Source organism: Kitasatospora sp. CB02891, from assembly GCF_002803145.1.
Classification (GTDB): domain Bacteria; phylum Actinomycetota; class Actinomycetes; order Streptomycetales; family Streptomycetaceae; genus Kitasatospora; species Kitasatospora griseola.
Map to the genome: position 1 here is coordinate 1 of NZ_NNBO01000012.1, position 223,844 is coordinate 223,844.

Annotated in this window: 212 protein-coding genes and 5 pseudogenes (1 of these 217 running past the window's edge); 114 read left to right on the plus strand and 103 right to left on the minus strand. The window is 73.1% G+C overall.

What is annotated here, in order from left to right; genetic code table 11:
- The 3 genes from CG736_RS24500 to CG736_RS24510 all read right to left on the minus strand — a co-directional run.
- The coding region (locus CG736_RS24500) for a cellulose binding domain-containing protein (protein WP_198520597.1) at window positions 1-794 on the minus strand (794 nt) is incomplete at its 3' end.
- 432 nt (window positions 795-1,226) lie between these two features.
- The gene (locus CG736_RS24505) at window positions 1,227-2,159 is read right to left on the minus strand and encodes a lytic polysaccharide monooxygenase (RefSeq protein WP_100588345.1); all 933 of its coding nucleotides are present in this window, start codon (window positions 2,157-2,159) and stop codon (window positions 1,227-1,229) included.
- A 404-nt stretch (window positions 2,160-2,563) separates the two neighbouring features.
- Window positions 2,564-3,187, minus strand: coding sequence for a protein-tyrosine phosphatase family protein (locus CG736_RS24510; RefSeq protein ID WP_157815710.1), 624 nt, complete (start codon window positions 3,185-3,187; stop codon window positions 2,564-2,566).
- 213 nt (window positions 3,188-3,400) lie between these two features.
- On the opposite strand from CG736_RS24510, the gene CG736_RS24515 reads away from it, so the two are divergent.
- A complete protein-coding gene (locus tag CG736_RS24515; protein ID WP_100588346.1) occupies window positions 3,401-4,831 on the plus strand; it encodes a lamin tail domain-containing protein in 1,431 nt (476 codons plus the stop codon).
- A gap of 92 nt (window positions 4,832-4,923) precedes the next feature.
- Here the strand turns inward: CG736_RS24515 and CG736_RS24520 are convergent, their stop codons facing one another.
- Both CG736_RS24520 and CG736_RS24525 read right to left on the minus strand, forming a co-directional pair.
- Window positions 4,924-5,694 carry a hypothetical protein gene (locus CG736_RS24520; protein WP_157815711.1) on the minus strand — a complete coding sequence of 257 codons (771 nt, stop codon included), beginning with the start codon at window positions 5,692-5,694 and terminating at the stop codon, window positions 4,924-4,926.
- 103 nt (window positions 5,695-5,797) lie between these two features.
- Window positions 5,798-6,763: a hypothetical protein gene (locus CG736_RS24525; protein ID WP_232734149.1), complete on the minus strand. Its 966-nt coding sequence runs from the start codon at window positions 6,761-6,763 to the stop codon at window positions 5,798-5,800.
- A gap of 211 nt (window positions 6,764-6,974) precedes the next feature.
- Between CG736_RS24525 and CG736_RS24530 the strand changes: the two genes are divergently transcribed.
- The 3 genes from CG736_RS24530 to CG736_RS24540 all read left to right on the plus strand — a co-directional run bounded on the left by CG736_RS24530 (window position 6,975) and on the right by CG736_RS24540 (window position 9,801).
- Window positions 6,975-7,868: a hypothetical protein gene (locus CG736_RS24530; protein ID WP_100588348.1), complete on the plus strand. Its 894-nt coding sequence runs from the start codon at window positions 6,975-6,977 to the stop codon at window positions 7,866-7,868.
- Window positions 7,869-7,912: 44 nt separating this feature from the next.
- On the plus strand, window positions 7,913-8,452 hold the full coding sequence (locus tag CG736_RS24535; protein WP_100588349.1) for a carboxymuconolactone decarboxylase family protein: 540 nt from the start codon (window positions 7,913-7,915) through the stop codon (window positions 8,450-8,452).
- Window positions 8,453-8,538: 86 nt separating this feature from the next.
- Entirely contained in the window at window positions 8,539-9,801 is a 1,263-nt protein-coding gene (locus CG736_RS24540) for an MFS transporter (RefSeq protein WP_100588350.1), read from the plus strand.
- A 69-nt stretch (window positions 9,802-9,870) separates the two neighbouring features.
- Here the strand turns inward: CG736_RS24540 and CG736_RS24545 are convergent, their stop codons facing one another.
- The 3 genes from CG736_RS24545 to CG736_RS24555 all read right to left on the minus strand — a co-directional run bounded on the left by CG736_RS24545 (window position 9,871) and on the right by CG736_RS24555 (window position 14,197).
- Window positions 9,871-10,485: a hypothetical protein gene (locus tag CG736_RS24545; protein ID WP_100588351.1), complete on the minus strand. Its 615-nt coding sequence runs from the start codon at window positions 10,483-10,485 to the stop codon at window positions 9,871-9,873.
- Between the two features lie 131 nt (window positions 10,486-10,616).
- Entirely contained in the window at window positions 10,617-11,996 is a 1,380-nt protein-coding gene (gene gdhA, locus CG736_RS24550) for an NADP-specific glutamate dehydrogenase (RefSeq protein ID WP_100588352.1), read from the minus strand.
- Window positions 11,997-12,490: 494 nt separating this feature from the next.
- Window positions 12,491-14,197: a glycoside hydrolase family 13 protein gene (locus CG736_RS24555; protein ID WP_100588353.1), complete on the minus strand. Its 1,707-nt coding sequence runs from the start codon at window positions 14,195-14,197 to the stop codon at window positions 12,491-12,493.
- A 306-nt stretch (window positions 14,198-14,503) separates the two neighbouring features.
- On the opposite strand from CG736_RS24555, the gene CG736_RS24560 reads away from it, so the two are divergent.
- A complete protein-coding gene (locus CG736_RS24560) occupies window positions 14,504-15,007 on the plus strand; it encodes a PadR family transcriptional regulator (RefSeq protein ID WP_100588354.1) in 504 nt (167 codons plus the stop codon).
- Here the strand turns inward: CG736_RS24560 and CG736_RS24565 are convergent.
- Together CG736_RS24565 and CG736_RS24570 are read right to left on the minus strand one after the other, a co-directional pair.
- On the minus strand, window positions 15,000-15,764 hold the full coding sequence (locus tag CG736_RS24565; protein WP_100588355.1) for a TetR/AcrR family transcriptional regulator: 765 nt from the start codon (window positions 15,762-15,764) through the stop codon (window positions 15,000-15,002). The genes CG736_RS24560 and CG736_RS24565 overlap by 8 nt on opposite strands.
- A 96-nt stretch (window positions 15,765-15,860) precedes the next feature.
- Complete coding sequence (locus CG736_RS24570) at window positions 15,861-17,396, minus strand: MFS transporter (protein WP_232734150.1); 1,536 nt, start codon at window positions 17,394-17,396, stop codon at window positions 15,861-15,863.
- Between the two features lie 241 nt (window positions 17,397-17,637).
- Here CG736_RS24570 and CG736_RS24575 point away from each other — a divergent pair, with 241 nt between their 5' ends.
- On the plus strand, window positions 17,638-17,958 hold the full coding sequence (locus CG736_RS24575; protein WP_157815712.1) for a hypothetical protein: 321 nt from the start codon (window positions 17,638-17,640) through the stop codon (window positions 17,956-17,958).
- Here CG736_RS24575 and CG736_RS24580 read toward each other — a convergent pair.
- Window positions 17,906-18,433 (minus strand): RICIN domain-containing protein, encoded by a 528-nt coding sequence (locus CG736_RS24580; RefSeq protein ID WP_100588358.1) that lies wholly within the window; start codon window positions 18,431-18,433, stop codon window positions 17,906-17,908. The genes CG736_RS24575 and CG736_RS24580 overlap by 53 nt on opposite strands.
- A 195-nt stretch (window positions 18,434-18,628) precedes the next feature.
- Between CG736_RS24580 and CG736_RS24585 the strand changes: the two genes are divergently transcribed.
- Entirely contained in the window at window positions 18,629-20,104 is a 1,476-nt protein-coding gene (locus CG736_RS24585; RefSeq protein WP_100588359.1) for a helix-turn-helix domain-containing protein, read from the plus strand.
- A 6-nt stretch (window positions 20,105-20,110) separates the two neighbouring features.
- Here CG736_RS24585 and CG736_RS24590 read toward each other — a convergent pair whose 3' ends face one another.
- Window positions 20,111-23,614, minus strand: a complete 3,504-nt coding sequence (locus CG736_RS24590; protein ID WP_100588360.1) for a hypothetical protein — start codon at window positions 23,612-23,614, stop codon at window positions 20,111-20,113.
- A gap of 126 nt (window positions 23,615-23,740) precedes the next feature.
- Between CG736_RS24590 and CG736_RS24595 the strand changes: the two genes are divergently transcribed.
- The 5 genes and pseudogenes from CG736_RS24595 to CG736_RS37980 all read left to right on the plus strand — a co-directional run bounded on the left by CG736_RS24595 (window position 23,741) and on the right by CG736_RS37980 (window position 28,696).
- Complete coding sequence (locus tag CG736_RS24595; RefSeq protein ID WP_100588361.1) at window positions 23,741-23,992, plus strand: hypothetical protein; 252 nt, start codon at window positions 23,741-23,743, stop codon at window positions 23,990-23,992.
- Window positions 23,993-24,269: 277 nt separating this feature from the next.
- Window positions 24,270-25,388 carry a hypothetical protein gene (locus CG736_RS24605; protein WP_232734151.1) on the plus strand — a complete coding sequence of 373 codons (1,119 nt, stop codon included), beginning with the start codon at window positions 24,270-24,272 and terminating at the stop codon, window positions 25,386-25,388.
- A gap of 88 nt (window positions 25,389-25,476) precedes the next feature.
- Complete coding sequence (locus tag CG736_RS24610) at window positions 25,477-25,839, plus strand: DUF6191 domain-containing protein (protein ID WP_100588362.1); 363 nt, start codon at window positions 25,477-25,479, stop codon at window positions 25,837-25,839.
- A gap of 423 nt (window positions 25,840-26,262) precedes the next feature.
- Window positions 26,263-27,373 (plus strand): annotated as a pseudogene (locus CG736_RS24615) (IS630 family transposase).
- A gap of 45 nt (window positions 27,374-27,418) precedes the next feature.
- Window positions 27,419-28,696 carry a WD40 repeat domain-containing protein gene (locus CG736_RS37980; protein WP_157815713.1) on the plus strand — a complete coding sequence of 426 codons (1,278 nt, stop codon included), beginning with the start codon at window positions 27,419-27,421 and terminating at the stop codon, window positions 28,694-28,696.
- Window positions 28,697-28,981: 285 nt separating this feature from the next.
- On the opposite strand, the pseudogene CG736_RS39005 reads toward CG736_RS37980, so the two are convergent.
- Together CG736_RS39005 and CG736_RS24625 are read right to left on the minus strand one after the other, a co-directional pair.
- Window positions 28,982-29,677: pseudogene (locus CG736_RS39005) on the minus strand (cytochrome P450); the annotation flags it as partial.
- A 449-nt stretch (window positions 29,678-30,126) separates the two neighbouring features.
- A complete protein-coding gene (locus CG736_RS24625; protein ID WP_232734152.1) occupies window positions 30,127-30,648 on the minus strand; it encodes a DUF1453 domain-containing protein in 522 nt (173 codons plus the stop codon).
- Window positions 30,649-30,738: 90 nt separating this feature from the next.
- On the opposite strand from CG736_RS24625, the gene CG736_RS24630 reads away from it, so the two are divergent.
- Complete coding sequence (locus CG736_RS24630; RefSeq protein WP_100588365.1) at window positions 30,739-31,359, plus strand: TetR/AcrR family transcriptional regulator; 621 nt, start codon at window positions 30,739-30,741, stop codon at window positions 31,357-31,359.
- Window positions 31,360-31,848: 489 nt separating this feature from the next.
- On the opposite strand, the gene CG736_RS24635 is transcribed toward CG736_RS24630, so the two are convergent.
- Window positions 31,849-32,613, minus strand: a complete 765-nt coding sequence (locus CG736_RS24635) for a transglutaminase domain-containing protein (protein WP_100588366.1) — start codon at window positions 32,611-32,613, stop codon at window positions 31,849-31,851.
- A 184-nt stretch (window positions 32,614-32,797) separates the two neighbouring features.
- On the opposite strand from CG736_RS24635, the gene CG736_RS24640 reads away from it, so the two are divergent.
- Entirely contained in the window at window positions 32,798-33,655 is an 858-nt protein-coding gene (locus CG736_RS24640) for a CHAD domain-containing protein (RefSeq protein WP_157815714.1), read from the plus strand.
- 7 nt (window positions 33,656-33,662) lie between these two features.
- Here the strand turns inward: CG736_RS24640 and CG736_RS24645 are convergent, their stop codons facing one another.
- On the minus strand, window positions 33,663-34,469 hold the full coding sequence (locus tag CG736_RS24645; protein ID WP_100588368.1) for an NAD(P)-dependent oxidoreductase: 807 nt from the start codon (window positions 34,467-34,469) through the stop codon (window positions 33,663-33,665).
- Window positions 34,470-34,683: 214 nt separating this feature from the next.
- On the opposite strand from CG736_RS24645, the gene CG736_RS24650 reads away from it, so the two are divergent.
- The gene (locus CG736_RS24650) at window positions 34,684-35,496 is read left to right on the plus strand and encodes a hypothetical protein (protein WP_157815715.1); all 813 of its coding nucleotides are present in this window, start codon (window positions 34,684-34,686) and stop codon (window positions 35,494-35,496) included.
- 5 nt (window positions 35,497-35,501) lie between these two features.
- Here CG736_RS24650 and CG736_RS24655 read toward each other — a convergent pair whose 3' ends face one another.
- Entirely contained in the window at window positions 35,502-36,266 is a 765-nt protein-coding gene (locus tag CG736_RS24655) for a uracil-DNA glycosylase (RefSeq protein WP_100588370.1), read from the minus strand.
- A gap of 145 nt (window positions 36,267-36,411) precedes the next feature.
- Here CG736_RS24655 and CG736_RS24660 point away from each other — a divergent pair, with 145 nt between their 5' ends.
- Together CG736_RS24660 and CG736_RS24665 are read left to right on the plus strand one after the other, a co-directional pair.
- The gene (locus CG736_RS24660) at window positions 36,412-37,416 is read left to right on the plus strand and encodes a slipin family protein (protein WP_198520598.1); all 1,005 of its coding nucleotides are present in this window, start codon (window positions 36,412-36,414) and stop codon (window positions 37,414-37,416) included.
- Between the two features lie 121 nt (window positions 37,417-37,537).
- On the plus strand, window positions 37,538-37,957 hold the full coding sequence (locus CG736_RS24665; RefSeq protein ID WP_100588371.1) for a CBS domain-containing protein: 420 nt from the start codon (window positions 37,538-37,540) through the stop codon (window positions 37,955-37,957).
- A gap of 97 nt (window positions 37,958-38,054) precedes the next feature.
- Here CG736_RS24665 and CG736_RS24670 read toward each other — a convergent pair whose 3' ends face one another.
- The gene (locus CG736_RS24670; protein ID WP_100588372.1) at window positions 38,055-38,948 is read right to left on the minus strand and encodes an SGNH/GDSL hydrolase family protein; all 894 of its coding nucleotides are present in this window, start codon (window positions 38,946-38,948) and stop codon (window positions 38,055-38,057) included.
- Between the two features lie 126 nt (window positions 38,949-39,074).
- On the minus strand, window positions 39,075-39,536 hold the full coding sequence (locus CG736_RS24675; protein ID WP_100588373.1) for a PaaI family thioesterase: 462 nt from the start codon (window positions 39,534-39,536) through the stop codon (window positions 39,075-39,077).
- 116 nt (window positions 39,537-39,652) lie between these two features.
- Between CG736_RS24675 and CG736_RS24680 the strand changes: the two genes are divergently transcribed.
- Both CG736_RS24680 and CG736_RS24685 read left to right on the plus strand, forming a co-directional pair.
- The gene (locus tag CG736_RS24680; protein ID WP_100588374.1) at window positions 39,653-40,747 is read left to right on the plus strand and encodes a PP2C family protein-serine/threonine phosphatase; all 1,095 of its coding nucleotides are present in this window, start codon (window positions 39,653-39,655) and stop codon (window positions 40,745-40,747) included.
- Between the two features lie 240 nt (window positions 40,748-40,987).
- The gene (locus CG736_RS24685) at window positions 40,988-43,861 is read left to right on the plus strand and encodes an FAD-binding and (Fe-S)-binding domain-containing protein (protein ID WP_100588536.1); all 2,874 of its coding nucleotides are present in this window, start codon (window positions 40,988-40,990) and stop codon (window positions 43,859-43,861) included.
- A gap of 10 nt (window positions 43,862-43,871) precedes the next feature.
- On the opposite strand, the gene CG736_RS24690 is transcribed toward CG736_RS24685, so the two are convergent.
- Together CG736_RS24690 and CG736_RS24695 are read right to left on the minus strand one after the other, a co-directional pair.
- On the minus strand, window positions 43,872-44,315 hold the full coding sequence (locus CG736_RS24690) for a hypothetical protein (RefSeq protein WP_100588375.1): 444 nt from the start codon (window positions 44,313-44,315) through the stop codon (window positions 43,872-43,874).
- A 70-nt stretch (window positions 44,316-44,385) separates the two neighbouring features.
- Window positions 44,386-45,384 (minus strand): Gfo/Idh/MocA family protein, encoded by a 999-nt coding sequence (locus CG736_RS24695; RefSeq protein ID WP_100588376.1) that lies wholly within the window; start codon window positions 45,382-45,384, stop codon window positions 44,386-44,388.
- A gap of 103 nt (window positions 45,385-45,487) precedes the next feature.
- Between CG736_RS24695 and CG736_RS24700 the strand changes: the two genes are divergently transcribed.
- Window positions 45,488-45,847, plus strand: a complete 360-nt coding sequence (locus tag CG736_RS24700; protein WP_100588537.1) for a hypothetical protein — start codon at window positions 45,488-45,490, stop codon at window positions 45,845-45,847.
- Between the two features lie 25 nt (window positions 45,848-45,872).
- Here the strand turns inward: CG736_RS24700 and CG736_RS24705 are convergent, their stop codons facing one another.
- The 3 genes from CG736_RS24705 to CG736_RS36480 form a co-directional block, all read right to left on the minus strand.
- Window positions 45,873-46,700, minus strand: a complete 828-nt coding sequence (locus tag CG736_RS24705; RefSeq protein ID WP_100588377.1) for a hypothetical protein — start codon at window positions 46,698-46,700, stop codon at window positions 45,873-45,875.
- A gap of 233 nt (window positions 46,701-46,933) precedes the next feature.
- Entirely contained in the window at window positions 46,934-47,932 is a 999-nt protein-coding gene (locus tag CG736_RS24710) for a glycosyltransferase family A protein (protein WP_100588378.1), read from the minus strand.
- A 243-nt stretch (window positions 47,933-48,175) separates the two neighbouring features.
- The gene (locus tag CG736_RS36480) at window positions 48,176-48,952 is read right to left on the minus strand and encodes a lytic transglycosylase domain-containing protein (protein ID WP_157815716.1); all 777 of its coding nucleotides are present in this window, start codon (window positions 48,950-48,952) and stop codon (window positions 48,176-48,178) included.
- Between the two features lie 555 nt (window positions 48,953-49,507).
- Between CG736_RS36480 and CG736_RS24725 the strand changes: the two genes are divergently transcribed.
- Together CG736_RS24725 and CG736_RS24730 are read left to right on the plus strand one after the other, a co-directional pair.
- On the plus strand, window positions 49,508-50,761 hold the full coding sequence (locus CG736_RS24725) for a metallophosphoesterase (protein ID WP_100588381.1): 1,254 nt from the start codon (window positions 49,508-49,510) through the stop codon (window positions 50,759-50,761).
- Window positions 50,762-50,848: 87 nt separating this feature from the next.
- A complete protein-coding gene (locus CG736_RS24730; protein ID WP_198520599.1) occupies window positions 50,849-51,274 on the plus strand; it encodes a hypothetical protein in 426 nt (141 codons plus the stop codon).
- Between the two features lie 9 nt (window positions 51,275-51,283).
- On the opposite strand, the gene CG736_RS24735 is transcribed toward CG736_RS24730, so the two are convergent.
- A complete protein-coding gene (locus CG736_RS24735; protein WP_232734153.1) occupies window positions 51,284-51,739 on the minus strand; it encodes a DUF2000 domain-containing protein in 456 nt (151 codons plus the stop codon).
- Window positions 51,740-51,788: 49 nt separating this feature from the next.
- Between CG736_RS24735 and CG736_RS24740 the strand changes: the two genes are divergently transcribed.
- Window positions 51,789-52,592, plus strand: a complete 804-nt coding sequence (locus CG736_RS24740; RefSeq protein WP_100588382.1) for an AraC family transcriptional regulator — start codon at window positions 51,789-51,791, stop codon at window positions 52,590-52,592.
- A 548-nt stretch (window positions 52,593-53,140) separates the two neighbouring features.
- Here CG736_RS24740 and CG736_RS24745 read toward each other — a convergent pair.
- Complete coding sequence (locus CG736_RS24745) at window positions 53,141-54,112, minus strand: LuxR C-terminal-related transcriptional regulator (RefSeq protein ID WP_100588383.1); 972 nt, start codon at window positions 54,110-54,112, stop codon at window positions 53,141-53,143.
- A gap of 405 nt (window positions 54,113-54,517) precedes the next feature.
- On the opposite strand from CG736_RS24745, the gene CG736_RS36485 reads away from it, so the two are divergent.
- Window positions 54,518-54,664, plus strand: a complete 147-nt coding sequence (locus CG736_RS36485; protein ID WP_157815717.1) for a hypothetical protein — start codon at window positions 54,518-54,520, stop codon at window positions 54,662-54,664.
- A 5-nt stretch (window positions 54,665-54,669) separates the two neighbouring features.
- Window positions 54,670-54,963 carry a hypothetical protein gene (locus tag CG736_RS24750; RefSeq protein ID WP_100588384.1) on the plus strand — a complete coding sequence of 98 codons (294 nt, stop codon included), beginning with the start codon at window positions 54,670-54,672 and terminating at the stop codon, window positions 54,961-54,963.
- 44 nt (window positions 54,964-55,007) lie between these two features.
- On the opposite strand, the gene CG736_RS24755 is transcribed toward CG736_RS24750, so the two are convergent.
- Window positions 55,008-55,487 carry a MarR family winged helix-turn-helix transcriptional regulator gene (locus CG736_RS24755; protein ID WP_100588385.1) on the minus strand — a complete coding sequence of 160 codons (480 nt, stop codon included), beginning with the start codon at window positions 55,485-55,487 and terminating at the stop codon, window positions 55,008-55,010.
- A gap of 115 nt (window positions 55,488-55,602) precedes the next feature.
- On the opposite strand from CG736_RS24755, the gene CG736_RS24760 reads away from it, so the two are divergent.
- Complete coding sequence (locus CG736_RS24760; RefSeq protein WP_100588386.1) at window positions 55,603-56,451, plus strand: alpha/beta fold hydrolase; 849 nt, start codon at window positions 55,603-55,605, stop codon at window positions 56,449-56,451.
- Window positions 56,452-56,495: 44 nt separating this feature from the next.
- On the opposite strand, the gene CG736_RS24765 is transcribed toward CG736_RS24760, so the two are convergent.
- Both CG736_RS24765 and CG736_RS24770 read right to left on the minus strand, forming a co-directional pair.
- Complete coding sequence (locus CG736_RS24765; RefSeq protein WP_043907346.1) at window positions 56,496-56,855, minus strand: 5-carboxymethyl-2-hydroxymuconate Delta-isomerase; 360 nt, start codon at window positions 56,853-56,855, stop codon at window positions 56,496-56,498.
- Between the two features lie 118 nt (window positions 56,856-56,973).
- Entirely contained in the window at window positions 56,974-57,354 is a 381-nt protein-coding gene (locus CG736_RS24770) for a helix-turn-helix transcriptional regulator (RefSeq protein ID WP_100588387.1), read from the minus strand.
- 93 nt (window positions 57,355-57,447) lie between these two features.
- Here CG736_RS24770 and CG736_RS24775 point away from each other — a divergent pair, with 93 nt between their 5' ends.
- The 3 genes from CG736_RS24775 to CG736_RS24785 all read left to right on the plus strand — a co-directional run bounded on the left by CG736_RS24775 (window position 57,448) and on the right by CG736_RS24785 (window position 62,199).
- Window positions 57,448-59,409: a heavy metal translocating P-type ATPase gene (locus CG736_RS24775; RefSeq protein ID WP_100588388.1), complete on the plus strand. Its 1,962-nt coding sequence runs from the start codon at window positions 57,448-57,450 to the stop codon at window positions 59,407-59,409.
- On the plus strand, window positions 59,406-59,822 hold the full coding sequence (locus tag CG736_RS24780; RefSeq protein ID WP_100588389.1) for a hypothetical protein: 417 nt from the start codon (window positions 59,406-59,408) through the stop codon (window positions 59,820-59,822). The genes CG736_RS24775 and CG736_RS24780 overlap by 4 nt, the downstream gene beginning before the upstream one ends.
- A gap of 280 nt (window positions 59,823-60,102) precedes the next feature.
- Complete coding sequence (locus tag CG736_RS24785; RefSeq protein ID WP_100588390.1) at window positions 60,103-62,199, plus strand: SpoIIE family protein phosphatase; 2,097 nt, start codon at window positions 60,103-60,105, stop codon at window positions 62,197-62,199.
- On the opposite strand, the gene CG736_RS24790 is transcribed toward CG736_RS24785, so the two are convergent.
- The 5 genes from CG736_RS24790 to CG736_RS24810 form a co-directional block, all read right to left on the minus strand.
- Entirely contained in the window at window positions 62,177-62,602 is a 426-nt protein-coding gene (locus CG736_RS24790) for an SRPBCC family protein (protein ID WP_043907341.1), read from the minus strand. The two genes, CG736_RS24785 and CG736_RS24790, sit on opposite strands and share 23 nt — an antisense overlap.
- Window positions 62,603-62,713: 111 nt before the next feature.
- A complete protein-coding gene (locus CG736_RS24795) occupies window positions 62,714-63,100 on the minus strand; it encodes a M48 family metallopeptidase (RefSeq protein ID WP_232734154.1) in 387 nt (128 codons plus the stop codon).
- A 164-nt stretch (window positions 63,101-63,264) separates the two neighbouring features.
- Complete coding sequence (locus CG736_RS38705) at window positions 63,265-64,689, minus strand: hypothetical protein (RefSeq protein ID WP_100588391.1); 1,425 nt, start codon at window positions 64,687-64,689, stop codon at window positions 63,265-63,267.
- Window positions 64,690-64,902: 213 nt separating this feature from the next.
- Entirely contained in the window at window positions 64,903-65,382 is a 480-nt protein-coding gene (locus CG736_RS24805) for a Zn-ribbon domain-containing OB-fold protein (protein ID WP_100588392.1), read from the minus strand.
- Window positions 65,383-65,570: 188 nt separating this feature from the next.
- Window positions 65,571-66,287, minus strand: coding sequence for a TetR family transcriptional regulator (locus CG736_RS24810; RefSeq protein ID WP_100588393.1), 717 nt, complete (start codon window positions 66,285-66,287; stop codon window positions 65,571-65,573).
- 98 nt (window positions 66,288-66,385) lie between these two features.
- Here CG736_RS24810 and CG736_RS24815 point away from each other — a divergent pair, with 98 nt between their 5' ends.
- The gene (locus tag CG736_RS24815; protein ID WP_100588394.1) at window positions 66,386-67,537 is read left to right on the plus strand and encodes an acyl-CoA dehydrogenase family protein; all 1,152 of its coding nucleotides are present in this window, start codon (window positions 66,386-66,388) and stop codon (window positions 67,535-67,537) included.
- 355 nt (window positions 67,538-67,892) lie between these two features.
- Window positions 67,893-76,148 carry a hypothetical protein gene (locus CG736_RS24820; protein WP_157815719.1) on the plus strand — a complete coding sequence of 2,752 codons (8,256 nt, stop codon included), beginning with the start codon at window positions 67,893-67,895 and terminating at the stop codon, window positions 76,146-76,148.
- Window positions 76,149-76,277: 129 nt separating this feature from the next.
- Here CG736_RS24820 and tgmC read toward each other — a convergent pair whose 3' ends face one another.
- The 4 genes from tgmC to CG736_RS24840 all read right to left on the minus strand — a co-directional run bounded on the left by tgmC (window position 76,278) and on the right by CG736_RS24840 (window position 80,120).
- Window positions 76,278-77,426 carry an ATP-grasp peptide maturase system methyltransferase gene (gene tgmC, locus CG736_RS24825; RefSeq protein WP_232734155.1) on the minus strand — a complete coding sequence of 383 codons (1,149 nt, stop codon included), beginning with the start codon at window positions 77,424-77,426 and terminating at the stop codon, window positions 76,278-76,280.
- The gene (gene tgmB, locus CG736_RS24830; protein ID WP_100588397.1) at window positions 77,423-78,373 is read right to left on the minus strand and encodes an ATP-grasp ribosomal peptide maturase; all 951 of its coding nucleotides are present in this window, start codon (window positions 78,371-78,373) and stop codon (window positions 77,423-77,425) included. Before tgmB ends, tgmC begins: the two co-directional genes overlap by 4 nt.
- A complete protein-coding gene (gene tgmA, locus CG736_RS24835) occupies window positions 78,370-78,681 on the minus strand; it encodes a putative ATP-grasp-modified RiPP (protein ID WP_100588398.1) in 312 nt (103 codons plus the stop codon). Before tgmA ends, tgmB begins: the two co-directional genes overlap by 4 nt.
- 173 nt (window positions 78,682-78,854) lie before the next feature.
- Window positions 78,855-80,120 (minus strand): transcriptional regulator, encoded by a 1,266-nt coding sequence (locus tag CG736_RS24840; RefSeq protein ID WP_100588399.1) that lies wholly within the window; start codon window positions 80,118-80,120, stop codon window positions 78,855-78,857.
- A gap of 329 nt (window positions 80,121-80,449) precedes the next feature.
- Here CG736_RS24840 and efeO point away from each other — a divergent pair, with 329 nt between their 5' ends.
- The 3 genes from efeO to efeU all read left to right on the plus strand — a co-directional run bounded on the left by efeO (window position 80,450) and on the right by efeU (window position 83,886).
- Window positions 80,450-81,601, plus strand: a complete 1,152-nt coding sequence (gene efeO / locus CG736_RS24845) for an iron uptake system protein EfeO (RefSeq protein WP_100588400.1) — start codon at window positions 80,450-80,452, stop codon at window positions 81,599-81,601.
- Between the two features lie 98 nt (window positions 81,602-81,699).
- A complete protein-coding gene (gene efeB / locus CG736_RS24850; RefSeq protein WP_100588401.1) occupies window positions 81,700-82,992 on the plus strand; it encodes an iron uptake transporter deferrochelatase/peroxidase subunit in 1,293 nt (430 codons plus the stop codon).
- A 45-nt stretch (window positions 82,993-83,037) separates the two neighbouring features.
- Complete coding sequence (efeU, locus tag CG736_RS24855) at window positions 83,038-83,886, plus strand: iron uptake transporter permease EfeU (RefSeq protein ID WP_100588402.1); 849 nt, start codon at window positions 83,038-83,040, stop codon at window positions 83,884-83,886.
- 211 nt (window positions 83,887-84,097) lie between these two features.
- Here the strand turns inward: efeU and CG736_RS24860 are convergent, their stop codons facing one another.
- Window positions 84,098-84,685, minus strand: a complete 588-nt coding sequence (locus CG736_RS24860) for a TetR/AcrR family transcriptional regulator (RefSeq protein WP_100588403.1) — start codon at window positions 84,683-84,685, stop codon at window positions 84,098-84,100.
- A 101-nt stretch (window positions 84,686-84,786) separates the two neighbouring features.
- Between CG736_RS24860 and CG736_RS24865 the strand changes: the two genes are divergently transcribed.
- Entirely contained in the window at window positions 84,787-85,557 is a 771-nt protein-coding gene (locus tag CG736_RS24865; protein ID WP_100588404.1) for an SDR family NAD(P)-dependent oxidoreductase, read from the plus strand.
- Between the two features lie 45 nt (window positions 85,558-85,602).
- Here CG736_RS24865 and CG736_RS24870 read toward each other — a convergent pair whose 3' ends face one another.
- The gene (locus CG736_RS24870; protein WP_198520600.1) at window positions 85,603-86,187 is read right to left on the minus strand and encodes a TetR/AcrR family transcriptional regulator; all 585 of its coding nucleotides are present in this window, start codon (window positions 86,185-86,187) and stop codon (window positions 85,603-85,605) included.
- Window positions 86,188-86,291: 104 nt separating this feature from the next.
- Here CG736_RS24870 and CG736_RS24875 point away from each other — a divergent pair, with 104 nt between their 5' ends.
- Window positions 86,292-88,499 carry an MMPL family transporter gene (locus CG736_RS24875; RefSeq protein ID WP_157815720.1) on the plus strand — a complete coding sequence of 736 codons (2,208 nt, stop codon included), beginning with the start codon at window positions 86,292-86,294 and terminating at the stop codon, window positions 88,497-88,499.
- A gap of 64 nt (window positions 88,500-88,563) precedes the next feature.
- Here CG736_RS24875 and CG736_RS24880 read toward each other — a convergent pair whose 3' ends face one another.
- From CG736_RS24880 to CG736_RS24890, 3 genes are all read right to left on the minus strand, one after another.
- Window positions 88,564-89,025 carry a hypothetical protein gene (locus tag CG736_RS24880; RefSeq protein ID WP_100588407.1) on the minus strand — a complete coding sequence of 154 codons (462 nt, stop codon included), beginning with the start codon at window positions 89,023-89,025 and terminating at the stop codon, window positions 88,564-88,566.
- 309 nt (window positions 89,026-89,334) lie between these two features.
- Window positions 89,335-89,895 carry a dihydrofolate reductase family protein gene (locus tag CG736_RS24885; RefSeq protein WP_100588408.1) on the minus strand — a complete coding sequence of 187 codons (561 nt, stop codon included), beginning with the start codon at window positions 89,893-89,895 and terminating at the stop codon, window positions 89,335-89,337.
- 47 nt (window positions 89,896-89,942) lie between these two features.
- Window positions 89,943-90,509: a dihydrofolate reductase family protein gene (locus tag CG736_RS24890; protein ID WP_100588409.1), complete on the minus strand. Its 567-nt coding sequence runs from the start codon at window positions 90,507-90,509 to the stop codon at window positions 89,943-89,945.
- 168 nt (window positions 90,510-90,677) lie between these two features.
- On the opposite strand from CG736_RS24890, the gene CG736_RS24895 reads away from it, so the two are divergent.
- Window positions 90,678-90,965: a hypothetical protein gene (locus CG736_RS24895; RefSeq protein WP_100588410.1), complete on the plus strand. Its 288-nt coding sequence runs from the start codon at window positions 90,678-90,680 to the stop codon at window positions 90,963-90,965.
- 7 nt (window positions 90,966-90,972) lie between these two features.
- Here the strand turns inward: CG736_RS24895 and CG736_RS24900 are convergent, their stop codons facing one another.
- Window positions 90,973-91,950: a sigma-70 family RNA polymerase sigma factor gene (locus CG736_RS24900; protein ID WP_100588541.1), complete on the minus strand. Its 978-nt coding sequence runs from the start codon at window positions 91,948-91,950 to the stop codon at window positions 90,973-90,975.
- Window positions 91,951-91,976: 26 nt separating this feature from the next.
- Between CG736_RS24900 and CG736_RS24905 the strand changes: the two genes are divergently transcribed.
- From CG736_RS24905 to CG736_RS24925, 6 genes are all read left to right on the plus strand, one after another.
- Window positions 91,977-92,933 (plus strand): sigma-70 family RNA polymerase sigma factor, encoded by a 957-nt coding sequence (locus CG736_RS24905; RefSeq protein ID WP_100588411.1) that lies wholly within the window; start codon window positions 91,977-91,979, stop codon window positions 92,931-92,933.
- A 157-nt stretch (window positions 92,934-93,090) separates the two neighbouring features.
- Complete coding sequence (locus tag CG736_RS24910) at window positions 93,091-93,642, plus strand: dihydrofolate reductase family protein (protein WP_100588412.1); 552 nt, start codon at window positions 93,091-93,093, stop codon at window positions 93,640-93,642.
- Between the two features lie 88 nt (window positions 93,643-93,730).
- The gene (locus tag CG736_RS36490; protein WP_157815721.1) at window positions 93,731-93,889 is read left to right on the plus strand and encodes a hypothetical protein; all 159 of its coding nucleotides are present in this window, start codon (window positions 93,731-93,733) and stop codon (window positions 93,887-93,889) included.
- Between the two features lie 212 nt (window positions 93,890-94,101).
- Window positions 94,102-95,832: an MFS transporter gene (locus tag CG736_RS24915; protein WP_304528218.1), complete on the plus strand. Its 1,731-nt coding sequence runs from the start codon at window positions 94,102-94,104 to the stop codon at window positions 95,830-95,832.
- Complete coding sequence (locus CG736_RS24920) at window positions 95,829-96,296, plus strand: MarR family winged helix-turn-helix transcriptional regulator (protein WP_100588414.1); 468 nt, start codon at window positions 95,829-95,831, stop codon at window positions 96,294-96,296. The genes CG736_RS24915 and CG736_RS24920 overlap by 4 nt, the downstream gene beginning before the upstream one ends.
- A gap of 180 nt (window positions 96,297-96,476) precedes the next feature.
- The gene (locus CG736_RS24925) at window positions 96,477-97,112 is read left to right on the plus strand and encodes a hypothetical protein (RefSeq protein ID WP_100588415.1); all 636 of its coding nucleotides are present in this window, start codon (window positions 96,477-96,479) and stop codon (window positions 97,110-97,112) included.
- Window positions 97,113-97,329: 217 nt separating this feature from the next.
- On the opposite strand, the gene CG736_RS24930 is transcribed toward CG736_RS24925, so the two are convergent.
- Window positions 97,330-98,067 carry a TetR/AcrR family transcriptional regulator gene (locus CG736_RS24930; RefSeq protein ID WP_100588416.1) on the minus strand — a complete coding sequence of 246 codons (738 nt, stop codon included), beginning with the start codon at window positions 98,065-98,067 and terminating at the stop codon, window positions 97,330-97,332.
- A 94-nt stretch (window positions 98,068-98,161) separates the two neighbouring features.
- On the opposite strand from CG736_RS24930, the gene CG736_RS24935 reads away from it, so the two are divergent.
- On the plus strand, window positions 98,162-99,331 hold the full coding sequence (locus CG736_RS24935) for an NAD(P)/FAD-dependent oxidoreductase (protein ID WP_100588417.1): 1,170 nt from the start codon (window positions 98,162-98,164) through the stop codon (window positions 99,329-99,331).
- 32 nt (window positions 99,332-99,363) lie between these two features.
- On the opposite strand, the gene CG736_RS24940 is transcribed toward CG736_RS24935, so the two are convergent.
- On the minus strand, window positions 99,364-99,858 hold the full coding sequence (locus tag CG736_RS24940; protein ID WP_100588418.1) for a ricin-type beta-trefoil lectin domain protein: 495 nt from the start codon (window positions 99,856-99,858) through the stop codon (window positions 99,364-99,366).
- Window positions 99,859-100,022: 164 nt separating this feature from the next.
- Between CG736_RS24940 and CG736_RS24945 the strand changes: the two genes are divergently transcribed.
- The gene (locus tag CG736_RS24945) at window positions 100,023-100,229 is read left to right on the plus strand and encodes a DUF1737 domain-containing protein (protein WP_100588419.1); all 207 of its coding nucleotides are present in this window, start codon (window positions 100,023-100,025) and stop codon (window positions 100,227-100,229) included.
- A gap of 7 nt (window positions 100,230-100,236) precedes the next feature.
- On the opposite strand, the gene CG736_RS24950 is transcribed toward CG736_RS24945, so the two are convergent.
- The 3 genes from CG736_RS24950 to CG736_RS24960 all read right to left on the minus strand — a co-directional run bounded on the left by CG736_RS24950 (window position 100,237) and on the right by CG736_RS24960 (window position 104,898).
- A complete protein-coding gene (locus CG736_RS24950; protein WP_100588420.1) occupies window positions 100,237-101,571 on the minus strand; it encodes a serine hydrolase in 1,335 nt (444 codons plus the stop codon).
- A 527-nt stretch (window positions 101,572-102,098) separates the two neighbouring features.
- Window positions 102,099-103,256, minus strand: coding sequence for a helix-turn-helix domain-containing protein (locus tag CG736_RS37990; protein WP_304528219.1), 1,158 nt, complete (start codon window positions 103,254-103,256; stop codon window positions 102,099-102,101).
- A gap of 433 nt (window positions 103,257-103,689) precedes the next feature.
- Window positions 103,690-104,898: an MFS transporter gene (locus tag CG736_RS24960; RefSeq protein WP_100588422.1), complete on the minus strand. Its 1,209-nt coding sequence runs from the start codon at window positions 104,896-104,898 to the stop codon at window positions 103,690-103,692.
- 58 nt (window positions 104,899-104,956) lie between these two features.
- Between CG736_RS24960 and CG736_RS24965 the strand changes: the two genes are divergently transcribed.
- Both CG736_RS24965 and CG736_RS24970 read left to right on the plus strand, forming a co-directional pair.
- A complete protein-coding gene (locus CG736_RS24965; protein WP_100588423.1) occupies window positions 104,957-105,958 on the plus strand; it encodes a winged helix-turn-helix domain-containing protein in 1,002 nt (333 codons plus the stop codon).
- A gap of 332 nt (window positions 105,959-106,290) precedes the next feature.
- Window positions 106,291-107,697, plus strand: coding sequence for a family 2B encapsulin nanocompartment shell protein (locus CG736_RS24970; RefSeq protein WP_100588424.1), 1,407 nt, complete (start codon window positions 106,291-106,293; stop codon window positions 107,695-107,697).
- Between the two features lie 269 nt (window positions 107,698-107,966).
- On the opposite strand, the gene CG736_RS37180 is transcribed toward CG736_RS24970, so the two are convergent.
- Window positions 107,967-108,362, minus strand: coding sequence for a hypothetical protein (locus CG736_RS37180; RefSeq protein ID WP_198520601.1), 396 nt, complete (start codon window positions 108,360-108,362; stop codon window positions 107,967-107,969).
- 129 nt (window positions 108,363-108,491) lie between these two features.
- On the opposite strand from CG736_RS37180, the gene CG736_RS37185 reads away from it, so the two are divergent.
- The 6 genes from CG736_RS37185 to CG736_RS24995 all read left to right on the plus strand — a co-directional run bounded on the left by CG736_RS37185 (window position 108,492) and on the right by CG736_RS24995 (window position 113,253).
- Complete coding sequence (locus CG736_RS37185; RefSeq protein WP_198520602.1) at window positions 108,492-108,803, plus strand: hypothetical protein; 312 nt, start codon at window positions 108,492-108,494, stop codon at window positions 108,801-108,803.
- 64 nt (window positions 108,804-108,867) lie between these two features.
- Entirely contained in the window at window positions 108,868-109,632 is a 765-nt protein-coding gene (locus tag CG736_RS24975) for a DUF4239 domain-containing protein (protein ID WP_100588425.1), read from the plus strand.
- A 179-nt stretch (window positions 109,633-109,811) separates the two neighbouring features.
- Window positions 109,812-110,426, plus strand: a complete 615-nt coding sequence (locus tag CG736_RS24980) for a hypothetical protein (protein ID WP_232734157.1) — start codon at window positions 109,812-109,814, stop codon at window positions 110,424-110,426.
- A gap of 121 nt (window positions 110,427-110,547) precedes the next feature.
- Window positions 110,548-111,999 (plus strand): amidase, encoded by a 1,452-nt coding sequence (locus CG736_RS24985; protein ID WP_100588427.1) that lies wholly within the window; start codon window positions 110,548-110,550, stop codon window positions 111,997-111,999.
- Window positions 112,000-112,070: 71 nt separating this feature from the next.
- Entirely contained in the window at window positions 112,071-112,523 is a 453-nt protein-coding gene (locus CG736_RS24990; protein WP_100588428.1) for a MarR family transcriptional regulator, read from the plus strand.
- A 121-nt stretch (window positions 112,524-112,644) separates the two neighbouring features.
- Window positions 112,645-113,253 (plus strand): DJ-1/PfpI family protein, encoded by a 609-nt coding sequence (locus tag CG736_RS24995; RefSeq protein ID WP_100588429.1) that lies wholly within the window; start codon window positions 112,645-112,647, stop codon window positions 113,251-113,253.
- A gap of 58 nt (window positions 113,254-113,311) precedes the next feature.
- Here CG736_RS24995 and CG736_RS25000 read toward each other — a convergent pair whose 3' ends face one another.
- Entirely contained in the window at window positions 113,312-113,722 is a 411-nt protein-coding gene (locus CG736_RS25000; RefSeq protein WP_100588430.1) for a nuclear transport factor 2 family protein, read from the minus strand.
- Between the two features lie 181 nt (window positions 113,723-113,903).
- Here CG736_RS25000 and CG736_RS25005 point away from each other — a divergent pair, with 181 nt between their 5' ends.
- Together CG736_RS25005 and CG736_RS25010 are read left to right on the plus strand one after the other, a co-directional pair.
- A complete protein-coding gene (locus CG736_RS25005; RefSeq protein ID WP_100588431.1) occupies window positions 113,904-114,902 on the plus strand; it encodes an LD-carboxypeptidase in 999 nt (332 codons plus the stop codon).
- A gap of 43 nt (window positions 114,903-114,945) precedes the next feature.
- Window positions 114,946-115,479, plus strand: coding sequence for a GNAT family N-acetyltransferase (locus CG736_RS25010; RefSeq protein ID WP_198520610.1), 534 nt, complete (start codon window positions 114,946-114,948; stop codon window positions 115,477-115,479).
- Between the two features lie 12 nt (window positions 115,480-115,491).
- Here the strand turns inward: CG736_RS25010 and CG736_RS25015 are convergent, their stop codons facing one another.
- The gene (locus CG736_RS25015; RefSeq protein ID WP_100588432.1) at window positions 115,492-116,271 is read right to left on the minus strand and encodes a hypothetical protein; all 780 of its coding nucleotides are present in this window, start codon (window positions 116,269-116,271) and stop codon (window positions 115,492-115,494) included.
- 171 nt (window positions 116,272-116,442) lie between these two features.
- On the opposite strand from CG736_RS25015, the gene CG736_RS25020 reads away from it, so the two are divergent.
- A complete protein-coding gene (locus CG736_RS25020; protein ID WP_100588433.1) occupies window positions 116,443-117,339 on the plus strand; it encodes a phosphotransferase in 897 nt (298 codons plus the stop codon).
- 89 nt (window positions 117,340-117,428) lie between these two features.
- Here the strand turns inward: CG736_RS25020 and CG736_RS25025 are convergent, their stop codons facing one another.
- A complete protein-coding gene (locus CG736_RS25025; RefSeq protein ID WP_232734158.1) occupies window positions 117,429-117,788 on the minus strand; it encodes a nuclear transport factor 2 family protein in 360 nt (119 codons plus the stop codon).
- 108 nt (window positions 117,789-117,896) lie between these two features.
- On the opposite strand from CG736_RS25025, the gene CG736_RS25030 reads away from it, so the two are divergent.
- Entirely contained in the window at window positions 117,897-119,192 is a 1,296-nt protein-coding gene (locus CG736_RS25030; protein WP_369880442.1) for a PP2C family protein-serine/threonine phosphatase, read from the plus strand.
- 71 nt (window positions 119,193-119,263) lie between these two features.
- Window positions 119,264-119,953 (plus strand): maleylpyruvate isomerase N-terminal domain-containing protein, encoded by a 690-nt coding sequence (locus tag CG736_RS25035; RefSeq protein ID WP_100588434.1) that lies wholly within the window; start codon window positions 119,264-119,266, stop codon window positions 119,951-119,953.
- Window positions 119,954-120,089: 136 nt separating this feature from the next.
- On the opposite strand, the gene CG736_RS25040 is transcribed toward CG736_RS25035, so the two are convergent.
- The gene (locus CG736_RS25040; RefSeq protein ID WP_100588435.1) at window positions 120,090-120,728 is read right to left on the minus strand and encodes a DUF1062 domain-containing protein; all 639 of its coding nucleotides are present in this window, start codon (window positions 120,726-120,728) and stop codon (window positions 120,090-120,092) included.
- 276 nt (window positions 120,729-121,004) lie between these two features.
- On the opposite strand from CG736_RS25040, the gene CG736_RS25045 reads away from it, so the two are divergent.
- The 3 genes from CG736_RS25045 to CG736_RS25055 all read left to right on the plus strand — a co-directional run bounded on the left by CG736_RS25045 (window position 121,005) and on the right by CG736_RS25055 (window position 124,427).
- On the plus strand, window positions 121,005-121,679 hold the full coding sequence (locus CG736_RS25045) for an HAD family phosphatase (RefSeq protein ID WP_100588436.1): 675 nt from the start codon (window positions 121,005-121,007) through the stop codon (window positions 121,677-121,679).
- A gap of 33 nt (window positions 121,680-121,712) precedes the next feature.
- Window positions 121,713-122,633, plus strand: coding sequence for a GNAT family N-acetyltransferase (locus tag CG736_RS25050; protein WP_100588437.1), 921 nt, complete (start codon window positions 121,713-121,715; stop codon window positions 122,631-122,633).
- A 228-nt stretch (window positions 122,634-122,861) separates the two neighbouring features.
- The gene (locus CG736_RS25055) at window positions 122,862-124,427 is read left to right on the plus strand and encodes a S8 family serine peptidase (protein ID WP_100588438.1); all 1,566 of its coding nucleotides are present in this window, start codon (window positions 122,862-122,864) and stop codon (window positions 124,425-124,427) included.
- Between the two features lie 85 nt (window positions 124,428-124,512).
- Here the strand turns inward: CG736_RS25055 and CG736_RS36500 are convergent, their stop codons facing one another.
- Window positions 124,513-125,310: a phosphotransferase gene (locus tag CG736_RS36500; protein WP_157815723.1), complete on the minus strand. Its 798-nt coding sequence runs from the start codon at window positions 125,308-125,310 to the stop codon at window positions 124,513-124,515.
- 115 nt (window positions 125,311-125,425) lie between these two features.
- Here CG736_RS36500 and CG736_RS25065 point away from each other — a divergent pair, with 115 nt between their 5' ends.
- Window positions 125,426-125,872 (plus strand): hypothetical protein, encoded by a 447-nt coding sequence (locus tag CG736_RS25065; protein WP_100588439.1) that lies wholly within the window; start codon window positions 125,426-125,428, stop codon window positions 125,870-125,872.
- On the opposite strand, the gene CG736_RS25070 is transcribed toward CG736_RS25065, so the two are convergent.
- Window positions 125,860-126,909, minus strand: a complete 1,050-nt coding sequence (locus CG736_RS25070; RefSeq protein WP_100588545.1) for a 2-dehydropantoate 2-reductase — start codon at window positions 126,907-126,909, stop codon at window positions 125,860-125,862. The genes CG736_RS25065 and CG736_RS25070 overlap by 13 nt on opposite strands.
- Window positions 126,910-127,175: 266 nt before the next feature.
- Window positions 127,176-128,303, minus strand: coding sequence for a PP2C family protein-serine/threonine phosphatase (locus tag CG736_RS25075; RefSeq protein ID WP_100588546.1), 1,128 nt, complete (start codon window positions 128,301-128,303; stop codon window positions 127,176-127,178).
- 234 nt (window positions 128,304-128,537) lie between these two features.
- Here CG736_RS25075 and CG736_RS25080 point away from each other — a divergent pair, with 234 nt between their 5' ends.
- The 4 genes from CG736_RS25080 (at window position 128,538) to CG736_RS25095 (ending at window position 133,576) form a co-directional block, all read left to right on the plus strand.
- The gene (locus CG736_RS25080) at window positions 128,538-130,013 is read left to right on the plus strand and encodes a PHB depolymerase family esterase (RefSeq protein WP_100588440.1); all 1,476 of its coding nucleotides are present in this window, start codon (window positions 128,538-128,540) and stop codon (window positions 130,011-130,013) included.
- Window positions 130,014-130,247: 234 nt separating this feature from the next.
- Window positions 130,248-131,732, plus strand: a complete 1,485-nt coding sequence (locus tag CG736_RS25085; protein ID WP_157815724.1) for an APC family permease — start codon at window positions 130,248-130,250, stop codon at window positions 131,730-131,732.
- A complete protein-coding gene (locus CG736_RS25090) occupies window positions 131,729-132,103 on the plus strand; it encodes a cupin domain-containing protein (protein ID WP_100588442.1) in 375 nt (124 codons plus the stop codon). Before CG736_RS25085 ends, CG736_RS25090 begins: the two co-directional genes overlap by 4 nt.
- 81 nt (window positions 132,104-132,184) lie before the next feature.
- The gene (locus CG736_RS25095) at window positions 132,185-133,576 is read left to right on the plus strand and encodes an FAD-binding oxidoreductase (protein WP_100588443.1); all 1,392 of its coding nucleotides are present in this window, start codon (window positions 132,185-132,187) and stop codon (window positions 133,574-133,576) included.
- A gap of 58 nt (window positions 133,577-133,634) precedes the next feature.
- Here CG736_RS25095 and CG736_RS25100 read toward each other — a convergent pair whose 3' ends face one another.
- Window positions 133,635-134,249 (minus strand): DinB family protein, encoded by a 615-nt coding sequence (locus CG736_RS25100; protein WP_100588444.1) that lies wholly within the window; start codon window positions 134,247-134,249, stop codon window positions 133,635-133,637.
- A 68-nt stretch (window positions 134,250-134,317) separates the two neighbouring features.
- Here CG736_RS25100 and CG736_RS25105 point away from each other — a divergent pair, with 68 nt between their 5' ends.
- Window positions 134,318-134,764 carry a cytidine deaminase gene (locus tag CG736_RS25105; RefSeq protein ID WP_043907269.1) on the plus strand — a complete coding sequence of 149 codons (447 nt, stop codon included), beginning with the start codon at window positions 134,318-134,320 and terminating at the stop codon, window positions 134,762-134,764.
- Between the two features lie 45 nt (window positions 134,765-134,809).
- On the opposite strand, the gene CG736_RS25110 is transcribed toward CG736_RS25105, so the two are convergent.
- The 3 genes from CG736_RS25110 to CG736_RS25120 all read right to left on the minus strand — a co-directional run bounded on the left by CG736_RS25110 (window position 134,810) and on the right by CG736_RS25120 (window position 137,208).
- On the minus strand, window positions 134,810-135,079 hold the full coding sequence (locus tag CG736_RS25110) for an acylphosphatase (RefSeq protein WP_198520603.1): 270 nt from the start codon (window positions 135,077-135,079) through the stop codon (window positions 134,810-134,812).
- Window positions 135,080-135,163: 84 nt separating this feature from the next.
- Window positions 135,164-136,426 (minus strand): MFS transporter, encoded by a 1,263-nt coding sequence (locus CG736_RS25115; protein ID WP_100588445.1) that lies wholly within the window; start codon window positions 136,424-136,426, stop codon window positions 135,164-135,166.
- A gap of 218 nt (window positions 136,427-136,644) precedes the next feature.
- On the minus strand, window positions 136,645-137,208 hold the full coding sequence (locus tag CG736_RS25120) for a DinB family protein (RefSeq protein ID WP_100588446.1): 564 nt from the start codon (window positions 137,206-137,208) through the stop codon (window positions 136,645-136,647).
- Window positions 137,209-137,301: 93 nt separating this feature from the next.
- Between CG736_RS25120 and CG736_RS25125 the strand changes: the two genes are divergently transcribed.
- From CG736_RS25125 to CG736_RS25140, 4 genes are all read left to right on the plus strand, one after another.
- Complete coding sequence (locus CG736_RS25125; protein WP_100588447.1) at window positions 137,302-138,354, plus strand: hypothetical protein; 1,053 nt, start codon at window positions 137,302-137,304, stop codon at window positions 138,352-138,354.
- A gap of 151 nt (window positions 138,355-138,505) precedes the next feature.
- On the plus strand, window positions 138,506-139,708 hold the full coding sequence (locus CG736_RS25130; RefSeq protein WP_100588448.1) for an MFS transporter: 1,203 nt from the start codon (window positions 138,506-138,508) through the stop codon (window positions 139,706-139,708).
- Between the two features lie 203 nt (window positions 139,709-139,911).
- A complete protein-coding gene (locus CG736_RS25135) occupies window positions 139,912-140,877 on the plus strand; it encodes an LLM class flavin-dependent oxidoreductase (RefSeq protein ID WP_100588449.1) in 966 nt (321 codons plus the stop codon).
- A complete protein-coding gene (locus tag CG736_RS25140; protein ID WP_100588450.1) occupies window positions 140,874-141,275 on the plus strand; it encodes a hypothetical protein in 402 nt (133 codons plus the stop codon). Before CG736_RS25135 ends, CG736_RS25140 begins: the two co-directional genes overlap by 4 nt.
- A gap of 527 nt (window positions 141,276-141,802) precedes the next feature.
- On the opposite strand, the gene CG736_RS25145 is transcribed toward CG736_RS25140, so the two are convergent.
- From CG736_RS25145 to CG736_RS25155, 3 genes and pseudogenes are all read right to left on the minus strand, one after another.
- Complete coding sequence (locus CG736_RS25145) at window positions 141,803-142,861, minus strand: hypothetical protein (protein WP_100588451.1); 1,059 nt, start codon at window positions 142,859-142,861, stop codon at window positions 141,803-141,805.
- Between the two features lie 577 nt (window positions 142,862-143,438).
- Window positions 143,439-143,798, minus strand: a pseudogene (locus tag CG736_RS37995) (transposase); the annotation flags it as partial.
- Window positions 143,799-143,894: 96 nt separating this feature from the next.
- Window positions 143,895-145,100, minus strand: coding sequence for an alpha/beta hydrolase (locus CG736_RS25155; protein ID WP_100588548.1), 1,206 nt, complete (start codon window positions 145,098-145,100; stop codon window positions 143,895-143,897).
- An 88-nt stretch (window positions 145,101-145,188) separates the two neighbouring features.
- Here CG736_RS25155 and CG736_RS25160 point away from each other — a divergent pair, with 88 nt between their 5' ends.
- Window positions 145,189-146,136, plus strand: coding sequence for a helix-turn-helix transcriptional regulator (locus CG736_RS25160; protein ID WP_100588453.1), 948 nt, complete (start codon window positions 145,189-145,191; stop codon window positions 146,134-146,136).
- 285 nt (window positions 146,137-146,421) lie between these two features.
- Here the strand turns inward: CG736_RS25160 and CG736_RS25165 are convergent, their stop codons facing one another.
- Window positions 146,422-147,489 carry a phytanoyl-CoA dioxygenase family protein gene (locus CG736_RS25165; protein ID WP_100588454.1) on the minus strand — a complete coding sequence of 356 codons (1,068 nt, stop codon included), beginning with the start codon at window positions 147,487-147,489 and terminating at the stop codon, window positions 146,422-146,424.
- 454 nt (window positions 147,490-147,943) lie between these two features.
- Here CG736_RS25165 and CG736_RS25170 point away from each other — a divergent pair, with 454 nt between their 5' ends.
- Together CG736_RS25170 and CG736_RS25175 are read left to right on the plus strand one after the other, a co-directional pair.
- The gene (locus CG736_RS25170) at window positions 147,944-148,597 is read left to right on the plus strand and encodes a GNAT family N-acetyltransferase (protein WP_100588455.1); all 654 of its coding nucleotides are present in this window, start codon (window positions 147,944-147,946) and stop codon (window positions 148,595-148,597) included.
- Window positions 148,598-148,660: 63 nt separating this feature from the next.
- On the plus strand, window positions 148,661-148,969 hold the full coding sequence (locus tag CG736_RS25175; protein WP_052508974.1) for a hypothetical protein: 309 nt from the start codon (window positions 148,661-148,663) through the stop codon (window positions 148,967-148,969).
- A 3-nt stretch (window positions 148,970-148,972) separates the two neighbouring features.
- On the opposite strand, the gene CG736_RS25180 is transcribed toward CG736_RS25175, so the two are convergent.
- Window positions 148,973-151,288 (minus strand): FdhF/YdeP family oxidoreductase, encoded by a 2,316-nt coding sequence (locus tag CG736_RS25180; protein ID WP_369880449.1) that lies wholly within the window; start codon window positions 151,286-151,288, stop codon window positions 148,973-148,975.
- Window positions 151,289-151,549: 261 nt separating this feature from the next.
- Here CG736_RS25180 and CG736_RS25185 point away from each other — a divergent pair, with 261 nt between their 5' ends.
- The gene (locus CG736_RS25185) at window positions 151,550-152,110 is read left to right on the plus strand and encodes a hypothetical protein (protein WP_232734160.1); all 561 of its coding nucleotides are present in this window, start codon (window positions 151,550-151,552) and stop codon (window positions 152,108-152,110) included.
- 66 nt (window positions 152,111-152,176) lie between these two features.
- Here CG736_RS25185 and CG736_RS25190 read toward each other — a convergent pair whose 3' ends face one another.
- Together CG736_RS25190 and CG736_RS25195 are read right to left on the minus strand one after the other, a co-directional pair.
- Window positions 152,177-152,956, minus strand: coding sequence for a leucine-rich repeat domain-containing protein (locus tag CG736_RS25190; RefSeq protein WP_232734161.1), 780 nt, complete (start codon window positions 152,954-152,956; stop codon window positions 152,177-152,179).
- 279 nt (window positions 152,957-153,235) lie between these two features.
- The gene (locus CG736_RS25195; protein ID WP_100588456.1) at window positions 153,236-154,417 is read right to left on the minus strand and encodes an MFS transporter; all 1,182 of its coding nucleotides are present in this window, start codon (window positions 154,415-154,417) and stop codon (window positions 153,236-153,238) included.
- Between the two features lie 177 nt (window positions 154,418-154,594).
- Between CG736_RS25195 and CG736_RS25200 the strand changes: the two genes are divergently transcribed.
- A complete protein-coding gene (locus CG736_RS25200) occupies window positions 154,595-154,918 on the plus strand; it encodes a helix-turn-helix transcriptional regulator (RefSeq protein ID WP_043907255.1) in 324 nt (107 codons plus the stop codon).
- Between the two features lie 52 nt (window positions 154,919-154,970).
- On the opposite strand, the gene CG736_RS25205 is transcribed toward CG736_RS25200, so the two are convergent.
- Entirely contained in the window at window positions 154,971-155,423 is a 453-nt protein-coding gene (locus CG736_RS25205; protein WP_100588457.1) for a hypothetical protein, read from the minus strand.
- A 160-nt stretch (window positions 155,424-155,583) separates the two neighbouring features.
- Here CG736_RS25205 and CG736_RS25210 point away from each other — a divergent pair, with 160 nt between their 5' ends.
- Window positions 155,584-157,023, plus strand: coding sequence for an FAD-binding oxidoreductase (locus tag CG736_RS25210; RefSeq protein ID WP_198520604.1), 1,440 nt, complete (start codon window positions 155,584-155,586; stop codon window positions 157,021-157,023).
- An 11-nt stretch (window positions 157,024-157,034) separates the two neighbouring features.
- Window positions 157,035-157,565 carry a hypothetical protein gene (locus CG736_RS25215; RefSeq protein ID WP_232734162.1) on the plus strand — a complete coding sequence of 177 codons (531 nt, stop codon included), beginning with the start codon at window positions 157,035-157,037 and terminating at the stop codon, window positions 157,563-157,565.
- A 78-nt stretch (window positions 157,566-157,643) separates the two neighbouring features.
- On the opposite strand, the gene CG736_RS25220 is transcribed toward CG736_RS25215, so the two are convergent.
- Window positions 157,644-158,381 carry an alpha/beta hydrolase gene (locus tag CG736_RS25220; protein ID WP_100588459.1) on the minus strand — a complete coding sequence of 246 codons (738 nt, stop codon included), beginning with the start codon at window positions 158,379-158,381 and terminating at the stop codon, window positions 157,644-157,646.
- A gap of 224 nt (window positions 158,382-158,605) precedes the next feature.
- Between CG736_RS25220 and CG736_RS25225 the strand changes: the two genes are divergently transcribed.
- Window positions 158,606-159,238, plus strand: coding sequence for an AAA family ATPase (locus tag CG736_RS25225; protein WP_100588460.1), 633 nt, complete (start codon window positions 158,606-158,608; stop codon window positions 159,236-159,238).
- Between the two features lie 151 nt (window positions 159,239-159,389).
- Here CG736_RS25225 and CG736_RS25230 read toward each other — a convergent pair whose 3' ends face one another.
- The 7 genes from CG736_RS25230 to CG736_RS25260 form a co-directional block, all read right to left on the minus strand.
- On the minus strand, window positions 159,390-159,623 hold the full coding sequence (locus CG736_RS25230) for a ferredoxin (RefSeq protein ID WP_100588461.1): 234 nt from the start codon (window positions 159,621-159,623) through the stop codon (window positions 159,390-159,392).
- Window positions 159,620-160,831 (minus strand): cytochrome P450, encoded by a 1,212-nt coding sequence (locus tag CG736_RS25235; RefSeq protein WP_232734163.1) that lies wholly within the window; start codon window positions 160,829-160,831, stop codon window positions 159,620-159,622. Before CG736_RS25235 ends, CG736_RS25230 begins: the two co-directional genes overlap by 4 nt.
- Before the next feature lie 156 nt (window positions 160,832-160,987).
- On the minus strand, window positions 160,988-161,392 hold the full coding sequence (locus CG736_RS25240) for a RidA family protein (RefSeq protein WP_100588463.1): 405 nt from the start codon (window positions 161,390-161,392) through the stop codon (window positions 160,988-160,990).
- 53 nt (window positions 161,393-161,445) lie between these two features.
- Window positions 161,446-162,246 carry an ATP-grasp domain-containing protein gene (locus CG736_RS25245; RefSeq protein ID WP_232734164.1) on the minus strand — a complete coding sequence of 267 codons (801 nt, stop codon included), beginning with the start codon at window positions 162,244-162,246 and terminating at the stop codon, window positions 161,446-161,448.
- Between the two features lie 84 nt (window positions 162,247-162,330).
- Window positions 162,331-162,645: a hypothetical protein gene (locus CG736_RS36510; protein ID WP_157815725.1), complete on the minus strand. Its 315-nt coding sequence runs from the start codon at window positions 162,643-162,645 to the stop codon at window positions 162,331-162,333.
- A gap of 83 nt (window positions 162,646-162,728) precedes the next feature.
- Entirely contained in the window at window positions 162,729-163,235 is a 507-nt protein-coding gene (locus CG736_RS25255) for a GNAT family N-acetyltransferase (protein ID WP_100588466.1), read from the minus strand.
- Between the two features lie 48 nt (window positions 163,236-163,283).
- Window positions 163,284-164,780, minus strand: coding sequence for a DUF2252 domain-containing protein (locus tag CG736_RS25260; protein WP_369880455.1), 1,497 nt, complete (start codon window positions 164,778-164,780; stop codon window positions 163,284-163,286).
- 135 nt (window positions 164,781-164,915) lie between these two features.
- Between CG736_RS25260 and CG736_RS25265 the strand changes: the two genes are divergently transcribed.
- A complete protein-coding gene (locus tag CG736_RS25265) occupies window positions 164,916-165,317 on the plus strand; it encodes a pyridoxamine 5'-phosphate oxidase family protein (protein ID WP_100588553.1) in 402 nt (133 codons plus the stop codon).
- A gap of 83 nt (window positions 165,318-165,400) precedes the next feature.
- Here the strand turns inward: CG736_RS25265 and CG736_RS25270 are convergent, their stop codons facing one another.
- Both CG736_RS25270 and CG736_RS25275 read right to left on the minus strand, forming a co-directional pair.
- Window positions 165,401-166,177 carry a methyltransferase domain-containing protein gene (locus CG736_RS25270; protein WP_100588467.1) on the minus strand — a complete coding sequence of 259 codons (777 nt, stop codon included), beginning with the start codon at window positions 166,175-166,177 and terminating at the stop codon, window positions 165,401-165,403.
- 130 nt (window positions 166,178-166,307) lie between these two features.
- Window positions 166,308-166,838: a 2'-5' RNA ligase family protein gene (locus tag CG736_RS25275; RefSeq protein WP_100588468.1), complete on the minus strand. Its 531-nt coding sequence runs from the start codon at window positions 166,836-166,838 to the stop codon at window positions 166,308-166,310.
- Window positions 166,839-166,954: 116 nt separating this feature from the next.
- Here CG736_RS25275 and CG736_RS25280 point away from each other — a divergent pair, with 116 nt between their 5' ends.
- Both CG736_RS25280 and CG736_RS25285 read left to right on the plus strand, forming a co-directional pair.
- Window positions 166,955-167,401, plus strand: a complete 447-nt coding sequence (locus CG736_RS25280; RefSeq protein ID WP_157815726.1) for a DUF2809 domain-containing protein — start codon at window positions 166,955-166,957, stop codon at window positions 167,399-167,401.
- Between the two features lie 178 nt (window positions 167,402-167,579).
- Window positions 167,580-168,677: a chemotaxis protein gene (locus CG736_RS25285; RefSeq protein WP_100588470.1), complete on the plus strand. Its 1,098-nt coding sequence runs from the start codon at window positions 167,580-167,582 to the stop codon at window positions 168,675-168,677.
- Between the two features lie 88 nt (window positions 168,678-168,765).
- Here the strand turns inward: CG736_RS25285 and CG736_RS25290 are convergent, their stop codons facing one another.
- The 3 genes from CG736_RS25290 to CG736_RS25300 form a co-directional block, all read right to left on the minus strand.
- Complete coding sequence (locus CG736_RS25290; RefSeq protein ID WP_100588471.1) at window positions 168,766-169,494, minus strand: VIT family protein; 729 nt, start codon at window positions 169,492-169,494, stop codon at window positions 168,766-168,768.
- Window positions 169,495-169,578: 84 nt separating this feature from the next.
- Entirely contained in the window at window positions 169,579-170,208 is a 630-nt protein-coding gene (locus CG736_RS25295; protein ID WP_100588472.1) for a Clp protease N-terminal domain-containing protein, read from the minus strand.
- 78 nt (window positions 170,209-170,286) lie between these two features.
- Entirely contained in the window at window positions 170,287-170,865 is a 579-nt protein-coding gene (locus tag CG736_RS25300; RefSeq protein WP_100588473.1) for an EF-hand domain-containing protein, read from the minus strand.
- A gap of 154 nt (window positions 170,866-171,019) precedes the next feature.
- Here CG736_RS25300 and CG736_RS25305 point away from each other — a divergent pair, with 154 nt between their 5' ends.
- Together CG736_RS25305 and CG736_RS25310 are read left to right on the plus strand one after the other, a co-directional pair.
- Entirely contained in the window at window positions 171,020-171,478 is a 459-nt protein-coding gene (locus tag CG736_RS25305; protein WP_100588474.1) for a MarR family winged helix-turn-helix transcriptional regulator, read from the plus strand.
- Window positions 171,479-171,562: 84 nt separating this feature from the next.
- Window positions 171,563-172,636 (plus strand): protein kinase, encoded by a 1,074-nt coding sequence (locus CG736_RS25310; protein WP_100588475.1) that lies wholly within the window; start codon window positions 171,563-171,565, stop codon window positions 172,634-172,636.
- Here the strand turns inward: CG736_RS25310 and CG736_RS25315 are convergent.
- Window positions 172,626-173,297 carry a transglycosylase SLT domain-containing protein gene (locus tag CG736_RS25315; protein ID WP_232734165.1) on the minus strand — a complete coding sequence of 224 codons (672 nt, stop codon included), beginning with the start codon at window positions 173,295-173,297 and terminating at the stop codon, window positions 172,626-172,628. The two genes, CG736_RS25310 and CG736_RS25315, sit on opposite strands and share 11 nt — an antisense overlap.
- Before the next feature lie 283 nt (window positions 173,298-173,580).
- Here CG736_RS25315 and CG736_RS37190 point away from each other — a divergent pair, with 283 nt between their 5' ends.
- Together CG736_RS37190 and CG736_RS25325 are read left to right on the plus strand one after the other, a co-directional pair.
- Window positions 173,581-174,249 (plus strand): DUF6542 domain-containing protein, encoded by a 669-nt coding sequence (locus CG736_RS37190; protein ID WP_198520612.1) that lies wholly within the window; start codon window positions 173,581-173,583, stop codon window positions 174,247-174,249.
- On the plus strand, window positions 174,242-175,816 hold the full coding sequence (locus CG736_RS25325; protein WP_100588477.1) for an LCP family protein: 1,575 nt from the start codon (window positions 174,242-174,244) through the stop codon (window positions 175,814-175,816). The genes CG736_RS37190 and CG736_RS25325 overlap by 8 nt, the downstream gene beginning before the upstream one ends.
- A 79-nt stretch (window positions 175,817-175,895) precedes the next feature.
- Here CG736_RS25325 and CG736_RS25330 read toward each other — a convergent pair whose 3' ends face one another.
- Entirely contained in the window at window positions 175,896-176,828 is a 933-nt protein-coding gene (locus tag CG736_RS25330; RefSeq protein WP_100588478.1) for a M56 family metallopeptidase, read from the minus strand.
- Between the two features lie 3 nt (window positions 176,829-176,831).
- Window positions 176,832-177,284, minus strand: coding sequence for a BlaI/MecI/CopY family transcriptional regulator (locus tag CG736_RS25335; protein WP_100588479.1), 453 nt, complete (start codon window positions 177,282-177,284; stop codon window positions 176,832-176,834).
- A gap of 218 nt (window positions 177,285-177,502) precedes the next feature.
- Here CG736_RS25335 and CG736_RS25345 point away from each other — a divergent pair, with 218 nt between their 5' ends.
- The 6 genes from CG736_RS25345 to CG736_RS25370 all read left to right on the plus strand — a co-directional run bounded on the left by CG736_RS25345 (window position 177,503) and on the right by CG736_RS25370 (window position 180,991).
- Window positions 177,503-178,573, plus strand: a complete 1,071-nt coding sequence (locus CG736_RS25345) for a glycoside hydrolase domain-containing protein (RefSeq protein WP_369880462.1) — start codon at window positions 177,503-177,505, stop codon at window positions 178,571-178,573.
- Window positions 178,574-178,626: 53 nt separating this feature from the next.
- A complete protein-coding gene (locus CG736_RS25350) occupies window positions 178,627-179,331 on the plus strand; it encodes a bifunctional 2-polyprenyl-6-hydroxyphenol methylase/3-demethylubiquinol 3-O-methyltransferase UbiG (protein ID WP_232734166.1) in 705 nt (234 codons plus the stop codon).
- A gap of 101 nt (window positions 179,332-179,432) precedes the next feature.
- The gene (locus CG736_RS25355) at window positions 179,433-179,720 is read left to right on the plus strand and encodes a hypothetical protein (protein ID WP_100588482.1); all 288 of its coding nucleotides are present in this window, start codon (window positions 179,433-179,435) and stop codon (window positions 179,718-179,720) included.
- Between the two features lie 313 nt (window positions 179,721-180,033).
- Window positions 180,034-180,327 carry a hypothetical protein gene (locus CG736_RS25360; protein ID WP_157815728.1) on the plus strand — a complete coding sequence of 98 codons (294 nt, stop codon included), beginning with the start codon at window positions 180,034-180,036 and terminating at the stop codon, window positions 180,325-180,327.
- A 188-nt stretch (window positions 180,328-180,515) separates the two neighbouring features.
- Window positions 180,516-180,677, plus strand: coding sequence for a hypothetical protein (locus tag CG736_RS36520; RefSeq protein WP_157815729.1), 162 nt, complete (start codon window positions 180,516-180,518; stop codon window positions 180,675-180,677).
- Window positions 180,674-180,991 carry a hypothetical protein gene (locus tag CG736_RS25370; RefSeq protein ID WP_100588485.1) on the plus strand — a complete coding sequence of 106 codons (318 nt, stop codon included), beginning with the start codon at window positions 180,674-180,676 and terminating at the stop codon, window positions 180,989-180,991. Before CG736_RS36520 ends, CG736_RS25370 begins: the two co-directional genes overlap by 4 nt.
- Window positions 180,992-181,030: 39 nt before the next feature.
- On the opposite strand, the gene CG736_RS25375 is transcribed toward CG736_RS25370, so the two are convergent.
- Window positions 181,031-181,867: an NAD(P)H-binding protein gene (locus CG736_RS25375; protein ID WP_100588486.1), complete on the minus strand. Its 837-nt coding sequence runs from the start codon at window positions 181,865-181,867 to the stop codon at window positions 181,031-181,033.
- Window positions 181,868-181,950: 83 nt separating this feature from the next.
- Here CG736_RS25375 and CG736_RS25380 point away from each other — a divergent pair, with 83 nt between their 5' ends.
- The gene (locus tag CG736_RS25380; protein WP_100588487.1) at window positions 181,951-182,895 is read left to right on the plus strand and encodes an AraC family transcriptional regulator; all 945 of its coding nucleotides are present in this window, start codon (window positions 181,951-181,953) and stop codon (window positions 182,893-182,895) included.
- Window positions 182,896-182,935: 40 nt separating this feature from the next.
- Here CG736_RS25380 and CG736_RS25385 read toward each other — a convergent pair whose 3' ends face one another.
- Window positions 182,936-183,343 (minus strand): NTP pyrophosphohydrolase, encoded by a 408-nt coding sequence (locus CG736_RS25385; protein WP_100588488.1) that lies wholly within the window; start codon window positions 183,341-183,343, stop codon window positions 182,936-182,938.
- Window positions 183,344-183,605: 262 nt separating this feature from the next.
- On the opposite strand from CG736_RS25385, the gene CG736_RS25390 reads away from it, so the two are divergent.
- Window positions 183,606-184,322, plus strand: coding sequence for an MHYT domain-containing protein (locus CG736_RS25390; protein ID WP_232734167.1), 717 nt, complete (start codon window positions 183,606-183,608; stop codon window positions 184,320-184,322).
- A 137-nt stretch (window positions 184,323-184,459) separates the two neighbouring features.
- Here the strand turns inward: CG736_RS25390 and CG736_RS25395 are convergent, their stop codons facing one another.
- Together CG736_RS25395 and CG736_RS25400 are read right to left on the minus strand one after the other, a co-directional pair.
- A complete protein-coding gene (locus CG736_RS25395) occupies window positions 184,460-185,794 on the minus strand; it encodes an MFS transporter (protein WP_232734168.1) in 1,335 nt (444 codons plus the stop codon).
- A gap of 250 nt (window positions 185,795-186,044) precedes the next feature.
- Entirely contained in the window at window positions 186,045-187,823 is a 1,779-nt protein-coding gene (locus CG736_RS25400) for an oleate hydratase (RefSeq protein WP_232734169.1), read from the minus strand.
- Between the two features lie 212 nt (window positions 187,824-188,035).
- Between CG736_RS25400 and CG736_RS25405 the strand changes: the two genes are divergently transcribed.
- On the plus strand, window positions 188,036-188,902 hold the full coding sequence (locus CG736_RS25405; protein WP_100588492.1) for an NUDIX domain-containing protein: 867 nt from the start codon (window positions 188,036-188,038) through the stop codon (window positions 188,900-188,902).
- Between the two features lie 206 nt (window positions 188,903-189,108).
- A complete protein-coding gene (locus CG736_RS25410; protein WP_100588493.1) occupies window positions 189,109-189,690 on the plus strand; it encodes a hypothetical protein in 582 nt (193 codons plus the stop codon).
- Here the strand turns inward: CG736_RS25410 and CG736_RS25415 are convergent.
- Together CG736_RS25415 and CG736_RS39010 are read right to left on the minus strand one after the other, a co-directional pair.
- A complete protein-coding gene (locus CG736_RS25415) occupies window positions 189,669-190,262 on the minus strand; it encodes a WD40 repeat domain-containing protein (RefSeq protein ID WP_157815730.1) in 594 nt (197 codons plus the stop codon). The genes CG736_RS25410 and CG736_RS25415 overlap by 22 nt on opposite strands.
- Window positions 190,263-190,285: 23 nt before the next feature.
- A pseudogene (locus tag CG736_RS39010) lies at window positions 190,286-190,444 on the minus strand (hypothetical protein); the annotation flags it as partial.
- Window positions 190,445-190,447: 3 nt separating this feature from the next.
- Here CG736_RS39010 and CG736_RS25420 point away from each other — a divergent pair.
- The 3 genes from CG736_RS25420 to CG736_RS25435 all read left to right on the plus strand — a co-directional run bounded on the left by CG736_RS25420 (window position 190,448) and on the right by CG736_RS25435 (window position 193,685).
- Window positions 190,448-190,735: a hypothetical protein gene (locus CG736_RS25420; protein ID WP_198520606.1), complete on the plus strand. Its 288-nt coding sequence runs from the start codon at window positions 190,448-190,450 to the stop codon at window positions 190,733-190,735.
- A 420-nt stretch (window positions 190,736-191,155) separates the two neighbouring features.
- Window positions 191,156-193,102, plus strand: a complete 1,947-nt coding sequence (locus CG736_RS38005) for a putative Ig domain-containing protein (protein ID WP_232734170.1) — start codon at window positions 191,156-191,158, stop codon at window positions 193,100-193,102.
- 145 nt (window positions 193,103-193,247) lie between these two features.
- Window positions 193,248-193,685 carry a hypothetical protein gene (locus tag CG736_RS25435; RefSeq protein WP_100588495.1) on the plus strand — a complete coding sequence of 146 codons (438 nt, stop codon included), beginning with the start codon at window positions 193,248-193,250 and terminating at the stop codon, window positions 193,683-193,685.
- A gap of 36 nt (window positions 193,686-193,721) precedes the next feature.
- On the opposite strand, the gene CG736_RS25440 is transcribed toward CG736_RS25435, so the two are convergent.
- Window positions 193,722-195,125 (minus strand): amidase, encoded by a 1,404-nt coding sequence (locus tag CG736_RS25440; RefSeq protein WP_100588496.1) that lies wholly within the window; start codon window positions 195,123-195,125, stop codon window positions 193,722-193,724.
- Window positions 195,126-195,239: 114 nt separating this feature from the next.
- Between CG736_RS25440 and CG736_RS25445 the strand changes: the two genes are divergently transcribed.
- The 3 genes from CG736_RS25445 to CG736_RS25455 all read left to right on the plus strand — a co-directional run bounded on the left by CG736_RS25445 (window position 195,240) and on the right by CG736_RS25455 (window position 197,560).
- Window positions 195,240-195,827, plus strand: coding sequence for a TetR/AcrR family transcriptional regulator (locus CG736_RS25445; RefSeq protein ID WP_100588497.1), 588 nt, complete (start codon window positions 195,240-195,242; stop codon window positions 195,825-195,827).
- A 105-nt stretch (window positions 195,828-195,932) separates the two neighbouring features.
- Window positions 195,933-196,262 (plus strand): hypothetical protein, encoded by a 330-nt coding sequence (locus CG736_RS25450; RefSeq protein WP_100588498.1) that lies wholly within the window; start codon window positions 195,933-195,935, stop codon window positions 196,260-196,262.
- A 131-nt stretch (window positions 196,263-196,393) separates the two neighbouring features.
- The gene (locus CG736_RS25455) at window positions 196,394-197,560 is read left to right on the plus strand and encodes a serine hydrolase (protein WP_232734171.1); all 1,167 of its coding nucleotides are present in this window, start codon (window positions 196,394-196,396) and stop codon (window positions 197,558-197,560) included.
- Between the two features lie 203 nt (window positions 197,561-197,763).
- Here CG736_RS25455 and CG736_RS36525 read toward each other — a convergent pair whose 3' ends face one another.
- Window positions 197,764-198,021, minus strand: a complete 258-nt coding sequence (locus tag CG736_RS36525) for a hypothetical protein (protein ID WP_157815731.1) — start codon at window positions 198,019-198,021, stop codon at window positions 197,764-197,766.
- Between the two features lie 1,707 nt (window positions 198,022-199,728).
- Between CG736_RS36525 and CG736_RS25465 the strand changes: the two genes are divergently transcribed.
- Both CG736_RS25465 and CG736_RS25470 read left to right on the plus strand, forming a co-directional pair.
- A complete protein-coding gene (locus CG736_RS25465) occupies window positions 199,729-207,048 on the plus strand; it encodes a DUF11 domain-containing protein (protein WP_198520607.1) in 7,320 nt (2,439 codons plus the stop codon).
- A 409-nt stretch (window positions 207,049-207,457) separates the two neighbouring features.
- On the plus strand, window positions 207,458-207,760 hold the full coding sequence (locus CG736_RS25470; RefSeq protein WP_100588502.1) for a hypothetical protein: 303 nt from the start codon (window positions 207,458-207,460) through the stop codon (window positions 207,758-207,760).
- Window positions 207,761-207,904: 144 nt separating this feature from the next.
- On the opposite strand, the gene CG736_RS25475 is transcribed toward CG736_RS25470, so the two are convergent.
- The 3 genes from CG736_RS25475 to CG736_RS25485 all read right to left on the minus strand — a co-directional run bounded on the left by CG736_RS25475 (window position 207,905) and on the right by CG736_RS25485 (window position 210,678).
- Window positions 207,905-208,297 (minus strand): hypothetical protein, encoded by a 393-nt coding sequence (locus CG736_RS25475; protein ID WP_100588503.1) that lies wholly within the window; start codon window positions 208,295-208,297, stop codon window positions 207,905-207,907.
- A gap of 116 nt (window positions 208,298-208,413) precedes the next feature.
- Entirely contained in the window at window positions 208,414-209,055 is a 642-nt protein-coding gene (locus CG736_RS25480; RefSeq protein WP_100588504.1) for a dihydrofolate reductase family protein, read from the minus strand.
- A gap of 174 nt (window positions 209,056-209,229) precedes the next feature.
- Window positions 209,230-210,678: a hypothetical protein gene (locus CG736_RS25485; RefSeq protein WP_232734180.1), complete on the minus strand. Its 1,449-nt coding sequence runs from the start codon at window positions 210,676-210,678 to the stop codon at window positions 209,230-209,232.
- A 300-nt stretch (window positions 210,679-210,978) separates the two neighbouring features.
- Here CG736_RS25485 and CG736_RS25490 point away from each other — a divergent pair, with 300 nt between their 5' ends.
- A complete protein-coding gene (locus tag CG736_RS25490; RefSeq protein WP_369880466.1) occupies window positions 210,979-212,313 on the plus strand; it encodes a sensor histidine kinase in 1,335 nt (444 codons plus the stop codon).
- Window positions 212,310-212,975, plus strand: coding sequence for a response regulator transcription factor (locus CG736_RS25495; protein ID WP_100588507.1), 666 nt, complete (start codon window positions 212,310-212,312; stop codon window positions 212,973-212,975). The genes CG736_RS25490 and CG736_RS25495 overlap by 4 nt, the downstream gene beginning before the upstream one ends.
- A gap of 7 nt (window positions 212,976-212,982) precedes the next feature.
- On the opposite strand, the gene CG736_RS25500 is transcribed toward CG736_RS25495, so the two are convergent.
- Complete coding sequence (locus CG736_RS25500; protein WP_232734172.1) at window positions 212,983-213,984, minus strand: endonuclease/exonuclease/phosphatase family protein; 1,002 nt, start codon at window positions 213,982-213,984, stop codon at window positions 212,983-212,985.
- A gap of 328 nt (window positions 213,985-214,312) precedes the next feature.
- On the opposite strand from CG736_RS25500, the gene CG736_RS25505 reads away from it, so the two are divergent.
- The 4 genes from CG736_RS25505 to CG736_RS25520 all read left to right on the plus strand — a co-directional run bounded on the left by CG736_RS25505 (window position 214,313) and on the right by CG736_RS25520 (window position 217,544).
- On the plus strand, window positions 214,313-214,771 hold the full coding sequence (locus CG736_RS25505) for a hypothetical protein (protein ID WP_157815732.1): 459 nt from the start codon (window positions 214,313-214,315) through the stop codon (window positions 214,769-214,771).
- 105 nt (window positions 214,772-214,876) lie between these two features.
- Window positions 214,877-215,377 carry a peptidylprolyl isomerase gene (locus CG736_RS25510; RefSeq protein WP_100588509.1) on the plus strand — a complete coding sequence of 167 codons (501 nt, stop codon included), beginning with the start codon at window positions 214,877-214,879 and terminating at the stop codon, window positions 215,375-215,377.
- A 628-nt stretch (window positions 215,378-216,005) separates the two neighbouring features.
- A complete protein-coding gene (locus CG736_RS25515; protein WP_157815733.1) occupies window positions 216,006-216,446 on the plus strand; it encodes a hypothetical protein in 441 nt (146 codons plus the stop codon).
- A 9-nt stretch (window positions 216,447-216,455) separates the two neighbouring features.
- Window positions 216,456-217,544 (plus strand): hypothetical protein, encoded by a 1,089-nt coding sequence (locus tag CG736_RS25520; RefSeq protein ID WP_157815734.1) that lies wholly within the window; start codon window positions 216,456-216,458, stop codon window positions 217,542-217,544.
- Window positions 217,545-217,649: 105 nt separating this feature from the next.
- On the opposite strand, the gene CG736_RS25525 is transcribed toward CG736_RS25520, so the two are convergent.
- Window positions 217,650-218,255: a hypothetical protein gene (locus tag CG736_RS25525; RefSeq protein ID WP_100588512.1), complete on the minus strand. Its 606-nt coding sequence runs from the start codon at window positions 218,253-218,255 to the stop codon at window positions 217,650-217,652.
- 267 nt (window positions 218,256-218,522) lie between these two features.
- Between CG736_RS25525 and CG736_RS25530 the strand changes: the two genes are divergently transcribed.
- Window positions 218,523-219,593: an RNA ligase (ATP) gene (locus CG736_RS25530; protein WP_100588513.1), complete on the plus strand. Its 1,071-nt coding sequence runs from the start codon at window positions 218,523-218,525 to the stop codon at window positions 219,591-219,593.
- A gap of 255 nt (window positions 219,594-219,848) precedes the next feature.
- On the opposite strand, the gene CG736_RS25535 is transcribed toward CG736_RS25530, so the two are convergent.
- Complete coding sequence (locus CG736_RS25535) at window positions 219,849-220,352, minus strand: MarR family winged helix-turn-helix transcriptional regulator (protein ID WP_255419034.1); 504 nt, start codon at window positions 220,350-220,352, stop codon at window positions 219,849-219,851.
- Window positions 220,353-220,438: 86 nt separating this feature from the next.
- Between CG736_RS25535 and CG736_RS25540 the strand changes: the two genes are divergently transcribed.
- Window positions 220,439-220,945, plus strand: coding sequence for a cupin domain-containing protein (locus CG736_RS25540; protein ID WP_100588515.1), 507 nt, complete (start codon window positions 220,439-220,441; stop codon window positions 220,943-220,945).
- A 44-nt stretch (window positions 220,946-220,989) separates the two neighbouring features.
- Complete coding sequence (locus tag CG736_RS25545; RefSeq protein WP_100588516.1) at window positions 220,990-221,409, plus strand: RidA family protein; 420 nt, start codon at window positions 220,990-220,992, stop codon at window positions 221,407-221,409.
- Window positions 221,410-221,490: 81 nt separating this feature from the next.
- Here CG736_RS25545 and CG736_RS38010 read toward each other — a convergent pair whose 3' ends face one another.
- The 4 genes and pseudogenes from CG736_RS38010 to CG736_RS25565 all read right to left on the minus strand — a co-directional run bounded on the left by CG736_RS38010 (window position 221,491) and on the right by CG736_RS25565 (window position 223,139).
- On the minus strand, window positions 221,491-221,664 hold the full coding sequence (locus CG736_RS38010; protein ID WP_232734173.1) for a hypothetical protein: 174 nt from the start codon (window positions 221,662-221,664) through the stop codon (window positions 221,491-221,493).
- 94 nt (window positions 221,665-221,758) lie between these two features.
- Window positions 221,759-221,974, minus strand: a pseudogene (locus CG736_RS39015) (hypothetical protein); the annotation flags it as partial.
- Between the two features lie 92 nt (window positions 221,975-222,066).
- Entirely contained in the window at window positions 222,067-222,744 is a 678-nt protein-coding gene (locus tag CG736_RS25560) for an NUDIX domain-containing protein (protein WP_100588517.1), read from the minus strand.
- Window positions 222,741-223,139, minus strand: coding sequence for a DUF4406 domain-containing protein (locus CG736_RS25565; RefSeq protein ID WP_198520608.1), 399 nt, complete (start codon window positions 223,137-223,139; stop codon window positions 222,741-222,743). The genes CG736_RS25560 and CG736_RS25565 overlap by 4 nt, the downstream gene beginning before the upstream one ends.
- A 48-nt stretch (window positions 223,140-223,187) precedes the next feature.
- Here CG736_RS25565 and CG736_RS25570 point away from each other — a divergent pair, with 48 nt between their 5' ends.
- Window positions 223,188-223,844, plus strand: the 5' portion of a protein-coding gene (locus tag CG736_RS25570) for a DeoR/GlpR family DNA-binding transcription regulator (protein WP_100588518.1). The gene runs 102 nt beyond the window's last position; 657 of the gene's 759 nt are visible here — the first part of the coding sequence; its start codon is at window positions 223,188-223,190; its stop codon lies off the right edge, out of view.

A 223,844-nucleotide genomic window follows, 5' to 3' on the forward strand; every position in this document is an offset into this window, starting at 1 on the left:
CCGCTGGCGGCGGCGAGCGCGGGCAGGCTGGGCGTCGGGTAGGCGCCGAGGTCGACGTAGGGCGCGGCGGTGCCGGGCGTGGTGCCGGTCCCGGCGGTGGCGATCGCGGCGGCGGAGGCGGCGGACTCGTTGCCGGCGGCGTCGAAGGCGCTGACGGTGAAGGTGTGGCTGCTGCCCTGGAGCAGGCCGCGGACGGTCGCGCTGGTGCCGGTGACGGTGGCGACGACGGCGCTGCCCTCGCGCACGTGGTAGCCGGCCACGCCGACGTTGTCGGTGGAGGCGTTCCAGCCGAGGGTGATGCTGCCGGGCCCGGCGGCGGTGCTGCGCAGGTTACCGGGCACGGTCGGCGCGGCGTTGTCGGCGGGCGCGCCGGCGCACGGCTGGTTGTTGATGGTGCAGTTGGCGGGCGCGGTCTGGGTGGCGCCGCTGGTGACACCGAAGCCGACGGCGGGGGCGCTGGCCCCGGGGGCGAGCGGTGAGGCCCAGGTCGGCGAGGTCACCGTGTAGTGGGTGCCGGTGGAGGTGCTGGTGGAGGTGAGGGTGCCGTTCCACAGGCTGGAGACGGTCTCGCCGGTCGGCAGGTCGAAGGAGAGCGACCAGTTGTTGACGGTCGTGTTGGTGTAGTTGGTGACGGTGTAGCTGGCCTGGAAGCCGTTCGACCAGCTCTGGGTCACGGCGTAGTCGGCGACCAGTCCGGAGGCTCCGGCGGCGTTGGCCGTGCCTGCCGCGGTGGCGGCCAGCGGCGCGACGAGCAGGGCCGCGGTGGCGGCGAGAGACAGGGTGACGCGCCTCATGGGCGGGTTCTCCTCGACGGTGTGGGGGAGTGGGGTGGTGCGCTGGTGCTGGGGGCGGACTCAAGATGGTCCAGACCAATTGGGGCCGTCAAGGTGGAAACCTGCGGTTTTGCCCAGAATTGACGCTTCATCAAGACGCTGGCACGGCAGGTCGCTTCGGCCGAAAGGTGCCGGGCCGGACGGCGGCAGGCGGCGGCGGTCGCTTCAGGGCAGTCCCGGCTGATCGGCCTGCCGCGCGGGCAGGCCATCGCGCGGAGGGTCGCGGCGGCGGAAGGCCAGGGCGGGAGAAGGCCGTGGCGGGGGAGGGTCGCGCGACGGCAGAGCGAGGGGGTGGAAGGTCGTGATGACGGAAGGCGCGGCCCCCGAACTGTGGGGGATGGGGCCGCGCCACCCGCCCGACCCATGCGGGTCGGGCGTTCATGGGCCGTCAGGTCAGGCGGTGACGGCGGTGTTGCGCATCCGGCGGGCCAGCAGGACGCCCGAGGCGGTGGCGGCCAGCAGGCCGGCGCCGGCGACGCCGAGCAGCAGATTGTCGCTGCCGGACGGGTGGACGGACGCGGCGGTGTTGGTCGAGGTGGTGCCGGCGGCCGCCTCCTGGGCGGTCAGCGCGTCGCCGCCGTGGCCCGCGTGGGAGACGGAGGAGTACGCGGCGCCGGCGCTGATCTGCGCCTCGGTGGGCGCGGACGGGGTCTGGGCGGCGAGCGCGCCAGCCGTGGCGGTGGTGCCCGAGCCGAAGTCGACGTCGGAGCAGCCGAAGAACGCCTCCGGGCTGTCCGTGCGCTGCCACACCATGTAGACGATCTGGCGGCCGGTGCGCTGCGGCAGGTTGGCGGCGACGTTGTAGTAGCCGTTGTCCGAGGTGCGCGGGCTGGCGAAGGTGGCGATCGGGTTCGCCAGGTCCAGGTTCGACCACTTCAGCGGCTGGGTCGGGTTGTAGCTGCTGTTGGTGATGTACAGCGTCATGACGCCCTGGTGGGGCGCGGTGACGCGGAAGTTGAAGGTCTTCGCGCCGGCCGTCACCGAGGTGGCGGCCCAGTCGGTGCGGGCCCAGTCCAGGGCGCGGTACTTGTCGCGGTTCGCGGAGCAGAGGTGGCCGTCGGGGATGATCTGCCGGGCCTGCCCGTTGGCGTTGGCGATGTTGACCTCGTTCCAGTCGTACAGCGGCTGGGTGCCGCTGTCCGCGACGAGGTCCTTGCAGACCTGGGACTTGGGGGTCTCGGGGCCCTCCGCGTAGCAGGAGGCGATACGGCTGGCGGGGCCGAACATGGCGCCGTGGGCTCCGGCGGTGCCGGCGGCGAAGGTGGTGGCGACCAGGGCGCCCGCGCCCACCGCGGACGCGGTGAGCAGACGACGGGACCAGGACATGGTTCTCCTCGGAAAGGTGCCGGGTCGATGGTGGGGGAAAAGGGGCGGACGCATGCCCGCCCGACGCCCACGGGAGCGACCCGGGGGCGGCGCGGTGTGGACCCGGCACACCGCGATCGGACCGAAGGCTACGATTGGCCTATACCAATTGACAAGTGTCTGCCAGTTTCGACCGGAGCCCCGGTGGCGGCATTCGGCCACCCGCAACGCCCTTGGCACGTGCCCGACCTGGCGTTGTGTCAGAAGTCGCCGACCACGCTCTCGGCGAAAAGCACCAGCGGAATCGGCCTCCCACCAGCCCCGCAACCTACCGCCGCCGTACCCGCTCGGCTACGCCAGCCCGCTCGCGCGGCTACCTCCACCTGTCCGCCAGGGGTATGCGACTATTCCGGCGGATAAGAAGGTCATAAGCCGCCGATAACCATGGGGCAAGCCGCCGGAGCCCGGCCGACAGTCCGTCCGCAGTGACCCGCCGACGCCGCGTCAGCCTTCGAGGTCGGCCCAAGAGGCCAGCCTTCGAGCGCCGTCAGCGAGCCGAGCAGCCGCGCCGTGTCGAGTCCGGTCTCCAGGTACGCGACGAACAGTCCGTTGTTCAAGGCCCACGGCGAACGCCGGGCCCGCACTCGGCGGATCGCCTCGGCGGGGTGCGCGCCCAGTTCGACCAGCGCCTGTGCCACCACCAGCCCGGACCGGTTGTAGCCGGAGCGGCAGCGCACCAGCACCCTGCGTCCGGCCGCCACCGCATCCGCCGTGTGCGCGGCAGCGTCCTGGACGGCGGCCAACTGCTCGGCGTCCAGCGGGCCGTCCGGCACCTCGGCGACGAAGTGCTCGACGCCGGGCGCGGGGCCGTGGCCGGGGGCGGTGAACAGGCTGACCACCAGCTCGAATTCGCCGTCGACCCGGACCGGGTGGCGCTGCCCGGCCGGGTCGCGCCAGTGGTGGCCGCCCATCCAGAGCCCGGGTGCCACCTCGTTCCACGGCGTCTCCGGCTCCGGCGTGCCGTGGTCGCCCCTTCGGCGGGTCTTCATGTCACTGCCTCCTCGCCCGACAACGCGGAGACTCCGGCGACGGGTTCCCGAACCGCGAGTCCCGAAGTGCCGGGCCCGGGACAGGACTTCCGGGGGGGTGGGGGTGGGTTCGCCGGGCGTTCATGAGGGGAACAGGTGGTGGTGGGGCTTCGTTGGGGTGGGGTCGGGAGGTTGGTCGGCGCCGTGTCCACACCGATCCGAGGGACGGAAACCGTGACCGAACCGCGCGCCCCCAGGTGGCGTCGTCGCCTCTCCCTGCTGCTGGCCGCCATTGCTCTGCCGGCCGTCGGGACGGGAGTGCTGACCGCCTCGCCCGCCGCCGCTGCGCCGGCCGACGACATCCGCCTCAACGAGGTGGTGACGACCGGGTCGGTGAACGACTCGATCGAGCTGTACAACAAGGGCACGTCGACGATCGACGTGTCCGGGTGGATCCTCAAGGACGACAACGACAGCAGCAAGTACAAGATCGCGTCCGGCACCAGCCTGGCTCCGGGCGGCTTCAAGGCCTTCGACGTGCACGGCAGCTTCGGCCTGGGCTCCGCGGACAGCGCCCGGCTGTACCTGGCCGACGGTGTCACCCTGGTCGATTCGTTCAGCTGGACCTCGCACTCCAACCCGTCCTGGTCGCGCTGCGCCGACGGCACCGGCGGCTGGACCCAGGCCGCCACCCTGACGCTCGGCGCCGCCAACAACTGCGGCTCCGGCGGCGGCGGTTCCACGACCCCGGTGGCCTGGCCCGGCGGTTCGACGGTCGCCACCGCGGACGCCGCCAACGTGTTCGGCACCGACCTGTCCGGCCTGTACCAGGAGGGTGGGGTGATGTGGGGCGCGCAGAACTCCGGCAAGCTGTGGCGGCTGGTCCCGAACGGCTCCGGCGGCTGGACGCCCGACACCGCCAACGGCTGGGGCTCCGGCAAGGCGCTGCGCTTCCCGGGCGGCACCGGCACCCCCGACGACGAGGGCGTGACCCTGACCGGCGCCGGTTCGGCCGGCGGCGTGTACGTCTCCAGCGAGCGCAACGCCGACGCCTCGTCCACCAGCCGGCTGTCCGTGCTGCGCTACGACGTGTCCGGCACCGGCAGCACGCTGAGCGCCACCCGGGAGTGGAACCTCACCGCGGACCTGCCCGCCACCGGCGCCAACCTCGGCCTGGAGGGCATCACCTGGGTGCCCGACAGCTACCTGACCGGCGCCGGGTTCAAGGACGCCGCCACCGGCGCCGCCTACGACCCGAGCCGCTACGCCGCGCACACCGGCGGCGTGTTCTTCGTCGGCGTCGAGGGCTCCGGCACCGTCTACGGCTACGTGCTGCTGGAGGCCGGCGGGTTCACCAAGGTCGCCACCGTCAGCAGCGGGATGGCCGGCGTGATGGAACTCCAGTGGGAGCAGCAGGCCAACCGGCTCTGGGTGGTCTGTGACGACACCTGCTCCGGCCAGCACCGGACCTTCCAGGTGAACGCGAGCGGCGCGTTCGCCGTCACCGCCGTCTACAACCGCCCGTCCGGCATGCCGAACATCAACAACGAGGGCTTCACGCCGGCCGGCGCCGACGAGTGCGTGGGCGGCAGCAAGCCGGTCTACTGGTCGGACGACAGCAACACCGGCAGTCACGCCCTGCGCAAGGGCAGCATCAGCTGCTGACGAGGCGTCAACGGCAGTGCCACCCGGCCCCGGGCTCCGGCAGGAGTCCGGGGCCGGGTGGGCGTCAGGTGCGTCAGAGGCGGTCGGGCGCGTCAGAGGTCGTCGGGCGGCGGGGTTTCGGCGGCCGGGCCGAACTCGGCCAGGCCGGTGGTGGACCGGAGCCGGTAGCCGTCGGCCTCGCAGGTCAAGGTGAGTTCGGAGAGCCGGCCGTCGGCGTCGAGCAGCAGATCGGTCCCGCAGTCCGGTATTCGGTGCCGCGCCAGCCGTTCGCGGGCGGTGGCGTCGAACGCGTCGGCGACCGCCGTCAGCGGCAGCCGTCCGACCAGGTGGAAGCCCGTGCCGCTGCGCATCGTCCGGATCCTGGCCCGACCCCGGAAGGCTGCCGGGTCGCTCTGCAGCAGCGCCCGCGCCATCGCCCGGTGGTCGGCGAACAGCGGCTCCGGGGAGCGCGGCGACCGCACCCACGCCCGGTCGGAGACGCGGGTGTACGTGAAGTCCCGGGTCACCGTCAGATAGGCCTGCTGCTCAGCCCCTTGCTCACTTGACACCAGGCCGAGCGCGCCGGTCTGCAGGCCGTCCGCCACGTTGACCACGCCCAGCCGCCGGGCGGTGCGCGTGTCGTCCGTGAGCTGGACGGTGAGTACCGCCGAGAAGGGCTGCGGCGGGGCCTCGATCGCCGCCCGGAGCTGGGCCAGCTCCTGGGCGGGGTCGGCCGGTGCGAGCGCGGACGCGGTGGCCGGGCCCGGTGCGGCCGACCGGCCGGACGGCGCGGGCGGCGGCTTCGGCGCCGGGGCACTCCCCGAACATCCCGTCAGCGCGGCCGCCAGCACCACCGCGACCGCTCCACTCCGGCGAGTCCGCACGGATCCCACTCCCACCCCTACCCCTCGCTTGATCGATTTCCGCCACGTTGTCGCAGGTCACGGGCGGAGCGCAAGGGGTTTCGAGTTGCGAACGGGAGTCGGATCAGGCGGTGAAGCCGGCGTGCACGTGGTCGTGGTGGGTCGGGTCGCTGAAGAACTGGTTCGCCGTCCTCCCGCCCGCCAGCAGGCGCGGCCCGCCGACGTTGTACGAGCCGGCGGCCGCGGCGGCGCGCATGAATGAGTCGACCAGGTCGGTCGGGGTGGCCGGGTCCACCACCGGGTGGCCGTCGATCTGCCAGGTGTCGAAGGCCTTCCCCAGCGGGTGGTCGCTCGGCCGGTCGGTGCCGAACACCATGAGCGGATGTCCGGACCGCACCACGCTGACCTGGAAGCTGTACGGCCCGGCCAGCGTCAGCATCGCGTTCAGCACCGAGTCGTGGACCTGACCGCTGCGGAGGTCCGCGACGGCGGCCGGCGGCAGCACGATCCGGGGCTGGGCGAGCACCCGGGTCGCCGGGTCGGGGAGGGTGGCCGCCGCCGGACCGGGGTCCGCGGGGTGCAGGGCGGTGACGTTCCAGCGGGGATCGGCCTGCGACAGTCGCACGTCCACCGTGGTGCCCGCGGACTGCGGGGCGCCGTCCGGCCCGGCCAGCCACTGGCGGCACACCACCAGGACGCTCGCCGAGTCGCTCAGCAGCCCGCCGTACTGGGCGTAGACGACCTCCACCGCGGCCTGCGGGGCGTCCGCCAGCAGCGTCCCGCCCTGCGCGGCCAGCTCGGCCGGGAGCCCGAGCGCCGCCACCCGCTGCCCGGCCGCCGCCGCGCCCCGGCCGCCCGGCGGCCAGCTGCCGATCGCCTCCACCACCTGTACCGCACGGAGTTTGACGTCCGGCTGGAGCTCGCCCGGCCCGGGCTGCCAGGCGGACGGGGCGGGGAACGCGGAGCCGGTCGGCGACGGGGAGGACGAGGAGAAGTTCCGGGCGACCGGGTGGGACGCGGAACAGGCCGTCAGGGCGCAGCCGAGCCCGCCCAGCAGGGCGGCCCGGCGGGGGAGACCAGGTGTGCTCATCCGCCCACTATCGGCGGAGGCGTGGCGGGGCGGTGAGTTGACCCGCCGTCAGGTCGGCAGATGGTCGAGGCGTGCGGTCCGGGGCGCTCGCCGGCGGTGATCGGTGCGGGTGGCCGCGAGGCCTTTCCATATACCCCCCAGGGGTATATGGTTGCGGTCGTTGGAGGGGGAACGAAGCCCCGAGAACACAGGACCGAACCAGGGAGATGTCATGAACGACCACGCGGCCCACAGCCACGCCGCCCACACCGCACACGGCCACGCCGCCCACCAGCACGGCGGCGCCCAGGCCGGAGGCCTGTCGGTCTCCGAGAGCGGGTACACCCTCGAACTCGACGCGACGATCCTCGGCGCCGGCCCGCAGACGATCACCTTCCGGGTAACCGGCCCCGACGGGCGGCCGGTGACCGAGTTCGTGCCCGAGCACGAGAAGGAGCTGCACTTCATCGCCGTGCGGCGGGACACCTCCGGGTTCCAGCACGTGCACCCGGTGCGGGACGACAAGGGGGTCTGGAGCACCGAGCTGACCCTGACGCCGGGCGACTGGCGGTTCTTCACCGACATCCACCCGGCCGCCCACACCGGAACCCTGACCCTGGGCGCCGACGTCGCGGTGGCCGGCGCCTACGACCCGCGCCCGCTCCCGGAGTCCACCGGGGTCGCCCGGATCGGCGACTACGCGGTCACCCTGGACGGCGAGCTGCTGGCCGGCGAGGCGAGCGAACTGACCCTCACCGTCAACCGCGACGGACACCCCGTGACCGACCTGGAGCCCTACCTGGCCGCCTTCGGACACCTGGTGGCACTGCGCGTCGGCGACCTCGGCTACCTGCACGTGCACCCGGAGGGCGCCCCGGGCGACGGCGTCACCGCGCCCGGCCCCGAGATCTCGTTCATGGCCGTCGCCCCCTCGGCCGGCACGTACCGCCTGTACCTGGACTTCCAGCACGAGGGCACCGTGCGGACCGCCGAGTTCACGGTGCGCACGACCGCGAAGACGACCACCGCCGCGCCGGAGCACGCGGAGCACGAGCAGCACGGCCACCACGCGCACCACCAGGACCACAGCCACCACGCGCACCACGAGGACCACGGCCACCACTGAAAAGCGCGCACACCTCCGCCCGCTCCCAGGAAAGGAGTACAGGAATGCCCCGCCTCTCCGCCCTCACGCCCGACACGGCGGTCGGCGCCTCCCGCGACCTCCTCGCCGACCTGGTCTCCCGGCACGGCAGCATCGGCGGCATGGTCGCCACGATGGCCCACTCACCGGCCGTCCTGGGCGGATACCTCCAGCTCAGCCGGGCCATGGGCCGCGCCAAGCTCGACCGCAGGATCAGCGAACGCATCTCCGTCGCCCTCCAGGTGCAGCAAGGGTGCCGGCTCTGTCTCGACGCCCACGTCGACGCCGCCCGCGCGCTCGGAGTGGGCGAGGACGAGATCGAGCGGGCCCGCGAGGGCACCTCGGCCGATCCCGCGATCGCGGCGATCATCGCCCTCGCCCTCCGGATCCACCGCGAACCGACGTCGATCACCGACGACCAGGTCGCCGCGCTGCGCGCGCACGGCTTCAGCGACCGCGCGATCGCCGATGTCGTCGGCGTCGTCGCCCTGAACGTCCTCACCGGCGCTTTCAACCTCCTGGCCGGCCTCACGCCGGGAAACGAGGGCGACACCGGTGCGCAGTGAAGACACCCCTGCCTGTTGTATTCGCGGGGCACGGCCGCCACCCGCGGGGGCCGTGCCCGGCCGCATGGACCCGGAAGGAACCCGTCATGCGACTGTTCGCCATCCGTGACTACCGCCACCTGTTCGCCGCCCAGGTCATCGCCCTGTTCGGCACCGGACTGACCACGGTGGCCCTCGGCCTCCTCGCCTACGACCTCGCCGGACCCCGCGCCGGCACGGTCCTCGGCACCGCCCTGACCATCAAGATGGTCATGTACGTGGTCATCGCGCCGCTGGCCGCCGCGCACATCGACCGGCTCCCCAGACGAGCCCTGCTCGTCGCGCTCGACGTGATCCGCGGCTCGGTCGTCCTCCTGTTGCCGCTGGTCAGCGAGATCTGGCAGGTCTACGTCCTGATCGGGCTGCTCCAGGCCGGCTCCGCGGCGTTCACCCCGACCTTTCAGGCCGTCATCCCCGACATCGTCACCGACGACTCCGCCTACACGCGGGCGCTGTCCGCCTCGCAGGTCGCCTCCACCATGGAGAGCCTGCTCAGCCCGGTGCTGGCCGGCGTCGCGCTGGCGTTCCTGAGCTTCGACCGGCTGTTCCTCGGCACCTCCGTCGGGTTCCTGCTCTCCGCGCTGCTCGTCCTGTCGACCCGTGTGCCGAATGCTCGCCCGAGCGGTCACACCAAGGCCTGGGACAAGGCGGCGGCAGGCATCAGGACCTTCCTCACCACCCCGCGGCTGCGCGGCATCATGGCGCTGAACCTGACGGTCGCCGCCGCCGGCTCGATCGTCGTGGTGAACACCGTCAACTACGTCCGTGACGAACTCGGCGGCTCGCAGTCGGACGTCGCCTGGATGCTCGCCGCTTCCGGCACCGGAACGCTGCTGGCCGCGCTCCTGCTCCCGCGCGTCCTCGACCGGATCGCCGCCCGCACCGTCATGATCACCGGCGCCGCCGTCCTGGTGGCCGCGACCGCCGCCGCAGCGACCGTCGTCGCGGCCGGCCTCGCCGGCTGGACCGGCACCGCGGTCATCTGGACCGCGACCGGGGTCGGCATGGCGCTGATCATCACCCCGACCGGCAAGGTCCTGCGCGCCTCCGTCGGACGCAGCGCGATCCCCGAGGTGTTCGCGGCCCAGTTCTCGCTGTCGCACTTGGCCTGGCTGATCACCTACCCGATCGCAGGCCGGCTCGGCACGATCGCCGGTTTCCCGCTCACCTGGACCGTCCTGGCGGCCCTCGCCGCAGCAGGAGCCGCCGGCGCCCTCGCCCTGTGGCCGCGCAACGACGCGCAGGAGACCACGAGCACACCGCTGGCAGTCGCCCGGAACACGCCGAAGAACCTGGTCAAGGCCGCGTGACGAGCGGCCGCACCGACGAGAGGGGCCCGGACCGCACCCGCGGTCCGGGCCCCTCTCGTCGACGGGGCGTCAGGTGAACACGTAGACGAGAGACCCGGCGAGGACGAGAAGGAAGGCGGCGACGGCCGCGGTCCCCGGGCGGGACAGGGGACCGGGCGAGCGGTGCGGGGCGACGGCCCCGACCACCTGGCGGGCAGCGAGGGACAGTCCGAGGACGGTCAGGGCCGCTCCGGCGAGCGTGAGGAGCAGCGCCAAGGCGTGCCGGCCGACGGTGAGCCGATTGCACTCGCCGTCCGGGGTGCAGCGGACCTGGAGCACCGTCCCGTCGGCGTACACCTCGGGAGCGCCGGCGAATCGCCACGTTCCGGCGGTGACGCCGGAGCCGCCGGGCCGGCCGGTGCCGATGCAGTCGATGGTCCGACCGCGGTCGTGGTGGACGGTGCGACAGCGTGAGACGGTCATCGACAGCTCGGGGCTGTGGTGCTGCGCCCGCAGTTCGGTCAGGAAGAGCAGTCCGACGAGCAAGAAAGCCGCACCGATCACGGACAGGAACAGCAGGAGCGCGACGGAGACCCGGATCGGCGGTTTCCGTCCGATCCGGCGGTCGGCGTCGCGGGGCGGGGTCGCCCGGTACTTGGTCCGATCCGGGCAGTGGTTCGATCTCCTGCGCGGCTTCCTGGACATGACGAGCCTGGCCTTCCCCCGGATCCGGTCGTGCGGCGCACAACCTACTCCCGGTGCCGCGTCCCCAGACAGGGGGCACGCAGACGGGCCCGGACCGCCGCCGCGGTCCGGGCCCGTTCGATGGCAGGGCGTCAGATCAGGCCCTGGGCCAGCATCGCGTCGGCGACCAGCTCGAAGCCGGCGATGTTCGCGCCGACCACGTAGTTGCCGGGGCTGCCGTACTTCTCCGCCGTGGTGAAGCAGGAGTCGTGGATGTGCTTCATGATCTCGCCGAGTCGGTTCTCGGTGTGCTCGAAGGTCCACGAGTCGCGGGAGGCGTTCTGCTGCATCTCCAGCGCGGAGGTGGCGACACCGCCCGCGTTGGCGGCCTTGCCGGGCGCGAAGGCCACGCCGGCCTCCTGGAAGACCCGCACCGCCTCCGGGGTGGTGGGCATGTTGGCGCCCTCGGCGACGGCCTTCACGCCGCCGCGGACCAGCGCCAGCGCGTCCGCCTCGTGCAGCTCGTTCTGGGTGGCGCAGGGCAGCGCCACGTCGCACGGGACGCTCCAGACGCCGGCGCCCGCCACGTACTTGACGTGCGAGCCGCGCGCCTCGGCGTAGTCGGAGACCCGGCCGCGGCGGGTCTCCTTGATCTCCTTGAGCAGGGCCAGGTCGATGCCCTTCTCGTCGACCACGTAGCCGGTCGAGTCGGAGCAGGTGAGCACCGTCGCGCCCAGCTGCTGGGCCTTCTCGATCGCGTAGATCGCCACGTTGCCGGAGCCGGAGACCACCACGCGCTGCCCGTCCAGGCTCTCGCCGCGGGTGCGCAGCATCTCCTCGGTGAACATCACGCAGCCGTAGCCGGTGGCCTCGGTGCGGGCCTGCGCGCCGCCCCAGCCCAGGCCCTTTCCGGTGAGGACACCGGACTCGTAGCGGTTGGTGATGCGCTTGTACTGGCCGAACAGGTAGCCGATCTCGCGGCCACCGACACCGATGTCACCGGCCGGGACGTCGGTGTACTCGCCGAGGTGGCGGTGCAGCTCGGTCATGAACGACTGGCAGAAACGCATGATCTCGGCGTCCGAACGGCCCTTGGGGTCGAAGTCGGAGCCGCCCTTGCCGCCGCCGATCGGCATGCCGGTGAGGGCGTTCTTGAAGATCTGCTCGAAGCCGAGGAACTTGACGATTCCGAGGTTGACGGAGGGGTGGAACCGCAGTCCGCCCTTGTACGGGCCAAGGGCGCTGGAGAACTCCACCCGGAAACCCCGGTTGACGTGGATGTCGCCCTTGTCGTCGGACCACGGCACGCGGAAGATCAGCTGCCGCTCGGGCTCGCAGACCCGCTCGATGATCCGTGCGTCGACGAGTTCGGGACGCTGCAGCAGGACCGGGCCGAGCGTTTCGAGGACCTCGCGGACCGCCTGGTGGAACTCGTTCTCGCCCTGGTTCCGCCGCAGGACTTCCTGGTACAGCGGCTCGATCAGGCGGGCGCCGGCGTCGGTGGACGCGGCGGAGCTGTGGGTGGCCGGCATCAAGGCACAACCTTCCGTGAATCGGATGGTGCACGAGGGCGCCCCGTCCCGGGGACCGCCCTTGGTCCTCCTCGCCGTTGAGGATCGCCGCCGGCACGCCTGACACGCGCCGTGCGACGGGGTGGGACCTGTGGTCCACACCATTGTCCCAGTGCTGACCAGTATTCATCGACAGCGTGTCCAGCATGTGAACACCCGATCAGGTGATTTCGGCCGCTCGGCGGGCCCCGAGGGCCGAACTCAACGAATCGTGTGGGTTCGGTGACGGCCCGGTGCGCGGATTCGGCGCAGCAGGACGCGGACGTGCCGGTCGGCGAGGCGTGACGGAGACAGCGCCGCTCGACCGGGCAGCACGGGGCGGTCGTCCAGGGTGCCGAAGCAGCCGCCGGGGCCGTTCACCGATCAGTGCTCCGCCGATGCCGTGGCCCGCCGGGTTCCCTTCCCCTTCGTGTGCGTTCGGGGCAGGGGGCTCGGCGGGCCGGGGCGATGTGGTGTCACATGCGGGGCTGGATCCACCAGGCGGTGGTGGCCGGGGGGAGGGTGCCGGGCGGGCAGGGGGCGGAGGAGAGGAGGGGGGTGCCGGTGACGGGGGCGGGGGCGGGGGTGGTGCCGAAGTTGGTGGCGACCAGGAGGCCGTCGCCGCGGGTGAAGGCGAGGACGTTGGGCGGGGTCTCCAGCCAGCGGAGGGTGCCTTCGCCGAGTTGGGGGAGCAGGCGGCGCAGGTGGAGGGCCTCGCGGTACAGGTGGTAGGGGGAGGTGTGGTCGGTGAGGGCGCGCTCCGCGGTGTGGTCGGCGAAGGACGGGGGCTGCGGCAGCCAGCTGGGGGCGGAGTCGTCGGGGCTGAAGCCGAACGGGGCCTCGGTGCCGGACCAGGGCAGTGGGACGCGGCAGCCGTCGCGGATGCCCTTGCGGCTGCCGGTGCGGAAGAAGATCGGGTCGGTGATGACGTCGTCGGGCAGGTCGTCGACCTCCGGCAGGCCGAGCTCCTCGCCCTGGTACAGGTAGGCCGCGCCGGGCAGCGCCAGCATCAACAGCGCCGCGGCGCGCGCCCGTTCGGGGCTGCCGAAGCGGGTGGTGGTGCGGACCTGGTCGTGGTTGTTGAGCACCCAGGTGACGGTGGACCCGGTGGCGGTGATGTCGCGCACGGCCGCGTCGATCACCTGGTGGAAGTGCTCGCTGTCCCACGGTGCGTGCAGCAGGTGGAAGAAGAACGCCTGGTGGAGTTCGTCGGCCCGGACGTACTTGGCCTGTTCGGCGGGCGTCGGCACGGACGCCTCGCCGACCAGCAGCCGCTGCCGGCCGTCGAGTTGGGTGTACTCCTCGCAGATCGCCCGCCAGGCCCGCCAGATGTCGTGCACCTCGGGCTGGTTCCAGGCCAGTGGGTTGACCGAGTCGCGGGTGCGTTCGTCGGCCTCCGGGTCGGGGGAGTCGGGGAGTTCGGGGTGCTTGAAGAGGCCGGCGGCGACGTCGATGCGGAAGCCGTCCACGCCGCGGTCGAGCCAGAACCGCAGGACCTTCTCGAACTCGGCGGGGACTTCGGGGTTGCGCCAGTTCAGGTCGGGCTGCTCGGGGGTGAACATGTGCAGGTACCACTGGCCGGCGGTGCCGTCGGGTTCGGTGATCCGGCTCCACGCGGGGCCGCCGAACATCGCCCGCCAGTTGTTGGGCGGGAGTTCGCCGTCGGTGCCGCGGCCGTCCGCGAAGTGGAAGCGGGCCCGCTCGGTGCTGCCGGGGGCGGCGAGCAACGCGTCCTGGAACCACGGGTGTTCGGTGGAGCAGTGGTTGGGCACAGTGTCCAGCACCAGGCGCAGGCCGAGCTTGCGGCAGTCCTCGACCAGCAGGTCGAAGTCCTCCAGGGTGCCGAACATCGGGTCGACGCCCTTGTAGTCCGCCACGTCGTAGCCGTGGTCGTGCTGCGGCGACGGGTAGAACGGGTTCAGCCAGACCCCGTCCACGCCGAGGCGCTTGAGGTACGGCAGCCGGGCCCGCACGCCCGGCAGGTCGCCGATGCCGTCGCCGTTGGAGTCCTGGAAGCTGCGCACGTACACCTGGTAGATCACCGCGTCGCGCCACCACAGGGCGTCGGGCGCGCCCGACGCCGGTTGCTCGGCCGGGAGTTCGCGCTCCGCGGGGGCGGCGGCGGACGGGCCGGGGACCTGGGCGGGGCGTGGCGGGTCGCCGGGGACGACGGACGTGATCATGCGTCACCTTCACGGGAGCGCGCGAGGGAGGTCGCGCTGGCAGGTGTGGGAACCGGCTGACAGACCGTCAGTTCCCCAGGAATACCTGCATGTTAGGTATAGGCCAAAGTGTGTGTCCAGGAGACTGCCGGGACGGTTGTCACTTCCTGCGCCTCAGGGTGCCACCATCTGGACCGATCCCGCTGGGGTTTCGGACGAATAACCGGGCGCGCATCGGGGTAGGGCAACGCCCAGGAGCGCCGCCGGGCGCACAGCCGATCCGGTTCGACCGCCCGGCGCACCCCTCGAAGTTCAAGGAGGCACCGCGTGCGGCTACCCCTGCTCGCACTGCTCGCCATGGGCCCCGCGCACGGCTACCAGCTCCGCCGGGCCCTGGAGAGCACTTTCGGTCCGGCCTGCCCGCGCACCAACGACGGGCAGGTCTACATCACCCTGGGCCGGTTGGAGAAGTCCGGTCTGATCGAGGGTCGGGCCGTCGCCCAGGACGGCCGCCCCGCCAAGCGGGTGTTCGCGCTCACCGACGCCGGGCGGCGCGAGCTCGTCGACTGGTTCGCCCGGCCGTCCGAGGGCGCCAAGGTCCGCGAGGAGTTCTTCCTGAAGCTCGTGCTCGCCCCGCAGACCCGGCTCGCCGACCGGCGCACCCTGATCGACCTTCAGCGCTCGCACTGCCTGGCCACCCTGCGGGGCCTGCGCGCCAGCGCCGACCAGAACCGCGAACACGATCTGTCCCGGCTGCTGATCGAGGGCGCGGTGCTGCAACTGAAGGCCGAACTCGACTGGTTGGAGCGCTGCCAGCAGGAGTTCACGTAGCGGCGCCCGCGAGCCCGGCGGCCATGCCGGCCAGCATCCAGTCCAGGGCGCGCTGGAAGTGCCGTTCGCGCAGCAGCTGTTCGGAGTCCGTGGGACGTTCCGTCAGCGCGCCGGACTCGGCGATCGACGGAACCTGCAGCACCGCCTCGGTGATCTCCGCGATCAGGCCCTCCTCGGTGGTGCCGGCCGCTTTCGCCTTCTCGTTCCAGTTGACCTCGTTGGCGGTGAAGCCGTAGGCGTACTGGAAGATCGCCGACAGGGCCGACATCGCGTCGTCCTCCGACAGCGGCGAACTGCGCGCCACCTCCAGGGCCCGGGCGGAGAACCGGACCGAGTTCGGGCCGATGTTCAGGTAGTCGTTGTACATCCGCACCGCCCACGGGTGCGCCAGCATCGCCGCCCGCCAGCTGACCGCCAGCGCCCGCAGGCCGTCCTGCCAGTCCAGGCCGTCATCGGGGCGCGGGAGTTCCATCTCGCCCGACACCACGTCCAGCGCCAGCTCCAGCAGGTCGTCCTTGTCGGCGACGTACCAGTACAGCGACATCGGCGTGACGTCGAGCCGGGTCGCCAGCGCGCGCATCGAGAACTTCGCCTCGCCCTGCTCGTCCAGCAGCCGCACCGTCGCCGCCACGATCACCTCGCGGTCCAGCCCGCCCGCACCGCCGGCGCCCGTCGCGCGAGGGGCCCGGCGGCCCCGGGACGGCGGCGGGGTGAGCCAGACGCTCTTCTTGACCTGTGAGGCGCGCTTGACGGCCACGCTGCTCCTTCGCGTTCCGGGGGACGGGGCCCGATGGTGGCTCCACGGTACGCGCTCGGGCCCGCGCGAGGTGCGCGGGCCCGGGGTCGGTCGGTGCTACGAAGCCGCAGGTGAGGGTGCCGGCTCGGGGGCCTGGGCGGGGGCGGCGGGCTGCTGCGCGCGGTGCAGCAGCGCCGCCGAGACCAGGCCGCCGAGCAGGACGGCGGCCGCGCCGATCAGCTGACTGGACGTCAGCCCGTCGGCGAACGCCGTCCGGACCGCCTCGGCGACGCCCGCGTCGGGCGCGGCGGCCAGCGCCTCCGGCAGCGACTTCGCGGCCGAGGCGGGCACTCCGTCGGGCAGGCCCGCCGCGAAGCGCGAGCCGAGCACCGCGCCCAGGACGGCCACGCCGAGGCCGCCGCCGAACTCGGTGGCGGTGCCCTGCACGCCCGCTCCGGCACCCGCCCGCTCCGGCGGGATCGCCCCCATCAGGGCCGAGGCCATCGCCGGGTTGGCCACCGCGATGCCGGCGCCCATCAGCAGCAGACCCACCAGCAGGCCGCCGTAACCGTGCGCGGAGCCCGTCAGTGCGATCAGCGCGAGGCCGCCGGACAGCAGCGCCATGCCGCCGGCCACCGCCCCCGCGAAGCCGAGCTTCGGCAGCAGCCGGGCGCCGACGCCCGTCAGGTTGAGCACCACGATCATCAGCGCCAGCGGGGTCATCCGCAGGCCGGCCTCCAACGGGCGGTAGCCGAGCACGAGTTGCAGGTACTGGGTGAGCAGGAACAGCGAGCCCGCCATGCCGAAGGCGACCAGGACGCCGCCCGCGGCCGCGCCGTTGAACTGGCGGTTGCGGAAGAAGCCCATGTCCAGCATCGGCGTCGGGGTGTGCAGTTCCCAGGCCGCGAAACCGGCCAGCGCGGCCAGGCCGACCGCCGCGGACAGCAGCACCCTGCCCGAGCCCCAGCCGTCCACCGGGCCGGAGATGATCGCGAACACCACGCCGACCATGCCGATGGTGGACAGCACCGCGCCCGGGACGTCGGGCCGGCGGCCGGCCGGGTCGCGGCTCTCCGGCAGCAGGCGGACCACCGCGACCAGGCCGATCAGCGCCACCGGAATGTTGATCAGGAAGATCGAGCCCCACCAGTAGTGCGCCAGCAGCACGCCGCCGAGCAGCGGGCCGCCCGCGAAGCCCAGCGAGCTGACGGCCCCCCAGACGCCGATCGCCTTGGGCACCTCCGCCCCCTGGAAGACCTGCATCACCACGGCGAGCGTGGTGGTCATCAGCAGGGCGCCGCCGATGCCCATGCCGGCCCGGGCGGCGATCAGCTGACCGGTGGACTGGGCGAAGGCGGCCGCGGCGGAACCGGCGCCGAACAGGGCCAGTCCGGCCAGCAGGGCGCGCTTGCGCCCGTACCGGTCGGCGAGGCTGCCGGCCGTCAGCAGCAGGCCGGACTGCACCAGCGAGTAGGCGTTGATCATCCACTGGATGTCGGCCGTGCGCGCGCCCAACTCCTCGGTCAGCGACGGGATCGCGACGTTCAGCACGGTGTTGTCGAGCAGCACCACCAGGGTGGCCAGGCACACCACCGCCAGGATCACCCAGCGGCGCGGGTGCGGGGCGGTGGCAGGGACGGACGTTGGTGACAAGGGGACCCCCGGGAGCAGGCACGGACGAAGGCGCCCGGTGGTGGCCGGGCATGTGTTGTACACCGTAGAGGAAGTCTTCTACGGTGTACAACACATTTGCGCGACGGCGCTCGGGAGGGTTGACGGCTAACGCTATTAGCCTTAGCTTCGAAGGGTCGATTCGACGGAAGGGGCAGAGGTGGAACGCGAATTGATGCCGGCTCACCGGCCTGTGTCCGGGCCCGGGGCCGGGCTCGGGGCCGTGCTCGGGTGGGCGGCACTGGCCCTGTTCACGGCCGCGTTCGCGATCTTCGAGGCCGTGGCGCACGGCTGGTGGACCGCACTGGCGGGCGCCGCGCTGCTGGTCGTCCCGGGCCTGGTCGGCCGGGTTGGCCCGGTCGGCCCGCGGGCCGACCGGGCGGCGCACCGCGCACTGCCGCCGGTCGTCGTGCTGATCGCCTACAGCCTCTCGCCGCTGGAGCAGCCGTGGATCTTCACCGCCGCCCTCGGCCGGCTCACCGCCGTCGCGATCAGTTCGTGTGCCAGCGCTGGTCGGCGGCGTCGTTGCAGTACCACTGGATGATCGGGGTGCGGAGCGCGGCGCTGCCGCCCTGCACACTGACGCACAGGCCCGAGTTCACGTTCCTGAACCGCAGGTTCGTGCCGTCGGTCATGTAGTTGTCGATGTAGAAGGTCTGGTTCGCGCCGCCGTGGCACCCCCACTGGCCGAGCTGGGCGCCCGCCGCGGTGGTCCAGCCCGGGGCCTCCAGGCACAGGCCCCACTTGTTGACGATCTCGTAGGCGCCGCCGCCCGTGTTCTCGAACGTCCACTGCTGGTCGTTGTTGCCGTTGCAGTCCCACTGGAACACCGGGGTGCCGTTGCCGTTGCCGCCGCCGTCCACCGCCAGGCACCGGTTGGTGGCGTTGCTCTTCAGGTTCCCCTGGAAGTCGCTGGCGGCCGAGGCGGAACCGGTCGAGGTCAGCGAGAGCGCGACGGTCAGCGCCCCCGCGACGCCGGCGGCGGTGAACAGACGGCCGAGGCCGGTCCTGCGGGTCATGGATCCTCCCGAGTGGTGCAGTGTGGTGCGATGCCCGGCCAACCTAGGGCCGCCCGCCGTCCGGCCGGGTGCGGAACTGCCCGGTGAGCAGACCCGGACGGTGTCGAACTGCACACCGAGCGCATTGATCTTCCGCTCGTGGCGCGGATAGCCTGGGAGACGAATCGACTTCGGATGTCCCTCGGGGGGAGCGACATGCGCGACACACCCCTGCCGGACGGCCGAACCCTCCAACGCCTGCGCCGGGCCGACGACGTCCTGGACCTCCAGGCCGCCGGCCGCCGCGGCGGCACCGCCGCCGTCCTGCGCCGACTCGCCGCCCGCACCCGCGCCGCCGTGCTGCTGCTCCACCCCACCGGCGCCGACGCCTGCCCGCCGCCGACCCCCGTCGGCGTCGCCGAACGGGCACTGGCCCGCAGCGCCGTCGGCGAAGCCCGCACCCGCGCCGCCGGCTCCGCCGCCGTCGGCCGCTCCACCCTGACCTGCCTGGTCGTCACCCTGCCCGGCCGGCCCGGCACCCGCCCGCCCGTCCTCGCCGTCGTCGCCCCCAGGCCCGCCCCGCCCGACCTGCCGCTGCTGCTCGCCGACGCCGCCACCGTCCTCAGCCTCACCTGGGACGCCGAACAGGGCCGCCGCCAGGCCCACCGCGCACGGCTCGCCGACACCGGCGCCCGCGAAGCCGTCCTGCACCTGCTGATGGACGGTCAGGTCGCCGTCGCCCGCCGCCTCGCCCGCACCCTGCACGGCGAACTGCCCGACACCGTACGGATGTACGCCGTCGAAGGGCCCGCCGCCGCCCGTCGGGAAGCCGCCGACCGGTCCGCCACCGGCACCGCCTGGGTCGGCCGTGAACCCGGCGCCGCCGGCCGCACCCTCGTCCTGGAACCCGCCGTCGACACCCGCCCGCTCGCCGCCTGGCTGCACCACCCCGCCGTCGCCGACACCTGCCACGTCGGCATCAGCGACCCCCTGCCGCTGCGCGACACCGCCACCGCGCACCGCCAGGCCCTGCACGCCCTCACCGTCGCCCGTCGGCACCCCGAACGCCGCGCCGCCCACGCCCGGCCCGGCGGCCTCGCCCCCGTCCTCGGCCCGGCCGGCGCCGCATGGGCCACCGCCACCCTCGCCCCCCTGCGCGCCCACCGCGCCGCCCGGCCCCAGGACCCCGACGGCCCCGCCCTGCTCGCCACCGCCGCCGCCTGGCTCCACCACCCCGCCGACGCCGCCGTGCGCCTCGGCATCCACCGCAACACCCTGGCCGCCCGCCTCACCCACCTGCACCGCCTCCTCGGCCTCGACCCGCACCGCCTCGCCGACCGGGCGACCCTAGCCCTCGCCCTGGGAATTCACTCTGACGGATCGTCAACACCGGTTCCTGACACCGGGATCGATGCGCTGCTGGGCCAACCCCAGGTCGCCGACTGGGCCCGCGGCCGGCTCCACCCGCTGCACGCCGCCGACGCCCCGCCCGCCCTGGCCCACACCCTCGCCCGCTGGCTGAGCCACGACACCCGGATCGGCCCCACCGCACACGAGTTGGCGCTGTCGCCGTCGGCCGTCCGCAAACGCCTCGGCCGGATCGAGAGCCTGCTCGACTGCGCCCTGCTGCGCCCGCCGACCGCCGTCCACGAACTGTGGCTCGCGCACCGCGCCCTGGAACTGCTGCGCTGAGACCGCTCAGCGGCCGTCCGGTTCGAGCGCCGGTCCGAGCCAGGCCAGCATCTGCCGCAGCCGGAGCCGGCTCTTTCCGCCCAGCCCGGGACGGTCGATCATCTCGCGCAGCCAGGACGCCGCCTCCGGGCCGGCGTCGGCGGTCAGCAGGTCGTTCATGAGCTCCCACTCCTGGTCGCTCGGCAGCCAGAGCACGTCGAGGGCGTGGCGCCAGCACTCGAGTGCGGCCGCGCGCAGGCCGTAGGAGGCCAGGGCCCGGGCGAGGGCCCGGATGTGTGTGACGGAGAGATCCGTCCGGGCCTTGATGGTGGCGACCATCGCGGGGACGTAGTCCAGTCCCTCGGTCTCGACCAGGGCCCCGAGTGCGTAGGCGACCTGCTCGCCGGTCACCGCCGGGGCCGAGAGGAGCCGACGGGCGAGCGTGGCCATGAGCGGGGCGTGCGGGCCCGCTTCGGAGCCGATCGCCAGCAGCACTCCCGCCAGCCAGGCCGCGTCGTGGTCCGGCTGCTCCGCGAGGGCCTGTTCCACCACGCGGCCGAACTCGGCGGGGCGGGCCTTGAACAGGACGCCGGCGGCCTCCTTGTAGTACGACTCGCCCCAGAGCGGGGTCCGCAGCGCGAGGGTGGCCATGACGGCGGCCTCGGCGCTCGCGCCCGCATCGAGCAACTCGCGTGCGCACTGGGCGCGTTCGGCCGGAGTGAGCGCGCTGCCCCGGTCGAGGAGCGCCATGATGGCGGGAGCGGCGGCGCTGCCTTCGGCGGCCAGCCAGGCGGCCACCACCAGCGAGGAGTCCGCGGTGGGCCGGTCCGGCGCGGAGAGGACCTGCCGGGCCCACTCGACGGCCAGGCGGGTCTCGCCGGCCTCGGCGGCCGCCCGGGTGAGCCAGGCGGCGAGGTACGGCGGCCTGCCGGTGGCCGGGGTGGCGTTCTTCAGCGCGTCGAGCACGACCTCGGGCCGCTCCCTGCCGTGCACCCGCACCCAGATGTCCGCCGCGTTCTTCAGGTGGCGGGCCGTGCCCCGGCCGGTGCGCAGCGTCTGCTCGGCGATGCGGGCGGCCGCGGCGGGCTCCCCGGACTCCTCCAGCGTCCGCATCAACGCATCGCGGCCGACGTTGTCCGTGGCCGGCCGGAGGAGCACCGCCGCCGCCAGTTCGTCGGTGCACGCCCCCTGCGAGGCCTTGAGCCACGCCCGGGCCGCCCGTTGCAGGTCGCCCGAGCGGGCCGAGCGGTCGGCGAGGACCTCCCGGGCGAGTTGCTGCACCTGGTCCGGCCTGCCGAGCACCTCCAGGGTCTCGGCGGCGATCGCCGTCTCCCAGGTGTCGGCCCGGAGCCCTTCCCGGATCGAGCGGGTGCGCGCCAGGACCGCCTGCTGCGCGGTGACGCCGAGGCCGAGCGAGATCCGGGCCGCGGCCGGCAGTTCGTCGTCGCTGTCGGGCAGGATGTCGGCGAGCAGCGCCTCCGCCTCGGACGGCGCGCACACCCGGCTCAACGCATCGAGCGCGCCGAGCCGTTGGGTCACCGAGAGGATCCTGCTCGCCGCCAGGGCGCGCAGCCGGTCGGCGGTCCCCGGCCGGTCCGCCAGCGCGGACAGCGTGGCGAACGGCTCGCGCAGGTCCGGTCCCTCCAAGGTGTTGCGGACGCTGTCCTGGAGCCGCTGCAGGATCTCCGACCACTTCCGCTCGCCCACCGCGACACCCTCGGCGACCAGCAGGCCGGCCAGGTTCACGGGGTCCCCGCTGTCGCTGGTCCGGCGCAGCAGGTGATCGACGATCAGGTCGGCGTCGCAGTCCGCCCGCTGCGCCCACAGGCAGAAGGTGAACAGCGCCAGGGTGTGCTCGGCCTCGCCCATGCCTTTCGCCGCCCAGCCGTCCAACTCGGGGAAACCGGGCGGAATCTGCTCGGCGTAGGACCGGGCGGCCAGGAACTCGGCGAACGAGTGGTGCAGGAAGCGCAGGTCGTCGCCCTGCGGGACGAGCAGGCCGGTGCCGAGCAGCAGGTGCCGGAGTTCCGCCTCCCAGCGCCCGGTCAGCGTCAGTCCGGCCGGTCGGTGGTCGTGGACCCACCGGCGGGCCGCCGCCGTCAGCGACCCGTCGCTCTCGATCCGGTGCCGGGCCAGCGACTCGACCAGCTGCTGACGGACCTGGCCGACCCAGCCGGCGAGTTCGTCGTCCCGTCGCTCCCGGCCCGCGCTGCGACTCATCAGGTGGTCGTGGAACAGCTGGTAGAGACTCAACCGGTTGGCCGGCAGCGGCCGGTGGGGATCGACAGTCGCGCTGACCGCCGCGATGGTCGCCAGCAGCGGGTTCTGCACCAGCTCGCTCAGCCGGCCGTCCTCGGTCTCCTGGAGGAAGCGCACCGCCGCGGCCTCCGTCTCCTCCGGGCCGTTGCCCTGGGCGCGGAACCACTGGGTGGCGAAGTTGCGCAGTTCCGCCCGGCTGAACGGCTCCATCCGGTACGAGCTGAACGCGGCGCCGCGCAGCGGGGTGAGTTCGATCTCCGGCAGCGGGCGGGTGGTCACCAGGAAGCGGTACGCCCCGTCGGACCGGGCGTGCTGGGCGATCACCCGGATGAGCTGGGCCCGGGCCTGCCGGTCGGTGATCTCGTCGAGCCCGTCGACCATCACCAGCCACTGGGCTCCCTGGACCCGGCCGGTGAACAGCCCGGGATCGGCCTCGGCCACCAGGCTGTGCCCCATGCTGTCCCGGGCCGCGTGGCACAGGGCGGCGCTCCACGACCCGGAGTGCTCGACCAGGGCGCGGGCGGCGATCCGCAGCGGCACCAGCGGCTCGGTGGCCGGCGCGGCCAGACTGCTCTCCTGCCGGAGCCAGACCCGGGCCAGCAGCCAGGTGACGTGGTTGGTCAGGGTGGACTTGCCGGAGCCGGGCTCGCCCGTGACGAGGAGGTGCCCGGGCCGTTCGAAGATCTCGCTCAGCGGCAGCACGGTGTCCCGGTCAGCCGAGGAGGCGTGCGCGTGCGAGCTCTCCGGGCCGGACGAGGGCGTGCCGTGCACGTCGGGACCGCCGCTCTCGCGGGACGGCGGCAGCGCCGCCCGCATCTGCTGCCGCACGTAGATCGCGGACAGCGGCGGCTCCTTGACGTCGAGCACGTCGTACGGGAGGCGGTCGGCCGAACGGGACTGCGCCTCCAGCAGGTTGCGCAGCGCGAGTGCGGGCAGCGGGAGTTCGGCCCAGGACGTCAGCCGCGGACGGGTGGACTGCTGCTCGGCGGCGGTGGCGCGGTCCCGGGCGTCCTTCGCGCGGGTCCAGATCGGGACGACCTCGGCCGGGTCCCGGCCGAGCGCCGTGGCGAGGGCCTTGGTGAATTCGAGCGTGAGCAGCCGGGAGGCGTTGTGGACGCCGTACACCGCCGCCTTTCCGGCGAAGCCGGTCCGGATGAAGGCGTTCGGGGTGCCGTAGCCGGCGCTCACCAGTGCCTGCCGGAACCAGGAGGCCAGCTCCAGCAGCTCCGGATAGTGCTCCTGCTCGTCCTTGGGCGGACGGCCCGCCGGCATGGGCTCCCCACTCGGTCGTCGGCCCCGGATTTCCCCGAGTTTCCGTAGCCTAGTGGGAAATTGACGCCCCGCAAGAGCCTGGAACCCGGCCGTCCGGCCACCGACTCACGAGCGGGGAGACCGACCATGGGAGTGTTCGACACCGGTGATCCGGTGGTGCTGACCGTGCTGGGCGCGGCGAGTACGGCCGCGGCCGTCGCCCGGGCTTGGATCCGCCACCGCACCGCGATCCGACTCGAACAGGAACGCACCCGGCGGGTACTGGGCGCCCTGGCCGGCACCACCCGCCAGGGCCGGGCCGAGGTGGTGCGGGCCTGCGCGGAACTGGAGGGGAAGGCCGCCGGGACGGGCAACTCCCGCAGCCCGGGCGGGCGTTGAACCGGGCAGGGGCAGGGGCAGGGGCAGGGGCAGGGGCAGGGGCAGGGGCAGGGGCGGCGGAACCGGCATCGGCGCCGGGGACGGGAGGTAGGCGGTCGGTGCCGAGGCAGGGCGGTCGGCTGCCGGTGCCGAGGCCGGTTCGGCGGTCAATTGGCGGAGTCGGCAGGCGGCCCGCCGGGCGGCGTGCCTAGCGTGGCGTGTCGGGGGCATTCAGCGCACGTTCACGGGCCGAGGCCGCCGGCTGTGCCGGCCGGGCCCGCTCCTCAGGAGGCAGTACATGAGACTTCGGGCATGTTCGAGCGCGTTGGCGATCGCCGCGCTGACCGTCGGCCTGACCGCCGCCGCGTCCCCCGACCAGGCCGTCCGCCCGCGGCCGTTCCTGGACCGGCTGCACACCGTGACACCCGTCGCGTCCACCGTGCCGGAGAACGGCGACGTGAACCCGTACGGCACGTTCACGATCGAGGACAGCGTCGGGAACCTGCACCGGGGCGACGTCCTGGTCAGCAACTTCAACAACTCCGCCAACCTGCAGGGCACCGGCACCACCCTGGTGCAGATCGACCCGGACGGCACCAGGACGACGTTCGCCACCATCGACCCCGCTCACCTGCCCGGCTCCTGCCCCGGGGGCGTCGGCCTCACCACGGCGCTGACGGTGCTGCCCGGCGGCTGGGTGGTGGTCGGCAGCCTGCCCACCGCCGACGGCAGCGCCGCCACCGCGCAGGCCGGCTGTCTGCTGGTGCTCGACCGGTTCGGCACGGTCCGCGAGACGATCGCCGGGGACGGCATCAACGGGCCGTGGGACATGACCGCCGTCAGCCGCGGCAGGCACAGCGAACTGTTCGTCACCAACGTGCTCAACGGCACCGTCGCCGCGAACGGCGCGGAGGTCGACCGGGGTACCGTCCTGCGGATCACCCTGGAGGACCGGGGCGACCGGCCGCCGCAGCGGGTCGCCACCACCGAGATCGGCTCCGGCTTCGCCGAGCGGACCGACCCCGCCGCACTGGTGATCGGCCCGACCGGCGTCGGCCTCGGCTGCGACGACACGCTCTACGTGGCCGACACGGTCGGCAACCGGATCACCGCCATCCCGCGCGCGCTCACCCGCACCGACAGCGCCGGCACCGGCCGGGTCGTCACCTCCGGCGGCAGGCTCAACGGCCCGCTGGGACTGGCCGTCACATCCAGGGGTGACCTGCTGACGGTCAACAGCCAGGACGGCTTCATCGTCGAGACCACCCCCGGCGGGCGGCAGGTCGCGGCGAAGCAGATCAACAACGAGGGCTCACCGGCCGGAGCGGGCGCACTCTTCGGCCTCGCCCTGGACCTCGACCACGACGCGGTCTACTTCGTCAACGACGCCGACAACTCGCTCGACCTGCTGCACTGAGCAGACGGCGGCCACCGGCTTCCCCGGCGCGCGGACCTGGAACGCGTTCCGCGGCCGCGCGCTGCTTCGGGCCCACCGGGGAACTGCCATGGTGTGGGCGGGCGTTGAGACCGACATGGTGGCAGTGGTGGCGATGATGGGCAGCCTGGTGTTCCCGGCGGCGCTGGTGCTGCTGGGCTTCGCGGCCTCGGCGGCGCGGCGGGCGACGGCACGGTGGGCGACGGTACGGTGGGCGACGACGCGATGGGCCGGGCGGACGGAGACCGGACGCGGGGTCGGGGCGCAGGCGGGGGAGGAGCTGCACGCGCTGCTGTACGCAGGCAAGCGGGTGCAGCTGGAGCAGCGGCGGATCGAGCTGGTGCTGCGCGACGACGAGCACGACGGCGCGCCCCCGCGCACCGGGATCGACCTCGCGGCGGGCACGGCGGGGATCCGGGGCCCCGGGAACTGACGGCCGGCCCGGTGGTCGCTGAGGTGCGGGGGCGGCCGCCTGGGCGGCGGTCAGGTCGGACGTCAGGGCGCAGCACCGTCTCGCGGCGGGCACGGCGGGCACGGCGAGCGTGGCGGGGATCCGGGGCCCCGGGAACTGACGGCCGGCCCGGTGGTCGCCGAGGTGCGGGGGCGGCCGCCTGGGCGGCGGTCAGGTCGGACGTCAGGGCGCAGCACCGTCTCGCGGCGGGCACGGCGGGCACGGCGGGCTCGGCGGGCACGGCGAGCGTGGCCGGCGGGACGGGGAGCAGGCCGGTGTCCGGCTCCGGGACGAGTCGATGGCGGGAGAGCAGCGTGGCCAGTGCTCCGACCGCATAGGTTCGCCGCGTTGGACGTCATGGCGGTTGGATGTGCGGTGACGTCCGGTCCGACCGCTGGAGGCGCGGTGGCCGAGCCTGTCGGTGTGCGCAGACTGACCAACCAGGAAGGGCGGAAACTGCAGCAGATCGTTCGCCGCGGCAAAACGAGTTCGGTGCGCTACCGGCGCGCGATGATGCTGCCGGCCTCGGCTGGCGGGACCCGGGTGCCAGTGATCGCCCAGCTGGTGCGGGCCGATGAGGACACCGTCCGTGACGTAATCCACCGGTTCAACGAGATCGGCTCGGCCTGCCTGGACCCTCGGTGGGCGGGAGGCCGCCCCGCCTGCTCAACCGTGACGACGAGGACTTCGTCGTCCGGACGGCCACCACCCGCCCCACCAAACTCCGTCAGCCCTTTACTCGCTGGTCACTGCGCAAGCTCATCGCCTACCTGCGGAAAGTCCATGGCCGGGTCATCCGCATCTGCCGCGAGGCATTACGCTGCCTGCTCGCCCGCCGCGGTGTCACCTTCCAGCGCACAAGGACCTGGAAGGAGTCCCCGGACCCCGAGCGAGAGGCGAAGCTGGACCGAGTCGAGGAGGTCCTGGACCGCTTCCCGGACCGGGGCTTCGCCTTCGACGAGTGCGGCCCGCTCGGGATCCGGCCCGCCGCAGGTTCCGGCTGGGCCCGCCGGAAACACCCCGACCGGCTGCCCGCCACCTTCCACCACACCCACGGGGTGCGCTACTTCCACGGCTGCTACTCAATCGGCGACGACACCCTTTGGGGCATCAACCACCGCAAGAAGGGTGCCGCGAACACGCTGGCCGCGCTGAAGTCGATCCGCGCCGCACGGCCCGACGGCGCCCCGATCTACGTGATCCTCGGCAACCTGTCCGCTCACAAAGGCGCCGACATCCGCCGCTGGGCGAAGAAGAACGAGGTCGAGTTGTGCTTCACCCCGACCTACGCCTCGTGGGCCAACCCGATCGAGGCGCACTTCGGGCCGCTGAGGCGGTTCACCATCGCCAACTCCAACCACCCCAACCACACCGTGCCCTGCACGCTTACCGGCGCTGGCGCAACGCCGACGCCGGCCACCGCGACGTCCTGGCCGCCGAATGCAAGGAACGCGCCCGCATCCGATGCGAGAAAGGCATCCGCCGGGGCGGACGGCCTCTCAAGAGCGCAGCTTGATCCAACCTGGCGGACCTGTCCGGCCGCATCACTAGAGTTCCGGCCATGAGTGACGACGTTCACATGACCGCTTCGGCTTCGGATCCGTCGGGGGCGGAAGGGTGGTGGACGGACCTGCCATGGCTGGTGAACGCCGATCCGGAGCGGGTTCTGGCGTTGCTGGCTTCCGACGCGGCTTCCGATGCGCGACTGATGGCTGCGGTCTACCGGGCGTCGGTGGACGTACACCGGGATGTGCCGTCGTGGGTGCGGCGGCAGCTGCTGGCCCTGGACGCGGCTCGGTACGGGGACCGGGAGTTGTCGGCACGGATTGCCGCCGTGTCAGTGAAGGATGTCGACACCGAGCCGTGGCAGGTGCTGTGGTCCACCGGCGCGCAGAGTGACCCGCACTTCCAGATGAACCCGTCCGGTCACACCGGCGGTGTTGACGCGGTGGTGACAACCTTCTCGGACGGCCGCCACGTCGTGGTCACCGGCAGCAAGGACCGGACGGTCCGGGTGCGGAATCTTGAGACTGGCCAACCGGTCGGCGGGCCGATGAGCGACTTCAACGGCAGAGTGTGGGCGGTGGCGACGGAGGTCGTGGACGGTCGGCCGTGCGTCGTCACGGCCGGCGACTGGGCGGTACTCGCGTGGGACCTGGCCACCCGCCGGCAGACGGGCGAGCTGCCGGGGATCAACGGTGAGGTGTGGTGTCTGGGCACGGCTGTCGTCCAGGGGCGACCGTGTGCACTCGCCAGCGACGACGACGTGTCCGTGCGGGTCTGGGATCTGGCCAGTGGGGAACAGGTCGGCGAACTCACCGGACACGACGACTTCCTGATGGCCATCGACACGCTGGTGATCGATGACAGGCCCCATGCGGTGGGCTGTATGAGCGGTGGCAAGGTCTGGCAGTGGGACCTGACCACCGGACAACCGGTCGGGGAGCCCCTGCCGGGCCACGACGGCGAGGCGTGGGCGGTCGCGACAGCGGTCGTCGGCGGCAGAGCCCACGCGATCACGGCAGGTTACGACGCCACCGTGCGCGTGTGGGACCTGGTCATGGGACGGGAAGTCGGCAGGCTGGTCGGCCACGAAGGCACCGTGTCCGCGGTGGTGACCGCGGTGATCGGTGGAGAACTCCGGGTCGTCACCGGTGGTTCGGATGGAACGGTGTGCCTGTGGGAGCTGGCCGCCGGGCGGCAGATCGGCCGGGAGCTGGTGTTTCCCGCGCCAGTCCATGCGCTGACCGTGACCCCGGAAGGCTCGCTCGTGGTGGGCTTCGGCGGCGACGTCGCGGTCCTGTCCCTGCATGCCGACCCTGACCCTACTGGGCCGTGAGCCGTCGGTGCTGTGACCGGACGGTTGCTGGTTCCGCCCTGGCGACGAGGACAAAACGCAGCCGGCGGCTGCGCAACCCGGCGAACCTATGCGGTCAGAGCAACTAGCGCCAACACCCACTCGGTGCGGGCGAACAGGTCGCCAGCGCACCCTGTGGAGCCCGTACCGAACGCCAGGAACGCCTGCCGGGCGGCCGGGGTGCCGCGCTCCGGCCTCCCGGCAGTCCAGGTCGAACCGGGCCGGCGCCAGGTACGCGGCCGGATGTCGGGACACCGCCGCCGGGGAGACCACCAGCGTGGTGCCCGCTGGGAAGGTCCGGCCCGCCGGCACGGCGGGCGCGGTGGTCACCCGGGTGAACAGCCGGCCCGGCGGGTGCAGACGCAGGGTCTCCGGGACCACCCGGTCGACGGAACCCGGCTTCGGCAGGTCCGCCCAGCCCAGGGCGCGCCCGTCCGGCAGCGCCTCCGCGAGCTCGGTCCGCACCTGCTCGGCCGCCGCCGGCCGCCGGGGCAGCCGCCACCGCGCCCAGGTGAGGGTGGCTGCGACGGTCTCGGGACCGGCCGCGACGGGGTGATCACCTGGTCGTGCACCTCGGCGTCGCCGAGCCGGACCCCGTCGTCGTCGCGGGCGGCGAGCAGCGCGGCCAGCAGGTCGGGCGAAGTGGAGGTGGGCGGCGACCAATTCGGTGGTGGTGTCGTGCAGTTGGGCCAGCGTCCGGTGGCAGCGCCGGTTCCCCGGCAGCGGCAGGCGGCGGACCGGCGCGGGCAGGATCATCTGCCGGAACAGTCCGTTCAGCACGCTGTCGAAGGTCTGCTGACCGTCGCGCGCCGAGTCCGCGTCGCGGGCCGAGTCCGCGTCGATCGTCGTGGAGCAGAGCGTCCGGCCAAGGGTGCGCAGGGCGATGCCGTAGAAGGCGGGGAACGCGTTGATCGCCCGGCCGGGCCGCCAGTCGCCGGTGGCTGACGCGATCTCGGCCTGCATGGCGCGCGCGTGCCCGGCCGACTGCGGTCGGCGGAAGGCGGACTGGACCAGCCGCAGGTGACCAGGCCGTTGCCCGCTGCGTCCCGGGCCCGGTCGTAGACCACCCGCCCTTGTCGAACGGCCGGTGATCGGCCAGCACCTGGTTCAACAGGTCCGGATGGCAAGGCACCTGAGTGTGGTCGTCGGCCCCCATCCGCACTGCCACCAGATCGCCGTGCACATGCAGCGAGGACAGGTACCCGGCCGACCCGCGCGCAGCAGCCGGTGCCCGTGGCCGAGCAGCGGCAGGGCGTCCGGTGCGCCGGCAGCGGTGCAGATCGGAGGCTGCGGCGACGTCGGCCATCCCTCCACGGTAGGCAGCGCGGGTCGGCGACGGCTCGCGACGCGCGGGCCGCGGTTCGGGGCGTGTTTTCTCGGTTTCGGTGGTGGGGAACTGAGTTGACGCCACGTCAGCGTTGTTGGCGGCGGTAGCGGTCGGAGCCGAGCAGCGCGGACAGGCCGCGGCGCTCCGGTGCGAACGGGGCGCCGGAGGCGAGGCCGCGCCACCCGACCACCAGGGCCTCGCCCAGGAAGCCGACGCCGATGGACAGTTGGGTCGGGCGGGCATCGGCGGGCAGCCCGGCGTGCTCGGCGAGGAACGAGAATGCGACCATCACCCCCAGCGAGAGCGCCGCCACCAGGAACGTCCACCCGGTGTATCGCTGCCAGAGCACGCCCCCGCGCGGCTCAACCCGGACGGTGGCGCCGCGCAGGGCGCCCGTCGCGACACCGAGAGCGGCGCCCGCCGCGATCCAGACGTAGTCGCCCGGGCCCAGGTCGTGGTGCAGGTCGTGACGCTGCCAGAGCGCCCACACGCCGAGCGCCGTGAGGACCACCGGCGGCCCGAACAGGTCCCGGGCGTTGAGCGGTTCGCCGCGCAGCCGCCGCACCACCACCACCACGATCACCACTGCGACCAGGGCTGCGCCCATCCATCCGTGCATTGTGCTGCTCCCCCCCTGGGGTTTTTTGGCTCGACTGTGCCAAAAAAGAATTTAGCCCGCCCGTGCTATAACGGCAACATGCCGAAGATCGTGGATCCTGTGGAACGTCGCCAGGCCGTCGCCGACGCGGTCCTGCGCGTTGCGGCCAGGGAAGGGCTCGAACACGCCTCGCTGCGCAACGTCGCCGACGAGGCCGGCCTGGCGATCGGTTCGGTGCGGCACTACTTCGCCGGCAGCTCCGAGCTGATGATCTTTGCGATGGGGGAGCTGGCCCGCCGCATCGAAGCCCGGATCCGCACCCACGCGGCCGCCCTGCTCGACCCCGCCGCGACCGGCGACCGGCGCGAACGAACGCTGCAACTCCTCGCCGAGACGCTTCCGTTGGACGCCGAGCGCCGCGAGGAGGCCGGCGTCTGGCTGTCCTTCGTCACCGCCGCCCGCACCCGCCCCGAACTGCGCAGCCGCCTCGCGAAGATGCAGGCCGGCCTCGACGAACTCGTCCACCGCGTCCTGCTGGAGACCGACCGGGCCGGCGCCCTCACCCCCGGCCTCGACCTCACCGTCGAAACCCGCCGCCTCTCCGCCCTCCTCGACGGTCTCACCCTCCAGGCCGTCCAACACCCCCTCCTGGTCGGTCCGGACGAGCTGTGTGCGGTGCTGCGGCACCATCTCGACAGCTTGGCGGTGGCGCGAGACTGACTGCGGGGATAGGAGGGGGCGGAAGGCGGCCCGGTGGGCTGTGTGTCGCGCTGCGCCGCCGTCTCGACAGTTTGGCTGTAGCGCGAGACTGGCCGTCGCAGCGCGGGCGACGACAAGGGAAAGGGGCGGCTGGCGGAGGTCGGTCCGGGTGGGCTCTGCGTACGGGTGCTGCGTCGTCAGCTCTACGGTCTGCCTGTGCTGCGGCATTGATCTGCGGCGGGGAGCCAACGGGAGTGGTGCGGTGGGTGGGGATGGGTTTGGTGGGTGTCGGAGGTCGGCCCGGAGGGTTCTGTGTCGTGCTGTGCCGGCACCTCGGTGGCCCGGCTGTGCAGCGGTCTTGACCCAGGGGTGGGGTGCTGGCTGGTGCGGTGGGGGTGGGCGTGGTGAGTGGGCGGAGGCCGGCCTGCCCGGGCAGTGTGCCGTGCTGTGCCGCTACCTCGACAGCCTGGCTGTGCCGCGGTCCTGATCGGGGTGGCGTGCTGGGGAGGGTCAGAGGCCGGCGGCGCGGTGGGAGAGGACGGGTTCGGCGAGGAGGCGGGCGGCCGGGCAGAGGGTTTGGCCGTGGCGGGTGAAGAGGGTGTCGCGGGAGTCGAAGTGGCCGAGGTCGGCGCGGATGTGGGCGGACAGGTCGCAGGGGCCGGCGGTGGTGGGGCAGGTGGAGCGGGTGGCGTCCCAGTCGATCGCCGTGCGGGAGAGTGCCTCGAAGAGGGTCTCCGGGCCGGAGTTGGTGAAGGGCGTGCCCGTGCCGGCGGTCGGGGTGTCGGCGAACAGGTCGGAGATGGGCAGCCAGGGGTCGTCCGGGGTGCGTCCGGGGAGGTGGAACTCCGGCCAGGCGAGCACCACTTGGGCCGGGACCAAGGCGCGCAGGCGGGGGAAGCGCGGGTACCAGAAGGCGCCGTCCACGACCAGGCCGCGCACCCGGGTCGGGACGCCCCAACTGCGGGCCACCGCCTCCAGCGCGGCCATGCGCTGACTGCACGAGCCCCGGCCGGTGCGCAGCACCTCCGAGACCGGTCGGGCCTCGTCGATCGAGTACACCGGGCGGACCTCGGTGGCGATCCAGTGGTGCGCCCGGCGCAGCGCCTCTACCGTCGTGGCGGTGGACGGGGGCGCTCCAAGGGCGTCGACGGCGGCGCGGACCCGGGGGTGGGTCAGGTCGAGGATCCGGGTCGGCGCGGTGCTCCCGGAGGTCGTCGCAGGGACGGCCACGCTCCGGCGCCCGTGCCCGCGCGGCATCAGCAGTGTGCTCGTCATGGCTGTCTCCGTCCGTCCCGCCTGGTGTCCAGAGACAGCCTGCCAGGGAATTTGAACACGTTCAAGGCGGGATGGCCGAGCGCCTGCCCAGGACTTGACACCCCGTCGGCCCGCCCGGCGCGGCGCTCCGCCCGAACCCGCCGCCACCGGCCTACCCTGAACAGCACGGAAGGACGTGGCGAACGTGGCACACCGGATCGACGGCAGCGCGGGGGACGTCCTCACCGCACGCCTGCGCGAGCAGACCGCACGGCTCGTCGCCCTCGAACCCGACGTCCGCGCCGACCGCCCCGACGCCGTCCACCAGATGCGCATCGCCGCCCGCCGGCTGCGCAGCGCCCTGCGCACCCACCGCCGCCACCTGGCCGGCGACCACACGGGGCTGGAGGACGAGCTGCGCCGGCTCGGCCGGAGTCTCGGTCGCGCCCGCGACGCCGAAGTGCTCGGCGAACGCCTGCTCACCCAGGCCCGCGAGCTCCCCGGCGGCGGCGACCGCGAACGCGTCCTCGCCGAACTCGCCACCTGGAACAGCCGGGAGACCCACGAGGCCCGCACCGCCGCCCTGGCCGCACTCGACAGCCAACGCTTCCGTGACCTGCTGACCGCCCTCACCGCGCTCGCCGAGAACCCCCCGCTCAGCGCCCGCGCGACCAAGCCCGCCGGCCCGGAACTCACCCGCCTCCTGCGCCACGAACACCGCCGCACCGCCGAACGCCTCGCCGCCGCCGAACACACGCCCGAGGGCCCGGCCCGCGAACACGCCCTGCACGACGCCCGCAAAGCCGCGAAACGCGCCCGCTACGCCGGCGAGACCGCCGGCCGTCCCGCCCGCGGCTTCACCCGCCGGATGCGCGCCCTGCAGGACGTCCTCGGCCGGCACCAGGACGCGATCGTCGCCCGCGAGGCCGTCCGCGGGCTGTCGGACGGCGGGTTCGGGTACGGCGTGCTGTTCGGGCGGCAGGTGGGAGAGGCGGCGTTCGCACGGGAGTTGCTGCCGGGCGCGTGGGAGCGGGCGGCGCGCCGTCCGAAGCGGATTCGCTGACTCGCCGTCAGGGCGTGAGGTGGCGGAGGGTGAACTCGGGCAGGGCGTAGGGGCCGGCCTGCGGGGAGCCCGGGGCGGCCGGGTGTTCGGCGCCGGGGACGGTCGCGGCGTAGGCCTCGGCGTTGTCCACGGGGAGGTAGTCGATCACCGCCGGGTCGGGAAGCTGCCAGAAACGGCGGGAGTTGGCGGAGACGGCGTACGCCGTGGCGAAACGGACGGTGGGCGGGGCGGCCAGGGAGGCGAGCAGGAACCCGATCGCGTCGCGCGGGCTGAGCCAGGTCGCCAGATAGCGGGGCTCGGTCGGGGCCGGCTCGAAGCTGCCGATGCGCAGGCAGATGACCGACAGCCCGAACTTGTCGGCGTAGAGCCGCCCGAGAGCCTCGACGGCCGCCTTGCTCACACCGTACAGACCGTCGGGCCGCACCGGATCCTGCGGGTCGGTGAGGTGCTCGACCGGATGGAAGCCCGTCACCCGGTTGCTGCTGGCCAGCACCACCCGGTCGATGCCGCCGCGCCGCGCCGCCTCCAGCACGTTGTGGGTCCCGAGCACGTTCACGTCGAGCAGCTCCGGAAGCGGCGCCTCGTCCGGCACCCCGCCCAGGTGGAGCACCCGATCGGCCCCGGCGAGAGCCGACTCCACGGCGGCCGCGTCACGCAGGTCGACGACGCGCGCCTCCTCGTTGTCGGCCTCCGGGCGCAGCGGCACCCGGTCTACCAGGATCAGCCGAGACGCTTCGTCCCGAAGCGCCTTGCGCACCACGGATCCGATGTTCCCCGCCGCACCCGTCAGCGCCACCGTGCCCAGCTGCATCATGCCTCCCCGGAGTAGCTCGCCCCCCATTCTGATCACGGGGGCTCCGGCCGATCAAGTGGCTAGAGCCCCTGTCGTCGCGCCCACTCGCCCTACGGCCCACCCGGTCGCTTGATCATGTTCCACGGGCGTGGTTCAGCGCACGGCAATACGTCGATGGGGGGCAGGCGATGGTGCGCGGTTGGGGGCGGCCGGGCGCGGGTTGGCGGTGGCGTTGGTGCCGTCGTGGCAGCGGGTCGGGGATGTCGAGCGGGTGCTGCCCGTGCTGGTTGCTGTGGTGTGCGCGGTCGGCTGGCTGGTGGCGGCGGTGGTCGATCGGCGGCGTGCCGAGGTACGCAAGGAAGTGCGGCGTCCGTCCGGGTTGTTGGCCGGAGTGGTCGGGGTGGGCATGGTGCGCGCTTCCGTCGCGGCGCCGGCGCAGGCGAACGGGCCGGACGAGGCCGAGGGGCGGCGGTTGCGGCGGATCGTGCAGGCCGACGGGGTGGAGCGGAAGCCGGCGATCGTCGCGGTGCGTTCCGGGTCGGAGGCGCTCGAGTGGGTGAATCATCGTCAGGTCTACCGCGCCACCGTCGAGTTGGAGGTGCCGTACGAGAGCGGCCGGCAGACCGTCACCATTCCGGCGGAGACCTGTGGCAGGCCGGACGCCGGTGAGTTGATCGGCGTCCGATTTGCGCCGGCCGCAGCGGAGTTGGGCGTCCACGTCGATCGCGGGACGACAGTGGACGGGTTCGGCCTGCTCTTCACGCCGATCATCCTGGTCGACCACCGGGAGAACGTGCATGCCTGGCACCGCTACCGCCCCGGCGTGCACCTGCCCGCGTTCGCGCTGCTGATCGCGGGAGTCGGCGCCGCCGGCTACGTGAGGCTGGCCCTGCCGTCGCCGGGGCTCGGCTGGCCGCTGGCCGTGTTCGCCGCCGCCACGCCCTGGCTGTGTCCGGCGCTCGCGATCCGGCCCGAGGCCTTGCGTGGCGCGTTCGACCGGCTGGTGCGCGGACTCGGGCGTCTGCTGATCGATCGTCAGGGGCGCTGAGATTCTCAACCCGACGGGTCGTCAGGAGGGCCGGTCGGGTTCAGGCCTGCCGTGGCGGCGGCGGTGCGGAGGAGGTCGTCCACCATGGCGGGGGTGAGTCGACCGGTGTAGGTGTTGCGCGGGCTGACGTGGAAGCAGCCGTACAGGTGCAGGGCGGGGCCGTCGTCGGTGGCGGGGAGGGCGGCGTGCGCGCCGTGGCCGAACCTCGGCCGTGGGCGGGGGATCTGCCAGCCCGCTGCGCCGAGGGCCGGGAGGACCGCCTGCCAGGCGAAGCCGCCGAGGGCGACCACGGCGCGCACGGTCGGGCGCAGGTACTCGAACTCCCGGACGATCCAGGGGCGGCAGGTGTCGCGCTCCGCGTTGGTCGGCCTGTTCTCCGGCGGGGCGCAGCGGACCGGGTCGGTGATCCGCACGCCGAACAGTTCGAGGCCGTCGTTCCGCCAGGTGGAGTGCGGCTGGGAGGCCAGGCCGAGCCGGTGCAGCGAGGCGTACAGCAGATCGCCGGACGGGTCGCCGGTGAAGATCCGGCCGGTGCGGTTCCCGCCGTGTGCGGCGGGGGCGAGTCCGACCAGCACCAGGCGGGCGTCGGCCGGCCCGAAACCGGGGATCGGGCGCGCCCAGTAGTCCTGGCCCTGGAACGCCCGGCGCTTGACCCGGGCCGCCTCCTCCCGCCACGCGACCAGCCGCGGACAGGCCCGGCAGCCGACCACCAAGTCGTCCAGCTCGGCCAGCCCGTGGACCCGTTCGACCAGCGCCGAGGGCAGTTCCATGGGCTCGATCCTACGGGCGCGCACCGGTCGGACGGCGGAGCGGCGATTCGCAACCGGAAAGCGCTTTCCGTTTCGCGTCGCCGCCGCCGCTGCGGAGTAGCGTGCAAGTACGAGTCTGCCTGCCGTACGGGTCGAGGTGACGGCGATGATCGTGGTCGACGTGGTGATTGCGCTGGTGCTGCTGCTGGCGCTGCTCGCCGGGCTGAGCGTGCGCATGGTTCAGCAGTACCAGCTCGGGGTGGTGTTCCGGTTCGGCCGGGTGCTGGACGAGATACGGACGCCGGGGCTGGTGCGGATCGTGCCGATCGCCGACCGGCTGCGCCGGGTGAACGTGCAGATCGTCACGATGCCGGTGCCCGCGCAGGAAGGCATCACCCGGGACAACGTGACCGTCCGGGTCGATGCGGTGGTGTACTTCAAGGTGGTCGACCCGGTGAAGGCGATCATCAACGTGCAGGACTACAACTTCGCGATGTCGCAGGTCGCGCAGACCTCACTGCGGTCGATCATCGGCAAGAGCGAACTGGACGACCTGCTGGCCAACCGCGAGCCGATCAACCAGGGCCTGGAGCTGATGCTGGACAGCCCAGCACTGGGTTGGGGCGTCCAGATCGACCGGGTCGAGATCAAGGACGTGGCGCTGCCCGAGTCGATGAAGCGCTCGATGGCCCGGCAGGCCGAGGCGGACCGGGAGCGGCGGGCCCGGATCATCACCGCCGACGGCGAGTTCCAGGCGTCCGCGCGCCTGTCGGAGGCCGCGAAGGTGATGTCCGCGACCCCGGCCGCGCTGCAACTGCGGCTGCTGCAGACCGTGGTGGAGGTCGCCGCGGAGAAGAACTCCACCCTGGTGCTGCCGTTCCCGGTGGAGCTGCTGCGTTTTCTGGAGAGCTCCACCGAGCGCAACGCCGCGCAGGCCGTCGAGGCCACCGAGGTCGCGGCGCAGCTCGCCGAGACCGAGGAGGACGTCGAGCCGGCGCCGGACGTCGAGCAGCTGGAGCTGCCACAGGTCGCTCCGGCCGTCGAAGTCGGGCCGCCGGAGCGCCCGTTGGGCGTGACACCGCGCCATGCCGCGCCACGGGGCGTCCCACCGCGGGGCGTGACGCCGCCGGGCGCCGCTCCGCCGGACGCGGCTCCGCGGCACGCGGCGTGACCGGCCGGGCGGGGCGGGTGGCCGCGCGGCGGGCGGGTGCGGCCAGCGGTGGCGGGCGGTCCGCCGACAGGGCCAGCATGGAAGACGGCCAGTGGACACAACCAGCTCGGGAGGTCCGGCCATGACCACCGCGAAAGAGATCATGCACCCGGGAGCGCAGTGCGTCACCGGCGAACAGACCCTCGCCGACGCCGCCCGGATCATGCGCGAACGCGACGTCGGCGCGCTGCCGATCTGCGACGAGAACATGAAACTGCTGGGCATCGTCACCGACCGGGACATCGTGCTCAGGTGCGTCGCCGACGGACGCGACCCCAGCGGCGTCAAGTGCCTCGAACTCGCCCTCGGCCGCCCGATGGTGATCGAGGAGGACGAGGACGCGAGCCTGGTGCTGGAGGTGATGGAGGACCACCGGGTGCGTCGGCTGCCGGTGATCAACCATCCCGACCACCAGCTCGTCGGCATGATCAGCGAGGCCGACATCGCCCGGCACCTGCCGCAGGAGCGGCTGGCGGAGTTCGTCACCGCCATCACCCGCTGAGCCCGCTGAGCCCTCGGAGCTCTGCGGATCGGCAGTCCGCCGCACCCCGGTTCCCGGCCGGCGTCGGGACGCGGGGCGGCGGCGAGGTGACGGTACGTCAGTGCAGGTACTGCTTGGGCAGCTTGGCGAGGAACGCGTCCGCGATCACCTGGTAGCCCGCGTCGTTGGCGTGGATGTCGCCGCGCGCCATGTTGGTCCACTGCATGACCCGGGCCACGTTCAGCGGCACCTGCTGACCGCCCAGCGGCACCAGCGGCGCGAAGGAGTTCGTGTCGAACGCCCGCGCCACGTCGGCGGTCGGGACGCGGTGACGGGCGTCCACCGTCTCGATCACCGAGTTCAGCGTGTTCGCCAGCGGCACCGACGCGGTGGCCATCGCCTTGCCCCGGTCGCCCGTCATCCAGGCGGCCAGGAACGGGTCGTACAGGTTCATGCCGACGATCCGGGTGTGCGGGCCTGCCGCCGCCTGCAGCTCGCCGAGGATCCGGTCCAGCCCGGTGCGGACCTGCTCGATGCCGTTCAGCGCGCACGGCAGGTCCAGCGAGCCGCCCGCCGCGCAGCGCTGCACGTCGTTGGCGCCGATGTCGATGGTGACCAGCACCTCGTCCTTCCAGTGCGCCTTCAAGTAGGCGACCGCCGCCTCCAGTTGGGAGCCGCCGAAGGAGTGCGGGTACGGGCAGCCGCCGTTCGCCATGGTGCCGGTGGTCTCGCCCGGGCAGCCCAGGTCGGTGAACTCGAACGGCCGGCGGTCGTCCGCCGCCCGCTCGCCCAGCGTCCGCGCCAGGTCCTGGGCGTAGCCGCGCCCCACGATGTGGCCACCGGTCGGCGTGGACTGGTAGCCGGCCGCCAGCGAGTCGCCGACCGCCAGGTAGTACGCGGTGGCGTGCTGCCCGCCCGGCGCCGCCGAAGCCGGAACGGCCGCCGCGCCGGCGAGCGTCAGAGCGGCGAGAGCGGTCGCAACGAGCGTGCGGCGGCGGGGGATCGGGCGCATGGGGCCTCCAGGGCGAATGATCGCGATCAGACGGATCAGAGGAGGCTACTGCCCGGTAGGCCCTCGGGAACAGAGGCGTGCACACACCCCGTCCGCCGGTTCCGGCGGGGCCGGCGGACGTGGTGCTCAGCCCGGGAAGGCGTAGACGGTGGTGGCGTGCGCGACCGGGTCGTCCGGGGCGTCCGGCGTGGCGAGAGTGATCTCCGTGAACGCGATGCGCCGGCCCAGCTTGGTCAGCCGCGCCGTCACCAGCAGATCGGTGTCGCGGGCCGCGCGCTGGAAGGTGATCGACTGCTGGACGGTGGTCATCGGCGCGAAGCCGCCCAGCGCGGAGGACACCGCGACGACCGTCGCGGTGTCGGCGGCCGCCATCATCGCCTGCCCGGACAGGCCGCCGCCGTCCCGGGCCAGCTGGTCCGACCAGGGCAGCCGCAGCACCGCGTGCCGCTCCCCGGCCTCCACCACCGTCAGCCCCAGCGCCTGCACCCACGGCGCGAAGCGGTCGGCGAGGATCAGGTCGCCCTCGGCGGGCGACAGGCCCTTCGCGGGAGCGGCGCCGGCGGGTACGGCGTTCGGGGAGGTCGTCATGGCGTGATCGTAGAGGCCGCCCGTGACGCACGGCCATACCCCGGGCGCGGAGCGTCCACCGGGTCGTGGACGGACCCTGCGCGAGGCATGGTGGTGGGGTGGGAGTGCGGCGGAGTATGGCGGAACTGCGGAGCGATTGGCGCACCGAACACCTGATGGTGCTGCTGCCGCTCGGCCTGATCGTGCTGATCTCCGTCACCGACATTCTGATCTCCCCGGACATCCACCTCGGCCCGCTCCTGGTGGTCGCCCCCGCGATCACCGCGTCGTTCGCGGGCGCCCGCCTGACCGCCCTGGTCGGCGCCCTCGCGCTGGTCGCGCAGATCCTCATCGCCCAGCTCCACGGCGGCCTGTTCACCCCCAACCACCAGGCCCAGATCGGCGCGCTCGCGCTGGTCACCGTCCTCATCGTCACCTTCTGCCGGGTCCGCGAACGCCACGGGCGCGAACTCACCCAGGTCCGCACCGTCTCCGACGCCGTCCAGGGCGTCCTGATGCGCCCGCTGCCCGAACACGCCGGCCCGCTGCGGATCGCCACCCGCTACCTCGCCGCCGACGACGAAGCGAACGTCGGCGGCGATCTGTACGCGGCCGTACGCACCGGATCCGCCACCCGGCTGCTGATCGGCGACGTCCGCGGCAAGGGCCTGGCCGCCGTCGGCGACGCCGCCGCGCTGCTCGGCGCGTTCCGCGAACTCGCCCACCGGCACGAGGACCCGGCCCGCCTGGCCGACGCCCTGGAGGCCTCCTACCAGCGCCACCTCGCCGAGATCGCCGACGCCGGCCAGGACATCCGGGAGAACTTCGCCACCGCGCTGGTGCTCGACCTGCCCGACGACCACCCCGTGATCCGGCTCGCGGACTGCGGACACCCGCCGCCCCTGCTGCTCACCCCCGACGGCGGCGCCCACCTGCTCCCGCTGCCCCGCTCCGGACCCCCGCTGGGCATGGGCGACCTCGCCCCCGTCGAGCGCCGCACCGAGGAGTTCGCCTTCCCGCCCGGCAGCACCCTGCTGCTCTACACCGACGGCGTCACCGAGGCCCGCGACCGCGACGCCGTCTTCTACCCCCTGCCCGCCCGCGCCGCCCAGCTCACCCCCGCCGCCTCGCCCCGGGACTTCCTCGACCGCCTCCGCCGCGACCTGCTCGCCCACGTCGGCGGCCGGCTGCCGGACGACGCAGCGCTGGTCGCCGTCGGCCGCGAGGCCTGACGCGCGCAGCCCGGGCCGACCGCACTCGCGCCGGCGGGGCGCGTCCGACGGGCGGCCGTGGGCGGAGCCTCCCCGACCCGCCGGTCGCGCTCGGACAGTACGTCGCCCCGACCCGCCGTTCGCTGCTCGGACGGCATGTCGCCCCGATCCGCCGTTCGCCGCTCGGACGGCATGTCGCCCCGATCCGCCGTTCGCCGCTCGCGCCGGACGCCGGACACCCCGGCTGGAATGATCGGGGCCATGGCCTCAGATCTCGCCCGCGCCCTCGCCGCCGCCGTCCGCGGCGAGGTCCGCTTCGACCCGGCCGAGCGCGCCGTGTACGGGCAGGACGCGTCCAACTACCGGCAGGTGCCGCGCGGGGTGGTGAAACCGGCCGACACCGACGACGTACGGGCGGCGCTGGCCGTCTGCCGGGAGCACGGGGCTCCGGTGGTGGCGCGCGGGTCGGGGACCAGCATCGGCGGACAGGCGATCGGGCCCGGCGCGGTGGTGCTGGACTTCCGGCGGCACCTCGGCAAGGTCCTGGCGGTCGACCCGGACGCCCGCACCGCGCGGGTCGAACCCGGCACCGTCCTCGACGAACTCCAGCGCGCCGCCCGGCCGTTCGGGCTGCGGTTCGGACCGGACCCGTCCACCCACAGCCGGTGCACCCTCGGCGGAATGATCGGCAACGACGCCTGCGGCTCGCACTCCCTCGCCTGGGGCCGCACCTCCGACAACCTGCACAGCCTGGACCTGCTGCTCGCCGACGGCGCCGAACTGACCGCCACCGGCCCGCTGTCGCCCGCCGAACGGGCCGCCCTCGCCGCCGCCCCCGGCCGACTCGGCCGCCTGCACCGGGAGTTGCAGTCCCTCGCCGCCGACCACCTGGCACTGCTGCGCCGCGCCATGCCGACCCTGCCGCGGCGCGGCTCGGGCTACCCGCTGGACGCGCTGCTCCCGGAACGAGGTTACGACCTGGTGCGGGCGGTCACCGGCACCGAGGGGACGTGCGCCCTGCTGCTCGGTGCCACCGTCCGACTGGTGCCCGAACCGCCGTTCCGCGCACTGGTGGTGGCGGGCTACCCGGACGAGACGGCCGCCGCCGACGCGGTGCCCGCGCTGCTCCCGCTCGGCCCGCTGACCTGCGAGGGGATGGCCGCCGACCTGATCGCCGCACTGCTCGCGGCCGGGCCCCGCCCACCCGTGCTCGACCGGCTGCCCGACGGCGCGTGCTGGCTGTTCCTGGAGACCGGCGGCGCCACCGCCGCCGAGGCCGTCGACCGGGCCCGCCAACTCGCCGACGCGGTACGGCGGGAGCGCACCGCGACGGTCGCCCTGGTCGCCGACCCGGCCGAGCAGCGCGCGCTGTGGTCGATCCGGGAGGCCGGCGCCGGCATCGTCACCCGACTGCCCCCGGGCCCGGACGGCACACCCGGCGGCGCGGCCTGGCCCGGCTGGGAGGACTCGGCCGTCCCGGTCGATCAACTCAGCTCGTACCTGAGGCAGTTGCGGACCCTGCTGAAGCGGCACGGCCTGCGCGGGGTGCCGTACGGGCACTTCGGCGAGGGGTGCGTGCACCTGCGCCTCGACTTCCCGGTGCGCGAACGGCCGCAGGCGATGCGGGAGTTCCTCGTCGAGGCGGCGGATCTGGTGGTGGCGCACGGCGGTTCGCTCTCCGGCGAGCACGGCGACGGGCAGGCCCGGGCCGAACTGCTGCCCCGGATGTACCCGCCGGAGGTGATCGACCTGTTCGCCCGGTACAAGCGGATCTGGGACCCGGACGGCCTGCTCAACCCCGGCCTGCTGGTCGACCCGCGCCCGCTGGACGCCGATCTGCGCTTCCCCGGACGGGAGTTGCCGCTCACCCTGGCCTATCCGCAGGACGCCGGCAGCCTGCTGAACGCGGTGCACCGCTGCGTGGGCGTCGGCAAGTGCGTGGACACCACCGGCGGGGTGATGTGCCCGAGCTACATGGTGACCGAGGAGGAACGGCACTCCACCCGCGGCCGGGCCCGGCTGCTGGGCGAGATGCTGCGCGGCGAACTCGTCACCGACGGCTGGCGCTCGCCGGAAGTCCGCGAGGCACTCGACCTCTGCCTGGGCTGCAAGGGCTGCGCGAGCGACTGCCCGGTCCAGGTCGACATGGCCACCTACCGGTCCGAATTCCTGTACCACCACTACCGGTTCAGGCCCCGACCGGCCGCCCACTACTCGTTCGGCCTGCTGCCGCTGTGGCTCCGGCTGGCCCATCTCGCGCCCCGCGCCGCGAACGCCGCGCTGCGCGGCCGGATCAGCGGGACCCTGCTCAAACGCCTCGGCGGCATCGACGCCCGGCGCGCCCTCCCCGCCCTCCCGGAGCGCCGCTTCTCCTCCTGGTTCCGCGAACACCGTGCCGCCCACCCCGCCGACCCGGCCGCCCCTGCGGTGCTGCTGTGGCCCGACTCGATGTCCGAACTCCTCGACCCCGCACCGGCGGTGGCGGCCGTCCAGGTCCTGGAACGGCTCGGCTTCCGGGTGCAGCTCCCGACCGGGCCCGTGTGCTGCGGACTCACCGTGATCGCGAGCGGCCAACTCGGCCTGGCCCGGCGGGTGATCCGGCGCACCCTGCGCCACCTGCCGCCCGAGCTGCCGGTGGTCGGCCTGGAGCCGTCCTGCACCGCCACGCTCCGCGGCGACTGGCCGAAGCTCCTCGAAGGCCCGCTGGAACTCCCCACCCGGGTACGTACGTTGGCCGAGTTCCTGGACGAACGCGAAGTCCCCCTGCCGCGGCTCGCCGGAGCGGCGATGACCCAGGTGCACTGCCACCAGCACGCCGTCCTCGGCACCGCCGCCGACCAACGCCTCACCGCCCGCCTCGGCCTGGCCAACCGCCAACTCGACGCCGGCTGCTGCGGACTGGCCGGTGCCTTCGGCTTCGAGCGGGGCCACTACGAGGTGTCGATCGCCGCCGCCGAACGCGCCCTGCTCCCCGCCGTCCGCGCCGCCGCCCCGGACACCCTGCTGCTCGCGGACGGCCTCAGCTGCCGCACCCAGCTCACCCAACTGGAGCCGTCCGCGCGGCCGTTGCACCTCGCCGAAGTCCTGCTCCGCGCGTTCGAGCAGGCCGAGGGGCCCGACCGCGCGCCCGGGTAGGTCGAGGCGGTCAGCGGAGCGCGGAGGCCGCATCGTCGCTCGGGGCCCGGTAGACCGTCACGATCGAGGCGACAGCGTCGATTTCGAGCGGTCCGACGATCCGCAGCCGGACCAGCGCCGGCAGGTCCTCGGTGCGGTCGAGCCGGCCCACCGCCTCGGCCGGCCAGGGCAGCGGCAGCTCCGGCAGGTGGGTGAGGGAGATTCCGTTGATGCAGGAAGGCGCCGGAGCGGGTTGCCAGGGGCGGACCGAGCGAAGACCTGCCAGCGAGATCACCACATCGGGCGTCGACGGCCCTTCGCGCAGCCACACGTCCAGCGTGGTGGCCTTGCCGTCCTCGTGGGACTCGTCCAGCGCGACGCGCTCGATGAAGTGGTCGAGGCAGGACCGCAGCGCCAGGGCCGCGTTCGTGCAGCGGTTCCGGTGGGCGTCGATCCTCGCGTGCTGGTCGGTCACGGCGCGTGACTACGGCGCGCGGCCGACCGGACGGCGCCGCAACGGACCCGCGAGGCCTCGGCCAGCGGGCTCACTCGCCCGGGTAGCGCACGCCGATTCGTTCCCGTGCCGCGTCCAGGGTGCGCATGACGGCGAGGGTGCCGTCGAGCGGGACGAGGGGGGATTCGGTGGCGCCGGTGCGCAGGCAGCGCATCACTTCGGCGGCTTCCAGGCCGTAGCCGTGGCCGTCGGCGGGCGGGGCGTGGAAGGTCTCGGGAGCGCTGCCGTCGCGGTGGAGGGTGAATCCGGTCGGGTGGAAGAAGTCGCGCTCGATCTCGATGTGGCCCAAGTCGCCTTGAATGGAGGCGCGTTGGGCGCACTGGGTGTCGAGCGAGCAGGAGAGCTGGGAGGTCGCGCCGTTGCGGTGGCCGAGCAGGAGGGCGGTGTGCGCGTCCACGCCGCGGTCGGTGAGGCGGGCGCGGGCCTGAATGCTCTCCGGCTCGCCGAGCAGCAGGTGGGCGAAGGCGACCGGGTAGACGCCGAGGTCCAGCAGGGCGCCGCCGCCGGCTGCCGGGTCCCACAGGCGGTGCTGCGGGTCGGTGGGGGTGACAAAGCCGAACTCGGCCTGGACGGAACGCACTTCGCCGATCGCGCCGTCGGCGATCAGCTCGGTGATCCGGCGGACGGACGGGTCGAGGTAGGTCCACATCGCTTCCATCAGGAAGACCTCGCGCTTGCGGGCCAGCGCCACCAGCTCGGCGCTCTGCCCGGCGTTCAGCGTGAACGGCTTCTCGCACAGCACCGCCTTCCCCGCCTCCAGCAGCAGTTTCGCCGCGGCGAAGTGCGCCGCGTGCGGGGTGGCCACGTACACCACGTCGACCTCGGGGTCGTCCGCGAGCTCCTGCCAACTCCCGTACGCCCTGCCGATGTTGTGGCGCTCGGCGAACGCCCGGGCGGACTCCTCCCGACGGGACGCCACCGCGAAGGCCTGCGCGCCGGGCACGGCGGCCAGGTCCTCGACGAAGGAGCGGGCGATGCCGCCGGTGGCGAGAATGCCCCAGCGGATCGGGCGGTCGGTGATCGGCGGCACGGGAGTCCTTCGCAACGGCGCGACGTACGGGCCCGTCCAGCCTATCCACCCGCGCACCGGAATTCGGTGGGGGCGGCGGACCGGCGACGGCTACCGTGGCGGCATGGAATCCGAACACCCCCTGCTCCGGGACGTCTTCCCGGAGCTCGTGGACGAGCTGACGGCCCTGCTGGAGGCCGAGGGCGAGCCGGAACTCGCCTCCGGTGCAAGCGAGTTGCGCCTGGTCGCGCAGTGCGACTGCGGCGACGACTTCTGCCAGAGCCTCCGCACCGCCCCGCACTCGCCGGGCCGGCCGTACGGCCCGGGCCACCGCTGCCTTCCGCTGCCCGCGACGAGTGGCACGGTCGTCCTGGACGTGGTGGACGACCGCATCATGTACGTCGAGCTGATCGACCGCCCGCCCCTGCGGGACGCGCGACGTCGGGAGACCGCGGAGACCGGCCAGGGCGGCGCCGCGCACTGACCGGTCTCGGCAACTCGCCGTGAAATCAGGCGGATTCGATCGCCTTGGCGGTCTGCCGGGGAATGGTGGCCGCGGCCGACTGCGGCTCGGCAGGAGCGCTGTCGGAACCGGCGGCGGGCGGCTCGGCCGCAGTGGGCGGCTCGGGCGTGGCGGGGTTGGCGGGCGCGGGGGCCCCGGTGGGCGACGTCGGGGCGGTGGGCTGGATCTTGTCGTCGCGTTCGTCGTCGCCCGCCCCGTCGCGGGTGGTGAGGACGGTGTCGAAGATCTCGCGGAGCTTGTCGGTGGCCTGCTTGGAGAAGAGGCCGCAGAGGCCGGCGATCCCGGCGAAGCCGTACGGGTTGGTGGCGGTGCCGTCGGTGCCGTTGGCGAACAGGCCGCCGCGCAGCAGGAAGTAGACCAGCAGCGCGAGCGCTCCGCCGATCGCCGTGCGCAGCAGGTACCAGGGCAGCCAGCTGGGCAGCAGCTGGCGGTTGCCCGCGTAGGTGGCGAAGGACGTCGCGGCGTGCACGAAGCTGCCGAGTCCGCTGGCCGCCAGGACGGCGATCAGCATCGCGGTGTTGGAGGTCAGGTGCCACGGGCCGAGGCCGAAGACCGTCCACAGCTCCGGGGCGCCGGTCGGGGCGCGTTCGGCGGTCAGCGTGGTGAGCGGAGTCCAGACGCTGATCAGCGCGGCCACGCAGACGAACGCCTCGGCCAGCAGCATCAGGCCGAGCAGCAGGACCGCCCAGCCGGCCATCTGCTGCTGGGGCGGGAGCGGGGCGACCTGCCCCGGCGTGGGGCCGCCGTCGCCGGCGAACGGGTCCGGGGCGGGGCTCGGAGCGGGGTCGGCCGTCGGGGAGACAGGGGGAGTCATCGAGGAGTTCGCCTTCCGGTCCGGTGGTGCACGGCAGACGGTGCACGGAGGTGGCGCGGCAGAGCCGGTCGCGGGGAGGGACTCTACCGTCCGGACGGACCCGACAGTTCGTCAGGACCCCCGGGCGGAACGCGAGATGGCACCCACCCGTGGCGCGGACGGCCCGATGCCGCCGGCCGCTACCGGAGCGTGTACCCGCCACGGAGCGCGGGGAAGCGTCGGCCGGCGGGGTGTCAGCGGCGCACGCCCGACAGGCGGGAGAACTTGGCGACCTCGAAGGTGGTGTACGAATTCGACGCCAGCAGGGAGAACTTGATGCCCTCGCGGCCGTCGGGGCGCCGGTAGCCCTCCGGGAGGAAGCGCTTGTAGTGCTCGGCGGCACGCTGGAAGAACTGCGGGCGCTCGGCGCGGGTCAGCGTTCCGGGCAGGTCGTAGACGAACAGGTAGTGGCGGACCATCCGGGTGAACAGGTGCGTCCGCACCTCGGGGCTGACCGGCGGGGCCTCGGCGGGCTGCGCGTCCAACAGCTCGAAGGTGCTCTCGTAGCGGTCGAACAGGTCGAAGTGGCTCGCGCCCTCGCTGCCCTCCGGGTGCAGGGTGTGGCGTCGGCGGATGGTGACGCACTCGCGGTCCAGCACCGCGATCCGGGAGGCGGACAGCAGCGAGCGGTGCACGGCCGGGACCTCCTCGTAGAACCCGTCCGGGAAGGTCGGGACGGCGCCGTTGCGCACCAGCCGGTCCCAGATCAGCGGCGGCGCGCCGAACAGTTCCGGGTGCTCGTTCAGGGTGAACACCTCCGGCCCGGCGGCGGCCAGCAGCTCGGCCGCGTTGCCCGGCCACACCTTGCCCCGGTACTCGCGGTTGTGGCCGAACAGCAGCAGGTCGACCTCGCCGGTCTCGGCGAGCCGGGCCGCCATCGCCTCGAACGCGTCCGCCGGCAGCAGGTGATCGGAGTCCAGGAACAGTAGGTAGTCGCCGCGCGCGTGCGTCGCGCCGGCCATCCGGGTCTGCCCGATGCCGGGCTCCGTGTCCAGCCGCAGCACCCGTACTCGGGCGTCGCGCAGCTCGTACGCCTCCACCAGCCGCTCCTCCGGGCAGTGCGGGGAGGGCGTCCGGACCACGATGATCTCGAACTCGCGGAACGACTGTCCGAGCAGGGAGTCGAGACACTCCTTCAGTTGTTCCTGCTCGTCGTAGGCGGGGAGCACGACGGTGATCAGTGGTGGGGCCATGGGCGGGAGGCTAGGGGCGGGGACAGCCTCAGGCAAAGGTCGGAAGCCGCTCGAAAGTGGCCATTCCGGACAGTAGAGGCGGGAAGTTCGCTGAATCTTCACCAAATGAACACGACCGTGCGATGAAATGTCCGGATAGAGGGCGGAACGCCGTGACTTGCTGACGTATCGTCAGATGTACGCATGGTGGTGGAGCTGCGCACACACTGTGCCGAACCTCCCCGGAGGGTCGGACCGCAGCCCTCAGTACCAGTTGTGCGACTGCCAGAACGACCACGCCGCACACGGGCTGCCGTACGTCTGGTTCATGTACTGCAGCCCCCACTTGATCTGGGTCGCCGGGTTGTCCCGCCAGTCCGCGCCCACCGACGCCATCTTCGAACCCGGCAGCGCCTGCATCAGCCCGTACGCACCCGAGGACGCGTTGGTCGCGTGCACGTTCCAGCCGCTCTCGCGCTCCACGATGTTGTCGAAGCACTGCAGCTGCCCGGCCGGCACGATCTGCGCCGCGATCTGCTGCGGCGTCCCGCTGTACGTCTTCGCGAGCGGCGACGCGGACGCGGAAGCGGCGGGCCTGGCGGTCGGCAGCGCCTGGCGCTGCTGATCCCGGGACGCCGCCTCGGCCCGGGCCTTCGCCTCCGCCGACGCCTTGGCCTGCGCGCTGGCACTGGCACTGGCGCTCGCCTCGGCCTGTGCGCTCGCACTGGCGCTGGCGCTCGCCTCGGCCTCGGCCCGGGCCTTCGCCTCCGCCTCGGCCTGCGCGCTGGCACTGGCACTCGCACTGGCACTCGCACTGGCGCTCGCCTCGGCGGCGGCCTGCGAGGCCAGGGCGTCCGTCGCGAGCTGCTGGTCGCTCGCCGACGCGGGCCTGGCGGCGGCCTCGGCCGGGGTCGAGTGCTGCGGCAGGGCGACGGCCAGCGCCGAGGCGCCCGCGACCGCGAGCGTCGCCACACCCGTCACCACCGCGCGGCGGTGACGGCGGAACTTCCCCGAAAGGCTGGGCGTGCGGTGCTTCGGCATGGCGGTCTCTTCTGGTACGGGCCGGACGGCCGGGGGGACACGGCGGCCCGCCGACCGGCACGCACGGCACCCGCCGCGCAGTCGTGGGGGCACGGCGCAGCGCGGCAGTCGGTCGAACGTGGCAGCAGGGCAGTGGCCGGCGGAACCGGCCGGACCGCCCGGCGGACGGGGAACATTCTTGGCAGATCACGGAGAGTGGCCCAAAAAGCCCGAAAACTATGGCCTGTAGTAGCCGGGACGGCGGCAGGCGGGCCGCGGACCGCCCCGGGTCGGCCTGCGACGGGCCCGGCGGGACGGTCGTCCGACGGCCACCGGATTGCCGCTGACCTGCGAAGTTGCGGTAGCCTTCGGTGGTCGGGCGGCGAGCCGCGAGCGCCACCCGACCGGCGCCTCGACCCACCCACTATCGAGGGCCGTAGAAGCCCCCCGCGATGTGGGCGGGCTCACAGGAACCGAACGCGTCCGGGCACACCCCGCACCCGCCCGGCCACGCCCGGTGGACCGCAACGGCACCCCGGTCACAGCGCGCGATCACCACGCCCCGATACTGGCCGCATGGTGATCGCGGTGGTGGGGATTGCGGCGCTCGGCCTGCTCGGGGCGGCGCACTGGTACGTGTGGCGACGACTGGTCCGCGACGTCTCCACTCCGCGCAGCCGGTACCGGCGGGCAGGCACCGTGCTCGTCGTCCTGCTGCCCGTCCTCTCGCTGCTGGCCCTGGTCGGCGGCCGCGCCTTCCCGCTCGCCGTCGAACGCTGGTTCGCCTGGCCCGGCTACCTCTGGCTGGCCGTCCTGCTGTACCTGCTGCTCGCGCTGCTGGTCGGCGAGGTGCTGCGCCCGCTGCTGCTCCGCCTCCCGCGCCGCCCCTCGCGCCGCCCCTCGCGCGATCGAGAGGACCGGCCGGCGGAGGAGCTCGCGGCCGAGCCCTCGGACGAGCCTGCGGTGGAGGACGTCCCGGTGGAGGGCGTCGTGGTGGCCGACTCGGCGTCGCGGCGGCTGTTCGTCTCGCGAGTGGTGGCCGGGGCGGCCGCCGGAGTCGCCGTCGGGGTGGTGGGCAACGGCGCGTACGGGGTGCTGCGCGGGCCGCAGGTGAAGCAGGTGACGGTGCCGCTGGCGAAACTGCCGCGGGCCGCGCACGGCTACCGGATCGCCGTGGTCAGCGACATCCACCTCGGCCCGATACTCGGCCGGGCGCACACCCGGCGGATCGTCGACACCGTCAACGCCACCCAGCCCGACCTGATCGCCGTGGTCGGCGACCTGGTCGACGGCACCGTCCCCGAACTCGGCCCCGCCGCCCGCCCGTTGGCGGACCTGCGGGCCAGGGACGGCGCGTACTTCGTCACCGGCAACCACGAGTACTTCTCCGGCGCCGCGCCGTGGGTCGACTTCGTCCGCGAACTCGGCGTCCACCCGCTGGAGAACGCCCGCGTCGAACTGCCCTGGTTCGACCTCGCCGGGATCAACGACATCGCCGGCACCGCGCAGGGCCAAGGCCCCGACTACGAACGAGCGTTGGGCGACCGCGACCGCGGCCGGGCGGCCGTCCTGATGGCCCACCAGCCGGTGACCGTCCATGACAGCGTCCGCCACGGCGTCGACCTCCAGCTCTCCGGCCACACCCACGGCGGCCAGCTCTGGCCCGGCAACTACCTCGCCGAACTGGCCAACCCGACCGTGGCCGGCCTGGAGCGGTACGGCGACACCCAGCTCTACGTCACCCGCGGCGCGGGCGCCTGGGGCCCGCCCGTCCGGGTCGGCGCGCCGTCCGACATCACGGTGGTCACGCTCGCCTCGCTCCAGGCCTGAGCCGCCGTCGGGCGGCGGGGTGGCCGGGCGGCCGGGTGGCGGAAAACCGTTGGCAGGGACGGTTGCCGGTTCGGCAGGATCTCCGGCATGGAACGGGAGCCGCAGCAGGAAGAGGGAGTGCCGGTCGACCGGCTGGCGTTCAGCGCGGAGCAGTGCGTGGCGCTGGTCGCCGACAACCACGGCCGGCAGCTGGACTGGACGGTCGCCTCCCTGGCCGAACTCGACGCGGTCTGCGCCGAGTTGATCGCCCCCGAGCCGCTCGCCGAGGCGCGGATGGCGATGTGGTGGTCGCTGGTCGCCTGCTACACCGGCGAGGTGATGGTCCGCAGCTACGGAGGCGAGTGGATCGACGCCGGGGAGGACTCCGCCGGCCCCGCCGTCCGGGTGCTCGGCCTGACGGCCTTCCCCTTCAACACCGCGCACCGGGTGCTCAGCGGCGAGGAGGGGAAGAGCCTGGCGTCCTCGGTCGGCATGATCCCCGGGATCGCCCGCCACCGCGGCCTCTCCGACTGACAGTGCGGCTCACGGGTGCATGCGCGCACCCTTGAGCACCTTGTCGACCGCGTTGCGCGGCCCGTGCAGCGCCAGCCCCACCAGATCGAGCCCGGCCGTCGGCACCGCGCGGACCGCCGCCCGGTTGTCGCGGTCGTTGCCGGTGCCGAACAGCTCGGCCGTGAACACCGCCACCGGCAGCGAGCGGGACAGTGCCCGCGCATGGGCGGACGTCAGCAGCTCGCCGGCGCCCTCGAACACCAGCACCGGCTGACGGAACATCGGCAGGTACGCCGTCCCGTCCGCGTCCGCGTACGGCTCGCCGATCAACTCCGGTACGGCGGTGCCCAGTCCGCTCACCAGGAAAGCCGTCACGTTCAGGCGCTGCCAGGGCTGGAGGTCCTCGCGCAGCAGAACGGCGATCTTCGTGTCGAAACGGGGAACGGCCGGGGTGCTGGGCGCGCTGGGCAGGGTGTGGGTGTCCATGGAGTGAGCGTGCCGCCCCGGGCGTGGCCCGGTCTTGTACGTTCTTTGCATGACAGCGGCGGCCCGGCAGGAGATCACCGCCTGGCGGCCGCGCGTCCCCGGCATCGTCGAGGTACTGCACGCGCACCTCACCGAACACCGTTACCCCATGCACGTCCACGACGCCTGGACGCTGCTGATCGTCGACGACGGCGCCGTCCGCTACGACCTCGACCGCCATCGCCGCGGCACCCCGCACGACACCGTCAGCCTGCTGCCGCCGCACGTTCCGCACAACGGGTCGCCGGCCACCGAGGCGGGCTTCCGCAAGCGCGTCCTCTACCTCGAACTCGGGCAACTCGGCGAGGAGTTGATCGGACCGGCGGTGGACGGGCCGGACCTCGCGGATCCGCTGCTGCGACGGCGGGTCGGGCAACTGCACGCGGCGCTCGGCACACCGGGGGAGGAATGGGAGGCGGAGAGTCGGCTGGCGCTGATCAGTGCGCGGCTACGAGAGCTGCTGCGACCCCGAACGGCGGTGCCCGCCACGCCCGTTGACCGGAGCCTCGCCCACCAGCTGCGCGATCTGCTGGACGCCCGGCTGACCGAGCGGACCACCCTCGACGAAGCCGCGAGGCGTCTCCACGCCCACCCCGCCCACCTGGTCCGCGCCTTCACCACCGCGTTCGGCCTGCCCCCGCACCAGTACCTCACCGCCCGCCGCATCGACCGCGCCCGCCATCTCCTCCTCGACGGCGACCCCCCGAGCACCGTCGCCACCACCCTCGGCTTCCACGACCAGCCCCACCTCACCCGCCACTTCCGCCGCATCCTGGGCACGACGCCCGGACGGTTTGCGCGCGGGGTGCGGTAGGGGTCGGGGGTTGCGCTGCGCGGCTTCGGGGAGGGGTGGTGGAGTGGGACGTCGGGGCGGTTTGCGTGCGGGGCGACGGTAGGGGTTGGGGGTTGCGCTGCGCGCGGCTTCGGGGAGGGGTAGTGGAGTGGGACGTCGGGGCGGTTCGTCCGCGGGCGACGGGGGGGTGAGGGGTTGCGCTGTGCGCGGCTTTGGGGGAGTGAAGTAGGGCAACCCCGGGGGGTCGGTCGGGGAGGGGAGAGGTCGGGACTGCGCTGCGCGCAGCTTTGAGAAGGGAAGGCAGTGGGATGCCCGAGGGCGGCTGAGGCGGGAGGTGCGCTGCGCCCGGCTTTGAGAAAGGGAGTGGGGTAAGGCAACCCCGGGCGGTTCGTCGCGGGGCTGCAGGCGGATGGAGAGTCGTCGCGCTGCGCGCGGCTGTCGGGGACGCAGCGCAGGGCACCTTCGGACCGGTGATTGTGCGCGGAGCGCGGTAGGAGTTTGGGAGCTGCGCTGTGCGCGGCCGTTGAGAGGGCACCTTCGGGCCAGTGTGCGGTGCGCTCTCGGTGGGGTCAGAGCCAGCCCTGTTGGGCAGCTTTGAGGCCCGCTTCGAAGCGGCTGGCGGCGTTGAGGCGTTCCATGATGGAGGCCATGTGGCGGCCGACGGTGCGGGCGGAGATGCCGAGGCGTTGGCCGGCGGTGTCGTCGGTGAGGCCGGTGCCGAGGAGGCGGAGGAGTTCGCGTTCGGTGGGGGTGAGGCCGGTGGTCGGGTCGTCGGGGGTGGTGGCGCCGACGGGGACGGCGGTGTTCCAGGACTGCTCGTAGAGGTCGAGGAGGGCGCCGATGATGCCGGGCTCGGTGACGTGCAGGGCGCCCTTGCGGGTCTCCTTGGGGTCGATGGGGACGAGCGCCTGGGCGCGGTCGACGATGACGATGCGCTGGGGGACGGTCGGGGCGGTGCGGACCTCGCCGCCCTGGCCGAGCAGCCAGTGCGCGTAGTGGGCGACGTGGGGGTGGTGGCGGCTGGAGTCCTGGTAGAGGGTGCGGATGCTGATGCCGCGGGTGAGCGCCTCGGCGTCGGCGGGGCGGGACGCGTCGAGGTCCTCGGGGCGTTGGGCGCCGGGCTGGCTGCTGAGGACCTCGCGGGTGGCGCTGCGGCCCATCTGTTCGAGGCAGTGGTGGATGGCGTCCAGGCCGAGCAGCCGTTCGCCGTGGGCGGTGCGCTGTTCGGCGCGGTCGGCGACCATGCGGGTGACGGCGGCGCGGGACGCGGCGAGCGCGGCCTGGCGGGCGGCCAGTTCGGCCTCCTGCCGGGCGACCATGTCGGCCAGGCCGATGGAGGGGTCGACGGCGCGCATCCGGCCGGGGTGTTCGGTGGAGGCGCGCACCAGGAGCAGCGCGCCGAGTTCGTCCAGGCTGTCGTGGATCTGGCCGGGCGTCAGCACGCAGTGGGCGGCGAGGGCGTCGATGTCGTCGCCCGGACGGTCGAGCATGGCCTGGTAGACCTGGCAGGCTCGGGCCGTCAGTCCGAGTGCTTCCAGCATGAGTCCCCCCGGGGATCGTGTGCCGCTGGTGAGTGCGGAGAGTGTACGAATCTTCACTGATCATTTCAGTTGGATGGAGTCGAACACAAGCACGCACCCGCCCTGTCCGTGGTGGCTTTCGTGGGTTTGACCTGCGGATTCCTGTCTGACCCGAGGCGGCTGCTTTTCTCCCGGACGCCGAACCTCGGGAGTCCGCCCGATTGGCGTGCCCATGACTTGGTGTCCGAAGTCGGACAGGCCGATTGGCGACAGCCGGAACACCTTCCGGGGGGCCGCGCGGCAGACGAAGCTATTGATCGCCGCCGGGAAAACCGGCCGGGCGGCGAACCGGGACGGGCGTCAACCGCGGGACGCCGAACCGGAGCCCGTCCGCTTTGTTCGTTGCTGTTGAGGAGAACCACCGACATGCTCACTTGTCTCGCCAAGGCCGCCGCGGTCGCCGCCCTCGCGCTCACCGCCCTGACCGCCGCCCCGGCCGCGGTCACCGCCCTCACCTGCGACGCCCCGGCCGGCACCGTGACCGTCGCCGACGGCAGCCTCGGCTGGGGCTGACCGTCTTGGACCTCGTCCACGCCAGCCTGCGGCGCAAGGAGCCCGGACCCGTCCCGACGCAGGAGTCGGGCGAGGTCGTCGGGATCCTGTGGGCCCACGCCCTGCCCGGCGACGCACTCCAGCACGTCACCGTCGTCTGCAAGGCCGATCAGGTCGACGTCCTGCTCTATCTCCTCACCCGGCATCCCGCCGACGGCCCGTCGACTTCCGTGCGCACCGCCCACTCCCTGCTCGCCCGCAGCTACCGGGCCTCACCGCTGCTGGCCCGCCGCTACCACCTGCCGCCGCCGGCCGGCTGAACTCCCGTCAGGGGACGGGTGGTCGGCGTCGACGGTCGGCCCGGTCATTCGCTCGGCGGGCCGGCCTCGCCGTGGCGGGCGACGAGGGCCCGCATGGACGCCAGGAAGCCCTGGACGGCGGCGAGTTCGGCGGGGGAGAGGCCGTCCACCAGCGCGACGGTGTCGGCGATCAGCGGGCCGAAGTAACTCTCGCCGAGGGCGACGGCCTGCTCGGTGACCTCCAGCAGGACGCGGCGGCGGTCGTGCGGGTCGCGGGTGCGGCGGACATGGCCGAGGCGTTCCAGGCGGTCCAGGGCGGCAGTGGTGCCCGCCGAGTTGAGGCGCAGCTCGCGGCCGAGCAGGCCGGGGGTCGCGGGGGTGCCGGAGCGGGCGGAGTCCAGCAGTGCGATCAGGGCGCGCAGGTCGGTGGGGTGGAGCCGGTTGCGCCGGGCGAAGTCGGCGGCGAGCACCTCCAGGTCGACGGTGAGCGCGCGGAGTTGATGGACCGTCCGCAGGCCGTGGCGGTCCGGGAGTTCGGCGGTCATGCGGTGCGGGCCTTTCGACGGGGGTGCCTTCGGGGGCGGAGGCGCGCGTGCATATTATCTCGCCGAGCGAGAGACTCGCTCAGCGAGAAAACCCTGCCAGCCGGAGGCTGCCGCCATGGCGTTCGACCGTTCCGCCTTCCTGTCCGCGTACGACACCCTGCTCGACCGCTGGCCGGTACCGGTCGAGCCGATCGACCTCGACACGCCGTACGGCACCACCCGGGTGAACGCCGCGGGGCCGACCGACGGACCGCCGCTGGTGCTGATTCACGGCGGCGGCTCCACCGCGGCGAGCTGGTGGGCGAACGTCGGCGAACTCGCCTGCGAGGCAAGGGTGTTCGCGGTTGACCGGATCGGCGAGGCGGGCCGCTCCGCGAACACCGGCGACCGGCCGCTGCACACCGTCGAGGACCTGCACGGCTGGCTGGACACCGTCCTGGACGGGCTCGGCCCGACCAAGGCCGACCTGTGCGGGCACTCCTACGGCGGCTGGATCGCGCTGAGCTACGCGCTGCGCCGCCCCGACCGGATCGACCGCCTCGCCCTGCTCGACCCCACCGGCTGCTTCACCGGCTACTCGCCCCGCTACCTCCTGCGCGCGGCGCCCATGCTGGCCCGCCCGACCGAGGCCCGCGCCCGCGCCTTCCTCGCCTGGGAGACCGGCGGCATCCTGCTCGACCCGGACTGGACGCGGCTCCACGGCCTCGCCGCGACCTTCCCCGCCGCCCGCCCGATCACCGGCCCCCGCCCCACCCCCGAGGCGCTCGCCACCCTGCGCGCCCGCTGCCTGCTGCTGGTCGCCGCGGACAGCCGCTCCCACGACCCGCGCACCCTCGCCGCCCGCGCCGCCCGGCTGCTCCCGCAGGCCGAACTCCGCACCCTGGAGGGCGTCTCCCACCACGCCCTGCCGTACACCCGGGCGGAGCGGCTGAACGCGGAGCTGAGGGGCTTCCTGGCGCGTTAGGGCCTGTCTGACAAGATCGGCCGGACGGGCCCCGGACCCCGCGGCTACCAGCCGGTGCGCAGGCGGTAGGACGGGGTGAGGTCGCGGACCTCCGCGGAGCGGACCACCTCGCGGCCGAGGACGGGCCGCAGGTGCTTGTCGAGCAGGCGCAGCACCTCCTCGGACAGCCGGGCCTTCAGCCCCTCGGGCCGGCCCGGCAGCAGGCCGATCGCGATGTGCACGAAGGCCGTCAACTGGCCGTCGGCGTCGTCCACCCAGGTCTCCGCGGCCTGTCGGAAGAACGTCTTGCACACGCCCCGGGACGCCACCCACTCGCGCACCATCGGGTGCAGCTCGCGGACGAATCCGGGGCGGTCGAAGGAGTCGGCCAGCTGCGGCGAGTAGTCGACGGTGATGTGGGGCATGGCAGGACCTTCTTCGCGCAGATGCTTGGCTTCTACACCTGCCATTCAAGCCCCGCCCACCTCCGGGCCCGCGCCCGGGGTCCCACATGCTGGACGCGCCAGGGGCGCGGGGGAGCGGTCAGTCGGCGGCGGGCGCGGACCCGGCCGGGGTGTCGTGGACGCCCAGGCGCAGGTGCTCCACGTGGTACAGGGCCTGGTCGAGGAGCTCGGCGACGTGGTTGTCGTACAGCGCGTAGACGATCGAGCGGCCGTGGCGCTCGCCGGTGACCAGGCCGAGGTTGCGCAGCAGCCGCAGCTGGTGCGAGCAGGCGGAGGGCTCCAGGCCGACGGCCTCGGCCAGGTCGCCCACCGAGCAGGGCCCTTCCTGGAGCCGGGCCAGGATGTGCAGCCGGGAGGGGGTGGCCAGGGCCTGGAGGGTGGCCGCGACATCGGCGGTTCCGACGGCGTCCAGGCGTTCGCGGGTGGTGGCGCTGCTGGCGGTGTCGATTCCGTGGCCCATGGGCCCATCATACCGGTGACACCTGAAGACCTGTTCAGATGTTCCGGTATGGTGAAAGTGTCGTCCTCCCCATCGGCGAAGGGTTGCCCCGCCATGTCTTCCGTCCTGGACCGGCGCCCCGCGCCGCCCACCACAGGACCACTCCCGGCCCCGCCGAAACGGCGCACCCGTGTCCTGGCCCTGCCGGAGGCCCGGTGGGCGCTGGCCGCGCTGGTGCTGTTCCTGATCGCCCTCCCGCTGGACCTGGCCGGCGCCCCCGCCTGGGCCTGGGGCCCGCTGTACGCCCTCGCCTACGCCACCGGCGGCTGGGAACCCGGCTGGGCAGGCCTGCAGGCACTGAAGGAGAAGACCCTCGACGTCGACCTGCTGATGATCGTCGCCGCGCTCGGAGCGGCTGCGGTCGGGCAGGTGCTGGACGGCGCGCTGCTGATCGTCATCTTCGCCACCTCCGGCGCGCTTGAGGCGATCGCCACCGCCCGCACCGCCGACTCCGTGCGCGGCCTGCTCGACCTGGCCCCCGCCACCGCGACCCGGTTGACCGCCGACGGCGAGCAGACCGTCCCGGTCGAGGAACTCGCCGTCGGCGACACCGTGCTGGTACGGCCCGGCGAACGGATCGGCGCCGACGGCCGGGTACTGGACGGCGCCAGCGACGTCGACCAGGCCACCATCACCGGCGAACCGCTGCCCGTCGCCAAGCACCGCGGCGACGAGGTGTTCGCCGGCACCCTGAACGGCACCGGCGCACTGCGCGTGCGCGTCGAGCGCGACGCCGCGGACACCGTCATCGCCCGGATCGTCGCCATGGTCGAGGAGGCGTCCGAGACCAAGGCCCCCACCCAGCTGTTCATCGAGAAGGTCGAACAGCGCTACTCGCTCGGCATGGTGGCCGCCACCCTCGCCGTGTTCGCCGTCCCGCTGGCCCTGGGCACCGCGTTCACCGACTCGCTGCTGCGGGCGATGACCTTCATGATCGTGGCCTCGCCGTGCGCGGTGGTCCTCGCCACCATGCCGCCCCTGCTGTCCGCGATCGCCAACTCCGGCCGGCACGGCGTCCTGGTGAAATCCGCCGTGGTGATGGAACGCCTCGGGCAGATCGACACCGTCGCCCTCGACAAGACCGGCACCCTCACCGAAGGCGCCCCCCACGTCACCGACATCCGCCCGCTGCCCGACTCCGGCCTGACGGAGCACCAACTGCTCGCCCTCGCCGCAGCCGCCGAACACCCCAGCGAGCACCCGCTCGCCCGCGCCGTCGTCGACGCCGCCCGCGCGCGCCGCCTCCCCCTCGCCACCGCCACCGGCTTCACCTCCACCCCCGGCGTCGGCGTCACCGCCACCGTCGACGGACGCACCGTCACCGTCCACGCCCCCGACCGCGACTGCCCCGCCACCACCGACCCGGTCTCGGAACTGGAGGACGCCGGGCGCACCGCCGTCGTGGTCGCCACCGACGGCACCCCCGTCGGCGTGCTCGGCCTCGCCGACCGGCTGCGCCCGGACGCCGCCGCCACCGTCCAGGCCCTGACGGCGCTGACCGGCGCCGCCCCCGTGCTGCTCACCGGCGACAACCCGCGCGCCGCACGACGCCTGGCCGAGGACGCCGGAATCGGCGAGGTCCGGGCCGCCCTGCTGCCGCAGGACAAGGCCGCCGCGGTCAAGGAGTGGGAGCGGGCCGGACGGAAGGTCCTGGTGGTCGGCGACGGCGTGAACGACGCGCCGGCGCTGGCCGCCGCGCACACCGGCATCGCGATGGGCCGGGCCGGCTCCGACCTGGCCCTGGAGACCGCCGACGCGGTGATCGTCCGCGACGAGCTCGCCACCGTCCCCGCCGTGGTGGCGCTCTCCCGCCGGGCCCGCTCGCTGGTGGTGCAGAACCTGGTGATCGCGTCGGTGTTCATCACCGTCCTGGTGGTGTGGGACCTGGTCGCCACCCTGCCGCTGCCGCTCGGCGTGCTAGGACACGAGGGATCGACCGTCATCGTGGGCCTCAACGGCCTGCGGCTGCTGCGCGACGGCGCATGGCGGCGCGCCCGTGCGGAGAGCCGCCGATGAGCCGCCGCGCCCGCGAGAAGGCCGCCGCCCCCGCCCCGCAGACCGCGGCCCGCTGCACCGTGACCGTCTGCCGCGGCTGCTGCTGCGGCACCCCGAAGATTCCCCGCCTCGACCACGCCGCCCAGCTCACCGGCCTGCGGACGGCCCTCGCCGGAACGGCGAACGTCCGGCCCGTCACCTGCCTCGACGCGTGCGAGCACGGCAACGTGATCGTCGTGCAGCCCTCCGCGGAGGGTCGGAAGGCGGGCGGCCGGCCGGTGTGGCTCGGACTGGTCAACGACCTGGAGGCGACCGCCGACATCACCGCCTGGATCGAGGCCGGCGGCCCCGGCCTCGCCGAACCCCCGGCCGTGCTCGACCTGTACGCCTTCCAGCCCTCGCGCCGGGTCCGCGCCGAACTGGAGGACCGGTAGCGCCGCTCCGGCCGCTCCTGCGGGAGCGGCCGGAGCGGCCCTCGGGCCGCCCCCGCGATCGACGTGATGCCGTGTCGAAAGCAGCACATCGGCGGGGGAAATCCGGGCGCGGCCATTGGCCCGGCCGGAGCGGGGAGTGTAGGAATGGGCGTATGACCCGGTTTCGGGCAGCACCCGGCGGACCAGGCGCGGCGGGCCACACCTCCCCGCGCCGGACGCCCATGGGCCCCCGCCCGGCACCCCCGTCCGCAGTGACGTTCCCCCAGGTCGGGCGGTGCGGATGAGCCGGGAAGCGCACGGGAGGCGCCCGTCGGCGGGCGCCGAGGCGGCCGTCGTCCGGGAAGGCCTGCTGCTGATCGACGCCGACCGGCGGCTGCTGTACGCCAACGACGAGGCCCGCCGGCTGCTGAAACTGCCCGCCGACTGCGAGGGCCGCCCGCTGCGGGCGCTCGGCCTGCCGGCCGACCTGCTCGCGCTGCTGGACGGCGGACGCGACCTCACCGACGTGTCGGTTGCCGTGCCGGGCCGCACCCTCGGCCTCGACCTGCGCCACACCGACCGGGCCGGCGGCCCGGCCTGCCGGATCGCCACGCTGCGCGACACCGCCGTCCTCGCCGACCCCGACACCGCCCGCCGCCGCCTGGAACTGCTCTACCGGGCCGGCGCCTCCATCGGCACCACGCTCGACATCACCCGCACCTGCCAGGAACTCGCCGCCGCGCTCGTCCCGGCCTTCGCCGACTACGCCTGCGTCGACCTCTGCGAAGGCGTCCTCGACGGCGGCGAACCCCGCCCCGCCCGGAACGGGACGATGCACCGGGCCGCCCTCACCGGGATCACCGCGCAGCCGCCGCTGCTGCCCCCGGGCGCGTCCGTGCCGGTCGTCCCCGGCACCCCGCGCGCCCGGGCCGTCAGCACCGGCCACCCGGTGGTCGAGCCCGACCTGTCGGCGGCGCTGGACGTCTGGGACGACATCCGGCCCGGCGCCGTCGACGCCATGCGCGACGAGCAGGTGCACACCCTGATCGCCGCGCCGCTCAACGTGGGCGACACCATGCTCGGCCTCGCCACCTTCTGGCGCGCCCGCCCCCGGCCCGCCTTCGACGAGGAGGACGGCGCGCTCGCCGAGGAACTGACCACCCGGGCCGCCGTGCTGGTCGACAACGCCCGCCGCTACACCCGCGAGCACACCATGGCCGTCGCCCTCCAGCACAGCCTGCTGCCCGCCGGACTGCCCGAGCAGCAGGCCCTGGAGGTCGCCTCCCGCTACCTGCCCGCGCAGGCCGGCGTCGGCGGCGACTGGTTCGACGTGATCCCGCTGTCCGGCGCCCGGGTCGCCCTGGTGGTCGGCGACGTCGTCGGCCACGGCGTGCACGCCGCCGCCACCATGGGACGGCTGCGCACCGCCGTGCACACCTTCTCCTCGCTCGACCTGGCCCCCGAGGAACTGCTCGGCCACCTGGACGCCCTGGTCAACCGCCTCGACCAGGAGAACCCCCGCCCGGACGGCGCCGAACGCCCGATCACCGGCGCGACCTGCCTGTACGCCGTCTACGACCCCGTCACCCGGCGCTGCAGCCTCGCCCGCGCCGGGCACCTGCCGCCCGCCGTGGTGCACCCCGACGGGCACGTGGAGATCCCCGACCTGCCCGCCGGGCCGCCGCTGGGCATCGGGCAACTGCCCTACGAGACAGCCGAGTTGGAGCTCCCCGAGGGCAGCCGGCTGGTGCTGTACACCGACGGCCTGGTGGAGTCCCGGTCGCACGACCTCGACCACGGCATGAAGCTGCTGCGGGCCGCACTCGCCCACCCCGGCCGCAGCCCGCGGGAGACCTGCGACGACCTGCTCGACGCGCTGCTGCCCACCAGCCCCGCCGACGACATCGCCCTGCTGGTGGCCCGCACCCGGGCGCTGCCCGCCGACCACGTCGCCGACTGGGACGTCCCCGCCGACCCGGCCGCCGTCGCCCGGGTGCGCGCCGCCGTCACCCGCCGACTGGAGGACTGGGGCCTGACCGAGCAGGCCTTCGCCGCGGAACTCGTGCTCAGCGAACTGATCACCAACGCGATCCGGTACGCCAGCGGACCGATCCGGGTCCGGCTGCTGCGCGACCGCGCGCTGATCTGCGAGGTCTGGGACGGCTCGGCGACCTCCCCGCACCTGCGGCACGCCACCGACACCGACGAGGGCGGACGCGGCCTGTTCCTGGTCGCCCAGCTCGCCGAACGCTGGGGCACCCGCTACCCCGCCAGCGGCAAGGTCATCTGGGCCGAACTGCCGATCGGCCCGCGGTACGGCGGAGCGCCCGGCGAGACGTTCGAGGTGGGCGAGGCGCTCGACGGGGGAGAGCCGCTCACTCCTCGCACAACTCCTTGAACAGCTGCAGATCGGTCCGCACCGCCTCCTCCACCGCCCGGCTCTGCGCGAACCCGCGCGGACCGCCCAGCGACTCCTTCAGCTCCTCCGGGTCGTACTCCAGGCGCACCTGCACCTGCGTGTGCGCGGCGTCCAACGGGCGCAGCGCGAACGTGCCGCGCAGCGGCGGGCCGTCCACGGTCTCCCAGCTCATCACCCGGCCGCGGCCGTGATCGGTCAGCTCCGCGTCCACCTGGTGCCGCTCGCCGCCGAACTCCACCTCCAGCTCCGCGTGCCGCCGCCCTCGCGCACTGGCGTGCACCACCCCGCCGACGAACTCCGGGTACTCCGCCACCCGGTGCAACTGCGACCACGCCGTCCCCACCGGGGCGGTCACCTCGATCTGCTCCTCCAGGGTCCGCATCGCGCGCACCTCCGCATCCTCGACGCTCCTTCCAGCCTGCCAGCGCCGACCGCACACCGCCCCCGACGGGCGAGTGCTCGTCGGGGGCGGTGGCGGTTCGGAGGGGAGTGGTCAGTCCTGCGGGAAGGCGCCCTCGAACGCGGCGGCCAGCCGCAGGTACGGCACCGCCTCGGCGTGCCGGCCCTGGCGCTCCAGGACGCGGCCGAGGACGAGGTGCGCGTAGTGCTCCACCGGGTCGCGCTCGATCACCTCGCGCAGCTGCTCCTCGGCGCGGCGCAGCTGGGCGGAGTGGTAGTACGCCCGGGCCAGCAGCAGCCGCGGGCCGACCTGCTCCGGGGCCTCCTCGACCAGCTCGGCGAGGATCCGCGCGGCGTCCGCGTACGCCTTGGAGTCGAAGAACAGCTGGGCGCGCGCCCAGCGCTCGGCGACCGTCCCCTCGTGGAGGCTCGCCTGCTCGGTGGGCAGGCCCGTGGTCCGGGGCCGGAAGTCGGTGGTCATGCCCTGCTCCTTCCCGTTCCCGGGGCCGTCGTCGGATCCCCGGTGCCGGGCCTCCGCGGCCCGGCAGGTGGTTGAACATTCACCTACCGACGTCTATTCCAAGGTCGTTCCGGGGTCCGTTCCAGGATCGTTCCGGGTTCCGCTCCGCGGCCCGGGGCGCGCGATCAGGGCTCCGCCGCCAGGTCCAGCAGCCGCAGCATGAACTCCGCCGGCAGCGCCGGGTTCGCCGCCGCCGCCCTCGGACACGCCCCCGGCTCCAGCAGACCCAGCAGCACCTCCAACGGCAGCCGAGGATCACCGGCGGCCGCCCGCGCCACCGCCTCGTCCGGATCCTCCGCCAGCCGCGCCAGCACCTCCGGCGCCAACTCCGGATCCCGCAACGCCGCCAGCCGCAACGCCGGCTCCGGCCGCTCCGCCCACGTCGCCAGACCCGGCGCGGCGAACCGGTCCAGGGCCGGCAGCGAGGACGGACCCAGCAGCTCCGCGTACACCGACCGCAGCAACGCGCCCGGCGCGTCCGCACAGTGCTCCGCCAGCGCGAGGCGCACCGCCGGCTCCGGATCCTCCGCCAGCAGCGCCACCGCCTCGCCCGGCAGGCGCTCCAGCGTCGCCACCGCACGCCGCACCAGCGGATGCGCCGAGCGGGCCAGCCGCAGCAACTCCGCCGGATCGCCCCGCCGTTCGGCCACCCATGGCAGCTCCGGCGCCGCGTCCGACGCCCCGAAATCCACCGCGGAACGCTGCTGCTCCGTCAGATCCGGCCGTATCGACACCGCCAGGCGCACCGCCGCGTCCGGGTCGACCGCCAGCGCCAGCGCCAGGTCCGTCGGCAGCTGCGGATTGCCCGCCGCCGCCCGGCGGATCCGCGGGTCGTCGTCCAGCACCAGCCATTCGCCGAGCGCCCGCTCCAGGGCGGCCCCCGCCGCCGTGCGCTCCCGGCGCACCGGGTCGCTCTCCGCGATGTACCCGGCCAGCGTCACCGGCAGCGGACGCTCCACCCGCAGCGCGCGCTGCACCGCCGCCCGCACCGCCGGATCGCGGTCCGCCCGCAGCGCCGTGCGCACCCGGGCCGGCAGCCGCGCCCAGCTGTCCGCGCCTACCGCCGCCGCCCGCACCAGCGGCGAGCCGTCCTGCGCCAGGTCCACCAGCAGCTCCTCCGGCAGGCCCACGGCGCCCGGCACCCGGCGGCGGGTGTCCGGATCGCGGTCGTCCGCCAGCGCCGTGAGCGCCCGCTCCGGCAGTGGCACCCGGTGCGCCGCCGACGCCGCGGCCCGGCGCACCCGGCGCTCACGGTCCCCGGCCAGCACCGCCAGTACTGCCGGCGACAGCCCGGGCCGCTCCGCCAGTGCCGCCCGGACCCACCAGTGCGGGTGCCGCAGCGCCGCCTCCAGCACCCGGTCGGGCAGCTCCGGCCGACGCGCCGGCCAGCTCGCGCCCTCGCCCTCGGACGTGTCGTTCAACAGCCGGACCAGCACCTCGGACGGGGCCGCCGGATTGGCCGCCAGACCGGCGCGCCACGCCCTTCCCGGCGGCGGGCCGGACAGCGGACGCCAGACGGCGGCGGGCTGATGGGCGCTCAGATCGAGCACGTGTAGTACCTCCCCCGGAACGGCAAACGTCACCGAGCCTACCCGCGTGGTGGCGCTCCGTGCACGGGATCACACCAGGCCCACACCCTTGGAATGCGGGACAAATCCCAGGATGTGGGAAGTGTGTGCGCGATGCGGACCGTCGGGGGAGAAAGCGGACCGACCACCCCGCTTTTGTGGCACCCGGTGCCACGAGAGCGGGGTGTCGGTGCGTCAGGAACGGGGCACCAGGCGGAAGGTGAGGACCCGCCCGCCCTCCTCGCTGGTCACCAGCTGCACCCGGGCCCCGATCGGCACCGCGCCCGGCAGCCCGCCGAGCACCGACGCCTGCACGGTGAAGCCCTCGTCCAGCACGATCAGGTACGGGCGCCCGAGCAGCGGGCCCCGGCGGGTCGGGCGCAGCAGTCGCTGCACCGTCCCCTGCCCGGACGCCACCGCCGGCTCCAGGTCCGCCGACCCGCACACCGGGCACAGCAGGCAGGTCACCGCGCTGGCCGAGTGGCACCAGTGGCAGCGGCGGTAGTGCAACTCGGTCTCGGCGGCCGGAAGTTCGGGCCGGCCCCGGAACGCGGACGGGGCGAAGTGCGAGCCGAACGGGTCGGCGGCGAGATCGAGGGGGCCGGGGGTGCCGTCGAGGCCGACGGTGATCGTCGGGGCCGTCGTCGGCGCGGCCGGGGCGAGCGTGGGGGTCATGGCCGTCTCCTTGCTGAGCCGGTGTGCGCCGCCGTACCGCCACCCGGGCGGGCGTGCGGGCGGGGCGGTCTGCCAGGAGGGACGGTATGGCACTCAGTGCCCCGTGTAAAGGTACCGAGTGCCAGTCGGTACGTCAGATCATCGGTGTGACGGACGAGGCGCGCCCGGACGGCCGGCGGAGCGGCCGGTCACTGCTCCAGGGCCGCCTCGACGCCCTGCACCACCCGCCACATCGGCGTGCCCCGGCGGGCCACCATGACGACCACTTCCTCGTCCTGCGACTCCGACCGGCCCTCGGCCGCGCCGTCGCCCCAGGTGTCGACGACCAACTGCAGCGCCTCGTCCACCGCCGCGCCGACGTCGCCCTCACCGCCCGAGCGCAGCCAGGACCGCAGCGCGAAGTTGTGCGCCGCGACCACCGCCGCCGCGATCACGTCCGCGCGCAGCGCGCCGTCCGCGCGGGCCGCGTAGCGGGTGCGCAGATGGCCCGCCAGGGTGCGCTCGTAGCGCCACACCACGGAGAGCTCGTGGGTGCGCAAGTTCGGTACCTGCTTGGTCAGTCGGTAGCGGCCGACGGAGAACGACGGGTTCCCCGCGTACATCCGCAGCACCAGCCGGGCCGCGTCGCAGACCTGCGCCACCGGGTCGCCCGACGGGTCGGCCTGCTCCAGGAACGTCGTCATGTCCGCGAGGCAGCCGTCGTGGTCCGGGAAGACCACTGCCTCCTTCGAGGGGAAGTACCGGAAGAACGAGCGCCGGCCGACCCCCGCGAGCGAGACGATGTCGTCGACCGTGGTCTGTTCGAAGCCCCGCTCCGAGAACAGCTCGAACGCCGCCTCCACCAGGGCGTCCCGCATCGTCGGCCGGGTTGCCGTGGCTCCGCCCTGCTCATGCACCTCGCTCATACCCGGACGGTAGCACCGACCCGGGCCGGAAGGCTGGGCGAGACGATACTCAGTGTGCATAATCGAGGGTACTGAGTGCCATCACCGAGGAGACTGCCATGACCCAGGACTTCGACCTCTACCGGCTGGGCGAGGAGCACGAGATGCTCCGTGAGTCGGTGCGTTCGCTGGCGGAGGCGAAGATCGCCCCGTTCGCGGCGGAGGTGGACGAGGAGGGGCGGTTCCCGGCGGAGGCGTTGGAGGCGCTCCGGTCGGCGGATCTGCATGCGGTGCACGTGCCGGAGGAGTACGGGGGTGCGGGTGCGGATGCGCTGGCGACGGTGATCGTGATCGAGGAGGTGGCGCGGGTGTGTGCGTCGTCCTCGTTGATTCCGGCGGTGAACAAGCTGGGTTCGCTGCCGGTGCAGTTGTCGGGTTCGGAGGAGTTGAAGGCGAAGTACCTGGGTGCGTTGGCCCGGGGCGAGGGGATGTTCTCGTACTGCCTGTCGGAGCCGGAGGCGGGTTCGGACGCGGCGGGGATGAAGACGCGGGCGGTGCGGGACGGGGACTTCTGGGTCCTGAACGGTGTGAAGCGGTGGATCACGAACGCGGGGGTGTCGGAGTTCTACACGGTGATGGCGGTGACGGATCCGTCGTTGCGGTCGAAGGGGATCTCGGCGTTCGTGGTGGAGAAGGGCGACGAGGGGGTGTCGTTCGGTGCGCCGGAGAAGAAGTTGGGGATCAAGGGTTCGCCGACGCGTGAGGTGTACTTCGACGGGGTGCGGATCCCGGCGGAGCGGATGATCGGTGCGGAGGGGACGGGTTTCGCGACGGCGATGCGGACGTTGGACCACACCCGGGTGACGATCGCGGCGCAGGCGCTGGGGATCGCGCAGGGGGCGTTGGACTACGCGAAGGGGTACGTGAAGGAGCGCAGGCAGTTCGGGAAGGCGATCGCGGAGTTCCAGGGTGTGCAGTTCATGCTGGCGGACATGGCGATGAAGCTGGAGGCGGCGCGGCAGCTGACGTACGCGGCGGCGGCGAAGTCGCAGCGTACGGAGGGTGATCTGACGTTCTTCGGGGCGGCGGCGAAGTGCTTCGCGTCGGACGTGGCGATGGAGGTCACGACGGACGCGGTGCAGTTGCTGGGCGGGTACGGGTACACGCGGGACTACCCGGTGGAGCGGATGATGCGGGACGCGAAGATCACCCAGATCTACGAGGGCACCAACCAGGTCCAGCGCATCGTCATGGCCCGCAACCTGCCGTAAGCGGCTGACAGACTCTCAGGCGCCCGCCCGCGGGGCCGCTTCCACGTGCAGGTCACTGCACGCGGAAGCGACCCCGCCGGCGGGCGCCTTCGTGCTGCGCCGGTGAGCCGCCGGAGTGAACGCGTCCAGCGTGTGGGTCATTGAGCGTATTTGACGGATTTTCAGACTAGATGCTCGATTGTATGGTCGCGGTGAGTAGCCACTCGTGTGCGCTGCGTGCGCAGACTCACCGTCAGATCGATCGAGAGGACCCGTCATGAGACGCCGTCGACCCCCCTGCGAACGCGCGCACAGACGTTACGGGCCGGCGGCGATCCGCAGCCGTCTCGCGCGGGCGTCAGTGCCGCTGGCCGTCGTGTTCGCCACGGTCTCGGCGTCCTTCGCGGGGCCCGCCACCGCACACCCGCCGGCGGCTGCGAGTGGCCGCCAGCTGCCGGTGACGCTGTCCAAGACCGGAACCGACCTCGCCACCGGCAGCACCACCCAGACCGGGCACGGCGACACCGTCCGCTGGGTGGTCTCCGCGACGAATCCGGACGGCGCCCCGGTCGACGCCACGATCACCGACGTGATCCAGGGCGGACCGGGCAGCTCACCGCAGAGCCAGACCTATGTGCCCGGCTCGCTTCAGGCGCCGCCCGGCTTCACCAAGCAGTGGTCGACCGACAACGGCACGAGTTTCAGCGGCACCGACCAAGGCGTCGCGACCAATGTCGTCCAGGCCCGCAACCCGGAGCTCGCGTCGCCCGCGACCGGCCTGGTGGTATCGATCCCGCCGCCGTTCACGCCGATCAACACGGCCACCGGCGGCGACGGGTTCACCCCGATCCTGTACACCGCCACGATCAACGGCGTCCAGACGCCCGAGGTCTGGAACATCTACCACCACGGCTTCGCCAACCCCGCCAGCGTGGTCTGCACCGACCTGCTCACCAATGGTCCCTGCCCCACCCCCGCAGGCGCGCCCGCCACGTGGCCCCAGGCACTGAACTCCTCGGAGCCCGGAGCGACCACCGGCGACCTCGGCAGCACCCGCACCCCGACCTACGTGCAGATCGGCTCCAAGCTGTACTACGCCGCGGTCAGCCGGGTCGAGCTCGCCGTGATCGGCGTCGGCTGCATCGACCTCCAGACCCAGGCCAGCTGCGGCTTCACCGAGCTCCAGAACGGCACCGGGCTGGTGGTGGGCGGCGTCGTCCAGGCACCGAACCAGAAGCTCTACGCGGTGTCCGGCACCGGCGAGATCCTCTGCTACGACGCCGCCGCCAACGCCCCCTGCGGCACCTTCGACATCGGCCTGCCGCCCAACGAGGGCCAGACCGCCTTCAGCGGCGACTACGCCGGCATCATGCGGACGATCGAAGGAAAGATCTACGTCACCGACAACACACTGGCCCCGGCGCCCACGGTGATGTCCTGCTTCGACCCGTCCACGAACACCGCGTGCGCCGGCTGGGCCACCCCGAAGACCGTGGTCACCCCGACCACCGCAGACGAACCCGCCCGGGCCGACAACGTCTTCGAGATGCACGACGCGGCCGGCACCGTCACCGGCGTCTGCACGATCGTCGGCGGCTTCTACCAGGAGGTCACCCCGCCGGTCGGCACCGTCGTGTGCTTCGACCTGGCCGGCAACCCCATCGCCGCACCCCCCGGCCTCACCACCCTGGTCGGCACCAACGTCGCACCCGGCGAGGCCAACTTCCAGGTGCCGCTCACCATCACCGCCCCCAACGGCCACCTGGAGACCGAGTTCCCGCTCTGGATCTACCGGGGCGTCACCCCGACCCTGAACAGCACCTCCTACTGCTACGACTGGACGATCCAGGGCCCCTGCTCCCAGTACGGCACGGGCGGCATCGTCAACGGCCCGCCCAACGTCAACGGCGGCAACACCAGCCCCTACGGCTACGCCTACGACGGCCAGTGCAAGTACAGCCTCGGCGACACCGGGTACCTGTTCTCGCTGGACCCGGTCACCGGCGCCTCGCCCTGCCAGAAGACCAGGGCGCAGGCCTCCCTCAACCCCGCCGCGTTCTACTGCGACGGGGCCACCGGACATGTCAGGTCCTACGGCGCGGTCAGCCTCCTCGGCATCGACCCGTCCACCGTCGACTTCACCCAGTCCTCGGTGACCGTGCTGGCGGCGGACGGCAGCACCATCGGCACCTTCCCGTTCGACCCCGCGACCGAGACGGCGGACATCTCCTCCGTCCCGATCGCCGACTCGCCGATCCAGGTCGTCTCCAACATCACCCTGCTCGGCGGAGGCTCGTTCCCGCCCGGCAGCAACCCGCAGATGCAGGTCACCTTCGTCGGTGACGCCCCGCAGATCTGCTTCGAGACGACGGTGGCCGCCGACTGCTCCGTCACCGCCGTCTCCGACCAGGCCACCGCCGTCACCAACGGCCAGACGCCGGTGGCCTCCAACACCGTCACCCTCCAGGTGAACCCGGGCCCGGACTGCGCCCCGATGGTGAAGATCATCAAGGAGGTCTGCGCCTCGACCAACCCCGGCGACTGCGGCCCGGGCGGGCCAGGTCCATGGGGGAGCACAACCACCATCCCGCCGGGCGGCACCGCCTTCTGGCGCATCACCGTCACCAACCCCGGCCCCGGTGACGTCGCCGGCGTCACCCTGACCGACCCCGTCACGCCCTCCTGCGAGGCCGGCGGCCCGTTCGACCTACCCGCCGGCGCCGAACACCAGGTCTTCTGCGACCTGCCCGGCGTCACCCAGGACACCGTCAACACCGTCTCGGCCACCTACACCACCCCGGACGGCACCGTGCACACCACGCCGCAGGCGGAGGCGAGCGTCGTGGTGGCCGGCGCCGGGGCGTTGGCCATCGAGAAGACGCCGGATTCCCCCGGTCCGTTCCGCGAAGGCGACACGGTCTTCTACACGTACACCGTCACCAACACGGGCACCGCGCCCGTGCACAGCATCGTCGTCATCGACGACCACGTGCCGTCGGTGACCTGCGACCGGACGGACCTGAACCCGGGGGAGAGCACGCTCTGCCACGGCAGTTACCTGGTGACGGCCGCTGATGTGCCGGTGGGCCATGTGACGAACACCGCCCACGCGGAGGGCACCGACTCCGGGGGCCAGCACGTGGTGAGCCCGCCGGTCGAGGCGACCGTCCCGGTGGTGGGCGTGGCGAAGCTGACGATCGAGAAGAAGCCCGACAACCCCGGCCCGTTCCACCTGAACGAGGTCGTCGACTACACGTACACAGTGACCAACACGGGCACCGCGACGGTGCACGACCTGATCGTGAACGACGACCACGTGGCGTCGGTGACCTGCGACCGGACCGTGCTGGACCCGGGACAGGTCGCGACGTGCCACGGCAGCTACGTGGTGACGCCCGAGGACGTGAAAGCGGGCCATGTGACGAACACGGCGCACGCGAGCGGTCTCGACCCGCTGGGCGAGACGGTGGAGAGTCCGCCGGCCGAGGCGACCGTCGAGGTGTTCGGCGAGGTCCTGCTGGACCTCCAGAAGACGCCCGACAGCGCCGGTCCGTTCCACCTGGGCGATGCGGTCTCCTACACGTACACCGTCACCAACACCGGCACGGCCCCGGCCGAGGACCTTGCGGTGATCGACGACCACGTGGCACCGGTGACCTGCAACTCGACGGTGCTGCTCCCGGGGGAGAGCACGGTCTGCCACGGCAGCTATGTGATCACGGAAGCGGATGTGAAGGCCGGGCACGTCACCAACGTCGCCCATGCCGAGGCCACGGATCAGCACGGGCAGCGGGTGACGAGTCCTCCGGCGGAGGTCACCGTCCCGGTGGTGGGCGAAGCCGTGCTGGCCATCGAGAAGACGGCCGACAGCGCCGGTCCGTTCCACCTCGGCGAGACGGTCCACTACACGTACACGGTGACCAACACGGGCACCGCGCCCGTGCACGACCTGATCGTCAACGACGACCACGTGGTGTCGGTGACGTGCGACTCGACGGTGCTGGCCCCGGGTGCGAGCACGCTGTGCCACGGCAGTTACGTGGTGACGGCTGCTGACGTGACGGCGGGTCAGGTGACCAACACCGCTCACGCGGAGGGCGTGGACCCGCAGGGCCAGACGGTGGTGAGTCCGCCGGCCCAGGCGACCGTCCCGGTGGTCGGCGAGGCCGTGCTGGCCATCGAGAAGACGGCGGACAGCGCCGGTCCGTTCCGACTGGGCGACACCGTCCTCTACACGTACACGGTGACCAACACCGGTACGGCAGAGGTGCACAACCTCACGGTGGTGGACGACCACGTCGCAGGTGTGGGGTGCAACACCGCGGTGCTGCTGCCGGGTGAGAGCACGCTGTGCCACGGCAGTTACGTGATCACGGCGGCGGATGTGGCGGCGGGGCAGGTGACCAACACCGCCCACGCCGACGGAATCGACCCCCAGGGCCAGGGCGTGCAGAGCCCGCCGGCCGAAGCCACCGTCCCGGTGGTGGGCGAGGCCGTGCTGACCATCGAGAAGACGGCGGACAGCGCGGGCCCGTTCCGTCTCGGCGAGACGGTCCTCTACACGTACACCGTCACCAACACGGGCACGGCCGCCGTGCACAACCTGACTGTCGCGGACGACCACATCGCGTCCGTGACCTGTGGCACGACGACGCTGAACCCGGGGCAGAGCACGCTCTGCCACGGCAGCTATGTGGTCACGGAGGACGATGTACTGGCCGGGCACGTGATCAACACCGCTCACGCGGAGGGCACGGACCCGCAAGGCCAGACGGTGGTGAGCCCGCCCGCCGAGGCGACGGTTCCTACGGTCGGCAAGGCCGAACTGGTCCTCCAGAAGGCAGCCGACAGCGCCGGACCGTTCCACGTGGGCGACATCGTTCCCTACACCTACACGGTGACGAACACGGGCACGGCCGCCGTGCACGACCTCTCCGTCGCGGACGACCACATCCCGACCGTGACCTGTGACACGACGACGCTGAACCCCGGCGAGAGCACCTTCTGCCACGGTTCGTACGTCATCACCGCCGCCGATGTGACCGCCGGTTCCGTGACCAACACGGCCCACGCGAACGGCACCGACCCCGTGGGGCAGCCCGTCCAGAGCCCCCCCGGTGAAGCCACCATCGAGATCCTGGGCGACGCCCAGCTGACCATTTCGAAGACGCCGGACAGCGCCGGCCCGTTCCGTCTCGGTGAGACGGTCTTCTACACCTACACCGTGACCAACGCCGGGACTGCGGTGGTGAGCGAGCTCGTCGTGACGGACGATCACGTCGCGTCGGTGACGTGCGACTCGACGACGCTGGCCCCGGGTGCGAGCACGCTGTGCCACGGCAGTTACGTGGTGACGGCCGCCGACGTGACGGCGGGCCATGTGACGAACACCGCCCACGCCGAGGGCACGGACCCGCAGGGCCAGCTGATCCAGAGCCCGCCGACGGAAGCCACCGTCCCCGTGGTCGGCATCGCGGAGTTGAGCCTCCAGAAGGCGGCCGACAGCGCCGGCCCGTTCCATGTGGGTGACACCGTCACCTACACGTACACGGTGACCAACACCGGTACGGCGGCGGTCACCTCCCTGACCGTTGCGGACGATCACGTCGCGTCGGTGACGTGCGACGCGACGACGCTGGCGCCGGGTGCGAGCACGTTGTGCCACGGCAGCTATGTGGTGACGGCCGCCGACGTGACGGCGGGCCATGTGACGAACACCGCCCACGCCGAGGGCACGGATCCGCAGGGGCAGACGGTGGTGAGTCCGCCGGTCGATGCGACGGTGCCGGTGGTGGGCGAAGCTCTGCTGACCATCGAGAAGATCGCCGACAGCGCCGGTCCGTTCCATGTCGGTGACACCGTTACGTACACGTACACGGTGACCAACACGGGTACGGCGGCGGTTCACGACCTCACGGTCGTGGACGATCACGTGGCCTCGGTGACGTGTGATTCGACGACGCTGGCGCCGGGTGCGAGCACGTTGTGCCACGGCAGTTATGTGGTGACGGCCGCTGATGTTCAGGCGGGCCATGTCACGAACACCGCTCACGCGGAGGGCACGGACCCGCAGGGCCAGGCGGTGGTGAGTCCGCCTGTTGAGGCCACCGTTCCGGTGGTGGGCATCGCGGAGTTGAGCCTCCAGAAGGAGGCGGACAGTGCCGGTCCGTTCCACGTGGGCGACACCGTCACCTACACCTACACAGTGACCAACACCGGTACGGCGGTGGTGAATGCTCTCAAGGTCGCCGACGACCATGTGGTGTCGGTGACGTGTGACGCGACGACGCTGGCGCCGGGTGCGAGCACGCTGTGCCACGGCAGCTATGTGGTGACGGCCGCTGATGTGTCGGCGGGCCATGTGACGAACACCGCTCATGCGGAGGGTACCGATCCGCAGGGGCAGACGGTGGTGAGTCCGCCGGTCGAGGCGACGGTGCCGGTGGTGGGCGAAGCTCTGCTGACCATCGAGAAGATCGCTGACAGCGCCGGCCCGTTCCACCTGGGCGACACCGTGAGCTACACGTACACGGTGACGAACACGGGTACGGCGGTGGTTCACAACCTCGCGGTCGTGGACGATCACGTGGCCTCGGTGACGTGCGACGCAACGACGCTGGCGCCGGGTGCGAGCACGCTGTGCCACGGCAGTTATGTGGTGACGGCCGCCGACGTGACGGCGGGCCATGTGACGAACACCGCTCACGCGGAGGGCACGGACCCGCAGGGCCAGCAGGTGGTGAGCCCGCCCGTCGAGGCGACCGTCCCGGTGGTGGGTGAAGCCCAGCTGGCCATCGAGAAGTCGGCCGACAGTGCTGGTCCGTTTCATGTGGGCGACACCGTCACTTACACGTACACGGTGACCAACACCGGTACGGCGGCGGTCAGCAACCTCACGGTGGCGGACGACCACGTTGTGTCGGTGACGTGCGAGACGACGACACTGAACCCTGGTGAGAGCACGCTGTGCCACGGTGCGTATGTGGTGACGGCCGCTGATGTGTCGGCGGGTCACGTGACGAACACGGCTCACGCCGAGGGTACGAACCCGCAGGGGCAGACGGTGGTGAGTCCGCCGGTCGAGGCGACGGTGCCGGTGGTCGGCGAGGCGTTGCTGACCATCGAGAAGATCGCTGACAGCGCCGGCCCGTTCCACCTGGGCGACACCGTGACGTACACGTACACGGTGACGAACACGGGTACGGCGGTGGTCCACAACCTCACGGTCGTGGACGATCACGTCGCGTCGGTGACGTGTGATTCGACGACGCTGAACCCGGGTGCGAGCACGCTGTGCCACGGCAGTTACGTCATCACGGCCGCCGATGTGCAGGCGGGTCATGTGACGAACACGGCTCATGCGGCAGGTACGGATCCGCGGGGTCAGGAGGTGGTGAGTCCGTCGGTGGAGGCGACCGTCCCGGTGGTGGGCGTGGCGCAGTTGTCGATGGAGAAGAAGGCCGACACCGGCGGTCCGTTCCACGTCGGTGACACCGTCAAGTACACGTACACGGTGACGAACACGGGCACGGTGGTCGTTCACGGCGTCGTGGTGGTGGACGATCACGTTCCATCGGTCACTTGCGACGCGACGACGCTGGACCCGGGTGCGAGCACGGCGTGCCACGGCACGTATGTGATCACCGCCGCCGATGTTCAGGCTGGTCATGTGAAGAACGTCGCTCACGCGAGCGGGGTCGGTCCCGATGGCCAGTCGGTGGTGAGCCCGCCGGGCGAGGTGGATGTTCCCGTGGTGGGCGAGGCGCAGTTGTCCATCGTGAAGAAGGCCGACAGCGCCGGTCCGTTCCGGGTGGGTGACACGGTGCGGTACACGTACACCGTCACCAACACGGGCGCCGTGGTCGTTCACGATGTGACCGTTGCGGACGACCGTGTCGCGTCGGTGACCTGTGATGCGACGACGTTGGATCCGGGTGCGAGCACGGTGTGTCACGGCAGTTACACGGTTACGGAGGAGGATGTCGAGGCGGGTCATGTGACGAATACGGCCCGTGCGGGTGGTGTGGACCCGGAGGGTCGCCCGGTGGAGAGTGGGCCGGGTGAGGTGACGGTGGAGACCACTTCGGGTGCGTCGTCGCTGTCGATCGTCAAGCAGGCCGACGTGTCCGGTTCCGCGCAGATGGGCGACACCGTGACGTACACGTACACGGTGACGAACACCGGTACAACGGTGCTGACGGATGTGTCCGTCAACGACGACCGGGTCACGCACGTCACCTGCGATGCGACGACGTTGAACCCGGGCGGGAGCACGACCTGCCGCGGGACCTATGTGGTCACGGCGGAGGACGCGAAGGCCGGTCACGTGACCAACACGGCGACGGCTTCAGGCCGTGACCCGCAGGGTCAGCTGGTGGAGAGCCGGCCGGTGTCGTTGTGCGTGACGGTCTCGGAGTGCCCGGAGCGGGAGAAGGGCGAGGGCTGTGTGAAGGTTCCTCGTCCGACGGCGCCGCCGAAGCACGGTGGCGGTGGGGGCGGTCATCTGCCGGACACGGGTTCGCCGGCGGGTCTCGCCGCGGTGGGTCTGGCCGGTGGCGGGCTGCTGACGCTGGGCGGTGTGCTGCTGTACCGGGCGCGGCGCCGGGCGAACGCGGACCGGTTCGTGGGGTAACACCCACGCGGTGACTGCTCGTTCAGTGAAGCGACCGCCCCCGGGGCCCACGGGCTCCGGGGGCGGTCCCCTGCCGTTGTGTGGCGGGGACGGTTCTACCCGGCTTGCTTGGCGGTGTCTCGCGCCCGGTCATGCCCCTGGGGTCGGTCTGCCGGACGGCCAGGTGATCGTCTGGCCTTCGGGGGCGACGGTGATCTCGAACTGGTCCAGTGGCGGTGCGCCGTCGGTGCGCCAGCGGGCGATGCTCTCCTCCACCCGGTCCCAGAGACGGTCCGGGCCACCTTGGCGGACCGTCCAGCGGTCGCCGCCGGCCTGCGTGAGGCAGGCCCAGGTTCCGGCCTCGACGTCGATCAGTACGGTGTCGTTCCGGCCGTCGCGGACGAGGGTGATCCGCTGGGCGTGCGGGGCGGCAAGTTGGGCGACGAACCGGGCGGTCCAGTCGTCCAGTGCGTCGTTCCCGAGGGTCGTCGGGCGTTCCTCGCCCGTGTCGAGGTCGGGCAGCAGGCCGAGCAGGGGAGTGAGTTGTGGCCGGGCGAGCATGAAGGAGACCTGTCCGCCGAGGAACCGGCCGGTTGCTGTGCCGTCCTCGTGGACGGTGAGTCGGGCCAGCTCCGAGGAGTACAGCCAGCCGCACACAGTGGCAAGGATCTTTCCTCCGGGTCGGGTCTGTTCGAGCCACTCCCGGGGGATCTCCAGTACGCCGCACGTGGCCGTCACCCGGTCGTAGGGGCCGCGGTCCTGGTGGCCGAGCAGCCCATCACCGACGACCAGATCCGGCTGGTAGCCGCAAGTGCCGAGGGCGCTTCGTGCACGCAAGCTCACCTCGGGGTCCACCTCGACCGAAGTCACCAGCTCGTCCCCCAGTCGGTGGCACAGGAGCGCGGTGGAGTATCCGGTGCCGGTGCCGATCTCCAAGATCCGCTGGCGGGACTCGACTTGGAGGTCTTCATGCATTCGCACCACCAGGCCCGGCATCGTGCTGGAGGACGTGGGAGCGCGCAGGATCTCGCCGCGGACGTCGCGGGGCACGATGGTCCCGGCGATCTGGGTGACCAGGGACTCGTCCGCGTAGCAGCGCTCCAGCCATCCATCGGCCTCGGGAAGCACAGGCCGCCACGCGGTCGGGACCGAATTCGCGACCGGCTCGAAGAACCCGCCGCGCAGGAACTCCTGACGGGGCACCGCCTCCACCGCGCGCCGCCACGACTCGGTGCGCAGGTGGCCGGCGGTGGCCAGGGCATTGGCGAGTCGTCGCCGCAGCGTTGCATCCGTGGTCACGTCGTCGTCCTCTCCAACAGGTCCGCCATCGCGGCGACCATGGGCAGACCGGTCTCCGGCTCCAGCCAGGCCCACTGTCCGGACGGGTTGCACTCCAGGAACCACCATTGCCCACGCCGGTCGACAGCGAAGTCGAATGCTCCGAAGACCAGCCCGAACCGGTCGAGGTAGGCGCGCAGTCGGCGTTCCAGACCGACCGGCGGCAGTACCACCGAATACGTCAGCCGCGAGTAGTCCGTGCGCCAGTCCAACAGGTCTGAGTCGATCTGGACGTAGAACGCCCGATCGCCGATGACGGTTGCGCGCACGTCGGCGGTCTTGTCGATGCGCTGCTGGAACAGGTGGGCCGTGCCGGCCACCGCGTCGTCGATGTCCTCGGGTACGACGTCGCCGACCTCGACCGTGCAGGACACACCGTTGACGCGGTAGAGCGGGGTGGACAGCGGCTTGTAGATCACCGGGCCGTGGCGCTCGACGAACGCCCTTGCAGCCTCCGGTTCGGAGGTGATCAGGGTCGACGGGAGGCGGAACCCGCAGTTGGCGGCGACGGCCAGGCCGGAGGGCTTGAACTCGGCGTCGCCAATCCGGTGCGGATGGTTGACGTAGAGACAGCCAGGCAGCGACGCCATGATGCCGCCGAGGCCGTAACGGGCCTGGGTGATGGCGAAGCGGGCGTTCTGGCCGTCCAGGTGGGAGAAGGTGAACCCGGAGGGTCGCCGGTAGTACAGGGAGCGAATGTGCGCCAGGTCGGCCCTCCGGGTCGGAGTGGTCAAGGTTCCCTCGATGCCGTGAGGTGTGACGGTGGCCGCGAACGACAAGGTGGTGGGGAAGTCCCCGGAGTCGAAGCGCACGACCGGGACACCCCGGCCGTGCAGCTCCTCGGTCACCAGGTCGGTCGTGGGGTCGTCCAGGTTGGTGACGACCAGAACCGGATCCGAATCGGTCACTGGTCGCTGTCGTTCCCCGCGTCCTGGTCGCCTCCGCCGGAGCCCCCGGGGCCGGAGCCGTCGGACGGGTTGCCGGTATTGGTGGCCGGGTTGGTGCCGGTGCTGGTGCCGTGTCCGGGCACCGCCATGACCGCGCCCGAGGTGTCGAAGTAGCGCCCGCTCTGGGTGGTGGGGTCCAGCTCGACTCGGGCGTACGCCGGGGCTGCGTTCGGGTACGGCGTCATCCGGCGGGTGCCCCACGGAACCGGTGATGCGATGCCGTTCGGCAGCGGGCTCCCGGTGGGAACCCGGTCGGAGTGGGCGAACATACGAGCGCCTCCTGGGTGTTGAGTCGGTAGAGGTGGTGGTCGCCCGGCGTGATGCCACGGCCTGTGGCTGCGCCGGCTCTGCTCACGCCGGGCGGCATGCGTACGAAACTACGCACCGTCAGGAGGGGATCACAGTGCCGACATGTCTTCCAATCCGTCTTCCAGAACCGTCGTCAGACTCCCCATCGCTCAAGGACCTCGACGACCTCCGGTACCTCTCGGAAGCGGCGAAGCGCGGTGGTGACGGCCTTGGAGCGGTCCTGTGCCCTGGAAGAAGGGAGGCCCGCCAGTACCTCGAACATGCGGTCTGCGGACTTGGCGGCCTCCTCCGGTTCGTTGGCGTCGGCCAATGCGACGGCGAGCCAGGAAGCGTAGAGGGCGTACTCGCGGGCGTGGCTGGCGTCGTAGGCAGCGAGTACCTTCCGGAGTAGCGGCACGGCCCGCAGTGGCCGGTGAAGCTGGGTGTAGACGCGGGCCTGCATGACTTCCTGTTCGTCCCGGTTCACCCAGTACAGCCACCGGCGGGGGTCGGCGGAGGCGGGCGATTTCTCGTCGGCGGCGTCCACCTGGTCCATCGCGGTGTCGATCGCCGTCAAGGCGGTGCGGTGGTCCCGGGCGAGGGTGGAGACCCAGGCGAGGCGTGCGGCAGTGAGGGAGCGGACACGCACATGTCCTCCGGAGATCTCGGGTCCGGCGGCGCGAACGAGGTCCAAGCCACGTTGCAGATTGCCGCGGTTGGCCTCCCAGTAGCCCCAGGAGCCCAACAGGTGCGCGGCCAATGGGCCGTCCTCGGCCTGCTTGGCGGCGGCGACGCCGAGACGGAACAACGGCACCGGATCGGCCCGCCCGCCGGAGTCCGTGGCGACCCATCCCGCGAGTTGCGCGAGTTCGCCCACGCCGGACAGCAGGCGGCGGCCCACGGCTTCGGAGTGACAGGTGTCGTTGTGCAGCCTGATGGCCGACCGCAGTTCGCGGATGACGGCTTCCACCAGGTCTCCGCCGGCCAGCACGTCGTCCGCCAGCCGGATGCCGTGGACGCGGCGCAGCAGGGCCTCGGCGTCCGCCGCGCCGACGGTGCGTCCGGTCGTCGTCCCGAGCGGGGACAGCTCCGTGTCGGCGGGGAGGAGCCGGGCGATCACCTCGGCGGAGGAGACGGGTGCGGACACCTTGAACCGGCGGGCGGCCTTCGTGGCGGCGCGGGCGCGACGCAGGCGGGATTCGTCCAGCTCCAGTACCTCGGCCAGGTGTGGAAGGTACTGCGGCCCCGGGGTTCGGCCTTCGTACTCGGTTTCCCATCGCCACACGTCGGTGCGGCTGGGGGTGTAGCCGGAGGCGTCGGCTAGCTTGCATGCGACGTCCTCCTCGGAGAGTCCGAGGTACTTCCGCCGGCCGGCGATCAGCTCGCCGATCCGTTCCCCGCTGTCGTTGCTGTCGGCCATGACCGTCCCCTTGTCGCCGCGGCGTGTATCGGACGGTACCGGCTCCGGTCGTGTGCACAGGCGGTGTGGTCCAGCGGAGTTGACGCGGAGTCGGGGCGTGGCCCCGGTCACATCGTTGGGTGGGGTGGGGCGGTCGGGGTGGGGGTGAACTGGCGTGATGGATGGGGAGGTTGGCCGAAATGTGTGGGGTGGCGGGGGAGGGGGCGGGTAGGGATGGTCTCGACCCCGGGGGATGGGGGACATAAGGTATGCCTTAGCTTACTGAGCGGCGCCGGGGAACAGCCTCGGGTGTCCGTGGAGTCCGCCGTACCTTCGTCCCTGGAGTGAGCATGCCCGCCCGCCGTACGACTGCCGCGACCTTCCTCGTTCTCGCCGTGGCGAGTGCCGCGTTGGTGGGGTGCTCGAAGAAGGACGACGGGAAGGTGTCCGCGGACGGCAGCGGGCCGGTGCAGGTGACGGCGACGGACAGCAAGTGCGAGCTGTCGAAGACCTCGTTCCCGGCCGGGCACGTCGAGCTGGCGGTGGCGAACAAGGGCAACAAGACGACCGAGGTGTACGTGTACGCCGAGGGCGACAAGATCGTCACCGAGCGGGAGAACATCGGCCCGGGCACCAAGGTGAGCATCAACGCGGAGATCAAGGCCGGCACCTACGAGGTGGCGTGCAAGCCGGGCATGACCGGTGACGGCATCCGGCAGAAGATCACGGTGACGGCGGCCTCGGGGGCGCCGGCGAAGACGGACGACCGGCTGACGCAGGCGGTCGCGGACTACCGGAAGTACGCGCAGGAGCAGGCTGACGCCACCATCCCGGTGGTGGAGCAGTTCGCGGCGGCGATCACCGCGGGCGACGTGGAGAAGGCGAAGTCGCTGTTCGCCGCGTCCCGCCTGGGCTGGGAGCGGACCGAGCCGGTGGCGGAGAGCTTCGGTGACATCGACCCGAAGACCGACGCCCGCGAGGACGCGCTGGAGGACGGTCAGCAGTGGACCGGCTGGCACCGCCTGGAGAAGGCGCTGTGGGCGGACGGCAAGATCGGTGACGAGGAGAAGACCCTCGCCGCCCAGCTGGTGACCGACCTGAAGGACTGGCAGAAGCGCGTCCCGAGCGCGGAGATCACCCCGACCGGCATGGCGAACGGCGCCAAGGAGCTGCTGGACGAGGTCTCCAAGAACAAGATCACCGGTGAGGAGGACCGCTACAGCCACACCGACCTGTCGGACTTCGCCGCCAACGTGGAGGGCGCCCGCCAGGCCTACGAGCTGCTGAAGCCGGTCGCCGCCGAGAACGACCCGACGCTGTCGAAGACCCTGGACGCCGAGTTCGAGAAGATCACCGGCCTGCTGGGCAAGTACCGCCAGGCCGACGGCACCTACACCTCGTACGACAAGGTGACCGAGGGCGAGCGCAAGACCTTCTCCGACGCGGTGAACGCGCTGAGCGAGCCGCTGTCGAAGCTGGCCGCCGCCGTCGTGGTCAAGTGACCGGCACTGCCCACGTACGCGAAGTAAGGGCAGCGTAAGCTAAGCCGCTGTCAGCAGGTCACTTCCGAGCAGGTCACGTCCGAGAGGGAACGTCACAGATGGACGCCGAGAACGAGCAGCAGGCGGCTCCCGCCGAGACCGGTGGGGTTCAGCAGCGGGCCGGGCTCAGCCGACGGGCCGTCATCGGCTGGGCCGGCGCGGGTGTCGCGATCGGTGCGGCCGGGGTGGGCACGGTGGCTGCCGCGACCATGGGGAGCGACACGCCGGCCGCCGCGGCGCAGAGCCAGGACGTGCCGTTCTGGGGCGAGCACCAGTCGGGGATCTCGACGCCCGTTCAGGACCGGCTGCACTTCGCCGCGTTCGACGTGATCACTGAGGACCGCGACGCGCTGGTCAAGATGCTCAAGGAGTGGACGAAGGCGGCCGCCTCGATCACCGGCGGCCGTGAGGTCGGCGGCGGCGCGGTCGGCGTGGTCCCGCAGTCGCCGCCGGACGACACCGGCGAGGCGCTCGGCCTGCCGGCGTCCCGGCTGACGCTGACCATCGGGTTCGGGTCGACGCTGTTCGAGAAGGACGGCCAGGACCGGTTCGGCCTGAAGGCGAAGCGGCCCGAGGCGCTGGTGGACCTGCCCAAGTTCAAGGGCGACCGGCTGGAGGCGAACCGCAGCGGCGGCGACATCTGCATCCAGGCGTGCGCGGACGACCCACAGGTCGCGGTGCACGCGATCCGCAACCTGGCCCGGATAGGCATGGGCGTGGTGAACGTCCGCTGGTCGCAGCTCGGCTTCGGCAAGACCTCGTCGACCACGCCCGACAGCCAGACCCCGCGCAACCTGATGGGCTTCAAGGACGGCACGCACAACATCGCCGGGACGGACGCGGACGGGCTCGGCAAGCACGTGTGGGTGGCGCCCGGCGACGGCCAGGACTGGATGACCGGCGGCTCCTACCTGGTGGCCCGGCGGATCCGGATGACCATCGAGACCTGGGACCGCGCCTCGCTGCAGGACCAGGAGGACACCTTCGGTCGCACCAAGATCGAAGGCGCCCCGTACGGCAAGCAGAAGGAGCGCGACGCGCCCGACCTGGCCGCGATGCCCGCCACCTCGCACGTGCGCCTGGCCCACCCGGACAGCAACGACGGGCTGATGATCCTGCGCCGCGGCTACTCGTTCACCGACGGCACCGACGGTCTCGGCCGCCTGGACGCCGGCCTGTTCTTCCTGGCGTACCAGCGCGACACCCGCAAGGCGTTCGTGCCGCTGCAGACCAAGCTGGCGGCGAGCGACAAGCTGAACGAGTACATCACGCACGTCGGATCCGCCCACTTCGCCTGCCCGCCCGGAGTCCGCAAGCCCGGCGAGTGGTGGGGCCAGACCCTGTTCGGCTGACCCCCCGCCCCCATCACCCTCACGCCCCCACCGAGGAGAACCGCCGTGTTCGCCAACTACCTGATCGGCCTTCGAGAAGGCCTCGAAGCCAGCCTGGTGGTCTGCATTCTGATCGCCTACCTGGTCAAGACCGGCCGCAAGGACCGGCTCGGCCCGGTGTGGATCGGCGTCGGCAGTGCCGTCGCGGTGTCCATGGGCTTCGGCGCGGTGCTGCAGTTCGGCTCCAGCCAGCTGTCCTTCGAGGCGCAGGAGGCGCTCGGCGGCAGCCTGTCGATCCTCGCGGTCGGTCTGGTCACCTGGATGGTGTTCTGGATGAAGCGCACCGCCCGGCACCTGAAGAGCGAGCTGCACGGCAAGCTGGACGCCGCGCTGGCGATGGGCACCGTCGCCCTGGTGGTCACCTCCTTCCTGGCCGTCGGCCGGGAGGGCCTGGAGACCGCGCTGTTCATCTGGACCGCCGTCCAGGCCACCGGCGACGGTTGGAACCCGCTGGTCGGCGCGATCCTCGGCCTGCTCACCTCGGCCGTGCTGGGCTGGCTGTTCTACCGCGGCGCGCTGAAGATCAACCTGGCGAAGTTCTTCACCTGGACCGGCGGCATGCTGGTGGTCGTCGCCGCGGGCGTCCTCGCCTACGGCGTGCACGACCTGCAGGAGGCCGGCTGGATCCCCGGCCTGCACGAGCTGGCGTTCGACATCTCCTCCACCATTCCGGTGGACAGCTGGTACGGCACCCTGCTGAAGGGTGTGTTCAACTTCCAGCCGAACCCGACGGTGGTCCAGGTCGTGATCTGGCTGCTGTACCTGACCCCGACGCTCTACTTCTTCTTCCGCAAGCCGAAGGCGACCGGCACCGCGCCGAAGCCCGCCCCGGCGACGGAGGCGAAGGCCGCCTGACGGTCGGAAGCTTCCAACAGAACCGCCCGGGCTCCGCAGGGATGCGGAGCCCGGGCGGTTCGGCGTTTCCGGGGGTGCCGGGTACGGCCCTGCCGATCGCCGGAGCCGTTCATCAGGGGCGTGCGGACGCATGCGTTCCGATTGTGGACCCAGTGTGCGCGCCCGGCGCACGACGGCTCGCGCGCACGCCGCTCAGCGAGCTGATGCACCGTCAGGCGGCGGCGGGCCACGTGCTCAGGGCGAAATCGACGATGCGGTGCAGGTGTTCGGCCGGGGTGCCGTCGGAGGCGCGGACGGCGAGGCCGTGGGTGAGCGTGTTCAGGTAGTCGGCGAGCACAGCCGGATCGGTGCCGGGCGCCAACTCGCCTGCCTTGGCGGCCCGTTCGAGGCGGGCGCGGAGTGCGGCGCGGCCCTCGGCGCGGCGGGCGGCGGTGTCGGCGCGGACGGCGGCGGAGCCTTCGCCGGTGGCCAGTGCGCCGTGCACCAGCAGGCAGCCCGGGCTCCCCTCGTGCGTGACCGAGGCGACGGTGCCGCGCAGCAGGTGTTCGGCGACGGCCCGGCCGGTGGGCTCGTCGAGCGCCTCCCGGACGTGTCGGGCCGGCCCGCGGTGGTAGTGGTCCAGGCACTGGCGGAACAGCGCCTCCTTGTTGCCGTACGCGGCGTACAGGCTGGGCCGGTTGATGCCCATGGCCGCCGTCAGGTCGGACAGCGCGGTGCCTTCGTAGCCGTGCCGCCAGAACACGTGCATGGCGCGCTCCAGCCCGTCCTCCAGGTCGAACGCGCGCGGACGGCCCGTCATGTCGCCCTGCCTTCCGTGGGTTTCGGTCGAGTTCTGTACCGATCGATATGATAGCGTCCCTGATGTGTACCGAGCGGTACACATATCGGAGGGGAACCGTCATGACGCTCACCACTGCCACCTTTGCGCCCGACGTACTGGCCGGCCGCACCGCCCTGGTCACCGGCGGCTCGCGCGGCATCGGCGCGGCCACCGCGCTGGCGCTGGCCGCGGCCGGGGCGGACGTGGCGATCAGCCACAGCGGATCGGCGCCGCGCGCGGAGGCGGTGGTCCGGGAGATCGAGGCGCTCGGGCGGCGGGCCGTCGCGTACAAGGCCGACCAGGCGGACCCGGCGCAGGTCGCCGAGCTGGTCGGCGCCGTCGCGGCGGACTTCGGGCGGCTGGACGTCCTGGTCAACAACGCGGGCGTGATCGCCACCGGCCCGGTCGACGAGCCGGTCGACGAGGAGGCGCTGGCGCGGCAGTACGCCATCAACGTGCGCGGGGTCGCGGCCGCGATCCGGGCCGCCGCACCGGTCATGGGCGACGGCGGACGGATCGTCACCATCGGCTCCAACCTGGCCGTCCGCCCGACCAGGCCCGGCACCGCCGACTACGCGGCCGGCAAGGCCGCCGTCACCGCGTACAGCCGGGCCGCCGCGCTGGAGCTCGCCCCGCGCGGGATCACCGTCAACGTGGTGCAGTCCGGCTCGGTGAACACCGAGATGAACCCGGAGGACGGCCCGGGCGCCGACGCCCAGCGCGCCCTGAACGCGCTCGGCCGCTACGGCCGGCCCGAGGAGCTCGCGGCCGCCGTGGTGTTCCTGGCCACCCCCGCCGCCGCGTTCATCACCGGCAGCGTGCTGGCCGTGGACGGCGGCTTCTTCGCCTGAGCGGGCGCCCCGGCCCCGCCGCGTGGCGGTGGGGCCGGGGGTCCGTCAGGAGCGCTGGCTGGGCGGGAGGGTGGCGATGCCGGCGGCCAGGAAGGACATGGCGGCGTCCAGGTGGGCCTCGGTCGGGCGGAGGTAGAGCTCGCAGACGACGGCGGCGGCGGTGGCGGCGACCATCCGGGGGCCGAAGTCGTCGGGGGCGTCGCCGCGTTCGGCGGCGAAGATCCGGGCGCCCTCCTGGATCGCCTCGGTGAGGCGGCTGTTGGCGACGGCGCGCAGCTGGGGGTTGCGGTCGAGCATGGTCTCCCAGAGCGCGTCGAACTCGCTGTCGCCGGGGTTCTCGGCGAGGTCGGCGCGCAGCCAGCGCTCCAGGGCCTCCAGCGTGGTGGTGCCGGGCTCGCGGTGGTTGAGGGCGTGGCCGAGGCGGTCGGTGAACTCGGCGAGGTGGGAGGTCGCCAGGTCGAGCTTGGTCGGGAAGTAGAGGGTGACGGTCCGTGCCGACACCTCGGCCCGGTCGGCGATGTCGGCGATCGTGGTCGCTTCGAAGCCGCGCTCCGCGAACAGCTGGTAGGCCGCTCGCAGGATCGCCTCCCGGCGGCGGGCCTTGCCGCGTTCCCTCGCTCCCTCGGTCATGCGAGGCATGGTAGCCGATTTTACCGGTGGCAGTAATTTTGCAGTCGACTGCAAAGTTACCTTAGGGTGCAAAAATCCACTGGTTCTGAGCACGAGGGGGCGCGATGGCGTCGGTCCTGTACGCATGGGGACGATGGGCGGTCCGCCGCCGAGGCCGGGTGATCGGCCTGTGGCTGCTGCTGCTCGCGACGATCGGCGCCCTCGGCACCACCCTGGCCGGGCCCACCAGCACCGAGTTCACCGTCCCCGGCATCGAGTCCCAGCAGGCCCAGGAGCTGTTGGAGCGGAAGCTGCCGGAGTCCGTCGACGGCTCCGCCCGCCTGGTGGTGGCCGCGCCCGCCGGCCGGCGCCTGGACACCCCCGCCGCCAGGGCCGCCGTGGGGGAGAGCCTGCACCGGGCCGCCGGGATACCCGGGGTGGTGCACGTCGCCGACCCGTTCGAGAGCCACAGCGTCTCGCCGGACCTGCGGATCGCCTTCGCCGACGTGCAGTTCGACCGCCCCGCGCACGACGTCCCGCAGAGCGCCAAGGACGCGCTGACCGACGCGACCGCGCCGCTGCGCGAAGCCGGACTGGAGGCCGAGTTCGGCGGCAGCGTGATGGAACCGGCCTTCGAGGTCGGCGGCCCCGCCGAGGTGATCGGCGTGCTGGTCGCGTTCGCCGTGCTCGCCGTCGCACTCGGCTCGCTGGTCGCCGCCGGGCTGCCGCTGCTGACCGCGCTGGTCGGCGTCGGCATCGGCGTGCTGGGCGCCCAACTGCTGGCCAACGTGGTCGAGATGACCGGCACCGCGACGGTGCTCGCGCTGATGATCGGCCTCGCCGTCGGCATCGACTACGCGCTGTTCATCATCGCCCGGCACCGCGAGCAGCTCGCCGAACCCGGCAGCGGGATCGAGGAGTCGGCGGCCCGCGCCACCGCCACCGCGGGCAGCGCCGTGGTGTTCGCCGGCGCCACCGTGATCATCGCGCTGGCCGCGCTCGCCGTCACCGGCATCCCGTTCCTGACCGTGATGGGCCTGACCGCCGCCGCGACCGTGCTGCTCGCCGTGCTGGTCGCCGTCACCCTGGTACCCGCGCTGCTCGGCCTGCTCGGCGAACGCCTGCGACCGCGGCCGAAGGCGAAGGTCGCTGCGAAGGCCGCCGCGAAGGCCCCCGCGAAGCCGGCCCGCTCCTGGTCGGCGGCCTGGGCGCGCGCCGTGACCCGCAAGCCGCTGCTGGTGCTGCTGGTCGGCGTGGTCGGGCTGCTCGCGCTCGCGCTGCCCGCCCGCGACCTGCGGCTCGGCCTGCCCGGCAACGCCTCGCAGCCCGCGGCCAGCACCCAGCACAAGAGCTACGACCTGCTCAGCGAGGGCTTCGGCCCGGGCTTCAACGCCACCCTGGTCGCCGTGGTCGACGCCACCGGCATCCCGGCCGACCGGCGCGAGTCCGCGCTCGCCGAGCTGCACGCCACGCTCTCCGCCGACCCGGGCGTCGCCGCCGTCGGCAGGCTGACGGCGAACGCGGACGGCAGCACCGTCGCCGTGCCGGTCGTCCCCCGCACCGGGCCGGACGACCGGGCCACCAGCGACCTGGTCGACCGGCTGCGCGCCCACAAGGCGGACGTCACCGCGAGCGGCGGCACGCTGTACATCGCCGGGGCGACCGCCGCCGCGATCGACGTGTCCGGCAAGCTCGCCGACGCGCTGCCGCTGTTCGTCGGCCTGATCGTGGTCCTCGCGCTCGCCCTGCTGACCGTCGCGTTCCGCTCGGTGCTGGTGCCGCTGAAGGCGGTGCTCGGGTTCCTGCTGTCGGTGGCCGCCGCGCTCGGCGTCACCGTGTGGGTGTTCCAGGACGGTCACCTGAACGGCCTGCTCGACATCCCGTCCGCCGCGCCGGTGACGAGTTTCCTGCCGGTGCTGCTGATCGGCGTGCTGTTCGGCCTCGCGATGGACTACGAGGTGTTCCTGGTCAGCCGGATGCGCGAGCACCACCAGCACACCGGCGACGCCGCCGGGGCCGTCGCGCACGGCGTCGCGCGCAGCGGACGGGTCGTCACCGCCGCCGCCCTGATCATGGTCGCGGTGTTCGGCGGGTTCGTGTTCAACCACGACCCGATCATCAAGTCGATCGGATTCGCCCTGGCCGTCGGCGTGTTCATCGACGCCTTCGTGGTCCGGATGACGCTGGTGCCCGCCGCGATGGCCCTGCTCGGCGACCGCGCCTGGCGTCTGCCGCGCTGGCTCGACCGGATCACCCCCGACGTGGACCTGGAGGGCGCCGGTCTGCCCGCCGCCGAGGTCCGGCCGGACGCGAAGGTCGCCGAACGGGTCTGACGGAGCGGAACACGGGCCGGGCCCGGGAGTCGAGACTCCCGGGCCCGGCCCACTGCTGCTCGGGTCAGCAGGGGACCACGGCGTTGACGGTGACCGGGGACGGGCCCCAGCCGAACTTGCTGACGCCGAAGGTGCCGCTGACGGTCGAACCGCAGGCGACGGTGCCGGTCGGGCCGTTGACGGTGACCGTGCTCGCGAGGAAGTTCACGTTCTGCGCGATCGAGCCGAGCGAGGAGCCGCCGACGACCGTGCCGGAGAGCGTGGTGGAGAGCACCTGGGGCTGCGGCGGGAAGTCGGGGGTGGGCGGGCCGGCCAGGGCGACCCGACCGAGGAACTGGACGCTGCCGCCGGTGATCGAGGCGCAGACCTGGGTCATCAGCCCGGACTGGAGCGACCAGGGGCTGCAGGTCTCCGTGGCAGTGGTCGTGGCAGTGGTCGCGGCCTGAGCAGGAGCGGCTGTCAGGGCGCCGACGGCGGCCATGCCTGCGGCGAGCAGGGTCAGTCCCTTCATCGAACGTCGGTTCATCGTGCGTTCTCCTCCATGTGGTGGTGCCCAGCTGAGGCATGTGGTAGTGAGGTGTCGCATGTGATATTTCACATGCGCCATGACTTAACCTGCCACAGGTTCGAATGCTGGCGATGCCATTCAGTGAGGAAATGGTGCGCTCGACCGGAAAATGACCTTCGATGGCGAGATTGCGCTGTGATTGCCGACACTTGGGGAAGTCTTGGCAGAGCCACCCCGAAATCTTCGGATGCGAGCCGTCCCCCTCCGGGCACCCGGTCGGTCGATCCGACGACACGAGTGCCCGGAGGGAGTGGAGCAGATCGGCGACTACGCCGCGGCCGGGCCGTACACCATGTGCACGGTGCCGCCGGCGAAGGCCCGGCAGGAGAGCAGCTTCAGCTCGATCGGGCCGGCGAGCTCGTCGAACAGGCGGATGCCGGTGCCCCGGGCCACCGGGTGGACGAACAGGTGCAGTTCGTCCAGCAGGCCGGCGGCCAGCAGCTGGCGCACCACCGAGACCGAGCCGGACATGCCGATCGTCCCGCCCTCCTCCTGCTTCAGCGCTGTGACGCCCGCGACCAGATCGCCCTTCAGGACCTCGGAGTTGCGCCAGGTCAGGTCGAGGTCCTGGTGCGAGACCACGACCTTGCGCATGTCGCCGAGCGCCTTCGCGAAGCCCGCGTCCTCGCCGCCCGCGGCCTCCCGCTCCGGCCAGGCGCCCGCGAAGACGTCGTAGGTGGTGCGGCCCAGCAACAGGGTCTCCGCCACCCCCACCTGCGCGCCCACCGCCGCGCCCACCTCGTCGTCGAAGTACGGCAGGTGCCACTGCTCCGGGCTTCCCACCACACCGTCGGCGGAGATGAACAGGCCCGCGGTGATCTTCCTCATTGCTCGGTGCTCCTCGGTCGGTGACGTGCGATCAGGGAACGGGCGACTCACTCGGCGGCGGACGCCGGGCCGTACACCATGTGCACGGTGCCGCCGGCGAAGGCCTGGCAGGAGAGCAGCTTCAGCTCGATCGGGCCGGCGAGCTCGTCGAACAGACGCATGCCGGTGCCCCGGGCCACCGGGTGGACGAACAGGTGCAGCTCGTCCAGCAGGCCCGCGGCCAGCAGCTGACGCACCACCGAGACCGAACCGGACATGCCGATCGGGCCGCCCTCCTCCTGCTTCAGCGCCGTGACGGCCTCGATCAGCCCGCCCTTCAGCTGCTCCGAGTTGCGCCAGGTGAAGGAGAGGTCCTGGCGCGAGACCACGATCTTGCGGGTGTCGCCGATCGCCTTCGCCATCCCGGCCTCCTCGCCGCCCGCCTCCTCGACGGCCGGCCAGGCGCCCGCGAACACGTCGTAGGTGGTGCGGCCCATCAGCACGGTGTCCGACGCGCCCAGCAGCGCCCCGACCGCCGCGCCCAGCTCGTCGTCGAAGTACTTGAAGTGCCACTGCTCGGGGGACTCCACGACGCCGTCGGCGGAGATGAACAGACCGGCGGTGATCTTCCTCATGGGATGGTGCTCCTTGCTCGTTCTCGGCGTGTTGCTCGCTTACAACCGGTCAGACGGGGCCCGCGCACCGAACTCATCGGTCCCGGCGAAGAAATCCGAAAAACTTTTTCTCGGACCCGCCCGTCGCTCCACCGATGAGTCCGCGAGCGTCGACCGGTCATCACCGGCATGCACACCGAAGACACCGTCGAGTTCGACGTACCGCCACAGCACGCCGCCCGCCCCTCGCTGGAGGAGCACTTCACCGCGCTGCTGGACGCCCACCGCCCGCCCGCCCGGATCGCCCTGCTGGTCGGGAACGTACTGCGGCCCGCCCCCGGCGACCTCCAACGCCTCTGCAGGCTGGGAGTACTCGCACGGCGGGCGGGCCACCAGGTGGTACTGCGCGGCGTCGGCCCCCGGCTGAGGCTGGTGCTCGACCTCACCGGGCTGGCCGACACCCTCCACGAGGGCTGACGCGATGTCAGAGCCGCGGATCCTCCTCCGTCAACCGCATCGGCAGACCCCACAGCGGGAACAGCCGCTCCACGTCCAGGTGATTGCTCATCGTGGCGATCCGGCCGTCCACCACCTCCAGCACCGTGATGGCCCACGGCGTCCAGCCGTTGCCGTCCTCGGCCGACCGGTACTGGGCGAACGCGGGCGAGCCGTTCGCCTCCACCGGCAGCAGCCGCGAGTTCGCACACCCGCGACCCGGACCGCGCCACCACACTTCGAGCTCCTCGATGCCCCGAAGCCACATCCGGAACGGCGGCATGTTCAGCACCGCGTCGTCGTGCAGCACCCGCTTCAGGCCCTCGATGTCGAACGACTCGAACGCCTGCACGTAGCGGGCCAGCAGCGCCCGCTGCGCCTCGTCCAACGGCTTGTAGGTGTCACCCGCCGCCGCGTCGCTGTCCGCCAACGTCGCCCGGGCGCGCTGCAGCGCGCTGTTCACCGACGCCACCGACGTCTCCAACAGCTCCGCCGTCTCCGCCGCCGACCAGGCCAGCACCTCACGCAGGATCAGCACCGCGCGCTGCCGGGCCGGCAGCTTCTGCAACGCCGAGACGAACGCCAACCTGATCGACTCCCGCCCCAGCGCCACCTCCGCCGGATCCCCCGCCAGCACCCGTCCGTCCGGCACCGGACCCACCCAGATGTTCTCCTCCAACTGCGTCAGATCCGGCGACCCCGCCGGACACGGCGACGTCAGATCCATCGGCCGCGCCCGCCGCTGCGCCGCCGGCCCCATGTCCAGGCACACATTGGTGGCGATCCGGTACAGCCACGTCCGCAACGCGGCCCGGCCCTCGAACCCGTCGAACTTCGACCAGGCGCGGACCATCGTCTCCTGTACTGCGTCCTCGGCCTCGAAGGCCGACCCCAACATGCGGTAGCAGTACGCCGTCAGCTCCCGCCGAAACGGCTCCAGCTGCTCCGCAACCCCGTCACGATCCATGATCACTGGCACGTCGGACACCCTAGATGGCGGCACCGACAATCCGGCGGCTGCGGCATCATGACCGGGTGGAACTCGACGCGCACCGCAGCGAACTGACGGTCCATTGCTACCGGATGACCGGCTCGTTCCAGGACGCCGAGGACCTCGTCCAGGAGACCCTGCTGCGCGCCTGGAACGCCCGCGACCGCTACGACCCCACCCGGGCCTCGGTGCGCACCTGGCTGTACCGGATCGCCACCAACGCCTGCCTCACCGCCCTCGACGGCCGGGCCCGCCGACCCCTGCCGTCCGGGCTCGGCGCCCCCGGCGACGACCCCGGCGCACCGCTCGCCCCCGCCCCCGACGTGCCGTGGCTGCAACCCTTCCCCGACGGCCGGTACGACGTGGACGCCCGGACCGAGCTGCGCCTCGCCTGGGTCGCCGCCGTCCAGCTGCTGCCCGCCCGGCAGCGTGCCGTGCTGATCCTGCGCGACGTCCTGGCGTTCACCGCCGCCGAGGTCGCCGAGCAGCTCGACACCACCGTCGCCGCCGTCAACAGCGCACTCCAGCGCGCCCGTTCCACCGCCACCGTCGCCGCAGGATCGGCGGACACCCTGCGGGAACCCGACGACCCCCGACAGCGGGCCGCCGTCGACCGCTACCTGGCCGCGTTCGAAGCCGCCGACGTGCCCGCGCTGGTCGGCCTGCTCGCCGAGGACGCCGTGCTCGAAATGCCGCCGGTCGCACTCTGGTTCCGCGGCCCGGAGGCCTACGGCGCGTTCATGGAACGGATCTTCCGCCTGCGCGGCACCGGCTGGCTGACCCGCCCCGCCCGCGCCAACGGCCAACCCGCGTTCGCCGCCTACGCACGCGAGGGCGGGCAGCACCGCCTGCACAGCCTCCAGGTCCTGGACCTGGCCGACGGACGGATCACCCGCAACACCGTCTTCACCGACCCCGCCACGCTCCGCGCCTTCGACCTGCCGGAGACGATCCGATGACCTCTCCGACGATCTCCCCGGCGATCTCCCTGACGATTTCTGCGGCGATTTTCCCGGCAGGGGCGATGAGTTCGGGCCGCGCCGCCGGTACGTACCGGTGAGGGCCGCCGGAACACCCCGACGGCCGCCGCACCGAGCGAGGAAGGACGTGCGCGCCATGAGCGTCATCGTCATCGGCTTCACCACCCTGGACGGCCGGGTCGCCGACCCCGACGGCTCCGACGGAACCCCCGGCGGCGGCTGGATGTTCCGCCACGGCCCCGAACACGTCTCCGGCGACAAGTTCCGCCTCGGCGCCACTCTCGACGACGGCGTGCTGCTGCTCGGCCGCCGCACCTGGCAGCACTTCGCCACTCTCTGGCCCACCCGCGACGACCCGTTCTCCACCCGGATGAACGCCGCCGCCAAACTGGTCGCCACCCGCACCCTCACCGACACCTCCGCCTGGGCCAACTCCCGCCTGCTGGAAGGAGACCTGCTCACCGCCGTCCAGGCCGAGCAGCGGGACGTCGTCGTCACCGGCAGCGTCGGCGTGGTGCACCAGCTGATCGCCGCCGACCTGGTCGACGAGTACCGCATCCTCACCGTCCCGGTCGTGCTCGGCGCCGGGGCCCGGCTGTTCCCCGACGGCGCGTCCGCCGCCGACCTGCGCTGCGTGCAGGCGGAGCAGGTCGGGCCGATGCTGTACGCCCGCTACCGGCGCAGCTGAGCGGTCCGTCGTCGACCTGCGGGGGTGGGGAGTCCGTGGCAGCCTGGCACTGCCCGGAACCGTCCGATGGCAGGGAGTAATCATGGGCATGAGCGACAAGTTCAAGGACAAGGCCCGGCAGGCGGAGGAGCAGGCCAAGCAGCGTCTCGGCCAGAAGTCCCCGCAGGGCGACGACCAGCAGAAGGCCGCCGACCAGCAGCAGGGGCGGCAGAGCATGGACGAGCAGCAGGACGAGGAGCAGCAGTAAGCGCCCACGGGCGCGTGCGAACCGGCTCCCGGCACGGTCTTCGTGCCGGGAGTTCGTGCGGGCATCGAGGGCTGGCCTCCAGGCCTGGCGTCGAGGGGCGGCGTGTCCAGGCCTGGCGTCGAGGGCTGGCCTGCGGCAGCGGTGCGGAGTAATTTAGTTCACATCAGCTAATTATCATCTGGCTTCCAGGGGTGGGGCGGGAGATGGCCGACGTGACCAAGGGACCGGGCGGGCTGGGGCGGATCGGGGTGGAGCATCCGCGCTACAAGTGGATCGCGCTGTCGAACACCACGCTCGGCATGCTGATCGCCACCGTCAACGCCTCGATCGTGCTGATCTCGCTGCCGGCGATCTTCAACGGCATCCACCTGAACCCGCTGCAACCCGGCAACGTCAGCTACCTGCTGTGGATGCTGATGGGATACATGCTGGTCACCGCCGTCCTGGTGGTGACGCTCGGGCGGCTGGGGGACATCTGGGGACGGGTGCGGATCTACAACGCGGGCTTCCTGATCTTCACCGTCACCTCGGTGATCCTCTCGCTCGACCCGATGGCGGGCGGCGGCGGAGCACTCTGGCTGATCGGCTGGCGGGTGGTCCAGGCCGTCGGCGGCGCGATGCTGATGGCCAACTCGGCGGCGATCATCACCGACGCGTTCCCGGCCCGGCAGCGCGGCATGGCGCTCGGCGTCAACATGGTGGCGGCGATCGCCGGTTCGTTCGTCGGACTGGTGCTGGGCGGCCTGCTCGCCGAGTGGAACTGGCGGTCGATCTTCTGGGTCAACGTCCCGATCGGCATCATCGGCACCGTCTGGGCCTACCGCTCGCTGCACGAGACCGGCATCCGCCGGCCGGGCCGGATCGACTGGTGGGGGAACATCACCTTCGCCGTCGGCCTGACCGCGCTGCTCGCCGCCATCACCTACGGCATCCAACCGTACGGCGGCCACACCATGGGCTGGACGAACCCGTGGGTGCTGACCGGACTCGTCGGCGGCGCCGCCGTGCTGGTCGCGTTCTGCGTCATCGAGACCAGGGTCGCCGAACCGATGTTCCCGCTGCGGCTGTTCCGCGACCCGGTGTTCGCCGGCGGCAACCTGGCCACCCTGCTCGGCTCCGTCGCCCGCGGCGGCCTGCAGTTCATGCTGATCGTCTGGCTGCAGGGCATCTGGCTGCCGCTGCACGGCTACGACTACGCGGACACCCCGCTGTGGGCCGGCATCTACCTCGTCCCGCTGACCGTCGGCTTCCTCGCGGCCGGCCCGATCGCCGGATACCTGTCCGACCGGTTCGGCGCCCGATTGTTCGCGGCCGGCGGCCTGGTGGTGATGGCCGGTTCGTTCGCCGGACTGCTGCTCCTGCCCACCGACTTCGGGTACCTCTGGTTCGCCCTGCTGGTGTTCCTGAACGGCCTCGGCGGCGGCCTGTTCGCCGCGCCGAACACCGCGCTGGTGATGTCCAGCGTCCCCGCCGCCGACCGGGGCGCCGCCTCCGGCATGCGGGCCACCTTCCAGAACGCCGGCATGGTGCTGTCCATCGGCGTGTTCTTCTCGCTGATGGTGGCCGGTCTGGCCGGCTCCCTGCCAGGGACCCTGAGCAGCGGACTCACCGCCCAGGGCGTCTCTCCGGCCGACGCCCACGCGGTCGCCGGGCTCCCGCCGGTCGGCACGCTGTTCGCGGCGTTCCTCGGCTACAACCCGGTCCGTGAACTGCTCGGCCCGCACGTGCTGTCCACGCTGCCCGCGTCCAACGCACAGACCCTGACCGGACGCGAGTTCTTCCCGCACCTGATCTCCGGGCCGTTCCACGACGGACTGATGGTGGTGTTCTCGCTGGCCATCGCGATGTCGCTGGTGGCCGCCGTCGCCTCGCTGCTGCGCGGCCGGGCGGCGGAGCGGGGAGCGGTCGCCCAGGACCCGGCCGTCGTGCGGGAGTCGGCGTGAACGACTCGTCAGGGCACGGGAGTTCGGCGGTCGGGGGTGGGCTCGACCCGGCCGCGGTGGTCCGGCTGCGGCTGGTCGTCGCGCGCCTGCACCGGCAGCTCGCCCAGGCGTCCGACCGGCAGGACTTCACCTTCGCGCAGCTCTCCGCACTGGCCCGGATCGAGGCGCACGGCCCGATCCGGCTCGGCGAACTCGCCGCCCGTGAACGGGTCGCCGCGCCGTCGATGACCCGCACCGTCACCCCGCTGGTCGCCTCCGGCCTGGTCACCCGGCTGCCCGACCCGGAGGACGGACGCTCCGCACTGGTCGAACTCTCGGCCGAGGGCGTCGAGTTGCTCGCCGAGATCCGGCAACGCCGCTCCGAGGTGCTGGCCCGTCGCACCGCCGAGCTCGACGTGCGGGAGCGCGCCGTGCTGCTGGAGGCGCTGCCGGTGCTTGAGCGGCTGGTGGCCTTCGAGGACTGAATGGGCCGTAGGTGATGCCGAATTGACGCATCGCCAGTTGCCCGGCCCGGCTGTCGACGCGTCGTGGTGCCACGTCGGTCGGCGGGAGGTCGTCCGGCCCCTCGACAAGTCGAACGGCGATCCGCTACACCGGTCGGGTACGGATGTTCGCCACCTCCCGGAGCCGGAGAAACCGATCTGATGCAGGCGCAACTGCTGGTGCTGGAGCACGAGCCGAGGCTTCGACACGCCAGTGCGGTGGGGATGTTCCTGGTCGTCGCCGGCCTGCCGACGCTGCTGGTCGCCGGTCTCCCCGGTGTCCCGACCACGGCGAGGGTCGTCGTCGGGCTGTGCTGCACGGCGATCGGGGCCTGGCTCGGGGTCCGGGCCGAACGGGCCGTCGTGGTCTGCGAGTCCGACGGGATACTGATCCGGGGGTTCGTCCGCAGTCGGTGCATACCGGTTCGCGACGTCGTCGGCCTGCGGGGCATCCACCTGTACTGGTGCAGCCCGCGCGGGCGGCTGCGGCGGAGCAGGCTCTCCAGTTTCGCCACGACCCATCAGGCTCCACGTTCGGTCCACGACCGCAACGAGGCCTACCTGGACGAGCTCTCCCGATGGCTCCACCACGCCGTGTACGGCGGGCTGAGGCGCCGGGCGAAGCAGGCCCGCCACCTCGACGACGACGCCCTGGCCAGGGAACTGCGACTGGCCACTGTCGCGCAGCGGTGGGAACGCCGACTCCTGCGCGGGCTCGACCGGTCGGAGCCGACGGTCTGGGACGAGCTGGTGACGAGCGCCGCGACCGAGACGAAGCGCCGGGCCCTGCCGAGGTGAGAGCCGGCCCGAACCACCGTGCCGGCCCGACCCATCGTGCCCGCCCGAACCACCGTGCCCGCCCGGCCGGCGAGGAACGGCAGGGCGGGACGGCGGGGCAGCAGTCACCAGCGTCGTGGCCGCGGCCGGGCCCCGGCAAGCTGGTTCGCAGGGAATGGCCGGGCGACCGTCGGCCTGGCCGGAGACGTTCGCCCGGCTGCCCGAAAAGGGCGCCCGATCAGGACGCCTGTGCGGCGATGCCGTCCAGCACGATCTCCAGGCCGGCCTCGAACTCCGCGCCGGGCGCGGGGTGTTCGCCCTCCACAATGAGCTCCGCCAGGTGCGGGTGGTGGCCCTCGTCCAGCACCCGCCGCAGGTACGGCGACATGGCATCCCGCCACTGCTCCTCCGAACGGCCCTCCGCCCGGTCCGCCTGACGCTCCGCCAGCTCGGTGCGCAGCGCCCCCACCAGGTAGGCGTGGAACGCGGCCGCGGCCCGGCGCAGCGCGGCGGGGCGGCCGGCGAGGTTCGGCACGGCGCTCAGCACCGAGAGCCTGGCCTCCAGTGCGGCCAGGGCGTGCGGCCCCAAATGCGGTCGGCCGCCCAGCAGTTCCGGGAACCACTCGTGCCGCAGCGCGGCCCGCCTGGTGAGGCCGGCGATCAGGCGCAGGCCCGCTCGCCAGTCCGGCGGGAGGTGGGCGGCGGGCGGGACGATCTCGGCGTAGACCGCGTCCGCCATCAGGTCGAGCAGCTCGTCCTTGGTGTCCACGTACCCGTACAGCCGCATCGGGCCGACCTCCAGCGCCGCCGCCACCCGGCGGATCGAGACGCCCTCCAGGCCGTCCGCGTCCGCGAGTTCCAGCGCCGCGCCGACGATCAGCTCCCGGCTCAGCGGATGCGGCGTCCGGCGGGCCGGTGGCTCGGGACGGGCCCAGATCGGGGTGGACCCGGGCTCGACGGGCTGACGGGGTGTCATGGGGCGTTCTCCGATCGGGCGGTGGCGGGCGGCCGGGCACTGTCGATACAGTGTATCGAGCGATACGGTGTATCAGCCAGCTTGGGGGAGACGCATGTCCACAGAGATCGCGACCGACATCGGCATCGTCGGAGGAGGCCCGGGCGGTCTGACGCTGGCCCGGCTGCTCACCCGGCGCGGCATCCCGGTCACGGTGTACGAACGCGACGCCGGGCCGGACGCCAGGCTCCAGGGCGGCACCCTCGACCTGCACCTGGAGACCGGCCAGCGCGCCCTGCGCGAAGCCGGCCTGACGGAAGCCTTCCGCCGCCACGCCCGCCCGGAAGGGCAGGACCTGCTCCTGCTCGACCACACCGGCACCCTGCTGTACCGCGAGGACACCCCCGCCCCCGCGCCCGGCGACACCCCGCCGAGGCCCGAGATCGACCGCACCGACCTGCGCGCGCTGCTGCTCGGCTCCCTGCCGCCCGGCGCCGTCCGGTGGGCGCACACCCTACGCCGCGCCACGCCCGCCCCGGCCGGCGGCTGGCAGCTGCACTTCGCCGACGGCGGCACCGCCGAACACCGCGTCCTGGTCGGCGCCGACGGCGCCCGCTCCCGGCTGCGCCCGCTGCTCACCCCCGTCGAGCCGCACCACCTCGGCGTCAACACCGTCGAGGGCGTCATCCCCGCCGTCGACCGCACCCACCCCGAACTGGCCGCCGCCGTCGGCCGGGGCAGCTACTGGGTGATCGGCGACGGCCGGTCGATCGCCGCACAGCGCTGCTCCGACGGCCGGGTCCTGGTCCACCTGTCCTTCCACGGCCCCGCCGACTGGCTCACCACCTGCGGCATCCCCTTCGACCGCCCCGCCGAGGCCCGCCCCGCGCTGCTGGAGCCGTTCGCCGACTGGACGCCCACCTGCCGCGGGCTGATCGCCGCCTGCGAAGGCGAGCTGACGCCCCGTCCGCTCACCGCCCTCCCCGTCGGCCTGCGCTGGCCGCACCGCTCCGGCCTCACCCTGCTCGGCGACGCCGCCCACCTGATGCCGCCCGTCGGAAACGGCGCCAACGCGGCGATGCGCGACGCCCTCGAACTCGCCGACGCCCTCACCGCCCACCCCGCCGACCCCGGGGCGGCGCTGCGCGCCTACGAGGACGAGATGTTCGCCCGCACCGCCGAGGTCGCCGCCGAGTCCGACCGGGTGATGAGGCTGATCCACTCACCGGCCGGCGCGCGGGGCGTGGCCGCCTTCTTCAACGGCGAGGGCGTGGCGGACGGGTAGGCCGCTTCGGGCGGGCCTCGGCGGTGGTCCGGTCACTGGACCAGGAACCAGCTCTGGTAGGGATTGGTGCGGTTGCAGCTCTCCTCGCGAAAGAGGTACGGGCTGTTGTTGCCGTTGTCCAAGCAGGAGCGGACGGCGAAGTTGAAGAACTGGGTGCCGATCGCCCCCTGCGTCATCGCCCAGATCTGGTACGGGTCCTGGCTGTTGCAGGACTTCATCTGCACCGTGGAGGCGCTCATCGCCCGGACGCAGCGGCCACTGCTGTCGTTGCGGAGCTGGACGTTCGGGTAGTCGGTGTCGGGGGCGGCGGACGCGACCTTCCAACGGCTGTTGGCCGCCGAGGTGCTGTACGTGGTCGAGCTCAACTCGTAGCTGCCGTAGACGCTGCCGAGGTGGTGATCGATGAACTTGCTGCTGCCGATGACGAGATTGTCCATGTTCACATAGGCGTTGGCCGTGCCGGAACCGGCGACCAGGGAGACGAGTGCCGCCGCCGTGCCGAGCGCGGCCGCGAGACGCAGCTTCATGCTCCGACCCTCCGTGGGGGATGGGGCCTGGACTTCCGCCTCCACGCTAGCCGCAGGCGCCCCGCCCACGGCAGCGGCGGGCGGGGCGTGGGCGGAGTGTTCGGCGCGGCGGAGCGCCCCCGGGGGCGTGGAGGACGAGCGGCCGGGTCTGGGATCCTGTCAGCATGAGCACACCTTCGAGCACGCCGCCGGACGGCCTGCCCCGCTACCGCGTCCTGACCGGCCCCGACGACGCCGCGTTCTGCCACCGGGTCAGCGAGGCGCTCGCCCTGGGCTACGAACTGCACGAAGGGCCCGCCGTCACGTTCGACGGCGAGCGGGTCGTCGTGGCACAGGCGCTGCTCTGGCCGCAGCCGTCGCGGCAGTCCTGACGGGGGTTCAGCCGGCGGGCAGCAGGCGACAGGGGTGGACCAGGTACGGGCCGAGCAGGCCCTCGCGGTCGCCGTCCTTGTAGGCGATGGCGAACCCGGTCAGACCGTCGCCGTCGGTGCGGAGTTCCAGGCCGAACGACGGGCTGTTCAACCGGGCGTCGACGGTGGGGAGTTGGAGGTCGGCGGCGAGGCGGGCGTCCCAGCGGTGGGAGGCGGCCGCCGGGACGGTGGCGGGCGGGAGATCAGCGAGTGCGACGCGGACCTGACGATCCGTCAGGACGTCCAGGCGTAGCGGGATCTCGCCGTCCGGGGTCTCGATGCGGCCCGCCCAGCCACCCGGGGCGAGCGTGAAGTCCCGGGCCCGCTCGGTGACCGGCTGGAGGTGGCCGGAGTCGAACTCCGGGGCGACGGCGTCCATCAGATGACGGACCACGGCGTTGCGGGCGGACTTGTCGGTGAAGTTGGTCAGGACGGCGAAGGAGAGCTCGCGGTCGGGCAGGTCGATCATCATGGTGGCGACACCGCCCATGCCGCCGCCGTGGCTGGAGATCACCGAGCCGCCCTCGCGCTGGACGATCCGACCGAGACCGTAGTCGAGACGGTCGGTGATGGCCGGGCCGTCCAGCACCGCCGCAGCCGTGGCCGGCCGGAGCAGACTCGCGGAGCGGCGGGCGAACAGCGCGATGTCACCGGCCGTGGCCCAACCCGACCCGGCGGCCAGGTGACTGCTGTGGCAGTCGGGGTACGTGCGGCCGTCCGGGGTGTAGCGCCGCGCGACAGGTGCGGGGCCGGGGTGGACGTCGCCCAGCTCGAAGGACGTCAGACCGAGCGGCTCGGCCACGTGCTTCCGCAGGTGCGTGTGCAGGGACTGGCCGGAGACCTGCTCAAGGAGCTCGCCGAGCTGCCCGTACCCGAGGTTGGAGTACTCGAAGTCACTTCCCGGCGTGCGTACTTGGCGGAGGTAGGCGGCCGGGTCGATCGGTGACGGCTCGTCGCCGTAGTGGAAGTCGTAGTACGCCGGGAACCCGCCCCGGTGCTGCATCAGCTGACGCGGCGTCGGCACCGTCGCCCACGGGTGACTGCCGGGCACGGGCGCGTCCAGGTCGAGCAGGCCGCGGTCGGCGGCCAGGCACACGGCCACGGCCGTGAACGCCTTGGTGATCGAGGCGAGACCGTAGGCGGTCTCGGGGGTGGCGGCGCGACCCGCCGCGACATCCGCCAGCCCGTAGGCCCGCGCGAACACCAACTCCTGACCCTGCGCCACGGCCACGCTCACCGACGGACACCCGTGCGCCGCCAATGCCTGCTCGCAGAACTCGTCCAACCCGTCCAGCACGCTCATGCCCTCCCCGCCCAACGAAAACCGTTCCGGGACGGATGCTAACCGCCGGCCGTGGAACTGGTGCGACGGGGTGGGCTGTTGGGGGCGAGGTGGGGAGGTAGTGAGCGGACGGATGCTCACCGCGGGCTGCGGAACTGGTGGGAGGGGGTGGGCTGTTGAGAGGCGGAGTGGGGGAGGTGTCGGTTGGTGGACGAGGAGTGGGGATGGCGGACGGATGCTCACCGCAGGCTGCGGAACTGGTGGGAGGGGATGGGCTGTTGAGGGGCGGAGTGGGGGAGGGGTCGGTCGGTGGATGGGGAGTGGGGAGGGGAGGGGGCGAGCGGATGCCAACTGCTGGCTGCGGAAGTGCCGTGAAGGGGTGGGCTGTTGAGGGTGGAGTGAGGGAGGGGTCCGGTTGGCGGATGGGGCAGGGGAGGAAGACGGGTGGGCGGATGCCAATCGTCGGCCGCAGAACTGGTGGGAGGGGGTGGGCTGTTGGGGGCCGGGGTGGGCGCGGTGGGGTGGGGCGTGGGGTGAGGGCGGGCGGGTCAGGGGGGTGGGGTGGCGCGGAGGGCTACTTCGAGTTCGAAGCGGGTGTCGGGGGAGGAGAGGGACGGGCCGAAGAGGCGGTGGACGCGGTGGAGGCGTTGGCGGGCGGTCTGGGGGTGGATTCCGAGGCGGGCGGCGACCTGGGGGGCGGTGCCGCGGCCGGTCTGGAGCCAGGCGAGGAGGGTGGCGGCGAGGCGGTCGCGTTGTTTGGGGGTGAGCGGGGCCAGTGGGGCGAGGCGGCGTTCGGCGATCAGGCGGACCAGCGCGGGGTCGGTGAGCAGGAGCAGGTCCGCGAGGCGGTCGCGGCAGTCGACCGGCTGGTCGGGGGCCTGCGGGAGGGAGGCACGGACCAGCCGGGCCCAGCGCAGCGACTGCGCCGCCAGGGCGGGTGGCACCGGCGGGCCGATCACCGCGCCGCGGCCCTGGAGGGCGGCGGTGATCCGGGGGTCGGTCAGGGCGGTCGCCGGGTCGGGCAACAGCAGGTGGGGCTGCGGGGCCTCCAGGTTGATCAGGACGTGGTCGGGCAGTCGGCCGCCGCCCGCGGGTCGGGTGCCGAACGAGGCGATCCGGGCCAGCGGTTGACGGGCCGTCGGAAGCGGCGCCGACGGGCCCGACGGGCGCGGGTCGAGCGAGACGCCGGCGAGCAGCACGGGCAGCGGCCAGTCCGCGGACTGCGCGGCGGCGGTGAGTTCGGCCGGATCGGCGGTACCGGACAGCAACAGGTCGAGCAGCCGGTGCCGGGCTCGGCCGAGCGCGCCCGCCCGGTCGGTGCGGGCGTCCATGTAGCCCTGGACGCTGGCCGCCGCGACCTCGTCGATGTGCGCGAACACCGCCTCGGCCAGCGTGACGAGTTGCTCCGGGTCGAGGCGGTGGCGGCGGGCCACCCGGGCGTAGCGGCGCCAGGCGATCCGGGCGCCGAGGCGGAACGCCGCCTGCAGGGCGTCCAGGCTGCGGCCCTCGGCGAGTTCGCCGCGGCCCAGCGCCCGGTAGACCCGGACCTGTCGCGGGCCGGCGGCGGGCAGCCCGGCGACCCGGTCGACGAACTCGGCGAGCGCGGTCTCCACGCCCTGCTGGATTCCGGCGCCGAATTGGCCCGAGAGCGGGCGGGCGAATTCGGGGACGGCGGACCTGATCTCCCGGATGATCTCGGCCGCCAAGGATTGCTGCTCCGCCCTGAGTTCGGTCGATAATTCGCGCGGAAGTCCCTCCCAGGGCCCAGCCAATTCCGATCCTCCCGGTAGCGATAATCCGTTCCAACGGGGGTCCCGTGCACACCCGGCGGCGGTCGACGACAGGGGGAGTATGCGGCGAGGCCACGCACCGGTCAATAGGTCCGGCGCAGTCGTGCGGGCCCCGCCGGGGAGGCCGGACGGGCGGAAACGCTCGCCGCCGTGACAGTTCCGGAGGAGGACGGGCGCGATTCCTGGCACCCGCCGATGCCCTTTTCCCGGCCCGGAGGGCGAGAAGTCGACGCATCGTCGGAGAAAGAGCCTGCCGGGCCGACCGTGGGCGATGGAATTCCGGGCCGGTCAGGAAGTGCGGTCGGGGCACGGAATGCGGGGAAAGCGGAGAGTGACGGGACTCGTGAACTCACCTGCCAGGAAGGCGGGTTGGGGAGGAGCAAAGGCCTTCGGCGCGAGCTTCGGGGGTGCGCAGGCCCGGTGCCAGCAGCAGGGTGACGGCGAGGGACGCGGCCGCCAGGACGGCGATCGCGGTGGCCGGCGAGGTCCGTTCGGCGAGCGCGCCGGCCAGGGCGGCGCCGACGCCCTGCACGGCGAGCAGGCCCGAGCCGTGCAACCCGAAGGCCTGGCCGCCGAGTTCCTCCGGGGTCAGCGCCATCAGGCGGTCCTGGAAGATCAGGCCGGTCGAGTAGCCGACGGTGGCGACGGTGACGGCCGCGAGCAGCACGGGCAGCGCGGGGCGCAGGGCGAACAGCAGGAAGGGCGCGGCGAGCAGCAGGCACAGCGGGACGCCGAGCCGGGCCTGCCACGCCCGGGAGACGAAACGGCCGACCGCGACGTCCCCGGCCAGCATGCCGACGGCGCCGGCGGCGAACAGCAGCCCGGCGTCCTGCGGCGCGTACGGGACGTAGAGCGACTCGCAGCCGACGACCAGCCCGTTGGGCACCCAGAGCGCCAGGTAGACGGACCGGCGGGGGCGCGAGGACCACAGCCGGGCGTTGGTCCGCCAGGTCTCCGCGATCGAGGCGCGCCCCGCCAGGCGCGGCGGCCGGGCGGTGAGCCCGAACCGGGCGACGGCGGCGGCGAGCAGGTACAGGCCGGCCCCGGTGAGCAGCACCCCGTGCGGGGACAGCGAGGTGAGCAGCACGCCGCCGAGTGCGAAGCCGCAGGTCTGGACGGCGCCGACCGAGATGTTCATCATCGAGCGGCCCAGCAGGTAGCCCTCGCGGGCCAGGATCTCGTTGAGCAGCCCCGCTCGCACCCCGCCGCCCAGCGAGGCCACCACGCCGAGGCCCAGCGCGACGGCGAAGGCCGACCACACCTGCAGCCCGGGCAGCGCCTGCACGGCCGCGCCGAGGCCGAAGAGCAGCGCGATCCAGGTCAGCGCGGCCCGCGGCGGGATCCGATCGGCCGCCGACAGCAGCGTGGTGGCGCCGACCAGTTGGGCCAGGGCGGGGCCGAACATGGCCAGCGCCGACAACAGCGGGGAGCCGGTCGCGGCGAAGACCAGCGTGCCGAGCGCCAGCCCCGTCACGGTCTGGGCCGCCACCTGGGCGGCGGAGGCGAGGAAGAGGGGCGTGAACTCCGGTGTCCGGAACAGCTCCTGATAGGTCCGCATGGCCGGAGTCTCGGTGGGTGCCGGGCCGCGCTGTTACTGTTTCGCGGGGAGGCGAAACATGGGCTGGTGGCAGGTCGGCGCCGACACGCTGGCCGGGAGCCGGTTCGTGGTCTCCCCGCTGGCGGAGACCGTCGCCGCCCTGAAGCTGCTGGACCGGGGAGTCGGCGGGACCCCGGCCGACCGTGACTGGCTCGACCTCCACCTACCCGCGTACCGGCGGAAGTTGACGGCGGATCCGGTGACCGCCTTGCTGGTGCGCACCGCCGTCGGCGGGCGGTGGAACGCCACCTTCTTCACGCCCACCCCCGACGTCGCCGGCGAGGCCGACTTCGCCCGGGAGCTGGCACAGGTCCGTCGCACCCCGGCCCGGACGGCGCTGGCCGACCTGGCGGTGGCCCGCGGCGGCCCGCTCCCTGCCGAGCTGCACCGCTCCGACCTGCCCGCGCGGGCGGCCGACCTGCTGGAGTGGGTCTGGACCACCGGGGTGCTGCCGTCCTGGCCGCAGCGCCGGCGGATCGCCGAGGCCGACATCGTCGCCCGCACGGCGCAGCTGGGCCAGGGCGGCTGGGCGGCGGCGCTGGCCGACCTGCGCCCCGGGATGCGCTGGCTGGGCGGGAGCCGGCTGCAGGTCACCGCGGGCGACCACCCGCCGATGGAACTCGCCGGGGCGCACCTGCTGTTCGTCCCCGTGACGCCCCGGCGGAGCTGGGTCTGCTGGGACACCTCGGCCGTGGCGGTCGGCGGCCACGCGGGCCACCGGTACGCCGTGGTCTACCCGTGCTCCGGCGTGCTGGCCGAGGCCGGCCGCTCCCGCGCCCCGGAAGCGCTGGGACGGCTGCTCGGCCCGGCCCGGGCGGACGTCCTGGTGCTGCTCGGCGCCCCGAAGACCACCACCCAGCTGGTCGCGCTGACCGGACAAGGGCTGGGCTCGGTCGGGCGGCACCTGAAGGTCCTGTTCGACGCCCGGCTGGTGCAGCGCCGACGCACCGGACGGTCCGTGCTCTACTTCCGTACCGACGCCGGCGACGTCCTGGTGCGGGCCCAGAGCGACGGCGGCTGACGGAACTGGCGCGTTCTCGACGGTGTCGGGCCGTGCGGGGCGGGTGGTTCGCGGTCAACCTGAGTTGCCGCATGTCATCCGGATGCCAAACCGGACGGAGTCAGTCCCAATCCTCATGGGGCCAAGATTCACCTGATCGGGTGCACCCTCGGCCTCGTGCGAGGACTTGGGAGTGGCGAAGATCTACTGTTCGGGAGGCGGTGGGCGGCCCGGCGACCCGAGGTCCCTCCGAACCCTCCAGCCACACCCTTTCTCTTTGCCAAGACCCCACCACACCCACGGATCTGACAGCACGTCAGCTCACGTGGCGAGACGAAGGAGAACCCGGCCCGATGTCCGTGGACAGCAGCCCGGAGACTCAGCAGGCGCAGCGCCAGCAGACCAGCCTCACCACCGCCGCCGCACGCAACCTGGCGACCACCACCAAGTCCGCACCGCAGATGCAGGAGATCACCTCCCGCTGGCTGCTGCGGATGCTGCCTTGGGTGCAGACCTCCGGCGGTACCTACCGGGTCAACCGGCGCCTGACCTACACGGTCGGCGACGGCCGGATCGAGTTCATCCAGACCGGCGGCGACGTCCGGGTCATCCCTCGGGAGCTCGGTGAACTCGCCCTGCTGCGCGGCTTCGAGGACGACGACGTGCTGTCGGCGATCGCCGACCGGTGCGTGCAGCGCGAGTTCCGGGCCGGGGAGACCCTGGTCGAGCGCGGCACCCCGTCCGACAAGATCCACCTGATCGCGCACGGCAAGATCAACCAGATCTCCACCGGCAAGTACGGCGACGACGCGGTGATCGGCGTCCTCGGCGACGGCGACCGGTTCGGCGAGAACGCCCTGCTGGACGCCGACGCCAGCTGGGACTACACCGCCACCGCCAAGACCTCCGGCACCCTGCTCACCCTCAGCCGGGCCGACTTCCAGTCGGTGCTCGCCCAGTCCGAGAGCCTGCAGGCCCACATCCGGGACTTCGCCAGCCTCCCGCTGCAGCGGCAGAACGAGCTCGGCGAGGCCGAGATCGCGATGTCCGCGGGCCACGAGGGCGAGCACCTGCTGCCCACCGCGTTCGTCGACTACGAGCTCAAGCCGCGCGAGTACGAGCTGTCGATCGCACAGACCGTGCTGCGGGTGCACTCCCGCGTCGCGGACCTCTACAACCAGCCGATGAACCAGATCGAGCAGCAGCTCAAGCTCACCGTCGAGGCGCTCCGCGAGCGCCAGGAGCACGAGCTGATCAACAACCGCGAGTTCGGCCTGCTCTCCAACTGCGCCTTCGACCAGCGGATCCAGACCCACTCCGGCCCCGCCACCCCCGACGACCTGGACGAGCTGCTCAGCCGCCGCCGCGACTCCGAGTTCTTCCTCGCCCACCCCAAGACCATCGCCGCGCTCGGCCGGGAGTTCAACTCCCGCGGCCTGTACCCGGACACGGTCGACCTCCAGGGCCACAAGGTGCCGGCCTGGCGCGGCGTCCCGATCCTGCCCTGCAACAAGATCCCGATCACCCCGGAGAACACCAGCTCCATCCTGGTGATGCGTACCGGCGAGCACAACCAGGGCGTCGTCGGCCTGCACCAGACCGGCATCCCCGACGAGTACCAGCCGAGCCTGTCGGTCCGCTTCATGGGCATCGACGACAAGGCCGTCATCAACTACCTGGTGACCGCGTACTACTCCGCGGCCATCATGGTGCCGGACGCCCTCGGCGTGCTCGAGAACGTGGAGATCGCCGTCCGCTGAGGCGGCGGCCGAGAACCGGTACGAGGAAGATCACGGCGGACCGCCGCAGGCCGTAACCAAACGGCGGTCCGATCGGTTGAGGGTGCGTCGGATTGATCATGCAGTTCCGTTTCTGCGACGGAACGGCACCGGTCCTCCGACGTGCCCTCGACTGCGCTCCGGCTCGAAAGCGGTGCCGGTTCGATCGTCCACAGCCACAGGAAGGTTGGACCATGCCCATGCAGCGGAACGACCGGCCGCCCGCGCACCGCGGGGCAGCGGCGGAGACCTTACCCACCCCGACGGCGCGCCGCGGCGTCCGGGCGGTGGGGCTGCGGACGGCCGGGGCGTTCGCCGGGGTCGCCGTGATGTGCGCGGTGCTCACGGGCGCCACCCGGACCGCAGCCACCGACACGACCGCCTACGAGCGGGACGACGGGCGGCGGTTGGAGATCTGCGTCCACGTGCACAGCTCCGTCGACGCCGCCGGAGTGCACGTCGAGGTGGACGCCGAGGGCGGGGCCGACGTCGCGCTCCCGCTGCACCCGCTGCGCGGACCACAGGAGGACGAGGGGGGCCGGGGGAACCCAGGGGGACGAGGGGGCGGCCACGGGAGTGGCCACGGCGGGGGCGACGACCAGGGCGGGGACGACCAGGGTGAGGGCGGGCACGGGCACCACTGCCACCCGCGGCCGACACCCACTCCCACGCCCAGCCCTTCGCGCAGTTGTTCGCCAACTCCCAAGCCGAGCCCGACAGTCGAGCCGAGCCCGACGCCGAGCCCCACGCCGACGCCGGCACCGAAACCCACGCCGGTGCCCACACCCACACCGGCCCCGCCGAAGCCGCAGCCGCAGCCCGCGCCCACCCGCAGCGCGGCGCCGATCGTGCCCGCGCCACCCACCCCCGCAGCGACGACGCCCGCCCCGAGCCCCGTACCGAGTCGGCCCGTGCCGCAGGCGTCCGTCCACCTGCCGCCGCCGTTGGTGCACGCCGCACCGCCCGCCCGCCACGGCAGTTCGACCACCACCCGGATGCTGGTGGTAACCGTCCCCGCGGTCATCGCCGTGGCGGCGCTGCGCCCGAGCGGGAAGTCCCGGGCCGCCGCGCGCCGCGGACGTTCCTGACGAACCGTCAAAGCCCCTTCATTCCAGTCGAGTTGTCGATGCAAGCAACAGGGAAGGACCTGTCATGTCCGAATGGGTGGCGCTCGCCATCGTGATGGCCGGGGCGTGCCTGGTCGTCGTCGCCGTCGTGCTGCTGAGGCACCGCAAGGTCGCTCTCCACGAGGACACCTCGGAGACGCCGGACGTCATCGAGTACATCACCATGATGATCGGCGTCGTGTACGCCATCGTCCTGGGCCTGGCGATCGCCGGCGTCTGGGAGTCCCGGTCGTCCGCGCAGGACGACGTGCAGCGCGAGGCCCAGGCGCTGCACGAAGTCAGCGCGCGGGCCGAGGTGTTTCCCGCGGACTTCCGGGCGACGGTCGACAAGGACGTCGACGGCTACGTCTCGTTCGTGGTGAACACCGAGTGGCACCACATGCGCACCCAGGGGGAACTCTCCCCGGAGGGCACCGACCTGCTGGCCAAGCTGCGCACCGACGTTGCCTCGCACGCCCCGCAGAACGACATCGAGGCGCAGGCGTACCAGGCGATGATGGACAAGATCGCCACCGCCGACGAGGCCCGCAACTCCCGTGGCGGCAACACCGGTCCGACCATGCCCGGCGTGGTCTGGTTCGGCCTGATCGTCGGCGCCGTGGTCACCGTCGGCATGCTGTTCGCGCTGCAGATCCGGCGCTCCGGGCGGGAGTTGGTGCTGGCCGGCACGTTCAGCGCGCTGATCGGCTTCCTGCTGTTCCTGATCTGGGACTTCGACGACCCGTTCGGGCGCGGCATGTCGGTCACCACGCAACCGTTCCTGGACCTGTTCCCGTCCCTCAACCAGTAGTCCGGGCGGTGGAGATGGAGAACATCCGGCCACCCCGGGCCGATTCGCGCATTACGCTGGGGGCGGCCGCCCACGCGGGGACGGGGGAACGGTCCCGGGCGGCCGACGGGGAGGCCGCGCAGCGGGACGCCACGGGCGGAACGGGCGCGGCGGCACAACGCGCAACGGGGAGACGGGGCATGGGGGCGCAGGACACCGAGGGGCGGCGCCGCGGCGAGACGCATGCGGCGGCGACGGGTTCGGCAGGGGCGGGTTCGGCAGCCGGGAGCAGGTACGCGCGGGTGGAGCGGGAGCGCCGCTTCCTGCTCGCCCGGGTTCCCGCGCCCAGTGCCGTCACGTGCGCCCGGCTGATCACCGACCGGTACGTGGACGGCACCCGCCTGCGGCTGCGTCACGTCGAGCGGATCGACACCGGGGAGTGCGCCCACAAGCTCACCCAGAAGGTCCCGGCGCCGCCCGGCGCCACCGGCCCGGTACGGGGCCTGATCACCAACATGTACCTGTCGGGGGAGGAGTACTCCCTGCTGCTGGACGTGCTGCCCGGCCGGGTGCTGACCAAGACCCGGCTGAGCGTCCCCCCGCTGGGCATCGACGTGTTCGACGGCCGGCTGCTCGGACTGGTGCTGGCGGAGGCGGAGTTCGAGACCACCGAGGACGCAGAAACGTTCGTGCCCCCGGCGGGTTGTCTGGCCGAGGTCACCGACGACCCGCGCTTCACCGGCGGCTCGCTGGCCCACGCCGAGCGCGCCCAGGTGCGCGGCTGGCTGGCGGACTACGGGCTGCGGCTGGCCTGAGGCTACCCGTCCCGGGCCGACTTCAGTCGCAGGGAAGGGAATTGACGAGTACCGGGGCCGCCGGTCGGTTGTGCGAAGTGGTGTTTCGTGCCCCCTCCCGGAGGCCAGTACGGTCCGATCCATGGACGTGAATTTCGAGTCGGCCGAAGAACTCACCGCTGCCCTGCGTGCCGGTGAGGTGACCTCGGCGGAGCTGACCGAAGCGGCGATCGCCCGCATCGAGCGGGACGACGAGCCGATCAACGCGATCTGCGTGCCGGACTTCGACCGGGCCCGGGCCGCCGCGCACAGTGCCGACCGGGCGCGCGCCCGCGGCGAGGACCGGCCGCTGCTCGGCATCCCGGTGACGGTGAAGGAGTGCTACGACATCGCGGGGCTGCCCACCACCTTCGGCATCCCGCAGCACCGGGACTTCGTGCCGGCCGAGGACGCGCTGCAGGTGTCGCGGCTCAAGGCCGCCGGCGCGGTGGTGCTCGGCAAGACCAATGTGCCCCGCGGGCTGCAGGACATCCAGAGCTTCAACGAGATCTACGGCACCACCAACAATCCGTGGAACCACGCCCGCACCTCGGGCGGATCCTCCGGCGGATCGGCGGCGGCCCTGGCGTCCGGTTTCGGCGCGCTGTCCATCGGCTCCGACCTGGCCGGCTCGCTGCGCACGCCCGCGCACTTCTGCGGCGTCTACGCGCACAAGCCGACGCTCGGGATGCTGCCGACCCGCGGCATGGTTCCGCCGCCCGGTCCGGCCCTGCCGACCGAGCTCGACCTCGCCGTGGTCGGCCCGATGGCGCGCACCGCCCGTGACCTGACGCTGCTGCTGGACGTCATGGCCGGGCCGGACCCGCTGACGTCCGGCGTGGCGTACCGGCTGGCGCTGCCGCCCGCGCGCCACGAGCGGCTGGGCGACTTCCGGGTCCTGGTCGTCGAGGACCATCCGTTCATCCCGACCGGGTCCGCCGTACGGGCCGGCCTGAACCGGGTGGCCGACGCGCTCGCCGCCGGCGGCGCCCGCGTCGACCGGCACAGTCCGCTGCTGCCCGATCTCGCCGACACCGCGGCCCTCTACATGCAGTTCCTGTTCTCCGGCACCGTCGCGCACTTCCCCGTCGACGAGCGCGAGCAGCTGCGGGCGCGCGCCGCCGCGCTGGGCGCGGACGACCGGAGCCTCGACGCGGCTCGGCTGCGCGGCATGGTGCTCAGCCACAGCGACTGGCTGGAGCTGAACTTCCGCCGCGAGGTCCACCGCCACGGCTGGCGGCAACTGTTCGCCGAGTACGACGCCGTGGTGTGCCCGATCACGCCCACGCCGGCGTTCCCGCACGACCACCACCCCCACCCGTTGGAGCGCCTGCTCGACATCGACGGCGTCGGGTATCCGTACTTCGACCAGCTGGTCTGGGCCGGCGTGGCCACCATGCCCGGGCTGCCCGCCACCGCCGTGCCGACGGGGCCGTCCCCCGAGGGCCTGCCGGTGGGCGTGCAGATCGTCGGCCCGATGTTCGAGGACCGCACCCCGCTGCGGCTGGCCGAGCTCCTGGAGCGGGAGATCGGCGGCTTCCGGGCGCCCAACTGAGCGAGCTCTTCCCGGCCGCATGATGTACAGGCAAACTGTACCTTCGGCGGCCGGGAACCTACGCTGGCCCCATGAGTGAAGACCGGGAGGCCGCACCGTCCGCCGTGCAGGCCTCGCAGCAGGTGCGATCCGTGATCGGCCGGCTGCGCCGGCGCATCAGAGCCGCCGCCGGAACGGGCGACCTGACGCTCACCCAGGCGTCCGCGATGGGGCGGCTGCTGGACAGCGACGGACAGGGCCTGACCACCAGCGACCTGGCGGTCGCCGAAGGCATGCGCCACCAGTCGATGGCCACCACCATCGCCGCGCTCACCGCGCAGGGCCTGGTGGAACGCCGCCGCGACCCCGACGACGGACGCCGGATGCTCATCGTGCTCACCCCCGAGGGCCGCCGCCGCGCGGAGGACGGCCGACGGGCGCGCGGCGAATGGCTCGCCGCCGAACTCCAGGCCAAGTGCACCGAAGCGGAACGGCAGACCGTGATCGCGGCCATGGCCGTCCTGGAACGACTCGGCCACGACTGACGGCGCGCCCGGCTCCTTCCCCGGCCGTCGTCGACCTGCGTGCCGCGCCCGCCGGTCGACGGTCGACCAGGAGCGGCGCGTCGGCGAGACTGAGGGCCTGGCGCCCCTTGGAGGAGTTGTGATGCAGGTAGCCGTGGTCACGTTCGACGGTTTCAACGAGCTCGACAGTTTCATCGCCTCCGCGTTGATCAACCGCTGTCGCAAGGACGGCCTGGAGGCCTTCCTCACCACGCCCACCCCCGTGGTCACCTCGATGAACGGGGTGGCGGTGACCGGGCAGCGCCCGATGGAGTTCGTGACCGAGGCCGACGTGGTGCTGATCGGCAGCGGGGTGAAGACCCGCGACGTGGTCGCCGACGACCGGCTGATCTCGCGGCTGCCGCTCGACCCCGCACGACAGCTGATCGGCGCGCAGTGCTCGGGCGCCCTGGTGCTCGCCCGGCTCGGCCTGCTGGACGGCATGCCCGCCTGCACGGATCTCACCAGCCGGCCCTTCGTCGAGGCCCGCGGCGTGACGGTGCTCGACACGCCGTTCCACGCGGAGGGGAACATCGCCACGGCGGGCGGCTGCCTGGCCTCCCAGTACCTCGCCACCTGGGTCGTCACCCGCGCGCTCGGGGAGGACGCCGCCCGTGACGTCCTCGGCTACGTCGCCCCCGTCGGCGAACAGCAGGAGACGATCGAACGCGCGCTGCGCGCCGTGCGGGTCGGCGAAGTCGCACTGGGCTGACGAGCCGTGGCCGGTCCGGGCCGGCGGACCTGACGGGCCGTCGGCCCGGACCTGACGGCTACCGGTCGGTGAACCCGCCGGAGACGGCGAGGCCGTCCATGTAGTCGCGGGCGTGGACGATCAGACCGTCGCGGACCCGGATCACCAGCAGGCCCGCGATCGCGAACTCGCCGTGTCCACCGGCGATTTCACCCCGGACCTGCTGTTCGACCACCAGCACCTCCGGATCGGTCGACCGGTGCACGGCCGTCTCCTCGATCTCCGTCGGCCGCGCCGGAGTCGCGGACCACGCGGCCCGGTACCCCGTCCGGATCGCCTCCCGCCCCTCGTACCGGGCCGGAAAGCGGGGGAATCGGAACGGGAACTCGTGGACGCCGTCCGGCGCGTAGAGCTCGGCCAGCGCATCGGCGTCCAGATCGAGCATCGCCCGCCGGTAACGGGCCAGGATGTCCAACAGCGGTTCGGCCATGGCGGTACCCCCAGGTGTTTCGTTCACGGGTGGATCGGTCTCGCACCCTACGCCCGCCTGACGAGGCGTCACCCGAGAACCTGACAGCCGGGCTCAGGCGGTCGAGCGCCGAGCGGGCCACCGCCCCGGCGGTCGGTGAAATCCGGGTGCTTCCGGCGACGGCGCCCGGGACACTGACGCCATGACCGCCGCCGCGTCGCCCCGCCCGCGTGCCCTGCCGCCCGGAGACCTCGTCGTCATCGCCGCGCTGTCCGGTCCGCTGCCGGCCGCGCACGAGCCGAACGTGGCGCGGACGGTGGCGGTGTTCGAGCGGATGGGGTTCCGGGTGCGCCGGGCGCCGCTGCTCGAAGCGGGACGCCGCCACTGGTGGAGCGCGGCCGCGCCGGCGGAGATCGCCGCGGAGCTCAACGGCCTGCTGCGCGACCCCGAGGTGCGCGCGATCGTCGCGAGCGACGGCGGCCAGACGGCGCTCGGCTACCTCGACCTGATCGACGTCGAGGCGATCCGGACCGACCCCAAGCCGATCCTCGGCTACAGCGACATCTCCCTGCTGCACCTGGTGCTGCACGCGCGCACCGGCCTGGTCGGGTTCCACGCCGACCTGGCCGTCCCCGGCTTCGGCGGACACTGGAGGTCCGCGCCCGCGGCGCGGCAGGCGGAACTCGAAAGGCTGTACGGCGCGTTGCTGACCAGCACCGAGGCGATCGGCGCGCTGCCCGCGAGCCCGGGGTGGGAGTGCTGGCGCCCCGGACGGGCGGAAGGGCGGCTGATCGGCGGGGTGATCAACCGGATCGTGCTGGCGCAGGCGACGCCCTTCGCGCTGCCGCTCGAACGGTTCGACGGCGCGGTGCTGTTCTGGGAGGAGATGGGCGGCCACGCCTCGTACGTGTGGAGCTACCTGCAAGTGATGCGGCACTCCGGCATCCTCGACCGGATCGCCGGCATGGTCGTCGGCGTGCCGCGCGAGATCGCCGGACTCGAACCCGGCGCGTCCCCGACGCTGCGCGAGATCGTCCTCGACGTCCTCGGCGACCGCGACATCCCCGTCCTGGGCAACGTCGACATCGGGCACGCCGGCCCGAACCTGCCGATGCCGGTCGGCGTCCGCGGCGGACTCGACGCGCAGCGGCGGACGTTGGCGCTGCTCGAACCCGCGGTGGGCCGGGAGCCCGGGCCCTGACTGGCCGTCGGCGCGGCGGGTGGAGCAGGATGGGCGGGTGGAGATGCCCAGGACGGTGCCGGAGATCGCGGCGGAGAACGGATTCCGGCTGCGACGCTGGGAGCCGACGGACCGGGAACTGCTGCGGGCGGCCGCCACCGACCCGTACATCCCGCTGATCACCACCGTGCCCGCCCCGTACTCCGATGCGGAGGCCGACGCGTTCGTGCACCGGCAGTGGCGGCGCACCGAGATCGGCACCGGCTACCCCTTCGTCATCGAGGACCCCGCCGGGCGGGCCGTCGGCAACGTCGGCCTGTGGGTCGGCGAACTGCCGCTGCGCGGCTGCGCCACCGCCGGGTACTGGGTGGCCGGCGGCCACCGGGGCCGGGGTGTCGCGCTCGCCGGGCTGAACGCCGTCACCGCCTGGGCGTTCGGCGAACTGGCCCTCCCGCGCGTCGAGTTGTACGTGGAACCGTGGAACACCGGCTCGCTGCGCACCGCCGAACGGGCCGGCTACCGGCGCGAGACGCTGGTGCCCGCGCACCAGGAGGTCGGCGGCGAACCGCGCGACATGTGGCGCTTCGCGCTGCCGTAACGGTGCGGGGCGTCACGCTCCCGACACGTTGAGGTAGTAGTGGTTGCGGGGCTCCGGCCGCATGGCCCGGGCCGACTCCGCGACCTGCCGCGCCTGGGCGGCGGACAGCCGCCGGGCCTCCCACAGCAGCGCCGCGGCGTCCACGGCCTCCGGCGCCGCCGCCGGGGGCGGCTCGGGCAGCGCGACGCCGGTCAGCGCGGACAGGTCCTGGGCGTCGATGCCCAGCAGGGCGGCGAAGTCGAGGACCAGCCGGGGCGTCAGCTCCACGTCTCCGCGGCCGATCAGGCCGTAGGTGGTCGCCGCCAGATAGGAGGGCGTCAGCACCGCGAGCACGTGGGCCAGGCCGGGCAGCGAGAGGTTCCGGTGGCGGAACATCCGGATCACCCGTCCGCCCGGGCCGTCCGAGTCGGCGCCGAGCTGCGGCGGCCGGGCGTCCGCAGGCCGGTCCTGCTGAGGCAACGACCGGATGTGCTGCAGGAGTTGCTGCCGTTCGGCGGCCGGGAGGTGGACCCCGTCCTGCACGATGTACGAAGCCGAGAGCCCGGCGGCAGGGTCGCACGCCGTCAGCTCGTCCGGGACGGACACCCCGGCGAGGACGAACAGGTCGACGGTGTGCAGCCCCAGCGCACCGGCCAGCGGACGGAGCAGGCCCGCGTCCGGGAACGCACCGGCGAGCAGCGCCCGGAGGTCCGACGTCGACAGCCCGGCGCGGTCGGCGAGAGAGGGGACGTCGAGGGCGCGGCGGTCCAGCAGGCGCCGCAGGCCGGCACCGAAGTCGAGGGGCTCCGTCATGGCCGGCAGCCTACGGGCGCGGCAGGGGCGACGGGCAGTTATTCGGATGAATCTCGCGATGCTCTCCCTGCTCCGCCCCGAATGGGAGGCCCAGGACCGGCCGCGGTCCTGGGAGCTCTGACGGGGCATCAGCCCTGGGGTCTCCGGCTGCGTCGGCTACTGTGACTCGGCATGACCGAATCCGAGAGCGAAATCGGCGAGGACCTGGTCCGCGCGCTGCTGCGGGACCAGCATCCGGACCTGGCAGAGCTGCCCGTCCGCGAGGTGGCGGGTGGCTGGGGCAATCAGATGTGGCGTCTCGGGCCCGAGTTGGCCCTGCGGATGCAGCGGATGGACACCGGACCCGAGCCGCAGCTCAAGGAACGCCGGTGGCTGCCGATGCTGGCCGCGCGGCTGCCGCTGCCGATTCCGGTCCCCGTGCGGGACGGCGCGCCGTCCGAGGCCTTTCCCAAGATCTGGACCGTCATGACCTGGGTCGAGGGCACGCCGCTGGACCACGGCGTGATCACCCGCGACGACCACGCGGCCGAGACACTGGCGGCCTTCCTCCGGGCCCTGCACGTGGCGGCGCCCGCCGACGCGCCGCCCGCCGCCGACTTCGGCGCCCACCCGAAGGACTGCACGGGCGGGTTCGAGCACTTCCTCCGGGCCGCCGCCCCCGCCGACCTGGCCGACGAGATCCGTGCGGTGTGGGGCGAGGCGGTGGCGGCGCCGGGATGGGAGGGCCCGCCGGTGTGGGTGCACGGCGACCTGCACCCCGCGAACGTCGTCGTCGCGGACGGGACCCTGGCGGGTGTCGTCGACTTCGGCGCGCTCTTCGCCGGCGACCCGGCATGGGACCTGGCGGCCGCCTGGCTGCTGCTCCCCGCGGGCGGCGCCGCACGGTTCTTCGACAGCTACGCGCAGGCGGACGGAGCGGCGGTGCGGCGAGCACGCGGGCTGGCCGCGATGAAGAGCCTGTTCCTGATGTCGATGGGCCGGAACGGGGACCTCGGCCTGCCCGGCGGCAAGTCGAACTGGGGGCCCGTCGGCAGGTCGGCACTCGACCGCGTCCTGCAGGGCCTCTGACGTCGGTCCCTCACTGAACCGAACCGGAGCGGACCGAGCCGAACCGGAGCGAGCGGACCGGCCGGGCGGGCCGGGCCGGGCCGCGGGCGTCACTCGACCTCGGCGCTGCCCTCGCGGTAGATCTTCGCCGAGGCGATGCGGCCGTCGCGCAGCCGGTAGAAGCCCGCGATGGAGCAGACCCGCCGCTCGCCGTCGACACGCAGCGTCTCGACCAGCTGGCAGGCCGCGCGGTCCCCGTCCACCAGGAGGTTCTGCACCGTCAAGGTCGGCAGCAGGTCGGCCATGGCGGCGGTGAACAGCTCCGTCAGGGCGGCGCGGCCGCGGACGACCGTCGTGCCGGTGATCCAGACCGCGTCGTCGGTGAAGCCGGCCATGAGCGCGTCGACGTCGCGGTCGTTGAAGGCGCGCACGTGCTCGTCGATGGCGGCGGCGACAGCTGAATCGTTCACCGCCGCAGTGTGCCGCGCCGGCGCACCGTGCGTCGCGGGAATTTCCGGCAGCGGTCGATCCACGTGTTGCCCGGACCGGACGGCGCTGCGGTGCGTACCGTGGGAGCGGTGAACGAGGTGACGCCGACGCCCGAGCAGGCGGACGACATTGCGGCCCAGCTGCGGGTGCTCGCCGGAGCGCGGGACCGGCTGCAGGGGCTGCTGTCGGCGGTGCTGGCCATCAGCGGCGACCTGGACCTGCCGGCGGTGCTGCACCGGATCGTCACGACGGCGATGGAGCTGGCCGGAGCGCGGTACGGGGCGCTCGGGATCCTCGCCCCGTCCGGGGACCGGCTGGAGCAGTTCGTCACCGCGGGGCTGTCGCCGGAGGAACGGGCGGCGCTGGCGGGCATCGACTTCCCGCGCGGTCGCGGGGTCCTCGGGTACCTGATCCATCACCCGGAGCCGCTGCGGGTGAAGGACATCGGCGCGCATCCGGCGTCGGTGGGCTTCCCGCCCGGGCACCCGCCGATGCGCACCCTGCTGGGCGTCGCGATCACCGTCCGGGGCAAGATCTACGGCGACCTGTACCTGTCGGAGCGCCGGGACGGACTGCCGTTCGACCAGGCCGACGAGGCGGTGGTGCAGGCGCTCGCGGGCGCGGCCGGCATCGCCATCGAGAACGCCCGCCTGTTCGGGTACCTGCGGGACAGCGCCGCGCAGTTCCAGCGGCTGCTGCTGCCCACCCTGCCCGACCTGTCGCCGTTCACCGGCGCCGCCGTGTACCGCACCGCCGCCGACCCCGCCGGAGTCGGCGGGGACTGGTACGACGCCGTGATCCTGCCGGACCGGGCCTGCGCGGCCGTCATCGGCGACGTGGTCGGCCACGACCTGAACGCCGCGGCCGCGATGGCCCAGGCCCGCAACATGCTGCGCGCCCTGCTGTACGACCGCCGCAGCCCGCCCAGTTCGGTGCTGAGCCAACTCGACCGCACCGTCCAGGACATCACCGACCTGCCGGTCACCACCGCCTGCCTGGCGCGGATCGAACCCACCGACGGGGACGGCTGGACGGTCCGCTGGAGCACCGCCGGGCACCTGCCGCCGCTGGTGCTCGACCCCGACGGGCGGACCTGGTACCTGGAGGGCGAGCCCGGCATCCCGATCGGCGTCGACCCCGACGTCCCCCGGCCCGACCACAGCCATCCGGTGCCCGGCGGAGCCACCGTGCTGTTCTTCACCGACGGCCTGGTCGAACGCCCCGACCGCGACATCGACGAGGGCCTCGACGCCCTCGCCGCGCTCGTCGCCGCGCACGCCGACCTGCCGCTCGACGAACTCGTTCAGACCCTCGCCGACCTGCACCCCGGCGACGGTCACGACGACATGGCCGTGCTGGCCGTCCGCACGCCGACCCGGACCTGAGGACCGACGGCCCGCCATGGCCGACCGCCCGGCGGGGAACGGGCGACGGTCCGCGGGTAGCGTGCGCGGGTATGCGGAAGAAACTGGTGGAGCAGGCGTTCCGGGCCGAGGCCGGGGCGCTCGGGGCGGCGTTGGCCGGGCTGGACGCGGGGGAGTGGGCGCGGCCCACGCGCTGCGAGCCGTGGACGGTGGTCGAGCTGCTGGCGCACGTCCGGGTCGCGGTCGGGCGGGTGGAGGCGATGCTGGCCGAGCCCGAGCCCGAGCCCGAGCCCGAGCAGGCGGAGGTGACGGCGGTGGGGTACTACCGTCCCGACGAGCGGTTCGACGCGGCCACGAACCGGGCGCGGATCGCGCTCGCCCGTGACACGGCGGGCGGCGACAGCGACCCGGTCGCCGCGTTCGAGCGGACTTGGCACGCCGTGGCGGCCCGGTTCGAGGGGGAGGCCGAGGCCCGCGTGGTGCGGACCAGGCACGGCGATCCGATGCTGCTCACCGAGTTCATGATCACCCGGGTGGTGGAGTCGGCCGTGCACGGCCTGGACCTGGCCGATGCGCTCGACCGCCCGGCCTGGCTGACGGACCGGGCCTCCGACGTGCTGGAGGAACTGCTGCTGACGGACGTCGACGGCGCGTCGGTGCGGGCGGCGCTCGGCTGGGACCGGGCGACGCTGCTGCGCAAGGCGACCGGCCGGGCCGAGCTGGACGCGGCGGAGCGGGCGGAGGTGGCGCGGGCCGGGATCACCTGGCTGACGCTGGGCTGAGCACGAGGAGTCGGGCAGTCAGTCAGCCAGTCGGGCAGTTCGGGCAGTCGGGCAGTCGGCTGGAGGGGGGCGGGCACGGCCTCCCGGGCCGCGGCGACGCTGCGCCGTGCCGGGAGGCCGTGCCGACGATGCGCCGCTACGCCCCGATGGGCTCCGCGTGCGGCCACCGGGCGGTGGGCAGCTCGGTCGCGGTGGCGGACGGCGTGGCGGGACGGTAGACGGTGAACTCGAAGTCCCGGTGCGCCTTGGCGCCCAGGCCCGGCGGCAGCACGATCAGGCCGTCGGCCGTCAGGCGCCGCACCCGGGGCCGGCTGAGGCCGAGCCCGATCATCAGCAGCCGCTCCACCCGGATCGGCGCGGGCAGGTCGAAGGCGACCCGGATCCGCAGCGGGGCGGGGGAGCCGAGCGCGTACAGCGGGGTCCGGGCGTCCAACTCCCAGGTGCCGGACCAGTCGAGGCGGTAGCCGTTCTTCGCGGCCAGCGAGGCACTGATCGTCAGCTCCCGCACCACGGCCGGGTCGTTGGTCTCGTACGACACCAGCCGGGACGGCTCCAGCGTCGAGACGTGGACGCGTTCGTGGACGGGGACCTTCGAGGTGCGGTCGCAGCCGGCGCAGCTCAGCAGCAGCCAGACGTCGAGCAGTTTGCCGCTCGCGTTGACCCGGATCCTGCCGGAGGGGCGGTGCCGGGTGCTCGGGCAGTCCGGGCAGGGGCGGACGACGGCGGGCAGGGCGAACTGGCGCACGGCCCACCGGGCCTTGCGGGAGGTATGCATGAAGGTGTGATGGCTTTCAGGACGGGGCGGGAGCGCTCACCGGTCGGCGCGCAGGCCGGACCGGGCCCCCGCGGTTCGGCGGGTGCACACGAGGGCGCGATTCGTCGCCCCGGGGCCCGGCAGAGGGCGGCGAGGTCGACCGCGCGACAGGTCGGCTGATACTGCGTGGCATCCGCTAAAAGTCCATGCGGTGATCGTGATCCACGGCGGAGTCCGACGGCAACTCAATTTCCGTCGCCGGGAGGAGGGTTCGGGCGCGATGGATATGCTGAACGGATGATCGAATCGAGCGAGCCCGTCGAGCTGGTGATCTTCGACTGCGACGGCGTCCTGGTGGACAGCGAACGGATCGCGGTCCGCGTCCAACGCGAGGTCGGCGCGCAGCTCGGCTGGCCGCTCACCGAGGACGAGGTGGTGCGGCACTTCATCGGACGCTCGCATGCCGCCGGCCGGCAGGTGGTCGCCGAACGGCTCGGCGAGAGCACCGCCGCCGCCTGGGAGCAGCGGTTCGAACAGCGGCACCGGGAGCTGGTCGACACCGAACTGGAGCCGGTGGACGGCATCGTGGAGGCACTCGCCGAGCTCGCCGCAGCCGGCCTGCCGCACTGCGTGGCATCCAGCGGAACGCACGAGAAGATGCGGCACACCCTCGGCCGGACCGGCCTCTACGAGCGCTTCGAGGGACGGATCTTCAGCGCCACCGAGGTGGCCCGCGGGAAGCCCGCACCCGACCTGTTCCTGCACGCCGCGCAGCGGATGGGCTTCGCCCCCGAGGTGTGCGCCGTGGTCGAGGACAGCGGCCCCGGCACCCGCGCCGCCCGCGCCGCCGGGATGCGGTGCTTCGGCTACACCGGCGGCCCCACCGGCGCGGACGCGCTCGCCGGCCCCGGCACCGTACTGTTCTCCGACATGCGGCAGCTGCCCGAACTGCTGCGCACCAGCCACGGCTGACACCCCGTCGCCCCCACCGAAGGAGCCCGCTCCATGGCGCAGGCCGAACTGCCCGCCGGCTGCACCGCACGGCCGATCGACCCGGACACCGACCTCCCCGCCGTCCAGCACCTGGTCAACACCTGCGAGCGCGCGCTCGACGGCACCGCCACCACCGACGCCGGCGCGCTCGCCGCCGTCCTGGCCCGCCCCGGACTCGACCCCGCCGCCGACACCCTGCTGGTGCACACCGGCGACGGCCGACTCGTCGGCTGGGCCTGGACGGACCGGCGCACCGACGCCGACGTCCACCCCGAACACCGCGGCCGCGGCCTCGGCACCGCCCTGCTGCGCTGGATCGAACAGCGGGCCCGCGAACGCGGCACCGCCGAACTCGCCCAGATCGTGCCCGACCGCGACACGGCCGCCACCGCACTGCTGACGGCCCACGGCTTCCGCACCGACGTCACCAGCTGGCTGCTCGCCATCGACCTCGCCGACCTGCCCGCCGACCTGCCGCCCGCCCCCGAAGGCCTCACCGTCCGCCCCTTCCGGGCCGGCGACCCGGCCGACGAGCAGGCCGCGCACCGGCTCACCGAGGACGCCTTCGACGAATGGCAGCAGCGCCGCAAGGACTTCGACGAATGGGCCGCGAACACCGTGCGCCGCCCCACCTTCGCCGCCGACCGCTCCCCGCTCGCCTTCGCCGACGGCCACCTGGTCGGCGCGGCCCTCGCCCTCGACCTCCCCGACACCGGCGAGGGCTACGTGGAGACCGTCGCCGTCCACGCCGGCCACCGCCACCGCGGCATCGCCCGCCACCTGCTGCGCCACACCTTCCACGCCTGCCGCACCGCCGGCCTGCGCAGCTGCACCCTCTGGACGCACTCCGCGACCGGCGCGCTCGACCTCTACCTGAAGGCCGGCATGACGGTCCGTCACAGCTCGACCGTACTGAAGAAGACCCTGGCCTAGGCAGCTTCGTTCCCCGCAGCTGCCGCGTCGCCCGCCCGGAGATCATCCAGAAGCGGAGAGCACCGGCCGTAGCGCCGTTCCTACGTCGGATGACGGATGGGCGACGGCGCGCGTTTTTCGTGCTTGTCAGGTTTCTGATTTAGCGTCAACCTTCTTTTGGCAAAGGCGAGTTGATGGACCGGGGTGGTGCGGTGAGCCGCGCGCCCATGGGGGGACAGGGGGACGGCGATGGCTGTACGACGGAAGGTCTTCCGGGGGGTGGCCGCGGGGGTGGCGGCCCTGTTGCTGGGGGCGGGGAGCGCGGTGCCGGCGGTGGCGAGCGCTCCGGAGGGGGTGGTGCAGGGGGCCGGGACGCCGGGGGCGATCACCGGGAGCTACCTGGTGGTGCTCGCTCCGCAGAAGGCGGGGGCGCCGCCGGAGGCGGTCGCACCGCTGGGGGCTTCACTGGCCGCCCGTTACGGCGGCGTGGTGGGGCGGACCTACGACACGGCGCTGCGCGGGTTCTCGGTGCGGCTCCCGGAGCGTCAGGCGCGGCGGCTCGCGGCCGATCCGGCGGTCGCGCTGGTGTCGCAGAACCACCGGGTCTCGGCGGACGGGAGCCAGACGGGGCCGCCCTCCTGGGGGCTGGACCGGATAGACCAGCGGCGCCCGCCGCTGACCGACCGCTTCGACTACCCGGCCGGCGGCGGGAAGGGGGTGACGGTGTACATCGTCGACACCGGCATCCGGATCAGCCACGAGGATTTCGGCGGCCGGGCCTCGTACGGGTTCGACGCCGTCGACGGGGACGCCGTGGCCGACGACGGCCACGGGCACGGCACCCACGTGGCCGCCACCGCGGTGGGCGCGACGTACGGCGTGGCCAAGCAGGCCTCGGTGGTTGCCGTCCGCGTGCTGGACGACGGCGGGAGCGGCACGACCGAGCAGGTCGTCGCGGGCGTCGACTGGGTGACCTCCCACGCGGTCAAGCCCGCCGTCGTCAACATGAGCCTCGGCGGCGACCCCGACGAGGTGCTCGACACCGCCGTGCGCAACTCGATCGCCGCCGGTCTGACGTACACGGTCGCGGCCGGAAACCAGGGCCTCGACGCCTCGCAGCACTCCCCCGCCCGGGTGGCGTCCGCCATCACGGTGGGTGCCACCGACATCGAGGACGACGTCGCCCGGTACTCCAACTACGGCCCGTTGGTGGACCTGCACGCGCCCGGCGACGAGATCACCTCGGCCGGGATCGCCTACGACGAGGACTCCGACGTCATGTCGGGCACCTCGATGGCCTCGCCGCACGCCGCGGGCGCCGCCGCGCTCTACCTGGCGGACCACCGCACCGCGACACCCGCCCAGGTCTCCACCGCGCTGACCTCGGCGGCCACCAGCGGATCCATCGGCGCGCTGGAACCGGGCACCCCGGACCGGCTGCTGTACACCGGCACCATCCCGAACCGGCCGCCGGGTCCGCGGTTCACCAACGACACGGACACCCCCGTCGAGGAGGCGCCGCTCCTGTCCGCCATCACCGTCACCGGCGTGGCCGGGCGCGGCCCGGCCAACCTCGACGTCGCCGTCGACATCGTCCACGACTGGCCGTACGACCTGGTCATCGATCTGATCGCACCCGACGGCACCACCTACCGCCTCAAGGACGCCGACTTCAGCGGCCCGTTCAACGACGTCCACCGGCTCTACGGCGTGGACGCCTCCGCCAGGATCGCGAACGGGGTGTGGCGGCTGCGGGTGACCGGCGGATCGGAGTACTTCGAGGGCTACCTCGACCGCTGGGCGCTGCAGTTCTGACACCCGGCGCTGCCGGCCGCCGGGGGAGCCGACCGCCTCGCAACGGCGGCGGGCTCCCCCGGCGCGTCGGCGGCGAGGGGCGCGATCACCGGACGGCGGCGTCGAGCAGCGCCAGCAGCCGGTCCGCCTGGCGGGCCGTGGTGCCGGGCGGGTTGCGGGCCTCCGTTGCCGGGTCGGTGGACAGGAACACCAGCCACAGCAGGGCGAACAGGCGCCGGCACTCCAGCAGGCGGGCCCGCTCGGTGGGGGACAGCGCGAAGCGGGCCAGGAACGCCGCCGCGTTCAGGTCGGTGTCCACCCAGGCGGAGAGGTGCTCGACCAGCTCGGCCAGCTCGTACGGGCGGTCGCTGCGCCCCGAGTCCTCGAAGTCGACCAGCCGCACGTCCGCGCCGTCCCACAGGAAGTTGGCGAGGTTGCCGTCCGCCTGCCCGAGCACCGGCACCGCCGTCGCGGCGCCTGCCAACAGCCCCGCCTCCGCGCCCGCCAGCCAGCGCACACCGGCCGCCAGCGCCGGCATCGAGGGCTGCACCGCGCGGCGGCGGATCGCGGCCACCGAGTCGCGGACGTACCAGCGCCGCTCCGGAAGAACGGCCGCCGCCCCGGGCGGGACGGAGCGCAGCAGGCGGTCGGTCGCGCGGGCCAGGGCGTCGAGTTGAGTGAGCGTCAACTCGGCTCCGCGCAACGGGACGCCGGGCAGCCTGGTCATGATGACGGTCCGTCCGACCAGGGACAGCGGGCGGGGCGCGAGGCCCGGCGCGTGGCGGTCGAGCAGGGTGAGGGCCAGCCACTCGCGGGCCGGGTCGCCGTCGGCGTCCGGGCGGAAGCGCTTGCGGACGGTGTCGGGGAGCAACTCGACACCGTGGGTGGTCCACTGCGAAGTCATGGCGTCAGCTTCCGTGAGCGGCCGAGCGGCCGGTCGGGCAAGTCGCGTACGGCGGTCGGTGCGGGTCACTAGGGTAGAGGCCGGCGGCACACGGACGACGAGGGGCGGCACCGACATGGTGGGGACGGAACTGGCCGAACTGGCGGCCTCGGGCGCGACAGCACTGGTCGGGGCAGTGGCCACCGACCTCTGGGGGCAGGTCCGGGACCGGGTCGGGCGGCTGCTCACCCGCGGCCGGGAGAGCCGGGTGGAGGCCGCCCGCATCGAGCTCGCCTACGCCGAGGTGCTGGACGCCGAGGAGAACGGCCGGCCGGAGATCCGCGAGACCGTCCGGCAGGACTGGGAACACCGACTGCTCACCGTGCTGCGCGAAGACCCGACCGCCGTCGCCGAACTGCGCGCCCTGCTGGACGAGATCGCCCCGCAGGGCGACGGACGGCGGGTCGAAGTGACCACGATCCACAACGAGATCAGCGGCGACGTGCACGGCATCGCCCTGCAGATCGGCCGGGTCGACACCAGCAATGTGACGATGCGACAGCCGGGTGATCAGACCTCCTGATCGTCGAGTGCGGCCAGCAGTTCCGGACCCGACCAGGACGGCGGACTCGGCGCGGACTCGGCGGCCCGGACCAACTCCAGCAGCCGCCGGTTCGCGGGCGCGGCCAGCCCGTGCCGCGCGGCGAGAGCGAGCACCTCGCCCTGGAGCTCGCCCACCTCGGTACGGCGACCACGCTGCAGGTCCTCCCACATCGACGACCGGGCCTGCGCATCCACCCGCAGACTGGCCGCCGCGAGCTGCCGGAACAGCAGGTCCGGCAACCTCAGCACCGCGGGCATCCACCCCGCCGGCACCGGCCCGAGACGCGCCGGCGCCAAGCCCGCCGCCCGCAACGCGGCCAGCCCCTCCCGCTGACACCGCGCCAGCACCAGCCGGTACGGCCGGGAGCCGAGCTGCTCGCGGAGCGGCCGACCGGACAGCGCGTTGACCGCATTGTTCAGGTTCATCAGCAGCTTCGCCGCCTGCACCTGCGGCATGTCGTCACGCAACTCCACCGCGAGGCCGGCGGCCCGCGCAGCTTCGGCGAAACGCTCGGCGGAGGGGACGGGTTCGGCGGGGGAGCGCCCTGCGGGCGGCTGCGCGGGGTCGGGTTCGGGGGTGGCAGTGCGTCCGAGCACGAGGCGGCCGTCGGTGCCCTGGTGGAATGCGGCCGGGCCGGTGCGGACCACGTTGTACGGGACCATGCCGGCCAGGACCCGGCGGCCGGGGAGGGCCGCGGCGAGCAGGCGGGCGTTGTGCAGGCCGTTCTGGAAGCTGATCACGGTGGTGCGGTCGTCCAGGTGCGGGGCGAGCTCGCGGGCCGCCTCGGCGGTGTCCGCGGACTTGACCGTGACCAGGACGTAGTCGGCGCCGGCCGCAGCCGCGGCGTCCGTGGCGGTGGCGGGCCGGGCGTGCAGCCGGCGGGTGCCCGGTCCGGTTAACGTCAGGCCGGTACGGTCGAGTTCGGCCATCGCGGCCGGACGGCCGATCAGCGTCACGTCGGCGACGGAGGCGAGCGCCCCGCCGAGGCGGCAGCCGATGCTGCCCGCGCCGAACACGGCGATCCGCAACGGCGGCACGGAACGGTCTTCGGGCACCGGAGGCTCCTTCGTCGACGGCAACGGCCCCCGAGGTTACCGCCCGGTTACCTGCCCGGTCAGCGCCACTGGCCGCACTGAGGGAACGTCAACCCGGGGTGGCGCGGCGCCGGTCCGCTGCGCCGTCGTCGCTGCTGCCGCTGCCCACCGGCGTCCGCCGAGTGTCCGACCCGCTGTCGGACTGCGGTTGCCCTGCCCGTCACCGCCGCAGCGGCCCCGACGGTGCGTCAGTTCGAGGGCCGGTCGTCCGCAGGAACGTGGCGGGTGGCGAGGAGGGCGGCCACGTCGTCGTCGGCGGGGCCGCCGGCGTAGTGGCGGAGGTCGCGGCGGAGGCTGTCGAGGAGGCTGGGTGAGGATTCGGCGGTCCAGCTGGCGAGGCGGTCGGTGAGGGGGTAGAACTCGCCGGTGCGGTCGCGGGTCTCGGAGACGCCGTCGGTGTAGAGGAGGACGCGGTCGCCGGGGCCGAAGGGGACGGTCTGGGTGCGGTAGTCGGAGGCGACCAGCGCGGAGAGGTTGAGCGGGGGCAGCGGCAGGTCGGGTTCCAGGAGTCGGACGCCGTGGGGCTGGATGAGACCGGGCGGCGGGTGGCCGCAGTTGAGCAGGCGGGCCTCGGGGCGGTCGTCGGGGATCTCCAGCAGGACGGCGGTGGCGAAGCGTTCGGCGGCGTCCGGGGACGAGGCCCGTTCGGCGTACCGGCTCAGGCCGGTCTCCAGGCGGCTGGCGAGCGCCGGCAGGTCCTTGGAGTCGTAGGCGGCCTCGCGGAACGAGCCGAGCAGGGCCGCCGCCATCTCCACCGCCGGCAGGCCCTTGCCCTGGACGTCGCCGAGGATGATCCGGACCCCGAACGGGGTGCGGACCGCCTCGTAGAAGTCGCCGCCGATCTGGGCCTGTTCGGCGGCGGCGTTGTAGTAGAGGTCGAGGTCGACGCCGTTGATCCGGTCCGGCAGCGGGCGCAGCACCACCTCCTGGGCGGTCTGCGCCACCGAGCGGACCATCGCCAGGTCGCGTTCGCGGTGCACCCGCTGCCCGGCGGTGTACGCGGCCGCCAGGGTGACGGTGACGGTCGCGGCGATGACCGAGGCGGCGGACGCGCCGACGCTGTGGTCCCGGATCAGGGCGAGCACCACTTCGGTCAGGACTGCGAGGAGGCCGATCATCAGCGTCCCCAGCGGGCCCCAGCTGGCGGCGGCGAGCGCGGGCGCGGCCACCACGAAGCGGTCGTAGCGCTGACCGGCCGGGGTCTCGGAGTCGGCGGCCGCCGCCAGGGCGATCAGCAGGAACGGCGACAGAAGGCTGATGGTGCTCAGGACCGGGCGGGGCCGAGCCGGATCCGGTTTGTCGGTGATCGTGGGCATGACCCAGTGAACGGTACCCGGGCGAGCCGCCCGGGTGTGGGAGGCGCGGGCGGGCGGCACCGCCCGGACGATCACCGGGACGCGGGCTCAATGGTCGCCGCCACCATGCCCGTCGGCCCGCCGGTGGTGCGCCGGGCCATGGGCGGCCGTCCGGCGTGCGCCGATGATTCACGCCAACCGTGCTCGCCCACCCCCCACCCCGGTGCGGGCACACATCGAGAGCGGAGCCCCCACATGGCACGACACACGAGCAGAGCGGGACGGATCGGACGCTGGGCGACGGCGCTGGTGGCGGGAGCGGTGCTGACCGCCGGCATGCTGACCGGCGCGCCGCAGGCCTCTGCGGCCGGACTGGGACAGGTCACCGGGTTCGGCAGCAACCCGGGCAACCTGGCGATGTACAGCTACGTGCCGAGCGGACTGGCCACCGGCAAGCCGCTGGTGGTCGCGCTGCACGGCTGCGTCCAGAGCGCCACCGACTACTACAACAACTCGGGCTGGGCGCAGCTCGCCGACCGCTGGGGCTTCGCGGTGGTCTTCCCGCAGACCGGTGCGACCAACAACGCGCTGTCCTGCTTCTCCTGGTTCGACAGCAGCAAGGACACCCGGGGCCGGGGCGAGGCGCTGTCCGTCAAGCAGATGGTCGACAAGGCGGTGGCGCTGTACGGCAGTGACCCGTCGCGGGTGTACGTGACCGGCCTGTCGGCGGGCGCGGGGATGGCCGCCGATCTGCTGGCGGACTACCCGGACGTGTTCGCGGGCGGCTCGATCGCCTCCGGCCTGCCGGCGCAGTGCGCCACCGCGCAGTCCGCCGCGGCCGGCTGCCAGAACTCCGACCAGAACCTGACGCCCGCTCAGTGGGGCGACAAGGTACGGGCGTCCAACCCGGGGTGGACCGGGCCGTGGCCGCGGGTGGCGATCTGGCACGGCAGCTCGGACACCACCGTCGCCCCCGTCAACGCGACCGAGCTGCGCGACCAGTGGACGAACGTGTGGGGCATCCCGCAGACCGCCTCCAGCACCCGGTCGCTGCCGGGCAGCACCACGTTGAGCGTGTACAACGACAGTGCGGGCCGGCCGGCCGTCCAGCTGTACAGCGTGTCGGGGATGGGCCACGGACTGCCCGTCAGCCCGGGCAGCGGCACCGCCAACTGCGGCCAGGCCGGCGCCTACTTCCTGAACACCGTCTGCTCGTCGTACTGGACGGGGCTGTTCTGGGGCCTGGACGGCAGCGGCGGCGACAACGGCGGCGGCACCCAGCTGCCCGCGCCGGGCGGACTGGCCGTCACCGGCACCACCGACACCACGGTCTCGCTGAGCTGGAGCGCGGTGGCCGGAGCGGCGTCCTACACCGTGTACCGGGGCGGCGCGCAGGTCGGTGCCGCGACCGGCACCGCCTACACCGACAGCGGCCTGGGCGCGGGCACCGGGTACACCTACACGGTGGCCGCGGTGGACGCCAACGGCACGGTGGGGAAGGCGAGTTCGGCCGTGACCGCGACCACCACCGGCAGCGTCTTCACGCCGAAGTGCTGGACGGACAACAACTACAACCAGGTCGCCGCGGGCCGCGCCCACCAGAGCGGCGGGTACGCGTACGCCAACGGCTCGAACCAGAACATGGGGCTGTGGAACCTGTTCGTGGTTCGCACGTTGAAGGAGACCTCGGCCGGCTTCTTCGTGCTCGCGGACTCCGGGTGCGCCGCGTGAACGATCGTTAACGCCACCTGACCAGCGGCGATGCGGGCTCCGTCGGATCCTGGGCGGGGCCCGCCAGAGTGTCAGGGGGGTGGCGAGACGTCTGACAGATTGAATGATTGTCCTTCTTCACAGTGGCGACCAGACTCGTGCACCTCACATTCGTGCCGACACCCGATTGCCAAGGTGAAAATGACCGCCATCCCCGTGGCCCCGCCGGAGACCCGGTGGGCAACGCCCAAGCGCGTGAGCCTGGTTCCCCTGGTCGCCCTGATCTTCTTCGGCGTCTCGGGCGGCGCCTACGGCATCGAGCCGCTGTTCTCGACGTCCGGGCCCGGCATGGGAATCCTGCTGATCCTGATCGCGCCGCTGATCTACAGCGTTCCGCATGCCCTGGTCTGCGCCGAACTCGGCACCGCCATCCCCGTCGAGGGCGGCTACTACCACTGGGTCAAGCGCGGCCTCGGTCGGTTCTGGGCCTTCCAGCAGGGCGTGCTGCAGTGGGTGTGCAGCTTCGTCGACATGGCGCTCTACCCGGTCATGTTCACCTCGTACCTGTCCAGCCTGATCAGTGCGGTCGCCCCCGGCGAGCACGTGCTGTTCGAGATCGCCGGGCTGAAGATCGACCTGAACTGGGTGATCTGCGTCGGCGTCATCGTGATCTTCACGCTGCTGAACCTGATGGGCGCGGGCTGGGTCGGCGACTCCTCGGTGGTGTTCGCGATCATCTGCCTCACCCCGATGCTGATCCTCACCGCGATCGGCGGCTACCACCTGCTGACCGACGGCATCAACCCGGTCTCCCAGCTGACCGCCGAGGAGGGCCAGTCCACCTGGAACGCCTTCGGCTCCGGCCTGTTCATCGTGATGTGGAACTACTCCGGCTGGGACTCGGTCTCCACCGTCGCGGGCGAGATGGAGAACCCGAAGAAGCACCTGCCGAAGGCGCTGTTCTGGGCCGTCCTGCTGATCGTCGTCGGCTACCTGCTGCCCTCGCTCGGCGCCCTCGCGGTCGGCGCGGACGGCGACAACGGCTGGAAGAGCTGGAAGGACGGCGCGTTCTCCGACATCGCGGGCCAGCTGGCCGGCCCCTGGCTGCAGTACACCGTCACCATCGGCGGCCTGTTCGCCTCCGTCGCGATGTTCTCCGCGCTGCTCGCCTCCTACTCCCGGCTGCCCTCCGCGCTCTCCCGCGACGGCTACCTGCCCGGGTGGGTCTCCAAGGAGAGCAAGCGCTACAAGATGCCGATGGCGTCGATCATCGGATCGTCCGTCATCTACGCGCTGTTCTGCTTCTCCAGCTTCAGCAACCTGGTGATCTTCGACGTCTTCCTCACCAACATCGGCATCCTGCTGGAGGTCGCCGCGCTGATCATGCTGCGCATCCGCGAGCCCGAGCTGGAGCGCCCCTACAAGATCCCCGGCGGCTGGTGGAGCATCGGCCTGATCACCGTCAGCCTGACCGCCGTCAGCGTCTGGGCCGCCATCGAGCAGTACGACGAGGAAGGCGCCAAGGCCGTCATCCTCTGCCTGATCGTGGTCGGCATCTCGCTGGTGCTCTACCCGCTGCTGTCGCTGCGCAAGGCCGCCAAGCAGTCCGCCGCGCTCGACCGGGCCGTCGCGAACGGGACGGTGCCCGGCGAGGTCTACGGGCTGTCAGGGTCGCAGCGGGACTCGGCACACAGTGACAAGGCCGCCGCCGCCACCGGAACGGATAGCGTCGAGGCATGATCAACAGCTTCGCCCTGCACGTCCCGGACGCCGAGCTGGAGCCCGAACCGCTCGACGCCGAGCAGATCGTCTCCGGCACCCCCGAGGTCACCGGCAAGGTGGTCTGGGAGTCCGCCGACGGCCGCCAGATCCGCGGGATCTGGCAGATCACCCCCGGCGTGGTCACCGACACCGAGGCCGACGAGATGTTCGTCGTGCTCAGCGGCCGGGCCACCATCGCCTTCGAGGACGGCCCCGTCCTGGAGGTCGGCCCCGGTGACCTCGCGGTGCTGCGCGAAGGCGACCGCACCACCTGGACCGTCCACGAGACGCTCCGCAAGGTCTACACCATCAACCTCGGCCCGGAGGCGGCCGAGAACGAGGACCGATAACCGCCGCACAACGGCACAGCAGCCGGCCCGACCGCCCCCACGGCCGGGCCGGCCACCCTCCCAAGGCAAGGAACCGAGAACATGGACCCCGTACACGCCCTGCGGGACGCCAAGCCCACCCCGTTCTGGCTGGAGGACCCCGGTCGTCCGCAGGCCAACTCGGCGCTCACCGGAGACGTCCGCTGCGACCTGCTGGTCGTCGGCGGCGGCTACAGCGGCCTGTGGACCGCGCTGATCGCCAAGGAACGCGACCCCGGCTGCGACGTGGTCCTGATCGAGGCCCAGGAGATCGCCTGGGCCGCCTCCGGCCGCAACGGCGGCTTCTGCGCCGCCAGCCTCACCCACGGCCTCGGCAACGGCTTCGAGCGCTGGCCGAACGAGCTCGCCGCGCTCGAACAGCTCGGCGCCCGCAACCTCCGGTCCATGGAGGAGGCCGTCACCAAGTACGGCATCGACTGCGACTGGGAGCGCACCGGCGAACTCGACGTCGCCACCGAGCCGCACCAGGTCGAGGAACTCGCCGAACTGTACGAACTCGCCAAGGAGTACGGCGGCTACGAGCTGCTGGACGCCGACGCGGTGCGCGCCCAGGTGAACTCCCCGACCTACCTCGGCGCGCTGTGGGACAAGGACGGCGTGGCCATGCTCCACCCCGCCAAGCTCGCCTGGGGCCTCAAGCAGGCCTGCGAGCGGCTCGGCGTCCGGATCTACGAGCACACCAAGGCCACCGACATCGCCGAGGTCGGCCCCGGAATGGCCGTGCGCACCCCCTACGGCAAGGTGTTCGCCCGCCGGGTCGCGCTCGGCACCAACGTGTTCCCCTCACTGGTCAAGCGGATCCGCCCCTACACCGTGCCGGTGTACGACTACGCGATGATGACCGAACCGCTCAGCGCCGAACAGCTCGCCTCGATCGGCTGGCAGGGCCGGCAGGGCATCGGCGACAGCGCCAACCAGTTCCACTACTACCGGCTGTCCGCCGACAACCGGATCCTGTGGGGCGGCTACGACGCGATCTACCACTACGGGGCGAAGGTCCGCTCCGAGTACGACCACCGGCCGCAGACCTACCAGACCCTCGCCCGGCACTTCTTCGAGACCTTCCCGCAGCTCGAAGGCCTGCGCTTCACCAACGCCTGGGGCGGCGCGATCGACACCTGCACCCGGTTCTCCGCGTTCTTCGACACCGCGTACCACGGCAAGGTCGCCCTCGCCGCCGGCTTCACCGGCCTCGGCGTCGGCGCGACCCGGTTCGGCGCCGAGGTCATGCTCGACCTGCTGGCCGGCCACCCCACCGAGCGCACCGCCCTGGAGATGGTCCGCCGCAAGCCGCTGCCGTTCCCGCCCGAGCCCGTCCGCTGGGCCGGCATCGGCATCACCAAGTGGTCCCTGGACCGCGCCGACCGCAACGGCGGACGCCGCAACCTGTGGCTGAAGACCATGGACACCCTAGGCCTCGGCTTCGACAGCTGACGCCCCGACACCTCCGCCGGCCGCCACTCGCCCCCCGCGAGGGCGGCCGGCGGCGTGTTCACTCCGGGACGGACTCGCCCGCGGCGCGGGCCGCCGCGCGGGCGGCCCGCTCGACCCGGTCGTGGTGGGCGGGCCACCAGTCGGGGGAGACGTCGGGGAGGACCGGGTCGCCCGGGCGCAGGCCGGTGGCGCCGTCGAGGAGTTCGCGGACCACGTCGAGCTGGCCGGCGTGGCGCTGCGTCTCGGCGACCACGTGGAGCAGGATCCGGCCGAGCGCGAGCCGGCTGTGCGGGGGCCACGGGACCCGGCCGACGGCGTTGAGCGGGAGGGCGTCGACGGTGGCGTCGGTGTGCGCCCAGACCCGGCGGTACTCGGCGATCAGCGTCTCGCGGCTCTCCTCCGGGCGGGCCCACAGATCGGCGTTGGGCTCGGCGGCGCCCGCCACCCACAGGCCCGGCGCGCCCTCGAAGGGGCGGTCGAAGGTCTCGCCGAAGTAGACGGCCTCCGCGCCCGTCAGGTGCTTCACCATGCCCAGCAGGTTCGTCCCCGACGGCGTCACCGGGCGGCGGACGTCGTACTCCGACAGGCCCTCCAGTTTCCACAGCACCGCCTCTCGGGCGTCCTGCAGATAGAGCTTCAGATCCCTTTTGGAGTCGTCCGGTTGCTTGGTCATGGGGCGGAGTGTGGCCAAGCCCGAAAGCCGGTCGCAAAGGGTTTTCACACTCCGGTAACGTTCGGATCATGGCCATCGACCAGGAACTCGTGGATGCCGCGATCGAGCTGACCAGCCGTCGCTTCCCCGGGCAGGAGTGGGCCGGCGCCGCCGCGCTGCGGCTCGACGACGGCACCGTGCTGACCAGCACCGCGCCCGAGCCGCCGAACAACGCGGTACGGCTGTGCCACGAGACCGGGGCGATCTGCGAGGCGTACAAGCTGGGCCGCCGGGTGGTGGCCTCGGTGTGCGTCACCGCCGCCGACGAAGGCCGCGGGTTCTGGGTGCTCGCCCCGTGCGGCGTCTGCCAGGAGCGGCTGTTCGCCTACGGGCCCGACGTGGAGGTCGGCGTGCCCGTCCCCGCGGACCCGACGCGGTGGACCACCATGCGGCTGCGCGACGTCCAACCCCACTGGTTCGCCCGGGTGTGGCCCGACGAGGTGTGGCCGTACGAGGGAGCGCCGTCCGCCGGCTGAGGGCCGCCGGTCGGTGCCAGGCCGGCTGCCGCGGGGCCCGGGTGGTCAGTCGGTGATGGCGAACACCAGCAGCCCCTCCAGGGGCTCCGGGACCACCTCGACGTGCTTCACGACCGCCCGGGGCGGGCCGTGCCGTATCCAGGCCACCATCTCCTCGACCGGCGCGTCGTCCCCCTCGAACACCGCCTCCACCCGCCCGTCCGGCAGGTTGCGCACCCAGCCGACCACGTCGGCCTGCGCCGCCGCCCGACGGCAGGAGTCGCGGAAGAACACGCCCTGCACCGTGCCCGAGACCAGCACCCGCCGCCGGATCACCCGCACCCACCTCGCCCCGCTCGCCGCCACTGCCCGCACGAGATATACCGCAGCCGGGGCGGCGCGCGGTGGCAGACAGGGCCGTCAGTTTGCGACGGCCGCACGCTCCGGGACAGCCCCGGCGGGCTCGTGGTCGTCGATGGAGCGGCTGAACGGGCGCCAGGCGAACAGCGTCAGCGCCGCCATCACCACCGCCGAGAACCAGAACGGGCCGGTCAGGCCGAAGGCACGGGCCAGCGGGCCGCCGATCAGGGCGCCCAGGGCCGAGCCGCCCACCGCGAGGGCCATGAAGACGCTCATCACCCGGCCGAACAGCTCGCTCGGCACCGCCCGCTGCACCAGCGTCCGGTCCACGCCCATCCACACCGCGCCGTGCACGCCGAACGCCGCCAGCACCAGGCCCGCCACCCAGGCCGAACCGGCCAGCGCCAGGCCGACATGCGTCAGCGTCTCCAGCACCAGGCCCGCCCGCAGCAGCACCGAGGACGAGAACCGGGCCTGCAGGCGCGGCGCCAGCACCGCCCCCACCAGACCGCCCACCGCGCCGGACGCCATCAGCACGCCGTAGCCGAACGCCGACAGGCCCAGGTGCTCACGGGCGTACAGCACCATGACGGAGAACCCGGCGATCAGCGTCACGTTCATCAGGCACAGCGCCAGCGTCAGCGTGCGCACCGCCGGCTGCCCCCACAGCCAGCGCGCCCCCTCGGTGAGCTGACGGCGCATCGGCAGCCGGGGCGCGTCGGCGGCCGGCGGTGCGGGCTCGTCGCGCGGCAGCAGGCGCAGCATCGACAGCAGCGCGGCCGCGCCGGCGAAACTCGCCGCGTCGACCGCCATCGGCAGGCCGGCCGCCACCCCGAACAGGGCCGCGCCCAGCGGCGGGCCGCACAGCTTGTTGAGCACCGAATAGGCGGCGAAGATCCGGGAGTTGGCGTGCGGAAGCTGCTCGGACGGGACGACGGCGGGCACCAGCGCGGAGGACGCGTTGTCGCCGAGCGCCGCGCAACTGCCCAGCAGCAGGCCGACGGCGTAGATCAGCGGCAGCGAGGCCGCCCCCGCGAACACCGCGCCCGCCAGCACCGCCGTCAGCGCGGCCCGCGCCGCGTTCATCGCCACCGTCAGCCGCCGTCGGTCCACCCGGTCCACCAGCACGCCGCTCACCGGGGCGAGCAGCAGCCACGGCGCCTGCTGGACGAACACCGCCAGGCCGACCAGCACCGGATCCCTGGTCAGCGACGTCACCAGCAGCGGGGCCGCCGCCGCGACGATCCCGTCCCCCAGCGTGGAGACCGCCGACGCCGACCAGAGCACCCCGAACTGCCGCCCCAGGCGACCTACCTGCTTCATCCCGCTCCACCCCGGATCGTGCCCGCATCCCGAAACGCCCGACGCTAACCGCCGGGGCGGCCAGGGCGCACGTGGTTTTCCGGTCCGGCGGACGGCCTGGCGGTCGGCGCCGCGGCCGGTGGAGTGCGGACGGTGCCGCGGCCGGCGGTGCGGGCGGTGCCGCGGCCGGCGGTGCGGGCGGTGCCCGGTGGGGGGCGGGCACCGCCGGTCATGGGGGGCTACTGGCCGGTGCGGCCGTCGAGGCGCTCGCGCAGGAAGTCGGCGTGGCCGCAGTGGCGGGCGTACTCCTCGATGCGGTGGACCCACAGGCTGCGGGCCGGCTCCTGGGTGCTGCCGATCCGGGCGGCCAGGTCGGGGTGCTTGGCGAACTCGGCGTCGGTGGCGGCCTGTTCGCGCTCCAGGTCGGCGATGGCACCGTCCACCGCGGACTGCTCGGGCCGCACACCCTCGAAGTCGCCGTCCGGGTCGCCGTACAGCTTGGGCGCCGGCTCGCCCGGGGCGATCCAGTTGCGCCAGTCGCGCTCCACCTCGGCGAGGTGACGGAGCAGGCCGAGCAGCGACATCGTCGACGGCGGGACGGACCGGGTGGCGAGCTGCTCGGGCGACAGGCCGTCGCACTTCATCCGCAGCGTCAGCCGGTAGTTCGTCAGGAAGTCCTGGAACGTGGCGAGTTCGCCGTCCGGGCTCGGACCGGCCGATTCGCGGGGGTCGTCGTCCGGGTCCACCCACATGTCGGGGTGGACGCCCGCCTTGGTCCAGCGCTCGGGAACCTGTTCGTTCATCGTCCGGATGATTCCGGCCCGCCCCGCCGTCCGCAAACGAATTTCAACCCCCTCGGCCGACGAGGTGTCGGAGAGGTGCCCTAAGGTGCGCCAGTGATCTTCAGACGAAAGAAGTCCTCCGGCCTCGCCGACGCCCTGACCGAGCTGGAACAGGGCGTCGCCGCACGCGACGGGGACCGCACCGAGCGGGCGTTCGGCGCCGTGATCCAGGCCCTGCAGACCGCCGACGACCCGGCGGAGTTCGCGGCGGCCGGACCGCGACTGGCCGCGCTGCTGCCGCAGTTCCCGCCGATCGGGCCGCGGGCGATGCTGGCCACCACGGCCGGGTTCTGCGTCGAGCAGGGCGCCGACGCCGCGGCCTGCGCGGAGCCGATCCTCGCCCAGGTCCGCGACGAACTGGCCGCCGCACTGGAGTTCGCCGCCCGCTGGCGGGCCACCGGCCCCGACGAACTCCCCGAGCCCGACGAGGAGTCGATCGACGAGGCGCTGCTCGCCCGCATCGGCGACGACCAGTACCAGGCCCTGCGGCTCGCCCAGGCCTGGTGCACCGTCGAGCAGTGGCAGGCGCCCGCACTGGCCGTGCTGGGCCGCAGCACCGAGGTCCGCCGCCGGCACGGAGCCGCGCTGCTGCCGCTCTCCCGGGAGCTGGAGGCGCTCGAACAGCACGACCTCAAGTGCCTGTCGTCCATGCTCGCCGTCCTGGACGACGAGCCCCTGCTGGTGCTGCACCGGCCGACCGGCACCGGGTACCAGGTCCGGATCGGCGGCCTCGGCGACAACTTCCAACTGCACACCCTGCTCGCGCACGTGCTGATCGGCGGCGGCCACCTCCCCGGCACCGCACCGTCCGCGGACAGCGTCCACCTCGCCGGCGACCCCGCGCCCGCCGACGGCAGCCGCAGCGGCGTCGTCGCCACCGGCGCGTTCGAACTGTTCGGCGCCGACGGCACCCGGATCTGGAACGAGGGCACGCCCGACGACATCCCCGTGGTCGACGGCCACCGCCTGCTGGTGCTGGACGAGCCGAGCTACGCGCGCAGTTGGAACGCCGACCGGTTCTTCCCGATGCTGCCCGGCCGGGTCGAACTCCTCCGGGTGCTGCCCGCCGAGGAGACCCGCGCCTGGCTCGCCCGCACCACCGGCTGACACCCGGGCGACAGCCGACCGTCGCCCGACCGCCACCGGGGCGGGCGACGGGGCCGGTAGGATCGGGTGGCGCTGACAACGTTGACATACCGTCGGCGCCACACCCGGCCAAGCCCGCCGACCCCGTCGATCCCCGTTGTGGAGCACCCCCATGCCCTTGGCGCTCGTCGCCCTCGCCATCACCGCGTTCGCCATCGGCACCACCGAGTTCGCCGCCATGGGCCTGCTTCCGCAGATCGCCGACAGCCTGCAGGTCTCCATCCCGAAAGCCGGCTGGCTGATCTCGATGTACGCGCTCGGCGTGGTGATCGGCGCCCCGCTGCTCACCGTCGGCGCCGCCCGACTGCCCCGCAAGGCCGTCCTGGTGGGCCTGGCCGCGCTGTTCACCGCCGGCAACCTGCTGTGCGCCGTGGCCCCCACCTTCGGCTTCCTCGCCGCGGCCCGGCTGATCGCCGGACTCCCGCACGGCGCGTTCTTCGGCGCGGGCGCCGTCGCCGCCGCCGAACTGGTCGCCCCCCACCTGCGGGCCCGCGCCGTCGCCGTGATGTTCTCCGGACTGACCGTCGCCAACATCATCGGCGTCCCCGCCGCCACCCTGCTCGGCCAACACCTCGGCTGGCGCGCCGCGATGCTCGTCGTGGTCGCCATCGGCCTGCTCGGCGCCGCCGCCATCGCCCGCCTCGTCCCGCAGCTGCCCACCCACTCCGGCGCCGGACTGCGCAGCGAACTCTCCACCTTCCGCAGCGGACAACTCTGGCTCGCCCTGGCCACCGTGGTGTTCGGCTGCGCCGGACTGTTCGCCTGCTACAGCTACATCACCCCCACCCTCACCGAAGTGGCCGGCTTCGCGGACTCCTCCGTCACCCTGATCCTCGCCCTGTTCGGCGTCGGCATGACCCTCGGCAACGTCATCGGCGGCTACGCGGCCGACCGGGCGCTGCGCCCGTCGCTGTGCGCCGCGTTCCTCGCGATGTCGGGCGCGCTCGCGCTGTTCGCGGTCACCGCGCACGCCCGCTGGTCGGCCGCCGTGACGGTGGTGCTGATCGGCATGGCCGGGTTCGCGGCCGTGCCCACCGTGCAGACCCTGGTGATCCAGAAGGCCCGCAGGGCGCCGACGCTGGCCTCCGCGACCGTGCAGGGCGCGTTCAACCTGGCCAACGCGGGCGGTGCGTACCTCGGCGGAGTCGCGCTGTCGGCCGGTCTCGGCTGGACGTCGCCCACGCTGGTCGGGGCGGGCCTGGCGATGATCGGGTTCCTGATCGCCGCCGGGTCGTGGGCCGCCGACCGGAAGGCGCCTGTCGCGGTGGTCGACCAGTCGGTCGTGGCGGAGCCGGCCGGGGCTGCGCTGCACTGACAGGGCGTCGGCCGGGACGGGGGACGAGGGTGTGGGGACGGACGGACTGGTGGCGCGGGGGACGGGGGCGGGGGACGGGGACGGACGAGCGGGAGGCGCGGGAGGCGGGGGACGGGCTGGCGGTATGATCACCGGATTTCCGTGCTGGCGGTGGGGTTGTTGCGGCTGCCGTCGCGCGGAGCCCCCCTCGTGAGGAGCCCTCGATGTCCGGTCCCGACACCGCCACCGCCCGAGGCCGGGTCGGCGTGATGCTGCCCCGCGACCTGCCCGCCCGCGACCTGATCCCGTTCGTGCGCCGGGCGGAGCAGCTGGGCTTCGACGAACTGTGGGTGGTCGAGGACCTCGGCTGGCGGGGCGGCGTCGCCCAGGCCGCCACCGCCCTGGCCGTCACCGAACGGATCACCGTCGGCATCGGCATCATGCCCGCCGGCGCCCGCAACGTGTGCTTCGCCGCGATGGAACTCGCCACCCTCGCCCAGCTCCACCCCGGCCGGGTGGTCGCCGGCATCGGCCACGGCATGCCCGGCTGGATGCGCGCCGTCGGCGCCTGGCCGGCCAGCCCCGTCACCCTGCTCAAGGAGTACACCACCGCGCTGCGCACCCTGCTGCGCGGCGAGCCCGGCCCGGCCGACGGACGCTACGTGCAGTGCGCGGGCGTGCAGTTGACGGAGCTCCCGGAGGTGGCGCCGCCGGTGATCCTCGGCGTCCGCGGCCCCAAGTCGCAGGCCGTGGCGGGCGAGGTCGCCGACGGACTGCTGCTCGCCGAACCCGCCGCCCCCGCGTACATCGAGACCTCGCGCCGCCACCTCGGCCCCGGCGCCACCGTCGTCACCTACGACGCCGCAGCGGTGGACGAGGACGAGGACGTCGCGCTCGACCGGGTCCGCGAAGGCCTGGCCGCGGTCGGCGAACCCGACTGGGCCGCCCACCTCGCGCCCCTCCCGTTCGCCGCCGAACTCCGCGCCCACCGCGAGGCCGCCGCCGACGGCCCGGAGTTCGCCCGCACCCTGCCCGCCGACTGGGTCCGCGCCCTCGCCGTCGCCGGCACCCCCGCCCAGGCCCGCGCCGCCATCGCCGCCCGCCACGCCGCCGGCGCCACCACCGTCGTCCTCACGCCGGTCGGCCCCGACGCGCTGGGCTCGCTGGCGTCGCTGGCCCGAGCCCTGTGACGAAGCTGCGCGCCGTCGGCTACTGGTGGTCCGCGCAGGCGCCGCACCTGCCGCACCCGGCCCGGATGGTGGACGAGAGCTGGGACGGGGAGGAACGGTCGCTGGTCGGGACGTACCTCAGCCAGGGCCAACTCGCCTGTCAGTTCATGGGCGTGTCCCGCTGCCGCCTGTGCGGCCGCGTCAACGGCAACGCCGAGCTGACCGACGGCACCTACCTCTGGCCCAGCGGCCTCGGCCACTACGTCGAGGAACACGCCGTCAGGCTCCCCGCCGAGTTCGTCCGGCACGCCGTCGACCGCCTCGACGCCCTCGAAGCCCGCGAGCTGGACTTCTCCTGGTGGGACCAGCAGATCGGCATGGTCAGGGGCGGCGGACCGGCGGCGCCGACGAGCAGCTGACGACCGGCCCGGTGGCGCGGGCCGTTCGGCAATCTCCTTGTCCCGTAGCTCAATTGGGCGGGGGCTGTGGCGACGGGCGTGGCGATCGCGGTCGGTGACGTGAGCGCGCGGTTGGCGGGTTCGTCGAGGCCCTTCGGAGGCGTAGGCAGGTGCCGCAGCCGGATGGGCATTTCCCAGCCGCCGGGCGGTCGCGGCCCGAGATGACCAGCTTCGGCGGTGGTACGACCCGATCGCTGCCCATCTGGCGGCGGTGGGCGGCCCAGGTAGCGGGAACGCCTGCTTCGGTGCCTGTGTTCAAAGGTCCGCGCGCTGCTTGCCCGGGCCAGGAATCGAACAGACGGATCGTCGCTGTGAGGAGAAGTCAGTCGGCCGCGCCGGTGGCAGCCGTTGGAGTCCGTAGGTCCGGCGACGTCAGGCGGCAGGGGCTCGGGACTCCTCGATGGCTGACATGGAACTGTCCTCGCCTACCTGGTGCAGGCCCCGCACCCCGGGGGGCATGCACTCATCCTGGCGGCCCGTCATTGGGATCAGAAGTATCCGACGCCGGCGATCTGCCAGGGTGCACCGACGTAGACGGGGCTGCCGTTCCTGTCGACCACGCTCTGCCGGGAGAAGATGCGGTTGCTGCCGCCCATGTACCAGATCTGGGTCTCACCGGTGTCGGTGTTGTGCCAGACGATGTCCGGGACTCCCTCCTGGTCGAAGTCTGCGGTGCCGGCAATCTGCCAGGGTGCACCGACGTGGATGAGGTTGCCGTTCTCGTCGAACACGCTCCGCCGTTGGGCGATGCGGTGGTTGTAGTCCACAGACCAGGTCTGAGCCTCACCGGTGTCGGTGTTGTACCAGAGGATGTCCGGGCCTCCGTACGGGTTGAGGGGACCTGACGCACCGACGATCCGCCAGGGTGCTCCGACGCGGGTGGGACTGCCGTTCTCCTCCAGCAGATCCTGCCGCCGGGTGATGCTCCGGTCCTTCATGAACCAGATCTGGGTCTCGTTGGTGCTGGTGTTGTGCCAGAGGATGTCCGGGTACCCGTCCTGGTCGAAGTCGGTGGCGCCGGCGATCTGCCAGGGTGTTCCGGCGTGTGCGGTCCTGCCGTTCTCGTCGAGCACGACGTGCCCGGTGATGACACGGTGGTTGCCGTCCACGTACTCGATCACGGTTTCACCGCTGTCGGGCTGGTGCGTGATGACGTCCGCGACTCCGTCCCCGTTGAAGTCTGCCGCGCTGGCGGTCTGCCAGCCGGCTGGCAGACCGGCCGGGCTGCCGTCCGGGAGGAGTACGGTTCCCCGGCTGATGATGCGGTTCTGGTCCAGGTACCAGATCTGGAGCTGGTCGAGGCTGGTGTTGTACCAGAGGAGGTCCGGCTGGGTGTCTCCCCGATTCTGATCGGCGGGGAGCCCGGTGACTCTCGCGGGAGCGGTCCCGTCCGGGGTGGGGCCGGCATCGTCCGCGGAGACCGCCGGGGTGGTCCCCTCGCCCTCGGCCCGGCTGGACGCGCTGTGCGCCGGTGCGGCGCTCAGGGCTGTGAGAACGGCGACAACGGCGATGGCCGTGCCGACCAAGGTCGACTTCTTCCCGGGCATGATGGTTCCTCCTGCGCGTACCGACGGCCTGATGCCGTAACCCGTGAGCTGACGGACGGGATGAGGCGCTCATGCCCTGGGCTGCCACGTGCGCTGACCCGGCGAGCCCACTGGTGTTTCGAGGCGAAGGTGCGCCGCGTCCTGCACAGGTCGTTCCACGGAGTCGGTCACCGGTCACAGGCACCGACCCGAAACCATCCCACTGCATGCATCCTGGTGCGCCGGCCCGGCACGTCGACACGCTCGGGGCAGTGCTCGCGGATTCGACATGGCCGCTGGCGGCGGGTGTCGCCGAATCCGGGGCTGGTGCGCCGCCAGGTCGGGGGTTGGGTGCGGACCGATCTCCCCAGTGCGAGCGCGACGGTCCGGCGGGGCCGGCGAGGCTGGCCCGCAGGGGGCAGAGGGTGTCCCGCAGGGGTCAGAGGGTGTCCCTCTGCCAGTCCCAGCGACGCGGATCCGCGGGCCGCGGTTCGTAGTGGGCCTGGCCGCCCCCGCAGTGCGCGCCGATCTCGGTGAGCTTGTCCCTCGTGGTCCGGTCCGGTTGCGTTCGGCGATGGACTGTCCGGCGCGTTCGTAGTCACGGGCGTGCCGGCGGGCGTGCATCGCCCGGGCATGCGAGCGTTCGACCACCCAACGGCGGGGCAGGACCATGAACCCCTTCGCGTCCTTGGGTCGGTTGACCGTCTTGACCGTGAGGTTCAGGTACTTCTTCGCCCAGCCGCCCAGCCGCCCAGCCGCCCATCCGGCCGGCGTAGGCGGAGTCGACCCGGACAATGGTGATCTCCGGGTGCATCAACCTGAGCCGGAACAGCACCCCCTTTGCCGCGCCGCAGTCGGCCATGTCGACGGGGGTGACCATCACGGACAGCGGCAGGCCCTTCGTGTCCACCACCAGGCGCCGCTCGCGGCCGTTGGTCTTCTGCGCCGCGTCGTAGCCGCGGCTGTCACGGCTGACCGTCTCGGCGGTTGCCGCCTGACGCGGGGCTCACAAAGGGGGTGGAACTGTCGGCCGCGTTCCAGACCTGACAAGTCGTCACCACCCGCCCAGGTGTTCCTCGAAGAACCCCCGCACCAGGTGGCGGACCTTCGGGATCGAGACCGTCGGCGCGATCCTGCCGATCACGGCGTTCCGCTCGGCCCGGGTGGTCAGTCCGGCGGCCTGGAGTTGCGGGATCGTCGCGGCGCAGTCGGTGAACACCCAGTGCCCGGCGTCGGCGATCCGGGCCGTGCGGACCCAGCGACCGGAGCGGGCGGTGAGGGCGGACCAGGAGCGGTCCAACTCCGGGCGGCGGTCGAACCCTTCGGTGCCGAGCAGCAGGAGCGGGCGGTCCACGCCGTACCGCGTGACCGGGAACGGCTCGGGGGCGCCGCCGGGTACCAGCGGCGGATGGTCGAGGTAGCCCTCCAAGTTGACGGCGGCGCGCACCCGGCGGTCCTCGAACAGCACCTCCGCCGCGGCGCTCCCGCCCGCCGAATGCCCGTACAGGCCGATGCGGTGCCAGTCGATCGCCCCCGCCAGCCCGCGCGGCAGCGGCAGTTCGGCCGGTCGGGCGAGGCGGTCGAGGACGAAGCGCAGGTCGGCGACGCGGGCGTCGATCATGGTGCGGAAGACGTCCGGGCGGTCCCGCGGGTCGCCGCGGAAGACCGTCGTCCGGACCGGCTCGTCCCGGAACACCGTGGTGCCCGGGAACTCGACCGCCGCGCCGTCGCCGGGATGGTCGACCGTGACGACCACGGCGCCGTGACCGGCCAAGTCCTCGGCCAGGGAGGTCCCCAGGCCGCGCGGGTCGCCGCCGCCCGGGCTGTACAGCAGCACCGGACGCCGCCCCGGCAGCGCCGGCGCGTCCGCGAACGCGTGGGACAGGGTGGCGGCCCAGTCCACTCCGGCGGCGGGGAGGTGGAGCGGGCCGTACGGGGCGACCTGGCCGAACGCGTTCGCGGTCGGCGGTGGCAGCTGCGGGGCGGGGACGAGGCCGGTGACGTCGCGGGCCGGGTAGAAGAACGTCAGCATCAACTCCCGTACGGGGACGGAGGAATCCCAGGGATCACGCCGGGACGTGTCGACGAGGTACACCGACCGGCACCCCACCGGGTGGCGGCCGGTCGGCGCGGGCAGGGTGAGGACGACGTCACCGGGGGCCGCAGCCGCAGCGCGGGCAGGTCGGGTGCCGAGTCCCAGGGCCAGTACGGCCGCGCCCAGGAGCAGGGAGCGTCGGCCGATCGGGAAGTCAGGGGTCATGCCCGGCATGCTGGCCCGCCGGGCAGGACGGCGGCGATCCTTGAGGCACCGGGCTCAAGGATGGCGCCCGCCGACACCGGGGGGCACCGTGATCCGGATCCACTTCGCGCCGGAGGACTTCACCCGGGTCCGCCTCGCGCCCAGGCCCGCGCCGCTCCAGGAGCTGAACGTCGCACTCGGGCTGATGTGCCGTCAGGACGGTGAGCTGCTCCACGGCGCCTGGCGACGACGGCTGCTGCGCACCCTGCCGCAGGCGGTTCTGCCGCTCGCGGACCTCGTCCCCGCCGGGCGGCCGCCGAGCTTCCTGGACGTGGTGACGGACTCGCTGCCGGACGCGCTGGAACAGCTCCGCTCGACGCCGGCCGAGGTGGTCGCCGCCGAGTTGGAACGCGTGTACGCGCGAACGCCCGTGCCGGCGTGGATCGGTGAGCTGCGGCGCGGTGACGCCGGTGCGTGGCGGCTGCTCCTCCGGGCGCAGCGGGCGGCGTTCGAGGCGCTGCTCGGACCGGTGTGGGAGCAGGTGCAGGACCTGCACCGCGCCGAGTTCGTGCAGCGGGCCGTGCAACTCGCCGAGACCGGCACCGGTCCGCTGCTGGCGGGGCTGCTGCCGGGCGCCCGGCTGGGCGGCGGAACCTGGGAACTGCCGGGCGCGCCACGGGAGATCCGCCTCGACGGGCGCGGGCTGCTCCTGTTGCCGAGCTTCCACGGGGTCGGCGGGCCGCAGCTGTCGGACCTGCCGGACCGCCCGGTGGTGCTCACCTACCCGGCCGGGACCGGCCTCCTGCCGCAGCCCGGCGGCCCCACGGGCCCGCAGGCGCTGGCCAAGGTGATCGGGCCGACCCGCACGGAGCTGCTCCACCAGCTGTCCGAGGACCGCACCACGACCGAACTGGCCCGCCGCCTGCGGGTCAGCGCCGCGACGGTCTCCGCCCACACCGCCGCCCTGCGCGGGGCGGGGCTGATCTCCACCGCCCGCGCCGGGAAGGCGGTGCTGCACCGCCGCACCGCGCTCGGAAGCCTGCTGATCGGGGGGTGACGGCAGGTCGGGGCGCGGACCGTGGGAAGGGCCGGCAGCAGGGCGAGCCGGGCCAGGTCGGCCCCGGCGGAGAAGCGTAGGACCTGGTCGGCGGCGACCCGGTGGACGGTCACCCCGGGGCCGGTGGCAGCGCCGTCTGCACCACGGCGTGCTCGGCGCCTGCCGCGGCAGGGGAGGAGTCCGGCATCAGGAAACCCGGCCCGGAAGGCGAACTCCGGTGCCCCGTGCGCCGCTTCGTCGAGGCCGACGCGTACGGCAGGGGAGCGGACCGGTCGGTGCGCAGAGTCAGGCAGGGGCGGCGCACCGGGTGGCTCCGGTGTCGATGCCGATCGGCTCGTGCCAGGAGGCCAGGCCGAGCAACTTGGAGCCCAGTTCGGTGAGTCGGGCGGTGGGGTAGCGGTTGGACTCGGGCAGGACCGGGTCGCCCACCAGGGTGCGGTTCCAGCGCGGGGTGTGCAGGTGGCGCCAGGAGTCGACGCGGGACTTGCGCAGCCGCTCGTGCTCCTCCAGCGCGGGCATCATCGACAGGTACTGCACGGCGCGCACGCCCTGCTCGGAGCGGTTGCGCGCGACGCCGTGCGCCAGCAGGCCGTTCCAGATCAGCAGGTCGCCGGGGTGCAGGTCGGGCCGGACGACGGGCAGTTCGGTGCGGTCGATGTCGGGCCGGACGGGGTCGCGGTCGGCCGGCTGGGCAAGCCTCCACGGCTCGAACTGCCGGAACAGCTCCGGGCTGCAGTGGAAGCCGCCGGTCTCCGGCGAGGTCTCGTTGAGCGCGATGATGCCCTGCACGCGCTGCGGCGGGACGCCGAGGGCGGTGTCGATGTCCCAGTGCAGTTCGACGTCGTGGCCGCGGCCGGCGGGGTCGATCAGCGCCCGGTCGCGGTTGCCGCGGTTGGGCGGGTTCAGGTTGAGCCGGTCCAGGGTCACCCACAGCTCCTCGCAGTCCCAGATGTCCACGAAGGCGTCGTAGACCCGCTGGTGCTGCCGGCTGTCCCAGAGCAGCTGGTGGTGGTACGCCTCGACGAAGCCGTAGACGTGCAGCTGCTGGTCGAGTGCGGACCGGAACGGGCGGTCCGTGAACCAGCTGTCCGGGTCCTCGGGGTCCAGGCCCTGGAACTGCCAGGCGAAGTCGAGCATCCGGCGGGCGTGCTCGGCGGGCACCGCCTCGCGGACGATGACGTAGCCGTAGGTCTGCCAGTGCGCGAAGTCCTCCCGGGAGAGCACGCGCAGCGGACGGGACTTGGCCAGTTCGCGCAGGGTGTGCTGGGCGAGGTACGACTCGCCGTCGGTGCTGAAGTACGGGCGGTCGCTCGCGGCCCGGAACAGGTGGGCGCGACGGGACGGTACGGACATGGAGAGCCCCTCCAGGGAGCCGGGCGGAAGGAGGAGGAACGGAGGCCCCGCACGGGAAGGCGGGGCGGGATGCGCCCCGGACCGGGCGCGGTGGCGGCCGCAGCGGGGCCGGGCAGGGGACGCGGCGGGGAAGGGCGGCGCCGGGAAGGCGTCGCGGCCGCTGCCGATCGCCACATTGGTCCAGACCACAAATCTTGTCAAGTTCCTGATCAGTAACCGGCGGCGACCACGAGGTCGAGCCCGGTCCGGTGGCGGGTCGGTTCGGACGAGTGGCTCGGGACCGACCCAATGTCCGCTTCGGCTCCGCTCCCTGACGAATCGTCGATCCGGGCCCGCAGGTACGAAGCCCCGACCCGGCCCGTGCCCACGAGAGCCGATCGAGGCTCTCGCCGGGGTTTCGCGAGTGCCCGGAAAACGACCGACCCCCGTGCCCCGCGACGGGCACACTGAAGCGATGCTGACCGACCACTGGCCGCTCGCCGGACTGAGCGTGCGCACCCCGCGCCTGGAACTGAGGCTGCCCACCGAACCCGAACTCGCCGAACTGGCCGAGGTCGCCGCCCGCGGCGTCGTCAAGCCCGGCACCCGCCCGTTCCGCTCCACCTGGTCCTACGGCACGCCCGTCGAGCGGGCCCGCTCCGTCCTGAAGGCCCACTGGCGGTCCCAGGCCGACTGGACGCCCGAGGAGTGGGCGCTGGTCCTGGTGGTCTTCGCCGACGGCCGGCCCGTCGGCGTCCAGTCGCTGCGCGCCATGGAGTTCGCGATCCGCCGCGAGATCCTGTCCGGCTCCTGGCTGGGCATCGAGCACCACGGCCGGGGCCTGGGCACCGAGGCCCGCGTCGCGATGCTGCACCTCGCCTTCGCCGGTCTGGCCGCCGAATCGGCGATCTCCGCCTCGTTCACCGACAACGCCGCCTCCGTCGCGATCTCCCGCAAGCTCGGCTACCTCCCCGACGGCGTGGAACGCGACAACCGCCACGGCGAACTCGCCCTCACCCAGCGCTTCCGCCTGGACCGAGCCGACTGGCAGCCCACCCGACGCCCCGACATCGGGCTCACCGGCCTCGCCCCGTGCGCCGACATGTTCGGCATCTCCCTGGAAGACTGAGGAACTGCCGCTCCCCGCACGGACGTTGGATGGAACGAAGGTCGGACGGACGACGGAGCGGTGATGCTGCCCTACTTGATCGCGCTGGCGGTGCTGGCCGGCGTACTGACGCTGCTCGGCCTGGCCGGGCAGGCCCTGCGGCGGCACCGCGGAGCCTCCGCCGCGGTGGGCGGCATGCTGGCCGCCTACGAGGAGGCGGTGCGCGGCACCTCCTACGCGGCGCACGCCGAACTGCTCGCCGAGGCCGACCGGAAGATGCCGATCGAGGTACCCGGCGGCCGGTTCGAGGGCCGGGCGCTGCTCGCGGACCGGGCGGCCCGCCCCGCGCGGGGGCGGTGGCGGACCGTCAGGGCGTGGTGGCGGCGGGGCTGATCGTCAGGGTGTGGCGGCGGCGCTGATCGTCACATTGAGGTGCTTCATGATCGGCTGATCGCTCTGGCTGCTGTAGTCGCCCAGCGCGCACAGCACGTTCATCTCCGGCATGTACCCGGCCGCGCAGCCGCGCGGCAGGTCGTACGGGACGGCCAGGTAGCCGTGCAGCGCACGGGTCGAACCGTCCCGGGCGGTCGCCACGATGTCGACCGGGTCGAACTCGGCGAGTCGGCGCGCCCGCATGTCCTGACGGTTCATGAACACCAGCGTGCGCAGGTTCTTGACGCCCCGGTAGCGGTCGTCGTCCGAGTAGATGGTGGTGTTCCACTGGTCGTGCGAGCGCATCGTGCCCAGCACCAGCGTCCCCGGGCCCGGCAGCACGTCCGGCAGCGGCGCGGTGGAGAACTCCGCCTTCCCCGACGGGGTGAGGAAGACCAGCTCACGGGCCGGCTGCCGGATCCGGAACCCCAGCGGCAGCCGGACCCGGCGGTTGAAGTCCTCGAAACCGTCCAGCACCTTCGCCATGGTGTCGCGGATCCGGTCGTAGTCCTCCACGTACCACTCCCACGGCGTCGCACTCCCCGGCAGCGCCGCCCGCGCGATCCCCGCGACGATCGCCGGCTCGGACAGCAACTGCGGGGACGCCGCCCGCTTCCGCATGCCCACCGACAGGTGCACCATGCTCATCGAATCCTCCACCGAGGTGGCCTGCACCCCGCCCCGCTGTCGGTCCTGCTCGGTGCGGCCCAGACACGGCAGGATCAACGCCCGCCGCCCGTGCACCAGATGACTGCGGTTCAGCTTCGTCGACACCTGCACCGTCAACTCGCAACGGCGCAGCGCCCGGTGGGTGAACTCGGTGTCCGGCGCGGCCATCGCGAAATTGCCGCCCATCCCGACGAACACCGACACCTCGCCGCGTGCCATCGCCCCGATCACCCCCACCGTGTCCAGCCCGTGCTCGCGCGGCGGATCGATCCCGCAGACCTTCGCCAACCGGTCCAGGAACGCCGGCGCCGGCCGGTGGTCGATCCCGCAGGTCCGATTGCCCTGCACGTTCGAATGCCCGCGCACCGGCGACGGCCCCGCCCCCTCCCGGCCCAGGTTCCCGCGCAGCAACAGCACGTTGAGGATCTCCCGGACGGTGTCCACCCCGTGCTCGTGCTGCGTCACCCCCAGACACCACGAGAAGATCGACCGGTCCGCCTCCCGGTACACCCGCGCCGCCTCCAGCAGCTGCGCCCGGCTCAGCCCGCTCTGCCGCTCCAACTCCTCCCACGGCGTCCGCTCGCACAGCTCCCGGTAGGCCGCGAACCCCGTGGTGTGCCGCTCGACGAACTCCTCGTCCAGCGCCCGCGGATCGTGCCTCGCCTGCTCCAGCAGCGCCTTCGCCATCGCCCGCAGCAGCGCGAGGTCCCCGCCGATCCGCACCTGCAGGTTGAGCGTGCTGGTCGCGGTCGCGCGCATCAGCGCCATGTTCGCGAACTCGTGCGGCACGATGGTCCGGGTCGCCGCCGCCTCCACCAGCGGATTGACGTGCACCACCTGCGCGCCCCGCCGGTGTGCGTCGGCCAGCGCGGTCAGCATCCGCGGCGCGTTCGACGCCGCGTTCACCCCCAGGACGAACAGCGCGTCGGCCGCCTCCCAGTCCTTCAGGTCCGCGGTGCCCTTCCCGGTGCCGAGCGAGGCCGTGAGCGCCCGCCCGGACGCCTCGTGGCACATGTTCGAGCAGTCCGGGAGGTTGTTGGTGCCCAGCTCACGGGCCAGCAACTGGTACAGGAACGTGGCCTCGTTGCCCAGCCGCCCCGACGTGTAGAACGCCGCCCGGTTCGGATCGTCCAGACCGTGCAGCACCCCGCCGACCAGCTCGAACGCCTGCTGCCAGTCGATCGGCCGGTACTTGTCGGTCTCCGGGTCGTACACCATCGGCTCGGTCAGCCGGCCCTGGTCCTCCAACGCGAAATCGCTCCACCCCGACAGCTCGGTGACGGTGTGCGCCGCGAAGAACTCCCGCCCGACCCGCTTGCGCGTCATCTCCCACGTGACGTGCTTGATGCCGTTCTCGCAGATGTCCAGGTGCAGGCCCTTGTAGTCGTCCGGCCACGCACAGCCCGGACAGTCGAACCCCCCGTTTTCGTGGTTCATCCGCAGCACCGCCCGCGGCCCGTCCACCCACTCGCCCGTCCGCGCCAGCACCCGCGTCACCGACTTCGCCGCGCCCCACCCCGCAGCCGGATGCTTGTACGGCTCCACCCGTGGCTCGGCCCGGTCCGGTTCCTCCTGCGGCTCGGCCCGGGCCGGCTCCTCGGTAGCGGTCACGGCGGCACTCCTGGCTCGGCGAGAGGACAACAGCCCGGTCGATCCTGCCTTCCCCGCCCGCCCGAGCCGGCCGTCCACGCCAGGCCGCCCCCGCGAACCACCCGGGCGGCGGCCGGAACGACGGCACGAACGAAGCAACGCAGCCGACCGCCGCACCGTGGCCGCCGGCCCCGCCCGGCGCGGTCGACCGGCTGGTCGACCTGTGCCGGGACGATGGTCTGACCGGGTTTCCGGCGCCGGCGATGCCCGAACGCCGCATGGGTGCTGAACGCCATGTACCAGCGCGAGGACGACCCCGGCCGGACAACCCGTGAGGACCGGGAGCCCCTCCTCGCCCCGCCGGCCGACTGCACCGGCGGCGGACTCGGCCGCGCCGAACACTCCGGCCCGGGCCGGCGACGCCTGCGCCGGGCCGAACTCGCCGAGCGTTTCGGCGACCCCGTGGTGCCCGAGGGCATGCTGCCCGGCCTCCGCTGCTTCCCGTCCGCGGCGGAGAACGGCAGCCGGCCGGCCGACATCCGCCGGCCCACCGAAGGCAGCCTGGACCGGGACACCTGGAACCGGCTGATCGCCGTCCTCACCGCACACAGCCCCGCCGGTCCCGACACTCCCTGCCCGGCCTACCACAGCCCGATGGCGCTGGGCCTCGCCGACTTCCGGACCGAACAGGTCGTCACCACCCGCCTCGACGACGCCACCGCGCTCCTCGACCACCCCGAGTCGGACTTCACCCCGCCAACCTGTGGCCGCAGGACCGCAGTTGGCCGACGTGGACGGACTGCGACCGGTGGGCGAACAGGGTCGTCGGCCCCACCACCCTGATCGACGCCCTGTGCCTGCGGTGGGACCACTGACTGCTGCGCCCGCCGCGGGCGGCCCGACCGACCGTCACCACACCGGCGGCTGCACCAAGTCCCGTCCGCCGCGGTGCCAGGTCGGGACGTAGTCCTCCGGCGGGGACGGCAGGTTCGCCAGGCAGGCGTCCGAGCAGGCGTTCACCAGCAGGGGCAGCACGTCGGCGCCGGAGGTGTGCAGGGAGATCCACGCCTGCCGGAGTTCCGCGACCGGGCCGTCGCAGACGCTGCACGCCCGTACCTCCGTCGCACCCCACACGCCCGGGTCCAGCGCCCCTGGCTCCATGCCGCCGACCGGCTCCGCCAGCGCCGGGAACCCCGGCCGGAACTTCTCATTGCCGTACAGCGCGCGGGTACTGACGGTACTGCCGCGCAACGCGGGCAGCCGCGACAGCTCGTACGGGAACCAGTGCAGCCGGTACGAGGTGTACGGCTCGAACACCTCCAGGCGGCGCATCCCCCCGATCTCCGCCGGTATCCGCACCAGGTTCGACCGGTACAGCACCAGCTTCCGCACCTCGGTCAGCGTCCCGATGCTCGCCGGCAGCGTCACCACCTGCCGCCGCTCCGCCGCGGACATCTCCGTCAGCGGCGCGAACTCCTCCCGCCCGTCCGCCGCCGCCTCCTCGATCAACTCCAGCAGCCGCAACCACCCCGGCGCGGACGTGTCCTGACGCTCCGGATGGAACCACACCGACCGGCAGTCCAGATCCGCCCCCAGGCACCGGCACCGGTCGGCCACCGGCTGCTCGACTTCCCCGGCCATCCCGGCGAAGCGATTCGAAAACAGGTGCGGTGACTTCTCGGTGCTCATCCCCGCACCCTACTGCCGACCGAATCCCGGCCCCGGGCCGGGCGCGGGCCCCGGTGGCCTGGTTGGATCGGCCGCATGACGGATTGGTCGAAGCTCGGTGACGCGTGTGGTGCGGCAGGTCATGTCCCGGCTGTGGCCGACCGAGTCTCGGCAGGGCGGATGTACTGAACTGCCGGCAGTGGACGCCCCTGAGGCCGCTGTTGGAGGTGGCGCCGCAGTGGACGAGGCTCGGGCGGTCGGGCGGGCGCAGCCGGCGCTGATCGCAGGCCGGGGTGCTGTTCAGGCGTGGGCGGGTTCCGGGGCGGGGTTTCGGGTTCGGGGGGTGCGTTCGTCGCGGGTGGTGGCTGCGGACACCGCGCATGCCGCCAGGGCGAGCGCTGCTGCCGCGAGCGGGAACCAGCGGCCGCCCAGGAGGCCGATCGCCGCCGAACCGGCGACGCCGCCGGCTGCTGTGCCCAGGTACAGGGCGCTGCTGTTGAGGGAGATCAGCAGCGGTGCGTTGGCCGGGTCGATGGACGCCAGGCGGTGCGGCAGGGCCACCGACACGGCCCAGCCCGCGAGCGGGACCACCAGGGCGTACCCGAGGGCCCCCGGCATGGAGCGGCCCAGCCACGGCAGGGCCGCGAACGCGGCCGCCGCGGCCGCCGAGCCGGTCAGCAGTACCCGGCGTACCCCGAGGCGGTCGACCAGGCGTCCGCCCAGCCAGCTGCCGGCCACCGACATCACGCCCGAGGTCAGCAGGATCACGCTCAGTCGGCCGCTGTCGCCGCCGGTGGCGCCGGAGACGGCGGTGGCCAGGTAGATGTAGACGCTCTGGAAGGCGAGGAAGAACACCAGCGTGGTGGCTGCCGCGCCGAGGACCCGGGGTCGGCCCAGCGGTGCGAGGCGTGCCCGCAGGGTGGGGGCGGCGGCGGGGGAGGGCAGGTCGCGCAGCAGGAGGGCCAGGCCGGCGAGCGCGGCCAGGCCGAGGGCGGTGACCAGCCACATCGTCAGTCGCCAGTCGGTGCGCCCGACCCAGGTGCCCAGCGGCACGCCCAGCGCGGTGGCCACCGTCATCCCGCCGAGCACGGTGGCCAGCGCCCGTCCGCGCCGCTCGGGGGCGACCAGGGTGGTGGCGACCGCGTTGGCGGTCGGCGTGTAGAGGGCGGCGCCGGCCGCCGCCAGCACCCGGGTGGCCAGCAGGAGTCCGTACGTGGGGGCGAGCGCGCTGAGCGCGTTGGCCGCGCTGAACACCGCGAGCGCGGTCAGTAGCAGGCGCCGGCGCGGCCAGCGGGCGGTGAACGTGGCCAGCACCGGGGCCAGCAGCGCGTAGCCGAGCGCGAAGACGGTGACCAACTGGCCGGCGGCCGGCACCGACACCTTCAGGTCGGCGGAGACCGGGCCGAGGATGCCGGCCACCACCATCGAGTCGGTGCCGACGGCGAAGGTGCCGAGGGCGAGCAGGAGCAGGCGTACGGGCATGGGAAGGCCCCCCGGGGCGCAGGAAACGGTTCGTCGTGCGGGCGGCAGCACTGCTGCACGCTCTGTTGGATATGCATGCAACAGTTGGACGCTCGTCAAACATTCGAGGATGGGTGGATGATTGTCAAACCATTCCGATCCCGACCCCGGCCCCGGCCCCGAGGAGCACGCGCCACCATGAGCGACACCGAGCGGCTTCCCCAGCCCGCCACCGCAGACATCGACCTCGTCACCGTCCTGCACGCCCTCGGCGACCCCGTGCGCATGACCCTGCTGCTCAGCTACGCCGACGGCGCCGAACACTCCTGCGACCCGCACGGCCTCGGCCTGGACCACCTCCACAAGTCGACCGTCTCCCACCACATGCGCGTCCTGCGCGAAGCGGGCGTCACCACCACCCGGGTGGCCGGCCGCAACCGCTTCGTCAGCCTGCGCCGCACCGACCTCGACGCCCGGTTCCCCGGCCTGCTCGACGCACTCCTCCCGGCCGCGGCCTCCTGACCGGCCGGGCCGCGGGCACGCTTCGCCGCGCTCCCGGTCCGGGCGCGGCCTCTCAGGACCGCACGGCGCCCGGGTGTCGCCGCGCGCCGATCACCCCCGAAGGATCGAGGCGTTCGAGCCGGGCCAGGCACTGCCCGATCGCGGCGGCCAGGTCCTCGGCGCTCTCCGGGTACTCCTCGGGCCCGGTGCACAGCAGCTCCTCGACGTTGCCCTCGCCGTCCTCGACGGCGACGGTGGCCTGCAGGTCGGTGCCGGCGGCGCCGAAGTCGACGGAGACGTGGAGGAGCAGCGTCAGGTCGTCCGCCAGCTCGATCAGCAGGCCGTCCGTGTAGGAGGCCTCGTCCGGCCGGTCCGAGTACTGCCAGGCCGGGCCCAGCGGCCGGCGCCCGTGCACCGCGCCGGCGGGGGCGTTCTCCTCCCAGGCGCGGGCCAGTGCCTTCAGGCGGAAGTGGGCATCGCGGAGCGCCACTGCCAGGGCGACCGCGGCCTGCCCGCTGGTGTTCATCAAGTCCGGTCCCGTTCCTCGTTGTTGACGGTGGGCGAAGCGCACCGTCGGGCTCGGGAACGGTTCCTGTGCCGACGGTCTCCGCATGCCAGCGAGCATAGGGCGTCCGTCCCACCCGCCCCCTGGTCACCACGGGTGGTGCGGCCTCACAATCGGCAGGATGAATCAGACGCGTACGACCTCAACCGACTGGTCCGGCCTGGCCCGTGGGCTCGACGGCACTCTGCTCCGGCCGGGGGAGGAGGGGTACGGGGTGGCCCGGCTGCCGTACAACTCCCGGTTCGAGGTGCATCCGCGGGCGGTGGTGTTCGCGCAGGGGGTCGAGGACGTGCGGGAGACGCTGGCCTTCGCCCGGCGGCACGGGCTGCCGTTGGCGGCCCGCAGCGGGAGCCACAGCTACGGGGGGTGGTCCACCAGCCCGGGGATCACCCTCGACCTGGGGCGGATGAACGCCGTCGCCACCGGGGCCGGGACGGCGACGATCGGCGGCGGTGCGCTGCTCATCGACGCCTACGACGCGCTGCTCGCCGAGAACCTGAGCATTCCGGCGGGGAGCTGTCCGACCGTCGGCATCGCCGGGTTGACGCTCGGCGGCGGGCTCGGATCGGTGTGCCGGGCCTACGGGTTGACGTGCGACCGGCTGGTCTCCGCCGTGGTGGTGACCGCGGACGGCCGGATCAGGCAGTGTTCGGCGGAGCGTGAGCCGGAGCTGTTCTGGGCGTTACGCGGTGGTGGGGGCGGGAACTTCGGGGTGGTCACCGGGTTCACCTTCCGGACGCACCCCACGACCGAGGTGACCAGGGCTTCGCTGCAATGGAGTTGGCGCGATGCGGCCCGGGTGGTGGACGCCTGGCAGCGCTGGGCGCCGACCCGCCCGGACGAGGAGTGGTCCTGTCTGGGGCTGAGCGCCGAGCCGACCGGCGGGTGCACGGTCGCGGTGAGCCTGTACGTCCTCGGTGACGGGCCGGACGTCGCCGACACCCTGGTCGCCGCCGTGGGGATCGAGCCGGTCGAGCAGCGCAGCGAGGTCATCTCGTACCGGGAGATGATCATGTCGATGACGGGCAGTCAGGGCACCGTTTCGCAACTCCACCTGACGGGCCGGACACCGGACGCGGTGCTCGACCGGCCGCCGTTCGTCGCGGCGTCCAACTTCTTCCCGGTCCACCTGCCGGCCGCGGGCATCCGCGCGCTGGTCGCCGCCGTCGCCCGCCGCGCGGCGGACGGCGGACCGGGCTACGTCCTGCTGGACAGCCTGCGCGGGGCCGTCGGCCGGGTGGCGCCCGACGCCACCGCGTTCGTCCACCGCGACGCGCTGTTCTCCGCGCAGTACCACTGCATGTTCGACCCCGGCACCCCGGCCGCCGCCCTGGACCGGGCGGCCCGCTGGCTGCGGGGCCTGCGGCGCGCGATGCGTCCGTGGGCCGGTGACAGCGCGTACGTCAACTACGCCGACCCGTACCTCGACGACTACGCCCGGGCCTACTACGGGGCCAACCTCCCGCGGCTCGTCGCCGTCAAGGCGGCCTACGACCCGGACGGGTTCTTCGACTTCCCGCAGGCCGTCCCACCTCGGCGGGCCGGTGCGTCGCCGAGGTAGGCTCACGGGCTGTGAACAGGCTGAACGAGGGCGGGAAGACGCGGCACCTGGTCCTTCACGACTACGGCATGGGGGGTCTGTGGTGGTGGGTGTGGGCGGGCTCGGCCCAGGAGATCGTCGAGGCGTGCGCCGAGGTCGAGGTGGTCACGGAACCGGACCTCGTGAAACGCGTCGAGACGTGGAGCGTGGCGGAGATCCACCTCGACGACCCGGAGCCGAATCCGCTGACCAGTTTCCGCGCCACGCGGGACGCCCAGCGCGGGCAGCCCGGGTTCGGCGCCCTGGTGGGGCGGGACCGGGTCTATCTGCGCTCGCCGGAAGGCGAGGACGGTGAGGTCTACCTGGACGAGCTCGGGCCGGACGGGCGGCGCGTGCGCCAGATCGAGCTCCGCGCCGACGGCGATGCGATCAGGACGACCGTCGAGGACTGGCTGTTCAACCCGCCGTCCGACCTCTACGACCCGCAGTACGCGGCGCTGGAGATCGGCCGGGACGAATTCGAGGACGCGTGGCGACGGGCGCGCCGCGAGCCCGCGGTGTGAGCGACCGCCGGTCCGGGGCGCCGGCCGGGCCCCCGACGAGGGGCGGCCCGGCCGGCGCCGGCTACCGACGGACCGGCATCACTTCAGGTGCCGGGCGAAGAAGCGCGCGCCGGCGTCGAGTTCGAAGTGCGGGACGCCGGTGTGCCCGCCCATGTTGGCGTGCAGGGTCTTCTCCTCGGAGCCGAAGGCGTCGAACAGGTTCAGGGCAGCCTGCCGGTCGTTGCCCTCGTCGTCCCACTGCAGCAGGACCTGCAGCGGGACGGTGACCCGGCGGGCCTCCTCGAACATCGCCCCGGGCACGAAACTCCCGGCGAACAGGTTGGCGGCCGCGATGCGCGGCTCGACCACCGCCAGCCGGATGCCGATGGAGATCACACCCCCCTCGTAGCCGACCGGGCCGCCGACCTCGGGCAGCGACAGACAGGCGTCCAGGGCGGCCTGCCACTCCGGGACGGCCTGCTCGACGAGCGGCAGCACCAGTGCGTCGACGATCTCGTCGCCGACCGGCTCGCCTGCGGCCAGCGCCCGGCGCAGGCTCGCGCGAGCCTGCTCGACGGCGGGCAGGAGGGGCCGCTCACCGCTGCCGGGGAGTTCGACGGTGGCCGCGGCGAAGCCGTACTCGGCCGCGTAGTGGCGGGCCCGCGCCGCGAGCCGGGGGTACATCCGGCGCAGCCCGAGCGGGGGATGGCCGATCAGGATCAGCGGCGCCGGTGCGGACGTCACGGCCGGCGTCCAGAGGATGCCGGGGATCTCGCCGAGGGTGAATTCGCGTTCGAGGACGCCGTCGTCGTGGCGCTGCTCGGAAGTGAAGTGCACGGTCGTGCCTTTCGGGAGTGCGGTTGAAACGGCGCTCCCGGACGACCTATCGTCCGACCGTGACCCCGGAGGGGAGCACCCACGTCGATATTGCGTTCACGGGTACCACCTCCACGTTCTCTCGCACGGCCTCCGGAAACCTAGCAGTGGCCTCGCCGCTGCGCCAAACGGTTTTTCGGCCGCCGGCCGTGCGGGACCTCGGACGACAACCGGAGGCGAGGACCGTGCTGGTGTGGATCAACGGACCGTTCGGCGGCGGCAAGACGCAGACCGCCCACAACCTGGCCCGCCGACTGCCGGGCGCCGCCGTCTGCGACCCCGAACAACTCGGCTTCGGCCTGCACCGCATGCTGCCGCCCGCGCTCCGCGGCGACTTCCAGGACCTGGCCGCATGGCGCACCGGGACCGTCGAGATGCTCGACCTCGCCGTCCGGCGCCACCCCGGCCCGGTGATCGTCCCGATGACCGTCACCGAGCCCGCACACTTCGCCGGGACCGTCGGCCGCCTGCGCGAACTCGGCCACGACGTACGGCACTTCACCCTGCTCGCCGACCGCGCCACGGTGCTGCGCCGCCTCGCCGAACGCGAACCCGTGCACCACCTGCGCCGCCTCGCCGGGCTGCCCGCGCCGGCACGCGGCGAGAGCTTCGCCGTCGGCCGCCTCGACGACAGCCTGCGCCGCCTCGCGGACCCCGCCTTCGCCACCCACCTGTACACCGACCGACTGACCATCACCCAGGCCGCCGACCGCATCGCCCACCTCGCCGGTCTGCACCCCGCGCCCGACACCGACACCGCCCTGCGCGCCACCCTCCGCCGAGCCGCCGTCAAGATCCGCCACCTGCGCCTCGACTGAGCGGACCTCGAAGCGGGACTGCGGGTCGGCGAGGGCCGATCCGGCGCGGGTTCCGCCGGGCGGCGGGCGCGAGCGGGGCGAGCCGATCCGGCAGGCGGCGCACCGACACCGGCCGCCGGGGACAGCGCCCAGGGCCGGTGTCGGAGAGCGGTCACCAGATGGGGGCGAGGAGTTCGCCGGTGGTGGCGTGGTGGACGGCGATGGCCTCGACGGGGCACATCTCGGCGGCCTCGGTGAGGGTGTGGGAAGGGTTGGCGGTGGGGTGGACGGGGGTGGCCCGGCCGTTGGGGCCGAGGGCGAGGGCGTCGGGGGCGGTGCGGGCGCAGAGGCCGCTGCCGATGCAGCGGGTCTGGTCGACCGTGACGACGACCGGGTCGGGGCTCACCAGGCCACGTCCAGACGCAGGGGGCTGCGGGTGAGCAGGCCGGTGCGCCAGGCGATGTCCTCGACGGGGGCGGCCAGGCGCAGGTCGGGGAGGACGCGGGCCAGGTGGTGCAGGCCGAGTTCGAGTTCCATCCGGGCCAGCCAGGCGCCGAGGCAGTGGTGCGGGCCGGCGCCGAAGGTCAGGGACGGGACGCCGAGGGGGGAGAACAGGTCGGCCGGGCCCGGCGGGTAGACGGCCGGGTCGTGGTTGGCGGAGCCCGCGTCGCAGGCGATGATCGCGCCCTCGGGGATCAGCACCCCGCCGATCTCCACGTCGGCGACGGCCCGGCGCAGCAGCCCGGGCGCGGAGGTGCGGTCGCCGAGCGGGACGGTGCGCAGGATCTGCTCGGTGGCCGCGGTCGCCGCCGACAGGTCCTCGCCGACCCGCCGCCAGGCGTCCGCGTGCTGCGGGTCGAGCAGGTACACCAGCGCGTTGCCGAAGCTGGTCATGGTGGTCTCGTGGCCGGCGATCACCAGGCCGATGGTCAGCGAGGTCAGCTGCTCCTCGGTGACCCCGCCGGTCTGGTCGGCGGCCTGCACCAGCGAACTCACCAGGTCCTCGCCGGGGTTCTCGCGGCGGGCCACCACCAGCTGGTAGCCGAACTCGCTGAACTCCCGGATGGCGGTGCGGATCTCGTCCGCGGTGTACGCCGTGGTGGACAGCGCGTGGTCGCTCCAGTGGCCGAGCCGGTCGATGTCCAGCCCTTCCAGCTCCATCAGCCGGCTGATCACCCGCACCGGCAGCGGCTTGGTGAGGGCGTCGACCACGTCCGCGGGCGAGCCGGAGGCGGCCAGCTCGTCGACCAACTCCCGCACCACGCCGTCCACCCAGGGTCGCCAGCGTTCGATCGCGCGGGGCGTGAACGCGCGCTGCACGGTTCGGCGGATCTGCTGGTGGTCGGGGCCGTCGCTGTTCAGCATCGACGCCGGGTCGTCCAGGATGTTCGGCGTCAGCGTCAGCGGCGGCGCGTCCGGCGCGTGCAGCGTGGCCCGGCCGAATCCGGGGTGCGCCAGCGCCTGCCGGACGTCCGCGTGCCGGCTCAGCACCCACACCGGGGTGCCGGTCGGCAGCGCCGCCTGCCTCGGCGGGCCGGGCTCGGCGTGCAGCAGGCAGTGCAGGGGCACCAGCGGCTGCGCGTCGGGGGCCTCGGGGTGCGCGGCGGTGGTCAATTCGGTCCTCCTGGCGAGTGGCTGCCGGCTGCCGACCGGCAGCCACTCCCGACCGTATGCGGTGCACCGGCCCCGCAGCAGCATGGAAACCAGCCACCCATGGAATCCCAACTGGTGGGCAGGAAACGGAAATTGGTTCGACGGAGTGAGGGGTCGTCAGGGAGCGACGACGGCCAGCGCCTCGATCTCGATCAGCAGGTCGGGCCGGAACAGCGCCACCACCTGCACCGCCGAACTCGCCGGCAGCCGCGCCGGGTCGACGTACGCCTCGCGGGCTTCCCGGACCGCCGGAAGGTACGCGATGTCGGTGACGAAAATGGTCAGCTTGACGACGTCCGCGAAGCCTGCACCGGCCGCCGTCAGGCAGCGGTCCAGGTTCGCGAACACCTGCCGGGCCTGCGCCCGCGGGTCGCCGTCGCCGACCACCCGGCCCTGCTCGTCGAGGGCGACCTGGCCGGAGACCTGGACCAGCCGGCCGGTGGCGGCGACCACGTGGGTGTAGTTGGCGGCCGGGGCGACACCCGGCGGCTCGGTGATGTGGGTGAGGTGCGAGGAGCTCATGGCGATCATCCTCGCCCAGCCGGGCCGCCCGGCGCACCCCGATTCGGGCCGCGTCAGTCCTCGACCTGCGGCAGCTCGCGCAGGAACGGCCGGTCGCTGCCGGGGAGTCGGCCGAGCGGGCCGGCCGCCCGCAGCACCACGTCCAGCACCGCGTCCGGGTCGCACGCGTAACCACCGCTCGCCCAGGCCGCGTTGGCCTCCACCACCGCCCAACCACCGGGCGTGCGGCCGACGTCCACCACCGCCGCGCTCGGCAGCGGCGCGCACTCGGCGGCGGCCGCCAGCACCTCGGCGGCGAACACCGACAGCTCCTGGGCGTCCGACTCCGGTGCGCCGAAGGACAGTTCGCCGTCGCGGGAGTAGCAAGAGGCCGCCCGCACCGCGCCGTCCAGGACGAACAACCGGTACTCGACGGCGAATCGCACCACCTCGCTGACCAGCACCGGCACGTCGCCGTCCAGCAGTTCCGGGCCCGGCAGGTCGCCGCCGCGGTCGTACACCCGGGCCGCGAAGTGCTTGTCCGCCGGGGCCTTCACGAAGGCCGGCCCGGACAGCCGGCGGGCCGCCGCGAGGGTCGTCAACTCGACGGTGCGACCCGTCAGTTCACGGGGCAGCGCGGACAGCCAGTCGGCCGACGGCTCCAGCAGGCCCAGCCCGAGCGCCCCGCCGACCGCGTCCGCGAACAGCGGGCCGCCGTACAGGTGGACCTGCTGCCCGCTCAGCTCCTGCGGCGCCCGCCAGGAGGCCGCCGTGAACGCCCGCAGGCCGCGCCGGCCCGCGGCGGTGCGCAGCTGCAGGCCGGTCTCGTCGATCCGCGGCGCGAGCAGCAGAGTGGCGGTGGTGGAAGTGGTCATGGCGGCGATCATGACGTGTCGACAGGCCTCCTGGCCAGGGGACTTACCCGGTCGGGAGGTTCGTCGGAGCGGGCCTGACCGGGCTCAGCAGGCGGGCGGACGCTCCGGGCAGTCCCAGTCGCCGGCGTCGACCGGCGCGCCCGCCCCGTCGGTCGGGTGCTGGCAGGCGCCGTGCGGCCGCACCGTGACCGGATCCGGCCGACGAGCGACCGAGAACAGCTCGTGCGGGCGGAGCGGGCCCGCCCACGGGCCGCCCTCGTCCGGCGCGGGGGCGACCAACGCGAACACCCCACCCGGTGGAATCCAGCAGGCGTCCGTCCACGGCTCCACCGTCAACTCCGGCGCGGAACCACCACCGTCGTCCACCAGCAGCCGTGCCGTTCGACCCTCGACGGCCATGCTCGGTCCCCTCCCGCGTCCGGCCGCCCCGTGCCCCGGGACGGTGTGCCAGCCACCGGCGGCCGGGCGGGCCACCGGGTGGCTCAGAGGGTACGGCGCATCGCCAGCCGCGGCCAGCGGTCCAGTCCGTGCGCCGCCTCCCGCGCCCGCACCTCGCGCAACTCCGGCCCGAGCAGGTCTTCCGGCACCGGCCGGAACCCGCAACGCTCGTAGTACGGCGCGTTCCACGGCACCTCGGCGAACGTCGTCAGCGTCAGCGCGGGCAGCCCCTCCGCCCGCGCCACCTCCGCCGCGTGCTCCAGCAGCGCCCGCCCGACGCCCCGGCGTGCCGCGTCCGGATGCACCGACACCTGCTCCACGTGCAACGCGTCGTCCACCCGCTCGGCGATCAGGTACGCCACCGGACGGTCCTCGTCGTCCACCGCCACCCAGGCCTGCCCCGCCTCGACGAAACGCGTCAACTCCTCGACGGACAGCGGCTCGTCCTCCGCGATCTCCGCCATCCCCACCTGGTGGAACCACCGGCCGGCGGCCCGCTCGATCTCCTGAAGCACCGACAGTTCCGCGACCTGCACCGTTCGTACCTTCATGCGCCCATTGTGCCCGGCCCCGACGCCCGGCCCCGACGCCCGGTTCCGTCAGGCCGGCGGCTCGGCGGCGAGGCGGCCGGAGCGGATCGCGGCGAGCAGGGCCGCGTGGTCGGCCTCGGAGCGGTCGGCGTAGGCGACGGCGAACGCGGCCAGGGCCTCGTCCAGTCGGTCGTCCTTGCCGCAGTAGCCGGCGATCAGGGCCGCGTCGGCGGTGTGGGCGTGGGCCCGGGCCAGCAGGGCGCCGGTCAGCCGACCGTAGTCGTCCAACTGGTCGGGCGTCAGGGCGACCGGATCCACGCTGCCCTTGCGATTGCGGAACTGGCGTACCTGGTAGGGGAGTCCGGCCACGGTGGTCCAGCCCATCAGCGGATCCGACACCACCTGCATGCGCTTCTGCCCGAGCACCACCCGGCGGCCCTCGTGCCCGCCCTCCGCCGGTACCGGGAACCCGGCCCGCACCAGGTGCGGCAGCAGCACCGACGGGCGGGCCTCCTTCACCTGGAGCACCAGCGGCCCGCCCCGGCGGTCCGTCAGCAGCACCACGTACGAGCGGGTGCCGACACTGCCCGTGCCGACCACCCGGAACGCCACGTCCTGCACCCGGAACCGGGCCAGCAGCGGATGCAGCTCCGCCGGCACCGTGTGCCGGTACGAGGCCAGCGAGTCCGCTATCAAACGGGCCTGACGGTCCGTCAGCTCGGCGAGGATCGGCGGGGCCGGCGTGAACCGCCAACCCCCGTCCTCGGTACGGACGGTGGAGCGGGCCGCGAACTTCACGCCGGTGTTGCGCAGCGCCTTCGCCGACACCGCCGCCAGCACCTCGCTCAGCTCGTGCGCGCCGGCGAACTCCACCAACTGGTGGTCCGCGATGGCGTCCCAGGCGTTCCACGCGTCCAGCGCCGGCAGCTTCGCCAACCGCCGCATCGTCCGCCGGTACGTCGCCGCCGCGTCGAACGCCGCCCGGCGGCAGGCGGGTTCGTCCGCGCCCAGCTGTCGGCCCGCCAGCACCAGGCTCGCCACCAGCCGCTTCAGGTCCCACTCCCACGGGCCGGGCACCGTCTCGTCGAAGTCGTTCAGGTCCAACGCCAACCGGCCCCGGGCATCCCCGTACAGGCCGAAGTTGGCCGCGTGCGCATCCCCGCACAGCTGCGCCGTGACACCGCTCACCGGCGTGGTCGCCAGATCGTGCGCCATCAGGCCGGCCGAACCGCGCAGGAACGCGAACGGCGACGCCGCCATCCGCCCCACCCGCAGCGGCACCAGCTGCGGCAGACGGCCCGCGTTCGCCGACTCCACCGCCGCCACCACCTCCGGCCGCGCCGCCGACGAAACCAGCAGGGCGTGCGACTCCAGCGGCACTTGTTCGCGCAGCAGCTTCCCGCGCCGCTTCGGGCCCTCCGCCGACAGCACCGGATCCACCTCCGCCCACTGCCCGGCCGGCTCCCGGCCCGGGAACGCCGAACCCTCCCCCGCGAACCCGTCCACCGTGAACTCCCGTGCGAACGAGGAAAGTTGCCCGCCCTCCCCGACCTCCACCGCCGACACCCCGGACTCCCTCCGCCACCGCGCCACACCCGACAGGGACCGCCCCCACCAGCGGTGACGCTACCCGGCCCGGCCCGCACCCCCGCCGGGCGGGTCCGTCGCCGGCTGCCGAACACCCGGCCGTACCATGCCGACATGGCACACGACATCCACAACCTCGACCCCGCGTACCTCGCCTTCTGGCGCGACTACCACCTGTGCACGCTCACCACGCTGCGCCCCGACGGCAGCCCGCACGTCGTGCCCGTCGGCGCGACCTTCGACCCCGGGACCGGGATCGCGCGAGTCATCAGCAGCAGGGAGAGCCGGAAGGTCCGCAACGTGCTGGCCGCCGGCGAGGCCGGGCAGCGGGTCGCCATCTGCCAGGTCGACCGGGCCCGGTGGGCCACCCTGGAAGGCCGCGCCGTGATCCGCCAGGACGCCGCCTCGGTCGCCGACGCCGAACGCCGCTACGCCGAGCGCTACCGGCAGCCGCGCGAGAACCCCGAGCGGGTGGTCATCGAGATCACCGTCGACCGGGCCCTCGGCCGCGCCTGAGCGCCTTCGGGCCTGGGCGTCTTCGGGCTTGAGCGTCTTCGGGCTTGGGCGTCTTCTGGCCCGGGCCGGCGGTCCGGAGGCCGTCAGGCCCGGGCGGTGACGACGTGGAAGGTGACGGTGGCCAGGAACGGGCCGGCGGCGAGATGCGCCAGCCAGCGGTCGGCGTCGGAAGCGGACAGGTAGCCGGCCGCGACGGCGCGGCGGGTGACCCGTTGCAGGCCGAGCACCCGGTCGGCGGTGGCCACCTCGCGGAACACCGGAGTCAGCGGGTGGACGTCGACCACCTCGAACCCGGCCTCGGCCGCCAGCCGCGGCAGTTGACTGCCGATCCGGGCGTTGCGCACCGCATGGTCGGTGACGTACCGGGTGTACGCGGCCGTCAGCGACGGCTCCGGGTGATCGACCGTCAAGGTCCCCCAGTCCGGCTCGCCCAGCACCAGCAGGCCACCGGGGCGCAGCACCCGGTGGGCCTCGCGCAGGGCGAGCGCCGGCTCCGCGACGTGCTGCAGCACGCGGTCGGCCCGTGCCCGGTCGCAACTCGCGTCCGCCATCGGCAGATCGTGCACGTCGGCGAGCCGCACCGCGACCTGGAACAGGTGCGCCGTCCGGTCGGTGGCCGCGTCCGCCGCCTCCCGGTCGTGGTCCACCCCGTACACGGAGCCCTCCGCGCCGACCGCCTCGGCCAGCGCCGCCAGATCCGTGCCCGGGCCGCACCCCAGGTCCACCACCGTGTGACCGCGTTCGGCGGCGAGCGCCGTGAGCATCGTCGCCTTGTAGTGCAGACCCGGATCCGAGACGGCCAGTCGATCCAGGTAGGCGATCGGGTCGGGCGGCACGGTCTCGAACACACGGGAGGTCATGACCGGAAGTCAATCAAACCCGGACCCGCCAGGGGAAGCGTCTTCCCCCAGGACAAGGGGCGTACGCCGGGGAGGCCAGGGAGGTCGACGGGGGAGCGGCGGCGCGCTCCCGGCCCCGGCGGGACCGGCCTCAGGAACCCGACGGCAGTGGGACGGTGAGCCGGGTCTCCGAGTCGAACGTCCGCGCCGCGTCGAAGGTTCCCGTCAAGTCGGGGTGACGGCCCAGCAGTTCGTGCGCCTGCGCGAGCGCGGCCGGCTCCAGGCGACGGGTCAGACCGAGATGCGGCATCCAACGGCCGGGCAGATACCGCGGATCGGGATCCGGTGCGGATGCCAGCAGGCGCCACACCTCGCGGTGCAGCTCCACCAGCGCCGGGCTCGGCACCACGCCCCAGGTCAGCACCCGTCGCCGGCTGCGCGCGGCGAACGACAGCAGACCGGCGAACCGCACCTCCAACGGCAGCGCGCCCGCCAGCAGTTCACCCAGCTCGGCGAGCCGCTCCGGCTCGATCGCGCCGCACGCCGCCAAGGTCAGGTGCGGCCGGTGCGCCGGATGCGGAAGGTCCGCCAACGAATCCACCCCGCCGTCGGCCAGTTGCCGCCACACCGTCCGGACCGCCCGGTCCAGCGCCGGTGCACAGGTCAACTCGATGGTCCGCATCCCCCCACGGTAAGGCCCGCCCCGGCCGTACCCGTGAGCGCCCCGTGTGATGGGCTGTCCGGATGCGCACCGTTGACCCGTCCCCGCCGCACCGACCCTTGAGCGGCAGTGAACTGATGGACCGTCGGGAGGGGTGGAAGGCCCGGGCCGGCTGGGTGTCGGCCGCCGTGGCGGTCCTCGGGTCGGGTCTGGTCGTCCCCGGCCTGCTGCCGGCCGCCGCCGGGGCGCTGCTCGGCGGTGCGCTCTACACCGCGCTGCTGCACACGCTGCTGATGGCCGCCGCGCCGCGCCTGCGGCCGTGGACGGCCGGCGCCGCCGCGCTCGCCGCCGGCTGGGCCGTCGAACTGTTCCAGCTCACCGGCGTCCCCGAGTCGCTCGCCGCCCGCAGCCGACTGGCCCGGCTCGCCCTCGGCACCACCTTCGACGCCTCCGACCTGCTCGGCTACACCCTCGGCGCACTCGCCGCCGTTGCGGCCCACCTCGCCGCGCGCCGCCTCGCCCGGCGGATCGCCCGTCGGACAGCCCGCCGCCCGGCGGCGGGGCGCGCCCGGCAGGTCGGGTAGCGGCGGGTAGGTCGGGTAGCGGCAGGTCGGGCAACGGCCGGGGCAAGCGCGGCGTGTCGGGCGGGCGCGCGGTACGACGCGCCCGAGGGCAGATGGGTACATTTGGGACATTCGGGAGCAGAACCAGGCTTCGCGCGTCCACGCACAGAAGGCCGAACCGCCTTCGGAAAGGGTCTCCATGTACCCCGCCCTCAGCCCCGCCGTCCTCGCCGAGCTGCGCCGGCCGCGCCCGTACCCGGCGGTGTCGATCCTGATGCCCACGCACCGGCGGGAGCCGGACAACGCGCAGGACCCGGTCCGGCTGCGCAACCTGGTGGCCGAGGCGAAGGAACGGGTCCAGAACGACCCCGCGGTCGACCGCGCCGTCCGGATCGACGTCCTGGGACAGCTCGACAAGGCCCTCACCGAGGTCGACCTGGTGCACGCCGAGGACGGCCTGGCGATCCTCGCCGCGCCCGGCGAACACCAGGTGTGGTCACTCGGCCGTACCGCCCCCGCCCGGGTGGTCCTGTCCGACACCTTCCTGACCCGCAACCTGGTCGCCGCGCAGATCGCCGAACGCCCGCACTGGGTGCTCGCCGTCGCCGCCGACCGGGTGGTGCTGTGGGGCGGCACCCAGGAACGCGTCACCGAGGAGAAGGCGTACGGCTTCCCGCTGGTCCGCGAGTACGACAACCCCGACCCGGAACGCCAGGAGCAGATCGGCGACACCCCCAGCACCTTCCGCGACGAGGAGACCAAGACGTTCCTCCGGCAGGCCGACACCGAGATCGGCAAGGTGCTCGCCGCCGACCCCCGCCCGCTCTACGTGGTCGGCGACGCGCCCGCGCTCGCCCTGCTGGACGCCGTCGGCCCGATGGCCAAGGAATCCAGCGCGCAGCTCCCGCACGGCGGCCTCGCCCAGGGCGGCGCCGAGACCGTCCGCCAGGTGGTCGAACCCGCCGTCCGCGCCCACGCCGACCAGGAGATCTCCGACGCGCTCGCGCAGCTCGACAAGGCGCGCGGCCGCAAGGCCTTCGCGGCCGGCCTGGACGAGGTCTGGCAGACCGTCGGCGAGGGCCGGATCGCCCTGCTGGTCGTCGAGGAGAACTTCCGCACCACCGTCCGCGACGACGGCGACCACCTGGTGCCCGCCGAGGCCGACCAGCCCGGCGCCCGCGAGGACATCGTCGACGAGGTCATCGAACGCGCGCTGGACGCGGGCGCCAAGGTCAGCTTCGTCCCGGACGGGACCCTCTCGGACGCGGGGCGGATCGCGGCGGACCTGCGCTACTGACGCTGCGAAACAGGGGCGCGTGGAGGGCATCCCCCGGGAGGCACCGCCACGCGCCCCTGACGGTGCAGCCCCCGGTTGTGCTCGCCTCTCAGCCCGTGGACGCCCCGAGGATCGTGCCGACCGCGTAGGTCACGCCCATCGCGATGCCGCCGCCCAGGACGTTGCGCAGCACCGCCCGGCGCGGGTCCGCGCCGCCGAGGCGGGCGCTCGCCCAGCCCGTCACCACCAGGGCCGCCAGGACCGCGACCACCGTGATCCACACGCGGTGGGTGGGCGGCGGCAGGACGATCGCCAGCAGCGGCAGCAGCGCGCCCACCGTGAACGCGGCGAAGGAGGCCCACGCGGCGTGCCAGGGATCGGTCAACGCCTCGGGGTCGATGCCGAGTTCGGTCTCCGCGTGGGCGGCCAGCGCGTCGTGCGCGGTGAGCTGCACCGCGACCTGGTGCGCCAGTTCCGGGTCCAGGCCCTTCGCCTCGTACAGGCCGGCCAGTTCGGCGAGCTCCGCCTCCGGCGTCAGGTGCAGCTCCCGCCGCTCCATGGCCAGCGCCGCCTGCTCGGCGTCCCGCTGGGTGCTCACCGACACGTACTCGCCCGCCGCCATCGACAGCGAGCCCGCCAGCAGGCCCGCCAGACCCGCCGTCAGCAGTTCGGTGGAGGTGGCGTTCGCACCCGCCACACCCACGACCAGGCCTGCCGTCGACACCACGCCGTCGTTCGCGCCCAGCACTGCTGCCCGCAGCCAGTTCAACCGGTCGCCCAGCGCACCGCTGTGCGCCTCACCGTGCTCGATCGGGCCCTGCCCCTGAGAAGCCGTCATGACCCCAGTCTGCCCGCCGACCGCCCGACAGACCCGCAGCGGCGGCGGGACGCCGGGGAGCGCGTCGCGAGGAGGTGCGGAGTTCTAGGCGGCGGACAGCCGGCGGGTCAGCTCGCGGTGCACCTGGCGGGTGGTCAGGCCCAAGGTGTGCAGGGCGAGACGGCCCGGTCCCGAGGCATCCGACTCCAGGACGGCCAGCAGCAGGCGCTCGGTGAGCAGGCCCGCCCCGGCCGACGGGTCGGCGAGGCGCTGGTGGACCCGCGCCGCGCCCGCGGCGAACGGCGGGAACTCGCCGCGCGGCACCGGCGGCAGCGGCCAGGCGTGGTCCTCCCAGGCCTGCACCAGCGCGGACTCCCACGCCTGCTGCGACACGCCCAGGCCCGCGAGCACCGCGGGCGCCGTGCCGTCGGCCGCCGTCAGCGCCAGCAGCAGGTGGCCGGTGTTGGTCTCGCGGTGGCCCAGCAGCCGGGCCCGCTGCCGGGCCTCGTCCAGCAGCGCGTCCGTCTCGTCCTCCGCCGCCTGGGCCTCCTCGGAGCGGGCGCCGGCCGCCCCCGCCGGGCCCGCCGTCGCGAGGCAGTGCTCCACCAGTCGGTGGCCCAGCTCGGTCAACTCCCGTGCCAGCCGGTGCGCGTACGCGATCCGCTCGACGTCCGGGGTCCCGGCCGTCTCGGCGTCGACCCGGGCCACCCACCCCGCAAGATCCAGATCTGTCATGTCCACCAGGCTGCCCGGGGCTCCGCCGCCCGGTCAAACCGGCCGAGGAATGGTCAACGGCGGCTCACCGCAGTGCCATCAGAGCGTGGTCGGGTCCGGATTGCCCTGCGGGCTGCCGGTCCACCAGTTCCCCGGCGCCTGCGGATCGCTGCTGGTCCAGTACTCGACGATCGCGGTGACGAACTCCGCCGGGGACAGCGCGCCGTCGCCGTCCCGGTCCAGGTGCGCGAACGCGGTGTCGGCGTCGACGCGACGCAGCTGCGGGAAGTGGCCGCGCTGGAAGAGGAAGAACTCGTCCTGGTCCACCACCCCGTTGCCGTCCGCGTCCGCCACCGCCAGGAACGCCCGGGCCAGCCCGCCGAGCGCCGCCTCGGCCGCCGCCGGATCGTCGGCCAGCGCCGCGGTCGACTCCAGGAACTGCGCCCGTCTCATCGCCCGTGCCCCGTCGGGCAGTTGGGGCAGGTGCACCTCGCGCCAGATCGTCAGGTACGCGTCCACCACCCGCTTCTCCTGCGGCGACCCGGCCGGGTGGCCCAGTGAACGCGCCACCGACTGGCCCATCAGGACGTGGTCCTGCTCGGTGAGCAGGCCGTCGCCGTCCGCGTCGAGGTGGTCGAAGCCGTGGCTGATCTTGGCGATGAGCAGGTCCTCGGACACTGATGACCCTCCGCTGGCAATGAATTGACGGAGAGTCAGTTTAGGGGCCGCGTCAACGGGCGGGGCACGGAGGGTGTGATCGGCGCTTGACCTCAAGCCGACTTGAACTTCTAGGCTCGGCCGCATCGACCTGAGACCAGGGGAGGACCCGGCCATGGAGTACACGCACAGCGACGCCGAACTGATCAAGCAGCCCATCGGGTACTGGAGTTGGGCGGCCTACAACGCCGTCGTCACCCGCACCCGCGGGGCGCTGGCCGAGCTCGGCACCACGCAGCCGCAGTGGTGGGTGCTCGCCCAGCTCGCGCACGCCACCGAACCGCGCAGCCGCACCGAGATCTCCGACCTGCTGAGCGGCTACCTCGACGCCGGGCCGGAGGCGATGGAGGCCGAGATCGACCTGACCGTCGAACGCGGCTGGGTCACCCAGTCCGCCGACGGCCTGCTCGCCCTGACACCCGGGGGCCGGGCGCTGTTCACCGAGGCCGCCGCCCGCCAGGACGAACTGTGGGCCGAACGGCACCGGGACATCTCCGACGAGGAGTACCTGACCACGATGAAGGTCCTGCAGCGGTTCATCCACAACACCGGCGGCCGGGCCTGGCACCACTGACCGCCCGCCGCCCGCCGCCCGCCGCCCGCCGGTCGCCCGGCGGTAGGGTCGGACGGACCACACCGCCGTGCCCGGGAGCTGCCGATGCGTCACGCCGACGATCCGACCGACACCCGGATCAGGACCCACGGGCGCGTCGCCACCACGCTCGCCCTGCTCGGCGACCGGCAGCTGGGCGAACTGCTCGACGCCGCGGGCGGGTCGGGGCCCGTCGCCGCCGGGATCGGCGGCCGGGCGGGCGCGGTGGAGGTCGACGGCACCCGGGTCTTCGTCAAACGGGTGCCGCTCACCGACCTGGAACTCGAACCGGCCCACGTCCGCAGCACCGCCAACCTGTTCGAGCTGCCCGGGTTCTACCAGTACGGCATCGGCTCCACCGGCTTCGGCGCCTGGCGCGAGCTCGCCGCCCACACCCTCACCACCCACTGGGTGCTCGACGGCGCCTACGAGGGCTTCCCGCTGATGCACCACTGGCGCGTGCTGCCCGACACCCCGCCGACCGGCTTCATGGACGAGTTCGGCGGAGTCGACGGCGCCGTCGCCCACTGGGACGGGCACCCGGCCGTCCGCAGGCGGCTGGAGGCGCTGGCCGGCGCCTCGCACAGCCTGGTGCTGTTCCTCGAACACCTGCCGCACACCCTCGCCGACTGGCTCCACGACCATCCCGACCGCACCGGCGCCCCGCAGCTGTGGGCGGCCGAGGAACTGGCCCGCGGCACCCGGTTCATGAACGAACGCGGCTTCCTGCACTTCGACGCGCACTTCCGGAACGTGCTCACCGACGGCCGCCTGATCGCGTTCGCCGACTTCGGCCTCGCCCTCGCCGAACGCTTCGACCTCACCCCGGCCGAGCACCGCTTCCTCGCCGACCACCGCGGCTACGATCGGCACTACACCGCCGCCCACCTGCTCCAGCACCACCTGCTGGACCGCTACCGCGGCGAGCGCGAACGCACCGACTTCCTGCGCGCCTGGCTCGCCGGACACCGCCCCGCCACCGTGCCCGGACCCGCCGCCACCCTGCTCGACCGGCACGCCCCGACCGCCATGGCGCTGGACGGGTTCCACCGCCGCCTGCTGGGGGAGAGCAAGCTCACGCCCTACCCGCGGGCCGAACTCGAACGGGCGGCGACCGACCGGCGAGCCGTCAGGCCTTGACGAGCTCGCCGGACTTCGCCCAGTTGTCGTGCAGCCGGTCCAGGTACGACCGGGCCTCCGGGCCCGGGTTCGCGCCGCGCGCGAACGCCAGCATGTTGCCGGCGCCCGTGTTGTAGCCGAGCGCCATCAGCTCGTTCCGGTTGTACGACCCCGCCCACTTCGCGGGCAGCTGGGCCCCCAGGTCGTGCAGGTGCCAGGCCGCCGCCTGCACCGCCAGCGCCGGATCGTCCGGCAGGTCCTCCCACGGCCGGGCGGCGAACGACCGGTTGCGGCGGCACTCCTCATACGCGGCGCGGTGCATGTTGGCGATGCCGAACGAGGCCTCCGGCTTCATCTTCTGCCAGGCCCGCTCGACGTCCGGCCCGTGCGGCTTGTACGACTCGTTGAACAGGATCGCCATCACCAGCTGCGGGTCGACCCCCGCCTCGGCGGCGTACTTGCGCACCTCCGGGACGAACCGCGGCGGCGAGTAGTCGGCCGAGCCGCGCGGCGTCGACGAGGAGTCGGGCGAGGGCGTGCCCGCCGACGGGGCCGGGGCGGAGGCGGCGGGCGGGGCCCCGGCCGCCGGGGCCGCGGAGTCGCCGCCGCGTTCGTACAGCCAGATGCCGAGCACCGCCAGGGCCAGCACCGCCCACGGCCATTTCGCGCCGCGCTCCGCCACCGCCGGGCCTCCTTCTGTCCGGGTCCGCCTGCCCGGCCACCGGTCCGTCGCCGACCGGCGGCCGTGTCCTGCCGACGGCCTGCTGCGTTCTGCCAGGTGTCGCCCGCGGCGGGCGGCCCGCCGCGACGACCTGGGGGTGAGCTTACGTACCCGGAATGAATTTGTATGCTTCGCTCCAACCTCTACATGCGTGTAGAGGAACCGGACGGCGTCCGGTGTGCGTCTGTCAGGCCGAACCGGCCGAACGTCGCACCGGCGACGCGGCAGTGGACAAGGGGTGACCATGACCGGGCGAAGGCCGGCGCGCTCGCGCGGCGCGACACCGCTGTGGCGGGACGAGTACGGGCAGCAGGCGCCGACGCCCCCCGGACCGAGCGGGACGTCCATGCCGACGCAGCGGGCCGGACGGCGGCAGCCGGAGGGCGCGCGCCGTGCCTCCGGGCGGCAGTCGGAAAACGCTTACCGCGAGCCCGGGCGACGCGTCACCGAGCAGCGCCGGACCGGGGCGCAGCGGCGGTCCGGCGAGGGGCGCCCGGCCGCGGCCCCGCGGGCCGAGCGGCGCCGGTCGGCGGCCGCGTCCTCGAACCGGATGCCCGCGGTGCTGCCGGCGCTCGGACTGCCCGTGCTCGGGGCGCTCGCCGACGAACTGTTCGGCGGCGGACTCGGCTGGCTCTACTCGACGTGCGCGGTGCTCGGCGCGGGCATGGCCGCGCTGGTCGCGACCCGGCGCGGCTGGTGGTGGATCGTCAGCGGCGCGCCGGTGGTCACGCTGACGGTCGCCTGCGCCGTCGACTACCTGGCGCGCAGCGACCGCTACCAGGGCGCCGGACTCGCCACCCAGGGCCTGCGGCTGGTCAGCGGTCAGTTCTGGCCGATGGTCGCCGCCGTCGCCGCGGCGCTGCTCGCCACCGTCGTCCGCACCCGCCGCACCCGGAAGGCCCACCATGGCTGAGCAACGCAGCGCCCGACGGGGCGGCGCCCGCCCGTCCCGCCCCGCCCCCCTGGTGATCGCCGGCCGCACCGTCGCCTGCGGCGTCTCGCTGGCCGTGCTCGCCGTCAGCGGCTTCGCCTGGTACACCGTCAACGACCTGAACGGCGTCACCCGCTCGCACGCCCTGGACGAGGCGAAGAAGAACGCCCCCAAGCACCTCGACAAGTCCATCAACCTGCTGCTGATCGGCCTGGACAGCCGAAAGGACATGGACGGCAACGACCTGCCGAAGGAGTTCGTCCAGGACGAACTGCACGCCGGCTCCAGCGAGATCGGCGGCTACAACACCAACTCGCTGATCGTGCTGCACATCCCGCCCAGCGGAAAGGTGCAGGCGGTGTCCATCCCGCGCGACGACTGGGTGCAGACGTACGGCGCGGACGGCAAGATGCACAAGATCAAGGAGGCGTACGGGTACGCCAAGGACGCCGCCGAGCAGAAGCTGCGCGCCAAGGGCGTCAAGGGCGCCGACCTGGAGCACCAGAGCCGCGAGGCCGGGCGCTCCGCCACCATCCAGACCGTGCAGAAGCTGCTCGACATCCCGATCGACCACTTCGCCGAGGTCAACCTGCTCGGCTTCTACGACATCGCCAAGGCCGTCCAGCCGATCACCGTCTGCCTGAACAAGCCCGTCAACGACCCGATCGTCTCCCGGGTCACCGACAGCAAGGGCAACGTGATCCGGCCCGGCGGCGGCACCGGCCTGCAACTGCCCGCCGGCGAGAGCCAGTTGGACGCCGCCCAGGCGCTCTCCTTCGTCCGCCAGCGGCACAACCTCACCAACGGCGACCTCGACCGCACCCACCGCCAGCAGGCCTTCATCGCCTCCGTCGAGTACAAGCTCAAGCAGCAGGGCGTGATGGACGACCTCGGCAAGATGCAGTCGCTGCTCGACGTGGTCAAGAAGGACGTGGTGATAGACGACGACTGGCAGATCCTCGACTTCGCCCAGCAGGCGCCCAACCTGACCGGCGGCAACGTCGAGTTCAACACCCTGCCGATCGACAAGTTCGCGAACATCGGCGGCCAGGAGGTCAACCAGGTCGACCCGGGCAAGCTGCGACGCATCGTCAAGCAACTGTTCGGCCAGGCCGCCGCCGACCCCGCGCCCGCGCCCGCCGCCACGACCGACGCACCCGACGCCGCGCCGCCCGCCAACGCCGCCGACACCACCGTCGACGTGCTCAACGGCTCGCCCGTCACCGGCGCGGCCGCCGACGAGTCCAAGGCGCTGACCGCGCTCGGCTACCGGGCCGGAAAGGCCACCAACTCCGACACCAGGCCGAAGAGCACCACCGTCAAGTACGGCGCCGGGGCCAAGGACGCCGCCCAGCAGATCGCCACCCGCTACGGCGCCACCGCCACCGCCTCGACCGCCGTCCTCGCCGGCCACGTCCAGATCACCCTCGGCACCGAGTACACCGCCCCCGGCGGGACGCCCACCGCCGGCGCCGACCCCAACCCCGCCGCGACGCTCCAGATGCAGGGCCCGCCGGTCAAGGCCGGGGGAGTGCCCTGCGTGGACTGACTCCCGCCCGGAGCCCGCAGGGACGAGAGAAGGCCCCCGCCGAAGCAGCGGGGGCCTTCCGGTCGGTCGAGGGGGCGGGCTACCAGGGCGTGGCGGCCTTCACCAGCAGCAGCAGCGCCACCGCCGCGTTCAGCGCGAAGACCGCGGAGGCCGCCGTGCCCGCCGCCGCGACCATCGCCGCCAGACCGGCCGGACTGGCCGGCGGCGGCCAGGACTCGCCCAGGGCCGGGCTGAGCAGGGCCGTCACCCGGCGGGGGACCGGCCCCGGGGCGGCGAACGCCGCGAACGACGGGGCCGGCCCCGCGGAGCGCGTCACCAGCGCCGCCCGGGCCACCGCGCGGGCCGTCAACCGGCGGTCGCCCACCGAACCCGCGGCCTCCTCGTCCGCCCACCGCTCCGTCGCGTAGCCGACCGCCTTCTGCAGCGGCCGCAGGAACGGGTTGACGCAGCTCGCCAACTGCGCCGCCAACAGGTAGCGGTGGTGACGGTTCGCCAGGTGCGAGCGCTCGTGCGCCAACAGCGCCCGCTGCTCGTCCGCGTCCAGGCTGTCCATCATCGCCGTCGACACCACCACCCGGCCCGGCACGCCCGGCACCGCGTACGCGTACGGCTCCGGGTCCGGCAGCACCACCAGGTCCGAGTCCAGCGGCATCGGCGCCAGCGCCCGTTGCGCCCGCGCCCGGATCCGCAGATGACGGCGCAACGAGCGCGAACACGCCGTCAATACCGTCACCAGGCCGACGACCGCGGCCGTGCCCACCTCCTCGTGGAACGGCACCGCCGTCCGGATCTCCGGATCCGACCAGCTGTCCGGCAGCGGGTTGCCCGGAATCTGCGCGGTGCCCACCACGAACAGCAGCCCCAGCGCCAGCGTGCTGCACACCGCCATCGACACGCCGATCCAGCTCAGCAGCCGCACCGCGCGACGCGGGTGCAGATGGTGCTCCGCCAGCCGCGCGATCGGCCACGACGTCAACGGCAGCACCAGCGGGAGGAAGACGAAGAAGCCCATGGCTCAGCCCCCGCCGCCCCGGCCCGTGCCGCTCCCCGGCGGGTCCGCCGCGTTCAGCAGCGACCGCAGCAGCTGCTCGTCCTCGGGCGTCAACGCCGTCACGAAACTCGCCAGCACCGCGTCCCGGTCCGGCTCGGTGTCGAGCAGCCGGCGCATCCGGCGGGCCGTCAGACCCGCCGCCGCGTCCGCCGCCGCCGACCACACGTACGCCCGCCCGACCCGGCTGCGCGACACCGCCTGCTTCGCCAGCAGCCGCGACAGGATCGTCATCACCGTGGTGTACGCCAGCTCGCCGCCCAGCTGCTCCTGCACCCAGGACGCCGTCACCGGCCCCGGCGCGCCGTGCAGCACCGTGAGCACCTCGGTCGCCAGCTCACCCTGGCCGCGGCGCCGCCGGCCGCCCTCCTCGCCGTCACCGGACTCGCCCATCTCCGGATCGGGGCCCGCCAACTCCATCGGAGACTCCCTCCGCCGCGGCCGCCCCGCGCTCGACTCGGACTGTTCACCCCCATCCTAGGGGCCGCCCACCCGGCGGGACGGAGCGGGAAAGCGTTTGCCGACCACGAACGAACAGTTGACCGAGGACCCGCTATGGTGTGCGGCACCCGCGGTGATCATGTCTCGCCGCGCCCTCCCCCCACCTCGTTCCGCCCTGTTCCGCCCAGGAGAGCCCCGTGTCGCACCGCCGCGCCCGCGCATCGTCCCGCCGCCCCCGGGGCCGCCGTGCCGTCCTGCTCTCCGCCGCCACCGTCCTGGTCATCGGCAGCGGCGTCGCCGCCCTCGCCGCGACCACCAAGGACCACCCCGCCCCGCGGGCCGCCGAACCCGCCGCGAGCGCCCCCACCGACCCGGACACCGCACCCGCGCCCGGCGACAGCGCCTCCCCATCCGCGTCCCCCTCCACCTCGGCCTCCCCGTCGGCCTCCGCCTCCGCGAAGCCCTCCGGATCCGCCTCCCCCTCGGCCTCCGCCGGAGCCACCGCCCCCGCGGCCGCCCGCAACGCCGCACCGGCCGCCAAGCCCGGAACCGCCCCCGCGACGTTCACCGGACTCGCCTTCGACACCTGCACCGCACCCCCGCTCGCCACCATGAACGCCTGGTACGGCACCTCCCCCTACGGCGCCGCCGCCGTCTACATCGGCGGCAAGAACCGCGGCTGCGCCCAGCCCCAGCTCACCGCCGGCTGGGTCGGCTCCGTCACCAACACCGGCTGGAAGCTCGTCCCGCTGTACGTCGGCGCGCAGCCCCCGTGCCAGACCGGCAACAGCCCCGAGAAGCTCACCGCCGACACCGCCACCACGCTCGGCACCAGCGACGGCAACGACGCCGTCGCCAAGGCCGCCGCCCTCGGCATGCGCGCCGGCAGCACCCTCTACCTCGACGTCGAGGCGTACAACACCGCCGACACCGGCTGCGCCGACGCCGTCCTCGCCTACACCCAGTCCTGGAACCGCGCCGTGCACAACTCCGGCTACTGGGCCGGGTTCTACGGCTTCGCCTCGTCCAGCGCCGCCGGCATCGCCCAGGCCGCCGGGGCCGGCGCCGCCGACCTGCCCGACGCCCTCTGGTACGCCCGCTACGACGGCGCCGCCGACACCACCGGCAGCTTCCCGTTCGCCGGCGGCCTGTACACCGGCCACCGCCGGGCCCACCAGTACCAGGTCAACCAGAAGGAGACCTACGGCGGCGCCGCCCTCACCGTCGACCGCAACGCCTGGGACGCGCCCGTCGCCGTCGTCGGCTGACGGCCCGTCGGGGCAGGGGAGGCGGCGATGCCGGGGTGCGCTAGCGTGCCGCTGTGAACAGCGAACCCACGGACCCCGGCACCCTGTCGGCCATGGACAGCACCGCCGGATACGCCGACGCCGCCGAAGCCCTGGTCGAACAGTACGAGAGCGTGAGCTTCGCGGAGGTCCACCGCGAGGTGCTCCACCTGTTCCCGACCCGGCCCGCCGCCGTGCTCGACATCGGCGCGGGCAGCGGACGCGACGCCGCCGCCCTCGCCGCCGCCGGGCACCGCGTCACCGCCGTCGAACCCACCGCCGCGATGCGCGAACTCGCCCGCGCCCGGCACGCCCGGCACGCCGTCGACTGGGTCGACGACGCCCTCCCGCAGCTGCCCGAACTCACCGCCCGCGCCGACCGCTACGAGCTGATCCTGCTCACCGCCGTCTGGATGCACCTCGACGCCGAACAGCGCGCCGCCGCCATGGCCACCCTGGCCCGCCTGCTCGCCGACGGCGGCCGGATCGTCCTCTCGCTGCGCCACGGCCCGGTGCCGCCCGGCCGCCGGATGTTCCCGGTCGGCGCACCCGAGACGGTCGCCCTGGCCCGCGCCAACGGGCTGGCGCCGCTGCACCTCGCCCACCGCGAGGACCCGCACGCCAGGGCCGGCGTCAGCTGGACCTACCTCGCGCTGCACGCCGCCGACGAGCCGTCAGCCGCCGTCCCCGGGGCGCGGGACGGGCAGGGCCTGGCGGGAGACGGCGTCAGCAGGTCGTAAGGTGGAGACGCCCGGCGCCCGGCGGGTCGGCCGCGCGGCGTCGGCACCCATGACCGGCACGGCCCCGACGGCCGAGCACCGAGGGAAGGACGACCTGCGCCATGGCAGCTGACATCCGGGTGGAGCCCCTGGGCGACCGCGAATACCTGGTCCGGGTCGAGCAGGGCTCGGCCCAGGCCTCCACCCAGGTCCGGGTCACCGACGGCGTGTTCGACCGGACCGGGCTCCCGGAGGTCGAGGAGGGGCGCGTGGTGCACGAGACCGTGGCGTTCCTGATCGAGCGTCAGCCCGTGATCGACATTCCTCCGATGATCGACCTGGACGACCTCGCGGACGCCTACGGCGACAGCTACCTGGAGGAGCTGGAGCGCCGCCTCGGCAGCCGCTGAGCCGGACCCTGGGCGGAGGCTCGGGCAGCCGCTGAGCGGCCCCCTGGGCTTCCGCCGGACCATCCCCGACGACGGCGCCCCGCCGGAATCCCAGGTTGCCGCCGCCCTTCGACGGCCGGCCCGGCGGGACCCCAAGGAGTGCGCCCGGGTGGTCGCCGGGAGCCGGGAGCGTGCCGAGGGGCTCGGATGCCGCTGACCGTAACCGAACTGACCGGCCGTCATCTGTTCGGCCGGCGGGGTCGCCGGGGGCTGCCCGGATCCATCGGGATTGCGGGATTTGCGTAGATACCGGCAGGTCAAGCAGGCTCTACGCATGAGCACACCCGTGTACCGGGGCCCCGCCCTGCTGCTGGCCGACGGACTGGAGATCCCCGTCCAGGTGGAACTGACCGGAAACGTCCCCGAACTCGGCCTGCCCGGTTGGACCGGGGTCCTGGAGAGCGGGGACACCCGGTTCAGCGCGGGCAGCGTGCGCTCCGGGCGGCTGCGGCTGCCCGGCGGGTGGGAAGGCGGCTTCGCGGTGATGCGCCGCCTGCTCGGCGTCTCCACCGTGTGGGTGCGCGGCAACGACGTCGAGGCCTCCCCGGCGGACTGGCCCACCGGCTGACGGCGGGTCACCGGCGCCGGGCAGCGGCACGGGTCAACGGGGGCGTGCAAGGGGCGCGAAACCGGCGCGGGGCGCCGTGGCGCGCGCGGTGGGTGCGCGGCCGGTGCTGCATCCGGGAGTGGTCCGACGGCGAACGGCTGTCGCTCACCGGGGTCGACACGCTACGGTCTGTGTTCTGGAGGTGGACGATGACCGAGCAGCAGACCTGCCCGGGCTGCGCCGGGGCGCGCGGCACGGAGAAGACCGAACACTCCGTGGAGACCGACGGCCAGGGGTGGCAGCAACCCGTGCGGCGCACCTTCTGGTCGCCGTGCACGGTGTGCGCGGGCTCGGGGGTGGTGCACCGATGAGGCTGGTCTTCGTCTGCCAGGGCTGCGGCTGCCACTACCTGGTGCCGCCCGCCCTGCACTACCCCGACGGCGGTCGGGCCAGCGCCGTCTGGTGCTCGGTGTGCCAGGCAGCGGCCGCCCGCAGCGGCACCGCCGAGCCCACCGAACTCGCCGCCGTCGCCGTCCTGCTGGCCGTCCGCGCCCTCAAGGCCGCCCTCGCCGGCCGTGAGCAGTCGCGCCGCGACCAGCCGCGCCGGGACCGCCGGCCGACCCGCCCCGCCCCCACCTCCCGCGGCCGCACCCGCCCCACCGGAGCCCGTACCCGCCTGGTCTGACCGGCGAGGCCCGGGCCCCGGTGCGATCCTGCGGCCGGCTCAGGCCCAGCGCCCGGCCGCGGCCGCCTCGCCGACGAACTGTTCGAAGGAGCGGGGCGGTCGGCCGAGAGCCTGCTGGACGCCGTCGGAGACGGTGGCGCCGCGGCCCTCGCGGACGTCCACCAGCAGACCGGTGAGCAGCCGGGCGGCCGCCGCCGGGACGCCCTCCTCGGTCAGCCGGTCCGCGAACGCGGCGGCGGGGACGTCGAGGTGACGGAGCGTCCGGCCGGTCGCGGCGGCGATCACGTCGAGCGCCTCGCCGAAGGAGAGCGCGGCCGGGCCGGTCAGCCGGTAGGTGCGCCCGCAGTGGCGATCCTCCGTCAGGGCGGCGGCGGCGACCGCGGCGATGTCCTCGGCGTCGACGAACGGGGTGCGCCCGTCGCCGGTCGGGGCGGCGAGCGTGCCGGAGCGGACGCCCGGCAGCCAGAACGACTCGCTGAAGTTCTGCGCGAACCAGTCGGGCTGCAGGATCGTCCAGTCGACGCCGGACCCGCGGACGGCCTGCTCGGCCGACTTCAGCGGGTGGCCGTCGTCGGCCCCGCCCACCCCGTACGCGGACAGCAGCACCAGCCGGGTCACGCCCGCCGCGACCGCCTCGGACACCAGGCGGGGAACGCGGTGCCGCCGGTCCGCGCCCGGGCGCAGAGCGGGCTCCAGCAGGTACATCGCACCGGCCCCGGCCAGCGCGGGCCCCCAGGTCGTCGGATCGTCGAGATCGAACCGGACGTCGCCGCCGGTGCGGGACGCGGTACGGACGGGCAGACCGTCGGCGGACAGCCGGCGGGCGATGCGGCGGCCGGTCGTGCCGGTGCCGCCGAGAACCAGGATGCTCTTCATGCCCCTCAGCCAACCGCGCCGAGTTCGGACGATCCATGGGAGATCGTCGCGCAGACCTTCGTGATCGTCTAACGTGGCGTCACATGGACGTTCTGAGTGATCTGCTGCACCGGGCCCGCGCCACCAACGCGCAGATCCGGCAACTGATCCAGCGACCCCCGTGGGCGACGACCTTCGCCGACGCCCCGCCGCTCACCGTCGTCGCCACCCTCGGCGGCCGGGCGAGCGTCCGGCTCGACGACGACCCGGGGGCCGCGCCCGTCCGGCTGGCCGCCGGAGACATCGCACTGGTCAGCGGCACCGCCCAGTACACCATCGCCGACTCGCCGGACACCCCGCCGCAGATGGTCGTCCGCGACGGGCGCAAACACCTGATCGACGCCGACGCCCCCGCCCAGCAGCCGCTCGCGCCCCGCACCTACGGCGACGGGCTGCCCGGCGCCACCACCCTGCTGCGCGGCGCGTACGAGATCCGCGGCGAGGTCGGCGAACGTCTGCTGCGCACCCTCACCCCGCTGGCCGTGGTCCCCGCCGGGCCGCGCACCCGCGCCGTCCTGGAACTGCTCGCCGCCGAGACCGCCCACGAGGCGCCCGGCCAGGACGCCGTCCTCGAACGGCTGCTGGACCTGGTCCTGGTCCTCGCGCTGCGCGAGTGGTGCGCCCGTCCGGACGCCCGACTGCCGTCCTGGCACCGGGCGTTGGCGGCCCCCGCGATCGGCGAGGCGCTGCGGCTGCTGCACGAGAACCCCGGGCACCGCTGGACGGTGGCCGAACTCGCCGCGAAGGTCGGGCAGTCCCGCGCGACGTTCGCCGCGCACTTCACCGCCGCCGTCGGCGAACCCCCGCTCGGCTACCTCACCGGCTGGCGGATGACCCTGGCCGCCGACCGGCTGCGCGACACCGACCGCACCGTCGCCGCCGTCGCACGGGAGGTCGGGTACGAGGACGCGTTCGCCTTCAGCACCGCTTTCAAACGCGCCCGCGGCGCCAGCCCCGCGCACTGGCGCCGCGCCCACCGCTCCGCCTGACGGCTGCTCCGCCTGACGGCCGCTCCGGCCGGCGGCCTGCTCAGCCGCCCGGCCGGCGGACGGCGCGCGGGCCCAGGGGAGTGGCGCCGAGCGCGGTGACGCGCTCGCGCAGGCCGCGGTCGGCGGTGACCACCACGCACCGATGGGAGGGCTCCCCGGCGACCAGCTCGACGATCCGGTCGTCACCGCTGCCGGGAGCGGACTCCACCCGGACACCGGGCACCGACTCCACCCCGCGCGCGGCGCCCTCCACCACCAGAACGACCGTCAGCGGGCCCGGCAGCTCCGGAAGTCCGTCGCGGGCCACCGCTGCCAGCGAGTCGCGCAGGCGCTCCGCCGCGCCGCGCCGGTCGCGCCACCAGCCGTCCGGGACCGAGCCGACCACGTTCGCGCCGTCCACCACCAGCAGGGGCGGTCGGGGATCGGCCGGGCCGTCGAAGTTCTCCATGGACGTCAAGACTGCCACGGTGCGCCGGCGCTGTGCTCGGCGATGCGCAGGTCGTGGGGGAGGCGAAAAGGCAGCGTAAAGGAGGTTTCTGAGGTTTGGTACGGACCAGTCACTACTGGGCGGTATTGTCTGTGCGGCAATCCCGCACGAGCATTCGCTTTTCCCGATCGGACCTCCTCTCATGAATCACGGCACCATGGCCCATCTCGACGGTTTTCAGTACGGGTGGGTGAACCCGGTCGTCGCGTATGCCATCGCGTGCGTGGGCGCGGCCATCGGACTGCGGTGCACGGCCCGGGCCGTGACGCTGCCCTCGCGGAAGCGGGCCGGCTGGCTGGCGCTGGCGGCCGGCGCGTTCGGCTGCGGAATCTGGTCGATGCACTTCATCGCGATGCTCGGCTTCATGGTGGACGCCTCCACCCTGGTCTACGACATTCCGCTGACGCTGCTGAGCCTGCTGGTCGCGGTCGTCGTGGTCGGCCTCGGCATCGGCTACGTCGGCTACCGCGGCAGCGGCACCGGCACCTTGCTGACCAGCGGCGTGCTGACCGGCTGCGGTGTCGCCGTGATGCACTACCTCGGCATGGCCGCCATGCAGGTCGAGGGCGCGGTCTCCTACGACACCCTGCTGGTGGTCGCCTCGGTCGCCATCGCGATCGCCGCCGCCACCGCCGCGCTGTGGATGACGCTGCACATCAAGGGCCTGGCGGCGGCGCTCGGTGCGGCGCTGATCGCCGGCGTCGCCGTGGTCGCGATGCACTACACCGCGATGGCCGCCGTCACCGTCACCCTGGACGGCCGCGCGGCCGGCACCGGCGTCCCTGCCTCGCAGTTCGCCCTGCCGGTGGCCGTCGGCATCGTGGTGGTGCTCGCCGTCGCCGGCCTGGCCGTCGCCTTCTCCCCGCAGGACGACGAGCCCGGCGCCGGCCCGGCCGTCGAACCGATCCGGGTCGACCTGTTCGGCCAGGAACGCCGCTGACCGCAGCGCCCCCGCCGTACCCCGCCGCACCTGACGCCGCCCGACTCCCCGGGCGGCGTTCGGCGTTCCGGCCGTTCGGCGTTCCGGCCGTTCGGCGTTCCGGTCGTTCGGGGCGGCGGCCGGGAGGTCGGCCGAGCTCAGGGCGATGTGGTCGACGGCGCGGCCAGCCGGGCGTCCTCGGGCGTGCCGGCCGTCGCGGCGGCCAGCCGGGCCGTGCCGAAGTGCCGCTGCGCGTACGCCGCGGCGGTGGTCGCCGCGCCCAGGGCGAGCCAGCCCAGCGGGCCGGTGGAGAGCACCGCGCCCGTCAGCAGCAGCGGGCCCGCCGCCTTCTCGGTGGACTGGGCCATTCCGGCCACGCCGAGGTACTCGGGGCGGGCCCGCTCCGGGGCCAACGCCACCGACAACTCCCAGGACACCACCGAGCGCAGCAGCTCCGCGAAGGTCACCAGCACCGCCGCCGCCAGCAGCAGCACCGAGGCGAGGACCGGCCCCGGGCCGTGCGCGGCGGCCGCCGCCGCACAGCAGCCGAGCACCGCGAAGCCGTACATCGGCACCGCCCGCACCGCCTGACGGGGCGTCCGGACCCGGGCGGACACCCGCAGCTGCGCGACCACCACCAGCACCGTGTTGATCGCCAGGAACGCCGGGACCAGCGCGTGCGGCGCACGGGTGGCGTGGATCAGCCACAGCGGCAGGCCGACGTTCAGGATCGCGTCGTCGATGGTCAGCGCGCAGTCCAGCGCGACGAACCGCAGGTAGCCGCCGTCCCGCCAGGGGCTCGGCCGGGGCGCGGCGTCGGCGTCCGGCGCCGGCTGCCCGGACCCGGCGACCACCCGGCCCTCGTGCCGCGGCTCCCGGACGCCGGCGACCAGGGCGGCCGACAGCAGGAAGGAGAGCACGTCGGCGAGCAGCAGCGCCCGGTACGCGGCCGGGGTGCCGACCGCGAGTCCGATCGCGGCCAGGCCCGCGCCCGCCGCGTACCCCGCGTTCATCGCCGTCCGGGACAGCGCCCGGTACACCGAACGCCGGTCGCCCGCCACGTCGGTGGCGAACAGCATCTCCATTGCCCGCGCCGCCCGGTCGCCCAGCGCGGTCACGGCCACCAGGCCCAGCAGCGCGCCGAACGAGGAACAGAGCAGCACCGACGCCAGCGCCGCGGCCCGCAGCAGGTGACACCCGATCAGCACCCGCCGGCCCCCCAGCGACGCGGCCAGCCGCCCGGCGGGCGGCGAACCGGCGATGCCCGCCACCGAGGCGACGCCGAGCAGCAGCCCGACCTGCCCGGCCGTCAGCCGCTCCACCTCAGTGAAGTACAGCACGCACGCCGCCGCCCACACCCCCGACCCCGTCCGGTCGGTGAACACCACGGCCAGCATGGTCCGCCCGGCCGCCCCGCCCGGCGGATTCCGCAGCTGCGCCCACAACCCGGCCCCGCCACCGCGTTCCCTGCTCGCCGTCCCCACCGTCGCCACCCCGTTCCCACCGCTGTTCGATCCGTACCGGGAGCACTCTGCCCGAGAAATCTCTTGATATCAAGATGCTTGATGTCGAGATGAAAACCAGTGGTCAACCGGCCCCGGCGGGCGGCAGAATGCCCCGATGCGCACCCCGCACTCCTCCGGCTCCGAGCTGTGCGGCGCGTTCAGCGCCGAGTGGACGCGACGGTGCCCCGGGCCGCAGTGGCCCGGGGCACCCGTGGTCGGCGGTGCTGCTCCGGCAGTGCTACTCCGGCAGCAGGTTGTACTCGCTCAGCAGTTCGCCGATCTCCGACGTCTCCAGGCGGGCGTTCAGCCGCTTGCGGAGGACGTGCGGGCCGGGGAGGGAGACCGGCTTGCCGTCGCGCAGGCGGCTGGCCGCGTTGAGGAGGGCGCGGACGTCGTAGGTCGAGCCGAAGACCTCGGGGACGCCGCGTTCGACGCCCAGCAGCTGGTAGGCCGCCTCCATGCCGGTGCGCACCGAGTACTCGGTGGTGAAGATGCAGTCGCGGGTGGTCTCCGCGAACTGGCCGATGAAGGCGAAGTTCACCGCGCCCGGCGGCACCACGTCCGGACGGTCACCCGCCTTGCGGGGCATGAAGAACGAGGTGACGTACGGCATCATCACCGGCACGCACTTGGCCGCCTCCGCCGCCAGCCGGTCGATCTGTTCGATCGGCACGCCCAGGTGGTACAGCCACTCGCGGGTGATCTCCTCGCCCGTGCACTCCTGCATCGGCTTCTTCACGTAGTCGCCGGGCACGTCCACGAACAGCGAGTACAGCCAGACCACGATCTGGTCCTTCGGCTGCTGCTTGAAGTGCGGCTGCCGGTTCACCGTCCAGCTCAGCAGCCAGGACGAGTCGCGGACGGTGACGATGCCGCCCGTCACCACTCCGCCCGAGAACGGGTCGCGCTTGCACACCTTCTGGATGTACTCGGGGATGCGGCGGTCCAGCGTGGTCACCGTCGCCGACTCCCACTTGGTCTGCGGGACGTGCGAGCCGAACACGTCCGGGCGGCCGAAGTCCGGGTGCTTGGCCGCGATCCGCCGCCACAGGTCCCAGGCCGGCGCCGGGCCCTCGTCCAGCTTCGCCGGGGTGTGCTGGTCGCCGTTGTCGGAGTTCTCGGTCAGCGAGCCGATGGTGGTGAACAGCAGGTCGTCCGCGGTCAGTTCGACGCCGCCCGGCTCCCCGCCGGAGATCCAGTGCAGCGCCGTCGCCTGCTTGCGGCCGTCCGCGAAGGAGAAGTCGACGTCGGTGACCTCGGTGTCGTACCGGAACACCACGCCGTGGTCCATCAGCCACTTCACCAGCGGCAGCACCAGCGACTCGTACTGGTTGTACTTGGTGAACTTCAGCGCCGAGAAGTCCGGCAGCCCGCCGATGTGGTGCACGAAACGGTGCAGGTAGAGCTTCATCTCCAGGGCCGAGTGCCACTGCTCGAAGGCGAACATGGTGCGCCAGTACAGCCAGAAGTTCGACGCCAGGAAGTCCTCGCCGAAGACCTCGTCGATCCGCTTGCCCTCCATCTCCTCGCGCGTCGCCATGAAGACCTTCATCAGGTCCCGCTGCGCCCGGTCGGTCAGCGCGAACAGGCCGTTGGTGCCCGCGTCCCGGCCCTGCTGGTGGGTGACGCGCTGGAGGGAGAAGTTCGGGTCGTCCTTGTTCAGCCAGTAGAACTCGTCGAGGACGCTCGCCCCCTCGATCTCCATCGACGGGACCGAACGGAACAGGTCCCACAGGCACTCGAAGTGGTTCTCCATCTCGCGGCCGCCGCGCACCACGAACCCGCGCTCCGGCTCCTTGATGCCGTCCAGCGCGCCGCCCGGGATCCGCTGCTGCTCCAGGATCGTGATCCGCTCGCCGGCCATCTGCCCGTCCCGGACCAGGAACGCCGCGCCCGCCAGCGACGCCAGCCCGGAGCCCACGAACCACGCCCGCTTGTCGTCCACGCCGGCGGGCTTGCGGGGCCGTGCGAACGCCTCGTAGTTGCCGCTGCTGTAGTACATCGCGCGCTCCCTCATCCGTCGTTCCACAGAGCCGACCAAGATCGCCGGCCCCGAGTCCCACCCAACCCGTCCTTATGTCGGCGCGCACGGCGGGATGCCCGCATTGCGCCGTTCAGGCGAAATGGGCGGACCGATGCTCCGGCCGGTTCCGCGCGGGGCATTGACACCCGCCGCGCCACTGCGCAGGGTCGGCAGCAGGCCCACGCCGACAGGAGGAGGACACCTCCATGACTGGTCCGACCGCCCTCACCACCAGCTGCGGCGCGCTCTACTTCACCGACCGCCACGGCCACCCCTTCCAACTGCGCTCCGCCCGCCACCCGGACCGCTGGCAACTGCCCGGCGGCGACAGCGCCCCCGGCGAGACCCCCTGGCAGACCGCCCTGCGCGGAGCCCGGGAACACCTCCGACTCGACATGAGCGACGAAGAGTCGACCGTCGGGCGCCGCCTGCTCGCCGTCCTGCACCACGCCCCCGCCGCCGACCGCCCGCTGGCCAGGACCGGCTTCGTCTTCGACGGCGGCACCCTCGACGACGACCGACTCCACCGCATCCGCCTCACCGCCGAGCACACCGACTGGGCCGTCGACACCCTGTGGCGCTGGCGCAGCCGGATGCGCCCCCAGGACCACCGCCGGCTGATGCTCGTCGACCGCGCCCGCCGCGCCCGCACCACCCTGTACGCCGAACACCCCGACACCGGCGCCGACGCCTTCGAGGGCGTCCTCGTCCTGATCACCACCCCCGCCCACGACCGCGTCCTGCTCAACCTGCGCGACGACCACCCCGGCATCGCCTGGCCCGGCCACTGGGCCCCGATCGGCGGCTGGCGCGAAGGCCACGAGAGCGCGCACGACTGCGCCACCCGCGAAATCCGCGAAGAAGCCGGCATCACCGTCACCGCGCTGCGCCCGCTGCCCGCACCGCGGCACCCGCTGATCGCCGACACCACCACCGTGCTGCACGCCGTCTACGACGGGCCCGAACGCGCCCTCGTCCTCGGCGAGGGCCAGGCGATCCGGCTGGTGCCCCGGGAGGAGATCCCCGCCCTGCGCACCCCGCCGTACGTGGCGCACTACCTGGCCCACCTCTGACCGTGCGCCGCCGGCCCCGCCGCGGACCCGGACGTTCCTGACGTTCCGTCACGGCTGCGGGGCCGTACTGCCGTGGTGAATCAGGGAGTTGACGGAAAGTCAATGGTCGGTGTCCGGAGGTTCGGTGTGATCGGTGTGCCGAGTGGATAGGCTTTCCGACAGCACGGCCGCAGCGGCCGCTCCACCGAGGGGGAATCCACACCACAATGTCGTACCTGCGCACCTTCCTGCCCTGGATCGTCTTCGCCGTGATCCCGTCCTCCCAGTGGCAGTGGGCCGCCCTGGCCGGTCTGGTCGTCGCCGCGGCCGTCATCCTCCAGCAGCGCAGGGCCGGCGCCGCCTACGACGCGCTGATCATCGAGCTCGGCTCGGCGCTGTTCTTCGCCGTGCTCGCCGCGATCGCCTTCGCCGACCCGCACTCCGGCGTCCGCGACTACTCCGCGACGCTCTCCTCCGCCTGCCTCGCCCTCATCGCCGGCACCTCGCTGCTGATCGGCAAGCCCTTCACCCTCGGCATCGCCAAGCGCAGCACCCCGCCCGAGATCTGGCCGCTCAAGCCGTTCATCCGGGTCAACGTCATCATCACCTCGGTGTGGACCGGCGCGTTCGCGGTCACCGCCGTCGTGCTGGCCGTCCTCGCCCACGGCGGCCACGGCCACTCGCTCGCCTCGCTGCTGGTGCAGATCGCCGGCTTCGTCGTCCCGATGGTCTTCACCGTCCGCTACGTCGCCCTGGTCCAGTCCCGTCGACCCGACGGCCCGTCGGGTCAGCCGCAGTCCGGCCGGTAGGCGACGGTCGGCACCAGCCGACCCCACTCCTCGGGGGGCAGCGGGGCGCGCAGCACGGCACAGGCCCGCGCCACCGCCGCCTCGGGGACGAGGCTCCACAGCGGGGCGGCGCCGTCGTCGCCGCCGACCAGCGCCCGGCCGTCGGGCAGGAACGCGAGGCCGTTCAGTGCCTGCGCCGGGCCGGTGAGGGTGACGACCGGGGCGTTCGGACGGGCGGGATCCCACAGCCGCAGCCGGCCCTCGCGGCCCACCGTGGCGAGGGTCCGGCCGTCCCCGGTGAACGCCGGCGCCAGCACCGTGTCGTCGTCCGACAGGTACGGGTCCGGCGCCCGCCGTTCGCCGGTGCGGGTGTCCCACACGTGCACCAGCCGGTCGCTGCCGGCGGTGGCCAGGTAGCGGCCGTCCGGGCTGACGGCCAGCCGGTACACCAGGTCCAGGTGCTCGAAGTCGCTCTGCCGGACCGGCCCGCCCGGATCGGCGACGGTGAGCAGCCGGTCGTCCGCCAAGGACGCCAGCACCCGCTCCACCCGGCGTCGGCCGCCGCCAGCTGCGCCGACTCGGCGCGGCGCCACGCGACCTGACCGTCCGGGCCGAGATGGACCAGCCGCAGCAGCACCCGGCGGGCCGTCGCCCGGGCCGGCCCGTCCAGCCGCGACCAGGCCCGCCCGGCGGTCAGCGCCACCGCGCCGTGCAGCCCGCTGATCGCCCGATAGCCCGCCAACGACAGTGCCCGGCCGGTGCGCTGCTGCCACATCGCGTGCGCCAGCAGCGGCAGCGCCCCTGGATCGTAGGCGGGCCCGACGGCTGGACCAAGGCGATCAAGACGTCCGAACTGCGGCAGGGCGACCTGGTCATCAAGGCCGACAGCAGCGACCCCGACCACCGGCACGTCGTCATCTTCGACAGCTGGGACAACGGCAAGCACACCTCGTACCACGCCTACGAGCAGGCCGGCGGCGTCGGCACCCGGCACACCTCGCACACCTACGGCCTCAAGGGCGGCGACAACTACCACGCCTACCGCCCGGTCAACCTGACGGACTGACAATCCGCGCACCGCGCCCGGCCGTCGGGGTCCCCGGCGGCCGGGCCTTTTCTGTCCGGAATTCAAAAAATCTCGCAAAGGGGCGGTAGCGAATTCCACCCGAAGTGCCAAGAACAGGGATGCCAAGTTGAAAACTGTTGACGCCCCGAGGAGTCGGGGCTCGGGCCCGACATGCCGTGCCACCTGCGCGGACAGCGATCCTGAGGATTTCCTTAACCGGCTCCATTGACTGCCCGTCAGCGGCTCTGCTTTGCTTCTGGCCGCGGACAGTCAGGAAATCGGCGCGGTGAATTCCGGTGCCGGTACCCGGTTCTGACCGTCCCGCTCCCGCCCCAGGTTTATCGGCCGCGCTGCGCCCCACCGAGGTGCGGGCGGCCGGAGGAGAGAGGCCCCCCACCCATGGGATTTTCCCCCACTGCCATGCGGTCGAGGCTGACGGCGCTGACCGGCGCCGCCTCGCTCGTGATCGCCGCCGCCGGAATAGCCGCTGCCGCGGCCCCGGCGAACGCCTCCACCCCGCAGCCGGCCGCCGCGTCCGCGTCGGTCTCCGGCCAGGCCCACCACGGGTCCGCCGGAACCGGCGGCATCTCGAACGAGTTCAACCCGTTCAGCCCGGCGCTCACCGACAGCACCATCCCGGGCATGAAGCAGTACGCGAAGCAGAAGCAGCAGCTCATCGCGAACCAGCCGCAGGCCGCGGCCACCGGCCAGCAGACCCTGTCGTACGGCGGCGGCGTCGACGGCATCGGCGTGCAGAGCGGCCACTCCAAGGTGTACCTGGTGTTCTACGGCACCCAGTGGGGCACCCAGGGCACCGACGCCAACGGCAACCTGACGTTCTCCAACGACACGGCGGGCGCCGCGCAGGCCGCGCAGAACATGTTCAAGGGCATCGGCACCAACGGCGAGACCTGGTCGGCCGACCTCACCCAGTGGTGCGACGGCCCGAACGTGGCCTCCGGCGCGGTCAGCTGCCCGGCGAACGCCGCGTTCGTCCCGTACCAGACCGGTGGCGTGCTCTCCGGTGTCTGGTACGACAACACGGGCGCCTCCCCGGCCTCCTCCACCGGCCACCAGCTCGGCGTCGAAGCCGTCAACGCGGCCGCCCACTTCGGCAACACCACGGCCGCGGCCAACCGCGACGCCTACTACGTGGTGCTCTCCCCGAAGGGCACCAACCCGGACAACTACCAGAGCCCGACCCAGGGTTACTGCGCCTGGCACGACTGGAACGGCGACACCACGCTGACCGGCGGCGCCGTCAGCTCCTCGTACGGCGACATCGCGTTCTCCAACCAGCCGTACAACATCGACATGGGCTCCTCCTGCGGCGTCGGCTTCGTCAACTCGCCCGGAACCCTGGACGGTTGGACGATGACCCTCGGCCACGAGTGGCACGAGATGATGTCCGACCAGAACCCGGCCGGCGGCTGGACCAACCACGTCTCCGGCTCCTCGTACAACGGCCAGGAGAACTCCGACGAGTGCGCCTGGCTGCAGCCCGGCACCGCCGGTGGCGCCGCCAACGTCAGCTTCGGCTCCTTCGGCACCTTCGCCGAGCAGGCCAGCTGGTCGAACGACACCAACTCCTGCGCCATCACGCACGCCATCCTCACCCACGGCGGCGGCACCACCAACACCGTCACGGTGACCAACCCCGGCAGCCAGAGCGGCACCGTCGGCACCGCCGCCAGCCTGCAGATCCACGCCACCGACTCGGCGTCCGGCCAGACCCTGACCTACGCGGCCACCGGCCTGCCGGCCGGCCTGTCCATCAACTCCTCGACCGGCCTGATCTCCGGCACCCCGACTGCCGCGGGCACCTCCTCGGTGACCGTCACCGCCACCGACACCACCGGCGCGGCCGGCTCCACCAGCTTCGGCTGGACCGAGGCCGGCAGCGGCGGCGGCACCTGCACCGCCGGCCAGCTGCTCGGCAACGCCGGCTTCGAGACCGGCACCGCCGCCCCGTGGACCACCAGCACCGGCGTGGTCGACAACTCCGCCTCCGAGGCCGCCCACAGCGGTTCCTGGAAGGCCTGGATGGACGGCTACGGCTCGGCCCACACCGACACCGTCTCGCAGACCGTGACCATCCCGGCCGGCTGCAAGGCCACCTTCAGCTTCTGGCTGCACATCGACACCGCCGAGACCGGCACCACGGCCTACGACAAGCTGACCGTCCAGGCCAACTCCACCACCCTGGCGACCTACTCCAACGTGAACGCCGCCACCGGGTACGTCCAGAAGTCCTTCGACCTCTCGTCCTACGCCGGCCAGAGCGTCACCCTGAAGTTCACCGGCGCCGAGGACGCCTCGCTGCAGACCAGCTTCGTGATCGACGACACCGCGCTCAACGTCTCCTGACGCGGCACCACCCCCTCGGGGGCGCCGGGGCGGGCCCACTGCGGGCCCGCCCCGGCGCCGTTGCGCGCAGCGGATCCGGCAGCGCCGCCGCCGCGTCCAATCCGCGCCCGCCCGCCCGACCCGTTCAGAGATCCGGAGCCCTGCCATGACACCGAAGCCCCGCAGAACCGCCGCCGCAGCCCTGCTCGCCCTCGTCGCACTGAGCGGCTGCGGGTCGGCTGCCACCGTCGCGAGCCCCGCTGCGCACCCCACGCCCGGCCTCGTGGTGCTCGACGAGTCCGCCGACCGCACCCGGATCACCGTCGCCCCCGGCACCACCGTCCGCACCGAACTCCACAGCACCTACTGGTCGCCCGCCACCAGCACCGACCCCGGCCTGCTCGCCCCCGCCGGACAGCCCACCACCGCCGCCGCGCCCTCCTGCCGCCCCGGCAGCGGCTGCGGCACCGTCACCACCGCCTTCACGGCCCGCACCGCCGGCTCGGCCCGGGTGACCGCCCACCGCACCAGCTGCGGCGAGGCCCGACCCTGCCCGCCCGGCCAGCAGGACTACACCGTCGACGTGGACATCGCCGCCCGCTGACGGCCGCAGCGCCCGCCGGGGCTCGGTGACGGCTCGTCAGAGGAGCGGGTCGACGGGGGAGAGGACGCCGAGCCGGTCCTCCAACTGCTGGGCAGCGGCGAGACAGAGGTCCTCGCGGAACGGCCGGCCCACCAACTGCACACCCGTCGGCAGGCCGTCGGCCAGGCCGGTGGGCACGGCCACCGCCGGGGCGCCGACGAAACTGGTCAGCGAGCACAGCCGCATGGCGGAGGCGACCCGGTCCCGGCTCTCCTGGTCGCGAGACTCCAGCCCGGGCTCGACCGGCGGCTCGGTGAAGACCGGGCCGAGCAGCAGCGGGTACTCCGCCAGGAACTCCGCCCACGAGCGGCGGATGTTCATCCAGGTGCCCATCAGGGCGATCAGCCCGGCCGCGTCGAGCTGCGGCGTGCGGCGCATCGCGAAGTCGATGAAGCGGTCGCCGCCCTCGCCGAGCAGCTGACGGACCACCGGCCAGGACGGCGTGAACTCCGCGACGGTCAGCTGGTGGAAGGCGTCGTACGCCTCGTCGAACCGGGGCACGTCGGGCACCTCGCGGACGTCGTACCCCGCCTCGGCCAGCGCCCCCGCGGCCCGCTCGACCGCGCGCCGGACGGTCGGGTGCACGCCGCGCCCGCCCGGGTCGGCGACCACCGCGACCTTCACCGGACCGTCGACCGGACGGCCGTACAGCGGCGCGGGGACGGCCCGCGGATCACGCGGGTCGGGCCCCGCCAGGCACTCGAACGCCAGCCGCAGATCGGCCACCGTCCGGGCCAACGGGCCGTCCGTGACCAGGATCTGCGACGCCGGGCCGGGATCGTCCGGGCCCAGCATCCGCTGGTCGGCGGCGAACCGCCCCGCGGTCGGATTCAGCGCCGCGACGCCGCAGAACGAGGCCGGGATGCGGATCGAGCCGCCCGAGTCGTCGCCCAGCCCGAGCGCGGCCATCCCGGTGGCGACCGCCGCGCCGTCGCCGCCGCTGGTGCCGCCGGGCGTCCGCCCCGCGTCCCACGGGTTCAGCGTGTCGCCGTACAGCTCGCTGCGGGTGTGCATGCCGGAGAGGATCAGCGACGGCATGTTGCTGTGGCCGATCGGGACCGCGCCCGCGGCGCGCAGCCGGGCCACCGGAATCGCATCGGCCCGGGCCGTCAGGTCGGCGAACCGCCGGATGCCGAAGGTGGTCGGGTACCCCTCGACCCGGATGCACTCCTTCACCGTGAACGGCACGCCGGCCAGCGGCCCGAGCTCCTCGCCGGCGGCCCGGCGCCGGTCGATCCGGCGGGCCTCCGCCCGGGCCCGGTCGCCGAACAGCTGGGTGACGGCGTTGATCCGCGGGTTCACCGCGGCGATCCGGTCGAGATGGGCGTCCAGCACGTCGAGCGCGGACACCTCGCCCGCCCGGACGGCAGCGGCGAGCGCGCCGGCGGAAAGCTTCCACATGGTTCTGTCCTCCTCAGCCTTTCCGATGCGGATGCATCGGAACAGGACCGCACCCTAGCCCACGAACCGATACACTCGCATCGAATAAAGCCGTCGCCCGGGAGGCCGCAGCAGATGCCCAAGCAGGTGGACCACGACGAGCGCCGGCGCCTGATCGCCGACGCCGTCTGCGCCCTGATCGACGAACAGGGCCTGGAAGCCGCCACCCTCCGCGACGTCGCCGCCCGCGCCGACGTCTCCATGGGTGCCGTCCAGCGCTGCTTCCGCACCAAGGGCGAGATGCTGCAGTTCGCCCTCGCCCACATCGGCCACCAGGTCACCACCCGCGCCCACGCCCGCCTGCGCGCCGCCCCCGCACAGTCCCCGGCCAGCACCGTCGGCCACCTCGCCCACGAGATCGCCCTGCTGAAGACCCGTCACCGCGCCCAGGCCCGCACCTGGCTGGCCTTCCTCGCCGCCGCCGCCGTCGACCCCGCCCTCGCCGCCGGCCTGCGCACCAGCTACACCGACCTGGAGACCCTGCTCACCGACCTGATCGCCGCCGCCGTCGACACCCCCGACCCCGCCCACCACGCCCACACCCTGCTCGCCCTCACCGACGGCCTCACCGCCCACGTCCTGATCGGCCAGCGCACCCCCGAGGAAGCCGAACACCTCCTGCACGCCCACCTGTCCCGCCTCTGGGCCCACACCGGCGAGTAGGCTCCCAACTCTCCGCCGCAGCACCGGAAGAGCCCGTGACACCCGCACCCGGCCCCCGGACACCGGCCTGGCACCCGCACACCTGCCGACCTGGGAGGAACCACCGTGGCACTCGCCCGCAAAGGCGCCCGCCGCATCGTCGTCGACGGCGTCGCATACCGCTGGCACGTCAGCCGACGGCGCCTCTGCTGCGACTACGAAGGCCACACCCTCGGCTACGTCGCCGAACACGCGACCCACCCCGGGGCCACCCTCGTGGTGGAGACCGGCCGCCCGGCCCGACTCCGGCCCGACCTCGCGCCCGCCGACCTCGTCCTGCCGCGCGAAGTCGCCACCGGAATCCGCACCGCACGCGCCCGGGGCTGGACCCCCACCGAGCCCGGCTCGCCGTTCACCCTGCAGCTGTCCGGCATCGCTCCGGATCAGGATTCCTGATACACCGTCAGGACGACGGCCGCCTCGGGGCAGTCCTTCTCGATGGTGACGGCGCACCACAAGGTCGCGTGATGTTCTGGTACGGACCCGGCAGGCCCGGCCCCGGGCCCGCCCCGAACCAGGAGCACCTCGTGAACCCGCCACCGCCGTACCGCCGTTACGCCCTCCGCCGCTGCGCGGTCCCGGTCGCCGCCGGCGCCCTGCTGCTCGGCGCGCTCGCCCCGACCGTCGCCTCCGCCGCGCCCGCCACGGCCTCCGCCGAGGCCAGGCCGGCCGACACCGTCCAGCAGTGGCTGGACGCGCTGGTCGCCGGCGACCAGCTGCCCGCGGCGCTCGCGGCCGTCCGGGGACGCGACGGCCGGACGCGCGACTACACCTCGGGCGTCGGCGATCTCGCCACCGGGGCGAAGGTCCCCGTCGACGGGCAGGTCAGGATCGGCAGCAACACCAAGACCTTCGTCGCGGTCGTCGTGCTCCAACTGGTCGCGGAGGGCAGGATCCAGCTGGACGCCTCCCTCGACACCTACCTGCCCGGCCTGATCCACGGCGACGGCATCGACGGAAAGTCCATCACGGTCCGTCAGATACTCCAGCACACCAGCGGGTTGGTGGACTACGTCCCGTTCGTCGACCTCGCCGGACCCGACCAGTACATCGAGCCGCGCGAGCTGCTCGACATCGCCCTCGCGCAACGCCCGGACTTCGCCCCCGGCGCCGGCTGGAAGTACAGCAACACCGGATACCTGATCGCCGGACTGATCGTCCAGAAGGTCACCGGACGACCCGTCGGCGAGGAGATCACCAAGCGCGTCATCGACCGGATCGGCCTGCGCCACACCTACTTCCCCGCCCAGGGCGACATGACCGTCCGCGAGCGCCACCCGCACGGCTACGTGCTGCCCGAGGAGCCCGGCGGCCAGCCGTACGACATCACCGAGATGGACCCGTCCTGGGCCTGGGCGGCCGGTGCGATGATCTCCACCAACACCGACCTGAACCGCTTCTTCGCCGCCCTGATCGGCGGTCGACTGCTGCCCCCGGCCCAGCTCGCACAGATGCGCACCACCGTCCCCGCCGAGTACATGGGCCCCGGCGCGCGCTACGGCCTCGGACTCGCCAGCCGCCCGCTGCCCTGCGGCGGCCTGTCGTGGGGCCACGGCGGCAGCCTCCCCGGCTACGTCACCCGCGGCGGCGTCACGGAGGACGGCCGCGCGGCGAACATCGCGGTGACCGCGGCCCCGTCGCCCGAGGTCAGGCAGCGGGTGGCCGACGCGGTCGACGCGGCGCTGTGCCGCTGAGCCGCTGAGTCGCCGAGCCGCTGAGGCTCTGAGTCGCCGAGCCGCCCTCCTGACGGAGTGGCTGCCGGCTCCGGACGCGCGTCGACCCGCGGTCGGCCGACCGCAGGGGCCGTGACACGCGGGTCGACGGGTACGAGTGGCGGGTCGGGCCGGGTGTCCGGCGGGCGGGGGAGCCCGCCGGACACCCGGCCCGGGGCCGGTTCCTAGAAGTGGGCGCCGGAGTCGAGGAAGGAGCCCGAGACGCCGTTGTCGTCCGCCCAGACCCAGAAGGCGTGGTGCTCGACCCCGTTCTCGTCGACGAACGAGCCCGTGTTGGCGAAGCCGGCGCCGGACTCGTTCGCGATGAACTGGGACTTGTTGAAGTGGGCGTCGAAGTCATCGGCGGAGGCGAGTCCGGCGCAGCCGATCACCAGGGGGGCGGTGAGGGCGCCGAGGGCCAGGACACGCTTGACAGCACGCATGAGAAATCTCCTCCGAGTAGGTGTGCGGCGGCAGGACCCAGCGGCGGCCCGGCCGATTCCAGGACGACATGGGCCGCAGGGGCCCGCAATGCGGCCCTGCGGCCATGTGGTCCTGACGGAGAGTCAGCGCTCCTTGTGTCGACCGGGGAGAGGCGGATCGAAGCTTCACCCCTGGGTGGCCGCTCGTCCGGCGCAGGCGGACGGTTCCCGGCAGATGATCCGACGACCGGTCAGTGACCCCCGAAGTGCTGGTCCCGCCACCGGTCGACCTCTCGCGAACTCTCTCCGGTGCGCCTGACGGTCAGTCACTCGACCCCGACCCCCTGATACCGAGTCAGAGGGTCGGTGGCCCGGGCGGCATCCCGGGTTCGCGCATCCGAGCGATTCCCTAGGTCCACTTATAGTACAAACTGATAACCGTGCGTAGCGGCTGCACATAGTCAAGGCATGACGAGACCATTCCGCGGACCGGGGCGGCCGAGATCCCGCACGGCCCGCTTCATCAGTGCCGCAGCCGCAGTCGGGCTGGCCGCCGCAGGGCTGAGCACCTCATGGGGCGCCCAGGCCGTAGCGCCGACCCAGCACCGCGCCGCGCCGCCGGAGAGCGTCCGGGCCGGAGCCTCCACCCTGCTGGAGGAGGACTTCACCGGCGCGACCGCGGACCCGCGGTTCGTCGCCGTCGGCGCGGCCTGCCTGACCGGCGGACCCGTCACCACCCCGCTCCCGCCGGACGGCCGCCAGCTGACCGGCTGTCCGATCCCGGAGACGGGGCCGGTGCCGCCGCTGGACAGCGCACCCTTCGGCTACCTGCGGATCACCGATGCCGCCAACGACCAGAACGGCGCGGTGCTGTTCGACCAGGCGCTGCCGGCCAACGCCGGCCTGGACGTGCAATTCGACCAGTGGCAGTACGGCAGCACCACCCCCGCCACCCCGGCCGACGGAATCTCGTTCTTCCTGGTCAACGGTGACGTCACACTCACCCACCCCGGCGCGTTCGGCGGCAGCCTCGGCTACGCGCAGAAGCTGCCCGACGACAACCCCGCCAACCCGTTCCTGCCCGGCGTCGACAGCGGCTACCTCGGCGTCGGGCTCGACGTGCTCGGCAACTACTTCGGCGACTGGGAGCACCGCGGCAACGGCTGTCCCCCCGGCGAGCGCTCCCCGGCCGGCACCGGCTTCCGCATCCCGGCGCCGGGCAACAACATGGTCACCGTCCGCGGCCCCGGCGACGGCGTCGGGGGCTACTGCTTCATGACCGCGACGACGAGCAACTTCACCACCAACGGCCCGTGGCCGTCCACCCTGCCGGGCACCCTGCAGGGCCCGCTGACGTTCCTCCCGCCGGACGTGACGCCGCCCCAGGCCCAGACGCTGCTGGAGCCGTCCCGCCGCCGGGTGCACGTCCGCATGACCCAGGCGCCGTCCCCGGTGCTGACCGTCGGCGTCGACTTCAACGACGGCGCGGGCGAGCGCCAGGTGCTGACCGCCCCCGCGCCGCAACCCGTCCCGTCGACCTACAAGTTCGGCTTCGCCGGGTCCACGGGCTCCTTCACCGACGTGCACCTGATCCGGAACGTGGTGATCGGCACGTCCGTGGCGCTGCCCTCGCTCAACCTGGTCAAGCACGCCCACCGGCCGCTGCCCGCCAACCTGACGGTCGGCACCCCGGTCGACTACGACTTCGTCGTCACCAACTCCGGGAACGTGCCGATCGACAACCTGACGGTCAACGACCCGAAGATCGGCGGGATCAGCTGCCCGGTGACCACGCTGGCCGTGGGCCAGACGGTCACCTGCACGGCGACCTACGTGGTCACCCCCGCGGACGGGGCCGCCGGCCACATCGCCAACACCGCGCAGGCCACCGGAACCACACCCGGCGGCCCCGTGACGTCGCCACCGTCCTCCGAGGACATCCCGGTGGTGACCCCGCCGGGCATCGAGGTCGTCAAGCAGGTGGACGCCCCCGGGCCGTTCGACGCCGGTGACACCGTCTCCTACACGTACATCGTGAGCAACACGGGCGGCACCGAGATCACGGACGTCCACGTCCAGGACGACCGGATCACCAACATCACCTGCGACGCCACCACCCTCGCCCCGCGCGGCAGCCCCGGCGACGTGACCAAGTGCCACGGCACCTACGTGGTCACGCCCGAAGACGCGGACGCGGGACAAGTCACCAACCACGCAACCGCGTTCGGCACAGCCGCCGGTGCGCCGATCAACTCCGTGGAGACCCAGGCGACGATCGACGTCATCGGCCCCTCCTCGATCGCCCTGGCCAAGGAGGCGGACACCGCGGGCCCCGTCCACGTCGGTGACACCGTGCACTACACGTACACCGTGACGAACACCGGCCGGACCGTGGTCGACAACGTCTCCGTCAGCGACGACCACGCGGCGGACGTCACCTGCGACACCACCACCCTCAACCCCGGCCAGAGCACCCTCTGCCACGCCGCCTACCTCGTCACCGAGGCCGACCTGGCACTCGGCAGCCTCACCAACAGAGCCCAGGCCGTGGGCAGCGACCCGCTGGGCGAACAGGTCGTCAGCCCGCCGGAAGAAGTGACACTGCCCGTCGTCGGCGTCGCCGCGCTGGGCATCGAGAAGACGGCGGACTCCGCGGGCCCGTTCCGGCTGGGCGACACCGTCAAGTACACGTACACGGTGACCAACACCGGCACCGCGACGGTGCACAACCTCGGCGTCGTGGACGACCGCATCGCGCCGGTGACGTGTGACGTGACGACGCTGAACCCTGGTGCGAGCACGCTCTGCCACGGTTCCTACGTCATCACCGCTGCGGATGTTGCGGCCGGTCACGTGACCAACACGGCCCACGCCGAGGGTGTGGACCCTGAAGGCCGGACGGTGCAGAGCCCGCCCGGCGAAGCCACCGTCCCCGTGGTGGGCATCGCCGTGCTGGCCATCGAGAAGACGGCGGACTCCGCGGGTCCGTTCCACGTGGGTGAGACCGTCAACTACACCTACACGGTGACCAATACGGGTACGGCGGCGGTCCACGCGCTGGCCGTGACCGATGACCACGTCGCGTCGGTGACGTGCGACACGACGACGCTGAACCCCGGTGCGAGCACGCTCTGCCATGGTTCGTACGTCATCTCGGCGGCGGATGTTGCGGCCGGCCACGTGACCAACACGGCCCACGCCGAGGGTGTGGACCCTGAAGGCGGGACGGTGCAGAGTCCTCCTGGTGAGGCGACCGTTCCGGTGGTGGGCGAGGCCGAGCTGGGTATCCAGAAGACGGCCGACAGCGCCGGTCCGTTCCACGTCGGTGACACGGTCGACTACACGTACACGGTGACCAACACCGGTACGGCGGCGGTGCACAGCCTGTCTGTCACGGATGACCACGTCGCTGCGGTGACGTGTGACGCGACGACGTTGAACCCGGGTGCGAGCACGCTCTGCCACGGTTCGTATGTCGTGACGGCGGCTGATGTGACGGCCGGCCATGTGACCAACACGGCTCACGCGAACGGCACGGACCCCCAGGGGCAGCCGGTGCAGAGCCCTCCTGGTGAAGCGACCGTTCCGGTGGCGGGCATCGCGGAGCTGACGATCGAGAAGGCGGCGGACAGTGCGGGCCCGTTCCACGTAGGTGACGCCGTGGCGTACACCTACACCGTCACGAACACCGGCACCGCTGCGGTGCACAACCTGTCTGTCGCGGACGACCACGTCGCTGCGGTGACGTGTGACGCGACGACGTTGAATCCGGGGGCGAGCACGCTGTGCCACGGCACTTATGTCGTGACGGCGGCTGATGTGACGGCCGGTCATGTGACCAACACGGCTCACGCGAACGGTGCGGACCCCGAGGGGCAGCCGGTACAGAGCCCGCCCGGTGAGGTGACCGTCCCCGTTGTGGGCGAGGGTGAGCTGTCCATCGAGAAGACGGCGGACAGTGCGGGTCCGTTCCACGTGGGCGACACCGTGAACTACACGTACACGGTGACGAACACCGGTACTGCTGCTGTCCACGCGCTCACCGTGACCGACGACCATGTTGCTGCGGTGACGTGTGACGCGACGACGTTGAATCCGGGCGCGAGCACGCTGTGCCACGGCACGTATGTCGTGACGGCGACGGATGTCACGGCCGGCCATGTCACCAACACGGCTCACGCGAACGGCACCGACCCCGAGGGGCAGCCGGTGGTGAGTCCTCCTGGTGAGGCGACTGTCCCGGTGGTGGGCGAGGCCGTGCTGGCGATTGAGAAGGTGGCTGATTCTGCGGGCCCGTTCCATGTCGGTGACACGGTTTCCTACACGTACACGGTGACGAACCCGGGTACGGCGGCGGTGCACAACCTGTCTGTCGTGGACGATCACGTCGCGGTGGTGACGTGTGATGCGACGACGTTGAATCCGGGTGCGAGCACGCTCTGCCACGGTTCGTACGTCGTCACGGCGGCGGATGTGTCGGCCGGTCATGTGACGAACACGGCCCACGCCGAGGGCACGGATCCGCAGGGCCGGACGGTGGTGAGTCCTCCTGGTGAGGCGACCGTCCCGGTCCTGGGTGAGGCGCTGCTGACGATTCAGAAGGCGGCGGACTCGGCAGGTCCGTTCCATGTGGGTGAGACCGTCACCTACACGTACACGGTGACGAACACGGGTACGGCGGCGGTGCACGATCTGGCGGTGTCGGACGACCGCATCGCTTCGGTGACGTGTGACGTGACGACGCTGAACCCTGGTGCGAGCACGTTCTGCCACGGCAGTTACGTGATCACGGCGGCGGATGTGTCCGCGGGCCAGGTGACGAACACGGCTCGTGCGCACGGCACTGATCCCGAGGGTCGGGATGTGCAGAGTCCTCCTGGTGAGGCGACGATCGACATCGCGGGTGACGCGGTGCTGACGATCGAGAAGGTGGCGGACAGCGCCGGCCCGTTCCATGTGGGTGACACCGTCAACTACACGTACACGGTGACCAATGCGGGTACCGCTCCGGTGCACGACCTGGAGGTGAGTGACAACCTGATCGGGTCGGTGACGTGTAACAGGACGACGCTGCCGGCCGGTGAGAGCACGCTCTGCCACGGGTCCTACGTCGTCACCGCTGCGGATGTGCAGAACGGTCACGTGACCAACACGGCTCATGCGAGCGGCCTCGACCCCGAGGGTCGGCCGGTGGAGAGTCCTCCTGGTGAGACGACCGTTCCGGTGGTGGGCGAGGCCGAGTTGGCGATTGAGAAGGTGGCCGATTCTGCGGGCCCGTTCCATGTCGGTGACACGGTTTCCTACACCTACACGGTGACGAACACCGGTACCGCTGCGGTGCACAACCTCACGGTCGCAGATGACCACGTCGCGGTGGTGACGTGCGACGCGACGACGTTGAACCCGGGGGCGAGCACGCTGTGCCACGGGTCGTACGTCGTCACGGCGGCGGACGTCTCGGCGGGACACGTGACCAACACGGCTCACGCCGAGGGTACGGACCCCGAGGGCCAGACGGTGCTGAGCCCTCCGGCGGACGCGACCGTTCCGGTGGCGGGCGAGGGTCGGCTGACCATCGAGAAGACGGCTGACAGCGCCGGCCCGTTCCACGTGGGTGAGACCGTCACCTACACGTACACGGTGACGAACACCGGTACGGCGGCGGTGCACGGCCTGACCGTGACGGACGACCACGTCGCCGGTGTCACGTGCAACGCGACGACGCTGAACCCCGGTCAGAGCACGCTCTGCCACGGTTCGTACGTCGTGACGGCGGCTGATGTCACGGCTGGTCACGTGACCAACACGGCTCACGCGAACGGCACCGACCCCGAGGGCCAAGAGGTTCAGAGCCCGCCCGGTGAGGCCACCGTTCCGGTGGCCGGCATCGCGGAGCTGACCATCGAGAAGGCCGCGGACGCTGCCGGCCCGTTCCACGTCGGTGACACCGTGTCGTACACGTACACGGTGACCAACACCGGTACGGCCGCCGTGCACAGCCTCACGGTCACGGACGATCACGTCGCCTCGGTGACGTGTGACGCCACGACCCTGAACCCGGGTCAGAGCACGCTCTGTCACGGTTCGTATGTCGTGACGGCGGGGGATGTGTCGGCGGGCCACGTGACGAACAAGGCTCACGCGGAGGGCACCGACCCCGAGGGGCAGACGGTGCTGAGTCCTCCTGGTGAGGCGACCGTTCCGGTCGTGGGCGAGGGTGAGCTGTCCATCGAGAAGGCGGCGGACAGCGCCGGCCCGTTCCACGTGGGTGAGACCGTCGCCTATACGTACACGGTAACGAACACCGGTACGGCGGCGGTGCACGGCCTGACCGTGACGGACGACCATGTTGCGTCGGTGACGTGTGATGCGACGACGTTGAATCCGGGGGCGAGCACGCTCTGCCACGGTTCGTACGTCGTTACTGCGGCGGATGTTCAGGCCGGGCATGTCACCAACACTGCTCACGCGAACGGCACGGACCCAGAGGGGCAGCCGGTGCAGAGCCCGCCCGGTGAGGTGACCGTCCCTGTGGTGGGCGAGGGCCAGCTGACCATTGAGAAGACGGCGGACAGTGCCGGTCCGTTCCACGTGGGCGACACGGTGAACTACACGTACACCGTCACCAACACGGGCACGGGCGCCGTCAGCAGCATCACGGTGGCGGACGACCACATCGCTTCGGTGACGTGTGATGCGACGACGTTGAATCCGGGCGCGAGCACGCTGTGCCACGGCTCCTACGTCATCACCGCTGCGGATGTCACGGCCGGTCACGTGACCAACACGGCTCACGCGAAAGGCACCGGCCCCGATGGTGAGCCGGTGCAGAGTCCTCCTGGTGAGGCGACTGTCCCGGTGGTGGGCGAGGCACTGCTGTCGATCGAGAAGACGGCAGACTCCGCCGGCCCGTTCCATGTCGGCGACACCGTGACATACACGTACACGGTGACCAACACGGGTACCGCAGCGTTGCACAACCTGACTGTTTCGGACGACCGCGTCGCTTCGGTGACGTGTGATGCGACGACGTTGAACCCGGGTGCGAGCACGCTGTGCCACGGCACCTACGTCGTGACGGCGGGGGATGTGTCGGCCGGTCATGTCACCAACACGGCTCACGCGAAGGGCGTCGACCCGGAGGGCCACGAGGTGCAGAGTCCGCCGATCGAAGCGACCGTCCCGGTTGTGGGCGAAGGCGAGCTGGCCATCGAGAAGACGGCCGATGCCACGGGTCCGTTCCATGTCGGTGACACCGTGAACTACACGTACACGGTGACCAATACGGGTACGGCGGCCGTCCACAACGTCACGGTGGCGGACGACCATGTTGCGTCGGTGACCTGTGACACGACGACGCTGAACCCTGGCCAGAGCGCGCTCTGTCACGGCAGCTACGTGATCTCCGCAGCCGATGTGCAGGCCGGCCACGTGACCAACACCGCTCGCGCGACCGGTACCGACCCCGAAGGCCGGACGGTGCAGAGCCCTCCTGGTGAGGCCACTGTCCCCGTGGTGGGCGAGGCGCTGCTGTCGATCGAGAAGACTGCGGACAGCGCCGGCCCGTTCCACGTGGGCGACACCGTCAACTACACGTACACCGTCACCAACACCGGTACGGCGGTCGTTCACAACGTGAGCGTCGTGGACGACCATGTTGAGTCGGTGACGTGCAACGCGACCACGCTGAATCCGAGTCAGAGCACGCTGTGCCACGGCAGCTACGTGGTTACCGCAGCTGATGTTCAGGCCGGGCATGTCACCAACACCGCTCACGCCACCGGCACGGATCCTGAGGGGCAGGAGGTTCAGAGTCCGCCGATCGACGCGACCGTTCCGGTCGTGGGTGAGGCCGAGTTGGCCGTCGAGAAGACGGCGGACAGCGCGGGTCCGTTCCATGTGGGTGACACGGTGCACTACACGTACACCGTGACGAACACCGGCACGGCGGTGATCCACAACGTCGCTGTGGTGGACGACCGCGTCACGTCGGTCACCTGTGACGCGACGACGTTGAACCCGGGTGCGAGCACGCTTTGCCAAGGCAGTTACACGATTACGGCGGCGGATGCCGCGGCGGGTCACGTGACGAACACGGCGCGCGCGAACGGCACCGATCCCAATGGCAGGGCGGTGCAGAGTCCGCCGGCCGAGGCTACGGTCACGGTCGTGGGCGAGGCGCAGTTGTCCATCGTGAAGAAGGCCGACAGCGCGGGCCCGTTCCGGGTGGGTGACACGGTCGACTACACGTACACGGTGACCAACACCGGTACGGCGGCGGTGCACAGCCTGTCTGTCACGGACGACCGTGTCGCGTCGGTGACCTGTGATGCGACGACGTTGAACCCGGGTGCGAGCACGGTGTGCCACGGCAGTTACACGATTACGGAGGAGGATGTCGAGGCGGGTCATGTGACGAACACGGCCCGTGCGGGTGGTGTGGACCCGGAGGGTCGCCCGGTGGAGAGCGGGCCGGGCGAGGTGACGGTGGAGACCACGTCGGGTGCGTCGTCGCTGTCGATCGTCAAGCAGTCCGATGTGTCCGGTTCCGCGCAGGTGGGTGACACCGTGACGTACACGTACACGGTGACGAACACCGGGACGACGGTGCTGACGGATGTGATGGTCCGTGACGACCGGGTCGCGCACGTCACCTGCGATGCGACGACGCTGGAGCCGGGTGCGAGCACGACCTGCCGCGGTGTGTACGTGGTGACGGAGGAGGACGCGAAGGCCGGTCACGTGATCAACACGGCGACGGCTTCGGGTCGTGACCCGCAGGGACAGTCGGTGGAGAGCCGGCCGGTGTCGCTGTGCGTGACGGTGTCGGAGTGCCCGGAGCGGGAGAAGGGCGAGGGCTGTGTGAAGGTTCCTCGTCCGACGGCGCCGCCGAAGCACGGTGGTGGTGGGGGCGGTCACCTGCCGGACACGGGTTCGCCTGCGGGTCTCGCGGCGGTGGGCCTGGCCGGTGGCGGGCTGCTGACGCTGGGCGGTGTGCTGCTGTACCGGGCACGGCGCCGGGCGAACGCGGACCGGTTCGTGGGGTAACGCCCACGCAATCACCGCTCGTTCGGTGAAGCGACCGCCCCCGGGGCCCCATGGCTCCGGGGGCGGTCCCCTGCCGTGCGAGGTTGGGCGCGCAGTGGTGGATCGGTGGTCGAGTGCCGGTTCGCGGCCGTCCGCGCCGGATTGCGCGGGGGCGTGCTGCGCTGGTCGGGTCCTACTCGCTTGTGGGGCAAGTCCCGGTGGGGGGTGGGGCGTTCGGAGGGGCTGGTGCGGCAAGGGGTGGGGGTGCGGATAGCCGGAAGGGGTGACTTGTGAGCTAAACCCTGGTGGGGGCGGGCAGTTCATTGGCGGGTTGTTTCGTATGGAAGCAATTGCCGGTGCCGTCGGCCGTGCGGTCGCGTGCGGGGTGCGGGGTGCGGTGGGCGGGACACGAGCGGAAGGGGCAGAAGCCATGGCCATGGTTCAGACCGGTAGGTTGCAGCTGAACTCCACGCATCCCACGGAGGTGACCGGTGGGAACACGTCGACCTTCACCCAGGTCACGTTCCCCTCGCCGTTCCCGGCCGGTGCGAGTGTGATCGTCGTGCCGTTCGTGCAGACGTTCAACGGCCCCGACACGCCGGGCCTGCGGATCGCCGATGTCACCGTCACCGGCTTCAAGATCCGGATCAACGAGCTCGTGGGCTCGGGCAGGGCGTTGTCCGACGGTCAGCACACCACCGAAACCGTGGGCTGGATCGCCAGCACCGTGTGATCCCGCGACCCGACTGCCCGTCCCTCTCGGTGGCCGTCCCCTCCTGGCGGCCGTCGGGAGGGACGGGCTTGTTGTGGTGTCGCGTCGCGGTGTTCAGGGGGCCGGTGGTGGTGCGGCTGGCGGCCCTGGGGGGTGGGTGGGCTGTCAGTCCTGGGCGCCGGTCCGGCTGACGAGGCGTTCTTCGAGAGCCGCGGTGGAGTAGACGGCTTCGGGGTCGGCGGCGATCTGCTGCGGGGTGGGTTCGCCGGTCGGGGGAGTGCCGTCGGGGCCGACGGCGGGGAGGTACGTGAGGAGGACTTCGCGGATGCCGAGGTAGGCGCCGGTGGTGGAGTCGAAGATCAGGGCGACGCGCTGGGTTCCGTTCATGCCGACGACGGCGACGCCCGTGCGGCCGGTGGCGTCGACCTGGTCGGTGACGATCGAGGTGCCGGGGAGTTTCGCGGCGGCCTTCATCAGGGCGCCGGCGTGCTCGTCGAAGAGCTCCCCGAACGCCTCCTGTGCCCCGGCGCGCAACCGCGCCCGCATCGAGAGTTCCACACCCCCACCTGTCCGCAGGCGCACCAGGGTTCCACCTTTTCCCCGACCGGTGCTCGTGGGGTCCTGACGCACCGTCGGCAGGCCCCGGGGCGGCGGCCGACGGACCGTCCGGTGGGTCAGCGCGTGTCGTCGCGACGGAGTCCGCGGTCGGGTGCGCTCATGTCGCCGGTGCGGGGGGTGCCGTCGGCGAGGGCGTAGCGGAGGTGGACGGTGCCGGCGGGGGCGGCTGCCGGTGGGGTCAGGAGGGTGAGGTTGGTGGGTACCGCGCCGGTGTCGAACACCTTCTTTCCGACGCCGAGGACGATCGGGTGCACCCAGAGGTCGAGGCGGTCGAAGAGCTTCTCGCGCAGGAGGGTCTGCACCAGGTTCAGGCTTCCGACGACCTTGACGTGCTGGTGCCGGTCGCGGATCTCGTGCACCGCCCGGGCCAGGTCGGCTCCGAGCAGGGTGGATCCGGCCCAGGGGAGGTCGGGGGTGCCGCGGGAGGCCACGTACTTCGGGACGCTGTTGAAGAGTTCGGCGATCTCGCCGTCCTTCTGGTGCGGCCAGTAGGCGGCGAAGAGGTCGTAGGTGCGCCGGCCGAGCAGGAGGGCGTCGGTGCCCTCGTACGCGGCGCTGATCTGTGCGCCGGTGACGTCGTCGATCAGGGGCGCCTGCCAGCCGCCGAACGGGAAACCCGACGGGTCCTCGTCGGGTCCGCCCGGCGCCTGCCCGACGAGGTCGAGGGTGGCGAACAGTTCGATGTGGATCAGGCCCATGGCTGCACTCCCGGTGAGAGGTTTCGGTCGCCTTCGTCGAGGTGTAGACCCGGCTGGGCCGGAAAGCTCGGCCGCCACGCCGACACCTGCCGCCCCGCTGCCGGGCGGGCCCGTCGCAGGCCCGCCCGGCAGCCCGTTCCCGAACGCCGGTCAGCCGGTCGGCCGGTCGGCCGGTCAGCCGGTCCCGTCGGGGTGGTGGACGGTGAGCTCGCCGTAGGCGGACAGGGCGCCGGCCGGGTCGCCGGGGGTGGGTTGCAGGACGGCGTCGAGGAAGGCGAGGGTGGCGGCGGCCGTGGTGCGGGGGCTCTCGGTGCGGCCGAGGGAGCCGACGAGCGAGGGCAGCGGCGGCAGGTAGAGGGGGCTGTCGGTGAAGCTGAGGTGGGCGGTGCGGGGCACGGTGAGGCGGTAGCTGGTGGCGGTGTCGAGGGTGAGGGCCTCGGTGAGGCGGGGCAGGTAGCGGGGGTCGGTGTCGGGGGTGGGAGCGGAGGTGAGGGCGAGGGCGGGCTGGTGGAGGGCGGGGGCGATGGGGCCGTGGGGGTAGCCGTCGAGGTCGACGACGGCGCCGATGCGCGGGTCGTGCCGGGCCGCCTGGAGGGCGGCGGCGCCGCCCATGGAGTGGCCGGCTGCCGCGGTGCGGGCGGTGTCGAGGTGTCCGGTCAGCGGGTCGGGGACGGTGCCGCGGTCCAGGTTCTGCAGCTGGGTGAGGACGAAGCGGAGGTCGTCGGCGCGGACGGCGGTCCAGTCGGCCGCGAGGCGCTCGTCGGTGTCCCGGTCGCCGCTGGAGGTGGTCGCGGAGCGGATGGTCCGGCCGTCCTCAAGGACGACGGCCGCGCTGTCGTAGGGGTGGTCGAGGGCGGCGACGACGTAGCCGTGGCTGGCGACCTCCTCCGCCCAGGCGGTGTTCTGGGTGCGGGCGCCGCCCGAGCCGGGGGAGAACAGGACGACCGGCCAGCGCCGGTCGCCGTCGGCGACGGGCGCGTCGGTGCGGGCGTGGGTGCGGGCGCGTGTCGTGCCGTCGAGCAGGAAACCGGGCAGGCCGGCGCCGTGGGCGAGGGCGTCGGCGACGGTGCGGGCCTCCTGCTGGGTGCGTCCGAGGTAGCGGGCTCCGGGCGTGCTCGTGGGGCTGTTCCGTGCGGGGTACCAGAGTTGGACGACGACGGTGCGCCGGTCGGCGGGGTCGGGGGTGAACGTCTCGGCGCGGTCGGGGTCGGACCACTGCACCACCCGGGTGCCGACCGCGAAGGGGCCCGACGGCGCGGGGAACACGGGCACGGGGAACGCCCACGCGGCGATCGGCCCGGAGGCGATCAGTGCGGCGCAGGCCGCCGAGGCCGGCACCGCCAGCCACCACCTGGCCCGCCACGCCGGCCGGCCGGGACGGCGCCGGCGCGACGCCGGCAGGAGACGCAGGAGGGGCGAGAGCGCGAACGGCAGTGTCGCCGCGGCGCCGGCCAGGACCGGCAGCAGCTGCCAGCGGACGCCCACCACGCCCAGCACGGCCGCGGACACGGCGAGGACCGCGGTCGCGGCGATCGTGGTTCGCCCACGGGCGGCGGGCGGCAGCCAGCGCGCCGCGACGAGCGCGAGGGCGCTCAGTACGGTGAGCAACTCCAGCGGGGACATGGACAGTTCGGGGATGATCTCGGTCACCCCGTCATCGTCGGGGCGGCGTGCACCGCGGCACATCCGCCGCCGGTCGCCGCCGGATGCCGCCCGCGGTCGCACGCGGACCCGCCGCCGAGCAGCCGTTTTGCGACCCGGGGAGCAACGCGGACTCCTCCTCGGGTCGTACCCGGGCGCGGCGCTCTCCCGCCGAGGGATCATGTGCGCGGCCGCGCCCGCGTCCTACCGTGGCACCAGCGCACCGGGGCCAGAAGGGACCCGGGGCCGCTGTACGGCGGGGCGGATCGACGAGGGGGACGCGTGGTGGGGACCGAGACGGTCGAGGGGCCCGGCAGCAGCACCCGCCCGGCACGCCACCGGACGGGCGAGCGGCCGACAACGGAGCCCGACCCCGACGGTCGCCGCAGCCCCCGGCTGCCATCTGCCGTCCGCGTCCTGCCGTCCGCCGCCCGCGTTTTGCTGTCGTCCGTCGCGCCCGGTTCGCTGCTCGTGCCGCTGTTCCTGGTCCTGCTGCTGCTTCATGTCGTCCTCACGTACGGCCGGGGGGAGCTCCTGGTGGCCGCGGCCCTGACCGTCGCTCTGGTGCTGCCGCTGGTGTGGCTGCGCCGGGCGCCCGGGGCGGTGTTCGCGGCAGTGGTGGCGGCGGCGTTCGTCCAGTGGTGGGCGGGTGTCCAACTGCCTGCGGACGCCGCCCTGCTGGTGGCCCTGTACGCGGTGGCCGCGGACGCGGGGCGGCGTGCCGTGTTCGTGGCGTGCGCAGTCGTGGAGGGCGGGGCGCTGCTGGCGTGCCTGCGCTGGGCGACGCCGGGCGCGTTCCTGGCGCCCTTCGCGGCGCTGACCGCGGCGGTGGTGGCGGCCGCCGCGCTGGGGGTTAACGCGCGGACCGCCCGCGCCTTCCTCGTGGCGTCGCAGGAGCGGGCCGCGCGTCTGGAGCAGCAGCGGGATCAGCAGGCGCGGCTGGCGGTGGCCGAGGAGCGCAGTCGCATCGCCCGGGAGATGCACGACATCGTCACCCACAACCTGTCGGTGATGGTCGCGCTCACCGACGCCGCCCTCCATGCGCGGGACCACGCGCCCGAGGCCGCTGCCACGGCGATGCTCCGCGCCTCCGAGACCGGCCGGCAGGCCCTGGTGGACATGCGGCGCTCGCTCGGCGTCCTGCGCACCGACGGGCCGGGCGTCGACGGGTCGGGCACCGACGGGCCGGGCGTCGAGCGCCGTCCGCTGCCCGGCATCGGTGACCTTCAGGAGCTGACGGAGCGGATGTGCGCCGCCGGGCTGCCCACCGTCCTCGACCTCCGCGGCGCCCACGACCGGCTGCCCGCCACCGCCCAGCTGACCGTCTACCGCCTGGTGCAGGAAGCGTTGACCAACACCCTCAAACACGCGCCCGCCGGCGCCCGCGCCGAGGTCCGCCTCCAGTGCCGGGCCCGGTCCGTCACCGTGGACGTCACCGACAACGGCCCGCGCACCGCCCCGCCCCGTCCCGAAGCCGCGTCGGGCCACGGGATCCCCGGCATGCGGGAACGCGCGGCCGCCTACCGCGGGACCCTGCGCGCCGGACCGCTCCCGGGCGGCGGCTGGCACGTCCACGCGCGCCTGTTCCTCGACAGCGCGGAAGCGGTGACCGCATGACGATCCGCGTCCTGGTCGCCGACGACGAGGCACTGCTGCGGATGGCCTTCACCACCATCCTCGACGCCCAGCCCGACATGACCCCGGTCGGCGAGGCCGCCGACGGCGCCCACGCGGTGCGCCTGGCCCGGGAGTTGCGCCCCGACGTCGTCCTCATGGACATCCGGATGCCGGGGACGGACGGCATCGAGGCGACCCGGCGGCTCACCGACGCCTGCCCGCTGAGCAGAGTGCTGATCCTGACCACGTTCGACCTGGACGAGTACGCCTTCGCCGCGCTGGACGCCGGGGCGTCGGGCTTCCTGCTGAAGAACACCAGGCCCGACGAGCTGCTCGCGGCGATCCGCAGCGTGGCGGCGGGCGACGCGGTGCTCTCCCCGCGGATCACCCGCCGCCTGCTGGACGACGTCCGCCCGCACCTGGCCGGGGCCGCTGCGGCCGGCCGTCACGAGGAGCGGCTGGGGCGGCTCAGCGCCCGTGAGCGGGAAGTCCTGGTCGAGGTGGGCCGGGGCCTGTCGAACGCGGAGATCGCGGCCCGCCTCCATCTCGCGGAGGCGACCGTGAAGTCCCACCTGGGCCGGATCCTGCACAAACTCGCGCTCCGCGACCGGATCCAGGCCGTCGTCCTCGCGCACGAGAGCGGCCTCGTCCCGCCGCCCTGACCCGGTGTCACTCCCCGTTCCGGTCGAGGACGGCGAGCTCGGCCACCACCGCGCGGTGGTCCGTCCCGGCGAGGGCGTACTCGGCGACCGACACCGCGCGCAGCGCCCGGCCGTGCAGGACGTGGTCGATCTGGATCACCGGCGGCAGGCGGGGGAAGTCGCGGTTGTGCTCCGGCCAGGTCGGCATCAGCCCGGTCCCCAGCTCGGCGTGCGTGTCCGTGAGCCCGGTCGCCAGGAGGCTGCGCATCGGCGCGTGGTCGAGCGTCGCGTTGAAGTCGCCCAGCAGCACCGCGTCGCCGCTGCTGCGCCCGGCCGCGGCGTCCCGCAGCTCGTGCATGCCCGTCGCCCACCGGCGGGCGTCGCCCAGCGGGTAGTAGGTGTGCACCGCCACCAGCTGCACCGGCCGGCCGGCCACCGCGACCGTCACGTTGACGGTCGGCCACGCCGGATCGCCCGCCCCCGTCACCGGCAGCCGGGTGAAGAGCGCCGTGTCGGACCCGGCGGGCATCTCCCGGTGGGGGAGCAGCTCGCGGATGCCCGCCGCGTCCAGCGCCTGCGCCGCCGAGACGCTCAGCTCCTCCACCGCCAGAGCGTCCAGGCGCTGCGTGCGGACCAGGTCGACGAGCGCCGTCGGCGAGACTCCGCCCAGGTAGGCGTTGCTGGTGGCCACCCAGAGCCGCGGCGCGCCGGCCGGCACCTGGGCCCCGTCGGCGACCACGCGCGGGAGCAGCCACCACAGCTGGAGCCCCACCAGGAGCACGGCCAGGCCCGTGAGGACCCAGCGGCGCAACCCGGCCAGCACCGCCGCCGCCGGCACGGTCAGCAGCGCCGCGTACGGCAGGGCCGCCATCGGCAGGGCCAGGACCGTCCCGTCGTCCAGGCCCAGGACGCGGACCACGGCGAGCGCGGCCGGCCCGAGCAGCAACACGACGCACAGACCCGTCAGGGCCGCACGCCACCGCCGCCGGCGCGGTGTGCCCGCACCGGTCTCCGACGTGCCGTCAACCACGATGCTCCTCCTGCGGGATGCCGGTGGCGGCCGTGATCACCGGCCGCCGTCGTGGGGAGAGGACGACGGCGACGGGAGCACGGTTGCGGGTCGGGTCGTCGGGTGAGTGGTTGGTGTGCGGTGTGTTGCTGGTGTGATGTCATAGTGGCGCGTCCGGGAGGCTGTTCGACTCGGCGGGGCGTGTGCGGTGCGCGCGGGACGGCTGTCGGCCACGACGGCACGGGCGGCCGGTCGTGCGACCCGGCGAGGTCGTTGAGGCCGTGCCCGGGTGGGGCGCCGCACGCCGCAGGCCGACCGCAGCGACCGACTCAACGACCAGGTGAGGGCAGTGACTGCAACCGATCGAGCCGGGCAACGGTCCTGGCACTGGTACGGCGTGGCCGGGCTGGCCTCGGTCGTCGTGCCGGCGGTGTTCCTCCGGGCGCTGCGCCTCGCCCAGTGGCAGGTGAGTCACCCGGTGATCGTCCCCGACGACGGCTCTCCCGGGGGCGGGAACATGGGGAGCGTGGTGGCCGTGCCGATCCTCGGCCTCGCGCTGCTCGCCGGGCTGCTCATTCCCGTGCTGTGGGGTGCGGCGGCCGTCCGGGCCCGGGCGGGGAGCACCGTCGGGACCCTGCCGACGATCGCGATGGTCCTCCAGGGCGTCGGTCTGCTGTTCGCCTTCGCGGCCGCCCGCGCCCTGCCGCACGGTCTGCCCTGGGGCGCGGCCCTCGTCGCCTCGGGACTGCTCGCGGTGGCCGCCGTTCGAGTGCCTCGTCGGCCCGGCCGGACCGCGGCCGTTCAGTAGGGCCTCCGCGCCACCGGCCCGTGGGCGGTGCACCCGACGCGCGGTCACCTGCGAGGATGGGCGGGCGAACCCGCAAATCAGCACAGCGTCAGAATCGAGACGGCCTTGTCCAACGTCAAGCTGCACACCAACCACGGCGACATCGTGATCCGCCTCGACGCGGAGAAGGCTCCCGCGACGGTGGAGAACTTTCTCCAGTACGTCACGGACGGCTTCTACAACGGCACGGTGTTCCACCGCGTGATCGACGGCTTCATGGTCCAGGGCGGCGGAATGGAGCCGGGCCTGCGCCGTAAGGAGACCCGCGCCCCGATCCTCAACGAGGCCGACAACGGCCTGAAGAACACCCGCTACTCGGTGGCCATGGCCCGCACCTCGGACCCGCACTCCGCCACCGCCCAGTTCTTCCTGAACGTCGCCGACAACGCCTTCCTCGACCACACCGCGAAGTCCGGCCCCGGCTGGGGCTACGCCGTGTTCGGCGAGGTCGTCGAGGGCCAGGAAGTGGTCGACGAGATCAAGTCCGTGCCCACCACCTCCAAGGCCGGGCACGCCGACGTCCCGAAGGAGGACGTCGTCCTGGTGAGCGCCGAAATCGTGGAGTGACCCCCGGGGCGCGCCCGCGCCCGCCCTCGGGGAGCGGCGGACTCCCGTGGCCCGCGCCCCGGTGAGACGTCGGGTGTCGAACTCACCAGGGCGCGGCGCGGTCCTGCCGGGGCGCCGGGGCTTGGGCTTGAGCCCGGACTGCGGGGCCCGGTACACAACGGGCTGCTGCCACCGCTGCGCCGCAGGTCAGTGCCCGTCCGGAGACGGCGGGAGCGGTGGCCGGCGAGGGCCTGGTGCCGTCGGTGGGGTGCGGGCCGAGGGCCTCGGGTCTCCCGGAAGCAGCGCCCGGCCCCGATCGGTCAGTGCCGTCTCCACTTGGAGGAGGTGGATCTGGGCGTTGAGGGTGGGGGCGAAGGTCCTATGGACGACGAGGATCTGCTCGGACAGGCCGATGGCGCGGGCGGGGTCGCCGGTCGCCCGGTAGGCGTTCGCGCGGATATTGCGCGGTAACGGGGCGTGGGGCGTCGTCGAAGACGCGTTCGCTGCCGAGCGCGGCGTATCCGAACAGGTCGGTGTCGCGGTCCAAGTCGCCGGCCGCCCCGGTGCCGGAGGGACGGGAGAACGCCTCCCGTCGCCGCTGCGCCGTAGGCCGCCGCCCACCTGGGGCACCACTGGCCGGAGTCGAGCCGTGGACTGTCCTGTGCCCGGGTGGTGGGAGGGCGCGGTGGCCGCGGGCGGGGCCGGCGGCGTCAGTGGAGCCTCCTTCACGCTCTTCGCCGCGGGACCGGACCGCACCCTCGACGATCTCGCCCCAGACGTCGTCGCCCGCCTGCGCGACATGACGCACAGCACCCGGTCCAAGCACACCGCCGACGAACCCGACCTGCGCATCCCCGTCCACGACACCCGGAACCGCGCCGCCCGGATCGACGTGCCCGTGCCGGCCGTCAACGGCGCCGTCGACTCGCCCGACCACCTCGGCATGGCCGAACGACTCACCCGCACCGCCGCCAACGGGCGCGCCGTCTCGATCGACGGGACCGCCTGCTCGAAGAATTCCTGCGCACCCTGTGACCTCGGGGTGACGGCGGCTCGGGTGGCACGGCGCCCGGGGCAGGGCGGAGCCTAGGCTGGCCGGATGAGTGACGGGGTGTGGGAGCAGTTTCTGGCAGGAGCGGAGCCGGGCGCGGAGCTGCGCAGGCGGTGGCGGTCCGGGCTGGGGAGCAGGGCGGACGCGCCGACCGAGGTACTGCTCGCCCTGCTCGACGGCGACGAACCGCACTTCCTGTACCGGCGCGGGCTGCCCGCGCCGGTGCTGGACGCGGCCGTCGAGCACCCGTCCAAGCGGGTGTGGGGCCCGGTGGCCGAGTCCGGGGCGCTGTCACCCGGGCAGTGGGACCGGCTGCTGGAGGCGCTTGCCGGGCGCGGTGCCGGCGCGGCCTTGCTCGCACTCCTGCGCGAGATGCGGGACGACTTCGCCGAGCGCGGGGAGCGCACCGCGGTCGGGATGGCGCGCCCGCCCGGGCCCGACGCGGCGGCGCCCCGGACGCCGGCGGAGATCGCCGCGTTGGCCGACACCGTCCCCGACATCCCCGCCGAGGAGCGGACGTACGGGCTCCGGTGGGTCGGCGCGCTGTTCCACGACCCGGACGCGATGCGGCAGTTGGCCGCCCACCCGAACCGGTGGATCCGCCGCAGCGTGGCCCGCGCGCCCCGGCTTCCCGCCGACGTCGCAGCCCGGCTCGGGCGGGACGAGGACCGAGTGGTGCGGCTGTTCCTCACCGAGTCCTGCGCCGACGCCCCCGCCGAGACCCTGCTGGACGTGTGGAGTTGGTGGCCGGGCAGCCTCTCCTTCCCCGGTCGGCCCCGCAACCACCCCAACTTCCCCCGCGACGGCCTGCGCCACCACGCCTACGACCCCCGCCCCCGGTTCCGGCTGCTCGCTCTGGACGACCCCGCCGCACCGACCGCACTGGCCGTCCTCCTCGCCGCCGACCCCGACCCGGCGGTCCGGGCCCGCGCCGCCGAGGACCCACGCCTGCCGCCGGCCACCGTCCTCGCCCTGCTCGACGACCCCGATCTGACGGTCCGCCAGGTCGCCGCCCGCCACCCGGCGCTGCCCGCCGCGACGCTGGCCGCCCTGCTTCGCGACCCCGCCACCGCCGAGGACGCCGCCCGCAACCCCGCCGTCCCGCTGCCGGTAGCCCTGCGGATGGCCGCCTGCTGAGGGGGTCGCGCCCGTCCGCTCGCACCGCGCCCGTCGCCGAACGGCTGTCGGTCGCCCGGGACGCGGGCAGCGTCGGCGGTTCGGGGAGGTCCCCGGCTGCGGGCTTCAGCGGAGGATGCCGACGAAGCCGTCTCCGCCCTCCGAGCACGCGAACGTGCCCGTGCAGCACGGCTCCCATCCGGTGGCCGCGTCGAGCAGGGTCAGCTGTGACCACCGGTCGACGGGCCGGGGGTTTCGGCGGAGCCACAGGCCCAGCTGTGGCGCCGTCAGGTCGTCGGCGGTCGGCGACGACGAGCGGGTCGGGCCCGGCAGTACGGCGGCGACCTCCTGGGCGGGGTGTCCGAACAGGTCGACGTCGTCCCATGCCACCGCGTGCGTCGCGGGCGTGTCCGGAGACGTGTCGGCCTCGACGGTGATCAGGGTGAGACGGTCGGCGCGGTCTGGGCCTCCCGCCGCGACGGTCACCACGATGGTCCCGAAGGCGGCGACGGTGTTCCAGCTCCGGTCGAAGAGGATGCCGCAGAGCCAGGCGTCGTGGGCGTGCCGCAGCTGCTGGTAGTCGGCGCGGGTCAGCGTCATGCACTGTCTGGTGCGGTGGCTTCCGGGCACCGCCGCGAGCGTCGCGGCGGCCTCCTCGGCCGTCGCCCCGAACCTGAGCGTCCCGGCTCCGGCCGGCAGGACCACGCCGATCCCCGGCAGCAACTCCAACATCGGCCCATTGTGCCGTCCAGCGCCCCGGGCCTTGGCGGGGGCGGTGGCTGTTCGACGCGACACTGCCTCGGCGACGCAGACCGAAGGTGCCCGCCGGTCCGCGCGAACCGGCGGCAGAATGCGGCGTGCTGCGCACATCCTGCCTGGTCAGGACGCCACGGATGCGACAGGAGAGCCCGAAAACCCTTGGCGTCGGGCGGTGTCCACCCGACAGAGTTGATCTCGTCCGGTTCGCGGACATTCCGAGAAGGGGAGGACGAAACCGCCATGTCCACACTGCGGGTGACCGCCGAGCGCCTGACCATCCTGGAGCACCCGAACGCAGACGCCCTGGAGCTGGCGCAGGTCGGCCTCTACCGGGCCGTCGTGGCCAAGGGGGCGTACCGGACCGGGGACTTCGCGTGCTACATCCCCGAGCAGTCGGTCCTGCCGTCCGAGCTGATCGAGGAACTCGGGCTGACCGGCCGGCTCGCGGGCGGCAAGGCCGACCGGGTCAAGGCAGTACGGCTGCGCGGCGAGCTGTCGCAGGGCATCGTCTGCCGCCCCCGAGCCCTGGCCGAGGTCGACCTGACCCGGGCGGCCGAGGAGGGCACGGACTTCGCGGCGCTGCTCGGCGTCACCAAGTGGGTGCCGCCGGTGCCGACTTCGATGAGCGGCGAGGTCGAGGCGGCGCCCGACCTGCTGCCCTGGGTGGACATCGAGAACCTCAAGCGCTTCCCCGACGTCTTCGAGCCGGGCGAGCCGGTCGTGGTCACCGAGAAGCTGCACGGAAGCTGCTGCCTGCTCACCCTCCACGCCGAGACCGGTACGGTCCAGGTCTCGTCCAAGGGGGTCGGGGCACAGGGGCTCGCGCTGAAGGAGGACGGGCGGAACCTCTACTGGCGTGCCGTCCGCGCCTATGGCATACCGGAGTTGGCCGCCCGGATCGCCGACCGGCTGGGCGCGAGCCGGGTCGGGATCTTCGGCGAGGTCTTCGGGGACGGCGTACAGGACCTCGGGTACGGTGCGAGCAGCCGCACCGAGCAGCCGCCCGGGTACGCGGCGTTCGACGTCTCGGCGGTGATCGACGGTCAGCTGCACTGGCTGGACGCGCCCCGACTGCTCGCCGGCGAGCTGCCCGTGGTGCCCGAGCTGTGGCGCGGACCGTTCGACGCGGCACGCGTGCTGGAGCTCGCCGAGGGCCGCGAGACCATCACCGGGCGGCACCTGCACACCCGGGAGGGCGTGGTGGTCCGGCCGGCGGTCGAGCGCCACAGCCCCGTCCTGGGCGGCCGGGCGATCGTCAAGGCGGTCGGCGGCGGCTACCTGACGCGCAAGGGCGGCACCGAGTACGAGTGACGGGCCGCGCAGGACGAACGGGGGCGAGGCTTCGGCTCGACGGCTGAAGCCCCGCCCCGGTGGGTGTGACGTACTGGGTTTGATCCTCTCTCCGACCGGAAAGCGGACCGCGGGGTGATCGCCGGATCGAGGCGCGGTCAGCAGCGCACGGTGGCACCGCCGTTGCTGAGGTAGGCGCCGTACATCCAGCCGAGGTTTCCGCCGCCGACGACACGGACCCAGGTCCACTTGTTGCCGTACTCGTTGACGGGGCCGTCAGGGTGCCGGGCGCTCCGGGCCCTCGACGTCGGCGAGCAGTTTGCGCAGGAGCTTGTCCAGGGTGGCCTGTTCCTGGCCCGAGAGGGCGGAGAGCAGCGCGGTCTCGTTGGCCGCGTGGTCGGTGAAGGCGGCGTCCACGAGGGTGCGTCCGGCCGTGGTGAGGGCGATGCGGACGCTGCGCCGGTCCGCCGGGTCGGTGCGGCGTTCCACCAGGCCCGCCGATTCCAGTCGGTCGGTCCGGCTGGTCATGCCGGCCCGCGACATCAGCAGCAGCGCGGCGAGTTCGGAGGGCATCAGTTCGTACGGCGCGCCGGAGCGGCGCAGGGTGGCGAGAACGTCGAACTCGCCGCGCTGGAGGCCGTGTTGCTTGAACACCTCTTCGACGACCCGCCCCGCGAGCAGCGCGAATCGGCCGAGGCGGCCGACGGTGCCGACCGCCGTCAGGTCGAGGTCCGGGCGCTCCCGGCTCCACTGGTCGAGCATGACGTCCACGTGATCCATAGGGGCCATATTATTCGATGGGAGATAGTTAGACGTAGTACTATCAGTCATGGAACTATCAGAGCGCTCACTGTGGGGAGAGGCCAATGACGTTGATCGGACCGGAAGCCGTGGTGGTGCGGGGCGACGAAGCCGAGACCGTCGGAATGCTCGGCGGCAAGGGGCGGCTGCTGGCGGACTCCAGCGCCACCGGCGGCGCCCTGAGCACCCTGCGCGTCACGCTGGGGCGCGGCAAGGACGGCGCCACTCCGCACTACCACGGGGGCTCCTCGGAGCTGTTCTTCGTCGTCGACGGCTCGGCGCAGGTGCTGGTCGGGAACGAGGTGGTCACCGCCCGGAGCGGCGACCTCGTGGTGGTGCCGCCCCATCTGCCGCATGCCTTCGCGGCGGCGCCGGACTCCGGGGCGGACCTGCTGATCGTGATCACCCCCGGAGTGGAGCGCTTCGACTACTTCCGCCTGCTGGAGCGGATCCGCGCGGGCGAGGCGACGGTCGAGGAACTGCTCGCCAAGCAGGACCTCTTCGACAACCACTTCCTGGAGTCGCCGAGTTGGCGCGACGCCCGGGAGGAAGCCGCCCGGTCCCAGCCGTAGACCGCCCGGCACCGAGCTCGGCCCGACACCAGAGAAGGAACCCCGTGACCGACACCCGCACCATCACCAACCCGCCCGGCCTGCACGACCCGACACCGTTCGGCTACAGCCACGCCGCCTCCGCGCCCGGCGAACCGGTGTTCATCGGCGGTCAGTACGCCTCCGACGCCAGCGGGCAGGTCGTGCCCGGCGACTTCGCCGCCCAGGTGGAGCTCGCCCTCGCCAACCTGAGCACCGCGCTCGCCGGGGTCGGCCTCGGCTTCGAGCACGTGGTCCGGCTCGGCTCGTACATCGTCGACCACGACCCGGAGAAGCTGGCCGTCCTCGGCAAGGCCCTGGCCGGGGCCTGGGGCGACCGGCTGCCCGCGCAGACGCTCAGCGGGGTCGCCTCGCTCGCCCTGCCGGGGATGCTCTTCGAGATCGACGCGATCGCCGTCCGGCCGACGGCGGGCGCAGCGGGCTGACCCACCCACGCGCAGGGGTCCCACCGGCCGGTGGGACCCCTCGTCGTGCCGCCGCCGTTCGAGCGCGGCGACCCGGACCGCTCACATGGCCCGGGTCGCCGCGCACAGCCGTCGTTCCGTGGTGTCGGGGCCGTCGCTGAGGAGCAGCACCCGCACGCACGGACCCTCGTCGGTGACGGCCGTGTCGAGGATCTGGAGCAGGGTCGTCAGCTCGCGAACCGGCTTGTCGACGAGGACGGCCCCGGCCCCGCTCACCAGGATCAGCCCGGCCGGGTCCGGCTGCCGGAGCGGGTGGCGGGCGGCGGGTGTCGGTGAAGCATTCCTCGAAGGCGTCCAGGTTGTGACCGAAGTTGGCCGGGAGCGACAGGGCTTCGGCCCACTCGTGGATCGGCTCGTCTTCGGTCGAGCTGCGGACCGGGGTCACCCGCGGGGCCGGCAGCCCGACCGCGGCCCTGGCGATGGTGTTCGAGCTGGTCGAGTCCGCCCAGGAACGCCGGCGTGCGATCACCGGAGCCTCCCTCGTCGCTCCGGTCTGCTCCGATGCCAGGGTCGAGAACGGCGTCATGGTCGAGCGCGGGGAGGTCCCGCCCCGGCACTCGGTCGGTCAACGCGGCACCGCGGATCGGCCGGGGCAGCACCGCAGGTGGGGAGGCGTTGTCAGCGGCCGCCCGCTGCGGGGGCGAAGGGTCCGTCCAGGGCCGCCCATTGCAGGAGCAGGATGGTCTTGCCGTCGATGATGCGGCCGTCGCGGGTCATGGCAAGGGCTTCGGCGAAGGGCAGTTCGAGGACCTCGATGTCCTCGCCGTCCTCCTCCAGTCCGCCGCCGGTCCCGGTCCGGTCGGCCGGCGTGTAGGGGGCGGCGAAGAAGTGGAGGCGTTCGGTGACGGAGCCGGGACTCATGTAGGCGTCGAGGACGTGGATGAGCGGGCCGAGGGTGACGCCGAGCTCCTCGGCGCTCTCGCGGCGGATGGCGGTGGCCGGGCCGTCCGCGTCGAGCAGCCCTGCGGCGGCTTCGACGAGCATGCCGTCGGGGTGGTCGTTGACGTAGGCCGGGTAGCGGAACTGGCGGGTGAGCAGGACACGGCCGCGTCCGGTGTCGTAGGGCAGGACGACGGCGCCGTTGCCGCGGTCGTAGGTCTCGCGCTGCTGGGCTTCCCAGCGGCCGTCGCGGCGGCGGTAGTCGAAGGTGGTGCGGCGCAGGACGTGCCAGCCCTGGGAGGTGAGTTCGACGTCGCGGACCCGGACGTCGGGGTTGCGGTCCAGGCCGCGCCCGGCCCGGTCGAGGCCGGTGCGGCCGCGGTGGTCGGGGGCGTCGATGCCGGGGCGGCTCGTCACACGCTCTCCCGCTGGGTGCGGCGGGGGATCTCGGCCACGTCGTGGTAGACGGGCAGGCCGCGGCGGCGGGCGGTGGCTACGTCCTGGTCGGCTCCGGCGGAGGCGCCGGGCAGGCGCAGCACGGCGTCGCAGTGCGCGAGCAGGCGGTCGGCGGTCGGGTAGAGCACCTGCTCGGCGAGGGGGTCGGTGGGGCCCGCGCCCGCGGAGTGCAGGACGGGCAGCGCGATCCACTCTCCGATCACGGGGAGGTGCCCGGTGGCGAAGACGGGCCACGCAGCGGCTTCGAGGCGGGCGAGGTTGGCGGCCATGGCCTGCGGGTCGCCGTCGGTACCGGAGCGGTAGGGGCCGGCGATCAGGATGAGCATGGGCTCGCCGGCTACGGGCTTGTCGGTCATGGGCGCTACCATACATGCAGAAACGTGCAAGAACAGGAGAGATTACGGATGCTGGCTGCTGAACGGCGCGACCACCTGCTCGGTCTGCTGGCCCGCGAGGGCAAGGTCGTCGCCAAGGACGTGGCCGCGGACCTGGGGATCTCCGAGGACAGCGTGCGGCGCGACCTGCGCGATCTCGCCGCCGAGGGACTGTGCCAGCGGGTCTACGGCGGCGCGCTGCCCGTCTCGCCGGCGGTGGTGGACTACGCCGCCCGGCAGAGCGTGGCCCAGGACGGCAAGCGGAAGGTCGCCTCGGCGGCCGCCGCCCTCGTGCGGCCGGGCGGCACGCTGATCCTCGACGGCGGCACCACCGCCCTCGCCGTCGCCCACGCGCTCCCGCGGGATCTGACCTGCACCGTGATCACCCACAGTCCGACGATCGCCGCCGCCCTGCTCGACCATCCGCAGGCGGAACTCTTCCTGCTCGGCGGCCGGATCTTCAAGCACTCGGCGGTCGCGTGCGGCGCGGCCGCGGTCGAGGCCGCGCAGAACGTCTCCGCCGACCTCTGCCTGCTCGGCGTCACCGGCGTGCACCCGGAGGCGGGGCTGACCACCGGCGACGCCGAAGAGGCGGCGATGAAACGCGCCCTGGCGGCGCGGGCCGCGGACACCTACATCCTCGCCTCCTCCGAGAAGATCGGTACGGCCTCGCGGTTCCGCGTGCTG

Bases quoted from the DNA above. Each gene is read 5' to 3' on its own strand.
- CG736_RS25445 (WP_100588497.1), top strand. From the start codon at position 195,240: ATGCCCAAGCAGGTGGACCACGACGAGCGCCGGCGCCTGATCGCCGAC.
- CG736_RS25170 (WP_100588455.1), top strand. From the start codon at position 147,944: ATGCTGACCGACCACTGGCCGCTCGCCGGACTGAGCGTGCGCACCCCG.
- CG736_RS25295 (WP_100588472.1), bottom strand. From the start codon at position 170,208: ATGACAGATCTGGATCTTGCGGGGTGGGTGGCCCGGGTCGACGCCGAG.
- CG736_RS25050 (WP_100588437.1), top strand. From the start codon at position 121,713: ATGGCGCAGGCCGAACTGCCCGCCGGCTGCACCGCACGGCCGATCGAC.
- CG736_RS24785 (WP_100588390.1), top strand. From the start codon at position 60,103: ATGAGCCGGGAAGCGCACGGGAGGCGCCCGTCGGCGGGCGCCGAGGCG.
- CG736_RS25165 (WP_100588454.1), bottom strand. From the start codon at position 147,489: ATGTCCGTACCGTCCCGTCGCGCCCACCTGTTCCGGGCCGCGAGCGAC.
- CG736_RS24905 (WP_100588411.1), top strand. From the start codon at position 91,977: ATGGCGGCACCGACAATCCGGCGGCTGCGGCATCATGACCGGGTGGAA.
- CG736_RS25525 (WP_100588512.1), bottom strand. From the start codon at position 218,255: ATGTTGGAGTTGCTGCCGGGGATCGGCGTGGTCCTGCCGGCCGGAGCC.
- CG736_RS25015 (WP_100588432.1), bottom strand. From the start codon at position 116,271: ATGACGGAGCCCCTCGACTTCGGTGCCGGCCTGCGGCGCCTGCTGGAC.
- CG736_RS25010 (WP_198520610.1), top strand. From the start codon at position 114,946: ATGCCCAGGACGGTGCCGGAGATCGCGGCGGAGAACGGATTCCGGCTG.
- CG736_RS25370 (WP_100588485.1), top strand. From the start codon at position 180,674: ATGAGGCTGGTCTTCGTCTGCCAGGGCTGCGGCTGCCACTACCTGGTG.
- CG736_RS24810 (WP_100588393.1), bottom strand. From the start codon at position 66,287: ATGAGCGAGGTGCATGAGCAGGGCGGAGCCACGGCAACCCGGCCGACG.
- CG736_RS25355 (WP_100588482.1), top strand. From the start codon at position 179,433: ATGGCAGCTGACATCCGGGTGGAGCCCCTGGGCGACCGCGAATACCTG.
- CG736_RS24935 (WP_100588417.1), top strand. From the start codon at position 98,162: ATGTCCACAGAGATCGCGACCGACATCGGCATCGTCGGAGGAGGCCCG.
- CG736_RS25205 (WP_100588457.1), bottom strand. From the start codon at position 155,423: ATGAACACCAGCGGGCAGGCCGCGGTCGCCCTGGCAGTGGCGCTCCGC.
- CG736_RS36485 (WP_157815717.1), top strand. From the start codon at position 54,518: ATGCTCACTTGTCTCGCCAAGGCCGCCGCGGTCGCCGCCCTCGCGCTC.
- CG736_RS25200 (WP_043907255.1), top strand. From the start codon at position 154,595: ATGAGCGACACCGAGCGGCTTCCCCAGCCCGCCACCGCAGACATCGAC.
- CG736_RS25280 (WP_157815726.1), top strand. From the start codon at position 166,955: ATGGACCGTCGGGAGGGGTGGAAGGCCCGGGCCGGCTGGGTGTCGGCC.
- CG736_RS25075 (WP_100588546.1), bottom strand. From the start codon at position 128,303: ATGCCCACGATCACCGACAAACCGGATCCGGCTCGGCCCCGCCCGGTC.
- CG736_RS24870 (WP_198520600.1), bottom strand. From the start codon at position 86,187: ATGACCGAGGGAGCGAGGGAACGCGGCAAGGCCCGCCGCCGGGAGGCG.
- CG736_RS24875 (WP_157815720.1), top strand. From the start codon at position 86,292: ATGGCGTCGGTCCTGTACGCATGGGGACGATGGGCGGTCCGCCGCCGA.
- CG736_RS24645 (WP_100588368.1), bottom strand. From the start codon at position 34,469: ATGATGCAGCTGGGCACGGTGGCGCTGACGGGTGCGGCGGGGAACATC.
- CG736_RS24930 (WP_100588416.1), bottom strand. From the start codon at position 98,067: ATGACACCCCGTCAGCCCGTCGAGCCCGGGTCCACCCCGATCTGGGCC.
- CG736_RS24865 (WP_100588404.1), top strand. From the start codon at position 84,787: ATGACGCTCACCACTGCCACCTTTGCGCCCGACGTACTGGCCGGCCGC.
- CG736_RS25360 (WP_157815728.1), top strand. From the start codon at position 180,034: ATGAGCACACCCGTGTACCGGGGCCCCGCCCTGCTGCTGGCCGACGGA.
- CG736_RS24655 (WP_100588370.1), bottom strand. From the start codon at position 36,266: ATGGAACTGCCCTCGGCGCTGGTCGAACGGGTCCACGGGCTGGCCGAG.
- CG736_RS25285 (WP_100588470.1), top strand. From the start codon at position 167,580: ATGTACCCCGCCCTCAGCCCCGCCGTCCTCGCCGAGCTGCGCCGGCCG.
- CG736_RS25480 (WP_100588504.1), bottom strand. From the start codon at position 209,055: ATGGGCCTGATCCACATCGAACTGTTCGCCACCCTCGACCTCGTCGGG.
- CG736_RS24535 (WP_100588349.1), top strand. From the start codon at position 7,913: ATGCCCCGCCTCTCCGCCCTCACGCCCGACACGGCGGTCGGCGCCTCC.
- CG736_RS25375 (WP_100588486.1), bottom strand. From the start codon at position 181,867: ATGAAGAGCATCCTGGTTCTCGGCGGCACCGGCACGACCGGCCGCCGC.
- CG736_RS25495 (WP_100588507.1), top strand. From the start codon at position 212,310: ATGACGATCCGCGTCCTGGTCGCCGACGACGAGGCACTGCTGCGGATG.
- CG736_RS36510 (WP_157815725.1), bottom strand. From the start codon at position 162,645: ATGGCCGTCGAGGGTCGAACGGCACGGCTGCTGGTGGACGACGGTGGT.
- CG736_RS24805 (WP_100588392.1), bottom strand. From the start codon at position 65,382: ATGACCCCCACGCTCGCCCCGGCCGCGCCGACGACGGCCCCGACGATC.
- CG736_RS25090 (WP_100588442.1), top strand. From the start codon at position 131,729: ATGATCAACAGCTTCGCCCTGCACGTCCCGGACGCCGAGCTGGAGCCC.
- CG736_RS25400 (WP_232734169.1), bottom strand. From the start codon at position 187,823: ATGAGGGAGCGCGCGATGTACTACAGCAGCGGCAACTACGAGGCGTTC.
- CG736_RS24630 (WP_100588365.1), top strand. From the start codon at position 30,739: ATGCCGAAGATCGTGGATCCTGTGGAACGTCGCCAGGCCGTCGCCGAC.
- CG736_RS24975 (WP_100588425.1), top strand. From the start codon at position 108,868: ATGTCCGAATGGGTGGCGCTCGCCATCGTGATGGCCGGGGCGTGCCTG.
- CG736_RS36490 (WP_157815721.1), top strand. From the start codon at position 93,731: ATGAGCGACAAGTTCAAGGACAAGGCCCGGCAGGCGGAGGAGCAGGCC.
- CG736_RS25245 (WP_232734164.1), bottom strand. From the start codon at position 162,246: ATGACCACTTCCACCACCGCCACTCTGCTGCTCGCGCCGCGGATCGAC.
- CG736_RS24605 (WP_232734151.1), top strand. From the start codon at position 24,270: ATGAGACTTCGGGCATGTTCGAGCGCGTTGGCGATCGCCGCGCTGACC.
- CG736_RS24885 (WP_100588408.1), bottom strand. From the start codon at position 89,895: ATGAGGAAGATCACCGCGGGCCTGTTCATCTCCGCCGACGGTGTGGTG.
- CG736_RS25305 (WP_100588474.1), top strand. From the start codon at position 171,020: ATGGAGTACACGCACAGCGACGCCGAACTGATCAAGCAGCCCATCGGG.
- CG736_RS24670 (WP_100588372.1), bottom strand. From the start codon at position 38,948: ATGCGCCCGATCCCCCGCCGCCGCACGCTCGTTGCGACCGCTCTCGCC.
- CG736_RS25540 (WP_100588515.1), top strand. From the start codon at position 220,439: ATGACGTTGATCGGACCGGAAGCCGTGGTGGTGCGGGGCGACGAAGCC.
- CG736_RS25190 (WP_232734161.1), bottom strand. From the start codon at position 152,956: ATGAGCACCGAGAAGTCACCGCACCTGTTTTCGAATCGCTTCGCCGGG.
- CG736_RS24770 (WP_100588387.1), bottom strand. From the start codon at position 57,354: ATGGGCCACGGAATCGACACCGCCAGCAGCGCCACCACCCGCGAACGC.
- CG736_RS24740 (WP_100588382.1), top strand. From the start codon at position 51,789: ATGACAGCGGCGGCCCGGCAGGAGATCACCGCCTGGCGGCCGCGCGTC.
- CG736_RS24980 (WP_232734157.1), top strand. From the start codon at position 109,812: ATGGGGGCGCAGGACACCGAGGGGCGGCGCCGCGGCGAGACGCATGCG.
- CG736_RS24735 (WP_232734153.1), bottom strand. From the start codon at position 51,739: ATGGACACCCACACCCTGCCCAGCGCGCCCAGCACCCCGGCCGTTCCC.
- CG736_RS25520 (WP_157815734.1), top strand. From the start codon at position 216,456: ATGAGTGACGGGGTGTGGGAGCAGTTTCTGGCAGGAGCGGAGCCGGGC.
- CG736_RS24970 (WP_100588424.1), top strand. From the start codon at position 106,291: ATGTCCGTGGACAGCAGCCCGGAGACTCAGCAGGCGCAGCGCCAGCAG.
- CG736_RS24890 (WP_100588409.1), bottom strand. From the start codon at position 90,509: ATGAGGAAGATCACCGCCGGTCTGTTCATCTCCGCCGACGGCGTCGTG.
- CG736_RS37190 (WP_198520612.1), top strand. From the start codon at position 173,581: ATGACCGGGCGAAGGCCGGCGCGCTCGCGCGGCGCGACACCGCTGTGG.
- CG736_RS24675 (WP_100588373.1), bottom strand. From the start codon at position 39,536: ATGACGACCTCCCCGAACGCCGTACCCGCCGGCGCCGCTCCCGCGAAG.
- CG736_RS24510 (WP_157815710.1), bottom strand. From the start codon at position 3,187: ATGAAGACCCGCCGAAGGGGCGACCACGGCACGCCGGAGCCGGAGACG.
- CG736_RS24925 (WP_100588415.1), top strand. From the start codon at position 96,477: ATGCAGGCGCAACTGCTGGTGCTGGAGCACGAGCCGAGGCTTCGACAC.
- CG736_RS25265 (WP_100588553.1), top strand. From the start codon at position 164,916: ATGGCACACGACATCCACAACCTCGACCCCGCGTACCTCGCCTTCTGG.
- tgmA (WP_100588398.1), bottom strand. From the start codon at position 78,681: ATGTTCGCCCACTCCGACCGGGTTCCCACCGGGAGCCCGCTGCCGAAC.
- gdhA (WP_100588352.1), bottom strand. From the start codon at position 11,996: ATGCCGGCCACCCACAGCTCCGCCGCGTCCACCGACGCCGGCGCCCGC.
- CG736_RS24815 (WP_100588394.1), top strand. From the start codon at position 66,386: ATGACCCAGGACTTCGACCTCTACCGGCTGGGCGAGGAGCACGAGATG.
- efeO (WP_100588400.1), top strand. From the start codon at position 80,450: ATGCCCGCCCGCCGTACGACTGCCGCGACCTTCCTCGTTCTCGCCGTG.
- CG736_RS24680 (WP_100588374.1), top strand. From the start codon at position 39,653: ATGGCGGAACTGCGGAGCGATTGGCGCACCGAACACCTGATGGTGCTG.
- CG736_RS24580 (WP_100588358.1), bottom strand. From the start codon at position 18,433: ATGACCCGCAGGACCGGCCTCGGCCGTCTGTTCACCGCCGCCGGCGTC.
- CG736_RS24685 (WP_100588536.1), top strand. From the start codon at position 40,988: ATGGCCTCAGATCTCGCCCGCGCCCTCGCCGCCGCCGTCCGCGGCGAG.
- CG736_RS36480 (WP_157815716.1), bottom strand. From the start codon at position 48,952: ATGCCGAAGCACCGCACGCCCAGCCTTTCGGGGAAGTTCCGCCGTCAC.
- CG736_RS24880 (WP_100588407.1), bottom strand. From the start codon at position 89,025: ATGAACCGACGTTCGATGAAGGGACTGACCCTGCTCGCCGCAGGCATG.
- CG736_RS24530 (WP_100588348.1), top strand. From the start codon at position 6,975: ATGAACGACCACGCGGCCCACAGCCACGCCGCCCACACCGCACACGGC.
- CG736_RS25380 (WP_100588487.1), top strand. From the start codon at position 181,951: ATGGACGTTCTGAGTGATCTGCTGCACCGGGCCCGCGCCACCAACGCG.
- CG736_RS24760 (WP_100588386.1), top strand. From the start codon at position 55,603: ATGGCGTTCGACCGTTCCGCCTTCCTGTCCGCGTACGACACCCTGCTC.
- CG736_RS25210 (WP_198520604.1), top strand. From the start codon at position 155,584: ATGAATCAGACGCGTACGACCTCAACCGACTGGTCCGGCCTGGCCCGT.
- CG736_RS24725 (WP_100588381.1), top strand. From the start codon at position 49,508: ATGGTGATCGCGGTGGTGGGGATTGCGGCGCTCGGCCTGCTCGGGGCG.
- CG736_RS25535 (WP_255419034.1), bottom strand. From the start codon at position 220,352: ATGGATCACGTGGACGTCATGCTCGACCAGTGGAGCCGGGAGCGCCCG.
- CG736_RS25440 (WP_100588496.1), bottom strand. From the start codon at position 195,125: ATGTGGAAGCTTTCCGCCGGCGCGCTCGCCGCTGCCGTCCGGGCGGGC.
- CG736_RS25035 (WP_100588434.1), top strand. From the start codon at position 119,264: ATGCGGAAGAAACTGGTGGAGCAGGCGTTCCGGGCCGAGGCCGGGGCG.
- CG736_RS24625 (WP_232734152.1), bottom strand. From the start codon at position 30,648: ATGGGCGCAGCCCTGGTCGCAGTGGTGATCGTGGTGGTGGTGGTGCGG.
- CG736_RS25410 (WP_100588493.1), top strand. From the start codon at position 189,109: ATGTCGTACCTGCGCACCTTCCTGCCCTGGATCGTCTTCGCCGTGATC.
- CG736_RS24790 (WP_043907341.1), bottom strand. From the start codon at position 62,602: ATGCGGACCCTGGAGGAGCAGATCGAGGTGACCGCCCCGGTGGGGACG.
- CG736_RS25330 (WP_100588478.1), bottom strand. From the start codon at position 176,828: ATGGGCTTCTTCGTCTTCCTCCCGCTGGTGCTGCCGTTGACGTCGTGG.
- CG736_RS24860 (WP_100588403.1), bottom strand. From the start codon at position 84,685: ATGACGGGCCGTCCGCGCGCGTTCGACCTGGAGGACGGGCTGGAGCGC.
- CG736_RS25120 (WP_100588446.1), bottom strand. From the start codon at position 137,208: ATGAACGAACAGGTTCCCGAGCGCTGGACCAAGGCGGGCGTCCACCCC.
- CG736_RS24755 (WP_100588385.1), bottom strand. From the start codon at position 55,487: ATGACCGCCGAACTCCCGGACCGCCACGGCCTGCGGACGGTCCATCAA.
- CG736_RS24610 (WP_100588362.1), top strand. From the start codon at position 25,477: ATGGTGTGGGCGGGCGTTGAGACCGACATGGTGGCAGTGGTGGCGATG.
- CG736_RS24705 (WP_100588377.1), bottom strand. From the start codon at position 46,700: ATGACTCCCCCTGTCTCCCCGACGGCCGACCCCGCTCCGAGCCCCGCC.
- CG736_RS24780 (WP_100588389.1), top strand. From the start codon at position 59,406: ATGAGCCGCCGCGCCCGCGAGAAGGCCGCCGCCCCCGCCCCGCAGACC.
- CG736_RS24960 (WP_100588422.1), bottom strand. From the start codon at position 104,898: ATGCGGACCTATCAGGAGCTGTTCCGGACACCGGAGTTCACGCCCCTC.
- CG736_RS25020 (WP_100588433.1), top strand. From the start codon at position 116,443: ATGACCGAATCCGAGAGCGAAATCGGCGAGGACCTGGTCCGCGCGCTG.
- CG736_RS24555 (WP_100588353.1), bottom strand. From the start codon at position 14,197: ATGATCACGTCCGTCGTCCCCGGCGACCCGCCACGCCCCGCCCAGGTC.
- CG736_RS24795 (WP_232734154.1), bottom strand. From the start codon at position 63,100: ATGACCACCGACTTCCGGCCCCGGACCACGGGCCTGCCCACCGAGCAG.
- CG736_RS24525 (WP_232734149.1), bottom strand. From the start codon at position 6,763: ATGAGCACACCTGGTCTCCCCCGCCGGGCCGCCCTGCTGGGCGGGCTC.
- CG736_RS25290 (WP_100588471.1), bottom strand. From the start codon at position 169,494: ATGACGGCTTCTCAGGGGCAGGGCCCGATCGAGCACGGTGAGGCGCAC.
- CG736_RS38005 (WP_232734170.1), top strand. From the start codon at position 191,156: ATGCGGTCGAGGCTGACGGCGCTGACCGGCGCCGCCTCGCTCGTGATC.
- CG736_RS24585 (WP_100588359.1), top strand. From the start codon at position 18,629: ATGCGCGACACACCCCTGCCGGACGGCCGAACCCTCCAACGCCTGCGC.
- CG736_RS24940 (WP_100588418.1), bottom strand. From the start codon at position 99,858: ATGAAGCTGCGTCTCGCGGCCGCGCTCGGCACGGCGGCGGCACTCGTC.
- CG736_RS25175 (WP_052508974.1), top strand. From the start codon at position 148,661: ATGCTGCCCTACTTGATCGCGCTGGCGGTGCTGGCCGGCGTACTGACG.
- CG736_RS25100 (WP_100588444.1), bottom strand. From the start codon at position 134,249: ATGACCAAGCAACCGGACGACTCCAAAAGGGATCTGAAGCTCTATCTG.
- CG736_RS24775 (WP_100588388.1), top strand. From the start codon at position 57,448: ATGTCTTCCGTCCTGGACCGGCGCCCCGCGCCGCCCACCACAGGACCA.
- CG736_RS25470 (WP_100588502.1), top strand. From the start codon at position 207,458: ATGGCCATGGTTCAGACCGGTAGGTTGCAGCTGAACTCCACGCATCCC.
- CG736_RS25325 (WP_100588477.1), top strand. From the start codon at position 174,242: ATGGCTGAGCAACGCAGCGCCCGACGGGGCGGCGCCCGCCCGTCCCGC.
- CG736_RS25275 (WP_100588468.1), bottom strand. From the start codon at position 166,838: ATGCGGACCATCGAGTTGACCTGTGCACCGGCGCTGGACCGGGCGGTC.
- CG736_RS24660 (WP_198520598.1), top strand. From the start codon at position 36,412: ATGATCGTGGTCGACGTGGTGATTGCGCTGGTGCTGCTGCTGGCGCTG.
- CG736_RS25045 (WP_100588436.1), top strand. From the start codon at position 121,005: ATGATCGAATCGAGCGAGCCCGTCGAGCTGGTGATCTTCGACTGCGAC.
- CG736_RS25105 (WP_043907269.1), top strand. From the start codon at position 134,318: ATGGCCATCGACCAGGAACTCGTGGATGCCGCGATCGAGCTGACCAGC.
- CG736_RS25115 (WP_100588445.1), bottom strand. From the start codon at position 136,426: ATGAAGCAGGTAGGTCGCCTGGGGCGGCAGTTCGGGGTGCTCTGGTCG.
- CG736_RS36500 (WP_157815723.1), bottom strand. From the start codon at position 125,310: ATGACTTCGCAGTGGACCACCCACGGTGTCGAGTTGCTCCCCGACACC.
- CG736_RS25055 (WP_100588438.1), top strand. From the start codon at position 122,862: ATGGCTGTACGACGGAAGGTCTTCCGGGGGGTGGCCGCGGGGGTGGCG.
- CG736_RS24595 (WP_100588361.1), top strand. From the start codon at position 23,741: ATGGGAGTGTTCGACACCGGTGATCCGGTGGTGCTGACCGTGCTGGGC.
- CG736_RS24965 (WP_100588423.1), top strand. From the start codon at position 104,957: ATGGGCTGGTGGCAGGTCGGCGCCGACACGCTGGCCGGGAGCCGGTTC.
- CG736_RS24840 (WP_100588399.1), bottom strand. From the start codon at position 80,120: ATGGCCGACAGCAACGACAGCGGGGAACGGATCGGCGAGCTGATCGCC.
- CG736_RS24590 (WP_100588360.1), bottom strand. From the start codon at position 23,614: ATGCCGGCGGGCCGTCCGCCCAAGGACGAGCAGGAGCACTATCCGGAG.
- CG736_RS24765 (WP_043907346.1), bottom strand. From the start codon at position 56,855: ATGCCCCACATCACCGTCGACTACTCGCCGCAGCTGGCCGACTCCTTC.
- CG736_RS25485 (WP_232734180.1), bottom strand. From the start codon at position 210,678: ATGTCCCCGCTGGAGTTGCTCACCGTACTGAGCGCCCTCGCGCTCGTC.
- CG736_RS25530 (WP_100588513.1), top strand. From the start codon at position 218,523: ATGTCCACACTGCGGGTGACCGCCGAGCGCCTGACCATCCTGGAGCAC.
- CG736_RS25385 (WP_100588488.1), bottom strand. From the start codon at position 183,343: ATGGAGAACTTCGACGGCCCGGCCGATCCCCGACCGCCCCTGCTGGTG.
- CG736_RS24950 (WP_100588420.1), bottom strand. From the start codon at position 101,571: ATGAGCGTGCTGGACGGGTTGGACGAGTTCTGCGAGCAGGCATTGGCG.
- CG736_RS25145 (WP_100588451.1), bottom strand. From the start codon at position 142,861: ATGCCCGGGAAGAAGTCGACCTTGGTCGGCACGGCCATCGCCGTTGTC.
- CG736_RS25565 (WP_198520608.1), bottom strand. From the start codon at position 223,139: ATGACCGACAAGCCCGTAGCCGGCGAGCCCATGCTCATCCTGATCGCC.
- CG736_RS24635 (WP_100588366.1), bottom strand. From the start codon at position 32,613: ATGACGAGCACACTGCTGATGCCGCGCGGGCACGGGCGCCGGAGCGTG.
- CG736_RS24730 (WP_198520599.1), top strand. From the start codon at position 50,849: ATGGAACGGGAGCCGCAGCAGGAAGAGGGAGTGCCGGTCGACCGGCTG.
- CG736_RS24665 (WP_100588371.1), top strand. From the start codon at position 37,538: ATGACCACCGCGAAAGAGATCATGCACCCGGGAGCGCAGTGCGTCACC.
- CG736_RS24710 (WP_100588378.1), bottom strand. From the start codon at position 47,932: ATGGCCCCACCACTGATCACCGTCGTGCTCCCCGCCTACGACGAGCAG.
- CG736_RS25040 (WP_100588435.1), bottom strand. From the start codon at position 120,728: ATGCATACCTCCCGCAAGGCCCGGTGGGCCGTGCGCCAGTTCGCCCTG.
- CG736_RS36525 (WP_157815731.1), bottom strand. From the start codon at position 198,021: ATGCGTGCTGTCAAGCGTGTCCTGGCCCTCGGCGCCCTCACCGCCCCC.
- CG736_RS24895 (WP_100588410.1), top strand. From the start codon at position 90,678: ATGCACACCGAAGACACCGTCGAGTTCGACGTACCGCCACAGCACGCC.
- CG736_RS25335 (WP_100588479.1), bottom strand. From the start codon at position 177,284: ATGGAGTTGGCGGGCCCCGATCCGGAGATGGGCGAGTCCGGTGACGGC.
- efeB (WP_100588401.1), top strand. From the start codon at position 81,700: ATGGACGCCGAGAACGAGCAGCAGGCGGCTCCCGCCGAGACCGGTGGG.
- CG736_RS25095 (WP_100588443.1), top strand. From the start codon at position 132,185: ATGGACCCCGTACACGCCCTGCGGGACGCCAAGCCCACCCCGTTCTGG.
- CG736_RS37980 (WP_157815713.1), top strand. From the start codon at position 27,419: ATGAGTGACGACGTTCACATGACCGCTTCGGCTTCGGATCCGTCGGGG.
- CG736_RS25255 (WP_100588466.1), bottom strand. From the start codon at position 163,235: ATGAAGGTACGAACGGTGCAGGTCGCGGAACTGTCGGTGCTTCAGGAG.
- CG736_RS25005 (WP_100588431.1), top strand. From the start codon at position 113,904: ATGACCGCCGCCGCGTCGCCCCGCCCGCGTGCCCTGCCGCCCGGAGAC.
- CG736_RS24745 (WP_100588383.1), bottom strand. From the start codon at position 54,112: ATGCTGGAAGCACTCGGACTGACGGCCCGAGCCTGCCAGGTCTACCAG.
- CG736_RS24545 (WP_100588351.1), bottom strand. From the start codon at position 10,485: ATGTCCAGGAAGCCGCGCAGGAGATCGAACCACTGCCCGGATCGGACC.
- CG736_RS25080 (WP_100588440.1), top strand. From the start codon at position 128,538: ATGGCACGACACACGAGCAGAGCGGGACGGATCGGACGCTGGGCGACG.
- CG736_RS25435 (WP_100588495.1), top strand. From the start codon at position 193,248: ATGACACCGAAGCCCCGCAGAACCGCCGCCGCAGCCCTGCTCGCCCTC.
- CG736_RS25195 (WP_100588456.1), bottom strand. From the start codon at position 154,417: ATGCCCGTACGCCTGCTCCTGCTCGCCCTCGGCACCTTCGCCGTCGGC.
- CG736_RS24505 (WP_100588345.1), bottom strand. From the start codon at position 2,159: ATGTCCTGGTCCCGTCGTCTGCTCACCGCGTCCGCGGTGGGCGCGGGC.
- CG736_RS24990 (WP_100588428.1), top strand. From the start codon at position 112,071: ATGAGTGAAGACCGGGAGGCCGCACCGTCCGCCGTGCAGGCCTCGCAG.
- CG736_RS24540 (WP_100588350.1), top strand. From the start codon at position 8,539: ATGCGACTGTTCGCCATCCGTGACTACCGCCACCTGTTCGCCGCCCAG.
- CG736_RS24945 (WP_100588419.1), top strand. From the start codon at position 100,023: ATGAGCACACCTTCGAGCACGCCGCCGGACGGCCTGCCCCGCTACCGC.
- CG736_RS25155 (WP_100588548.1), bottom strand. From the start codon at position 145,100: ATGACCCCTGACTTCCCGATCGGCCGACGCTCCCTGCTCCTGGGCGCG.
- CG736_RS25000 (WP_100588430.1), bottom strand. From the start codon at position 113,722: ATGGCCGAACCGCTGTTGGACATCCTGGCCCGTTACCGGCGGGCGATG.
- CG736_RS25310 (WP_100588475.1), top strand. From the start codon at position 171,563: ATGCGTCACGCCGACGATCCGACCGACACCCGGATCAGGACCCACGGG.
- CG736_RS24995 (WP_100588429.1), top strand. From the start codon at position 112,645: ATGCAGGTAGCCGTGGTCACGTTCGACGGTTTCAACGAGCTCGACAGT.
- CG736_RS25065 (WP_100588439.1), top strand. From the start codon at position 125,426: ATGGTGGGGACGGAACTGGCCGAACTGGCGGCCTCGGGCGCGACAGCA.
- CG736_RS25405 (WP_100588492.1), top strand. From the start codon at position 188,036: ATGACTGGTCCGACCGCCCTCACCACCAGCTGCGGCGCGCTCTACTTC.
- CG736_RS24900 (WP_100588541.1), bottom strand. From the start codon at position 91,950: ATGGATCGTGACGGGGTTGCGGAGCAGCTGGAGCCGTTTCGGCGGGAG.
- CG736_RS24985 (WP_100588427.1), top strand. From the start codon at position 110,548: ATGGACGTGAATTTCGAGTCGGCCGAAGAACTCACCGCTGCCCTGCGT.
- CG736_RS24700 (WP_100588537.1), top strand. From the start codon at position 45,488: ATGGAATCCGAACACCCCCTGCTCCGGGACGTCTTCCCGGAGCTCGTG.
- CG736_RS36520 (WP_157815729.1), top strand. From the start codon at position 180,516: ATGACCGAGCAGCAGACCTGCCCGGGCTGCGCCGGGGCGCGCGGCACG.
- CG736_RS24910 (WP_100588412.1), top strand. From the start codon at position 93,091: ATGAGCGTCATCGTCATCGGCTTCACCACCCTGGACGGCCGGGTCGCC.
- CG736_RS25240 (WP_100588463.1), bottom strand. From the start codon at position 161,392: ATGAGCTCCTCGCACCTCACCCACATCACCGAGCCGCCGGGTGTCGCC.
- CG736_RS25270 (WP_100588467.1), bottom strand. From the start codon at position 166,177: ATGACCTCCCGTGTGTTCGAGACCGTGCCGCCCGACCCGATCGCCTAC.
- CG736_RS25130 (WP_100588448.1), top strand. From the start codon at position 138,506: ATGCCCTTGGCGCTCGTCGCCCTCGCCATCACCGCGTTCGCCATCGGC.
- CG736_RS25135 (WP_100588449.1), top strand. From the start codon at position 139,912: ATGTCCGGTCCCGACACCGCCACCGCCCGAGGCCGGGTCGGCGTGATG.